Origin of the sequence: Bacillus sp. JJ1532 (assembly GCF_036965085.1) — a bacterium.
Taxonomy (GTDB): domain Bacteria; phylum Bacillota; class Bacilli; order Bacillales; family Cytobacillaceae; genus Cytobacillus.
The window spans coordinates 20,617-216,362 of record NZ_JBALOW010000002.1; the positions used below are offsets into that span (position 1 = coordinate 20,617).

The following is a 195,746-nucleotide window of genomic DNA, read 5'->3' on the forward strand; positions in this document are numbered from 1 at the left end:
TTCTTGTATCATACAAAACGAGCGTCATGAATACTTCATAGTCTACTTAAACTTAATTCAATAAAAAAAGCCCCAATATATTACTAATTGAGGCTTCACTTTCCAATTATTAATCTTCAAAATTGACTTTAATCATCTTACTATCTATATAAGGTGTTTTAACCACTTCAGTGATTAAGGAATTGATAAGATGGATAGCGAAGACGAAAAAGATGTGTAAAGTGATGATTTAATGAGGAACAGAGCTCGCCCTATACTGCTTATGGGGCAAGCTCTTCCTAATGCTGGCTTACAAATCCGAAGTTACCGACCACTTTCATTCTACGCAGAAATTTTCCGCTGCGGAAATTGCGCCACAATCTGGCCGCTTTTTACAAATTCAATCATTTTCTCCAGATCTGATAGGATAAACCGATCTTCCCACATCGGTTCAATTGTTTGTCGAATCCAACGATGGAGAGTTGATGTGCCTATTCCCATCGGCAAATCATGCATTTCGTCCGCAATAAGATCGATGGCTTGCGCTGCAAGGAGCAGTTCAATCGCCAGTACTTGTTGGGCATGTTCGATGATTTGGGTCAGCTTACGAACGGCTCCCATCGCCATACTATTATGATCTTCTTGATTGCCTTTTGCAGGGATTGAATTTACACTTGCTGGCGTTGCTAATAGCCTCATCTCGCCGATGATTGCCGTAGCGTTCGCATGAACAAGTGCAAATCCAGTATTTAACCCGGCATTTGCAACTAAATTTGCCGGTAAACCATAGCTCATAGCTGGATCGAGCAGACGAGCGGATCTTCGCTCAGATATAACAGCTAAATCTGTAATGACAATCCCCATAAAGTCCAGCGCATATGAAAGATGTGCCCCATGATAATTTCCACCGCTTATACTTTCAAAATTCACGCCATTATGGAAAATTAACGGATTATCCTTCGCGGCATTCATTTCTTTATCTAAAATAGATTGGATATATTGCAACACATCTTTAATTGCTCCATGGACTTGGGCCGTAGATCGTATGCTCACTGCATCCTGGACACGAGGCGAGAATTCACCTAATCGTTTTCTTCCCTCATCCGTCGTCCATTGGCTCCCTTCTAATAATTCCCGCAACACTCGTGCTGTTTCCTGCTCTGCTTGAAGATTGTTCGCTTCGTGGATCCGGGGATCAAGTGCATTCAATTCCCCTCTACTTGCCTCGATATTTAAGGCCGCAGCCATATCAGCAACTTTACAAAGCTGCTGAACTTGATAATAAGTATAGATTGCTGCAGCAAGCACCATCGTACTACCGTCAATTAAAGCCAATGCTTCTTTTGAAGCCATTTCAAAGCGGACGGGAGATATTTGTGCCTTAGCCAAAATATCAGCGATTTTCCCCTCTTCCCCCTGGAAACGAGCCCTTCCTTCCGGGGCCCCAATGATACATAAACCGATATGCGCCATTGCCTGTAAATCGCCGACCCCTAATGAGCCGATTTGAGGTACACACGGATAGATACCTTTATTTAACAACTGCAGAATTCGCTCAATAAATTCAGCTCTTACCCCTGAATTACCACGGGCAAGTACATTTACTCGCAATAACATTGCAAGGCGAACGACTGGATCTGGAAAATTTGGACCAAGCCCCACAGCATGTGAAAGTAAGATCTTTCGCTGAAATTCATTTTGATTACATTCATCAACGACAAAATTCTTTAATTTACCTAAACCAGTTGTCACACCATAAATCACTTTTTTCTCATCTACCAACCATTGATCTACGGCAGAACGGAACAGCTTTACTCGATCTTTTGCTTGAGCTGACAAGGAAACTTGCAGTTTCGGATTTTCAATATATTCAACAATCTTATTATATGATAATGATTGCCCGTCTATTATAAGCTCCCCAGTTTGACTAGACACATGTTTCACCCCCACTTGTGAAATAGTTATAATAAGCGCTCTAGCTAGAGTAGTAGAAAATTAGAAATAGACTATATACTACGATCAAATTCAAGTAGCGCTCTTGCCATTGCCTCGATTCCACGTGCAACATCAACATAATCTGTCCATTCCTCCGGGCAGTGACTTCTGCCATCACTGCTAGGAACAAAAATCATGCCCACTGGAGCAATGTTTGCCAGTTGATTCGCATCATGGCCCGCACCGCTTGGTAAATACATTGTACTTCCAGCAGCGGCACATGCTTTACTAATCTTGTCCTGAATTTCAGGAAGAACACGAATCGCTTCAGACTTTGATAAATTATCTAAACTAATTTCTAGAGACCGATATGCGGCGATATGATTGGAAAAACGAGAGAATTTATCGATGATTGTCTCGATAATTCCCGCGTCAAGCGAGCGAACTTCCAATTCAAATGTGACGCGTCCCGGAACAACATTCGCCCCATTCGGTTCATTCATTAATTTTCCCACTGTGCCCACCACAGGGTCCGCATATGTCGCTTTGCATAAATTCTCCAGTTCTAACACGAATTGTGATGCACCTGCTAATGCATCGAAACGCATATTCATCGGGGTTGTGCCCGCGTGGTTAGGTTTTCCTTCAACGATGACTCGATAGCGATGGATGCCAACAATCCCGGTCACAACTCCAAGCTGCTTATTCGATTGTTCTAAAACGGGCCCTTGTTCGATGTGGAGCTCCAAATACAAGCTGACATCCCCTTGTTTACGAGTGAGCTCAGCGATTCGATTGGGCGCTCCCCCCATCATCTGAATCCCATCTTTCAACTTTAGCCCTGATTGATCCGTCCGTTCCATCATCTCGGGTGATAAATGGCCGACCATTGCTCGGCTTCCAATGGTCGATATTCCGAACTCACTTGGTTCTTCCGCTGTAAAATCAACAATTTCAAGTGGATGGCGCAATCTTGTTCCCGTTTCCTGCAAGCGGCGAGCAATTTCCAGGCCAGCAACAACACCAATGATCCCATCAAAACGGCCTCCGCCAGTGACGGTATCCGTATGAGATCCGATCATGATTGGCTTACAATGGTCATCCGTACCAGCCATTGTTCCAATCAGATTAGCACCAGCATCTATTTTGACATCCAGCCCACACGCTTCCATTTGCTCTTTTAACCATGCACGGCTTTGCTTATACCATGGTGTAAACGGCCTTCGTGTCCAGCCAGGTTTCGTTTTATCAACCATTTCTGCCAAAGTTAATATGTCCCGTTGAATACGATCTCGATTAGGCTGCAGGTGAAATGAATGGCTCATGCTTCACAACCCCTTATGCACTGCTTTGACAAACTGACCATCGCCTGCTTTTCCTACTACTTCTCCGTGCTCGTTATATACCTTCTGTCCGCGAACAAATGTGTTCACTATTTTTCCGTATACTTTACGGTTGTGATACGGACTCCAGTTTGCGCTGGAATGTAAAGCTTTTTCATCCAAGGTATACGACTGCTGTGGATCCAAAATGACGATATCAGCGTCCATTCCAACTTCGATGCGACCTTTGCAATGGTCTAATCCGAAAGTTGCTGCTGGATTTTCTGAAAGTACACGTACGAGATCTAATATCGTTATCTTCCCCGACGCAACTCCTTCACTGTACATAATCGGCAATAGTGTTTCAACACCTGGCGCACCCGATGCATTTTGAAAAATATCACTGCTTGCTTTTCGGTCTAACGTCCACGGAGCATGGTCTGATGTGACCATATCGATTTTGCCAGATGCAATGAGATCCCATAGATCGCTTACATCTTGTTTCGTGCGCAGCGGTGGGTTGATTTTCCCTCTAGCACCAAGCTCCAACAGATCTTCTTCGTTAAAAGTTAAGTAATGTGTACATGTTTCTGCTGTGATTTTTGCACCTTGTGAGCGATAATAGTCAACGAAATCAAAGATCCGTTTAAAAGTACTATGATATAAGTGCAGCTTTACTCCGGTATAATAGGCCAATTCCATCGCTGTTAATCCTGCAACAGATTCCGCCACTTTCGGTCGGCTATAACCATGCGCACGTGGATCCGCCATACCTTGATCAGCAAATTTACGTAAATATCTTCTGACAATATCATCATTTTCCGCATGAACCCCGACGGGACGTCCCGTTTTCGCTATGACAGCAAAAGCATCCAATAATTGTCCTTCATCAATACGGGGAAACCGAAAAGAATCCGTATTAAACATCGATACTTTAAAGCCACAGGCACCTGCTTGAGCCAGTTTTGTAATTTCATCCAAACCATCTTCTTTTGGAATCGTTGCCAATAAGGCCGTATCAACAACCGCCTCTTCTTCTAGCCTAGCTGCTTTTTCCAAAAAGAGCTGCTCAGTGCAAACGATTCCTGTTGCATCATATGGCATTTCAATAATCGTTGTTACGCCACCGGCAGCAGCCGATTTGCCTGCATTCGTAAAACCTTCCGCAAGCGAGCTAAAGCAATGAACATGCGCATCAATCGCACCCGGGAGAATATAACTTCCCGATGCATCAATCGTTTCTTTGCCAAACAGTTTTGTATTATCTTTAGAAACGTGGCTTATTTTCCCATCTTTAATTGCTATAGTCGACTCATAATCGATACGGTCTGGTAAAACAACGTTACCCTTAATCAACAGATCGAATTCCGTATGTAACATGGTCAATTACCTTCCTCCCCCTTATATAAAGATGCAGTAGAAACGCAAGCTAGCTGCCTCGAGATTTCTTCTGCTGAGGACACGACAGTATTCACAAATAATTCACTGTTTTCTTTCGTCCATCGATCTGTTGGCCCAGCGACTGTCAGTGAAGCAATGACACGTTTGTCTTTATCATATATAGGAACTGCTAAACCAAATATATTTGTATCCACTTCCGCGAACGTCAGGCAATAGCCTTGCGATCTAATTTCTTCTATTTCTGACTGAATGTTTTGTCGTACATTTTCGTCTGAGATTGTTTGGACTAATTGTGAGATTGTTTGTTTCTTTTCAAATGCTAAAATCGCTTTGCCTGAAGCTCCGCGGTAGAGCGGTAATATTTTTCCTACTTCAACAGACAACCTAAGGATTTGACGTGTTTCTATACTTTGCACACAAATCACCTCAGTTGCTGACCTCACACAAAGCAAGGACGTTTCATTTACATTTTCAGTTAACATTTCCATGATCGGTCGAGCAATCGTAATTAATTCCCGGTCCATTTGTTGCTGTAAACTTCTTGCCAAATCAAGTATGCGCACACCTAATCTGATTTGTCCGACTGATTTTCTTTCGACCATTCCATAATTCTCTAATGTTTTGATTAGTCGATAAGCGGTGCTTTCCGGAATGGCGACTTTCTCCGCGATTTCACTCACGGTCAAGTTCGACTCCACTTCGGCTAAAGAAAAAATAATATCTAATGCTCTTTCGATCGTTTGATTTTTGTTTACATTCACCGCTTTATCCCTCACTTGGTGATAATCAATATGTTCTTCTACTTCGATACGAGTTCACCTCTTACTTTTAAGGCAGAGCGTTTCTCTAAACTTAATAATAACTGGTTAGCTGCGATCGCAAGCAGGGATACAAAAATGGTACCCCAGATCATTTTAGGAGTATGATTTTGATAAAGTCCTTCAAATAAAATAACTCCAAGTCCACCAGCGTTGATCCATGCGGCAATCGTGGCGATCCCAATGGTCGAAATGGTGGCGATTCGGATGCCGCCTAAAATCACAGGTAAAGCGAGTGGAAATTCAATTTTCCAAAACAATCGAAGTGAGGCTAGTCCCATTCCTTTGCCCGCTTCAATGATCGCTGGATCTATGGATTGAAATCCAACCATGACATTGCGGACGAGTATGAGTTGACAGTAGGCAATGAGGGCAATAATTGCAGGTTTTAGGCCCAATCCAACAATTGGAATTAGGAAGGCAAACATTGCCAAGCTAGGAATCGAATATAAGATGCCGAGAATCGACAAAACCGGCACAGACAACCACTTTTTTCGGGATAATAATATTCCTACGGGTAGAGCAATCAGCAAGGCGATGCTTAGTGAAATAACAGTAAGCATAAGATGTTGAAAAAATAACATCAATATACGATCATACTGATTGATTAAATAGTCAAACATAGTTTTTTCCCACCTTTACGTTATAGAGCGGCTTTTGAGCGATTACTTCCCGCAATATAACCTTTAAGCTCAGCCAATGTGATTCGCCCAATCGGTGTTTGATCCTCCGCTGTCACGATGACTGAATCGCTTTGTGCCTGTAAAATATGTGAGAGAACACTTTTCAAATTCTCAGCCTGATCCACTTTTACTTCTTGGGGGTCGATCGTATCAGTAAGTGGCACCATCACATGATCAGCTCTCATTAGACTGAGATGTTGCACGACATCCTCTGAATGAACAAGCTCACTAACAAAAGAATTTGCTGGATTCGTAATGATGTTTAAGGGTGTGTCATATTGTTGAATGACTCCTTCGTTCATAATCACAATTTTATCCCCTAATTTCAGCGCCTCGTCAATATCATGTGTAACAAACAAGATGGTCTTGTTTAGTTTGCGTTGAATGTGAATCATTTCATCCTGCAATGTACTTCGGGTAATTGCATCGATCGCCCCGAATGGTTCATCCATTAACATAATCGACGGATTGCCAGCCAAAGCCCGAGCCAAACCAACACGCTGCTGCTGTCCACCAGATAATTGCCGCGGATATCTGTTACGATATTCCTCAGGTGACAACTCGATCAATTCTAGTAAAAAATCGATTCGTTCATCGATTTTTTTCGCATCCCAGCCTAATTCCTTAGGAACTGTTGCAATATTTTCAGCAATTGTCATATGCGGAAATAAACCAATTTGTTGAATGACATAGCCAATATTGCGCCGCAGTTCGGTGACTGGTATATCCATAATGTCCTTACCATGCACAAAAATTTTCCCAGATGTCATATCATGAATCCGATTTACCATTTTCAACAATGTTGTCTTTCCACATCCGGATGCTCCTAGGATTGTGACAAAGCTACCTTCTTCAATTGTGAGGTTTGTTTCATACACGGACGGTTTTGCCGCATTAGGAAACTGTTTGATCACTTGTTCAAAAACAATGGCATTCTTCGTCAAACCTCTCACCCTCAATTCTACATCTATAAAGTAAAGTTTCATTCAGCGAGAACTTTCGCATTCCCGCTGAATATAAGATTATTTAATCAAACCTTCATTTTGTAAAAATTCTTTCGCTACATCCGCATACTCACGCTGATTAATGTCCACTTCCGCATTCAATTTCTGCATCGTGCTATCATCAAGTTTCGCTGAGATATCATCTAAGATTTTCCTGATTTTTTCATCCTTATCTAATGTATCTTGGCGAATGACTGGAGCAACGAAATATGGCGGCCATAAATGTTTATCATCTTCTAACAAAACTAGATCTGGATTCGTTAAATCACCATCTGTTCCAAACGCAACTGTCCCTTGCACTTCGTCCTCTAATACAGCACGATATTTGACACCATAGTCATAAAGCTTTAGACTTTTAAAATTAAAATCCCCGTATACCCGATTCATTCCAAGCAATCCGTCTTCGCGTTCTTCAAACTCGGGAACCGCAGCAAAATCGATGTGTTCTGCATTTGCTTGAAGGTCTGATAGAGTCTTAATTCCATATTCATCCGATGCTTTTTTCGATACAGCGATTGCTTGCGTGTTATTCGCGTTTGACGGAGTTAACCAAACAAGATCAAATTCCTTCTTATAAAAATCAGCAACCATATCATACACTTGTTGTGGATCAGAGAGTGGCTCTTCCTCCATAATATTAAGGAGTCCAGTACCTGTATATTCAGGATACACGTCAATATCACCCTTCTTTAGTGCCTCATGAGCAACAAGTGTTCCACCAAGATTCAATTTACGGTCTACTTTAAATCCTGCATCCTCCAATGCTAATGCATACATTTCACCTAAAATGAGCGATTCCGTAAAGTTTTTCGAACCTACCTTTATATTCGAAGAACCACTGCAAGCACTAAGTGCCAAAGAAAATACAAGTACAATTGCTAGAACAATCCATGATTTTTTTTTCATGATAAACCTCCTCTAAAATAGTTTTCTTCCCTATGAATCTCTTTGATACCTTGTTGTCATACGCTCAATCACTGAAAAAATGACCTCTGAAAATATCGTTAATAACGCAATCGGGATGGCACCGACGAGCAACACTTCAAATTTATACATGCTTAATCCATTAATAATAAATGTTCCTAACCCACCGCCTCCAATAAATGCCGCAAGCGATGCACTAGCAAGAACCTCTACACTCGATGTTTTCGCACCAGCAATCACGAGTGGCATCGCTAGCGGGAACTCAATTTTCCTTAACACCGCCTTTTCGCTCATTCCCATCCCAGTAGCAGATTCAAGAATCGCAGGATCAATTCCACGAAACCCCATAAATGTACTAATAAGGATCGGAGGACAGGCTAACACTGTCAATGCGATAAGCGCCGGTAAAAATCCAGTTCCAATCAGTGGCAGCATAATAACAAGGATAGCCAGACTCGGAATAACCCGAATGGAATTGACCGTATTCATAATCGCTGCTGCAACTTTTGGATTTTTTGCGCACCATATCCCAAGTGGAACACAGAGAAGTAAACCAAGAATGAGCGCCGAAAAACTTAAGGTTAAATGAACTTGCAGCTCCTCTAAAAATCGATTATGATTTTTTATTAAATATTCGTATGCTTTCAAAATCAGTTCCACCAGTATCCTCCTTTCCCCTTTGTACTAATGCTTTTATTCCTCTAATGCATAATCAGCAATCTGAATACCTAAAGCAGCCTCGACATCAGGATAAACGGATGCATCGCGTACACTTGAACTAAGTGGAATATGACTCTTATGAATTCGAAATACTGCAATCTCTACACCTGGATCTAATGCACCAGCACTAAGCGGTTTACCTGTTTCAGTTGAAATGGCCGTAATCACATCAGGATAAGTCGTCAAACGATTACCTTGTGAATCATCTACTGCCATAAATTCGTTCATTACATGCAATGTTAGTGGATTGTTTGGCACATCAACGACTATTTTACCGATATCAAAAGCACCTGAATATTCAACGGATGTGGAAATAACCTTTCCCCGCCCTAAAATCTCTCCGTTCGTCTTATCACAAATCGTTTGGATGACCGCTTCAGCACCATTTGGTTCAGCCTCAATGATTGCCTTGCCAAGATCGATCGCCATTGAAATACCGCCGACAGCAGCATTCTCTTTTATAAAGCTTGCAGGGAGTGGCAGTCTCGCAGAAGCGATAAATCCGCCTGACATATCAGAAGCAGTGCGTAATATATTTGAAGTTTTGGCCGGTGCTCCTTTTACGACAAGCTCGATATAAGATCCAGTTTCCTTCTTCCCGCCAACAACAACTTGAATGGTTTCAAAATGAGGATCGGCTGCTACACCCATCTGCCCCATCTTACCTGTTGGATGAGCGCGAATATCTCCTGTTGCATCAACTACGACCAAATCCAGCATTGCTGCTGGTAACCAGCCGTTGATTGAGCTAGACATTCCATTTTGCGGTGTCATCACACCAACAATTTTTCCTTCATAGTTTTCTATCAATAACTTGACTGCTTTAATATAATCGATACCTAGCATTTGCCAATCCGTTTTTCCAGCTGGTGCACCAATCGCCGTACAAGTAATAATAAGCGCGTCATCCGGAAGTTCATCGACAGACACCAATTTCGGTTGTCCCATCGTAACCGCCGCACCACCAATTTCTAGTCCATGATCGACCCATCCACCACCACCTGAAGCATACACAGAACCACCTGCAACCGCCGCTTTCACATCATCCATCGTTAATACACGCATCTGTTTCTCCCCCTCTTTTATCAATTGATTCTTAGTTTATAATACAATCCGTTGAATTCCTTTTTTATCAATTTCATCGAGCGCCTCTTCATAGCCGGCATCTGCATATCTTAGTACCCCTAAGCTAGTATCATTATCTAACGCATGCTTCAACCGAATATCCGCTTCAACCGTCCCGTCAGCAACAAGTGTAATTCCGGCACTCGTCATATATCCGGAATACCCGCCTCCACCTGAGTGGATTGCTGTTAAATCCGCCATCGATGAGCAACTTAACATTCCATTCAAAAGTGGCCAATCAGAAATAGCGTCACTCCCGTCTTTCATTCTTTCCGTCATAATATTTGGATGTGTCATCGCTCCTGCATCAAGGTGATCTCGGGAGAATGCGATCGGGCCACTTAATACCCCATCCCGAACCATCTTGTTAACTGCGAGTGCTAACTCTGTTCTTTCACCATGGCCGAACCAGCCGATTCGTGCGGGTAAACCTTGGAATGGAACGTATTGATTAGCGAGTGAAATCCAATTGGTAACAATTTTATTTTCTTTAAAATGTTCTAATATGTAGTTATCGATCGTATGAATATCATCCTCATCACCCGTCAAAGCGATCCAACGAAACGGCCCAATCGCCCGGCTGAACAAGGGGCGTAAATAGGCTTCTGTAAAAATATCGATATCAAAGGCATCACTAACACCATACTGATACGCTTGTGTACGAATGTTATTGCCGTTATCAAACACAATTGAACCACGGTCTTTAAGCGCAAGCATTGACTCAACTTCCCTGGCAATGGATGCACGCGCATCTTGCTCGAGCTTAGCCGGATTTGTTTCACGTATACGATTCACATCTTCCTTGTCATATCCTGATGGAATATAGCCATATAATAAATCGTGTGCTGATGTTTGGTCTGTTACGATATCCGGAGTGATGTTCCGTCTCACAAGCTCTTGATAAATATCCGCGGCATTTCCGACTAGACCGACACTCACACTATCATTTTTAGAAGTTGCTTCTTCAATCCAGCCTAATGCCTCATCCAAATCATGCGTTTTCTTTTGTAAATAACCGTTTTCAATTCGTTTATCGACGCGTGCCTCATCGATTTCTACGACAAGAATGGCCGCACCAACCATGACGCCCGCGAGTGGCTGTGCTCCCCCCATTCCTCCAAGTCCAGCCGTTAAAATAAATTTCCCTGCTAGACTTCCATTGAAATGCTTTTCCGCAATCGCGGCAAAAATTTCATATGTTCCTTGAATCACACCTTGAGAACCGATATATTGCCATGCAGCCGCTGTCAGCCCGCCCCACATAATCAGATCTTTTTCTTGTAAATCGTAAAAATTCTCACTCGTTGCCCATTTTCCAACGATATTACAGTTGGCCATAATGACAAGTGGTGCGAATGCATGAGTTTTCAAAATTCCGATCGGCTTACCGGACTGAATGACTAATGTCTCATCTTCTTCAATATTTTGGAGTGCTTTCACAATTCCGTGGTAAGCATCCCAATTACGGGCAGCCTTGCCGAGCGCTGCATATACAACCAATTCTTTCTGGTTTTCCCCATTTTCTAGCACATTCTCTAACATGCGAAGCAAAGCCTCTTGACGCCAGCCTTTACAACGAAGTTCTGTGCCTCGAAATGCCGTAATCTTCTCCATAACACTCACCCTTTCTCATATTATAAGAATTAATTATCATATAATGATAATTAATTATCTTTTTATTCGAATATTAAACAATATTTAGTTAATAGTCAATCGAAAATTTACCTCTCGCTGCTTTATTTTAATTATTCCTATGTATTTAGTTGGTTTATTTCCACTAAGATGGTAACATCTGACCGAAGAAGTGTCAATTAATAGTTTGTTAGTCCCAAAGATTGATATGTATTTTGAAGACATTTCTTCTAAGAAGAAAACGAAAAGGTTGCCGCCAACTTTAACTGGAGCAACCTTTTTAATGAGTATTAATTTTTAATCTATCTCTAAAGCAAAAGCATAAAATGCGTCTCCATGTGATAAATGCTCAACCTTTTCATCCATCCACCATACTCCAAACGAATAATAATAAACTCCTTTTTCGGCAGGTGCCGTAAAACTATAATCTATAACCTCAATTGCATGTTCCTCGTTCCCATGTATCTGGACCACATAGTATTCGTTTGGTTTAGGATCATACTCCATCACAAATGTAATTTTTTCACCAGGCTTTACTTTTATTGGCTTTTTACCTTCTAAAAGTTCAATTGGCCCAGCCGTATCAACACAAGTACTTACACCTTTCCCATTCCAGCAATAAGTGCCTAATGTCGTTTCATACATTTCATATTTTATTTTAATAACTGCATTTGGCGGCTTTTCTTCTAACATATTTACTTTGGAACAGCCCAGCAGAGTCATACCCAATAGTAGGAATAACAGCAGAAGTTTTCTATTCATTTCCATCCCCCCTTAATATTGGACGGAAATAGTTAAACTTTGTTACCCGCTAAATTCTTTTTGCACAAAATAAGCAGAGCTTCTGATTATTTTTCTATGCTAAACTATTGGAAGGTATGTCCATTTTTATTTTGGAGGAATTATGAAGAAGTTTAAACGAGTGGCCAAAAGGTTTTCTATATTTGTATTAGTTTTATCAGCTTTCATGTTTCTTAATAATAGTTCTCTATTTTCGAAAGCCAGGGAGGAGGCTCCATTGTTATTAGCACATAGAGGAATGGCCCAAACGTTCCCAATGGAAGGAATCACTGGTGAAACATGTACGGCCGAAAGGATTTATGAACCTGAACATCCATTTTTGGAGAATACGATTCCATCAATAGAAGCAGCCTTTAAAGCAGGTGCTGACATCGTTGAATTTGATGTTCAATTAACGAAGGATGGGAAATTTGCTATTTTCCATGATTGGACTCTTGAATGCCGAACGAATGGAAAAGGTGTTACGAAAGAGCACACAATGGAAGAATTAAAACAATTGGATATTGGCTATGGGTATACATTTGATAACGGGAAAACGTATCCCTTTCGTGGTAAAGGCGTTGGGCTAATGCCAACACTTGATGAAGTACTAAGCTTTTTTCCGAATCAGTCATTTCTCATACATATAAAAAGTAATGACCCTGAAGAAGGAGTGCAGCTTGCAAAATATCTTTCAGAACTGCCAAAGGAACGTTTAAGTCAACTAACAGTTTATGGGGGCGATCTGCCAATTGAGACATTAAAAGAAGGCCTTCCAAATCTCCGTGTCATGTCAAAGGCTACTCTGAAAAGCTGCATGCTGCCTTATATCGCCGTTGGTTGGACAGGATATGTCCCCTCATCCTGTCATCATACACAAATACATCTTCCAGAGAAATATGCTCCTTGGATATGGGGATGGTCAAATAAGTTTGTAAATAGGATGGATAGGGTGGATTCCAGAGTCATTATTGTTGCAGGAGATGGCGGATGGTCGGAAGGTTTTGATAAAGAAAAAGATTTAGAACGCCTTCCTAAAAATTATGACGGCGGGATTTGGACTAACAGTATTGAGATAATAGCTCCTATTATTCAATCTAGATAAACTAATCACCTTGTTTATATCCAATTAACTATAATAATTTTTTGAAGGAGTGTTATTCTATGTTTTTTAAGCTCACAAAAGATCAACAACAATTAATGATTGCAGACATTCAATATTTCTTTTCACAAGAGAGGGATGAGGAAATATCAGAATTTGCTGCTGAAAGTGTATTAGAATTCGTTAAGGAATCACTTGCTCCACATTTTTATAATGCTGCTGTTTCAGATGTTAAACACTTAGTCAGCCAGCAATTGTCTTCTCTGGAAGATGAAATATTAACACTAGAACGTCCAATTAGAAAATAATAAATTTGCTACGAGTATATTTAGTCTTTTCTATAGGTCATTAGCAATATATAAGGGCATTTTCTTTTTATAAGAAAATGCCCAAAGGATTACTATTAAATAGCCTTTTTCTATGACTTCCCAGAAGTACTTACGCGTTCTAAAACAGTTTGATAACCATCACTTCCATAATCTAAAAGCTTCTTAACCCTGGTTATCGTAGATGATGAGGCATTCGTTTCAATTTGGATATCCATATATGTATTGCCTTCTTTTAGTAATCTCGCAACTTCGAGCCTCTGTGCGAAAGACTTTATTTCATTCATCGTACACAAATCATCAAAAAATGCCGCACACTCTTCCTTTGTTTGTAGCGAAAGGATTGCTTTAAATAGTTGAATAATAGGTTCCTGAGGTAATTTTTTTATATACATGTAACTGCCTCCATTGAACATCGAAATTCACTATAATAATGCTAATATATATAGTAGAAACTAGGATATCATTCCTGTGCTTTTTCTAAAGAAGGGGGAATATCCTAAAGACTTTTCCCCACTTCAGGCAACGGTTCATAAAGTACCTAGGACACACAATTGTTGATAATCTGATTGTTTTCCGTAAAAATTCTTATTTAAAGCTTATCCATTTCGACAATGTTCTCTTCGCGAAAATTTCTCCCGTTTTGGACATAATGGAGGGCACCTTCTTTTGAACGCTCAATCTCCTCAGGTGATAGTGTTCGAATCATCTTGGCAGGAACTCCAGCCACTAAAACACCTGGTTCAATAATTTTACCTTCAGGAACAAGTGCACCAGCAGCCACTAGTGCCCCTTCTCCAATAACAGCACCATTTAAAATGGTTGCTCCCATCCCAATTAATGCCCCATCCTTTACTGTAGCTCCATGTAAAACTACATTATGTCCAATGGTGACGTATTCTCCGACATGGACTGGATAGCCCGGATCTACATGGACAACAGCACCATCCTGAATATTAGAGCCTTTTCCTATCGTAATTTTTTCATTATCACCTCTTAAAACAGCATTAAACCAGACAGATGTATCTTCCTTAAGTTCAATGTCTCCAACCAACTTGGCTCCTGGAGCAATATAGGTACTTGAATGTATAATTGGATATTTTCCTTTATTTCTATAAAGCATTTTCCTTCGCCCCTAACCTCTTACTTATAGTAAAAATCCCCAGATAATTTATGCAAAAGCCCTTCTGATGACTTATTTATTCATTTGTTTAGATAGAATCTCATCATTATGTTCACCCAATTTAGGGCCAATCCATTTAATCTCACCCGGAGTTTCAGATAATTTTGGTACCACCCCTGGAACCAGCACTTCCTCACCATCTGGCAGTGTCACTGTTTGCAGCATATCACGCGCTTGATATTGGACATCGTTGGCAATGTCTTCAATACTGTAAATCGGGCCGACCGGTACTCCGGCAGCATCGAGAAGCTCTTGTACTTCCTTCTGTGTATGGAGCTTAGTCCATTTTTCAATTTCCTCATCCAGATAATCGACTACTTTCGCTCGCCCTTGGTTGTTCGCAAGTTCAGGGTCGTTTGCCCAATCCTCCCGGCCGATTGCTTCAGCAAACCGCTTGAATATGCCGTCACTGTTTGCTGCTATGACAATATACTTTCCGTCTCTGCAAAGATAGGTGTTGGAAGGAGCAATTCCTTCCAGCGTTGCCCCGGTCCTTTCACGGATGATGCCCTTCAAGTCATATTCTGGCAGTACGCCTTCCAATAAAGAGAAGACCGACTCTGTTAATGCCACATCCACATATTGTCCTCTCCTCTGTGGATCATTATCTCGCGCCCTAATAGCTAAAAGCGTGCCAATAACAGCATATAAAGCAGCAACAGAATCACCGATGGCTAAGCCAACTCGTACTGGAGGGCGATCAGGAAAACCTGTCAAATACCTGAGGCCTCCCATAGATTCTGCCACACTCCCAAACCCAACTTTGTCTCTGTAAGGTCCCGTCTGTCCATAGCCTGAAATTCTTGTCATAATAATGCTTGGATTTATTTCCTTCAAATCCTCATAACCGATTCCCCAACCTTCCAATCTCCCAGGTCGGAAATTTTCAATCACCACATCCGCTTCTTTAGCCAATTCACGAACAATGTTTTGCCCATCTGGCTCGCGAAGGTTGAGAGTGATCGATTTTTTATTTCTTGCGTGAACATACCACCACAAAGAAGTACCTTTATGCATTACCCTCCAGTTCCTCAATGAATCTCCGCTCTTAGGGTCCTCCACCTTGATAACTTCAGCACCAAACTCCCCAAAAACTTTACCAGCAAATGGAGCTGCTACGAAATTGCCCAACTCCAAAACTTTAATGCCTTCTAAAGGTTTTTTCATATCATTTCCCGCCTTCATTCTAAGTAATTATCAGAATTTTCCCTCTTTGTATACAGTGGTTGAAATAAACCTTCCTTACTTATTCACCGGAGGACACTTTGCTACTTTCTTTCCTTAATAAAAATTGATTAAAGCCTCCATCAAGCTCTTTCAAAGCCTGCAGATCCAGGCCCGTATTTATATTCTGCTTTTCCAGAAAGTCCACTACCTTGCTACCCTCTATGTTTCCAGGAGCTCCTGGTGCATAAGGACATCCTCCAAGACCTGCCTGTGCTACATCAATGACTTGAATGCCTGCCTGTAAACCAGCTAACACATTCGCCAAGCCGTAACCGTACGTATCATGAAGGTGGAGACTTAGTGGCATATCCGGAAACCTGTCTGATAAACGTGCACAATATTCGTAAATTTGCCTAGGTGTAGCTTTTCCGATCGTATCTCCTACACCCAATTCGGATACACCACAATTTACTAACCGTTCAGCGATCTTTTCCACCTCAGAATAAGGTACAGTTCCGTCAAAAGGACAAACGAATGCAGTAGCTATGCCCCCGATAGACTTTCTGCCAGCTTTGTTATTTTGTTCTATCAATGCCTCTATCTCCGTTAATGTCTCATCTGTACTTCTATTTAAATTCGACTTATTATGGGCATTACTTGCCGAAAGAAAGAATACGGCATTATGGATTTTTGTATTTAAAAAGCGATCCAATCCACGTTGATTCGGAACTAATGCATCAAATTCAATTCCTTGCTGAAAGGGCAATTGTTGTGCAAGTTCATCCGCATCGCTAAGAGCAGGCACCCATTTGGGATGGACAAATGAAGTGACTTCTATTCTATTAAATCCGGCCAGTATCAGCTTTTTGAGATTTTTAATTTTTTCTTCCGTTTCCATAAACGCTTTTTCATTTTGCAATCCATCTCTTAACGTAACGTCTCGAATGATTACATTTTCAGGGAATTTCATTTTTTCTCCTCCGTTTCTTCAATCACAGTTCACTGTTTTATGATAAAATGGCCGTCCCTAACAAGGACGACACCTATTCAATTTCTAGATTAATATAAATGGCACGCGACTGTATGGCCATCATCCATTTGTTTGGATTCCGGAATTGCATTCTTGCATATGTCCATGGCACGAGGGCATCTTGTATGGAAAGTACATCCGGTTGGGGGATTTAATGGCGATGGAACCTCCCCCTCCAAAACAATCCTCTCTTTATTCTGCTCAGGCTTCGGCAATGGAACGGAAGATAATAATACTTGTGTATAAGGATGTAAGGGATTGGAAAATAATTCGTCCGTTTCTGCAATCTCAACGATATTGCCAAGATACATGACGGCAATTCTATCGGATATATGCCGAACGACACTCATATCATGAGTGATAAATAAATAAGTAATATTTAATTCCTCTTGCAGTTCTTCCAATAGATTGATAATTTGCGATTGAATCGACACGTCCAAAGCAGATACAGCTTCATCCAAAATGATCAAGCTTGGATTAACAATTAAAGAGCGTGCCAAGCCGATCCGCTGCCTTTGTCCACCGGAAAACTCATGAGGGAATCGATAATAATGTTCTATTTTCAACCCTACTTTTTCTAATACATCCATAACTCGCTTTTTACGTTCAGCGGCTGTACCAATTGAGTGAATGATCAAGGGCTCTTCCAAAATACTTCCGACCCGTTGCCGAGGATTTAATGATGTAAACGGGTCTTGGAATACCATTTGTATTTCCTTCCTGATTTTCCTGAATTCCTTTTCGGGCATCTTGAAAATATCCTGATTTTTATATATGACGGATCCTGATGTTGGCTCAATAAGGCGTAAAATTGTCCGGCCTGTGGTACTTTTTCCACATCCTGATTCTCCGACAAGACCAAGTGTTTCACCCCGATAAAGATGAAAAGAAACACTGTTTATCGCTTTTACCTTACTTTTATTGCCTATTCCAAGCCAGCTAAAGGGGCCTTTTACATCAAATTCCTTTTTTAAACCCTGGACCTCAAATAACTTCTCCCGTTCTTCCGTATACAACTTCATAGTTTCCCTCCTCTTTCAGAGCAATTTCTTTGTAATGCCAGCATTTAACTTTTTGATGATCAGAATCCATGAACAAGCCAGGATCCTCCACCATGCAAAGTTTATCGGCAAAAGGACAACGAGGAGCGAAGTTGCATCCCTTAGGCTTTTCATTTTGAGAAGGAACCGATCCTTCTATAACATGAAGCTTCTGTGATCTGTCTCCATCCATTTGAGGAATGGATTTAAGTAATCCACGCGTATATGGATGCTTAGGACTAGTAAAAAGCGTCTTGACGTCTGCCTCTTCTACAATTTGGCCGAGATACATAACAATGACCCTATGGCACAATTCTGCAACTACACCCAGATCATGGGTAATAAAAATGACGCCCATATTATTCCTCTTATTTAAATCACGGATCAAATTCAATATTTGGGCCTGGATTGTAACATCCAATGCGGTCGTTGGTTCATCAGCTATCAATATCTTCGGCTGGCATGCCAAAGCAATCGCGATCATCGCGCGTTGTTTCATCCCGCCCGATAATTGGTGCGGATACTCCGCAACCCTTTTTTCCGGTGAAGGGATACCGGTTACTCTTAAAAGTTCAATAGCCTCTTTGTAGGCATCTTTTTTCGTTATTTTTTTGTGCAGCCTCAAGGACTCTATAATCTGTTTCCCAATTGTGTGGACAGGATTGAGTGAACTGGATGGGTCTTGAAATATCATCGAAATATCATTGCCGCGAATTTTTCGCATTTCCTTTTTACTTAGGGCTATAATATTTTTCCCTTCAATATTGATTTCTCCTTCATAATCAACATTATGTTCATCCAACAGCCGAAGAATGGACTGGGCCGTCACACTTTTTCCGCAGCCGGATTCACCAACCAGACCAACTATTTCTCCCTTATTTACGTGAAAAGAAACATTATCCACCGGCTTAACTATTCCACGTTCTGTATAAAAATATGTTTCAAGCTTCTTTACTTCCAGCAAGCTTTGGCTATCCATGACCCCGCCCCCTTTAAGTCAATTTTTTTCTTAAACGCCCCTTCTTCAGCTTTTTCGCACTTTGAAAATGAGGATCAATTAGGTCCCGTAGTCCATCTCCTAACATGTTTAAGCTGACAACTGCTAGGATAATCATGGCGCCAGGGAATACTACCATCCACCATGCTTGGAAAATCTCAAATTTTCCATCGTATAAAATACTTCCCCAGCTTGGAGTTGGGACAGGGACCCCCACCCCAAGAAAACTTAATGAGGCTTCAACAATAACCGTTTCGGCAAAAATAAATGTGGCCTGAATCACTAAGGCTGAAATCGTGTTCGGAACAATATGGCGCCAGATAATTCTAGTTGGGCTTGCACCTTGCGATTTGATCGCTTCAATATAATTCTCCCTATAAACAACTAAGGCGACCGAACGAACTACGCGAGCTATAGAGGGGGTAAATACAATGCTAAGAGCAATAATGATATTTGTAATACTAGGACCTAATACAGCCATTAGAGCTATAGAAAGTAAGATACCAGGAATCGCCATTAAACCATCGCAAATCCTCATTAATATATGGTCTAATATGCGGTAATAGCTGGCATAAACACCAATAACTAAACCTACTAATGAGGTGATTAAGGTAACGGCAATTCCGATTCCCATAGAAATTTTTGCTCCATGAACGACTCGTGCCAATAAATCACGACCAAAATTATCAACTCCGAGCCAGTGACTAGCACTAGGAGCAGCCAGCCGTTCCTTAGCCAGCATTTCAGTTGGGCTGTACGTAACAATAAAGGGTCCGATAGCTGCAACAGCTAAGAGAAAAAAGAGAATGACACTTCCTGTAAGCATCAGTTTATTTGACAAAAAGCGCTTAAATAATAATCGGTGTTGTTCCTTTAGTAATTTACGACTTTGGACTAATACTTGTTGACTCTCCATCAACTATCCCCCTATTACTCTAATCTCACCTTCGGATCTATTACACCGTACAATAGGTCAATAATCAGATTGATAGAAACATATGCCAAGGTAACAAATAAAACTACCCCTTGAATAACGGTATAGTCTCGACGCTCTATGGAATTGATTATTAGTTGACCAATACCTGGGATATTGAAGATCGTTTCAATGATTACGGCTCCCGTTACTAGGACTCCAAAAGTTTGTCCGATAACCGTCAGAATTGGCATAAAGGCATTTTGCAGTGCGTGGTTAAATAACATACGAGTCTCCGAAACCCCTTTTGATCGAGCCATTTTAATATAGTTCTTATTCAGCACTTCCAGCATAGAAGAACGCGTCATACGTGCAATGAGAGCAGCTTGAATAGCCCCTAAGGCAACAGCCGGCATGATTAAGAAGCGAAGATGATTTTCCCATCCACTTGAGAGGGGGGCATACCCAGCTACAGGAAACCATCTTAATTCAACGCCAAAAAATAAAATAAAAATAAGTGCAAGTAAAAAGCCAGGAACCGCCATTCCCATTAAAGAGAGGCCCATTACTGTCTGATCCACCATCGTTCCCCTCCGAAGAGCCGCTATAATCCCTAGAGGTATTGCGATAGAAATCGCAATTAATTCTGCAAGGATAGCTAGAGATAATGTAGGCCAAATGTTATTAATAATCATAGCCCCGACAGAATCCCCAGTAGCATAGGAAAACCCTAAGTCACCTTGTATTAAATTACCTAACCAATTAACATACTGATTTATTAGAGGTTCATTTAATCCTAGTTGTTCCCTTAAATCTTTAATTTGCTCCTCAGTGGCTTCATTGCCCAATATGTATGAAGCTGGATCACCTGGTGTTAAATGAATGAGCATAAATATGACAACGGATACGACAAATATAACTGGGATAGTCGAAAGAATCCTTTTTAATAAATATGCAAACAAACTTCCCCCCCCTTTAGATAGTATTTATCAACCAAAGTTTGTATAAAAACTCCCATTAAAATGAATGTAATTGCCTAGTTACTGTCTTTCGATCGTAACTAGGCAACTATTTTAATAGTTTTTAATCTAAAACTTCCACATTATAGAGCATCATGGAATCAGCATATTTGAAATTTTCAATATTCTTTTGAGATGCGTTTATATTTGTCATGTCGCCTAACTTAATGATCGGCAGGTAATCCCAAAACCATGCTTGTAAGTCATCGTATAACGGGATCGCTTCCTCTATTGATTTTTTAGAATTAAATTCAGCAACTATTGCTTCTAATTCTTTACTGTCGGTAAATCCAAGATTATTCTGGGCAAAGAATGGACTTGTTAAAGGTTCAGCTCTTGGAACATTCGTTACAGGAAAAATATCATAAGCATTTTCATCCGTCCGAAGTTCTCTGTAGGTAGCACCATCAACAACCTCAAGCTTTGACTTGATTCCAATTTGCTCAAGCTGTTGTTGAAGTACAACAGTAGATTTATACATAGCATCTGTGTCACGTCTTGTTAAAATGACAATCTCTTCTCCGTTATAACTGCTTTTTGCCAGAAATTCTTTTGCCTTATCAAGATCATGGACATTGAAGAGATCCTTTCCATTGTCACTGTTCCATTTATTTTCTTGCCTTTTCAGCATGACATTATGGGTAAGGTCATAGTATTTTTCATCATAAAAAGCATTTTGCATGATTTCGTCATAATCGATACCCGCTGCCACAGCTTGACGGACATTTTTATCAGTAAAAACTCCCTTTTTCTTATTAAAATAAAGCTCCAGATTCCCACTAGGCTCAACATGAATATTAATATTTGGATCATTTTCTAGTTGTCCTACACTATTCGAAGGAATGTTAAGTGAGATATCATATTCGCCTGACATAACTCCAGCAATTCTAGTGGAAGGGTCTTTCACGAAATTTATATACACTTCGTCCACTAATGCTAGCCTAGCCCCAGCAGACCCATCTGATTTTTCACTGCGTGGTTTATACTCTTGATGTTTCACCAGATTAATATATTGGTCTTTTCGATGTTCATTCATCTTAAATGGACCCGTTCCAATATATTCTTGAACTCCGTTTGGCCCTGCATTATCAATGATTTCTTTTGGCATAATAGCAGGAAAATGCCCTGATCCAAATGCCAGTACAGTAAGCGCTATGGATGTTGGCTCTTCAAGCACTAACTTAACTGTATATTGATCAATTTCCTCAAACTTAGATTCACCAAATACCTGTTGGCCGTAAAGGGAAATTTCAATCCATCGATTCATCGAGGCGACCACATCCTCTGCTGCCATTTCCTTTCCATTATGAAACGGTATTCCTTCCCTCAGATGAAAAATGATTGATAGTCCATCATCACTCATTTCCCAGGAATCAGCCAGCATCGGCTGGATATTATCATTGGAGTCTACAGTTAATAAAGTTTCAAATATGTTTGCTGCAATATGGGCTGCCGCTGCTGAAGGAACTAGATGGGTGTCAAGGGTAGCAGGTTCCTCATAGAATGCCATTTTTAACGTTTTTGCTTTATCCTGATTTTCAGATTCCTTTTTTTCAGATTCCTTATTTGAACTACTCGCATCATCACTACAGCCTACTAACAGAAAGATTGTTAAAATACTAAAAAATATTTGGTATAATTTTAATCTAGCCACCCATCAATACCTTCTTTCCTATTTAAATAAATTTGAATTACTCAAAACATTTGAGTAAATATTTTATCTTAAGCCTAGAAACCTATTTTTTTATTAATTACCCTTACTACATATTGATAGTGTTTATTTTTATAGTCACCTCTCTAGAGAATTTTTAATTAACCGTCATACTGTGTTTACACAACTTTAAAATTTTAAGTCCCTGCATCACCACGTTTTCATCACCCGCGAAACCTAAATAATTGATTATTCTGAAAACGTATACGTAAAGTTAGTCAGTATTTTTTAGGAAAGATATGATGATAGTCTTTATTTACTTTATATCTTTTCAATTTTAGGATTTGCTTTGCCATATTCCAAAAGATAAAATTCATAATCTTTTTTTAAGTGGTCCTGCATCAGCCTTTTCGCTGCTTCTCCATCTCCATTCCTAATCGCCTGCCAGATATCCTCGTGTTCTACTGAACCTATTAACAAGCGGTCATAACTATTAAAGATGGCATTCTGATAAAACAAGACAAAAGACCTTAACTGGTTCATAAACTTTTTCAAGTATGGGTTTCCACTGAATTCTACAATGGTGTCATGGAATTCCCTGCTGTATTTTTTCAGGCTGAGTGTATCATTCAATTCAATTGCGCTTCTCATACTGTACATGATTTGATCCAAACGCTCCCTTCGCATCTCATTTAAGCGATGAGCTGCATAATAGGATGCAGTCGGTTCAAAACTTATCCTACATTCGTACAGATGCTTAAAATCCTCGTGCGTGGGACGGTATACCCTTACTCCTCCACGTGGATGAACTGTTACTAATCCTTCACTTTCCAGCTGGCGAATCGACTCACGAATAGGACTCCTGCTTATTTTCGTTTCCTCGACAATTTTCTGCTCAACTAAGCGGCTTCCTGGAGAAATTTCACCGTTAATAATTTTTTCGTATAAATATTGGTAAGCCTGTTCTTGCAAAGTCTGAGATGGATGTATACTCTTTATTTTCCCCCACCAACCTTTCATCATTATCAGTCTCTTTATACAACCCAGTAAAAAGCTTCTCTTAATTATCAGAAAAGTCTTACTTTGTATACTTACAAAAGCATAAGATAATATTCATTGGACACTTTTGACGTTTCCGATAATTAATTCAGTAATCTGTATTATCTTGGACTGACCGATACCAATTGTCCAGGTGGTATGAATCCGTTTACAATATTTTCATGTAAATATTTATAAACGTGATCTAAAAGAGTTTAAGACTAATTGATTTTTAATATAAACTTTATCCTGCCTTCACCCTAAGTTTTCAGATAATGTATGCAAAATAAACCAACACAATATCACATACATTACACATATTAATTTAATTTGCTATTTTTCCTATCACTCCTCCTAATTCTATCGTGGTAATAGTGTTAAAGCAAGAAAAAAGAAAGATATTTCTGATATTTCTAAATTTTATATTTAAATTTTTAGTACTGCAAACTTAAGCTTCAAAGCAACATTGCATTAATACGCTTTTACATTCCTGCATTAAAGTTAAGAAACTTTGTAAAATACTTGATTTATATTAACAACCCGCTCCTTCTTTCGTTTCAGTCACATATTGATCAATTTTTTCATAAAGTTTTTCTGGTATGTCAGTGACAATATTTTTTCCGTTTACAAGCGCGAATGGTTTTATTAAGCATTGTCCGCAATACAACAGGCATCTTTCTTCAATAACCTCCAAATCCCTACGCTCCCTTAATTTATCTTTTGTTTCTTCGAGCTCATCTTCGAAATTACAAGGACAAAATTTTACTTTAATACTCACATGTACCACTCCTTTTTTATTTCCCATATTTTATGGGATTTTTAAAAATCTGCAAGAACGCGCCTCAACGCACATTAACTTTAATGCATTAAAAAGTTAAAACTACAAAGAAAAAACGCATTAATTCCTAGGTTTGCTCACGTTTTTTTTATGTATTATGATGTTTGACATTACAGGCATTATATTTTGAACATTCTGTTTGTTAGTTACTAAAACACTTGAAGGAGCGATACAAATGGTTGAAAAAGTGATAGCAAAACCTACTGCAAAAAAAGAAGAAGTATTTCCAGTCAAAAATGTTCATTACTTAGAAATTTACACAGGAAATGCCAAGCAAGCTGCCTATTATTACGCAAAAGCATTTGGTTTCAAGCTTGTAGCTTACCGAGGATTGGAAACAGGCAGCCGTGATCGTGTTTCCTATGTTTTGGAGCAGGGGGCCATTCGCTTAATCCTAACAGGAACTTTATCGGATCAAACTGACATTGCAGCATTCATTAAAACCCACGGGGAAGGTGTGAAGGATATCGCCCTTCTAGTTAAGGACTTGGAAAAGACTTATGCAGGTGCGATTGAACGCGGTGGTATTGCAATACGGGAACCATGGGTGGAAGAAGATGCAAATGGAAAAGTGAAAAAGGCGATACTCGGTACTTACGGAGATACTATTCATACGCTTATTGAACCGATCGATTACAAGGGTGTGTTTATGCCAGGCTTTGAAGCCCGAGAGGATATTTTTGGAGCGAATCCTACAGGCCTAATTGGTTTCGACCACCTTGTTGGGAACGTTGAAGTAATGGAAGAATGGGTCAATTATTATGAAAAAGTTTTTGGCTTTTCCGTTCTTAAGCATTTTGATGATGAAGATATTTCCACTGAATACTCTGCGCTTATGTCAAAAGTGATGATGAATGGAACAGGACGGATTAAATTCCCAATTAATGAGCCCGCGGAGGGAAAACGCAAGTCTCAGATTCAGGAGTACCTAGATTACTATAATGGACCAGGGGTTCAGCATCTTGCTCTATTAACCAATGATATCATTAGCACTGTTGCAGCCCTTAGAGAAAACGGAGTTGAATTACTGTATACTCCTGACACCTATTATGAAGACCTCGCCAATCGTATTGGGGAAATTGATGAGGATATAAAACGGCTACAGGAACTAAATATTCTTGTTGACCGGGATGATGAAGGGTATTTACTCCAAATTTTCACAAAACCACTTGTTGACCGGCCAACGATGTTTATCGAAATCATTCAGCGAAAAGGTGCACTTGGCTTTGGTAATGGAAACTTTAAGGCCTTATTTGAATCAATTGAACGAGAGCAGGAACTTCGCGGGAATATATAATCGAATCGGGGTCATGCCAGTTTCATATCTAGCATGACCTCCTAGGAGGTGCTGGTAAATTGTTAGCAAAAGTAAAGGTGAATTGGAAAGAGGATGCGATCAGTCATTTCATGACAGAACTGATTGATTATGCAGGCTTGTTCCCTCCTGCACAACTTCCTCTTAGAGCAGCGATCTTAAACTATCATTCTTATTTACATAAAGAGGATAGCTGGATGCTTGGACCGTTTGTTATTCCAGCTTCTCAATTGGGGGAACTAGAATCTTTTAGAGATTTATTTAATGAACAGTACCCCCTTCGACTGTCTATTATTCTATCAAAGTCTGACGAGTTAAAAATAGATTTGAATGCTATTCAGCTATTTATGGAAACATACGAAACAGCTGGAATGATAGACGCGATTGAAGTCCCACCATCCTTACAAATGAATTTAGGGATCTTCGATAAGCTTGATAAATTCATTTCGGGATATCGAATTTATTGTGAAATAGCAGGAACTATTGAGCAGCTGCAATCCTCGTTAGATAGAATCAAATTTCTTAATCAAGACTATTCACGACCTATTGGAATTAAATTTCGTATGGGTGGAATTGCCGCAAATTTGTTTCCATCTCCGGAAGAGGCAGCGTTTGTTATCCATGAATGCAAAAAGCGAGAACTTTCACTAAAATTTACTGCTGGTCTCCACCATCCCATTCGCCAATACCGCAAAGAAGTTGGAACCTTTATGCATGGATTCGTAAACGTTTTTACTGCATCAATTATGGCCCATAGCCTTTCCATTCCGAAAGAAACGATCCAAGCGATATTACTTGAAGATAACCCGGAGAATTTTACTTTTACAACAAATGAACTCATCTGGCGCAATTTAGCTGTCAGCTCTCTAGAAATTAACGCTGCACGCGATGTTTTTGCTCTTTCTTACGGAAGCTGCAGCTTTGATGAACCACGGGAAGAACTTGGAGAGCTAGCATTATTTCAGAAGGAGGAATTCAGATGAAAAAATCTTTTATTGAAACAAAACCGGAATCACATTTCCCGATTCAAAATTTACCGTATGGCATATTCCAAGTATCCGGAAAACGTCCTCGTGTTGGAACAGCCATTGGGGATTATGTACTTGATTTATCCCTGCTTGAAGAAGCCGGCTTATTAGATGGTACAGGTGTGGAAGGAAAAAATATTTTTTCATCTCCTTCTCTAAATCCATTTATGGCACTTGGGCGTTCAGTCTGGTCTGCCGTTAGGTCAAAACTTCAGTACCTTTTAGATGAAAACACGCCTGTTTTACGTGATGATAACGTTCTTCGTGAACAAGCATTTCATCTAGTGGAAGATGTAACGATGCTGCTTCCGGCAGAGATTGGTGATTATACCGATTTCTATGCTTCAAAGGAACATGCAACCAATGTAGGAACCATGTTTAGAGGGAAGGAAAATGCATTAATTCCCAATTGGACACACTTGCCAATTGGTTATCATGGACGAGCCAGTTCGATTGTTCCAAGCGGCACCCCTGTTCGACGCCCTTTAGGTCAAAGAAAGCCAAAGGATTCGGAATATCCAGTTTTCGGTCCATGCACACAGCTTGATTATGAGCTTGAAATAGGATGGTTTATCGGCCCTGGGAATTCTCTTGGTGAACCTATTCCCATTCATCAGGCTGAGGAGCATGTTTTTGGGCTCGTTCTTGTAAATGATTGGAGCGCACGTGACATTCAAGCATGGGAGTATCAGCCGCTTGGCCCCTTCCTTGCGAAAAATTTCGCCACTTCCATCTCGCCTTGGGTTGTACCATTGGAAGCACTTGAACCTTTTCGCACGGCTGGACCCAAACAAGAGCCCGAGCCATTACCTTACCTGCAGCAGAAAACAGATGGAGCGTTTAATATTAATCTAGAAGTTTATTTAACACCTGAGAATACAGGTAAGGAAACTAGAATTACAAAAACCAACTTCAGCTATATGTATTGGTCTATTGCCCAACAAGTAGCCCATCATACTATAACGGGATGCAATGTACGCCCTGGTGACATGCAGGCATCCGGAACAATCAGCGGTCCTAATCGAGAGGAACGAGGCAGCATGTTGGAACTTTCGTGGCGAGGTGAACAACCGCTCCAGCTTAACGGCGGCGGTGAGCGCAGCTGGATTGAAGACGGTGATACCGTGACAATCAGCGGATTTTGCCAAGGAGATGGGTATCGAATTGGTTTTGGTGAAGTATCCGGTAAGATATTACCGGCACTTTCAGAAGCAAAACTATTAAGCAATCAATCATCTGTGAAAATCTGAAATATAAATGTAAAAGGAGTTTAGACTATGGCATATTACGTTAAATTGGGCCGAATCCCCCATAAACGGCATACTCAATTTCGTCAAGAAGACGGAAGTCTTTATTATGAGCAATTAATGGGTACGAAAGGTTTTTCCAGCATCCAGTCACTTATCTATCATATTAATCCGCCGACACAAGTTAAAAAAGCGGAAAAAATTTGTGATGTTCGTTATGAATTTGAAGAAAGAGGGGCTTTAAGGCATCGCCATTTTCATACTTGGAATACGGATGTTGGAGGCGATTTTCTCTCCGCACGGAAAATTTTTATGGCAAACGATGATTTAGCGATCGGCGTGGCACGTCCTAATCTCCAGATGGATTATTTCTATCGGAACGGCGAGGGCGATGAAATGCTATTTGTTCATGAAGGAACCGGTAAAATTGAAAGTATTTTTGGAGAGTTGAGTTTTGGGCCTGGCGATTACCTTGTCATTCCTATAGGCACTACCTATCGCGTTGTCTTGGAATCAGAAGAAGCACGCTTTTTAATTGTTGAATCCAATTCATCTATCGTTACTCCAAAGCGTTATCGTAATGAATTTGGACAGCTGCTTGAGCATTCTCCATTTTGCGAGCGAGATATTAGGACACCGGAAAAATTAGAGCCTAAAAATGAAAAAGGGGAATTTGAGATTCGGGTCCGGGCACAAGGAATGATTACTTCCTATAAGTATGATTTTCACCCGCTTGATGCAGTTGGATGGGATGGATATTTATATCCTTATGCGTTCAGTATTCATGATTTTGAACCAATAACAGGACGTGTTCACCAGCCGCCACCTGTCCATCAAACTTTTGAAGGATACAATTTTGTCGTTTGTTCATTTGTGCCACGTTTATACGACTACCATCCTGAGGCCATCCCTGCTCCTTATGTTCATAGCAATGTGGACAGCGATGAATTACTCTATTATGTGGATGGTGATTTTATGAGCCGCCGCGGGGTTGAGAAAGGTTCTATCACCCTTCATCCGTCCGGACTTCCACATGGACCACATCCTGGCAAAATTGAAGAAAGTGTCGGTAAAAAAGAGACTCGCGAACTGGCGGTCATGGTTGATACTTTCCGTCCACTTTATATTGTAAAGGATGCTCACCAGCTGGAAGTTGAGGATTATATGAGCAGCTGGCAGCCAAAATTGCCTTTAAACTAAAGGAATGAAAAAAGGGCATCTTCTTATTTACGAGATGCCCTGTTACTTAAGAGTTAAAATCTTTCTTTTTGGAGTTAGATTCGGTTTTTGTATAAGTCTTGGAACTTTTTTCCTCCATTTAATCTTACATTATTCTTTGATTTGAAGCTTTTCAAAAAAAACCTTCAAAGATACATAGAATTTAGTCCTTCTAAAATATCACCACAAAAATCCAATTTCCGAATTTGTTAACCTATTTCAATCATGATAACCTACTTATTAAGGGGTGGTCTAAACATGACTCGAATACAAAAATTAAACGTATTAAACGGACAAGAAATGTACAAATATTTTAAGAAAACACAATGCCTTCAACAAGAGATAATGGTTCCGTTTAACGAAGCGATGTGTTATGGAAACACATCCGCTAATCTTTTTTCAGATGAATTTGCCGCCATTCGTGCAAAGGCTCATCACGTTACTTCCGTCCAATATCATGAAATCACCCTTAAACCTTTGCAGCCTCTTTTGAGTAAAGACTTTACACACCTAGCATTATGGTTTGGTCCTGATATGTTCTGTCAGATCAATGTCCTTACTATTCTCGCATGGCTCAACGAAACACAATGTATACAAACAATTGACCTTCATCTAATGAGTGACAATTATGAGCACTTGGGAAAATTCACACTTGAAGTTAATGGATATTATGCTCTTTACAAACAGGTTTTGATCGATAAAACGATGCCTGCCGCTATTTACCCTGAACCATTAATGAAGGGGATTGAGCTTTACTTGAATTATCAACATGAAGATAGTGACCTTATGCTGTATATTAAAAGTCATTCAAATGTTCCTGAAAAAGAGCTTATGTATGATCTAATGAGGGAATTTTCCGATTATGGGCTAGGTGATATTCAATATATAGAGCTTATAAAAAAGAGTCGGAATTCTATTTAATTTGTTTATATATAACTTTTAAATTAACTGCCAAAAAACATAGATACTATTGTCATCGCCAAAGTACTTAATCATCATTAAAAAGGCATTGTACAATTATATAATGCCTTTTTGGTATAGGTTTATATAATGAGTTGAATTCGGGTAGTCACAAGTCTTAGAGAATCCAAATGCAGTATAAAACAAATCAGCTTGATCTGTATCAGTATGCAAGACTAAACCTTCATAATAATACTTAGCCTCTAAGATTATCTTGCTTAATAAAAGTGATCCTACCGCACTTCGTCGAAAATCACTTGCAACATAAAACCTTCTTAATCGACCGATTTTCGGATTGTTAGAATACGGGTCAATATTAAGCCCGCCGATGGCAATGAGTACGCCTTGTTCATTATATACACCATATAATGATTCACCATGCTTATTAAAACGATTTGTGCCATCTTGATAATCATCGACCAGCTTTTCTAGGAAACGAAACCCGGCAGCTTTACTTTCTTCAACTAAATGGGAAATTTCTAACGTCTCTAATTCCTCTATTTTTTGAATTTTAAATTCCACCTATGCTTCACCTCCATTGGAAAAATTAACCTTTATACTATTTTGTTTTTCTTTCCGGCAGAATTTCCATGTCAACCACTGCATTCGTTGAAGTATCATTTTTAAAATAAAATTTATTTTACAAATTCCTTAACATTGATCCTCCAAATCATATGATCATACCCTTCTCCCCAATAATTTTTTAATAGATATTGTGGCTCCCCGAACTTCTTTTTCCAAATTTTTTGTGCAGTTGTATATCCACTATCTAAACAAAATTCTTCTATGCCCTTATTGAGCAAAGTAAAAAACATCGCATCCAGCAGCCTATTGCCTATCCCTTTCCTTTGAAAGTCAGGGTGAACGAAGACTGTTCCTACCTCCACTAGGTCTTTTAATGCATGGTTCGTACAATGATTAATAAGCTCGCTTGCTTGTCCAAATTCGATTGAGCCAATAATCCGATCCCTATTTAAAGCAATCAGAAAATATCGTTTCTCCCCATCACTTTCAAAATCAAGATTTAAGTATTTTTTCTTAGCTTCTATTTCATCTTCTATATCTTCTAACATATCCCCTATACCTTCTTTAGAAAAAGTGTCTGTAATGACTAATCTAAAAAAGTGATTTAGCTCCCTAAGATTCTCAGCCGTTGGTCTTCTTATCTCAATATTTAACATTCTGATCCGTTCCCCTTTTCAGCTTCTGTATCGTTAATGTTTCTATATATGTACTTAACATCCCTTGCACTAATTCTTGGAATTGGACATTTTATCTTATGAATGGGAATATTTCTATATTAATAGGAAAAGCAAAAGCAAACCGCGAAATATAAAATAGTGCTTAATAAAAAGGAGGATTTTTTCTTGGAGCAAACAATTATTCAGCATATGGAAACAGTTCGTAATATAACTGAGCAAGCGATTATGAGAATACCGGAAGAAGTGGCAAATATTATTCCAAAAGGGTTTAACAACAATATTCGTTGGAACTTTGGACACATTGCATTTGTACAGGAAAAGCTCGTCTTTGGACTTTTAGGCGAAAAGATGAACATTCCGAGTATTTATGAACAGCTTTTTAATGCGGGAACGAGACCGGCAGATTGGAGAGGAACACCTCCATCTTTAATAGAGATTGCTGATGTCTTGAAGGAACAGAAACCAAGAATTAAAGATTTTATTCAGTATCGTTTGTACGAAACACTGCCAACTCCATTCACAAATCGGGCCGGCATTACATTTTACACAGCGGGAGAGGCATTTTTGTTTAGCTTTTACCATGAAGCTTTACACATCGAAACGATCAAACAATTATATCGAGCGATTTCTTCCAAATGAATCTAAACAGGGCAGCTTCTATTTTAAGAAGTGCCCTTATTAGTTAAAGATACTATCACAATGAATTTCCATGGATTAATCATTAATTTAAAATTATTTGTAAAAAAAATCAAAAAATCCCCTCAAAAAACACACCCCTAATGGAAATGTTACAATAAAGCATCCAATAAAGAAGCTGACACAATCATTTCCTCATTAATACATAGCTTAAAAGATACATAACACTTGTGATTCCAAACAAGAGAAATACGCCAGGTGTCAATAGCATGTATAAACTTAGGGGCAAAGACCAAATGAAAGCAATTAACATGTAGAGTTTTTTTGACTTATAAAAGGAATATATTGCTAAGCAAGCAGGAAGAACCAACATCAGGAAAGTGGTAAACATACTTTCATAACTAATCTGATTTGAATAAGGATTAAAGAAGTGAAAAACAAGCCAAAGAATTATTGAAGCCATCCCTGCAATTAACCCGATAAAAGAGGACTTTTTCTGCATTTCAAACTCCTCTCCTTTCTCACTTCCAATAAGTTTCTTGTATCTTTTTCGATCGCAGGCCTTACAATATAGCGAAAATAAAAATTCCACTGGATTAACTCTCATTTACTCTTATCCCTTTAATTGTTCATTAAAAATGGTTATTGAATGAATTTTTTCTTTTAAAAGGCGATTAACAATTTGTTTTATCACATTTGCATCCCGAAGATCTTGATCCTTAAAACTCAAAATTTCCGGAAGTGTCATCCATTTACTTTCTACAATCTCTTCCTCTTCAAGCTTCAATATTCCCCCAGTAACCTCACCAATAAAATGAAATAATATCACTTGATGGTTGGAGCTGCTTATAAAATTATAGATACCCGTTGTTCCAGTTAATTTCACATCAAGTCCTGTTTCTTCTCTTACTTCTCTACAAGCAGCATTGAGAATATCTTCTCTATTCTCAATACGTCCAGATGGAAAATTCCACTTATTTATGGCAAATGGTTTATTTTCTTTAATTACCAAAACCTTGTTATCTCTGAATATCGAGACACTTACAACTAAAACAATTTCATTTTGGGTCATTATATTTCTCCTACATACTCTAACTTCCTAGTTTATTTTTATTGCAAGGATAGGGTCCGAAATTTGCAATCCTCTTTCTTGCCATATTACCACAAAAATACAATTTCTTTTGTTCTGATCCATCTAATTGTGTAGAGCAAAAGAACGAATTTATATTATTTATTTGAATTTTACGACTATTAGACAAAAACTAATGTTTTTTCTTGAAATTATAGGATAGAATGATTATTGGGGTGAATTCACTATATTGGTGGACGAGCCTACAAAATATGATCTTAAACTAGGGAGTTGAGTAGACATGTCATTCAAATTCATACCGTATTTAATGATGGATGGAAACGCAAAAGAAGCAATCGGATTTTATGAGAAGGTATTTAATGCTGAAGTTATGGGGATTCTCACGTTTGGTCAAATGCCTCCTAACCCGGAGTTCCCGTTACCAGAAGAAGCAAAAGATCTAGTCTCACATGCAACGATAAGAGTTGGAGACTCGGACCTTATGTTTTCCGATATTTTCCCTGGCCAACCACATCAAATCGGAAGTCAAGTGACCATTTGCATAACTCTTAACAATACAGATCAAGCTCACCAAGTTTTTGAATCATTACAAGACGGTGGACAAGTAGGCATGCCTCTACAAAAAACAGATTTCAGCCCAGCTTACGGAGTCGTAACTGATAAGTACGGTGTTACGTTCCAAATTTACACGGAAAACCAATAGTAAATTAGCGATACCTAAAGTATCTCATCTCCTAAGACATACATAAATAAGGGCTTGGTCGTATAAACGATCAAGCCTTAATTCTTGCAATAGTACTATAACAATTCTCTAAACTCTTCTGTCATTTTTTCAACTAATTCAGGTCTGCCATGAAACTGTGCAGGAGTATTTTGAAACAGCTGTATCCGCCACATTCCTTCATTTTTTACAACTACAAGTGTATGATGTGTGTTTACTTTTGGATTAATATCTGATTGATCAGGCGGCACCATTCCAGCAATTGCTCGTAAAAGAGCAGTCTCAGAGCTCAAAAAACGAACATCTTTTACTTTGCTAAGAAACCGAGCAGTAGGATGGTGGATAAAGATTGGTTCAAGATGCGAAAATATCTCTTCCCTGCCAATCGACTGACTGCCATCAAATCCAATGCTTTCGCCATCTTCTGTGAATAAATCAGCCATTCCACGAGCATCGCGATTATTCCATGCATCTAGCAGTTGTTTATAAATAGCTTCGACCTCTTTTAAAATTAGATTATCCATCATGATTCACCTCCAGAAACTAAAATTTTATTATCATAATACATTTTGTTCATTTTTTTTCTGACAAACCATCTATCGTTCTTAATTTACATTTTAATTCACGCCCGTTCTAGCATTCTTTCCTTTTTAGGCGAATAACTGATTCCCACAAACACGAGCAATATTCCGATAAGCTGGTAAACATCAGGACGGTAGCTTAAAATTGTTACATCAAGTAAGATCGCGACAACCGGATCGACAAAGACTAAAATAGCAATGGTTTGAGCCTTTAATTCACGTAAACTATCGAAAAACAAGTAATAGACAAATCCAGTATGAATAAACCCTGTGACAAGGATGTAAAACCAGTTTTCATAGGTAAGATGGATAAAGCTTGACCAATCCACTAATGGCATCAATAATATGACACCGAGACTCGTCTGAATGACAGTTGTTAACAGCGGACTAAGCAATTGAATTCCTTTTCCCGTGATCGATGTAAAAGCGTAGAAGAGTGCTGCCGCAAACGCCCATAAAACACCGGTGGATAAAAATTCTGCAACATTTGTATGCTGATGAATTCCTCCAACTAATAATGTTCCTAGAAAGCAAATAAAGAAAAAGACCAATCCCGTTCCTGTTAATTTTTCTTTAAAGAGAAAAGAGCCTAAAAGGAGCACAATAACGGGTGCCAAATGATAAATAGATACAGCCACAGTAATAGGCATGACTTCTAAAGAACGAAAGAAAAAGACCCAATTGATAACCAGGAATAACCCACATAATACGGTAAGATAATATTCTCGACGAGGAATCGAAATTTTCCTATCTTGTTTTGTTTTTAGTGTACTAAATCCCCATATAGCACCTAAAAGAATACTTGCACTGAGGCAACGAATAAAAACTAGTTCAATCGATGGCAGACCTGTCTTTTCCGAAAATAAACCGATTGAACCGAATATCGCCATGGATGTGGCAAATTTTATTTTTGCATACATTTAATCTCTCCTATGTCTTTATGTAACATCTATTAATATTGTAATAAAAAAACAGCTTGAATGGTCAGCTGTTTTTTCCCATCAATATAGGACTGTAAAAATAAGATAAACCCACAACCTAATTGTACTTAACTATTTGCTCTATTTACAATATGTGTTTCTACATAATATTGAATAGCATGAATTAAACGATCTGTTTCTTCTTGTGTATTATAAGGAGCAAAGCCTGCACGAATCCATCCGCCAGTTTCATTGATTCCTAATTTATCGGCAAGAGTAGATGCGTAAAAATCTCCACTTGCAAGGAAGATGGCATGTTGTTCTGCTAGCCATTTACAAAATTCAACAGGATCGACTCCCTTGATCGTAAAGGCGACTGTTGGTGTTTTGGCAACGTAATCTGGTGCCTGATATAAAGTGACTTCGGGAATGCTTGCAAGTTCATGACGAAGTCTACGCGCCAATTGATTTTCGTATTCTTCAATTGATAAAAAGGCATTTAGAATTCTTTCCCTGCGATTCGAGCCTGTTCCTAAACTTGCAATAAAGTCAACCAATGCTTCAATGGATGCAATTGCTTCATGGTTTTGGGTACCTGTTTCTAATTTATCGGGAAAATAGGTCGGTGCTGGTTGCAGTTTGTATACTGAGAGACGCTCAAACACTTCTTCTTTAATCACAGCCATTCCAATGTGAGGTCCAAAAAATTTATAAGCAGAACATAATAAAATATCAGCCCCTAATTGATCACGGTCAATCGAAAAGTGTGGAACAGCGTGTACAGCATCCACAGCCACAAGGGCACCAACTTCATGAGCACGCTTGGCAATGTTTGTTAAATCTGTTATAGTTCCGATAACATTTGATGCTAGTGAAACAGCTACAAGCTTTGTATTCTCATCTATAAGCTCATGTAATCGAGATAAATCAAGTGTTAATGTCTCCGTATCTACTGGAATAAAGCGGATTTCTGTGTTTGAATCTTTTGCTGCTGTTGCCCATGAGTCAACATTAGAACGGTGATCAATTTCAGTAACTACGATATTATCTTGGCTAGTCCATGTTTTAGACAAAGCCCGTGAAATGGAGAACATTAAGGAAGTAGAGTTTTGACCAAATGCCACTTCATTTGGTTTCGCACCAACAAGATCTGCAATTGCTTTTCTAGCATTTTCAAAGTGCTGCTCTGTTTCTTTGCTTGTAGGGAATTCTCCATGTAGATTAGCCCCACCTTTTGACATATAAAAAACCATAGCATCTATAACACTCTCAACCACTTGCGAGCCTCCAGGTCCATCGAAATAGGCTACCTGTTTGCCATTATAAATTCGGTTTAATGCTGGGAATTGCTGACGGACTTCTTCAATTGGAAACATACAATCTTCTCCTTTTTATTATAATTTTCAGATTACATGCTAATTCAACAAAAGGCGACCGAAAACCTCTTAGTACAGCCGCAAAAAGTTTCCACCTACTATTTTTTCTATCTCTTTATCACTATATCCTCTATTAATCAAGCCACCTATCAAGTTTGAAAAGTTCTGATGACCATCAATAACATCAAATGGTTTTCGTGGCATACTAGCTAAATCCTTTGCACTCACATACTTAAAAAAGTCATCACATAGGTCTAACCCAATGCCAACATGATTGATTCCAACTAAATTGACGATATGATCAATATGATTTATATATTGCTCTAAATGACTGTTCTCATCTTCTTTTGCCACAAAGATGCTTACTGCATTTATACCGATGACCCCACCTTTTTTAGCAATCGATTCAATTTGCTGATCCGTTAAATTACGCATCGTTTTCGACAGTACACGAGAGTTAGAGTGGGATGCAATAATAGTTTTTTTTGAATGTTCAATTACATCTAAAAACCCTTCATCATTTAAATGGGAAACATCAATCATCATACCAAGTCTATCTGCCTCTTCAATCACTTGGAGCCCAAAGCCCGTAATTCCACCCTTTCGACCTTCACGAATGGGGCTAAAGTGACTGCCCTCACCAACGGCATTTCTTCTACTCCACACTAAACCTAGGTTCCTAACACCTAATTCATAGAAAACCCTTAACAGGCTTAAGTCTGTTCCAATTGGTTCTGCCCCTTCAAGTGATAAAAGAAAACCGATTTTTCCAGTCTTTTGTGCAAGCAACATATCCTTGCTATTTCGGCAGATCATCAATTTATCAGGGGATCCCATCACTTCTTCATGCAAAGCACTCACCTGATTAAGCGCTTTTCGAAGTCCCATTTCGGGAAGAAACCCGTTATCTATAAAGATTGAGGCAAAGATGATATTTACACCACCGTGAACAAAACGGTGAAAATAATCTGTTTCGATAACCTTTTTTCTCCCACTTTCCCTTTGAATAGAAACATCCATTAACAGATCAAAGTGAGCATCAATGATTAACGTGTTATTTTTGATTTTCTCTATATTCTTCTCCTCAATTATTTCCTCTGCCTCCTAAAAGTAAGAGCCCTAGTTTAACTAGAGCTCTTTTATTCCACACATTCTATACCAATTCATTCATCTCAAATTGAGCCAACTCCCCAGCTGCTTTCACGCGGATACGAGTTGCATTCCCAGGCATATAGGCTAGTGGTACATCTTCTATATCGACAATGACAAGGGATTCAGGTTTAGCCCCCGTCTTAATCGCTTCAGACATCGCAATTTCTTTAGCTTCGGACATGGCCTTTTCCCTTCCTATTTCAGCTAGTGCGTAAACCTTTTCAACCTGACTGCTAACTTAAGAAATCGCAGACCCAATGGCATTTGCAACACCTGAATGTAATGGGCGAATAACTTCTATCCCCTTCGCATAGTTAAACGAGGCTTCCCGAAGCCTTTACCCTAATTCTTGAGGCATTTCCAAGATAAGCCAGCGGGACATCCTCCATATCAACAATTTCAATTGTATGAGGATCTGCCCCGGCTAATATAGCTTCCTCCACCGCAGTTTTTTGGGCAAGCTCCAGTGCCTGTTCGCGGCTTATCTCTTCAAAGTGAAAGACCCTCTCCACTTGCCCGCTGACTTGTGCGATGGCCGCGCCAATCCCGTTGGCAACCTCAAAATGATTCGGTCGAATGACTTGAGAAACTCCTTTTAATTTATCCGGTACCAAAATGCTCCCTCCACCAACGAGAATGACTGGAACTTCATCCGCACTTGTCTTCATCTTATCTATCGCTTCTTCTATAATCTCCGTTATTTGTGTATATATCCTTTCCATTAGCTCTTTATCTAAGTGGTCTACTTTTTCCGGATCACCTACTTTGGCTATTCCAAGTGCAACCACTACATCTGTAGTAGTTAGAGTATCACCACCAAACACAAGCCCTTTTTCCGGTAATTGATAACCTACACTATCAGGGCCAATAGTAAAACTTCCATCATTTCCGAGACGTACAATCGTTCCTCCACCTAAAGCAATTGAACCAATATCAGGCATTCGGAAATTGGTGTGTACTCCCCCGATTTCAACAGCCAAAGAAGATTCCCGAGGGAACGAATTGATCAGCACGCCGATATCGGTACTAGTTCCCCCTACATCGACAACAAGGGCATTTGATAATCCAGATAAAAAGGATGCACCACGAATTCCATTCGTCGGTCCACACGCAATGGTTAGAATAGGAAACTTGATTGCATAGTCAACGGTCATTTGCGTTCCATCATTTTGACCAAAATAGACCTTGGCGTCTACACCTTCTTCCTTTAGAGCACTTATAAATCCATTCGCTGTAGTCTTAGCAACATCAACCAATGCAGCATTGAGTATAGTTGCATTTTCCCGTTCAAGGAGGCCGATGCTCCCGATTTCATGGGAAAGTGTGATTGGAATGTCTTCACCCAACACTTCACGTAAAATTTCAGCCGCACGCAGCTCGTGATTAGTTGAAACGGGCGAAAACGGGGAAGTGACAGCAACAGAGTCTACTTTTCCTTTTATTTCGTTAGCAATTCGGTTCAACTCTGATTCATCCAGTGATACGATCTCCGTGCCATCGAAATTATGCCCTCCGCGAACAATGTAAACGTGATTGCCAAGAATTTCTCTCAAATCAGTCGGTACGCCAATCAACGGTCTTACTGACACGGTTGCCGGTGCTCCAATTCGAATCGCAGAGACTTTATTTAAACGTTTACGTTCCACAATGGCATTGGTGCAATGGGTTGTCCCTAGCATGGCAAATTTGATTTCATTACGGGGCACGCCTGATTTCTCAATAACATTCCTCATGGCTCGATAAATACCTGTACCTACGTCTGGTGTTGTTAATGATTTCGTTTTAGCCAGTATGCTATATTCTTTATCCATTAAAACAGCGTCTGTATTCGTTCCCCCTACATCAATTCCAATACGATAACTCATTTTACGTTAACCCCCATCATCAGTTCTTCCACTGGCGTATATTCATCATCAAAACCAAGATGACCTGGTCCCGAAATTTCAATTCCTTTTGCTGTCCGCCATTTCGGATGACACGGAATTCCTACGATAACGACCCGCATCCCATAACGAATGCCTTCCGTGGTAATCGTTAAGCCTGTTTCGGCATCAATAACAGAGATAAGGTCAGGAGTGACGCACAAAAGGCGATTATCAACCTTTGCCATTAGGTGCTCGTTTTGAATGCTTAGTTTCAATACTTGACCTTTATTTTTAGTAATGCCTTCTATTTTGGCTGTTCCCACTGCCCAACCACCTTCTGTTCGGCGATTGACATCGATTACTTTTCCGCGAAATAGCTCAAAGCCATTCGTGACTTTTAGAATTTCTCCAACAGGATCGGTGTTCCCTTCTCTCGCTAAACGGGCGGCCCTCCCGATCTCCTCTGCATATGTTAAAACGTTAAGAATTCCGCTATCCTTAAGGTTTTTACCCGTCATCGAGTGAAGTGCGCAGCCAACAGCACCACCTTTTGGAATTGTTACACTGCGGGCAATCCGTTCTGCCCACATATTGTCAATTGTATCGATTAAGGTGGTGTTTCCTCTTTCATCTACTAGAACCATAGGGGTAGCAGAAAGGCCATCGAGAAAGAAACTTGTCATTTCTAGTTTAGGAAAAGCCCGCCCCATTCCATCAGCATCCACTACAGGTATCCCCAACTGAGCAGCCGTGACCAACGGCAGCATGGAGTTTGCTCCTCCAGCTTCAATCGGAAACGTAGCAAATGCTTTTTTACCTAGATGTTTTTCCATCATTTGAAACGCATTTTTCGCTTCTTGTCCCCCAAGTGGCTTTTCAATTAGGATAGTTGGTGCTCCAAAACCGCACGATGAAATAACAAGGGCATCATCCGGTACTTCATCCGGAGACAATAGTGTTATCGGTCCATATTCTTCAATTGCCTGTATGGCCATCAACTTCCCAATATAGGGGTCCCCACCTCCTCCAGAACCTAACAATGTTGATCCTAAAGCTATATCTTCAATTTCTTGTTTTCCCAAAAGTCTCATGATTTTTCCTCCTCTGTTTGTCTTTTTTTGTCATTTCTCAATCGAACGAGTCGGTGTCACATAGCGAGCCGAACTGAAAATCTTCATTCCGACATAGTAAGTAAGTCCGCTGATGATGATGGCGTTTAAAGAAGGAAGCCCAATCGTCAAGTAAGCCCCCGCAAGAGATCCGGCTACCCATGCAACTAAGCTCATCGGGTTAATCGCTTCTGTTTTGTCCGGTATGGTTCCCAAGCGTCGGCTTTCATCCAGTACATTCCTGCTGCGCTTCAGGATAAAGTAATCGACCACCATAACCCCTGCGATTGGCGGAATGATAATTCCAAAAATGGTAAACAAAAACATAATTTTGCTCAAAAGCCCCATAAGGGAGAGGATAGTTCCGAGTACACCAAGTATCAATGCTATCAATCCACGATTGATTCGCTTCTTAAAAACAGAATTGATCAAATTCCCCATCCCTAAAGAAGACGCATACAGATTGATATCATTGATTTTTACTGTTGCAAACAAAACGATTGCACCACCTAACCATCCTGAAAGCTGAAGGGTAATCGTCATGATATCGCTGCTAAATATTGCATGAGCCATAAGAACAGCAACCATGTTCAGAATTACTTCGCCAATAAACATTCCAATAAACGTCATCCAAAATACATCTTTGCCATTTTTGGCAAATCGGCTCATATCTGGTGTCAATATGGCACCAATCATAAAGGAGCCTGCTACCATTGTTGTCCCCGCTGCAAAAGAAATATGAGGACCTGGTGCCGGTGATTGTATTAAATCAACAATGGAATGGGAGGAAAGAACTTTATAGATGCCATAACCCATTGTCAACAAGAACAAAGGAACGGCGATCTTCGCTGTCCAACTGAGCCATTTGAAACCAAAAATAACTATAGCCGTTACGCCTAATCCAGTAAAAATCGCAGTGAGAGGATACCCTAACAACCCGTCTAACGCATCGTTCAACCCCTGGGCAAAAATTTCATTTTGAAACCCAAAGGATATCGTAGCACCCAGAGTAAGGACTAATGCGACAAGAGCCGACCCATAAAGACCAAATCCAGTCCAGCGTGTTAATAGGCTAGTAGAAAGGCCCTCTTTCATACCGATATAGCCCAGCGCAAAACATGCGATTTCTAGAATTACTGTCCCCGCAATTCCAGCCCAAAATGCTTGCCAAAAAGTCATTCCATAACCAAGGGCTGCTCCAAGTAAAAATTGAGCTATTGACGAGAAAATTCCGATCCGAACAACCAGCAAATCCAACATGGGTAATCTTGCTGATAACGGTACCCTTGAAAGCGAATAATCATCCATATTGACGCTTTTCATATATTTCCCCCCTAGTTTCTTCAATTCGCTAATACTGCTTTACGCTTTCTGATATTTCTTGTATATATCTGCGGATAATTTGAAGAAAAGAATACACTAAACATTTCTATTATTCAGTTAATTTTTTTTAGAAGTAAAAGAAATAATAGAGTTCAATAGTTAAGATTATTAGATTATTAGTATTAGTTTTTTATTCTTTGTTTTGAAGGTGGGGTCATGTAAGTCAAACGGCTTTGTTTTACTCCCATACCAATTAAAGCTTCGAGCATTTTTGTTGCTGCAAATGCAGGGTCTATTACTGGAACATCATAACCATTTTGTTTTAATCGCTCCTGCAGTTCTGAAGCAACACCCAGAAAGCCTGTACAGCCTAATACTAAAGCGTGGGCATTATCTTGTTCAATTGCTTTTATCATTTCTTCATACAATGCACTTTTTAGCGCTCCCTTGTTTTGAGTTTCTAAAACGGGAATATTTACGAATCTAATTGAGGCCACATTCTCTTTTACACCTAAAGTTTTGCTTATATTTTCAATCATAGGCACAACATTTGGCAACACTGTTACGATTGAAAAAGATCTTGCCAATGAGCTTGCAATTAGCATGGATGATTCACATGGTCCAACAACTGGTATATCTAATATTTCCCTTGCCGCCTTCACACCTGGATCTCCGAAACAATCACTAATTACACCATGATATCCCTCTTCTTCTGCCTCTTTTGCCTTTTCTAATAAATTAGGTATACATAAAGCTTCATCATATTCGCTTTCTACTGATTCAGGTCCGTAATCTAAATTACAAACTCCTACTTCAGTATTCTCGGAAACATAATGCTTAAACTCCCTTCTAACTTCTTCATTAAAAATGTCCGTAATAATTGGCACAATTACTTTAATTTTCATTGAAAATACAACTCCTTTGAGGCTTATTAGATTACTGAACAAACAATTTCTTTGTTACGATTCTTTTAATATCACCCCCTTAGGTTTTACCAAAGCCTTTTAACCGAATTCTCAAGACTTCGCCTTTTAAATAATCAAATGGGATTTCTTCTAACGATACAAGTTTAATAGTATCCTTTCTTGCCCCTTTGCTAATCAATTGTTGTAAAAGTTGCTCTTTTGCTTGATCAATGACTTCCTGTTTTGTTTTATTATTTAGCCAAAATACTTGATCAATTTCTACACTAAGAGGAGCAAAACACGCCCCTACTGCATTACAAATATGGTAACCGATAGGCTGTAAAACTCTTTGGTACTTGCCGAATAATCTATTTTGAATTAATGGACTTCCACCACCAACCAAAACAACTGGAAGATCTTCGTTACTTGGCTGAAACCTGGCTATCCATTCTTTAATTTCTTTGGTTACCTTATTAACTACCTTCTGACAATCTTCCTTGGATAACATCCTTAATCCGTTTAGATGCATTTTTTCATCCTGAAATGAATCAGGAAAAAGTCTAAGAAAAGAATCCGTTAAAGTCCATACGCTCCCACCCCAAGCTATCCCTTGATGCTCAATATTATTAGCAATCGTCTCTTTAATTTCTACAAAGTCATCTTCCATAGAGATAAGGCTCCCACCACCATAAGGCAATGAATGCACTTTTGGTGCTCGAACATTTACATTAATATTTATAATGGATGAAGACCCTACAGTAACTTCTTGCTGTCCATTCAATATTCTTCCTATATCAATCGTACTTCCGCCGACATCAACTACAATACATTGGTTTAAACCGCTTAAGATACTAGCCCCTCTTATACTGTTAGTTACACCGGAATCTATTGTTAAGATTGGGTAGTCTGCTGCCTCTTTTATCTCAATCAATGAACCGTCATTTTGGGTCAACCAACATGGGCAATTTAATGACATTTTCTTAAACGAATTAGATAGGTCAATCATAGCCTCTCGTATTACATTTGATAAAATGGCATTTAATAAAGCCGCATTTTCCCTTTCGATAAATCCTGTGCTACCGATTTTATGAGACATAGTTATTGGGATATCCGGATAATGCTCTCTAATACTATTCCGAACATCATGTTCTTCTGTGTCATATAAAGGGGAGTAAGCTCCAACTAAACAAATGGATTGAATATCGTTCTTTTTTATATCCATCAACAAATCTTTAATTTGTTCTGAATATGACAGTGAATTTTGACCCAACTGGCCTGTGTAATCATAATCACTCTTTATGTAATAGACTTTTTCAATATATTTTTTTAAGTTTGATGGCCATTGCACTCCTGGTTCAATTAAAGAAGGCTTTTTTATTATCCTTACCAAAGCAGTTTTTGCAAGATTATTTGGATAATGCAACGCATTTAAAACATGTGTTGTCCCAAGAAAAACGCCGCTAATTTGTTCAGGCGAGATATTTGCTTCGTGTATTGCTTTTTTAGCGGCGGAAACAATACCAGTAATAATATCTTTTGTCGTTAAACATTTCGACCAGGTAAGAAGATTCCTAGCATCTTTTATTACTACTGCATCAGTATTTGTTCCTCCAACATCAATTCCGAGTTTCAAGACCTATCCCCTCCTTCAAAAGGTTTATAGGTACAGCTTAATCCAAAACTTTCAGGGCCAACTACATTTAACATATCTTTTGTACGAAGCACATTAGGAGAGGGTACTCCGAATATGAAAACTGAAAGACCCTGCTGAATCTCCGGAACGCTATAAGGAAACAAGTTTTCATCGTTTAATACAAGAATTAGATCGGGAGTTGTACATATATACTGATCCTCTTTAATTGAAATAAATTCATTTTTAAATTCAATTTCAATCCTTCTATTTGAAAAGGAAGATCGACCCTCTATAATAAACTTTCCAACCATTGTTTCATTTTCGAACCACCGCTGGACTTCTGAGACCACCCCGCAAATGATCATCTGAGGTTTACCGTAAATTGAATTTTCAAACACATTAGTAATATCTTGAATTTTATTGCTTAAATGACTCTCTTCATAAAGAACAGTTCCTAATCTGAAAATTAGATTTAAAGTTCCTGGAATCATTGCAATTTTCATTTCCCTACCTTTTGATCCATATCCTATAAAATGGGCATGACCACCATTTTTTTGGATAAATTCCTTTGCCAATTCTGAATTAAAGGAATTACTTTCCGAATCATAAATTACCCTATTGGAATCATGTGCATGTAATACCATTGGTGATAGTGGAATATTTGATAAATGAAAGGTAGTCATAATTAACTCTGGAAAGGCCCTTCCCATACCATCTCCATCGATTACGGGCAAATCAGTTTGAATGGCTATGACTAAAGGAACTAAAGCATTCACCCCCCCTATTTCACCTGAAATAAGGGCACCAACATTTTTTTGGGTGATAGTTTCGTAGATCTTTAAAGCTTGAATCCCTTCTTGACCACTCGGTATCGCTTCATTAAAAAGAATTGGTGACCCCATAGTCCCTGCTACTACAACCCATTCGTTTTCAAGATCTGAGATCGTTTTAACCGAAATGAAATCATCTTCCCGCATAATAGACTTTAAGAGTGCTTCGATTGTTTTCGTATCTCCACCACCACCGCAAGCTAATACCTTTGCTCCTAATGAAAGAATGGGAATGTCACTTTTTCTAAGTTGCCAAACCATTTAATCTTCTCCTTACTTTTATAGATTGCAAGAACCGTGCCAAAAAAAAACGAACCCTTTTTTATCATCAAAAAGCATTTTTAAAAGTTTTTTATTAAAAAAACTTAAAATTAACTGATTATCAAAGTTTTATATTTAACGAAAATTCCATGATAATTCAATGCTTTCTCATTATTCCATCTCTTTTCTCAAGTTTCCGACTATTTATCATATTTTAAATTATTGTTAAAAGACTTTTACGTAATTTTATACTTATTAATCCTTCGATATAATGTTGGCAAACTTATATCCATGTGATTAGCCACTTTTGCTTTTCCTGCTGTATCCCTGCCAAATTGATCTAATAAATGAATAATTAATTCCTTTTCTTCTGAATGCTTCTTTTTTATAGGTGATGTCCCAATGGATAACGGACCTTGGTTTTTATCATTTGAATGGGCATAAAGTTCACCAATATACTTCGGTAAACTATTAGTAGTAATTAATTCACCAATCTCCAGCTGAACAAAATGATGTACGACATTTTGAAGTTCTCTTATATTTCCTGTCCAATGATAGTCTAGCAATATCTCATATACCTCTTTCGACAATCTCTTAGGGGATCGGGATAATTGTTTTGAAAATGATTTTAAATAGTACTCAATTAAAATAGGAATATCCTCTTTCCTTTCCCTTAGAGGAGGAATCGTAATCGGAATCACATTAAGCCGATAGTATAAGTCTTCTCTAAATTGACCATTAGAAACAAGCTCTTCAAGGTTTCGATGAGTAGCAGTGATAATTCGTACATTTACAGGGGTGCTTTTTGTATCTCCAATCCTTTCTATTTTCCTTTCCTGCACGACCCTTAATAATTTCGCTTGAAGCGGAAGGGACAGGTCTCCAATTTCATCAAGAAAAATCGTTCCTTGATTGGCGAGTTCGAATCGCCCAGGCTTATCTGTATTTGAACCAGTAAAAGCCCCTTTCACATGTCCAAATAACTCACTTTCTAATAATGTTTCTGGTATAGCTGCACAATTTAAGGCAATAAATGGGCCGTCTTTTCGATTGCTTCCTCTATGAATAGATTGTGCAAATACTTCCTTTCCAGTACCACTCTCTCCCCTTAGTAGAACAGTTGTATCACTTGGAGCTACACGCTTAGCAATGTCAACCACACTTAGAATTGGTGTACTGGTACCTTTTACATCATGAAATGAGTAAAGAACTCTTTGTTCATTTAACTTCTCTTTTTGTTTCAATACAGGGAATAATTTTAAAAGATAGGGCGTGATCCGTCCGGATGTCATAAGAGGTTTTATTTTCACTAGGTAATTTTCCTGTTTTTCATTCGAATAATTCGCTTTTAATGTTATTTTTAGATCTTGTTGAGACCTTGTCTTAGAAATCTTAGCCCAGTCCGAATCATTTATTATTTCATTAATATTTAATCCGATTAATTCGGTTTTTTCTTTTTTAAATTTTGAACATAATGAGTTGCTAATGTTATGGATGACACCATCCTGTCCAACCAATATAATCGTTTCATTTAAAAATGAGAAAACTCCATTCATTTCCTCTTTAAATGAAATGTTCTCCTCTTTTATCTCCGCATTTTCAAGTTTGAGGCTAATCCACTCACTGCATACATCCAACTGACCTTTCATCCTATTAATATTGTCAATCAACCAATCTTCCTGTCCTTTAATCGGCGTAATTAAAATAAAACCTATCACTCTCTGAGCAAATAGAACGGGGGTAAAATTTGCTGCAGTTATATGACAGTTATCTTTGAAAGAACAGGAAACGCACATACTATTTTCATCTTTACTTTTCACTAATACATTAATCCCTGTCTTTTTTATTTTAGGAACAATCTGACATTGAGCAGGTATCGCAATGGATTCACTATTAGGTAATACTAGTTCGCAATTAACCGGAAACAGATTAAAAAAGTTTTTAATAGCCATCTTCAACTCTTGAATATTTGTCTCAGCTACCATTCTTCCCTCTCCTCATAAAATTTGAATAGTTCTAATATTATCATAAAAGTATTTATATCTTTTCATTTAGCAAATAAAATATTCAAATTTCATTTGATCAACGCCCAATCCCCTTACTTTTTCACTTTTTTTCCTATCAATCTTCTATTAACTTGAATAGAGATCAATGGCAATTTCGTAGCATTACTTATAGAGAACTGCGCTAGCAAGTTCTCTCCTTTGTCAGCTCGAACTTGGTGATCTGCTTCTTTGAATAGGCTCCGTTTGGCCTACTTTACGGATAAAAAATACTCACTGTGCCGAAGCAAGGTGAGTATTTTCTGTGTTTTATTTGTATTTTTATTACTATATATTCACATTTTTATCAGCTAGTTTGGGGTAAATCCTATTACGGCAATAAAATAACAAGGGTTGTACCTAGGACAAGTTTTTAAATTTTGGTAAATAAATCACCTGTAAACTCCCTTCTTCTAGCCACAAAAGCACATTATTTATTGTTATCCCTTAAACAACTTTAGTTTGACTTATTGACAGACGAATTCATAATAGAAGTGCCTTTATTCCACGGTGTACCTAAATAAGGTAGCGCCCACCTATCTAACCCGTACCAACCAGCGACTTTCCATGCCATTACTAACCAAGTAGCCAAAATAAATAAAAGTGGATTTGTGCTAAGTGTCCCTGCAAACAGGAAACTGACATTCATCAACGAACCGAAAAAAGCGGCAATACCAGTTAATAAGCCAAAAATTAATCCTAATCCTACTAGCACTTCTCCGTAGGCTACGAGATAACCGAATGTAGAAGCGTTTGGGAGGACAATATTTTCTAAAAACATTGCATACCAGCCTGTAACGTCTTTTCCTTCCTCAGCCTTCGCTAATGCTCCTTTAACAAAACCCTGAACTGCACCACCTGCATTTCCACCTGTCCAATTATCGTCAGTAATTTTATGCCACCCTGCATTTATCCACGCATAACCGACATACAAACGGATGACAAGCCAAATAAGAGCAGACTGTGTATTATTGAATAAAAACATTGATACTGGGTTTTCTGGAATAGAGATTGGGCGTTTAGCCATCTTCATTACCTCCTGAAAATAGAATTTTATTTCTTGGGATAATCTTGGATTTAAAGTTAACTCTTTTCTTAACTTTGACAATAACAATCCTTGGAAAAACTCTTTTCAAGTTGAAACAAAAGGGATGACGTTGTGTAGGAAGCCTAGGAGTATGATAATGAATATAATTGGGTTGATAATTACTAGAAAATTTTATTGAGTATTTTCTATGAGGATAAATTACATAAAATTTCTTTTCTGTACAAAAAATAAGTGTTTTTACTCGCAACAACTCCATTATATGATCATTACCCTAAAATTCAACAGTTTTTACATATTATTCACATTAACGAAATAAATTTTAAAGCTTCAGCATAATTTTCCTCTATAGGATTGAAAGGAGTTACTGACTTTCACAAAAAACACTTGGGTTGTTATAAATGATCCATTATAGCCATTTTATATGTTCTTTCCCATATTTATGGAACTAATATTTCAGAAAAGGATCAGTTTCAACTCGGGAGCTAAAGCTGATTTATAAGAAGAACCCGAAAAAAGAGCGTCTGCTTAGGTAATAGCAGATGCTCTTTCAACTACCCTTTTTTAATTAATACTCTTACTTGGTTTCGAGTGGCAATGACGGATCTTTTGCCCATTCTGTCAAAGAGCCATCGTAGATAGCTACATTTTTTTGCCCAAGCTTATTTAATATTAAAGCATTCCAAGTAGCTGCAATCGCACTGCCGCAATACGTAATTACTTTTTTGTTTGGATCTAGTGCTCCAATTTCTTCAAATCTTTTCCGAAGATTTTCCTCTTCATCGAGCTCTTTTGTTTCAGAATTAGAATGTAAACCAAAGAATACGTTGACACTACCTGGAATATGACCGCGCCTTCCGTACGTATTTACTTCTCCGTTATAATGTGCTTCTGTTAAACTATCAATGATAATCACATCCTCATCATTAATAGCTTTCAGAACCTCTTCCTTTGTAACAAATAATTCTGGTCTTCTTACCCCATTGAAGTTTCCTTTTGGATAGGAACCAGGTTCGATTGTAACAGGGCGTTTTTCCTCCAGCCATTTTGGAAAACCTCCATCAAGAACCGCAACATCCTCAAAACCTTCGTAACGTAATTGCCACGCAAGACGGGAAGCCCAATGGGATGCAATAACAGGTGCATTTACAATCGCTCTCTGATCATAAATCACTACAAAAGTCCCTTCTTCTACACCAAGTTCACTAATCTTTTGTACAAATCTTTCACGAGAAGGAGCAGTAAAGGTAAATTCCGAATTAGGATCAGAAAATTCATTATATAAATCAGCAAAAACAGCTCCAGGAATATGCCCCTTTTCATAAGCTTCTTTACCCGACCACACATCATAATATCCATCTTTCTCAGGATGTTTTAAAAATGTTGTTGCATCCAGCAGCCTTAAATTTGGATCATTCAATCTTTCTGCCAGCCATTCTGTCGTTACTAATAATGGTACCTTACTCATTAAAAAACTCCTCCTCGAAAGTACTTTTTATTATTTATTTATGAAAAAAAATAAAACTCATAAAACATATATATTTACTTGGTTTTAGATTTATTCAAATTTTATCATTCCTTATTTCATTTATCAAATAATAAACCTGTTGTACTATTTGCTTTTCAAAAATACCCTTTAGAATTCAATTAACAACTGAAATAATTGAACAAAAGGAAAGAGCCTGTTTTGAAAAAAAAAATTGATCAAAACACGCTCTTGATATATCTATAAACTACCCCATAATTTTTTACGTTCATTAAAAAAATAAAACAGCACGATCTAAAGCTTAGTTTTGCTGAAATCTTACGCTCCCATACCACCGTCAACTCTATACTGAACGCCTGTAATAAATGAACTTTCATCAGAAGCAAGGAATAGTACTAAATTAGCAATATCAATTGGTTCACCGTAACGTCCTAATGGAATAGCCTTTGCTAAATCTTCTTGTTCTACCTTCAATCCATCTTCTAAAGAACGCATCATTCTTGTGTTAACAGGAGATGGATGAATGGAATTTACACGTACATTAGCACTTGCTACTTCTATTGCAGATGCTTTAGTTAATCCCACTACTGCATGTTTTGAAGCAATATAAGGCGATACTCCCGGACTACCTTCCAATCCTGCAACAGATGAAGTGTTGATAACACTACCATATCCTTGTTTAGTCATAACTGGCAGAACATATTTCAATCCTAAAAATACTCCACGTACATTGACGCTCATTACTTTATCGAAATCCTCAATTTTTTGATCCACAAGAGGTGCTACTTTTCCTTCGATTCCGGCATTGTTAAAGAATACATCGATTTTTCCAAAGTGCTCAAGTGCTTTTTTAACATAGTTTTCTACATCAGTTTCTTTTGAAACGTCCGCTTGAACTGTAAGAACTTCACCAAGTGAGGCTAGTTCATCTTTTGCTTTAAGAAGGGATTCTTCAAATAAATCTACTAAAACTACTTTAGCACCTTCTTTTAGGAATCTTTCGGCTGCTACTTTGCCTATGCCACCTGCTCCACCAGTAATGACAGCAACTTTTTCTGATAGTCTTTCCATCATGCATTCCCCCTGAGTTCGTATTATTGGCTAATTGCTTTGAATTAAATTATTTTTAATTCAAAGCAATTGTAACTCTAATTTTTAGATAAATCAAAGAAAGTGACTTTTGTTTTAATATTTTTCCCAACTCTACCATTACTACTGCCTTCACTATTCAGGACTTGAACCCTAGAGTCTTCACTTATGCCAGGCACACATTCAAAAAAACACTACATAAATCAATATATTAATGAAAAAAAGAATCCATTTTGATAAAAAGACTGATCAAAATGGATTCATATCTAATTTATTTTGCTAGCTAGTAAAAGCAGTTCTCTTTAAATCGATTGATTGAAAATGGAGAAATATTTTGTTCTGTCTTCCCAGAAATAATTAATTCACTTAAAATATGACCAACAACACTGCTAAATTTAAAGCCATGCCCTGAGAAACCTGAAGCAATTGCCACGTTTGGATATGTAGGATGCAAATCGATAATAAAATTTTCATCAGGAGTAAGTGTATACATACATGTTTTACCATACTTCAACTGTTGTTTAGAAGGCATATAGTCATTCAAAAATTGTTTTAAATCTGCTTCATCTTCCTCTATTTCACCAAATCCTAGTATGGATTCATCTGGATTTATTTCTTCTCCTCCATCATGGCGACCTACTTTTAATCCAGAACCATTGATGCTTGGAAAGCCATAATAAAGGCCTTGAGATGTCTCAAATGCAAAAGCGGGAAAATCTCGATGATTATATAAATATTCATTAGCATCGAACCATGCAAATGTTTTTCTTACCGGTTTAAGAGGAAGGTTCAAATCTAACATGGTAAGGAGACTGCTTGACCATGCCCCTGCTGAAACGACTAATGCCTCAGAGTAAAAAGTCTGTTCCTCGGTCTTTACCGTTACTTTTTTGTCATGAACTTCTATTTCTTTCACTTTACTGTTTGTTAAGACGGTAGCTCCATGCAGCTCAGCAAGATCCCTGTATGCATCAATACATTCCTCGCATTTTAGCACTCCTGATGTTGGTTCAAAGCACCCAACGAAATCGTTAGGTAAAGTGATACCAGGCCAACGCTTATTCACTTCACTTGAATCTAGAACATCAAGTGGTAACGTATATCTCTTTGAACTAGAGATGATGTTTTGGATGAAATCCGATTTTTCATTACCAGCGTTTAGAACTCCTGTCTGGAGAAACAATTGTTTTCCAGTAACATTCTCTAAGTCATGCCATAATTCTTGAGCTTTGAGAGCTAACGGAACATAATCTTCCCCTTCTCCATAAGCATGCCTAATAATTCTAGTGTCTCCATGGTGACTTCCCTTGTTATGTGGAGGGTTAAAAGAATCTATTAATAGAGTTCTTTTTCCACCCTTTGATAAAAAATAACCTGCTGCCATCCCCATTGAACCTGCTCCAATTACAATTACGTCATAATGCATGTTATTAAACCTCCATGAAATAAATACCCCTACAGATACAGTTTTGATTGATTTATTTATCTATTATATTTAATATTCTAAAACTTTACATTATCCTTCTCCATTAGTTTATATAAAACTGTTCAAAAGCATTTCTACTATAGCTTCGATTTGCGGCGTTGTTTTACTCAGTTTACAAAAGTTGGGGAGAGATTAACTAAAAAGGACTAGCAGATGATTTATTTGCTAGTCCTTTCACTTATTTTTACCTCTATATACTGAGTAGCTTTCAAAAATATTATTTCTTAGATGGAAATTTTCCAATATTATAGTTAAGACATATAATTTTATTGTTGAAAGTAACCTTCATGAACATTTTCAATTCCAGCAGCTAGTATTACTGCTAATTTAATCCGAGCTTTTTTGCTATCATAATCACCAGCTAATAAGACTCCTTCATTCTGTAAAGTCCAAGCACTTCCGGGGAAGTCATAGACCATCTTTACTTCGCCTTCCTCGGCACTGGTTGTAAGGAGTACGTAGATTCCTTTTGCAATTGCTCTCTTTACGCTTTCTAGGATAAACGGTGGTGCATGCCCTCTGCCTGGGGCTTCAATAATAATCCCTTTAGCTCCATAGTCTGCAGCACAGTCAATAAATTTCCCATCAGATCCTAAGAAACATTTAACAATCTCTATATTTGGCAAACTTTCTCTTATTCTATATACTTCTCTTTTCACAGGCTTTTGATAAATATATATTTTCTCCTGATCCACAATTCCTAAATAACCAAAACCATAGGAAGTAAAACCGTTTAAATTGGATGCATGCACTTTCTGTACATATCGTCCAGAATAAATACGTTCATTAAACAAAACAATGGTACCTAATCCCCGGCATTCAAAATGGGCAGCGAGCAAAATAGATTGTCGCAAGTTAACAAATGCATCAGTTCCTATTGCAGCAGGTCCTCTTTGTGATCCAGTTATGACTACTGGTCTATCATCGGCAATTACCAAATCTAAAAAATACGCAGTTTCTTCCAATGTATCAGTTCCATGAGTTATTACCACACCACCAACATCTTCACATTCAAATACCTTCTCAATTTTGTCCTTTAATATTTCTAGATGTCCAAACGTCATATGATTGCTAGGTATTTGAAAAACTGATATAACTTCAACATTTATATTAGGTGGAAGGTTACACATTTGTGATAACTCTTCACCAGTTAGAACACCCGCGGTTAATAGGCCAGTATCAGGATTTATTTTACTTGCTATTGTCCCACCAATACTAAGAATTACAACTTTTTTATTTTTCATCTTGTTCATTTTTCTTAAAGTTTAAAAAATATCTCATTGATTAATAGATTTTATTTAAACTTTAAAGTCTCCTTTCAAATGGTTTCCTCAAAGACTCCAATGCATATATCACACAAAGGTGGAGTACCTGAACAATATGAATAAGGATTGTACGAGGTTTCTAAGAATAAATTTCAGACTAGAAAAGGGAAAAGAATCACGATACACCTATACGTGATTCTTTTTTCTATTACAAAAGCCATGTCTACTATTTTCAAATAGAGTTCAAAATCTCCGCTTTAATATCTGTAATACTATATCCATTTGTTGGTACCATATCCTGTGGACAAGCAGAGATTCCAATAATCAAGTCTGATAAGGCTTTAAATACTACATAGTCTCCAGGTTTTGATTCTGGTTCAACTATAGCAGCAAAGGTGCCATCGTGATTTATTGGAGAGTTTTGGAATAAATTAAGCGGGTCTGGTATATATCCATAAACAATCTCGTATTCTTTGAGAGCCTCCGCAAAATTATCCCGGCAATTTTTATGATTTTCAACGTTAAAATCTAATTTATAGCGTTGTGGATCACAACAAGGATAAAGAGTATCATGCACGCCAATAGTATCTTCTACCATTTCTAAAAGGGCATGACGATAATTACTAAACAACTTATCACCCTTCGTAACGAAGAGTCTTCCATTCATTGTACGAGTATGTGCAGTAGATAAGTACTCATCCCTTTTATCTAAACTTATGGCAATGAAGTCAGCGACTTGCTTCCCTTCTACGTCTATAACTTTCAAAAATTCACCTTTTTTTATTATAAAAGAACGACCTGTACCACCTGGTATTAAAAATTCTCTTTTTTCCAATTCATTTCCCTCACCTTCATGCATCTATAGTTTCACTCACCGCTACTTTGCTATTTTGATTCTCCCATTTTTTAGTGATGAATCCCATAAGATCGAGAATGATCCGTGCTGCTGTTTGGCCTGTCATTCCAGTAGGATCATAGGAAGGGGCAACTTCTACGAGATCAAATGCTACTACATCCCCATGATTTGAAATTGCCTCTAACAATTCGTTTACCTCATCGTAATACAAACCACCCGGTGATGGAGTGCCTGTTCCCGGACAAAGTGATGGATCCAAGCCATCTATATCCATTGTTAGGAAGTAGCGACCACCTTTAGGAATTTTACTTAAAACACCTTCAATCCCTATTTTCCTTATTTCTTTTGGACTTAAAATGACACTTCCGTAAGCCCTAGCATCATCAAAATCTCCTTTTTTACTGCTTCCAATTCCACGAATGCCAAGCTGAGCCATTTCATTTATATGATCCATTTCAGCCATGCGTCTCATTGGACTCCCGTGCCCATACCGTTGTCCTGATCGCTCGTCAGCCCAGTCTAGGTGAGCATCTATTTGAATAGCGCATAAAGGTCCTAGTGAATCTAAGGCCTGTGCCACTGGAATTGTTATGGAATGATCTCCACCTAAAACGACTGGAAATGCCCCTTTCGATACGATTTTCCTTATTGCTAGTTCAATATTTTCAAAGCTTTGTTTAAGATCGCCGTGAACAATATCGACATCTCCACAGTCAACAATTTTTAATGGTGGTGCTAAAAACATCGTGTCTCGTTCCGGATCGTAGGAACCTTCCAATCCAAAGCTATAAAGGGTAGACCCTTCCCTAATACTGCGCGGTCCAAAGCGTGTCCCAGAACGCCATTGCGTTCCCATATCATACGGAACTCCAATAATAGCAATATCCGCATCCAGTTCATCAAGATTTGTACAAATCGGATACTTTCCAAAGGAGCAAATACCCGTAAATGGTAAATTCAACTTCTGTTTTACATATTGTTTATTTTGTTCGTACATATTATCTCCTCCTATTAATCACTAAAGTTATTATTAATTTCCTAGTACACTAGTCAAAAACTGACGCAATCTCTCACTTTTTGGACGTGAGAAAATTTCGGCTGGTGGCCCTTCCTCCACTACAACTCCTTGATCCATGAAGATAATCCTATCAGCTACATCACGAGCAAATCCCATTTCATGGGTTACCACAATCATCGTCATCCCTTCGGAGGCTAGATCCTTCATAACTTTTAAAACTTCTCCTACTAACTCGGGATCAAGTGCAGATGTCGGTTCATCAAATAACATGATTTTAGGCTCCATTGCAAGCGCTCTTGCTATCGCAACCCTCTGCTGTTGTCCTCCTGATAAACTAGAAGGGTATGCATCACGCTTTTCGGTTAATCCAACCTTCTTCAATAGTTTTTCGGCAAATTCCACTGCTTGTTTTTTATCCTTTTTGTGAACGAGCAAAGGAGCCTCAATTAAATTATTTATGACGGTTTTATGTGGCCAAAGATTAAATTGTTGAAAGACCATCCCTACTTTAGATCGAATTTGTCGCAAGTTCATTTCATTTTTCCTAGAGGTGAAATTTTGTGGAAAAACATCTTCACCATCTATACATATATTCCCGCCTGTTGGACTCTCTAATAGGTTTAGACAGCGTAACAGTGTACTTTTCCCAGAACCACTAGGTCCAATAATACAAACAACTTCACCGTGTTTAATATTTAAGTCAATACAGGATAATATTTCTTGATGACCAAAGGATTTCTTTAAGCCTTTTACTATAATTGCCTCTGTCTTCGTTAAGATTTCAGACATTTTTCTCCCTTCTTTCATCAGGACAAAGTTTTAATATTCATATCCTGTTTTTTAATAATTAAAATTCCATTAGAGGGGGTTTTTTTAACTCGCATATATTCAGTCGAATATCTCTCCCATCTCTTAAATAGTCCGGATAAGGTGGTGACCAAAGCCCAATATAATAGTGCGACCATCGTATAAACCTCAACGTAATTATATGTTTCGCTAATTGCACGCTGTCCGACAAACGTTAACTCTTGAACAGTAATAACTGAAAGAATTGCCGATTCTTTTACTAGTGTTATGATTTGGGTAGTTAGAGGAGCAATTATGAGTCCTAACATTTGCGGAATCACAATTCTTGCCAAAACAGCCTTCTCTCCTATTCCTAATGCACGAGCTGCCTCCGTTTGTCCTTTAGGAATTGACTGTATCCCAGATCGAAAAATCTCTGCAAAGTAGGCCCCACCGTAAAGACTGAGCCCTAGTATTCCTGCTACCGTTGCACTTAGGTCAATACCAAATACCGGTCCAACATAATATAAAAGAAAAAGCTGAATTAAAAAGGGGGTTCCTCGAAAAAATTCAATATAGACATTAGCTAAACCCGCCACCCATTTAGAAAACCTCATTTTAATCCAGCAAACAACGGCTCCTAACACTAATCCAAGCAGAAGTCCTATGAAGCAAATATATATAGTGGTTAGAAAGCCTTCTAACATGACTACGCCATAACGGGTTACCATCGTTACATCGAAAAACATTACTCAACCTCCCTAGCGATAGATGGCCGTTCTTCTCTCTATAAATCTTGCTCCTTGCGAAATGGCTAGATTCATTAGGAAATATAATAATGCTACAGCAATATAAATTTCTGCCGGACTGTAGCTTGTGCTAACGATCTGCTGTCCAACACGGGTTAGGTCAACTACAGCAATTACAGAAACAAGTGATGAGTTTTTCAATAAAGTAATTAGCTCATTTGTAATAGAAGGGAGGATCTTCACAAACATTTGCGGGATAATAATTCGCAACATTGCTTGCCGTTTTGAGATACCTAAGGCGATGGCTGCTTCGCTTTGTCCCTTTGGAATGGATTCAATACCTGCCCTAATGATTTCAGCTTGGAAGGCAGCTGTATTGAGGGCCATTGCTAATACACCACTTGCAAATGCTGGGATCTCTATACCAAAGCTTGAAAAACTGTAATACACAATAAAAATCTGAATTAAGAAAGGAATCCCTCTCATTAAATTAATAAATATACGTGTAGGAACTTCTAAAAACTTGTTATTACTAAGCAAGAAAATGGCTAGCAATAGTCCACATAATGTGCCAAAGATTATAGCTAATATTGACATCTGGAGAGTAATCATGGCACCCTTTAACAAAATAGGTAAACTATTAATTATTAATTCAAATTTAATATCCATAAGCTCCTCTCCCTACCCTTTATTCTGGCAGGTAGCCGGAATCTGGAATTTCCATCGTAAATCCAAACCATTTCATTTGCATTTCTTCTAATTGTCCATTATCACGCAACTCCAAAATTTTACTATTTAGATATTCAAGTAGTTCCTTGTCGCCTTTTCTAACAGCCCAAGATAACCACATCGGTTCACCAAATGTATCAACCATTTCATAAGTATCTGGATTCTTTTTCAATATCGTTGATAAATTCGCCTTTGTATTAATTACAGCATCAATTCTTCCTGTGGCTAGTTCCTGATAGGCTTCAGGGTACCCTACATATTCTTTAATTTCTTTTACACCCTCCCCTTTGCTTTTCAACTCCTCATTGTACGCCTGTAACCCTTTTAACTGCCCGGATCCTAATTGTGTTCCAACTACTCTTCCTGCTATATCCTCAGGCTTTTGTATGGAAGAATCCCCTTTTCTTTTTAGAACGGCTAAAGTACCATCTGCAATCGGAACGGTCAGGTCATACTTTTCAGCACGTTCAGGCGTAATAGAAACTGAAGTTGCCACAAAATTGAATTTTTTTGCATCAAGCCCTGGGAGAATTCCTTGCCAAGGAAGATCTAGTTGCTCGAGTTCAACATTTAAATCTTTTACAATAACAGCAAGAATATCAGATCCATAGCCTACTATTTTTCCATTCTCTATAAATTCAAATGGTTCAAATGCAGCTTCGGTTCCTACAGTAACCTTCCCATTCTTTTTAATGGCTTCAAGAGTAGAGTTGCCTTTTCCGGCATTGGAACTCGTATTAGAAGAGCTGCATGCACTGATAAACAAAACTAAAATAATCGTTATACATATCATAAAGGCGCTCATTTTACGTGTACTTTTCAATATCTTTCCCTCCCTTAAATTCGGTATGATAAACAATCTGTAAGATGATTTAGAATTTTGATTTGTTCTATGTCTTCAAGATAAGGAATCTCATTTCTTTGTTGGGTTATATAATCTAAATTAACTTCTCCAATAATAATTCCTTCCTCTTCTCCTGCGGTAATAACAACAGAACCATTAGGAGAAATAATTTTTGAATGTGCAGCAAACACAACATTTTTATCCCTTCCCGCACGATTAGCGGCAATAATAAAAATTCCATTTTCCAAAGCTCGTGCACGAGAAGCAATCTCCCAAGCATATAATCTTGGTAACCCAAACGCAGATGGATAAAGTACTAGATCTGCTCCTTTAAGGGCTTGAATTCGGGCTCCTTCAGGAAAACCTATTTCATAACAAATTTGTAGCCCTATTGATCCTAACTTTGTTTGAAATACTGAGTAATCATCCCCTTTTAGAAATCGGTCCTTTTCTCCGTTCCAAAGGTGTATCTTCCTATGATGACCAATTAATCCTTCTGGACCAACAAGAAATGCAGTATCAAATAGCCTTCCATGCTCATTCCCTTTTTCGATAATTGCTCCTGCAATATAAATATCGTTCTCTTGTGATACATTAAGTAAATTACTAATAGTCTCGCCATTTAAAGTTTCAGCTAGTTTTAAATCTAAGTCCTCAACACAGTAACCTGTAGAGAATAGCTCAGGAAGTACAATGAGCTTTGCCCCTTGATCAATTGCTTGTTTAATATAGAGCATGACTTTCTCCATATTTGCAGCTTTATCACCTAATACGCATGACATTTGAACAACTCCAACTTTATAATTAGTTAACAATGATTAAAATCAGCTCCCTGTTTATGACGTTTGTTAATAATACTTGCAAGTACTGTGCCAATTAAGAAAAAGCAAGAGATTGAGGGATCTCTTGCTTTTTCCTAATAAACGTTTATGCAAAATCGCATGTTGATTTTGTTATATTTAAAATATTCCGCAAATTTAGAGCGATTTGTGATATGTTTTTTTGCATACACATTATGCATTTTTGCATTGGACTTTTTTAACAATCCTACTAATAGTTGATTGATTAACTTCTAATACTTTTGCGATTTCACTAATGGTGGAGTATTTTTGAGTAGCTAGTTCCATAATCTTTTTTTCTAATAAGGTCTTTGCTGTTTTAAGTGGCAATAGTTCTCTTACCTCAATAGCATTCTCTGCGCTAACCTTTTCTTTTGGATTCAAAGATAAAGGTAAATCCTCTATTTTTATCAACTGGCCGTCTGATAAAACGATAAGTCTTTCAATTGTATTTTTTAATTCTCGAATGTTTCCATTCCACGGATTAGAAAGTAACCTATGAATAACTTGATTTGAAAATTGTTTATTTAGATGATATCGGGCATTATACACTCCTTGAAAGTAATGTATTAAGGGGACAATATCTTCTTTTCGTTCCCTTAATGGAGGGAGATGCATTGGAATAATATTCAATCGATAATATAGGTCTTCCCGAAAAGTTCCTTTTTCAATTTCCTTAATCAAATCCCTATTTGTTGCTGCAATGATTCTAATGTCAACTTTTATTGCTACCGTACTTCCAACTCGAGTAATTTCTCTTTCTTGAAGAACTCGAAGAAGCTTTACTTGAAAATTCAAAGGAAGCTCTCCTATTTCGTCTAAGAATAAGGTGCCCTGATGAGATGCCTCAATTAGACCTATTTTTCCATCTTTAGAAGCTCCAGTGAATGCTCCTCTTTCATATCCAAACAGTTCAGATTCAATTAATGATTCAGATATGCTGCCACAATTAATTTTTACAAACGGTTTGTCCGACCTGCTGCTATTAAGATGTATAAATTCCGCTAAGCCTTCCTTTCCAACACCTGATTCCCCAGTAATGAGCACAGTAGAGTCTACTTCAGCTACTCTTTTTGCTTGCTCCATTAATCTTTCCATTTGGGGACTTTGGTATATTATTTTTCCCGTAGTATTTGGCGTGACATCATCTAATTGCTTCTTATACCACTTAATTAGGGATCGGGTTTCAGCCAGCTCTTTTTGCAGTCTCTCTATCTCCGTAATATCTCTTGAACCGCTAACAACACGCAAAATACGACCATCCTTGTCTTTTATCGGTACCCCTGTTGCCAGAAGAATTCTTCCATTATTTGTTTTTTGTATAACCGAGACCTTCTCTTTACTTTCAAGAACAAGTCTAGTCACTGAAGGGTTAAATATTCTCTCTTTTTCAAGCTCATAAACAGATTTTCCTATAATGTTTTCAGCCTTGATTCCTAAAATCTTCTCAAGTGCTGAACTAACCTTCAGTGTAATACCATTGCTATCCGCTACAAAAATTTCATCAAATGTGGTTTCAAAAATTGATTTTAGATCTAAGTTTTTTTCTTCAATTTCAATTTGTTGAAGTCTATTTTTTTCCCGCTCCTGGACATAAATAGTAGAAAGTAAAGCTGTTGTCTCCATCCATCCAGAGACTTTACCATTAATCCTAAGAACAGTGACCTCAAAAAATTCACTTTTTTCAATCCATTGGGGCAGTAATTCAACATCTACAATCGAGCATTTCATTAGCTCTAAGGAGGTCATTTGTTTTTGTTCTTTGTTCAATCGAGCAAACTCCACAGTATCCATTGTAGGGATACCAAAAAAGCAGATTTCCGGTAATTTAGAAGATGGTTCTAATTTCTCTTTGAAATTATTAAAAGAATCTAAATCAGGGACCCAAAGGAACTTATCATTTATTTTTTGAAAATCAAACAAATTGTGCCCTCCTCTAGAACTATCTTTAAACTTCCAGTATTATTTTTAAAATTTATTATAACAGATAAGTTGGATTTTTTTTTATATTCATTTTTCTGTTGTCTTCTATTCTCTCAAATTCCCGATTAATCAAGTTAATGTAATCTTAAAAGATCATAATCCGGAGGAGGAATTTGAAGATCTTCTAATTATATTATGGAAGAAAAACATCAAAAGAATAGGATCAAATCCAGAGGAAAAGTATTGAAGAGATAGAGCAAAAATTTTACATACTCTGGCCTTCGTGTATACGAGAAGTTGCCGAAAAGGATTGAAGAAGTTCTTCAATCCTTTGGTACTTAATTTCCATAAAATTAGTTGTTTCATAACAGATTTAGAACCCACTAATAAATGATGCGTTTTCAGATGACAAAATACCATTATATCTGCAATTTCTTCTGCAGTTGCTAAGGTGAACCATCTCCGCACTTCTTAATATTTATAAGATTGGCCGCCATCGATTGGAATAACGGTTGCGTTGATGAAGTTGGCTTGATCAGATAGCAGGAATGCCACCAAGTAACCAACTTCCTCCGGTTGACCGAATCGCTTCATCGGGTTTGGCTCAACAAATTGTTTCCCTACCTCTTCCCAGTTGTCAGGATCCATTTGTTTTAATGAACCTTCGACCATCGGTGTCATGATAGCTCCTGGTGCAATGGCTTTGATGCTGATTCCGTATTGACCGTATTCAATCCCAGAGTTTCTTGTTAATCCGACAACGCCGTGTTTACTAGCTGCATAACCAGACTGGTTTCCTACCCCACGAATACCACCAACAGATGCAGTATTAACGATAGAGCCAAACCCTTGTTCTCTCATGACTTTCAATACATGTTTCAAGCCATAAAACACACCATTTAAGTTGACATTCACTACTTTTTGGAACTCATCGATGCCAAAATCCTCTGTGAGGTTTTGTTTTCCTTCGATCCCTGCGTTGTTGAAGAAACCATCGATTTTCCCAAATTTCTCAACGGTTTCATTTACATAGTTTTCAACTGCTTTTTCATCTGCCACATTCGCAGTGATTAGCAACACCTCTGCGTTTGGCGCAACTTCTAACACTTTACCTTTTGTTTCTTCTAATGAAGCGGCGTTTAAATCAACGAGTGAAAGTTTTCCTCCTTATTTTGCTACTTGTAAAGCTGATGCTTGTCCTAAACCAGATCCTGCACCTGTAATTAATACCTCTTTCCCATCATAACGATTGCTCATTGAAAGTTTTAACACTATTTTGATAATTTTGGGGGCTTCACATTAAGAATTAGGAGCATTTTCTTTCAAGTTAGCTTGATCATAACCCATAGCAAGAGCTGTCCGTAGTTCTTATTCTGCCTCTTCATTACCAATTGTGATGACTGTTACATTTCCTCCATGATTTTCTTTTAATATAATCGCTTCTTCAACGGCATATCCATCATACGGGTTTATGATAAATTCTGCCCCACCTTTATCAACCAATCCATTATTTACATTTATTTTCTCTTCTGTATCAAACGTTCATTTAAAAGGACATAAATATTTATTCATAACTCTCCTCGTTTATGATTTAAACTCAAAATCTATACATTGTTCTACACACCGAGACTATTTTTCTCAAATCCATATGAAAGTTCTTCTCGAAAGTCTGGGTGTGCAATACGAAGCAATTCTTTAGATCGTTCTTTAAGTGATTTACCGAATAATGAAGCTACGCCATATTCGGTCACAACATAATCAATTTCTGATTTTATAGAAGTGACATATGGAACCGAGACCTTTATACGAGAATATTTTCCTTTTTTTGCTGTTGAAGGGAGTGCGATAATTGCTTTCCCCCCTGCTGAAAGACGAGATCCTTTAATAAAGTCCATTTGTCCCCCCACCCCAGCAACAGGGTAGGGCCCTACCTGCTCAGCGTTTATCTGACCATATAAATCGACTTCCAATGCAGAATTGATAGAATGGAATTTTTCAAGTTGGGCTAGAACGGATGGATTATGTGTATAATCCGTTGGGTATAATTCTATAGATGGATTTTGATGGGCGAATTGATACAACTTTTCCGTTCCTGTTAGTGTCGTACAAACTGTTTTATACTTATTAATTGCTTTTTTTTCATTTGTTACTACACCTAGTTTCATTAATTCCATAATCGGATCTGTAATTGAACCTGAATGAACACCTAATCCCTTTTTTATGCGAAGGGATCGCAAAATACTATCGGAAACACTACCGATACCGACTTGAATAGTCGAATAGTTCGGTATGAGCTCAGCTACAAATTCTCCAATAGCTTTTTCAACATCTGTTGATTTACTGCTCGGTATTGAAAGTAACGGACGTGATGATGGAACAAAGCGATCAATATTTAACACATGAACAAATGTGTTTCCAAAAGTTATTGGCAGCTGACTATTAACTTCTGCAATGACATATTTAGCGTTCTTGATTAATGCCTGTACGACATCTACTGACAATCCTAGATTGCAATATCCATTTTCGTTAGGTGGGGATATTTGAATTAGTGCAACATCGATTGGATTCTCTTCAATCCATCTTGGAATTTCAGAAAGATTAACCGGTATATAGTCGCTTCTGCCTTGAGAAAAACTACTTTTTAATAATGGCGAAGCTAAAAATGTACGAACATTAAATGATGCAGATGAATCCTCATCTGCATAGTGACACTTACTGCCAACTACTATGTTATAAAGAGTTACATCCTGTAAACGACTCTTTTGATGTACTATTTCTTCAACAAGTGTTTGTGGTTCATTACAAAAAGGGGCCAAAAATACCTTTTGAAATGACTGTATAGATAAAATCGATTCACCTGCACTACTTAGTCGGTTTTGATAATGACTTTTCCAGTCATTGTTATACATCCATAGCCCCCTCCTTCGCAAAAAAGTCTTTCGTTATAAAAATTTCTGGATCAATTTAAACGGCTCGAAAGGCTTTTAGCAAAATGGCCGATTTTTTCAATTTTCTCATATTCAATCCCTGTGTCGCACCCCATACGAGACAGCATGTCGACTAATTCCTCAGTTGCTACATTTCCCGTTGCACCAGGTGAATATGGACAGCCTCCAAGCCCCCCAACTGAGCTATCAAATTTCGTTATGCCTGCTTGCATGGCAGCAATTGTATTCGCTAAGGCCATCTTTCTCGTATCATGGAAATGCCCCACAAATGTAGCATCAGGATAAATATCTTTTAATTTTGAAAAGCGATTATAAACAAGATTCGGATCAGCTTGGCCATTTGTATCACCGACATCAATTTCATCGGCACCTAATTGAATAAAGCGATCGCAAACATTTTGGACTTCTTCAAATGAAACTCGGCCTTGAAATGGGCAATGGAACGCCATTGAAATATAGGCTCGAATAAACATTCCATGTTCTTTCGCCTTCGCAAACAATGGCTCACATTCAGCTAACGATTCTGCAGTAGTTTTATTAATATTTTTTTTATTAAAAGCAGAGCTGGCACCAATAAAAACAGCTACTTGAGGAACACATGCTGCAATTGCTCTTTCCAAAGCTTTTAGATTCGGGGTTAAAGCAATATATGTAATCCCAATTTCATTACAAAAGTGAGCAATTTCTTCAGAATCAGACATTTGCGGAACCCACTTAGGATGGACAAAGGCTGTTGTTTCCATACGAGAAAATCCTAATTTAGCTAGCCGTGTAATAAGTTCTTTCTTTTTTTCTGTAGAAATCGCGATTAGCTCATTTTGTAACCCATCACGCGGTCCGACTTCTATCACTTCAACTTCCTTTGGAATAATCAATAGACCAGCCTCCTGAATTAGTAAGATCTTGGTAACCCAAGTACATGTTCAGAGACAAAAGATAGAATTAAATTGGTTGAAATAGGAGCTACCTGATATAAACGAGTTTCTTTGAATTTACGCTCAACATCATACTCTTCAGCAAACCCGTAACCGCCGTGAGTTTGAAGGGCAGTATTCGCAGCTTCCCATGACGCATCAGCAGCCAGTAACTTTGACATATTTGCCTCTGCCCCACACTTTTCACCTGAATCAAACATTGCTGCTGCTTTGAAACGCATAAGATCTGCTGCTTCAACATTCACATGAGCACGAGCAATCGGAAATTGAATTCCTTGGTTTTGCCCGATTGGACGGTTAAAAACAACCCTCTCTTTTGCATAATTTGTTGCACGTTCAATGAACCATCGCCCATCTCCAATACATTCGGCAGCTATCAAAATACGCTCAGCATTCATACCGTCTAATATATATTTAAAGCCTTTTCCTTCTTCACCAATAAGATTTTCAACTGGAACCTCTAGTTCTTCAATAAATAACTCCGTTGTCGCATGGTTCATCATCGTACGAATAGGTTTGATCGTTAAACCATTTCCAACCGCTTGATTTAAATCAACTAGTAATACTGAAAGCCCTTCCGTTTTCTTTTCTACTTTTTCTAATGGTGTTGTACGAACTAGTAAAAGCATTAAATCTGAATACTCTGCACGTGAAATAAATACCTTTTGGCCATTAACGATATATTTATCTCCTCTGCGCTCTGCAAAAGTTTTCAGTTTCGTTGTATCTGTCCCAGTATTTGGTTCGGTGACGCCAAATGCCTGTAGCCTTAAAGACCCATCTGCAATTTTCGGCAAATAATTCGATTTTTGTTCTGGGCTGCCATGACGAAGAAGAGTACCCATTGTATACATTTGAGCGTGACAAGCTCCTGCATTTCCACCAGAGCGGTTAATTTCTTCCAAAATAATAGAAGCTTCTGTAATTCCTAGTCCTGATCCACCATATTCTTCTGGGATAAGGGCAGCTAGAAAGCCATTTCTCGTAATTTCATTGACAAATTCTTCAGGATAGGCCATTTCTTGATCCAGTTTTCTCCAATACTCATCTGGGTATTTTCGGCAAACAGCTCTTACACTTTGCCTTAATTCTTCGTGAAATGTATCTCTTTCGTTTAAAGTAGCATGACTCATATTTATTCCTCCAGTCGATTCGTTAATTTTATTATCCTATTTTTCAACACTATCAAAACTATTTTCCCACAAACTGAGGAGCTCGCTTTTCTGCAAATGCACGGACACCTTCGAACCGATCTTCCGTGTCTACACAACGATTATAGTAATCAATTTCTTTTATTCTAGCTTCCTTATCAGTCATACTGAATAGCTCTTCTACCGATGCTTTACAGCTTTGAACCGCTATAGGGGCATTCCTAGCAATTGTTTCTGCTAACTCTAATGCTTGATTATATAAATCATCAGATTCAGTAAGTCGATTCAGAAAACCTGCTTTATCTGCTTCTTCTCCTGTAATGAATCTTCCCGTACAAAGCCACTCTTTAGCCCGATGGATCCCAATTCGTTTTGAAAGGAGCCGAGTCCCCCCACACCCTGGCATTATTCCACGAGTGACTTCTGGCAGCCCAAATGTTGCTGACCTGGCTGCGATAATCATGTCACAATTTAATGCCATTTCAAATCCACCTGCCAGTGCATAACCATCAATAACAGCTATTACTGGCTGTTTCATATCTGCTATACTATTAAACATTTTCTCAAACAGTTCATGCTGATTCTTCCACTCTGATTCTGTCATGTTATTTCTCTCTTTCAAGTCGGCACCTGAACAATAGGATTTCTGATTACTTGAAGTAAGTAATACAACGCGAACATCACTTTTGTCTATATTTTTACAAATTTCAAGTATTTCTTCAGCCATTTTTGAATTAAAAGCATTTCTTGCTTCTGGGCGATCTAAAGTAATTTCTGCAATATTTTTTTTCGTCCCGACTCGTTTCCAATTAACGTATGCCACAATGCACACTCCTTATTTTTTCTAGCAAACTTAAAACATACTCATCCTTATTCTTTAACTACATGAATGCTCTTCCCTATCACACCTTTTTCTCTAAGCTGTTCGATTGATTCACTTGAATAATTTAATTTTGAAAGGACTTCTTCAGTATGTTCTCCGAGCATCGGCGCATGAGAGTGTATTTTTCCAGGTGTTTGTGAGAATTTAATCGGGAAGCCAAGTTGCTTAATGGTACCGGCTACTGGATGATTCATCTCCATAATCATTTCTCTTTCAAGAAGCTGCTGATCCGAGAAAACTTCATCTAAATCATATACAGGTCCCACGCATGTATCTTCTTTTTGTAAAAGTTCCAACCAATCTCTTTGATTCCTACTTTTGAATAATTCAGTCATTTCAGCACGTAAGTATACTTGAACTTCTTCGGGTTCATCCTTAAGCGGAATCCATTCAGGTTTGCATATGAGTTCACATAGACGCTTCCAAAATTTATCTTCTAAAGCTCCTACAGATAGATATTTGCCATCTTTCGTTTCATACACATCGTAGCAAGCAAACTTTCCAGAAAGTCTTGTTTTCCCTCTTTCTGGAACTGTGCCCGAAGCGAAAAATTCGGATGCTGAAGCATACAACCATGAAACAGCACCATCCATCATGGATACATCAATATGTTGACCTTTCCCTGTACGTTCTTTATGAAATAGTGCCATACAAATTCCGGATAAGGCCATTAATGCCCCTCCTCCGATATCTGCGATTTGGACGCCGGGAACAACAGGTTTTCCATCTTTTTGTCCGATCAAACCTAAGACTCCGCTATAGCCTATATAGTTCATATCATGACCAGGAAGATGTCGATAAGGTCCAGTCTGGCCATAGCCTGTTAAGGAACAATAAATAATACCTTCATTTATCTTTGCAATTTCATCATAGGAAATCCCTAAACGCTCCATGACCCCTGGACGGAAACTTTCTAAAATGACATCAGCATCCTCTGCCATTTTTTTGAAAATCTCTCTCCCTTCTTCTGTCTTCAAATTCAGTTCGACACTTTTCTTATTTCTATTAATTGTCAGATGCCTTGCTCCAATCCCTTCAATGGCTGGATTTCCCCAACGTATATAGTCACCAAATCCTGGTTCTTCAACCTTGACCACTTCTGCACCATAATCAGCTAACATTAATGAACAGTAAGGTCCGGGCAACAATCTTGATAAGTCAAGTACTTTAATGCCACTAAGTGCTTCCAACAATTTCTCCCCCTATCGTGAAAAATAACCTTCTATATTAAGAGACACTTTATTTCAAAAAAGATATTTGCATTTTAACAATCTGTGATTCTCAAAATAAGAAAAGGAACACTACATATACTTTTGCATCAAACTTTGAATTTGATTGTCAGTTAATGAAAGATCTTGCTTTATTAAACTCTCTTTTCCTGAGTTTCCTGGTAAAGATTCTACATATTCCTTCCGTTCCTTTTGGTAAATAACACCCGTAACAAAACCACCAGTTTGCTCTACTTTTTCGAATGCTTTGATTCGGTTAGATGAATCATAATTTTCTTCTTTATCAACATTCTGCAAATTTTGTTTAAACCAATCATAAGTAAAAACTTTATTAAACGTCACGCAAGGACTGAAAATATTAATGAAGGCAAATCCCTTATGCCGTATCCCTTGTTCAATTAATGAAGTAATATGTTTGATATCTCCTGAAAATCCTTGAGCGATAAAACTGGCATTTGAAGCTAGAGCTACTTGAATCGGAGATACTGGGATTTCTGGATTTCCATCTGGGCTTGATTTAGTTATAAACCCACTAGGGCTTGTTGGAGACATCTGACCTTTGGTTAACCCATATATTTGGTTATCCATAACAACATACGTAATGTCAATATTCCGTCTGGCAGCATGGACAAAATGGTTACCTCCAATCCCAAAACCATCTCCATCTCCCCCTGCACAAACCACTGTCAGGTCTCTGTTGGCTAATTTTACACCTTGAGCCACGGCTATGGCACGTCCATGCATCGAGTGCATGCCATACACATTAAGATAGCCTGAAATCCTTCCGGAACAACCAATTCCAGATTGAAGAACGAAATTTTCAGGTTCGATTTTTAAATTTACAGCAGCTTTTTGGATAGCAGCTAAAACCGAAAAATCACCACATCCTGGGCACCAGTTTGGTTTTATATCCACACGATAATCTTTTAATGTGACCATTTTTATATATCAACTCCTACTGAAGTTAAATTCGGGACTTCCAAATTCTTATAAAACGAAATAATATCTGAACTGGAAAAAGGAACACCATTATATTTTAAGCAACTGTATAGTTTTGAATTGACATCAGCATGCTGTTTGATAATGTTTGCCAACTGTCCAGTTGAGTTTTGCTCAATTACAATAATGACCGATGATTGATCTAAATATCGGGATAATTCAGTAATCGGTAATGGATGTACCATACGAATATGGGCATGCCCCACTTTAACCCTCAATTTTTCAATCTGCTTTCTAGCATCACGAATAGCGCCATATGTGGAACCAAAACCAACTAATAATATGTCTGTTTTTTCTTCTCCTTCATATTTAATGGCATCGTCTTGCGGTACATTTTGTAATCTTTTCATCCTTTTATTTACTTGAGCTATCCTATTATCAGGATTTTCACTCGGATGTCCGGTTGGGCCATGTTCAATACCTGTTACGTGATGCATTCCCTTCTTTTGACCAGGAATACTTCTAGGGGTAATACCATCCTCAGTTGGAGCAAATCGCTTGTATATTGGTTCCTCACTTCCAAAAAGTTCTTCATTGCTAATCAACTTTCCACGATTTATTTCAATTTGACTGAAATCGGGGATATCAAAGGATTGCTTTGAAGTTGCAATCATTAAATCAGAAGCGATAAAAACTGGACATTGAAACCTTTCGGCTAGATTAAAAGCTTTGGGCATAACCAAAAGCGCCTCTTCCACTGAACTAGGTGCCAAGACAATTCGCGGTGACTCGCCATGCGATCCACCGATCATTGCATTTAAATCACTTTGCTCAATCTTAGTAGCCATACCGCTACTTGGGCCACCGCGCTGGCAGTCAACAATTACAATCGGAATCTCAGTCGCTCCAGCCAAACCGATCGCTTCTTGCATCAAAGAAAGACCTGGTCCTGCGGTAGCCGTCATCGCACGGGTTCCGGCATAACCTGCGCCGATGATCATAGCAGCAGATGCTAGTTCATCTTCAGCCTGCACTACTACTCCGCCGTATTTTGGGATTAACCTCATTAAATTTTCTAGTACCTCGGATGCAGGAGTAATGGGGTAACCTGCCATAAAACGGCACCCGCCCAAAATCGCCCCAAGCGCAATTGCATCATTACCTGAGAGGAAGATACGCTGCCCCGGTATTGCCTGTTCAAGCGAAAATCTTACATCCATCAATTCCAGCAAATATTGATAGCCTTTTCTAACAGCATGAACATTTTTTTCTACAACTGAATCCCCTTTTTTCTTGAACTGTTCAGAGATAGCCTGTTCAAAAACTTCAAGGGGTTGATTCAACAGGGCACAAGCAGCACCAACTGCAACAATGTTTTTCATCAACGTACTGCCAATCTCCGTTGCCAATTCACTAAAAGGAAATTCAAAAGCATGGATCCCTTGACGGAGTTCGATTTCATTCAAATTAACGGTTTTAGGATCTACAAGTATAATTCCGTTTTCTACTAGTGAATCTTGATGAAGTTGAATTGTTTCTTTGTCAAAAGCAAAAATTATATGAGATTGTTCAGAGGTGTTATAGACATATTCTTTGCTGATGCGTAAATTGAAGTCAGTGTGTCCACCCTTAATACGAGATGAAAAGGTTCTCGAACCGAACGTATAATAACCGACACGTCCCATCGCTTTTGCTAAAATTTCACCGACACTTTCAATTCCTTCTCCTTGTTGACCTCCAATAATGCACGATAGCTCAGTTTGTTGTTTCACTTTCCACCCTCCAAGTATTTGTACTTTTTTTATTACAACGAAATAGTCACCCACGAACCTAGAATAAGAAATGAGTTCATTTTGTCCTTATTAGATCTTAGATTTTCTTCTTAATTAAATAATATAAATTTTCATATTATTTGTAAAATGGAACTATTAGCATCTTAATATCGAAAAATTAGATATTAATTTTAGTAAGCATTTAAGCTAAGTTTTAATGATTCTTTAAATATAATTAACTAATTCTTGATGAATAAATTGTAATATTTAATATTTTTCGTTATAATATCCAAAAAATAGATATAGGAGGTGGTGATATAGTGGATTCAATTGGAATTGAATCGTTTTTAGCCGTTGTACGCCATGGAAGCCTAACAGATGCTGCCAATTCTCTTTTTATATCGCAATCCACCCTCAGTCATCGACTTCTTCAACTCGAAAAGTCAATTGGCATAAGCTTAATTGATCGTGGAAGAGGAATAAGGTCATTATCCTTAACAGCCGATGGAGAGGAATTTTTAAAGATTGCTAGAAAATGGGAAGATCTCATTCAAGAAACGAAACTTTTAGGTGAAAGCACAAAAAAACAAAAACTAACGATCGGTGCTGTAGATAGTATTCATACTTATATCATGCCACCCGTTTACTACGCGTTACATCAGCATTCGGATAGTATAGAATTAAGGCTTAGAACTCATCAGGGAGTAGAACTTTATTCCCTTTTAGAACAAGGTAAGATTGACATTGCCTTTGCTCTTTTTGAAAAACCAATGCCTGACATGATTATAAAAAAGTTTTTTTCCGAACCTATGGTAGTTGTTAGAAAAAAACAGTCATCCCTCGCCCTTAATAACACCATTGACTTTCAATCATTAAATATGTCCGATCAACTATACATAGATTGGAGTCCATCGTTTAGAGCTTGGTTTGACCGGACTAGAGAAGAAAAGGAATTTTCAGGTATTCGTGTTGATTCAGCTGGCCATCTACTCACTTTATTAGAGATTCCTGGAAAATGGGCAATTGTTCCTTTATCTATAGCTAATCACTTTGTAACGGTGGGGAATTTTTCAATATATTATTTAGAAGACCCACCACCTGAACGAGTCTGTTATCATATAAGACCACGATACCCTAGAGCAAGAGCATCAGAGAGCCTCCAGATACTAGACTCATATTTAAGCTTGATAAATGATCCGCTTTCAGCTTTATTAAAGTAAAACGCAAATAAAACAGCACATCAACTTGTGCTGTTTTTAAACGATTATTGGTATAGTGAAGGGTTATTTAAAAAGTAAAACATTGTTTAGACTGCAAAATAAGCCTCATAAAACCTTTTTTGCTAACCAAAGCCGTCATTGAGTAAATTAAGCTTTTTCCGAATGACCGAGCTGAAGTGAAATACTCCTAGCCGTTTCTTTTGTTTTTTTGCTGATCTCTTCAATTCTATTCTGCATTCTTGTATTAGGACCGCTTACAGTTAATGCGGCTACCACATTTTGAGTATAGTTTAATATTGGGTAGGAAATGCCAATTGTTTCATGATCTTGCTCACTAAAACTAATGGAATATCCATTTGTTTTAATTTTGTCAATTTCTTTATAGAGAGTTTCTTTATTATCTATTGTATATGGAGTCAGCTTATTAAATTTCATTTTTTCTATTAGAGCTTGCTGCTGAGTTTCTGGCATGTAGGCAAGTAATAATTTTGGACCTGAGCCAATATATAAATCAGAACGTTTCCCCACTCTCGTATAGAGCCTGACTGCATGGCTGCTTTCAATTTTTTCAATGAATACAGCTTTATCTCCATCTAATATAACAAGATGTACAGCTTCGTTTATATCTGCACAAATCTTTCTCATCAGTGGTAAAGCAATTGTGCGTAACTCCAATTGCTCCGAAACTAAATTCCCTAATTCAAGTAATTTTAGTCCTAAACGGTAACGAACATCTTGATGAGTATTCTTCGTTTTTGTCAAAAAACCCGTGACTTCTAAAGAAGTTAGAAGTCTAAATACTGTAGGCTTAGATAATTTAGATTTTTTTGTTATTTCATTAAGAGTTAATTCGTTATTTTCTTCCAAAAAAAAATCTAGTAATCCAAGTGCTTTGACTACACTTTCATTCATGAATACACCCCCAATGTTTTCCATTTTAATTAATTTAAACATAGAAAGTTGATTATTTCAATAATTGAAATAAGATTTCATTTTTTTTCGAATTAGGTATTTGAATATTCAGTTATATTGTGTAATAATTATAATTGAAATATTCGAAATAATGTTTCAATTATTGAAACAAGGAGGACAGCACTATGAAACGTATAGATTTAAATTGTGATATGGGGGAAAGTTTTGGTGTCTATAAGCTTGGAATGGATGAGGAAGTAATCAAATTAATTACGTCTGCAAACATCGCTTGTGGATTTCATGCGGGTGATCCAAATGTAATGGATCACACAATCAAAATGGCCAAGGATAATAATGTCGGAATTGGAGTGCATATGGGCTTTCCGGATTTGCTTGGTTTCGGAAGAAGAAATATGGATGTATCATACCAAGATTTAGTTAACTACAATATTTATCAGATTGGGGCATTAGAAGCATTTTGCCGTAAACACGATGTAAAAATTCAACACATTAAACCACATGGAAATATGAATAATATGGCTGATACTGATCGAGTAATCGCAGAAGCAATAGTTGATTCTGTCCGAATGGCCCTTCCAGAAACCCCTATTTTTGTAAAGCCTGGTAGTGAGTTGCAAAAAGTATCAGAAGAGAGAAATGTTCCATTCATTTTGGAAATATTTGCGGATCGTGCGTATAACAAAGACGGTACGCTTGTATCTCGAAAAATCCCTGGAGCTGTAATTAATGATCCAAAGACAGCAGCGGAAAATGTTGTACGAATGGTTGTTGATGGAAAGGTAAAAACAATAGATGGCGAACTTATTGACATGTCAGGTGAAAGTATTTGCGTACATGGGGACACACAAGGCTCACTTGAGATTATTCGGTACTTGAGGAGTGAATTGGAGAACGCAGGTGTGCAAATCATTCCAATAAGTCAAAAGCTTGAAGAGGCGAGATAAATTTTGGGTATAGACACTCTTAACAAATCCCTATCCTATGTACCGATGGGAGAAAAAACTATCATTATTAAATTTGAAGATATATTGTCAACAGAAGTAAATAAACGCGTTCGCTCTTTGTCCCAAATAATAACTGAAAAAAATATAGAGGGAATTGAAAGATTAATTCCAGCTTTTAATAGTTTAGCTGTTTGCTATAATCCTAGAATAATTAAATTTAACAATTTGGTTGAGGAGTTAAAAGGATTAGATGATTGTATTGATATTGAAAGAGATATTTCCAGCAAAAAGATATTTATTCCGGTAGTCTTTGGCGGAAAGCATGGGCCAGATTTAGAGGAAGTGGCGAAGAGAACCAATTTAGGTCTAAAAGATGTAATAGGAATGTTAGAATCAAAGCCATATCTTGTTTACATGGTTGGTTTTATAGCTGGATTCCCCTACTGCGGGGATTTAGATGAGCGTCTTATATTACCGCGTCGCTCTAATCCTAGAATAAAAATCCCAAAAGGAAGTATTGCCATTGCAAATGAACAACTAGGGCTTTACACCATATCTTCTCCCGGAGGCTGGCATATTGTTGGTTGGTCTCCAATGGAAACATTTAACCCTTATCATGAGCCCCCGAGTATCATTAACGCGGGAGACTATGTTCAACTTGTACAAATTAGTCCAGAAAAAGCAGAATCATGGGACGAACAAAGACAAAGAGAGTGGGATCAGAAATGGAATTCGCAAAGATAGAAAAGGCGGGATTGCTGACGACTGTTCAAGATCTCGGCCGTCATTCTTTTCAGACATTTGGTGTTTCGCCATGTGGGGGGATGGATACTCTAGCTTTGCGTCTTGCAAATATTTTAGTAGGGAATAACGAAGGAGATGCAGTTCTAGAAGTCACTATTATAGGACCCAATATAACATTTATTCGAGAAGGAGTCATTGCAATTACGGGTGGAGGCTTTTCGGTTTACCTTAATGGAAAGCCAGTTCCTATGTGGAAGTCTTTAGCTGTAAACGAAGGAGATGAACTGAGTTTTGGCAACAGCAAATACGGTTGCAGGGCGTATATTGCATTTGCTGGCGGCATAGATGTTCCCAAGGTTATGGGCAGCCGATCTACCTTTATACGAGGAAACTATGGCGGTTTTGAAGGAAGAGGATTAAAGAATGGGGATATTGTTCGGATTAAACAATCTCGCTTTGATAATAGGCGCATATCTGGAAGGAAATTAAAGTCGAACGATATTCCGGATTATCAAACACCACGACCGATGCGAATCGTTCTCGGTCCTCATGATATTAAGTTTACAAAAGAGGCAATTCTGACCCTTGTTTCTAATCCCTATAAGATTACTAATAACTCGGATCGAATGGGATACAGGTTAGAAGGAAAGCCATTACAGCATGTTAATAAAGCTGATATTATCTCGGAGTTTATTACACCAGGTGTCATACAAGTACCGGCAAATGGCCAACCGATTGTACATATGGCAGATGCCGGCACTTCCGGAGGATATACAGTTGTAGGTGTCATCATTAGTGTCGACCTCCCATACATGGCACAAAAAAAGCCTGGTGATCAGATTGACTTTGAAATAATTGGGATTGAAGAGGCCCATCAATTGTTTTGTAAACAAGAACAATTAATCTTCGAATTACAACTGGCTAACATGGCAATTCCAACTAGGTAGCGTCATATTCACATAATGAACTTTTGAAAACATTTATCAAAGCGATAAAAAGAAGGGTGAATCGTATGTATACAAAATCCCAGCGTGTGGCAAATATTCCACCATATTTATTTGGTGAGATTAATAGAAAAAAACAGGAATTAATAGAGCAAGGAGTCGATGTGATTGATCTTGGCATCGGCTGTCCTGATCTACCTACTCCAGAGCACATTGTTAATCGCCTGCTAGAAGAAATGAAGGACCCAAATAACTTTAAATATCCAGGATATAGTGGTTGTCAGGAATTCCGGGAAGCTGTAGCACGATTTTACAAAAAACAGTTCAATGTAGATTTGGATCCTGAAACTGAAATTCTTACACTGATTGGATCTAAAGAAGGTATTGCTCATTTTATTACTGCATCCATTGATCCCGGTGAAATTGTCCTACTTCCAGACCCCGGATATCCTACTTATCGGACAGCAACTTACCTAGCAAATGGTATACCTTACAGTATGCCATTACGCAGGGAAAATAAATACTTGCCTGACTTCTCAATCATTCCTGAACACATAAAAGAAAAAGCAAAAATTATGTTTTTAAACTATCCAAGCAATCCGACAGCCGCTGTAGCAGATCACGCATTTTTCCAAGGAGCCATCAATTTTGCACGTCAAAATCAAATTACAATTGCCCATGATGCTGCCTATCAAATGGTTACATTTGATAGATATGAGTCACCAAGTATTTTACAGGCAGATGGGGCAAAGGAAGTCGCTGTCGAATTTGGCTCTCTTTCCAAAACGTATTCCATGACAGGATGGAGAATCGGATATGCAGTTGGGAATAAGGAAGCCCTAAAATCTTTATTAACTGTAAAAAGCAATGTAGATACAAGCCAATTTATCCCCATTCAAAAAGCTGCAGCTACAGCCTTAACTAATGATCAGCTTTGCGTTGAGGAATACAATGAAATTTATAAACAGCGAAGAGACGGGATGTTGAAAGCGCTTCAAGAAATGGGCATTAAAGCGGATTGCCCAAAAGGAAGCTTTTTTATTTGGGCCGCTGTACCAAAAGGATTTTCATCAAGTGAATTTGTTAATAACGTTCTAGAAAAGACAGGTGTAATTGTAACACCCGGTACAGCATTCGGGGAATACGGAGAAGGATATTTTAGAATTTCATTATCAGTGCCAACTGAACGTCTGCGAGAAGCAATCGATCGAATTAAGTCAAAGCTCGCACTTTCAGTTTAATAGGCTCTAAATATTGTAACGTATAAAATAATAAAGTTAGGGGATTAAAATAATGAAACAAAGGTTGAATGGTGCAGACGCGATTGTAGAGTGTATGAAGTTAGAAGGTGTCGAACATATTTTCTGCGTTCCAGGAGAAAGCTATTTACCATTAATGGATAGCATCTACGAAACGGATGGTATTGAATTAATTTCTACACGTCATGAAGGCGGTGCTGCTTTTATGGCTGAAGGTTATGGGAAAGCAACCCGAAAACCTGGTGTTGTCATGGCAACACGGGGAGTTGGCGGAAGCAATCTAGCTATCGGAGTCCATACCGCCTACCAAGATTCAACGCCTATGGTTGTTTTTTTAGGGCAAGTTCATAGTAAATTTCGTGGCCGGGAAGGCTTTCAAGAAGTAGATCTTGATCAATTCTTTGGTCATATTGCTAAATGGACTGTAGAAATTAAAGATGCAGAACGAGTGCCTGAACTCGTTCAACGAGCATTTCGGGTTGCCAAAAGTGGTCGACCAGGTCCTGTCGTCATTTCTCTTCCTGAAGATGTTCTCGTTGAAGAAGCAGATATGTTTTTTGGACCGGTTTCCCATGCTCCGGCTCCACAACCAAGTGCTCAAGAAATATCTTTTGTACAAGAACTACTTAAAAAATCGAAACGACCTGTCATCCTTGCTGGCGGCGGTGTTATTGCTGCAAATGGTGAACAGGCTTTGCAAGAGCTAGTCGAGAAGTTCAACATTCCAGTTATGTCCTCATTCCGTCGACATGATGTATTTCCAAATAATCATCCTCTTTATGCGGGACATTGCGGTCTTGGAACATTTTCACCTATTCTAGATACGCTTCGCATGGCAGACCTTGTCCTTGCGATTGGTACACGTCTTTCAGAAGTAACAACCCAGGATTACAGCATTATCAAACCGGAACAAACGCTAATTCATATTGATATAAGCGAGGATATACTAGGTAAAGTTTTTAGTCCGCATGCTGGAATAGTTTCAGATGCTAAAGAAGCTCTAGAAGCATTACTCAATATGAAAATTGAACAAAACTGGAGAACTTGGGGCAATGAACGGCATGCAGTCTATAGACACGCTGGTGATAACTTTGCTTCCGAAAAAGAACAGTCCATCGACAATCGAGAAATTATACGGATGCTTGAGACCGCACTTCCAAAGGCATCGATTATAACTAACGATGCGGGTAATTTCGCAGGTTGGCTGCATAATTTTTATTCCTTTACAGATTCCAAAACATATATAGGTCCAACGAATGGTGCAATGGGATATGGATTGCCTGCCGCTATCGGTGCTAAGCTAGCCAAGCCAGAAAAAACAGTTATCTCTTTATCAGGCGATGGCGGCTTTATGATGACAGTTCAGGAAATAGAAACTGCAGTCCGATACAATATCCCCGTGATTGCTCTTGTATTTAACAATTGTATGTATGGGACCATTCGCATGCATCAAGAAAAAAATTACCCTGAGCGCGTCATTGGCACGGATTTAAGTCATACCAATTTCTCTGAACTTGGCAGTGCTTTAGGAGCGATAAGTTATCGAGTAACAACGAATGAGGAATTTAAAGATGTGTTTGAACAAGCATTAAATGAGGGGAAAGTGACAGTCATTGAAATCATGACAAACCCCGAGGAAATCTCTGTACAAGAAACAATAACCTCTCTTCGCAAAAAAGCATTAAATCATGCTTAATTAGATAAACTTGGCATTCGCTAAGTCCTTTCGGCGAATGCCTTAGTTTTTCAAATGGGCAACTAAAATTGGTTCAATTCGTAAAAAGAATATTCGTTTAGTCAAAAAATAGATGAAATATTTTACAGGAGGTTATTTATGTCAACCATTCGTGTTGGGATTGATATTGGCGGAACATTTACAGATATAGTGTTTATTGATGAAGAAGGAAATAGGATGTTTGGTAAAACCTTAACAACCTATCCAGATCCATCAGAAGGTTTTCTAAAAGGCTTGAATGAAAACCTTATCAAATATGGCTATTCCTATAGCGACATAAAGACAATTATCCATGGCACTACCCTAGTCGTTAATGCCCTAATTCAACGAAAAGGCGTGAAAACTGCTTTTATTACAACAAAGGGCTTTCGTGATCAATTAGAGATTGGCAATGAAAATCGGTATGACTTATATGATCTTTTTATAGATAAACCAGCCCCACTAGTGCCAAGAAGATTAAGATTTACAGTGACTGAAAGAATTCTTGCTAATGGAGAACTCCTGCAGCCGCTAGATGAAGAAGAAGTACGCGAAGTCTTTAAAGAAATGCTGGACCAAAAGGTTGAAGCTGCGGCTGTATGCTTGATTCATGGCTATAAAAATCCTGTTCATGAAAAAAGGATTTTAGAAATCGCTCAAGAAGTGGCGCCATCCATTCGCGTTTCACTGTCTTCCGAGGTCTCACCTGAAATCAGAGAACTTCAGCGGGCCTCCACAACCATTGCCAACGTATATGTCCAGCCGCTTGTGGAGAGCTATTTAACCAAATTAGAAAAAGATCTGAAAAGTCGCGGATTTACCGGTCATTTCCATATGATGCTTTCGGGCGGTGGAACCTGTACGATTGAAACAGCCTGCCGTTTCCCTATCCGTATCTTAGAGTCCGGGCCTGTCGGAGGAACCATTGCCGGAGCCCATTACAGCAAGATATCCAATATTTCCAATCTGTTAGTGTTTGATATGGGCGGAACCACTGCAAAAGCTAGTTTAGTTGATAACGGTGAGCCGATTATCACCAACGAATTTGAGGTTGGTCGCGAAAGCCGTTTTAAGAAAGGCAGCGGCATCCCTGTAAAAGTCCCAGTGGTAGAAATGATTGAAATCGGTGCAGGCGGCGGCAGTATCGCTTACATCAATCGAATGAATCTCATAAAAGTAGGACCAATCAGTGCCAGTTCCGTTCCCGGACCAGCTTGTTACGGTAAAGGAGGTAACTTGCCGACCGTTACGGATGCTGATCTAGTATTAGGTTACTTAAATCCTGACTTTTTCCTTGGCGGCGAAATGCCATTAGATGTCGATGCTGCCTATAAATCTATTGAAGAGCATGTCGCAAAGCCGCTTGGATTAAGTGTGACAGAGGCTGCATGGGGCATCCATCATATTGTTAATGAAAATATGGCAAGTGCTGCCCGAATTCATGCTGTTGAAAAAGGCAAAGACATCAGAAATTACCCATTATTTGCTACGGGCGGCGCTGGGCCTGTTCACGCTTGTAATGTGGCAAATATCCTCGATGTATCTACCGTCATCTCCCCTGTTGGGGCTGGTGTTTGCTCGGCATTTGGCTTCCTAGCATCACCGATTGCTTTTGACTTTGTCCGGAGCTACCACGGGCGCTTAGATCAGTTGAATCTCCAGGAAGTGACAGATCTATTAGTCGGAATGGAGAAAGAGGGAGAATCGCTTCTTACCCAATCCGGTATTAAGCATGAGGATCTCCATGTCATCCGCAAATGTGAAATGAGATACGTCGGCCAATCCTATGAAATTAGTGTTCCCATTCCAAACGGGGAATTAAATGAAGATTCAATTGAAATGATTCGGAGTAATTTCAAGCATCAATATGAAAAGCTATACTCTGAGGCAAGCGATGCTGTACCAATTGAAACCGTTAATTGGCGAGTCGTTGTTCAGGGGCCGACTCCGGAGATTTCTTTAAATTCTGCTTCAGAGAAAAGTTCGATGAATCCGAAACCTAAAAATAAACGAAACGTTTATTTTAACCAATATTCCGATTATGTTCTGACCCCAGTCTATGATCGTGATCAATTGAGTCCAGGATCTGTAATTTCTGGTCCTGCCATAATCGAAGAGCGAGAATCGACTATGGTCGTGACCCCAAACTTCTCTTTGACTATCGATCCATTCTCGAACCTAATCTTAAATTCCAAGGGAGGCAGAATAAATGACAAAAACAGCGACAAAAGACAGTATGTTTGATTCCGTCCAAGTGGAGGTATTATGGAATCGGCTGATTACGAACTTGGAAGAACAGGCGAAAACATTGATCCGGACATCGTTTTCCAACCTGCTTTCCGATGCCGAGGATTTATCCTGCGGATTATTTGACAGCAAAGGCAATATGATTGCTCAGGCAAATACCGGAACACCGGGACATATTAATACAATGGCACTAGGAATCCGTCATTTTATAGAGCATTTCCCCCCAGAATCCTTACAGCCTGGCGATGTATTAATTAGCAATAACCCATATGAAATTTCTGGACATCTTCTAGACGTTACAGTCGTAACCCCAGTATTTCTCAGCGATCATCTCATTGGCTATTTTGCATCTGTATGCCATGTCCCTGATATCGGCGGACTGGGCTACAGCCCTGAAGGTGAAAGCATCTATGAGGAAGGTCTATATATTCCTTATATGAAATATTATAGTGCCGGACAGCTGAATGAAAGCCTGCAATCCATTATTGCTGCTAATGTCAGGTCTCCCTACGAGGTTCTTGGAGATCTGAGAGCTCAAGTGATTGCGCAAGAAGTGGCCATTAAAAACCTTATGGAAACGCTAAATGAATTTGGTCTAAGCGAAATTGACACTCTAGGCAACGAAATTATCCAGCGATCTGAAGAAGCGATGAGGAAAGTAATATCCGAAATACCAGATGGAACCTACGAAAACGAAATCTATACGGATGGTGTAGGCGACCCCATTAAACTAAAATGCTCCGTAACGATTAAAGGGGATGAAATTTCTGTAGACTTCGATGGAACATCGCCAGCAAGCTTAAAAGGAGTCAATGTTTCTCTTTATTATACATTGGCCTATGTGACCTACGGATTAAAGATAGCGATCGCTCCAGATATACCAAATAATGAAGGAAGCTTCCGTCCTTTAACTGTGACGGCTCCTAAAGGCTGTGTATTGAACGCAGAACATCCAATGCCTACGGCTGCCCGGCATATTATCGGCCATTTCGCCCCCGTTTGTGCGCTAGGTGCACTGCATGAAGCCATGCCGGACAAAGTCATTGCCGAAGGTGCTACGTCACTCTGGAACATTCAGGTATACGGAGAAGACCTACAAGGAAAGCCATTTTCCTATGTCACATTTAATACAGGCGGGATGGGCGCTACTCCTATAAAAGATGGCTTGTCTGCAACCGGTTTTCCTTCAGGCGTCAAAGGCACGCCTGTTGAAATCGCCGAAATTAATTCGCCGTTAATTTTTTACCAAAAAGAGCTCCGTCAAGACTCAGGTGGCAGCGGAAAATATCGGGGCGGGCTCGGGCAAATCATTCGAGTAGGCGTTCGTACCGACAAGCCATGGCGGTTGCCGTTTATGTTTGATGGCCTTAATTTCCCGCCAAGCGGTTTATTGGGTGGATTGCCGGGAGAAAAAGCAGAGGTTTTACTTAATGATGAAACACCTTTAACATCCAAAGGGCTCTATACCATGGCCCCAGGGGATACCATCACCTTAAAACTACCGGGCGGAGGCGGCTACGGCAGCCCTAAGGAACGTGATCCAGAACTAGTTCTTTCAGATGTGATCAATGGTTACATTTCTCAAGAAAAAGCTAAAGAAGATTATGGCGTTGTTATCGAATCAACACCCAACGGAATGCAAATAGAATGGAATCAAACAAAGAATAAATAGGAAATTTGATTTCACGTAATGAAACAGGGGACAGTTAGTTATTTTTTATGATTAACTCCCCCTGTTTTTAATATCAATAGGTTACTATCATTATTGGTTCCTTTTAAATATCGATAATATGGATTTTATATTTCTAATTATTTCGTTTTACAAATAAAAACATTATTAATAAAATGAAGAGAGTGTTATTTTTTAAATATTCGGATAAATATTTTTAAGTCTTTTTGTCTAACGATAAAATTAAATTTTGGAGTGTAATATATGAAAATTGACGAACTACGGGACATTATCCAATTAGTTAACCATTCTTCTTTTAATGAAGTTCAGTTTGAGATGAAAGAAGAAAAAATAGCAAAGATACTGATTAAAAAAGGTAGCTACTTACCAACGGCTGTGATGGATGCTGAACCTTCGGTTGAAATACTGCCTACCCTTTCATCAGCAGCACCTGTTTCTGTCCAGCAGCAAGAAGATTCTATTATATCCGAGAGTAAAATGTCGGATATTAAAGCAACAGAAGAACCTCATTTACATAAGATTGTGTCACCGATGGTTGGAACATTTTATGGTGCGCCTGATCCAAACTCCCCAAAATTTGTTCAGATCGGGGATAAAGTTGAATCCAATATGGTTGTCTGCATAGTAGAAGCTATGAAATTGTACAACGAGATCGAAGCAGAAGTAGAAGGCCAAATCGTCGAAATTCTTGCAGAGAATGGACAGCTCGTAGATTTCGGACAAACTTTATTTCTGGTTAAACCGGAATAAGGGGGAACGATCATGTTCAAAAAAGTCTTGATAGCTAATAGAGGAGAAATTGCTGTCCGTGTAATTAGAGCTTGTAAAGAAATGAATATTGCTACTGTTGCCGTGTATTCGGAAGCTGATAGCGAGGCTCTCCATGTCAGAATGGCAGACGAAGCTTACTGTATTGGACCAACGGCTTCAAAAGACAGCTATTTGAATATGGCTAATATAATTAGCGCTGCGACCCTTACTAATACAGACGCCATTCACCCGGGTTACGGCTTTTTATCAGAAAACGCCAACTTTGCGGAATTATGTACAAGGTGCGGTATTACATTCATTGGGCCAGATTCTGATGCTATTAAGAAGATGGGCGATAAAGCGGTAGCCCGGGAAACAATGAAACAAGCAGGTGTCCCGACTGTTCCGGGAACAGAGGGTATCATCGAACACGTAGATGATGCTGTTTCGATTGCTAAAGATATAGGATATCCCGTTATTGTGAAGGCAACCGCTGGGGGCGGCGGCAAAGGGATGCGAGTAGTCTATGATGAGGAAAAATTAATAAATGCCATCCGGCAGGCACAAAAGGAAGCAGAAACTGCTTTCGGCAACTCCGGTGTATACCTTGAAAAATACCTGGAAGAGCCTCGCCATGTGGAAATCCAGATTATTGCCGACAAACATGGTGAAGTGGCTTATCTTGGGGAAAGAGATTGCTCAATTCAACGTCGGCATCAAAAACTGGTTGAAGAAGCGCCCTCCCCTGCTCTTGACCAAGAACTGCGCAACAAGATGGGAGCGGCAGCGGTAGCGGCGGCGCGTGCAGTTCATTATTGCGGCGCCGGGACGGTAGAGTTCCTATTGGATAAACACGGTCAATTCTATTTCATGGAGATGAATACCCGTATTCAGGTAGAACATCCAGTAACGGAGTGCGTAACCGGAATTGATTTAATCAAAGAGCAGATTGCTGTGGCAGCTGGACATCCCCTCTCATTTAGTCAAGATGAGGTAAAAATTAACGGCTGGGCGATGGAATGCCGGATTAACGCTGAGAATCCAGCCAAAAACTTTATGCCCTCCCCCGGTACTATTGATATATACTTCCCTCCTGGCGGCTTTGGCGTCAGGGTGGACAGTGCGGTTTATCCCGGTTATCAAATTTCGCCATTCTATGATTCTATGGTTGCGAAAGTGATAGTCTGGGGAAACGATCGTAATGAAGCAATCCAGCGAATGAAAAGCGCCCTAGGGGAATTCGCTATTGAAGGCGTTCATACAACGATTCCTTTCCATCTTCAATTACTGGAAAATGAAGCTTTCATTAAGGGTGATTTCAACACCAATTTTTTGGAAAATTTTAAAATATAATTCTCTATAAAAAAGTAACTGGTATGCTTTGGAGGTATATATGAAAAAAATCGATTTAAATTGTGATATGGGGGAAAGCTTTGGAGCCTACAAACTAGGGATGGATGAAGAAGTAATCAAACTAATCTCCTCAGCAAATATCGCCTGTGGATTTCATGCGGGTGATCCAAATGTGATGGATAATACCGTTGCGATGGCCAAGGAATATGGCGTAGGTATTGGCGTCCATATGGGATTCCCTGACTTACTGGGATTTGGTCGGCGAGAAATGGATATAAGTAGCAAAGACTTAATCAATTATTGCATCTATCAAATAGGTGCCTTACAGGCATTTTGCCGAAAACATGACGTGCAAATCCAGCATGTCAAACCGCATGGCAGCCTAGGCAATATGTGTGTTGTGAACAGCAGAATTGCTAATGCCGTGATCGATGCTGTAAAAATGATTCTCCCGGATACAAAAGTGTTTGTTATCCCGGATGGAGAAATTCATAAAGCCGCTGTAGAGAAAGGCCTTTCTGTCGTGCTTGAAGTTTTTGCTGACCGCGCCTATACAAAAGAAAGAAATCTAGTATCACGTAAACTGCCTGGCGCTGTCATCAAAGATCCTAATGAAGCAGTGGAACATGTATTGCGAATGGTCGTTGACGGCAAGATAAAAACTATTGATGGAGAATTGGTCGATATAGAAGCAGAAAGTATTTGTGTACACGGTGACACGCCGGGTGCGTTGGAAGTGATTCGCCGAGTAAGGGATAGGCTGGAACAGGCTGGAGTTGAAATTGCCCCTATTGGCCGCTTTGATTATTAGATGACTGCAATATATTATCTTGTTTAGGTTGTTTGATTATTAAGAAATCTATTCGCAGCAAGCTATATGATTATAAAACAAGGAATAAACAAGTTGAATACAAGTTTCACCCATTCAAAACTCCAAAAAAGCGCCTCTAAATTCAAAATACGAATTTTGGGGCGCTTTTAAGATAGACTACATTATTTTCCGAGACTATTGTTCACCCTGCATTTCTATATTTAACGATACAGGAATAGCTCTTGGCGAAGTATTTAATAAGTATAGTACAGCATCTGCAACATCAGATGGCTGAAGCATTTTTTCCTTCTGGCCAGCACTCATTGGCGGCCTTTCTGTCATTTGATCACGAAAGTTTGTATCAACTTGAGAAGGTGATAATAATGTAACTTTCACATTATGAGGCTTTGCTTCCGCATACAAACATCTTGTAAAAGCATCAACTGCTGCTTTTGATGATATATAGGCCGCAAAATTCCCCATACTACGGGAAGTCATCACTGAGGAAATGTTAATGATATGTCCTTTTTTGTTCTCATACATATGCGGAAGCAAGTATTTACACATCCAAAAGGTAGATCTATAGTTTACATTTATCACCTGGTCCCATACCTCAACAGACGTTTCATGTATTTTTGACCAATGTCCCAAACCGGCATTATTGATTAATACATCGATATTTCCTACTTGATTTAAAATGGTAGCAATCGCTTTTTGAATAGATCCTTCATCTAGTAAGTCAAACACTAGTTTTTGCGCCTTTCCACCATTTCTTTTTATCTCTTGACTTACTTCTTCCAATTTTTCTATATCTCTTCCAGCTAATATTACAGTTGCTCCATTGCTTGAGCATGCTAAAGCGATTGCCTTACCGATCCCACGGCTAGCTCCAGTTATTAATATAGTTTTATCTTTCATTTTTTCTCCCTACAAACAAATAAAGTTATTTACACACAGGCATAATTAACTGTATTCATTAAGTTTAATAGTTTCTCCTGCTCTTTCCAAAGCCTTTGCGCCTCTGAAATGTCAATTTCCTCAAAACAAACATAATCCCCGGGCCTTCTCTGTGCCAGATAAGGGAGATCCACTCCTATCACAACTCCAATTTTGGTATAGCCTCCCGTTACCTGACAGTCAGACATTAATATAATCGGCTGGCCGTTTCCTGGTACCTGAATTGAACCGGCTGTAATAAAATCGGAAAAAATATCTGGCCCATTCAAATGAGTTAAGGCCTTACCCTCGAGCCGATAGCCCATACGGTCCGAATTGGTAGAGATTTGATAAGGCGTCGAAAGCATTAGATCAATCGCCTCTTCAGTAAAAGCATCGTTTTGCGGTCCTAAGATGACTCTAACCATCCTGTTCTCTTTATAATTTGGAATATAGGATGGCGGAAGCTTTCTCGCTAGAAAGCTAGTTTTTGCTTTCATTTCCCCTATGCAAATGACATCGCCTTTTTGCAGCTTTCTTCCCTCTAAGCCGCCGTATCCGCCGCGAAGGAAGGTAGATTTACTTCCCATTATTGGAGGAACATCAATTCCGCCCGCCATCGCCAAATATGAACGGCAACCGTATTTAATAGACCCAAAATCGAGAATATCTCCTTTATAAACCTTGATAGATTTCCATAAGGGGACTGTTTCGCCATTTAGCATTGGCGATAAATCTGCTCCTGTAATAGCGATTAATCCATCTTTAATAAACTTTATTTTTGGACCTAACATAGTGATTTCCAGCCCAGCCTCCCACTCATTGTTGCCAACTAGTATATTTGCTAGCCGCAAGGAAAGGGCATCCATTGCACCACAGGCTGATACCCCATAGAATTGGTAATTCTTTCTGCCAAGATCCTGAATGGTTGAAAGCATTCCTGGTTTCATAATTTCTAAAAATTCCATTTTCCCCGCCACTCTCTCTGTTTATGTGGATCCCATCTTTTAACTTCTTCAGATGTAATAGGAACAAATTTGATATAATCCCCCGCACGAAAGATCGTTGGGGGATCTATGGATGGATTAAATGTTTCGAATGGGGTCCTGCCAATGACGTGCCAGCCTGTCGGAGATTCATTCGTAATAATGATGGTCTGCTCATTGGCGATGGCAATCGTTCCCTTAGCCACTTTAAAATTCGGACTTGTACGTCTAGGCAATGAAAGTCTTGGATCAATCTCTCCACAATAGGGATAGCTTGCTATAAATCCCAGCATATAAATTAAATAGTGTCGGGAAGAATGAAGATGGATGACTTCTTCCTGACTAAATCCCGTTCTTTCAGCAACTTCTTTTAAATCCTCGCCGTATTCCCCTCCATAAATCACCGGTATATGAATAATCCGGCCTCCGTTATGCTCTTCCTTCTGATCATGCGTTTTAAAATTTCTTATCTCGGCAAGCAATTCATCATAAGTAATGACAATTGGGTCATAATGAACAGCTAGGCTGCGCATGGTAGGAATAGTCCCCTTTACTCCTCGAATCTTTGCTTCCTTAATAAGGAAGGCATAAGAATGAACTTGGCTGTTTGTACTGACTGATATTTCATTTTTAAAATTAATGATTAGTGCCTGTTCTCCCAATGGCCGAAATTCTAAATCAGAAATTAAATTCAACCCTTACATCTCCCTTTTAAGAAGCCATACCCCTGAGTTATCTTAAGGGAAATTAATCAAAATCTTAGAATTCAGAGGTTTGAAACTTTATATATTAAACGAATATTGTGTTTGCTCACTATAGATTAGGCACCCAAGTGACAATACTAGGGAAAATAGTAATCAACACTGTAAGTAATAAAATAATGCAGAATGACGGAAAGCTATACTTTGCTATTTTTGCAACACTGTCTCCCGTTAGTCCATTTAGGACAAATAAGTTAAAGCCTACTGGTGGAGTAATTTGTGCAACTTCAATCATTAGGATTAAAAATATTCCAAACCAAAGCGGATCAAATCCTGCCACTGTAATTAGCGGTAAGGCTAATGGGAGGGTCAGTAAAATAATCGAAAATCCATCTAATATACAACCAAGCAATACATACATAATCACCAGGAGAATAATCAGTTCATATTTTGAAAGTCCAAGTGTACCGATAAATGCAGTTAACTTACCAGGGAGGCCCAGATATCCAACGACTACAGACATATAAGCAGCAGCAATAACAATTAACATAATCATGGCATTTGTTTTTATGGAGCCTAAAACAGCTTGGATAAAAGCTTTTTTCGATAAGCTTTTTGATAAAACAGCTATAAGGATTGATCCAAAAACACCCACTGCCGCAGCCTCCGTTGGGGTTGCCCATCCCGCGTAAATACTTCCTAAAACCATCGACATTAAAAACATGACTGGAAGTAAAAGCGGAAGCGCCTTTATTCGGTCTGACCATGTATAATTCTCCGCTTTCGGAGCTAAATTAGGGTTAATTAAGCATCTAATTAGAATATAAGTACTGAATCCTATTGCAAGAAGAATGCCCGGAAGGATACCGGCAATGAACAGTGCCCCAATACTAACATTGGCAGAAATCCCATATACGATCATTAACATACTTGGGGGAATTAAAAATCCTAACGTTCCAGCACCTGCAAGACTGCCAATGCTAAGAGAACGGTTATAATTACGCTTAAGTAATTCCGGCATAGTTACCTTACCTACTGTTGCAGTTGTTGCAGCAGATGAACCACTTACCGCCGCAAACAAGCTGCTTGCAACAATATTAACGTGAATTAATCTGCCTGGTAAAAAGGCTAGCCAAGGAGTTAAGCCTTTAAACAGGTTTTGACTTATATTACTTCGAAAGAGAATCTCTCCCATAAATATAAATAGTGGCAGAGCAACCATCGTTGGACTATTTGCTTGGTTCCAAAGAATATTCGTTAATACATTTAACGGAGGAGTATCTGTAAAGAAAATAAAGCTGAAGACTGCTACGAGCAGTAAAGAGAGCCCCACCCAAATTGTACTTCCTAAGAAAAGGACCAAAAGGCCTAATATGGTTAATGAGATAACAGTGATATCCATTTTAAATTCCCTCCTTTAAAAGATGTTTAATGCCCTGCTGCTTGAAGCTCTTGGTCTTCTTCCTCATTAATCTCAAGCTCGCCGCTGCGGTACCTTAATACCGTTTTTGATATTTCAGCAATAAACTGAAGTGTGAGAAGGAGAGATCCTAGAGGCAGGATAAACTGTGGAATGGCCAAATAAGTTTTGGTCAACTGCATCGATTGTGTTCCTGAAACTAAAGAGTCCCAAAAGAATTGAAATGTGGCAATCGTAATAATAAGAAATGCTGCTAATCCTACGACATAGGAATATATATCAAGGATCATCCGAGCCTTTACCCCTTTAAAGACCTTGTAAAGAAACACCATCCGAATATGGCCCTTTTCCTTAAGCGTAAAGGCAAGCCCCAAAAATGTAATCGCTACCATAAAATAGGCAGTATATTCGGTCGTAATATAAATCGTACTATTAAAAACAGAACGGGCAACAATTTCCCCCATAATCAAGACAACACTTAAAACCAACATCGTTCCTGCTATATAAGCAAATACCTTATTGGTATTATCAACTATGCGAATCATTTTCTCCATATTATTCCTCCTCTGTATCTCTGCAGTAGAAATAGAACTGATTGGATAAAAAGGGCAGTCGCAAAAAATACTTTAGCGACTGCCTTTCTTTTTTATCGCCCTGCTTTTTCATAGAACTTGTCAATAATTTCCTGTGCCTCAGGAGGCGCTTTGCTTAACCAATCCTGTCTAATATCTTCTGTAAGCTCCTCTAATTGAAGGACCAAGTCCTCACTAACCTTGGAAGTAGTAATTCCATTTTCGTTTACAATATTCTCCATCTCTTTACCTAGTTCAGCCACACTATTCCAAAGTTCCTCTTCAATTTCTTTTCCTGCTTGAAGGATTAAATCTTGAGTCTCTTTATCTAGTGAATTAAATTTATCTAAATTAATTGTTAGTGCATTGGTTCCCGCCATTACACTGATTGGTAAATAATAATGTAGTACTTCCCAGAACTTACTATCAACCGCTGAAGTAGTAGAAGTCAAGACAGAATCAATGACACCAGTTGATAAGGCTGAGTATACTTCATTAAAAGGAAGCGGTGATGGTGTACTTCCTACCGCACTTGAAACACGTGTAGTTAAATCATCAAAAGTTCGGGTTTTTAATCCTTTAAAATCATCTATTGAGGTGATTTCTTCCTTTGTCCAGAACCCTGTCAGCGGCCAAGGAGAAGTATAGAGGATTTTTTGATTCCATTTTTCTTCGACCACTTTGTCAAAATAAGGACGAGCAACTTCATTTAGAATTTTATACTCTTTAAAATCTCTATAAAGAAATGGCAAAGACCCTATTCCTAAAAGAGGCGCATCTCCGGATACACTGCTCAATAGTACATCAGCCATTGGCACAGTGCCGTCCCGCACAACCTTTAGATGGTCAGAACTTGAATAACCTAATGTTCCGTCAGCACGAAGCTCGATGTTTACTTTTCCACCAGTTGCTTCTTTTACTTTTTGATTAAATTTTACAATCCCTTGTCCAATATGGTTGCTTTCTGGATACACAGAACTTATGAGCCATGTGACAGAATCAGCGGATTTTCCATCACCTGCAGATTTTTCAGTATTACCTCCGCCACAAGCTGCTAGAATCATAGACAACATAAGTAACAACGATACAACAACACTTAATTTACGCATCTTATCCCCCTTAATTTAGACATCTTTATATTAACTCTTCATCAAATTGATGTTAGAAAATATCAAAGATTCAGATTATTAAACTAACTAAATAATAGTATTATTTAATCGGTTTGTAAAGTGTAAGATTTAGTATTAAAAAATCGATAAGTTAGATATTTCGAAAAAATCAAACCCCACTATAGGCGTTTCTAATGGGGTTTTGAAGAATTCGGGCTATTGTAATCTGGAGAATTGCTAAATATTATTTTTAAAAATATCTATTAAAACCATTATAATTATTAAGACCAAGATAACATTCAATCCATAGCGCAAGAATCTATTAGGAATATGTTTACCTAGGGTTGGTCCAATAAAACCTCCTATTATTCCGCCAATAGCAACAACCAAGGCAATTTTCCAGTTCATCATATTAATAACGGATTTCCCTACAATTCCAAAAAGAGCAATCAAAGCACCGCAAAATGTTGTTGTTCCAATCGTTTTCCGTACCGAAAAGCGCAATACATATATCATATAAGGCATAAATATAACCATTCCGCCTATTCCAATAATGCCAGTAATGATGCCTAATAAAAATATAATAATAGAACCTAGCACAAAAAATTTACGTGTAGGAGGCTCTTCTTCCTTTTCTTCAATTGGAATAAAATTAAAAATCAAAGACAAAACAACAATGATTCCAAATATGATAAGAATAAATAAGCGATTAATATTCTCTGCTATGAAACTGCCTGAAATAAACGATCCAATGGATCCACTTGCAGCAAGTATTATTGCATATCGGTAAGGTATTAACCTAGCATTATGGTACCGGATTGTTGCCGCTGCTGTTGAAAAAAAAGTAAGTCCAAGTGTAGCTGATGTAATAGTTTGAATAGTAAAGTGGTTTCCTGTTATTAAGGGGTAAACATATAAAAGCAAAGGTGTCAATATCATAGAACTGCCTGCCCCTAATATACTGGCTATGAAACCACACAGCACTCCAAAGATTATTAAAAAAATCATTTAAAATTAACTCCCTTATTTTTATAAGGTAAACTCTTACCTACTAAGACTAAAACATTTAACAGAACTAGAGGATCTATCACCCTATAAGATTGATTATTCATACAATAAGTTAGAATAAACCAAATAAATGCTTCTTTAATTCTTGATGAAAAACACACCCAAGAGAACTTGAGTGTGTTTCTTTTATAGTACAGTTAATCGTTCCTCTTCCCAATCCGTGATAAACATACAACCTGGTGCATGAGTGATCATGATTTCCGGTTTTACTTGCATTGCAACGGCTTGAGGGGTCACCCCACATGCCCAGAATACTGGTACTTCCCCATCCCGAATAGGTAAGGCATCTCCAAAATCAGGTTTATTAATATCCCTAATACCTATAGACTCAGGAGAGCCTATATGAAGCGGTGCTCCATGGGTAGCTGGAAACCTAGAAGTAACTTGAACAGCCCGAACAACATCTTTTTCCGGTATAGGCCGCATACTTACCACGGTAGGACCTGCAAATCTTCCTGCAGGAACACATTCAATATTGGTTTTATACATAGCAACATTCGAACCTAGTTCCATATGACGAAGCGGGATCCCATTACTTAAAAGAGCCCTTTCAAACGTAAAACTACAACCAATGAGGAAAGCTACCATATCATCCTCCCAAAATTTCAAGATATCTGTTACTTCATCAACAAGTTCTCCTTCCCGGTAGATTCGATATCTCCCAAGATCTGTACGTATGTCGGCATTTGGTGCGACAAGTTTAGGATGAGGAGATCCTTCTGTGACATCCAATATTGGACAAGGTTTCTGATTCCTCTGGCAAAATAAAAGAAATTCGAAAGCTGCTTCTTTTCTTAAGACAACCAAGTTTGCTTGTGTAAATCCACTTGCTATTCCGTAAGTAGGACGATTCAATTTATTCTCCCTAATTAAACTCCGAGCCTCTGATGGAGTCAAATTGGACAATTCAGTCAAACTTTCTAATTTCATGATCCTTCTCCCCTTTTTACTAAAAATTAAAATCTAAAGATTACTTGTTTTCTTATCAATTAATAAAGAATTCTTGCCTTTATCTCCTTTTAAGGTAGCGAGTAGAATGGAAGCTATTACTAAGGATCCTGCCAATACAAAGAAACTAGCGTTTACACTTCCAGTTGCCGTTTGGACCGCACCAATAATATATGGGCCGAAAAATCCCCCCAAGCCACCTATTGAATTAATCGTTGCGATCCCAACTGCGGCATTTGCCTCACTAAAAAATAGTGTGGGCAAGGTAAAAAATGGACCATAGTAGCTGTAAAAACCTGCTACAGTTACCGATAAGAGAATAATAGAAAGTGTAGGATTTGCTGTTTGACTGAGAAGTAAGAGGGCTACCCCCGCTATAAAAGGACCAACTGCTGCGTGATATTTTCGTTCAGAAGTAAGATCCGAATGTCTTGCATTCAAAATCATAGCTATACATCCAATCAGATAAGGGATCATCGAAAGGAATCCTACCGTTGTGTTTGAAAACACAGCAGATAAATTTTTGATAATTTGTGGCATCCAAAAAACAAGACCATACATACCGATATTGGTACACAAAGCGATTACGGCTAATCTAAGAACTTTCCCATCAAATATCAATTTTAATGAAGCTAATAAACCATGTTTTACCCCACCTGCTGCTTGATTATCACGCTCTATTTCCTCCGTTAACCAGGATTTCTCTTCCTTCGTTAACCACTTTGCATCCTTTGGACGATCAGGCAGAAGATAGAGAGTAAATATACCTAATATAACAGCTGGGAAACCTTCAAGAACAAAAAGCCACCTCCAGCTCTCTATACCCCCCCAGTGTATATAGTCTAGAATAAGCCCAGAAACAGGTGCACCCACAATGTTTGCAATACCCAGTCCTGTCATAAACAAGGCTATGGCACGAGCACGGTCCTTCTTTCGAAACCAAAAGGTTAAATACAGTATGACACCTGGGAAAAATCCAGCCTCTGCAACACCAAGAAGAAATCGTATTGTATAGAGATGGTTTACATTTTGAACAAACCCTGTTAGAACTGAAATGATCCCCCAAGTAATGATAATACGTGCTAGCCAAATACGAGCTCCTATTCGATGAAGAAACATATTACTAGGCACTTCAAAAATGAAGTATCCGATAAAAAAGATTCCTGCGATTAGCCCAAATTGTTGTGGGGAAATTCCCAAGTCCTTGTTCATCGATAAAGAAGCATAGCCAATATTAACACGATCAAGGAATGATACAATGTAAAGAATGATCAAAATTGGGATGAGTCTGTTTCTAACTTTTCTGGTGGTCCGTAATTCTAGATTTTCCATCAATTCACCTCAATCAATTTTTTGTGACAAACAATCATTTGCCCAAACAAATTCTGGAACCGATTATCCTCTTTTTACCACTCCCCCTTCTTTTTACCATTTCAGTCTTCTCTAACTGGTATCACATAATTTATCAAAATCTACATCGCAATATGCAATGAAGATTCATTAAACCAATTTTGAATATTGTTCTTTTATTCATGATGACATGATTCTCCACTACTTCATCTGAAAGTATATGATCTTCAACTAGATTTCTTAGAACCTCTTTCTCAGAAGCTAAGTTTCTTTTCTACTAACAATCATCAAATATTTTTGAAAATAATAAAAATTCTGATATTTTATAATTAAATATTAGTATTACTTGACCTGTATGTAAAGTTCAAGTTTTAAGTTTAATAAATCGACAAGTTAGATATTTACCTTGTCAAAATAATCATTATCCCATTCTAGGCGTTTCCATAGGTTTTAGTAGACTTCTTGCTATACGTTCTGATAAATTGCAAAAAATAACCCGCGATAAATATTTTGGAAATAGCAAGAGCATAGAAAGATATGTTGCTTTCTATGCTCTTAGGTTAGTTATCTATGAAACATGATTGACCACAAATTCCTTGAATCTCTTTAACCCTTCTTCTATCGTTTCCATATCTGTTGCATAGGATAGGCGTATATGGTCTTCCATTTCAAAACTGCTTCCAGGTACAACTAAGATATTTGCATGTTCTAATAGCAATTTGCATAAGATGTCATCGTTTAAGATCGTTTCTCCCATGGCCTTCTTGCCTATTAATCCTTGGATATTAGGGAATGTATAAAAAGCACCTTTCGGCAATGAACATTTCACTCCAGGTATTTCCTGTAACATTTCTACCATCCGTATCCTTCGCCTATTGTACTCTTCTTTCATTTTTCTAACGGGTTCTTGGCTCCCCTCCAAAGCATCAATAGAAGCTATTTGAACAAAAGAGGTAGAATTACTCGTCATGTGACTCTGTATATCATCCATCGCTTTTGCAATTTCTAGGGGGGCCGCAGCATAACCCATACGCCAACCCGTCATTGCATAGGCTTTGGAAAACCCATTGACAACAATCGTTCGATCGAAGATTTCCTGACCAAGGCTGGCTATACTTATGTGTTCTTCCCCATCGTAGACTAGCTTTTCATAGATCTCGTCAGAAATAACCATAATATCGCGATTTACGCAAATCTCAGCGAGTTTTTCTAACTCCTTTCGGGTATAAACAGCACCGGTTGGATTCACTGGGGAGTTTAATAAAACTAATTTGGTTTTTGCTGTAATCACTGAATCTAGTTCTTGTGAAGTAATCTTAAAATCATTTTCCATTTTAGCCTTGACCAAAACAGGCACACCACCTGCCAGCTTCACCTGCTCCCAATAACTTAGCCAAGCCGGTACCGGAATAATCACTTCATCGCCAGGATTCAAAAGTGCAAAGAAGATGTTCGCCAAAGAATGTTTGGCACCCGAAGATACGATAATCTGATTAGGCTTATAATCAAGTCCATTCTCTTCCATGAGCTTAATACTGATAGCTTTGCGCAGCTCCATAATTCCTGCCGCCGGAGTATATTTGGTAATCCCTTGCTTCATCGCTTCATAAGCTGATTCACAAATGTGCTGCGGAGTGTTGAAATCAGGTTCACCTGATCCAAAAATACAAATATCTATTCCCTGCTTACGCATATCCCTTGCTTTCATCGTTAACTCTAATGTTTTAGATCCCTCCACCTGTTGAGCACGGTGTGATAACTTTGAATTCATTTAAATTCACCTACTTGATTATTTTATCTTGCTATGGAAAAGAAAAAACTACATATACTTTTACATTAAACTTTGAATTTAAATATCAGTTAATGAAGTATAACTGCTTTGATATTTACCCATCATCAAACAAAAGCCGATATCATCTTATGCCCCCGCAAAACCCTATTTAAGATATTTTTTATGTCCCTAACCCTTTAATAGTTTAGTAAACTCAGATATATCATCCAATTGATCTAATTGAAAAATTGTATCCCAAATCTCTTCAGCTTTTTCATCAGAGACAGCATCTGCAGTTAATGATATAAACTTTTCTTTTAACTCACGATCTGAAAGCGGATGCTCTGGTTCACCCTTAGGGAGGTCGCATCTAGAAATATATACCTCATTGTCCTTAGTAGTTATTTCTATAATACTAGGCCATTTTTCATCGTACAGTGCGTCTAATTCATCATCCGCTACAACCTCAACTTTAGATGCTAGTTCTAATATTTTTGGGTCATTTATATTTTCCATCGAATATTCATTTCTCCACGCTCGACCGAATATTAATGCAACAGCAATCGTATATGGTGCACTATATTTAGCTGCAGGAATGGATGTTGGTTTTTTTTCAGTGCCGCGTGCACCCACCACAAATGTGCGGTGCACAATCTTTTCAATATTATTAGGTTCCAAATTATGCTTTTCTCTTAGTTCAAGGACTGCATCTATTGCAGTATGGTGCTGTCTGCAGCAAGCATATGGTTTAATTCCAGTATTTAATATTTCATACCCATCCTCAATACCGATATAAATTCGGTTGTTGTCAAATGAATCTGAAACAGTATGATAAAAACCAAAATCTCCTTCAAGTGCCGTTTCTGGGCCTTCGAACCCAACATCAGTTAGGGCGGTAGAATAAATACCTGCATAGTTTGCCCAGCCCATAATTGTATCTTTGGAAGGTGCCCCCAAACGGAAAGATTCAAATGGAGCCAATGGACCTAAGTACGAAGCCGTTCCTATGGCTCCAGCTGTTTTTTCGATATTAAAATTAAATAATTTTGCAGTTGCTGCTGCTGCTCCAAATACTCCCAACGTACCTGGCGCAAGATATGTCCGATCAACATATATGGAAGGACTTACAGCGAGACCGATTCGAATCTCAACATCGTATCCCAAAACCGTTGATAATAGCAGGCTTTTTCCACTAAATCCATGTTCTTCGCATAAAGCTAAAGCAGCTGGAATAACTGTAACTCCTGGGTGTGTATGGGATGTACGATGGACATCATCTAATTCCATATGAAACGTCATTGTACCGTTTGCTAATGCAGCACATTCAGGTGAAGTGATGAGATTTGAACCCCAAATTACAGCTTTTCCAGCCCCACCCTTTTTAGCTGAAAAGACTCCAATTCTCTTTCCAACTTCACTAGTTGATCCAGATAAACCTATGGCAATGACATCTGCGATTCTCCGTTTTGCTTCATGGATAACTTCAGGCGGTAAATCCTCATATCGGGTATTTACCACTTTTTCAGCTAAAGAATTGGAAGCCGTTTTTTTGGCAGTAGCTTGTGATGCAGATTTCACTTCATAACCTCCTTGGCCACACGCTGTAGCTCATCGTATTTATATTTTTCCCGAGCTTCCGTTAAAGAAGCACCTTTCTTTAACTCATCGATAATTCCTTGTTCGGCCCTTTCAATTTCTTTGGCAGCTGAAAGAACCTCTTCAGCACGATTATGTGGGATTACCAATACGCCTGTCTCATCTCCCATAATGAGGTCTCCAGACCGGACTTGGACTTTTGCAAGGGAAACGGTTTGATTTGTAGATTGAACCATTACACGGTCTTTACCAGTCACCATAAAGAAACCCTTACTAAACATCGGATAGCCCAGCTCACGGATTCCATCTACATCACGACAAACCCCATTAATAGCGGTACCTGCAATACCTTTGTTTGTTGCAACATAGGTTAAGATATCTCCCCAAACTGTACAATCAGTACGCCCCTCATTATCTAAAACAATCACATCCCCTGGCTCTGCATCATCAATATAGTTGCCTACTGTTCCTGTATCTTCACCAATTGGAATATATTTAACTGTAAAAGCTGGCCCAACCATTTTTTTCCCAAAAACAATCGGTACTACCCCCTCACAGCCACCCCTAATGTTAAGTTTATCAAGGGCATCTGATACAGTTGGAGTTGATAATTTCATAAACTCTTGAACTAGTTCCTTTGTAGACATTGACATTTCTTTGTCCTCCTCTAATCTTTACAATTAATTAATAGAAGATTTATTGGTTGATTCAGTTTTTTCATTTTCTGTGATCTTTTTATAGCCTTTTTTTACAATAATTGTTCCTGTATCAGCATCTAACTCAATATAATCACCCGTTGTGATTTCAACAGTAGGGTCTTTATCACATTTAGCCACAACAGGAATGTTGCCCATAATGGCCCCAATCGTTGTAACAGACTCTGGCTCTACTTGAATAAAAGCAAGCGGAGCCGTACCTCGCTCTGCCATATCATATATTTTATAGGATCCTCCTGTTGAACCTTTTCCCGTTTTAAATACTAAAATTTTCCCCGCAACGTTTACACCCTCTAACTGATGTCCGGGCTCTGTCACAATCCCCGTTAAATTGTCAACTCCGCCGTTAAAACTAATTGCTTCATTTGTAACAAGGGCTTCACCTTGAGCTTTACCTCGGAAAATCTTTCTTCCTTTTAGAATCAATTTATTTTCTGTCAATTACATTACCCCCAAGTCCCTTTAATAGCAGCCTTCATGACTTTTTCTAAGTTCCCAAAATGTGCAGGTAAATCAAACATACCTGGTGCATAAAATGCCATTTTTGCTGAGTTAGTTGTGAGAGATCTGTAGCCTTTTACAGGTGCAAACTGTTTTGTTCGTGCTAAAAATGGACATGTTTCTCTTATTACCTTTCCACCCGCTGCCTCAATTGTTTGAATATATCCTACTCTTTCAGCCATAGCATACATTGCCGCAGAGGTAGTAACCCAAAGAGTTACATTCGGATGAACGATTTTTCCTTCCAATGCTTTCGCCACTCCTCTAATTTCCTCTACACTTGCATTTGGACAGCCAATATGGACCCAATCTACAATGTCACTAGGCGCCTTATCTAATTCAGCTTCCGACTTACTCTTTTCTGCTTCGCCGAAGACGAGCACTTTTTCTGGCTCTTTTCCACCAAAAGCCGTTTCCAAGGTTGGGGCTTCAGGTGTTACCCCGACAGAATGAAACATACTAACTGAACCTGAGGATGCTAAAGCAGCACTTAGTGCTTTTTGTTCATCTAATGTAGGTGTATTAGGCATATTTAAAAATACTGGTGTATCTTGACCTACCTGCTTTCCTACAAAATAGCCCAAAGTTCCATAATCCGTCATATCATTAAGTGTAGTTTCTACTTTTACCAATACTTTTCCATAACGATTCTCCGTTAAATGAAAACCATATAATGGAGTTCTCCCGGTAAGCGAAGATGCAAGAGCACTTGGGCCACCTTCTCTGTTTGTACGAGCCCCATAAACAGAGTTAGCAAAAACAACTGCCGATGACTCTCCCCAGGCTAAATGTTCTCCAAATCTTGGAGTATTTCCTACAAGATATGGTGTACATGTGTTACATGTATTAGCTCCCATATTTTTATATGAATCTGAAAGTCTAGCTTGTAATGCCGCATCAGCTGGATCAATCCCTATTTCTTCCCATTTATCTGGATCAATTGCAGTTGGGTTAGTTGTTACCGTTGTTACAAATTCTCCTCCCTGCTTTTGGATATCTTCAACGAATTTTGTACCAGCATCGCCTGCAACTACGATAGAAGACCCCGCCATGTGTACACTATTAATCGAAATTAATCTTTCTGCTTCAAATCCTTCACCTAGAGCAACAAGTATTTCCATTGCCTTCTGTACAGAGGGACCTTTGTTGCCATTTAACATATCTTTTTCTTCTTCAGTTAAAAACATGATTATTTTCCTCCCTGCACTCTATTAAGATTTTTTCTCGAGCATCCTGTCGTACCCCGACTGACGGTCAACTTCAGAGAAGGGGATTCCCGATTTTAGTAATCGCACAATTTCTGCTTCACGATCAAATAATTCTTTGCTTACATGAAGTACTTCTTCCGCATTTTCAATCGGAATAACAACAACGCCGTTTATGTCAGCCATAATAATATCAACTGGGCGAACTTGTACACCACCAACTTGAACTGTACAATTAAATCCTCCCTGCACATTTCTGCCGCGTGCAGTAAATGGCACATTACCTCTCGCATAAACCGGGAACTTAATTTCACTAATGATATCAATATCACGGGCTGCGCCATCAATAATTACCCCTGAAACCCCTTGCTGTTGTGCAGCGAATGCTAATATCTCACCCCAGCAATTCTGATCTGTACGCCCTGAATTATCTATTACAATGATGTCTCCTGGCTCAGCTATATCCAGAGCGTCTGCCCCTAAATGTCCTTTCGGAACTTCTGGACCATGAGGAATTATTTTCATAGTAATGGCAGGTCCTACAATTTTTTCACAATCAAATAAAGGGCGAATTCCATGAACACCGCTTGATAATCCAAGCTTATCTAATGCATCAGATACATTGCAGGTAGAAAGCTCCTTAAACCCTTCGATTAATTCTTTAGATGGTCTTTTAACTGTCTGACTCATAATGCATTTTCCTCCTTTGGATTACTTTCTTCGATAATGCAACCTTTTTCTTGAAGAATTTTGTCATACCCCATAAAGTAGAAAAACGATTCTACATTTCGAATACGCCTCATATATTCAGCTTCTTTTGCTTCTCGTTCTTTTGCCTTTATTAAAACTTCTATTGTCTCTTGAAGTGGTATAACAACAATTCCATCGTCATCGCCAAGAATAATATCCCCTGGATTAACCGGGGTATCTCCAATAGAAATGGGATGGTTGATATATCCTAACGAATCCTTTGCGGTCCCCTTAATGCTTACCGATTTACAAAATACAGGAAACCCAAGCTCTCTAATTGCTTGTGAATCCCTTACGGATCCGTTTGTAACAAACCCTCCAAATTTACGGGCCTTTGCTTGAACAGTCGTTACTTCCCCCCAAGGTCCTGCTTCCGTTAACTGTCCCATATCAGCAATAATTACATCTCCAGCCTTAGCCATATCAAGAGCTTTTAATAGCATAAGATTATCTCCAGCGTGACCTTTTAAGGTAAGCGCAGGTCCGCAAAGACGCATACCACTAAATAATGGCTTGATTGATGAAAAACAGCCCCTCTTTTCCCCATCACTTCATGTATCGTTGCTGTTGATTGGCTAGCAATTTCATTTATTAGTTCTGGATTGAGTCTTTGAATATTTGTAAGGATATGTGCCAAATGATTTCTCTCCTTCTTTTTCCAATTTCATATTTACCTAATGCTTGAACCAAAAGTTTCCTCCTTGATTTACTTAAACAGAAAACGTTTCTTTATGTAAATCTGTTGAATCTCTTAAGCTTCTTTTCCTAAAATACAAACGAATAACAACCTTTTATAATGACTTCAAACTTTACTATAAGAAATCAGATGATTCACTAAAAATATAGCACCTTGTATACAATGAATCAATATAATTTTTGGAATATTTTAAAAATTAATTTAAAAATGGCTATGAATCAATGTTTTATTCCTTGATTTTCGTTATGTTCAACGTTATTATAAATTTATATTTCACAAATTGTATACAAAGTGTGAAAAAAGGGGGATTTCACTTGTCAGTCTATGAGGAAATAAAAGCGAGAATAATTAAAGGAGTTTATAAACAAGGAGAACGGCTAACTGAAGAATTCCTTGCCAGTGATCTTAGCATTAGCCGAACTCCAATACGTGAAGCAATTAAACAATTACAGCTAGAAGGGCTAATAACACCCTTAAAAAGAGGGATGATTGTAAGCGAATATTCTAAAGAAGATGTTAGGAAAATATATGATCTTAGAATTCTATTAGAAGGACATATAGCATACAATGCAGCTATTTATAGAACGGATGATGATATCCAACAATTACAACTGGCAAATAAAAAATATAGTAGTTTAGTAGAAGTTTTCAAACAAGAAGAGGATATTATGGAGAAAATAATTGATACTAACAATTTATTTCATAATGCTCTTTCTAAAGCTGCAAATAATGAATACACCAGTCTCCTATTGTCAAAAGTGATTATTGAACCCCTTGTATATCAGTCGTTATATTGGTACAACAAAGACCGATTAAAGTATTCTGTCAACGCCCATGAAGCAATCACTAATGCAATAATTGAAAGAGATGCTAATCGTGCAAAGGCTGCAATGTTAGAACATATGTATCAAGGGCGGGATACGGTCCTGAAACTATACACCGCTAAATTGGAATCTGATCAAAAAATCGCAAAAACTGATATTTAAATTACAAAATTTTTTCGTACTTTAATTGGATTAATTTAATAACAAATGTTGTGATTGAAATAAAAAGACTCTAGTATTGGATCAATAACATCTAAATATTTCAAATATATAATAATCATATCTCATGATCATAAATTAATAAAATCAATTTATAGTAATATAAAATTAAAATATTCAATATTTTATATTGAAAATAGTTTGAGCCAACATAAATAAAGATCAACTACGTATGAATCTGCTTTCAACAAGAATAAATTGAGTATGTGGGGAATTTTAATCCCCGGCCTCACACACCACCGTACGTGAGTCTTTCTAACAATTTCAAAATTATTCTTTGGTTTATTATGCCTAAAAATTAGCCGCCGATCGTATTAACGCTACTTTAAAAAATCAAAAACAAACGACATAAACTTTAATAATTTTTATTAAGCAAATTCTGTAGGTCTGTGTTGTTTAAAAAGAAGCAATTATGAAATTGATTCGATAAGGTAATTATTTTACATAAATTCTCTTAGCTCTTCAGTCATTTTTTCAACTAATTCAAGTCTACCATGAAACTGGGCAGGAGTGTTTTAAAACACAAGATCAAGATTTCTAAATAAAAATCTTTATGAATCTTGAATAAAGCTTAAATAGAACGTTAAAAAACCCTTGTTAAGGGTTTTTTTGAATTTTATTCACTTAAGTTTAGATGTATTTCTGGACAAATGAAATCTGATTCTGGAAGAAAGGATGGTTGAAGAAGGAAAGTTCTGGCAGAATTTATAACTTTCGATTAAATGTAATAAAAATCGAAATGTTTCAGTTTTCGGATTTATATTAAATTTCTGTAAATTATGAACCGAAAAATAGCTAGAAAGAAGCTCAAGAGATCCCAGAGGCTTCAGCTAAATATTCGATCAGATGCAGAGCACGCATAGAATCAGTGAGTCCCTCACGTTCAATACCAATTTTCATCTGAATCAGGCAACCTGGATTGGTTGTGATAATGACGGATGCGTTTGTCGCTTTCGTATGCTTCATTTTTTCATCAAGAATCTGCATGGAAGCCTCATAATTCACGATATTATAAATACCTGCAGAGCCGCAGCACATGTTCGCCTGATCCATTTCAATAAATTGTATTCCAGGTATATTTTCCAATAATTTCAAAGGTTCTTGAGTTACCTTCTGAACATTGGTCATATGACAGGAACGCTGATATGTCACCCTTTCGCCATGGCGGGGTCGCATATCCGTCAAACCACCGCAAGCGATAAGTACCTGACTTATATCTCTTGATTTAGCAGAGAAAGCAGCTGCTCTTTCGGCCCATTCTTTGTCATTTGAAAGCAAATGTCCATATTCATAAAGCATGGCGCCGCAACCTCCCGCATTATTAACAACAAAATCGGCATTTATTTGTTCAAATGCGAGAATGTTTTGCCTTGCAAGGTGACGTGCTTCGTCCATTTCTCCAGCATGAGCTTGAAGCGCTCCGCAGCAGGTTTGTTTTGGAACCACCACAACATCGCAGCCTGCTTCTGAAAGCAACTTGATAGATAATTGGTTAATACGGTGAAACATAGAGTCCATAATACAGCCAGTAAAAAAGGCGACAGTATATTTTGCTTTCAGCTTTGCTTTCACTTCGGTCGATGCTCGACTACGCTCTATAGGGGAAATAGGAGCCGGGATAACCGATTCGAAAGTGCCCAAGTAATATGGAAGCATTTCCATAATACCAGACATTCGGGCTGCTTTTTGCAATCCACTTTTTTCGAACAGCCAGATAGAATGACCAGTGACATTCATCATCTTCTTGCTTGGGACCACTTTTTTCAGCATGGTATTTCGCAACAGTCGTACGGGGACGGAAAATGTTTTCCGTTTAACAATTGCAGCACGTGCAGCTTCTAGGATCGAGCCATATTCCACACCTGTTGGACAAGCAGTCTCACACGCCCGGCAGCCTAAACATAAATTGAGTGGTTCTTCGAGAATGGATAAATCTGTAATCTTCCCTTCACCGACCATCTTTACTAGATTAATCCGGCCGCGAGGTGAGTGAGTCTCCTTACCGAAAGTGGTGTACGTTGGGCACACAGGTAAACAATAGCCGCACTGAACACAATTATTCGTTTTGTCGTATTGGAGTTCTTCTCTTAATTCTTTAAGTGATACCATCACGTCAGCTCAACTCCAATTTCTGTCCTGGATCAGGGAAAATTTTACCGGGATTCATAATATTGTTCGGATCCCATACTTTTTTAATACGTTTCATCATATCAAGGCCGATTGCACCGAGTTCCATTTCCATAAACGGTGCTTTCATTGTTCCAATCCCATGCTCACCTGACAATGTCCCGCCAAGCTCAACAGCTGCTGTGAAAATTTCTGCAACAGCTTGTTCAACGCGATGCATTTCTTCCCGATCCGTTTTATCACAAATAATATTTGGATGAAGGTTACCATCACCGGCATGGCCAAACACAACAAGATGAATGTTGTATCTTTCGCGAATATTCTGCAACCTTTCACACATTTCAGGTATTTTGCTTCGAGGGACGGTCGCATCCTCAGAGATTTTTGTCGGCTTAATCCGCACGATGGCTGGTGATACAAGCTTACGTGCTTTCCAAAGTTCCACTTCCTCCGCTTTATCCTTTGGAATTCGAACTTCTCGTGCCCCTACAGTACGGCATAACACTGCTGTTTGTTCCATTTCCTCCTTCAGAGAAAGTGGATGGCCATCCAGTTCAATTAATATGAGTGCGGCTGCGTCAGTGGGTAAACCAAGGGGTTCAAACTGCTCAACCGCCACAATAGAAGCCTGGTCCATCAGCTCCATTTTGGATGGTAAAATACCGGAAGAGAGAATCTTGGAAATAGCACTACCAGCATCGATAAGGCTTTTAAAAATCGCCATGATGGTACTTGTGGCCTGTGGTTTCGGAATGAGTCTCAATACAGCTTTTGTAATAATTCCGAGTGTCCCTTCTGATCCGACAACCAATTTGGTTAAATCGTAACCGGTTACATTCTTTACTGTTCTCCCGCCGGTTTTAATGATTTCTCCTTCTGGGGTAATCATTTCAAGCCCAATGACGTAATCTTTCGTCACACCGTACTTCAGACCTCTTGGGCCACCAGAGTTTTCAGCTAAATTGCCGCCAATCGTAGAGACGTGAGAACTGCTCGGATCCGGCGGATACATAAGTCCCTTTTGTTCAGCCGCTTTATGAATCTCTGATGTCAATATACCTGGAGAAACAATCGCAACGAGATCCTCTTCATGAATCTCAAGCAAATCATTCATAACAGATAAATCGAAGACCATTCCTCCTTTAACAGGAAGCGGACCTCCACTTAAGCTTGTTGCCTGACCACGCGGATAAATAGGAATTTTTGCACGATTAGCAAACTTCACTAATGCCGCTAATTCTTCTACACTTTTTGTCTGAATGACGATATCGGGTAAATAGGTTCCAAAAGAACCGTCAAATGAATAGCTATAACGATCACTTTCATCTATAAGTACTCTTCCTGTTTTTACGATTGCATTGATTTCCTGAATATGACTTGAGGTTACCACTTTCAATTAATCCTCATCCCTTCTATTTCGTTATACGGTGTAATCTTGTAAAAACAAGCTTAATTTTTTTTCTGCATTTCTTAAATGAATCTGGCATTGGATTTTAGCCAGCTCAGGCTCTTCTGCTTCAATAGCCAGGAGTATTTCCCGATGTTCATGGAAGACTGTTCTCCGCTTTTGTTTTAATTCTACATTTGGACGGAGAGTAATTTTTAATGCTCTTTCATAAAGAGAAGATAAGCTTTCCTGTGTTTGAATCATAATAGGATTTTGTGTAGCCAAAATAATGGAACGGTGAAACTCTATATCTTCTTCCATTGCCGTTGTACCATTCTCAATCGATTTATTTTCCATCACGTCCAATATTTTTTTCATTTTTTCGAGTTGTTCTGGCGTACGACGGAGGGCAGCTAAAAAAGCTGCTTCAGGCTCCAGGATTTTTCTCATTTCAAAGAGATATTTAATATTTTCAGTATCGTCACTTTCAAAATGAATACGTTGAAGTAATGTTGAATTTGTAGATTCTTCTACATAACTTCCCCCGCCTTGACGTGAATTGATGACACCTGCAGCACGCAACATGCTTAGTGCTTCACGGATCGGAACTCTGCTTACTTCAAATTGAGCAGCTAATTGCATTTCTGTTGGCAGCTTTGAACCCGGAGGAAATTTCTCAGTTTCAATCATGGTTAATAATTCACGAGCAATTACATGCGAAATCTTTTCTTTTTGAGACATGGTTACTATTCTCCATTCACTCCTAATTTGTATTATAATTTTAATTTTCATAAAATATAGAATTTACAAATGATTCATTTATATTTATAATAATAAACAAATTCATCAAACTCTACAATTGATGTAATACAAATTTGTATTACAACTTGAAATTTATTTGCCACAGAGAGTGTAAGCGTTGCGTTGTTTTTCTTAAGTGGAGCCTTGTTAGTAGCTAGCGTCTTACTGTTTTCAAAGCGAAAAAGCCAATTAAAAGTTTCTCCAAAAAACTTCTCGTGATTCATTTGTGAAGACAAATCATTAACCTTTTCGTTTAGTTCACGTTTTTAATAAGTTAATAGATGTAAAGTATAATTTTTACTAGACTCGAAATCCTATACTAAAGAAGGAAGTATTAAAAATGTCTTAAATGCCATACACATATTTTTTGCGTACTCGAGTAGAATGCGGCAACGGAATTTCAATTAGAAGGGAGAAATGATTAAAGAATTAGGTGTTAATAGAGTTCTTATCGTCACAGATAAAGGAATACGATCAGCTAACCTTTTAGAAGGTATTGAGAAGTCGCTCCAGACTGTTAATTTAAATTATGAAATTTATGATGAGATTAAACCAAATCCATCAGCTGACACGATTCATAGAGGAAACGAATATCTTACGTAACATAAAAGTATTGCTTTATTAGGTGTCGGGGGTGGAAGTAATATTTATACAGGTAAGGGGATAGCGGCGATAGCTACTAATCCCGGTCATATCTTTGATTATGGAGGGGTGGGTAAAATTACCATATCCTCCCTTCCTTATCATAGCCATCCCCACTCCAGTGGTGACAGGGAGTGAGGTAACAGCCTTGACTGTTGTTACGAATAAAGAAACATTATTTAAATTAGTAGTGATTAGTCCACATTTATTCCCAACTTTAGCTATACTAGATCCAGCTTTTACACTACATCTCCCACAGGGAATTACAGTAGCAACGGGGATGAATGCATTAACACACGCGAATGAATCATATACATTTAAGACGGTTAGTCCTGTTAGTCAAGGATTTGCTATACAAGAAGTTAAAATGATTAGTGAAAATTTAACTAAAACTTATTTTGTAGGAAGGATATAGAAAGCAGGGAAAAAATGCTTGTTGGCTCGATGATAGCTGGAGTAGCATTTTCCCAATCTCTTTTTGGGTATGTCCATGCGATATCACATATGTTTGGAGGAGTCTTTAATATTCCTCATGGAATCGCAAATGCCGCATTACTGCCATTGTAATGAAATATTGTTTGCCTGCATGTATAGAACAATATAATGATATCTCGGTTGCGTTAGGAGCGGATGTTAGCGGATTATCTAATCGATTGGCTACTGAAAAAGCAATTCAAATCGTTATCCAAATGTATCAATCGATGAATATCCCTCTAAATATAAAAAGAATTAGGCGTTTCACTGGATTTCTACCAAAATTAGTAGAAGTTTCAATGAGAAATGGAATTGTACTCATAAACCCTAGACTTAAAAGGGCTGAAGATATTCAATTGATTATTTAGAAAACTTATTATGGTGCGTTAGATGAGTTGTAATAGTACAAAGAAAAGATAAAGCTTGCAAGTATAATTGCAAGTAGACGTCCGGAATGCAAATGGTAAAGCAGTGGTTAAAAATGATTTATCTAAGGGGGAGTTTCTATGTTAAAAGTCGATTCTTTAGTTGATTTAACGGAATTAAAAATGTATGTCAATGGTGAATGGACAGCTGCACTAGATGAAAAGACATTTTTAGTAACAAATCCATCAACAGGGCAAATTGTTGCTCAAGTTCCAAAAGGGGGGCGCCAAGAGACCAAGAAGGCGATTGAAGCTGCTGATCACGCCTTTAAATCATGGTCCAGATTAACAGCTAACGAACGTGCTAAATACCTCCTGAAGCTATATGATCTTATGCATGAATATCATGATCAATTAGCGGAAATCATCAGTTTGGAAATGGGAAAACCTTTTACGGAGGCAAAAGGAGAAGTTACTTTTGCAGCTAGTTATTTGCAATGGTTTGCTGAAGAAGGACGACGGGTTTATGGAGAAACGATTCCTGCTTCTGCAATTAACAAAAGATTAATGGTCATTCGCCAGCCTATTGGTGTTGTTGCCGCAATAACACCTTGGAATTTCCCATTGGCCATGATGACTAGAAAAGTGGGTCCTGCGATGGCAGCAGGATGTACATCCGTTGTAAAACCAGCTGGACAATCTCCTATTAGTGCGATTGCGTTTGGAAAATTAATCGAAATGGCGGGAGTGCCAAATGGAGTAGTGAACATCGTAACAGGTTCTTCTGGCCCCATTTCTGATGAAATTTTTGAAAATCGAACGGTAAGGAAGATTTCATTTACAGGATCTACTGAGGTTGGAAAATTACTGGTGACCAAATCGGCTGCGCAATTGAAGCGGTTGTCATTGGAGCTTGGTGGACACGCACCATTTATTGTCTTTGAAGATGCTGATTTAGAAGCTGCCGCTAAAGGTGCGGTTGCAAGTAAATTCAGAAATACAGGGCAAACATGCGTCTGTGCAAATCGAATCTATGTCCAACGCTCCGTTTTGGATAAGTTCGTAGAACTTTTTGTAAAAAAAGTGAAGGCTCTTAAAGTTGGAAATAGTATTGATCCAAGTGTACAAGTTGGACCTCTGGTTAGTTCCGAAGGTTTAGCGAAAGTGGAAGAGCATATAAAAGATGCTGTATCTAAAGGAGCTCACATTCTTTGTGGTGGACAACGTCTTAAAGGTGAGTTGTCTGAAGGCCTGTTCTATGCACCTACCGTTTTGTGTGAAGTAAACTCAAACATGCTAATTACAAGTGAGGAAACATTTGGGCCGGTTGCTCCAATTATTTCATTTGAGACAGAAGAAGAAGTCGTTCGATATGCCAATAGCACAGAATATGGTTTAGCAGCGTATTTCTATACAGAAAATATTAGTCGATCCGTCAGAGTTTCTGAAGCTTTAGAATTCGGGATCATCGGTATGAACGATGCGGTTCCTGCTGTTGCTCAAGCTCCATTTGGAGGAATAAAAGAGAGCGGAATGGGACGTGAAGGCGGACATCAAGGACTGGACGAATACTTAGAGGAAAAATATATTTCCATGGGTATTAATATAAGATAATGAAAAGAGCAACTATTCAATGTTACAAAACATTGTGAAATATGAATTCTTAGCTTGTTTTTTGTGTTTTGCTGATGCTACCCTTTAGGGGTAGCACTGACAAACGCATATTATGGAATATCTCTTTATCCATTTGTAGATAGTTACTTCAGATACGCCATATTTGCTGCTTAAATCTTTAACTGCATCGCCAGAACTATAAGAATCAACCACCATTTTTTTGAAGTCTTCATTAAATTTTTTGTTCGAATTTTGATTACCCATAAAGGACACAAGGCCATTTCAACTATCAACCGGCGCCTCAATTCTCTACGAAGTTTTTTTCCTGGGCGGCCAAAAATAATAAGCTGCAACAGAATCCAATGAGTGATATTCAAGATTTAAAGACAGCTGATGAAGATAATGAAAAAATCATGTAGCTGACAGAAAAAGAGTTTGAAAGTCTTCTCTATATAATAAGGAAGAAACCCGTCAAAAGCAGAGGAGTATATCCAGAAGAAAAGTACCGAAGAGACCGTACGATCATATTTCTTCTTACTTATGCAGGCCTTCGCCTTCGAATTGATGGCTATCTGATTTAAAACTAACGGACATTGATTTAGATATGAAGCGCATTCGAATCGTTGGAAAAGGGATAAAGGTTCGAACGGTTCCTATATCCAATACACTGCTTGCAGAAAATCATGATTGCTTAAGTTACCGAGCAGAGTTGGCTAAGCAAAAGTCATATGTTGCAGATTCTCCCTATGTTTTTTACAACAACGATCGTCAAAGTTCACGGTCCGAGGATCCAGACGATGATTAAAAGTTATAGTCTGCCAAATAAAAAATTAACTCCTCATATGTTCCGGCATACTTTTTGTAAGTGGATGTTATAGGCGACTAATAATGATATTGAAAAGGTAAGGAGAATCGCAGGTCATAGCAACATTGTGAAAACAAGCAGATATTTGAAGGATTCGTTAGTGATATAGCGGATCCGGTGGATGCTTTGCCAAGATTATAAATCAATAATAAAAGGATCAGGATGGTTCCAGATCCTTTTTCGTTCTTACGGGAGTATTTAGTATTACATGACTTTCATAATCTAAGCCCTAATTGCTAAAATTTTTAAATTAAATGGATTTAATCATTCCGCCATCAACTAAAATTGAACTCCCAGTTACATAGGTACTTGCATCGGAAACTAAAAATGTTACTACATTAGCAAATTCCTCTGGAGTTCCATACCGTTTTAAAGGAATATTATTTTGGGCTCTTTCTTTAACTTGCTCTTTCGTAACGCCTAATCTCTCGGCATTCGCTTGATCAAGATGTGCCACACGCTCTGTTGCAATTCTACCAGGGCTAACTGTATTAACTAATATGTTGTATGGAGCCAGTTCTTCTGCCAATGTTTTAGCTAGTCCTACAATTCCTGTTCGAAATGTATTCGAAAGAATAAGTCCAGGTATAGGCTGTTTAACAGAAGAAGAAGCAATATTCACAATTCGTCCTCCTGCTTCTTTTAAATCGGGAAGAACTTCACGAATGATTCTAATATAACTCAACAAATTGAGTTCAAATGCATCTTGCCAGTCTTTATCAGATAATGATTCAATTGATCCTACGGGAGGTCCACCAGCATTATTAATTAAAATATCAATTTTACCGAACACTTCATTAGTTTTGCGAACTAAGGTTTTAATGTCTTCTACTTTTGTAATATCAGCTGGGCAATAGGAAACTTTCCCTTCATTTAATGCCTCTAATTCATTTTTTACATTAGCTAACTTTTCAGTATCTCGGCTAGTTAGCATAACATTTGCTCCTTCTTTTACTAGTTGCGTGGCTATCGCTTTCCCTAGACCTTGACTAGAAGCTATGACTAGAGCAACCTTATTATGTAGATTCAGGTCCAAATCTAAACACCTTCCTTTTTTGTATGATCTTAAGCTATTAAACTAGTTTAGCTTCTTTTAAGTTTAGCTGTTCTGGTATTCTATTCACTACTTCTTTTCCAATTTCAATAGAAGCTGTTGCAGCTGGTGATGGGGCATTACATACATGAATGGTTCGTTTTCCCACAATAATATGAAAATCATCGACCATGCTCCCATCGCTTCTTAATGCTTGGGCACGAACACCAGCAGGTGCAGGTATTAAGTCATCTTCTTGGATTTCAGGAATTAATTCCTGCAGGCTTTTTGTAAATTGTTTTTTGCTAAATGATCGGACGTATTCATCAAATCCTTCTTTTGCAAATTTACTAGCCATTTTCCATAAACCAGGAAAGCATAAAGATTCCATTAAATCTTTTGCATTAAAATCTGTCTTTTTATATCCCTCACGTTTAAAGCTAAGCACGGCATTTGGCCCAGCATCGACTTCGCCACTAATCATTCGCGTAAAATGCACACCTAAAAATGGAAACTTTGGATTTGGTACTGGATAGATTAAATGTTTAACAAGATAGCGTTTTTCAGGCTTCAATTTAAAATACTCGCCCCTAAAAGGCAAAATTTTCATATCTGTTTTATATCCTGCGGCTGCAGCTACACGGTCACTATGAAGTCCGGCACAGTTAATCACCATACCAGCTCTATATGTACCCCGATTTGTCTCGATGACCACTTGGTCTGATTCTTCGTGCATTTTCTCTACTTTTGTATTTAGGTGGATCTCTCCACCATGCTTCTGAATAATTTTTGCAAATTTTTCACTTACTTGTCTGTAATTAACGATACCAGCCTGCGGAACACGTATTGCCGCTAGACCGTTAACATGTGGCTCGATTTCCTTTAATTCATCGACACTAATTTTTTGAATAGCTAATTCATTTTGCAGTCCACGTTTATATAAGTTCTCAAGAAGTGGTAACTCCTCCTGTTTTGTGGCAACAATTACTTTTCCACAAATATCATGGTCTATTTCGTGCGTTTGGCAGAATTCAGTCATCGATTTACTTCCCTGACGCGCAAAACGTGCTTTGAAACTATTAGGCTTGTAATATATTCCTGAATGAATCACTCCACTATTGTGCCCTGTTTGATGGTCTGCGACAACTGACTCCTTTTCAATAATGGCTACTTTCGCATTAGGAAACCGTTTATAAAGTGCCATTCCCGTTGATAAACCGACAATCCCTCCACCCACAACGGCAAAATCATACACTATTTACCACCTCCAGTCTTCCAGATTCATCACATATGTCTATATTCAAGAGATTCTTTGAGCAGCTTGTTGCAATAGCAAGATAAGATGGCTGATATCATACTCATCATAACGAATGTAAGGAAATGTAATAGACAACGCACCTAGTAATACTTGTTGTTTAGCAATAATTGGAACGCTAATGGAAGTAGCACCTTTGACACGTTCCCCTTTTGTTATCGCATAGCCTTGATTTTGTATTTCATGAAGTTGTTGAATCAATTCTTCTTTTGATTCAACAGTGATATCTGTAATCTTTGTTAATTTAATTTTTTCTATATAACTCTTAATAAACTCATCGCTCTGAAAAGCAAGCAGAATTTTAGCAGAAGCACCAGCATATAACGGGGAAGTATGACCGACAAATGTTAAGGCAGCCAATTCATGACGACTAGGTAAATTATAGATACAACGACGCTCGTCACGTTCAATAATGTTTATTGAAATATTTTCTTTCGTTTCTTGATTCAGTTCTTCCATGATTGGAATCGCTTTTGAAAGAAGTGCATCGTTTTTTTCAACAAGCTGACCTAAAAACATAAGCTCTAAACCTAGACTATATATTTTTGTTTTTTCGTCTTTTACTAAAAAACCTTCGTATACTAACGTGCTAACAATACGTTGTAAGCTAGAAATCGAAATGCCCGTTCTTTTCGAAATCTCTGTTAACGATAATTTAGGAAAATCCACAGAAAATGCTCGCAGCACTTGTATCACCCTGTGGATCGATGACATCGAATAATTACTTTTAAATCTTTCATTCTCCATTGAGAGCACCTCTTTCAGATCAACTCTCTTCATATTACATTGTTTTTAGACAAAACTGAAAGTTCTTCTGCCTCTATTCCAAGAAGTTCTTCAAAAACTTCCTTATTGTGCTGGCCTAACCCCGGCGGGCCAAATTTCGTTTGGATATTTAACCCACTGTGCCGAAGCGGACTAGCCAGCAGCTTTACCTCACCCGCAGCATGAGGAACTGTTTCGATTCCCCCCCTAGCGATTACTTGATCTTGCTCTAATGCCTGTTGAATATTATTAACACGTCCTACAGGAACCATAGCTTCCGCAAGAATTTCAACCCATTCACTTGACGTCCTGTTCGCTAGTACTTCCTTAATCAGATGAACTAATTCATCTTCATTTAGTTTTCGATCATTATTTGTTAAAAAGCGTTCATCACTACCCCACTCTGGATGGTCCAATGCGTGAGATAGCTTTCGGAACAAGTGATCGTTCCCCGCACAAATCATAATTGGGAAGTCAGCGGTTTGAAATACTTGATATGGCGCAACATTATTATGCTGATTGCCTTTCCGCACAGAAATCATTCCTGTATTTAAATAAGCACTAGCCACATTGGCCATACTCGAAACTTGGACATCCAGCAAAGACATATCGATATATTGGCCTTCTCCAGTCAGATCTCTTTGCCGTATTGCTGCGACTATACCCAATGCAACATAAACCGAAGTAATGATATCGGCAATCGGAATCCCTACTTTGGTGGCTTCGCCATTTGGGTCACCTGTTACATCCATCAACCCGCTCATAGCTTGTATGACTGGATCAAATCCAGGAAGTAAACCCAAGGGCCCATCTTGCCCAAATCCTGTTACCGAGCAAACAATGATACCTGGATTCCGTTCCTTTAAAACTTCATAATTTAGCCCAAGTTTATTCAAAGTTCCAGACTTAAAGTTTTCAATGACGACGTCTGATTTTTCTACTAAATCCAGGAAAAGTTTCTTCCCTTCTTCCGATTTTAAATTGAGGGTGATCGACCTTTTATTACGATTAGCACTTAAATAGTAAGTACTCTCTCCATTTTTAAAAGGTCCCCACTCCCTCATACTGTCCGAACCACCTGGTGGCTCTACGCGTATGACGTCTGCACCCATGTCTCCGAGTGTCATGGCTCCAGCTGGGGCAGCATAAACTCTAGACAAATCCAGCACACGTATATCATGCAGGGGCTGTACCAATCCAACTCACCTCTTTCACTTTATGGCAGCTCTATTTTTTCCGAAATTCGGTTTTCTTTTTTCTGTGACAGCTCGCACACCTTCTTGATGATCTTCCTCTTCCATAACGAGCGCCATTTTCGATGAAATATAGTCAAGTGAAGACCGTAACGACATTTCGCTATTTTGATAGACAGCGCGCTTGATGAGCTGCGTTGCCAGTTGAGGACCACTTGCTAAGTTGTGAGCGTAGTCTTCAACTGCTTGATCAAGCTCCTCATCTGGCACAACAAATGTAACGAGTCCGAGTTCTTTTGCCGCTTCTGCTGTCAGCACTTCTCCCGTCCACAACATATGCAATGCCATATCTCGACCAACGAGTCGCGGCAAGAAGTACGCTCCACCGTCTCCAGGTACAATTCCTACTTTGATATAACTTTCAGACAATCGAGCTGATTCTGAAACAAAACGAATATCACACATAAGAGCCATATCAAGTCCTGCTCCAAATGCCACTCCATGTACTTTAGCAATCACTGGTTTGTCGATTTCTTCTAATAAAAGAGGGATCCGCTGCACTTTTTTCCACAAAGAGTTCTTTCGATTTATTCCTTTTGAAACAATATCTTGATCCGACTTGTAGAATCCGTTACCAGCAATCATCTCCTTAATATCTCCACCAGAGCAGAAACCTCTTCCTGCTCCTTGGACTATTAAAACAGAAATCTCATCTGAATCCCTCACTTTCTCAAGCGAGTCAATCCATAAATCTAGCATTTCGCCACTAAACGCATTGAGTGCTTCAGGACGATTTAATGTGATCGTTGCGATATTATTATTTACTTCAAACAGTAGATCCGGCATGTGCTTCCTCTCCTTTTACATGAGTAATCGATTCCCAAATCGTTTCTTCTCGAGCCTGATACAAACTGGCTAACTTATCAGCCCAATATGTCTCATTTCCTGCTTCTTCACGCCACGACCACAAACGACGAGTAAAATGATGAAGTTCATGTTCATATGTCATCCCAATTCCAGCATGAAGCTGGTGTGCAGCTTTTGCGACCACATTCGCGTTAGCGGATAACTCAATTTTAGCCATTGCTATTTGCTCTTTCCCTAAGTCTGATGGATAAGATGCACTCGCCACAGAAAGTGTTGAATAGGCTGCAGCCACCTCGCCAGCCATTGCAGTCAAGTGATGCTGGATAGCTTGGAACTTGTGCAGAGGGCGACCAAACTGCTGACGCTCTTTTGCATAAAAGGTAGATAAAGAGAGCACACTTTCCATCGCACCTGTCATCATCGCTACACGGCTAAGCGCTAAGAATTGTCTGTAATCTTCTAAAGCCTCTTTAAAACTTAGATCTAATTTCTTTGTTTCTCCTAGATTTAAAAAGGTTAAGCTATCACGAGGCTCTGCAGCGAGATTATCATTCTTTTCAATCTCACATGCTAATGTATTGACTAATGAATAAGCAGCTTGTTCCCCGTCCTGCCGGATCACAACCACTTCGTCAACATATCTTCCGTATGGAACATGTATCAACTTATACGGAGATTGAATCGACGAGCTTTCTTCTGCGAAATGAACGACTCTTAATTTATCCTCTACCTCACCTTCATGGGCGGCAAGAAATTGATTGGCGTATATAACCTCAGCTAAAGGAATTGGAGCAGCGTACTTTCCGATGACCCGCAGGATAGCAAAAACGTCCTCATAATCTCCGCCGACTCCACCTTTCTCTTCTTCAATTCCAAGTAAAGTTAGCCCGGATTCTTGAATCGTTTTCCAAAGTGAACTCGCCCACTCACCTTCTTCAAAACGTTCACGTTGTTCTTTAGTCGATAAGTCTTTTAAAATTTTCCCGGCAGTGTCTTCAATAAATGATTTCATCTCACTCATGCAGATATCACTCCTTTTCCTACTATTCCTCTAAGGATTTCAGTTGTCCCCCCACGAATGGTAAACCCTGGGCCGTGTAAAATGGATTCCGCTAACAGCCTGGCATACCCATCTTCCGCATGCTTGCTTGGCATCGCTGGTAAAAGAAGCCGCATGACTTCAGCTACATGTTGCTCAAAGCTGTTGCCAAGATCTTTCACTAGAGCAGCCGCTAAGTTCACATCTTTTTTCTCTTCAAGCAGAGCTGCAATCCCTATCGACATATTACGCAGTGACCACATTCGGCTTACTAGTTTCGCAGCCTCCATCAAACCTCTATGATCCTCTTTTTCTTTCAATAAACGAATCGCCTCTTCAAGCAGTGGAAATGTGCTTAAAATTCGTTCCGGGCCACTTCGTTCGAATGCCAGTTCAGTTAATCCTTGTGCCCAGCCATTTCCAACTTCCCCAACTACTCTGTTATCTGGAACAAAAACGTTTTCAAGAAAGATTTCGTTAAAATGATGTTCACCCGTTAAGAATTGAATTGGCCGAATGGTTACGCCATCAGATTTAAGATCAATAATTAGCTGACTCATACCCCCATGACGGTTTTTTGGATCCTGAGGAGAAGTTCGGCAAAGGGTGATCATGTAGTGCGAATGATGAGCACCAGAGGTCCATGTCTTCATTCCATTAACGATCCAGCCGCCATCCACTTTTTCAGCGGTTGTTTTTAGTGATGCTAAATCAGATCCTGAGTTCGGTTCAGAAAGTCCAATCGAAAAGAAACATTCACCTTTCACGATTTTCGGAATGAAAAATTCCTTCTGTTCTTCTGTCCCAAACTTTAAAAGTAACGGTCCAGATTGACGATCTGCAAACCAGTGTGATGCAACTGGAGCTCCAAAAGCCAAAAGCTCTTCTGTAATAATGTAACGGTCAATCGAGGAGCGTGCTTGCCCTCCGTATTTTTTCGGAAATGTAATCCCGATCCAGCCTTGTGCCCCAATCTTTTTCGAAAATTCCTCACTATATGCGCTTAGCCAAGAATCAGCATGTGTGTCAAATGTTCCTTTTTGTTTCTCAGCTTGTAAGAAAGAACGGACTTCTTTCCGAAACTCTTTTTGTTCTTCCGTAAATTCAAATGCTGGAAGTTGTAATTGTCTCATTACCCCTCACTCCTTTTACCGATATAGCGTAATCATTACGCAAATGATGTATATAGATTTATATTAATCTACCTTCACTTTATTTGTCAATTTAGAATTAACAGAAAATTATAACTGTATTTTCGTTGATTAGGAATTAGTTTATCTCACAGGCTTCGGCTAGCAGTTCAACAATATGAACAACTTTGATTTTTTCTGTCTTCCCTATGCGCCGGGCACCTAATTTCATCTGTAAATGGCAGCCCGGATTACTTGTGACGATGATATCTGGCTCCACTTTTTCAATATGATTCATCTTTTGATCCAACACTTCCATCGCTTCATTGTAGTGAACAACATTGTAAATTCCAGCAGATCCGCAGCACATGTCCTGTTTTTCAAACGTGCGATAATCAATCCCCGGAATTTTCATTAATAATTGATGAGGTTCATTAACGACTTTTTGAACATGCCGTAAATGACACGAAGGTTGGTATGCGACAACTTTTCGAATCTCTTTAGTAAATGGCAATGAACTCTCGGCTAATAAAACGCTAATATCTTTACACCGCGCGGCAAATTTTTCTGCACGAGCATGCCATTCTGAGTGTTCGTCAAACAATTCAGGATACTCCACTAACATCGCACCACAGCCGCCGATACTATTGACAATAAAATCAAAATCATATTTTTCAAATACTTCAATATTCTTTTGAGCCAGTAAAATAGTCTCTCTTTTTTTCCCACTATGATGCAAAAGGGCTCCACAGCATGTTTGTTCTTCGAGCAAGGTGACTTCACAGCCTGCTAGTTGCAGTAATTTCATACTGTCATCATTGATTTTTGAGAACATCATATCCATAATACAGCCAACAAAAAATCCAATCGCATAAGTCTTCTTCCCAATTGGAGGTAATACTTTGTATTCTCTTTCTTTCTTTTTCGGCATCTTGATCTCGGGTGCGATGGATTCCATTGCCTGAATGCTTTCTGGGAATACCCTCATGATGCCTGCTTTTCTCGCTAATGATACCATTCCTGTTTTTTGTGCAATTTCCAACCCTCTTCCAGCAGCTTTTTGCCACTTTTTATTCGGTAATCCTTTTTCAAGGAGGAACGATTCCATCCTAGAAGCAGGCATTTCTTTCGCGATTAATTCCTTAGCAGATTGTAAAATGGTCCCGTATTGAACATTGGTCGGACAAGCTGTTTCACAAGCTCTACAGCCTAAACATAATTCAATGGAGGAAGCTGCAGACTCGATCGAAATTTTTCCCTCTGCTAATAACTTCACTAAATTAATTCGCCCCCTTGGTGACTGAGTTTCCACACCTGTCGTCTCGTAGGTTGGACATTTGGGCAAGCAATAGCCGCATTGGACACATGCAAACGTTTCTTCATACGCTAATTGATGGCTTCTACTCATTAGTTAACACAAACCTTTGTCCAGGCTCAGGAAACATTTTTCCCGGATTTAAGAGGTTATGAGGATCCCAGGCTTCTTTAATCCGTTTCATCATGGATAAACCGGCTACACCAAGCTCCATCTCCATAAAAGGGGCCTTCATCGTACCAATCCCATGTTCACCTGATAACGTCCCACCCATTTCCACTGCGGCTTTAAAAATCTCCTCGACTGCTTTTTCAACACGCTTCATTTCTTCGATATCACGTTTATCCGCAATTATATTGGGATGTAAATTCCCGTCACCAGCATGGCCAAATACAACCAAATCAATGTTATACGTATCTCTTATTTTCTTTAAGCGTTGAAACATGTCTGGAATCCTGCTGCGCGGAACAGTGGCATCTTCTGAAATTTTCGTTGGCTTTTTTCGGACTATCGCTGGAGAAACTAGTTTTCTCGCCTTCCAAAGTTCGGCTTCTTCTTCCTTTGTTTCTGCTATTTTCACTTCAATAGCCCCGATTTCCAAACAAATTTCCTTCACCCTTTTGGCTTCTGCCTCTATTGCAGCAGGGTGTCCATCCAATTCTATTAATAACAGTGCTTCTATATCGGTGGGTAACCCTGATGGATCAAATTGCTCTACAGCGACAACAGATGCTTGATCCATAATTTCTAATTTAGATGGTAAAATGCCACCTGTCAGGATGCCGGAAATGGCTCTTCCAGCAATGACTAGGTCATCAAAAAGGACCAATAAAGTTCCTGTAGACTGTGGTTTAGGGATTAGCTGTAAAATCGCTTTTGTTATAATCCCTAAAGTCCCTTCAGACCCAACAATTAATTTTGTTAAGTCATATCCCGTTACATTTTTTACGGTTCTTCCCCCCGTTTGAATTACTTCACCGTCAGCAGTAACCACTTCAAGGCCGAGCACATAATCTTTCGTAACCCCATATTTCAGTCCACGCGGCCCTCCAGCGTTTTCCGCTAAATTTCCCCCAATCGTTGACACATGAGAGCTGCTCGGATCAGGAGGATACATAAGACCATATTGATTGGCCATTTTATTTATATCCGCCGTGATGACACCTGGGGAAACAATAGCGACTAAATCATCTGGTTCGATAATTAAAGTATCCGTCCATTTTGAAAAATCAAGAACCATTCCTCCATGAACAGGTAATGGTCCCCCGCTTAAGCTAGTTCCCCTTCCCCTTGGATAAATCGGGGTTTTATATTTATTGGCCACTTTGACAAGGCCGACCACTTCATCCGTAGAAGTTGGCTGTACAACAATATCCGGAGGAAAAACGCCGAAAGAAGCATCATATGAATAACTGGCAAGATCCGCTTCATTTGTAAGTACTCGACGTTTATTATTGACGACTTGACGTATTTCTTTTTCTATTTCTGCATGTATCAAAACACAAGCCTCCTTTGAAATTACTAAATTATATTCGGGTGTAGAATTCAAAATATTTCATTTATTTAATTTAAAAATAATAGAATAATAGTTATAATGAACAAAATGAGAATTGAAAGAGGATGACAAATTTGAAAGTAGCCTTGATCCATGCAACGACTTCTGCTTTAAAGCCTATTGAAAAAGCTTTTCAGAAAACAGCCCCTGAAATTGAACTGCTGCATTTTATGGATACTCATTTGCTTTCTATGATGGAAAAATCCGGCGGCTTAACCCCCGAAATTATTCGCAGATTTTCGGCATTGGTCAACCTTGCTGCTGAAGCTGATGCAAATTGCATTCAATTGACTTGTTCAGCCTTTAATAACATCACAGCGATTTTGCAGCCAATGCATGATGTTAAACTTTTTCGATCAGATGAAGCCATGTTGGATGAAGCACTTGCCTATGAACGAATTGGCCTCATTTCCACTGTTAAAGAAACACCTGTTGCCTTAATGAGTTATTTAAGAGAAAAAAAGCCGGATTGTATCATTGAATCTCTAGTAGATCCCGGAATTATCCACCTTCTTTTTCAAGGGAGGGTCGATGAACACGACGAAAAAGTACGAAACATGATACAGCAAATGGACGAAAAAGTAGATGTCATTGTTCTTTCTCAATACAGCATGGACCATATTGCCCATCAGATTCAGACGTCTGTTCCTATTCTTACTGCTCCACAAGCAACTGTGAATAGATGTATAACCTATTTAAAAAGCCTTTCCTCTTAAACTAAAAACAGCCGGCCGTTTTACTTAAATAAGCAAATCGGCCGGCTATTGTTTTTTTCACATCATCATTCCTAATGCTGAGTGCCGCCGAATACCTTTCCAACCCCATGAATTTTTTCAAGTACGACTATTAATATGACAGAAATGAAAATAACCACACTTGAAACGGAAGCTACTATTGGATTATAAGCATCCTGCATCGTTGAGAAAATCTCAATTGGAAGTGTTCTCATATTGGGGGAAATCATAAACAATGAAACTGTGACATTATCAAAAGATGTCAAGAATGCAAATAATCCCCCAGATATCATGGCCGGTCTGATAAGCGGCAGTGTTACCTTCCAAAAAACGATGAATGGGTTTGCTCCCAGAATTGCTGCTGCCTTCTCCAAATTGTAATCAAATCCGCTTAACCCTGTTAGTACTAAGCGAATAACATACGGAATACAAATGATCGTGTGTGCAATCAAAAATCCTGTTGATGTACCTGCAAGCATCATCGGTGTGAAATAAATAAGCAGGGCAATCCCCAATACTAGCTGTGGAACACTTAACGGCGCTGTCAAAATGGATGTAATATAATGTTTTCCTGGAATATCATATTTCGCAATCGCGAGTGCACCTAGTGTCCCGAATAAAACAGCAAAAAATGCGGCTAAGAAGGCAAATTGCAAACTATTAAAGAAGGCTTCGACGAACTCTTGGCGTTCTAAAATCTTTGTATACCATTGCAGAGAAAAACCTTTTGGAGGAAAACTTGGATAATTTGCACTTGTAAAAGATGCCGGAACGACAGCAATTAATGGAATTAATATATAAATGATCCCTAATACTGCAAGGACGAGTCGGAGCTTTCCAAGTGCTTTCATCATCTAAACACCTCCCTAAACTTACTTTTTTCAAATGCCCGTGTAAAGAAGAAAACGGATAAAAGAGTAATTCCTAAGAGTACGTAAGACAACGCAGAGCCAAACGTCCATTTCAGCAGTGTGTTAATTTGGTCGTATATTACAACTGGCATCATCGGAACATTCGCTCCTCCCATTAAAGAAGGGGTGACATAGGCACTCATAGATAAACTAAAGACGAGCACACATCCTGATACGATCCCAGGCAAACTAAGTGGAAGGGTTATCTTTAAAAAACTGCTCATCGGGCTTGCACCAAGAATGGCTCCCGCTTTCTCCAATGAAGGGTCAATATTATACAAGCTCGTCGCAATGGCTAAAACCATGAAAGGTAAATAGGCGTTTGAAAGCCCAATTACGACACCAAGTTCAGAAAATAATAGATTAAGCGGCTTTTTGATTAGTCCAATATTCATTAAAAATTGATTGATTGTACCATTTGGCAATAATAATAAGTACCATCCAAAATTACGTACAACGATGCTGACCAAAAGAGGCGAAGCAATTAATAACGTTATATATCCCCTAACTTTTGGAGAGCTTTTGGCCATCGTTAAAGCAATTGGATATCCGAGGATAAGAGAAACAAGCACAGAATATAAACTGATTTTTACCGTCAACCACATTGAAGATAAATAATAGCTATCGGTAAATAAATTGATATAGTTTTGTAAGCTATAAACCGCATCCGCACCATTCAAATTATCAGTAGAAATAAAACTTAAATACAAAATATACAGCATAGGAACAATAAAAAATCCAAAGACGAATAAAAGGATTGGGATTAAAAGAAGAAGCCCAGCGATCCAACTTCTTCTTTTTCTCACTTTCGTCTTTCTTTGCGGTTCTCCCTTTACCTTTACTTGTTCATTTACTTCTTGATCAGCATAATTTCTGAGGGGTTCCATCCAACATACACCTCACTTCCATATTGCCAAGATGAGTCATATGAATTGGTTAATAATTGAATCGTTTTCCCTTGTAACGAAACATCAACTTCCCATGAAGTTCCAAGGTAATTAAGCTGAATAATTTTAGCAGGCTGAAGTTCCAATGTTGCAGATGATGTTTCTCTAGTAGTGGAAATGTAAACATTCTCAGGGCGAATATAAAGCTTCACCTCATCCCCAGCTATCAATGAACGATTCTCCCCTATAATATTAGCCGAATCGACATGAATAATTTCCTTACCTACCTTCACCGAAATTTTCCTGCCATCGGTATCCATAACCTCTCCTTCAAAACAATTCGATTTACCTATGAATTGAAAGACAAATTCAGTTTCGGGATGATTGTAGATAACAGTCGGTGTACTAATTTGTTCAATTTTCCCTTCATTCATAACAACTACCCGGTCAGACATTGATAGAGCTTCCTCTTGATCATGTGTTACAAAAATCGTTGTTACACCAATTTCCTTTTGTAAACGTTTAATTTCTGCGCGCAGTTCATGTCGTAATTTTGCATCTAGATTGGATAGGGGCTCATCAAGCAGCAGTAATTCCGGCTCAACTACAAGCGCCCTTGCGATAGCGACACGTTGCCTTTGACCACCCGATAATTCCCTTGGGTAACGGTGCTCAAGCCCTGACATCTTAACTAGTTCAAGAACTCGATCAATTTTCTTTTTTTGTTCTGCTTTAGCCACTTTTCGCAACTTCAGACCAAAGCTAAGGTTCTCTAGCACAGTCATATGTGGAAACAAGGAATAGGTTTGAAATACCATACCTAGGTCGCGCTTATAGGGAGGGACTTTCGTTACTTTTTTTCCTTTAATATAAACCTCTCCCTGATCTGCTTCAAGAAAGCCTGCAATTAAATTCAATGTCGTTGATTTCCCGCAGCCTGAGGGTCCAAGGAGTGTTAACAACTCACCCTGTTTTACTTCTAAGTCAATATCATTCAATACGACATTGGAACCAAATTGCTTTCTTGCTCCCTTTATCTCTACATCGAATGTAATTGCATTCATGGGTATTCCCTCCATTCTTATTTCAGTAATTTACCGATTTCTGGAACTACTTCTTTCGTCCAACGATCAGACCATTCAGCACGAATTTCCGCAAATGCAGCAAAATCAGGTTTGTATGTTTTGTCTGTATCCTTTAGCCCAATTGATTCTTGGAATTTCTCTGGAAGCTCTAGTCCTTCAACAACTGGATAAAATCCCTGTTCTGAAATCAATTCTTGTGATTCTTTACTAACTAAGTAGTTAATGAATTCCAGTGCCTCTTTCTCGTTAGGGGCATTTTTCACAAGGGCTCCACTAAAGGATTGAATAGGTACTCCTTCTTTCGGTACAACCATTTTAATTGGAACACCTGATAACGCTAAGTCACCAATAACATAGCTTCCCATTACAGTTACATCTGCAGAACCTTGCTGAATCGCTGGCATTACTTGTGTTGAATTTTTATAAAAAGTCGGTGAGTAACCGGCAAGTTCTTTTGCTTTTTCAATCCCTGGCTCCACATTATCTGTACCGCCTCCATTTGTCATTGCCAGTGCATATAATGTGTTAAAGCCCCAGTCATTTGTAATATCCACAAACGCTGTTCTTCCTTCATATTGACCTGATGGTAAGTCGTTCCATGATTCTATCGGTTTCAAACCTTTCTCTTCAAACGCTTCTGTATTATAAGCAGGGGAAATGACCAATCCAAATACTGGAGCGCCTCCACCCTCAACTGCAATAAATTTCGGATCCACATTATTCATATTTGGAACATTCGATCCATCAACCTTTTCTGTAAGCCCCTTGTCATTCGCGCGATATACATCTGTTGGTACAAAGATGGCTATATCAATTTGCGGTGCATTTTTTTGTAATTCTACCTTAGATAAAATCTCTCCAGAAAGTCCTGGAACATAGTTAACAGTGATACCTGTTTCCTCTTTGAACTTAGGAGCAATAACGTCACGAATTGTTTTTTCAATAACCCCGCCATTTCCAGCAATGGTAATGGATTTTTCTCCACTCTTACTCTCATTCTTACTTTCATTCGTACTGGCTGTCTCTCCAGCCTTTTGTGGAGTAGGAGCGCCACACGCTGATAAAACAATTAGAAAAGCGATTGAAATTAGTGCAATAATCTTTTTCATTTTCACTTGCCTCCTATTTGTAAATTTAGTATTTTAACGGATGATTTCTTCGAAAAATTGTTTTGCTCCAGGATGGAAATCTATTGGAATCCCTACAGTAGCTTCAGCTAATTTGATTTCCATTGCTTCTGGGTGAACGTTTTGCAATTCTGGTAAATGGTCATATAACGTTTTTACCATTTGATAAGCTTCTTGTTTAGGCAAATCTGGGTATGTAAGAAGTACATTTTTTACTGCTAATGTAGGTGTACTCTCCACGCCTTCGTAAGTTTGACTGCTTATTTCATCGAATGTATAAAATTCAAACTCTTCATGAAGTCTGTCAGCAATTTGTTTTGAAATTGGAACAAGTGAAATTTCCATCTCTAAAGCAAGGTCTGCAATCACAGGATTCGGTAAACCAGAAGAAAAGAAAGCAACATCAATCGTTCCATTTCTTAAAGCATCCGCCGATTGTGTGAATGAAAGAGCAGATAAATCCATTTCATTGCTTGCTAGATTGGCAGCCTTCAGGACCCTTTCAGACATTAGCTTTGTTCCACTCCCGACTGTTCCTACACTTACTCTTTTCCCTCGTAAATCATCTAAGGTTTTAATATCACTATTGGTCGTGACAATTTGGATGAAATTAGAGTAAATTCCAGTAAGGGCGAGAATTTCGTTTTTATTAATTTCTGGTAATGCAAGCACATCCACTGTACTGAATCCTAACTCAGCTTGTTTCTGACTTACTAGTTTTGTATTCTGAATCGAAGCGTTCGTCACTTGTGTTCCAGATGCTTTTCCATCATACTTTCGAAATAAGTCTGCCATAGCCTGCCCCATAGGAAAATACACACCTGACATATCACCAGTAGCAATAACTAATGTAGTTTGATTTCCTGTAACTTTCTCTGATAGCAGAGGAACTGGTTGAACCTCAGTTGAAAATAATTCCTGTTTGATCTTTATACACCCAATCAAAAGAAATATTAAAAGGAACAAGATTTTAATAAGCGTCCCTGTTTTCAATGACTTTCCTCCTTTCATACAAATAACACTTGCAATTACCGTGCCAATATTCAGATTATTGTATTTGTATGCGTTTTCATAATATTAATCATTTTCTTGTAAATAAAACCGGCAAATTCTGCCGCTGTTTTCAGCAAAATTTGCCGGTTTACCAAATTTATCGTAGATTAACGGGCTGTAAGACCCCCACTTCAAGAAGTTGAGTAAAACAAAAAATTTCTAAGTGGGGGATCAACAGCCCGTAAAGGCCCGATTGGTTCAACTAACAATCAGTGGGGGATGAAGGAAAACCCCCACTGATTGAAGTTTCACTTTATTTATTAAGCTATTTTTCAATATCATATAGTTTAATTTTGTCCCGGAGACTTCTTTCAGAAATTTGTAATGTCTGGGCCGTCCTTTGACGGTGTTTTCCGGAATGTTTTAGCGTTTCGGAAATCACCTTTTTTTCAATTTCCTTCATTGTTAGACCGATAGGAATGACGATATTTTTTTCGCAATCATTAGAAATACCTCCATCCCCTTTCTTTTGCTCAAGAATGGAATGGGGCAAATCCCCCTCATTAATGACTGAATTCAAAGAGAGCGCTACTGAGTATTCAATGATATTACCAAGCTCCCGCACATTTCCCGGATAGTGATAGTCTAGTAAAAGCCTGCGGGCAGCTGCAGAAAAAGATCTATTTTCTCTGTTCATTTCCTTACAATACTTTTGCAAAAAATAATCAATTAGCAGCGGCAAATCCTCTTTTCTTTCTCTTAGCGGCGGTGTATTAATAGGAATAACGTTCAATCTGAAATACAAATCCTCTCGGAAATTCCCTTCTTTGACCATTTGTTCAAGATTTTTATTAGCAGCACATAAAATACGAACATCTAATGGGATCTTCTTATTAGAACCTAGAGGTGTCACTTCACGCTCCTGAATGACACGCAATAATTTAGCTTGAAGCGGTAGGGGCATCTCACTAATTTCATCAAGAAAAAGAGTTCCTCCATTTGCTGCGACCCATTTCCCTTCCTTTGGCTGTGTTGCCCCTGTAAAAGCTCCCTTTTCATAACCGAACAATTCAGATTCAAGCAAGTTTTCCGGAATGGCTGCACAATTCAAAATTTCTAATGGGCCATCCTTACGCTTCCCTGAATAATGAATCCTTTTTGCTACAAGTTCTTTCCCCGTTCCGCTTTCTCCCGTAATCAAGACGCAAGAGTCGATATCTTTAATGCGATCGATCATCGAAAATACATATTTCATAGCCGTACTATTTCCTAAGAAGTCTTTAAGTTCCTTCCTTTCTTCTAGCTCTTCATGAAGTGTTTCTAGCTTAGTAGACATTTGATTAAACTCAGTGGCCCTTAATAATAGCGATAATAGATTTTCGATATTAATTGGTTTTTCAATATAATAATAGGCACCCATTTTGATTGCTTCAATGGATGTTTCAATTGATGCATAAGCGGTCATCATGATGACCGTCACTCTTGGGGCTCTTTGTTTAATTTTTTGCAGAACGTCCATCCCATTGTAACGCCCAATTCGCAGATCTAGCAGTATAATATCCACTGATTCTTTTTCCGCCATGAGTATGCCTCTCTCCGGATCCGTTGTGGTCATAACGGAATAATCATCTTCAAGAGCAAAGCTAAGTGAAGTACAAATGGCTTGTTCATCGTCAATTACCAGTACTCTTGGCTTCATTCTGAATCTCCTCCTTTTGATATAAAGGCAATACAACTGTGAATACCGTTCCTCTATTAGGAATACTGTTAACTTGAATATCTCCATTATTCTCTTTTATTAAATTGTAGGATAAGGTCAACCCCAATCCGACTCCTTTTCCCTTTGTAGTAAAAAATGGTTCATAAATACGGTTTAGGTCCTCTTGCTCCATTCCTTTACCTGTATCCCTAATGATGATTCTCCCCTTCTCGACATCCTCTTTCTCCATTATGATTTTTATTTTCTTCACTTCTGTTTCTTCTACTGCTTGAATGGCATTTAATAATAGATTAAGAAGGACTTGGCGAATTTGCTGAGGATCAATGTTAAAAACAAGGTCGGGTTCCATGCATTGTTCAAATTCAATCTGATTTTCATTCATGGTTACTTGTAATATAGCTAGTAAGGATGTCAACTCGAGGGCGGTGCAGGGTTGAATATTAGGTAAACTAGGACGAGCATAATCAATTAAGTCTGTCACAATTCTATCTAGTCTGTTCACTTCCTCTGGTAAATGCTCCATAAGTACCTTTTGAAATTTCGGTTGATTGTATTTCCTTGGGATCAGATCTATGAAGGTTTTAATGGACGTTAATGGGTTCCGAATTTCATGAGCTACACCAGCTACTAACTGGCCAAGGGCGTGGAGCTTCTCCTGTGTAATTAGCTTTTGTTCGAGTTTCTTTTTTTCTGTTTCATCGCTCATTGAGAGCAAAAAGCCTGCCTGGTTTTCAAGTGAGTTAAACATCTTATTTAGAGAATAATAGATTACCTTGCGTTCCCCATTATCATTTATTTCAATAAAGCGATTAAATTCAAGGCTTTCTTGCTGTAAAGCTTGTCCAAAACGATAATGCTCAAAAAGCTTCAAAAAAATGGGAGAATGCTGAAGGTTGAACTTTGTATGGGCGGGAAGCTCGAGAATTTCCAATGCCCGCTTATTACAGCTCGTTATCTTAAAATCAATATCGAAAGCAACGATGCCCGTGTCTATATTATTTAAAATTTGTTCTTTAAATGCATAGCTATCAGCAGTTCGTTGCCGTTGTTTTTGTAAGTCTTCATTTAATAGCTGGAGATCTTTTGTTTGAATATTCACTGCTTCTTTTAACCGTTGATTCCAAATATAGATGACACTGAGGATGAATGCACCAATCAATAGAAATATAGATAATAAGAAGATAAAATGTTCTAAACGAGCAATTTTAGCTCCGGTTTCCGGTCTAACCCATTCATCAATTAATTTACCTACTTCTCCCTTAGCCATTAATTTTGTAAGCGTTTGATTAATGATTATTAGCAGATCCTCATTCCCTTCCTTCACAGCTATAGCATAATCTGCTGGATTAATGACTTCATCAAGAATAAGGTAATTTTCCTCTTGATCAAGCTCTTTTAAAAAGAAGGAAGCCGTAAATTTATTCCCAATAAAAACTTCAGCTCGGTCATTTAGAAGCATCAAAAGACCCGAGTAGTGATTTGTCACCAAAGTAAGATTCGTATTCCTTAAATTTAATATCGTGCTAAGAACAGGGGTATTATCTTGCAGAGCAATATGCAAGTCCCTAATATCCTCGATACTTTTAACTTTATCCCAACTTTTCATAGGGATAATTAAAGAATCTGACATCGTAAAGAAGGGTTGAGTAAAATCAAATACTTTATCCTTTTCGGTGCTATATGTTAGCCCTGCAATCGCGTCTACTTCACCATTAATTAATGCCTGTTCCGCTTCATGAATCTCCATCGGTATGTATTCAAAAGTAAGCCCATTTTCATCTGCGATTTTTTCTACTAATTCAATATTTATTCCAGTCAATGACCCTTGTTGATCTATATAAGAAAAAGGAGGAAGAGCCCATTCCCCGGCGATTTTATATGTTTTCTCTTCAGCAAATACTAAACGCTGTGATAATGACATAAATAAAAGGAGACTAAATATAAAATAAAAGAACCTGACTTGTTTTTGGATAACGCCACCTCCTACTAGGGAATGTTTGAAAAATTTGAATATTAATATAATAATATGGAAATCTGTGTATGATAGCAAGCTTCTCTTACTTATATAGAATTTTTTCCAACCAAATAGGAACACTTCTATTCTGAAAGATAGTAGAAAAAACACAAAACACGCCATTTACGAATGATGTGTTTTGGGTTTATATATTTTCCATTTCCTTGAGGCTCCCATTTATGCGAAAACGAGCAGATATTTAAAAGACCCGTATAGTGATCTTGCGAGTGCGGTGGATGACTTGCCAATGTTTTGGTATAATAACCCACAAGTATAAATAAGTAATCAATATCCTATGGAAGAGAAGTTGATTCGTTCTTTTCTTAGTTTCGGCATCATTTGTAGTTGATAATTTTTTTTACTACACAACAATAATGTATTACTTTTCCTTAGTTTAATAATTTTGTTGATTAGTTCATTTTAAAATGGTTTAATTATAGTAAGGAATATTGGTTGGGTCACCCAGTCTATATAACCCAGCAAATAAAATGGAACAATACGTTAAGTTCAATTGAAAACGCTTTCAGCTTGTCCAATAGGATAAAATGAAATTTTTCCTTCAAGGTAATTACTTCTATATATAATGTTTTAATAACATGTTTGAGCCATTGAAATATTTTTATATAAATACAAAATAGCTATGATAGGGGGTTGAAAAGTAGATGCAACTTAATAGAAAAGGAGTTTCTGAACAAGTCGCTGATAGTATTAAAAAAAGGATTCAAGCAGGGGTTTATAAGGTTGGAGATAAAATTCCTGGCGAAAGAGATATGGGGATTGAGCTTTCTGTAAGCAGAAATACAGTAAGGGAAGCTTATAAAATACTTGAGGCCTATGGCTATCTCACTGTTAAACATGGAATAGGGGTATTTGTGGCATCACCTGAACATCAAATTCAAAAGATGACTGAAGCCTTTTTTGTCTCATCTGATCAAATCAAAGACTTTTTTGCTGTTCGAAAAATTCTTGAAGAATGGACTGTAAAATGGGCTATTGAAAATTCTTGTGACGATCAATTTAATGAATTAGAACAAATTGTTAATGAAGCAAATGAAATATTAAATGGCGAAATTGATTATAACCGCCTTGCCGAATTAGATCATAAATTTCATATGACATTAGCTAATAATTCAAAAAATGAAGTGCTCATGAGAATCATGAATTTTTTAATTGATTTACTATCAGAGTCTCGCAACAAATCTATTCAAATCCCTGGCCGTGTCAAACAATCTGTTCAGGAACATTCAAAAATATTACAAGCAATAAAACAAAAAAATACTACGGTCGCACAACAATTAATGAAAGACCATTTAGAAAGTGTACAGCATTCAATCAACACCGCCTCCCCTAAATAAAATAAAAGGCTGTTCTGATTTAATCACTAATCACACAGCCTTCCTTAGACTATTGAGTATTTTCTAGGGCTATAGGTGTTGGAAACCCTACGTTAAACTTAGTGCCTAATTCGATTAATTCCTCTTCTACGTTTGTTGATAATTGAATTCCTTCTGAAAGCCGTTGCTCCTTCTCTCTCTTTCTTCTTTCCCCTGGATATCTAATTTCCGTTGTTCCAGGTACTTTCGGAACTGCCTTCATCTCCCCTAAAAGAGTTTCGAGTGACTTAAAAAAGAGGGTTATATCCATAAACTTCGCAATATCCAACAAAATAAAAAAGTGCCCCACATTTGCCTGTCCTATTTCTTTATCATCATACAGATTTTTCACATGTGGCCCGAAGGCAGCACCTGAAAGGACTCCAGTCAAAATTTCCACAGCTAAAGCTAAAGCTGCTCCCTTCGCTCCACCTAAAGGCAGAACAGATCCCTTTAAAGCAGCTACAGGATCATTTGTTGGAAGACCGTGTTCGTCAATCGCCCACCCATCAGGGATACGATCCCCCTGTTTGGCAGCTAAAATAATCTTTCCTCTTGCTACAATACTAGTCGATAAATCAATGATTACAGGTTGGTCATTTCCAGTCGGAAATCCAAATGCAATCGGATTAGTTCCGAAAAAAGCATGTTTCCCCCCCCAAGGCGCAATTCCAGGAGGTGAATTTGTAAATCCAATGCAAGCAAGGTCTTGTTCACATGCCAGCTGGCAAAAGTAGGAGGCAGTTCCAAAATGATTGCTATTTTTAACGGCTATTGCTGTAATGCCCGTTTCTTTCGTCACTTCAATCCCTTTTTGAATGGCTTGATAACTGACAACATGCCCTAGTCCATTATCCCCGTCAACTAATAAAACAGAGGGGGTTTTCATATTTATTTGGATGTTTGGATTCAGATTGATCCTCCCATCGCTGATGCGTTTAGAATAGATAGGCAGTCTACTAATTCCATGACTATCAACACCTTCTAAATTTGCTGATAGCAACGCCTCTGCAACTACTGCAGCATTCTCTTTATTCATCCCCATACTTACTAATACATCGTCACAAAATCCTTTAAGATCAGCATTACTGTAAGTATTCATACGTTAGCCCCTTTAAATTTAGTCAATGGTTTTGTACTAAAAGTTTCTGGTCAAAAAAGCACTCTCCCTACGCATAATGTGTAGGGAGAGGGGAGAGATTAGGCACTGCGATATAATTTTGTCATAACAAACTCTCTATGCCCTAGTGCCTCTGCACTTGTAAGTCGGCCATTGACAGTACGAGCAATCATTTCCATTAACTGATCCTCAGCTTCTTCTAATGAAATCTGACGAGCTAGTAATCCCTGGACGTCAACATCAATATGCTCACTCATAGTGCCAGCCGTAATAGGGTTTGCCGTGATTTTAACGACAGGTTCAATCGGATTGCCGATGATATTTCCTTGTCCTGTAGGGAACAAGTGTAATACAGCACCAGCCGCTGCCATCAAGGTGATACACTCCGCTGCTGCAGAAGATGTATCCATAAAATATAGCCCCTCACCATTTGAAGGTTTTTCAGCAGGTTCTAATACACCAATGACTTGCTTCGTTCCTGTTTTTGCAATATTACCAAGAGCTTTTTCTTCAATTGTTGAAAGACCTCCGGCAATATTTCCTTGTGTAGGTTGTGATCCTAATAAATCAACGCCTTTTGATTCAATCTCTCCTACATAATCGTTATAGATTGCCATGAATTTTTCTTCCAGCTCTGGAGTAGCCATTCGATTCTTAATCAAATGTTCTCCTCCTGTTAGCTCTGATGTTTCACCAAAGAACACTGTCGCTCCTGCATCAACTAAGCGGTCAACAGCTTGAGATACAGTTGGGCAGGAACCTAAACCAGTTGTTGTATCAGATTCCCCGCATTTTATACTAACTGTTAAATCTTTTAATTCGATTGGCTCTCTTTGTAGTTCTGTCGCCCATTGAACATACTCTTTAGCTTTCCAAGATGCCGCCCGAATAGTTTCTAAATCCCCATTTCCTTCAATAGAGAAGTAGGATACTGGTTTACCAGTTTCAGCGATACCATCCGCAATCTTCTTTGACCAATTTTCCTCGATACCAATTACTACTACAGCAGCTACGTTCGGGTTGGAGCCAGTTCCAATCATTGTTCTAAAATGTAAATCTAAATCTGGTCCATATTGAAGTCTCCCATAAGCATGAGGAAGAGCCAATGTTCCTTGAACTTGTTTCGCAACTGCTTCACAAGCCGCATTTGAAATGTCGTCAACAGGCAATATAATTACATGATTTCGAATTCCAACCTTACCATTTTCTCTACGATATCCAAAAAGTTGTTGTCCCATTTTTACCACCTCGCCGTTTTAATATTTTGTGTGTGAACATAATCGCCAATTGTCCATTCTTCTGTCGTTATACCGATTTGAACGCCATATTTTAAGACAGGCTCACCTTTTTCTAGATTGACTAAAGAAATTTTGTGGCCTAAAGGAATATCCCCTTTAGCTGTTACTAACACATCTGAATTATCATCCATATAAATGCCGACTACCTGCTCTCCCTCTTTAATCGGGCTAGTAGCAACACCTACATGATCACCTCTATGATGGATTAGGAACTTATGAGTGCTTACAGGCTTTGTTTCCTGCTTTTCCGTAAGAGTACTTGATTGACCATTGTTTCCCATTTAAAAGCCTCCTTATATTGGCGTGGTGACCCAACCAATTTATTTATGATTTTATTAAAACACCAAATTCTTTAATAGTCAATAGAAAATATTTAATTTTCTAAAAATTATAAATTGAGTATCATATACACCTATAGAGGGAATCCCTTTTAAAACCTTTTCTACTTCTTTAGCCACTAATAAAGAATTTCTTATCTGTGATCCATTCGTCGGGCCAGCAATCCGGTATAGTGACCCAACCTCGTTATTCTAATTTTAACATCACACTCAAAAAATGACTAATTATTATGGATACTTTAAAATTTTACATTTCCTTATTTATTTGAAATAATATTAGTCAAAATATTTTAAAAACATTGAATAATAACCTAAATAGTGATTTAATAAATTTATATTGGTTGGGTCACTATGCCATGATTCCGGAGGCTGGGGAGAATTTCAATGGTTCTATCCATATCACTGATCAAAAGGAGGATAGAAGAAGTAAGTTCTTAATTTGCCACACAAATTGGGGGTACTGATTATGAAGGATGTTGAAGTAACAGTTATGCGGTTTGATCCACAAACTGATGATGAGCCTAAGTATGAATCATTTCAAATTGAAGCCAAAAAAAATATGACGGTATTGGATAGCTTGTTTTTAATCGTCGAGGATCAGGATCCTAGTTTATCTTTCCGGTGTGCATGCCGACTGGGAATGTGCGGTTCCTGCGGGATGGTCATTAATGGGCGAGGCCGTTTAGCATGCCGAACTAAAATTGAACATTTAGGGGATAAAATATTAGTTCAACCTATGAGAAACATGGACGTAATAAAAGATTTAGCCGTCAATATGGATACATTCTTTCAAAATTGGGAGAAGGTAAAACCTTATTTTGTTCCAAAAGAAGATACGGATGAGTTCGCTATTATTCCTCCATCATCAGGAAGACGAGAAATCATAGATGAAAATCAAGATTGTATTACTTGCGGATTGTGTTTTCAATCCTGTAATACAGTTTCACTTAGAGGTGTCGATGAGTTTATCGGTCCAGCCGCCTTAAATCGAGCTTACAATTTGATTGCAGATGAAAGAGATGGAGCTAGAGAGGAAAGGCTAGACATGGTGGTAGAAACAGATGGGGCATTTGGCTGCCGTTCATTTAGTGCTTGTGTAGAAGTTTGTCCAAAAGGAATTAAACCAATGGCTACAATCCAAAAAATCAAAACGAAACAATTGAAAAGGGCTATTGGTTTGAAGTGGTAATTAAACATAACGAATGGAGATGGTTGGGGAATGGCTTCAACTAGTTTACAAACAAGTAAAAATGTTCAAGAAGTAAGGGTGAAACAACGTCCTTTTGTTGGCTATATTGCCTGGTTAGTTCAAAGAGTTACTGCATTGATCCTATTATTCTGTTTACCATTAAAAATTTATAGTGGTTATGCAATGGTCGGAAAACTTCCAGGTATCGGAATTTTCTCTGCCTTACACTTAAACGCCTTTTTAGATGCTCTTTTAATATTTGCTTTAATTTTCCATGCCTTATACGGTTTTAGGGTGATCCTAATCGATTTCGGTATTGTAAAAGATAATCGAAGTGTGTTTACTATTTTTACCGTTATTGGTGCGGTTTTCTGTGCCTTCATGTTTTACGTCATTGTGTCCTAGTAACATATTATTATATAAATTTTCACTAAAACAAAGTAGGTGAACTCGTTGGAACACGTAGAGACAGATATTCTAATCTTGGGAAGTGGCGGTGCTGGTTTATTTGCAGCTCATCATGCAGCTGATCAGGATCCCAATACAAAAATTATCGTTTCAGCAAAAGGTTTAATAGGGAAAAGCGGGTGTACCCGTATGGTACAAGGCGGTTATAATGTTGTACTTCATCCCGATGATTCATTTGAAAAGCATTTTAAGGATACGATCAAAGGCGGGGGCGGAATCAATGATCAGGAGCTGGCATGGACGCTAGTAAATGATGCGCCTAAAAGAATAAGAGAGTTAGAAACAAAAATGGGCGTCTTTTTTGATAGAAATGAAGATGGAACGATTCACCAAAAACCCTTTGCTGGTCAAACATTCGACCGGACTGTTCACAAGGGAGACCTAACAGGAATTGAAATTATTTCTCGGATGCGTGATCAGCTTTATGCTAAACCAAACGTCACCGCGTGGGATGAAGTAAGGGCTATTGATATATTATTTGATGAAGAAAAAAACAGAGTAGCTGGGTGTTTAATGCTCAATATGAGAACCGGCGAATTTATTGTCGTTCACTGTAAAGCTGTTATTGTTGGGACGGGCGGTGCCGCCACCATGTACAAGATTGCAACACCTAGCCTTGAGAAATCGGGAGATGGAATGGCTATGTGTTACCGAGCTGGAACAGAGTTTTTGGATATGGAAATGATGCAATTCCATCCAACAGGACTGCTTGCCGAGAATTCACGGTTAAATGGTGGAGTTCTGGAAGAAGGCCTTCGCGGAGCTGGGGGCTACTTAATCAATTCTCTTGGAGAAAGATTTATGAAAAATTACGATCCGGAACGTATGGAGCGCTCTACAAGAGATCGGGTTTCAAGAGCAGCCTATATGGAAATTATGGAAGGTCGCGGAACTCCGTTGGGTGGAGTATATGTGGATGTATCCCATCTTGGGAAAGAAAATGTACGGCGAATGTTCCCTGGCATGGTAGAACGATGCCGGGATGTTGGTAGGGATTTAAGCACGGAGCCAGTAGAGATCTCCCCAGCAGCCCACTTTCATATGGGAGGGGTAAGGATAACGAACAACTGTGAATCGAATATTGCCGGATTATTTGTGGCTGGAGAGGATGCAGGTGGAGTACACGGAGCAAACCGCCTAGGCGGAAATGGCGTTTGTGACTCAACTGTATTTGGTGCCAGAGCAGGCGATGCGGCCGTTTCCTATATTCATACCATCGGCACTCATGGAAAAATATCGGATGCCCAAGTTCAATCCTTTATTGACGATATTGTAAAGCCTTTTAGTAATGTGGAAGGAGAAAATCCTTTTTATATTCGTAATGATTTGAAAAACTTAATGTGGGAAAAAGTTGGTTTGGTCCGAAATGGGACAGATCTAGAGATTGCTTTAAGCGAACTTAGAGTATTAGAAAATCGAATTGAGCGTGTATCCGTTAAAGGTTCACGACACTATAATCTAACATGGCAAGAATTCTTAAATGTTCGAAATCTGGTAACGATAGCCAAGATGGTTACGGCTAGTGCCCTAATGCGTACTGAAAGCAGAGGCTCTCACTACAGAGAGGATTATCAGGAAAGCAATGATGAACAATGGCTAAGCAATATATTTGTGACCAAGGGTGAAGACGGAGAACCCCGCTATCATGTAGAAAAAACTAAACAAACCCGTATCGATGTGGCAAGAATTGAAGGATATAAGATCGAAGTGGCTTCCAAATAACAAGAAAAGGAGTGTTTTCTATGACAGTTACCGATTATACTGCCGATTATAAGCATGTGTGGGAAGTGGACAAAGATTTTTATAAAAGAGTCGAGGAATCCTGCAAAACTCTTTATATTGAATCCCTTAAGGATTTACCGCCTGATGTTAGAACTGCCTTAGAAAGAGCTTACGAAAATGAAGAATTAGAAAGTGGTAAAGAGATTCTAGCAACACTCATCAAAACTGTTTCCACAGCAGATGATCAAAAATTATTAATCTGCCAAGACACAGGAATTCCTGTATACTTTGTAAAAGTAGGAAATCAAGTGCGGTTTGATGGTCTAAGACTAGAGCAGGCAATTAGAAAAGGAACGGAACGGGCAACGCTGGAGCATCCATTAAGAAGCAGTATTGTAAACACATTAACAAGAAAAAACCATGGCACTTCTACCGGAAACCAAGTCCCTATTATTCACTATGAATTTGTGGAAGGCGATCAAATTGAAATTTTAATTGTTCCTAAGGGATCGGGTTCTGAAAACATGAGTTATTTAAAAATGTTAACGCCCGCCGCCGGTATTGAAGGGATTAAAAAATACGTCTTAGAGTGTGTGTTTGAATCTGGCGCCAATCCATGTCCTCCTACAATCGTGGGAATTGGAATCGGTGGAACTGCAGACAAATGTGCTGCACTTGCAAAAAAAGCTGCGGCACGTGAAGTTGGTTCTCCTAATCCGGATCCGAATGTACGGAAACTAGAGGAGGAACTGTTTACGCTAATAAATAAATTGGGATTGGGTGCACAAGGCTTAGGAGGAAGTACGACAGCATTAGCAGTCCACATTGAAGCAGCAGATACGCATATGACATGTAACCCTGTAGCTGTCAATATGATGTGTTGGCCTGCACGAAGAATGAGAGCTACCTTCACTCTAGGGGAAGATCCTAGAATTTCATTTTAATAAGTCTTCCCAAAAAGTTATCTTAATAATTTTACCTAATGGTTCATTTGATTTTTTAAAAAGTCACCAATTTAGGCTCAATTTCATCCCCAAATTAGGGAGATGAAATTGAGTAAAAGAAAACCTTATTCCTTTCATCCACAGATATTACTGATAGTCACTATTTAAGTTGGAGGTTTTCAAATGAGTAGCGAGCTTCAATTAGAAAAATCCGCAGTCCCGAATTCGAAAATACCATTTATAAAGTCAAAAAGTCTTCCAGGTATTGGTTTAACATTTGTTATTGGGATAATCGCCCATTCTTTAGGAAAGGATTTTCCCCTGATCGGCGGGGCTGTCATTGCCATTGTTATCGGAGTCCTCATGAGACAGTTTCTTGTGGTTCCCGAGGAATTTTATCCTGGAATCGGCTATACTCTTAAAAAGTTATTAAAACTGGCCATTATTCTTCTTGGCTTTAGTTTTAGTTTTTCTGAAATCTTCCAACTTGGAATGAATACGCTAATTATCGTATTAGTTGCAGTCATCCTTGGTATCGGCCTAACCTATTTCATCGGAAGGTTATTTAAACTCAAAGGAAATATTCCTTTGCTCATTAGTTTAGGGACTGGAATATGCGGGGCCACAGCAATTGCCACTACAGGGCCAATCCTTAAAGCAAAAGATGAGGACATTGTCTATGCAGTTAACACAATTTTTGCCTTTAATGTATTAGCTGTCTTAATCTATCCAATTATTGGCCATTTGCTTTCCATGCCAGATAGTATGTTCGGGGCATGGGCAGGTACAGCAATTCATGACACCTCTTCTGTTGTCGCAGCTGGTTATAGCTACAGTACAGAAGCTGGAGATGCATCCGTGGTTATTAAATTGATTAGAACATTAATGCTAGTGCCAGTTGCTGTCCTATTATCAATTTTTATTTCTATTAAAAACAAAACGGCGAATTCCGATCAAAATAAAGTAAAAATGAGTAAAGTCTTTCCTTTCTTTATATTATTTTTTGCTGGAGCTGCTGCAATAAATACGTTTTTCCCTTTGCCAACCAGCTTTGTCGAGCCCACTACTTTCATCGCTAAATTCGTCATTTTAATGGTCATGGCCAGTGTAGGTTTAGGAACTGATTTAAAAAAGATTAAATCTGTAGGGATACGCCCCTTAATGGTTGGTTTAATTTCATCCATTATCATGGGAGCTATCAGCTTACTCCTAATTATTATCCTTTTTTAATAATTTTATAGAATAATCGTTTAGTTGCCTTTAGGATTGCACGGTTTAATAAATCCAATTGGAGGGGTACTATGGCACATTATAGATTAAAAGCTCCGTTGACAGATGAAGATATTAAGAAATTATATGCAGGGGATACAGTCACTTTAGATGGGATCATTTTCGGAATCCGTGATGCAAATCTAATTCGCCTTTTTGATAAGAAGGTGGAACTGCCAGCTGACCTTGTTCCACAATTACAAGGATCAATCGGTCTCCATACGGCCCCGGGAGTCAGAAAATTAGATGACGGTACCTATGAAAAGGTGAGCATTGGCACGACTACAAGCTATCGTATGGATCGTTTTACTAGGGGATTAATGCAAGATTATGGCATGAAAGTCATTATTGGAAAAGGAGGACTCCTCGAGGATGGGAGTCAGGCATGTGTTGATTTTAATGGCTGTTATTTCTCTATCCTTGGGGGATCGGCAGCATTGGAGACGACACAAGTAGAAGCCATTGAAGATGTATGGTGGGAAGATCTGATGCCTGAAGCCATATGGAAGTTCAGGGTAAAGGATTTTGGGCCTTTAATTGTCTCTATTGATTCTCATGGGAACAATAAATACAAGGATATTAAGGAAATTGCAAGAGCAAATCTAGATAATATATTAAATCAAATTTAGACATGGAGAAATGAACGGATCAAGGCAAAAATCCTATTTTGAATAGGATTCTTGCCTTTTACTTCTAGGTTTTTACAGTTTGATAAATAATAAGGGGGGCATTTTATGGAGGAAGGTTGGATATTCCTATTCCTGATTGTCCTAATATCTTCTTTGCTGCAAACAAGTACGGGCTACGGCTTTTCAGTTGTGAGTACACCGTTTTTGTTCTTGATCTATCCCGTGCATACGGCGATTCAAATTAGTATTATTCTTTCCCTTTGTCTTTCCATATTTATGATCTTTAAAATAGGAAAAGAAATCGATAAAGCCCTGTTAATACGTTTAATAAAAGGAAGTAGTGTAGGTGCTCTCTTAGGAATTCCGATTTATCTTTATTTGGATGTCACCCTGCTAAAGATCATCGTGGGTGTACTGATTCTGATTTTCACGGTTCTTCTTATTTTAAAATTAACCATCAAGCAAACAAAGAAAATGGACATCTTGACTGGTGGAATATCTGGCCTCCTAACGACAAGCATGGGAATACCCGGTCCACCTCTGTTGCTTTATTTTTCTGGGAGTGCAATGGATAAAGATAGCTTTCGGAATATTCCATTAGTCTACAATCTCTTTGTCTATCTCATTAGCTTAATATTGCAAATCATATTTAGCGGTACGAGTTCAGTCGCTTGGACTTCTTCCCTTATTTCCATTCCTGCGCTTTTTTTAGGTATATTGCTGGGGCAGTTCTTTTTTAAGAAGGTCAGTCAGGGCACATTTCGATTGATTTCCTATCTGATTCTACTATTTACAGGCGGCTATTTGATTATCATGAACTTCTTTAACGTTACTTAAGGGAAATTATCCATACTTTAATAAAAAGCAAAAAACGTGCAGCTCTTTGAACTGTACGTTTTTATTTTCTTCTTTTTTGCTCAAGAATAAATATCAAAGAAAAGCTTTATACTTACAAGCAGAATTAAGTACGCCGCAATTCTCTTTAATGTTATTGAATTTAGTTTTTTTGTTATACGTCCGCCAATTTGGGCACCAGCGATTCCCCCTATAATCAGCATAAACGCATAACCTATAGGAATGGAGCTGATACTCAGTTTAGTAATCAAACTCCCCGCTGCTAAAAGAAAGCAAATAAGTAGACTGGAACCTATTGCATTTTTTATAGGAATCTTGAAAACAAAAATCATAAGTGGAACAAAAATAAATCCCGCCGCAATTCCTACTAATCCCCCTGAAATCCCTATCATAAAACAGGCCAGTACAGTTAGAATGGTTGAAAAAATGGTAAAGTTAAACGGCTCCGATTCCTCATTTGATTTATAGGGGATTTGCATTACAATGGCAGCCGTTACAGCCAGAAAAGCAAAGATGGTACGTAAAAGAAAGTCAGAGGAATAGGAAGCTAATAGAACCCCTATCATACCGCCAATAAACGCTGGAATTCCCATGATTAAGACTATTTTCCGTTCGACAAGTTTGTTCCGTATATAATAAAATCCACCAGAAAGCGTTGAAAAAAAAGTTTGCATAATAGAAAAGCCAGCTATCGTGTGCATCGGGAACGTTTTACCTGTCAACAAAGGAAAAACAAACATTAGCATAAAGACTACAATAATTCCTCCCCCAATTGATAACAAGCCCGTAATCATTCCAGATAAAAAACCAATTAACAACATAGTTACATACATGTTTGAACTCCCTTAATTTAATTCTTGGTTAATCCTTAAACTCATCTAGGTTTGAGCTACATAAAATACGATATTATTCATCCTGGCAATAACAATAAGATCAGATCCTAATAATCATTAAAAATCACAGGTTTCAAACTAAAATTATAATTTGGTTATTTTTAATCAATACAAATTGCCGAACAGGCGGAAAAATCTCTTTAGAAATAGATTGATTTGATAATTGCGTTCATCAAACGTTAATAACCCAATGACCCAACCAATAATTTCATTTAATCACAATTTTAATGAAAATTCAATATTTTCTTAACACTATATATGCTATTTTTTATATACAAACAACATTTCACCTCTATGATTATAATCAAAGTGTATTGATACTTTATGCTCAAAAAACGGATAATATATTGATTTTTTTGAAAATTTAAATATAATTAATAAAAGAAGGGTGGCTGGGTGTCTAGGCCACTGAGATTTGTAAAGGTTTACATTAAAATCGAGGAGGTTTTATTCTAACTTCAAAAATAAAAGAATTGAATGTGTACAGGATTGAAGAAAGTTCAGGAGTACTTTTTTTATGTATTTAGGTAAGGGCCATTGAATTTACAAAACCATTAAAAACGGGGTAATCAGACATAGTTTATAACCTTCTTTATCCTCGTAAAGGAGAGGTTTCTATGACAAGAAAAAAAAATGATCAAAATTTTTTTAAAAGGGTTCCATATCCGTTTTGGGTTTTCAGTACTCTAGCAATTGGATTTTCACTTGGTTTATTTGTACCTGACAATCCCGTGGTACATGGTCTTGCTCTAAGCGGGCAGTATTTTCCTAAAGGCATCGTAACATTTGCTACAGCTATTATCTTTTTTTTACTATCCGGAGCAGCAGTAAAGTTAATTATGGTTCATAAAGATAAGGCTGGCCAATTGTTTGGTAGAATCTTTGCGTCATACCTGGTTTTAGGATTAGTAGCTGTAGGATATGCTGCACTATTTATTTTTTTAGTTGCAGGTCTGGATTTTACCACAGAAGGTGCGGAAGTAGCAGGATTCTCTACATTTATAATGAGTATATTAGGTACATTTAAAACAATTATCACCCAGCAACCATTATTGCAGATTTTAATTGCCTCCGTACTAGTTGGATGGATAGTCGCGACTAACAAAAAATTTGAGCCAATTGCAAGAAATATTATGGTTATTAGCGATTATATTTTAAAAGCATTTAAGTGGCTACTTTGGTATTATCCAATTATGATTGGATGTTTAGCAATTAACATTCCGTTAAAGTTTGGGACTGAAGGAGTTGCCTATTATGGTAAAACCGTCCTTTGGGTATTTATGTTAGCTACAACATGGACACTCCTGATCATTGTATTGACAAAGATTATCTCCAAAAGAACATGGAAACAAATATGGAAATATTACTTTACAGTTTATTCAACAGGTTTTGGGACCGGGGGGTCTTATGATACACTGGCGGTTAACATTATTTCAGCTGAAAGAGATTTAGAATTAAAACCAGAATTCGCTGAGACATCCGTTGTGTTTGGCACAGTATTAAATAAAAGTACTTCTACAATGGCTGTATTAATTGTGACTGTAACGACCTGTGCTATGATGGATATCCCACTTTCCTTATCTGAAATTTTATTATTAGTGTTACCTATGTGGATTTTGGGCTTAGAATCACCGGGCGTTCCCGGGGGGGCGGGATTTTTCATGTCTCCTGTTATAGCTACCATTCTACAAGTGCCAGATCCAACGTTATTTATCACAACCTTTATTACCATGTACTCTGGCTTTATCCCTATGATTTGTACTGCAGTCAATACGACAGATGATGGTCTAATTGGAGCAATGGTACAAGATCGATTTGCACCTATGAATACAGTACCTACTCTATCTATAAATCAATCTAGAAAGTCATCCTAATTTCAAAGGGGGAATAATAAAATGAAGGTTTTAGGTTATATTCTTTTTGCAATCGGAATTTGGATGATGGTCTCCCCTCAAGCAACACTTGGACTAAAAGAGCTTAAATGGATGGCAGATTATGCATTTCCAGGGGAGGCTCTTATAGGAAGCGTAGTAGTTGCAGGTTCTTTAATGTTCTTTAGTAACCCTAAATCTAAACATGTTAAACATAATAAAAGATTTAATAGCTAACAATAGAAATAGCCCAATTTCTTCGTATTAAAAGGGAGAAATTGGACTTTTTTCGTTATTACAGAAAAGGGCACTATTTTGGAATAATTATATAAATTACACTCTATTAAACTGCGTCACGTGTTTAATAGAGTTTGTGAGAGCTTCTCTTTTTGGAATCTTGTCCTCTAGGATCATGGATGGAATATAATAACCTTACATTTGATCATGGTATTCACTAGGATTAATTCTGGCTTCAATTAAAGTAAATCGTTCACTCTGCTGTGAGATTTTAACAGCCTCACGTAATTCATTAACATTCTCTACAACCACACCTATACCGCCATAGGCTTTTGCCAATTGATCATAGGCAGGAGCGATAAATTCGACTCCCGTACTTTCATAACCCATTCGCTGCTGCTTTAAACGAATTAAACTCAACATATTATCCCGGAAAACAACGAGTGTAACTGGAAGTTGATATTGATTTAAAAGGGCCAATTCTCCCGTAATCATATCTAATCCAGCATCCCCCATAAAGGCAACTACTTGTCGGTCAGGATGCGTAAGCTGAGCCCCGATGGCTGCTGGCAGGGCATATGCCATTGTCCCTAACCCATTGGATTGCAAAAGTTCCTTTGGATGATAACATTCCCATACGTGGTTTAGCATAATTCGATGGCTGCCTGTATCCACAATGGCAATAGCATCCTCTGGCATTAGTTTCCTTGTTTCAGACACCACATCATAAGGGCTAAGTCCGACTGCCTCTTTCGGTTTCACTCTATCTTTAATGGCGTCCTTGTAAGCAAACAGTTCTTCATCCGACCATTTACTTTGTACTGTTTGCTGTGCTTCATTCAATTTAATAAAGAACCTGCCAATTTCGCCAACATACTCCATATCCACTGGGATCAATTGATATTGGTTAGGAATCGTATCGACATTGATTGTTTTGGTCTCCCAAGATAGATTCCAATCGCTCCGTAATTCAATAGGATCAAATCCTACCGTCAAAATCAGGTCAGCATGTTCCCGCAATAATTGAAAATGCTGATTATCCACCGAAGGGCTTAGCCCTGTCCCCCCGAAACTAATCGCATCATATTCGGGAATGACCCCCTTTGCCTTATACGTTGTGATTACCGGAATACGCCATTTTTCACAAAACTCCCTGATGCTTGATGCCTCTTCCTTTCGAATGTTTACCCCGGCAAGAAGAACGGGTCTTTTCGCCTCAACAAGACAGTTCATAAACGCATCCACCGCTTCCCTGGAGGGATCTACTGGAAATGCCACCTTCCGCTTTATAGATACATATTTCTGTTCCATCCCGGCAATGTTTGTAGGCACATTGATATGTACAGGTCCTGGCACTCCTGATGTGGAAATTTCAATAGCCTTCCAAATGGCCTGACTTGCTGAACCATTTACCAATGTTGTTGACCATTTGATAATCGGTTTGAGTATGTCTTGCTGCTCAAGGACCTGATGTGTGTATACACCCGTTAAATTAGTGCTTACCTCCCCTGTGATGACAATCATGGCGGAACGGTCCAAAAAGGCATTGGCTACCGGTGTGACCGTATTTGTTAGACCCGGTCCAAGAGTGGAAATCAGCACGCCTGGTTTGCCCGTTAATTGATAATAGGCATCCGCCATGAACCCGGCCCCCATCTCATGCTTTGATAAAATAAATTCAATTCCTACCTTCCGAAAAGCTTCCAGGATTTCAAGTACTTCCCCTCCAGGAATGCCGAATGCATAATCAATACCCACTTCTTTTAATGATTTAGCCAAAATCATGGCTGTTTTCTCCATAGCCATTGTCTCATCCCTTCATCTCGTTTATAATTTAATTCTTCTTCAAGGGTTTTAAAACCTTTACAACCATGCATAAATTACTCTGCGTATCGGAGGAAACTGGATCCCATTCTGTCTTCTTTTATTCGCTTTTTAACTTTAAAAACATGTTTTTCCGAAAATCTATAAGGGTTGGTGGATCGTACATCACTCTATTCAATACGAACAGTCGGTATCCATTCATTTTTCGTGTGTTAATGTGATAGCCGTTTTATTTTTTTGTTTAAGCAATTTTAAATAAGGAATATGGTTTAGGGATGTACCCGTACTTCCCTCTGTACCGCAAAATAAAGATAGCAGTCTTCTTAGCCACCAATAAGCCCCAATTAAGAAAAGGCTAAGGAGATTGGCGGAGCATAGTTTTTTTTTGCCCCTTTACTTCCATACCCGCTCAAACGTGACTTCGTTATTTTCATATTTCAAGAGAAATACATCAGGATTACTAAGATTTTTCCAATCCTCGAAGCCGAAATCGTTCTTATAATACTTTAAAAGCAAAGACATTAAATTCCCATGTGTCACAACGATCGTATTTTCTTTTTCACCGTTAAAAATTTCTTCTGCCACTTCAAGGATTCGTTCCGTTGCAGCTTGGCTAGACTCGCCGCCTTCAAATTCCAGTTCCATATTATCAAAGGTTGTTCTTAGTTTTTCTAGCCAATCAGGAAGATTCTTGGTGCTTAGTATACGCTCTGTCAATTTTCTATCAAGCTCAATCTCTATATTTAATCGCTTGGCAAGTGGTTCTATAGTTTCAATCGCACGCTTATATGGGCTTGAAATAATTCGATCGATTTTCATTTCGGAAAAAAACTCAGATAAATCTAACGCTTGTTTCAAACCATTAACTGTTAGTTTTGATTCAGGCGGCTGCCCTTCTGCTTCACAATGACGGATCAAATAAATTTTCTTCAATTAAACCACTCCAATTTCATATAGTTATTAAGCTTTCCGAAAAGCATCTATTACAAATTATTCGTTACCTTAAGTTGAACTCCTTTTTAAAATAGTCAAAAAAGGGTGTTGAATTTTCTAAATATATCCATTACAATACAATTTAACTCCACTAACCCGATAAAATTTATCGGATTAAACTAGTAAGTCACTAATTGATTAAAGGAGAGTATGAGAATGAGCACCAGAAAGAAAAACTTCAGCCTATTAGCGATTATTTTCGGATTATTGTTAATGTTAACCGCTTGTGGATCAGCAAGTACTGGGACAACAACAGGAGAAACCAAAGATCAAAACAGTGAGAAAACAGGCAAAGTCATTCGACTTGGATATCAAAAGGGCAATACCTTAAATATTTTAAAGGAAAGCGGATTTTTAGAGAAAAAACTTAAAGATGAGGGATATGAAATTGAGTGGAAAGAATTTAACGGTGGCGGCCCCTTATTAGAAGCTCTTTTTACAGGAAATATCGATTTCGGTCATGCATCAGACGGTTCTACCATTTTTGCACAGGCAGGAAATAAACCATTTGTTTATGTAGGAGCAGACCTGCCTAACCCAGAAGGAGTCGGCGTTCTCGTCCATAAAGATTCAGAAATAAAGTCAATCGCCGATTTAAAAGGGAAAAAGATTGGGGTAAATAAAGGCGGTAATCATCATTACTTAACCATTTTAGCATTAAAAGAAGCCGGGATTAGCCTTGATGATGTCGAATGGGTTTATTTATCTGATGCAGCTCAAGGGCGTACTGCGTTTGAAACAAAAAAATTAGATGCATTCGCAACTTATGATCCCTTCTTAGCCGGAACAGAAATTCAGCTAGATACAATCAACCTAACTGAAGAAATAGATTATGGGTATCCGAACAGAACCTTTTATGTTGCAAACATTAAATTTAATGAAGAACATCCTGAATTAGTTAATAAAATTATTGAAGCCGTTGATGAATCGGATGAGTGGGCCAATAAGAATAAGCCAGAGGTTGTTAAACTTGTATCTAAAATGTTAGGAATTGAGGAAGAAATCATTGATAGAGCTACCGCTCGCAGAGATTATGATGCCGAAAAGATTAATCAAGAAATCATTGATGCACAGCAAAAGCAAGCAGATGTTTATTATGAAATTGGGTTAATACCAGAAAAAATTGATGTAGCCCAAAATGTAGGTAAGTAGAGATCTGCTCGTGCTAATTTTGCGGAAAGGAAAATAACATGAAAGCAAAGTTATCAAAGAGTCTATTGCCATGGTTTATCCCGATTTTGGTTTTGATTGGATGGCATTTTTTCTCAAAGACTGGGATCGTCTCCACCCAGCTCGTGCCTTCCCCACTTACAGTTCTAACTAGCGCCTATAACTTAATTATTTCTGGAGAACTCTTCTACCATATGCAGGTCAGTTTAACACGGGCCCTTATTGGCTTATTGATCGGAGGAGGAATCGGTTTTGTATTAGGAATATCAAATGGATTATCTAATCTCACCTTTCAGTTAACCGATACTTCCTTACAAATGATCCGAAATATTCCTAATCTTGCTTTGGTCCCTCTTGTCATTCTTTGGTTTGGGATTGACGAAGGTGCAAAAATATTTCTCGTATCCATCGGGGTCATGTTTCCAGTCTATATCAATACTCTTCATGGAATCAGAAATCTGGATGCAGGATTGATTGAAATGGGAAGAATGTATGGTTTAAAAGGATGGGATTTATTTAAAAACGTATTGTTCCCGGGGGCCCTTCCATCTATTTTTGTAGGCTTGCGATACTCTCTCGGTGTCATGTGGCTAACATTAATCATTGCTGAAACGATTGCTACTACAAGAGGTGTTGGATATTTGGCCATGACAGCCCAACAGTTTATGCAATCAGATATTATCATCATTACGATTATTTTATATGCATTATTTGGAAAATTGGCAGATATGCTCGCTCGTTGGGGAGAAAGGAAGGCCCTCAGCTGGCATAAAAGCTATGTTCGTTAATGATTGGAGGGATTAAATAATGGCTATGCATGAGCCCGTAATTAGGGAGACTTTAAATAAGAATAATCATGCCGTTCATATAAGCTTGAAAAATATCGAAAAAAGTTTTGGAGAAAAAACAGTTTTAAATAATGTATCACTAGAAATTGAGGCGGGACAATTTGTTGCCATTGTCGGTAAAAGCGGCGGTGGCAAAAGTACGCTTCTGCGGCTGATTGCAGGGTTAGAGGAGCCTACATCAGGTCAAATTTATTTTAACGATACGCCTGTTAAAGAATCGAAGTCTAGTGCCACCATGATGTATCAGGATTCTCGCCTTCTGCCATGGAAAAGTGTGATAAATAATGTCGGTCTTGGATTAAAAGGAATTTGGAAAGAAAAAGCAGAACAAACTTTAGATGCTGTCAGGTTATTATCTTTCAAAGACGAATGGCCATCCACACTTTCCGGCGGTCAAAAGCAGCGGGTTGCACTTGCAAGAGCATTGGTGCATAAGCCCTCTCTATTATTACTAGATGAACCTTTAAGTGCCTTGGATGCGTTAACAAGAATGGAAATGCAAAATTTGATTGAAGACCTTTGGCTGAATCAAGGCTATACTTCCTTACTCGTAACACATGATGTTCGAGAAGCTGTAAAAATCGCTGATCGAATCCTCCTCATTGAGGATGGAGAAATCACGTTAGATATAAAAAATACTGCCCCGCGTCCAAGAGACTTTTCCGCTCCATCCTTAGCGAAATTGGAGAAGAAAATTATTGATCAGATCTTAAAAACGGAAATATAACGTCCCCTTGCCCCTTTGCCGTCAGGCTGCTAAAGTTGGTTGCCTAACCACCCATTAGTATGAAATTTGAGACGGCGAGGGAGTTTTTTTGCTCTAGTATTTTTTAAAACTTTAATAAAAATCCTTAATAAATATCCAAAAGGACGCAATCTTCCTCCCCTTATACCACATTCGTAGTTTTCAATAGTAGTTATTTTTAATCACTTTTCTATCTCCTCCACAACTCTTCCATGCAGTTCCCATTTAATAAGAAGCAGGATTACTAGATCGGTTAGAGAATTATTTATTTATAGTTTTAAAAAGATCGGAGGATAAAAATGTTAGAGGTTAGAAGAATTACGCCAGAGATGACTTATAGTACTAGACATACTGTTCTGCGTCCACATCAAACGATTGAGGACTGTAAATATGATACAGACCATGAACCTGGTGCGCTTCATGTTGGAGCATTTTCTCATGGCAGACTAATCAGTATTGCGTCCTTTTGTGTCGAAAGGAATCCTGATTTTTCTATGGAAATGCAATATCGCTTACGAGGAATGGCGACTTTAGATGAGTTTAGAAAGCTAGGAGCAGGGAGATTAATTGTTGCCCATGCCGAAAATTTAATAATTGCTCAGGGGTTTGACCTTTTATGGTGCAATGCCAGAACCTCTGTACAGTCGTATTATAATAGATTAGGCTTTAACATACATGGGGAAGTTTTTGATTATCCTCCTATTGGTCCGCATATTGTGATGTATAAAAAACTTGCATAAAAAACAGCGGTCAATCATCAAAGAGATTGGCCGCTGCTTCAATTCTAAATATATTGCTATTCTGCCTTCTACTCAACGTTTTGTTCTATCTGCTGTAATGTGCTAATACTATTAATTCCTTTTATATCTGGTGTCCATGTTGGAAAAACTAATTTGAATACAACCAATGAAAAAAAGAATATACCTACAACTATCAATTTTTTCTTTCTATTCAATTTAGGCTCCTTATATCTTTATTTACTTTTCTCTTAGATTTTTCTAAGTGTTATTTTAAGGCCAATCCCTTCAGCGACCTATCACGCCGGTTTTGCAAAATTCCCAAATGATTCATTTTTAATTTATGAATTCATAAATTATTTACTTTTGGAAAAACTGAATGTGGGAGTACTACAATTGACATTTGTGTTTTAACAAAAGGAGGAGCAGCAATGTCTAGTACAAATGATCTTTCTATACAAACGAAAATGGAAAATATTTTTCATAACACCTGTGGAACATGGCAAAATTGTACGGAGTCAACCATCCAATTATTCTTAGAACAATGCCTAGAGCAGAGTATAGATCCGCAATATTGTATGAGTTGGGTGGAGCAGCATAAATCAGAGATATCTGACTGGCAAGATGTTTCTAAAGTCTCTCTTGACTGGGTTAATGAGCATACTTCAACTGGATCCCCTGTTTCGTTTTCTGAATAGCAACTGGACCCGTTAGTGGAGAGAATTCCTAACTCTCCACTTCAGCCTATTAATAAAAAAGCGTTCCTACCTTTTGTAGAAACGCCCTGTATTAATACTTTATTTTGGTATACCAATTGCTTGAAATGGATAAAATCGAAACTTCACTTCTCCGATGATTGATTCGTATGGAATAAAGCCAATGTGCCTGCTATCCTTACTGTTCAAACGGTTATCGCCCATTACAAATAAAGAACCTTTAGGCACTTCTTGCAATTCAAAGTCGCCAGTCAGCTTATTAAATGGATTATCAGCTTTATTTTCCTTTAAATACGATTCTTCAAATGCTTTGCCATTAATGTAAAGGACGTCATCTTTCATCTCTATCCGGTCACCTGGAAGTCCTATTACTCTCTTAATATATTTTTTGCCTTCCACATCAGGGGCATTGAATACGATCACATCAAACCTTTGAATGCCAGACGTTTTACTTATTACAACCTTTTCTTGATCTAGAAAAGTAGGGGACATGGATTCTCCAAAAACAGTTGTAGGCGAGAATAAGAATTCCCTACATATAAAAGCAATTATGAGTGCAAATGCGAGTGATTTTATCCAAGAAAAGATTTCTTTTTTTGTATTTTCTTTCATCGTTTCGCTCCTTACATTAAACCTAGTTTTGTTCTTTAATTCGATTACCAAGTGTTCAATTTTTAGGTTCCCTTTATATTAATTCGTTATTATAGTATAAATTCCTTCCGGCAAATTCTTGATTAATATACCTAATAAAGGTTGTTATTTTCTCTGAAACTCCTTAAACCAGAGAAGTGCTTTCTGTTCCATTTCCTTCACGAAATCTTTTTTGGCTTGACTATATTCCCTTGAGTTATCGAACTGCTCGGCCAGCTCTTCTTTAAAGCGGCTATAATTTGCTGCTTCATCCGGATGGGACCGAAGATAATCCCGAAAAATTAAGTGCCTATCAATTTGAGCGTTATCATATTGATAAAAATGAATATGATGGGTTCTATTTTCACCGCCTTTTCGAAATAACCTTCTACCGGCAATGCCCCATTCCCCCGCTACATCATAACCAAGAGAGTCCATTTTGTGGTTGAATAAATCAACCTTCTCTATGTCTTTAGCAATACACATCATATCTATGACAGGTTTTGCCTTCATGCCTTGAACTGACGTACTCCCAAAATGTTCTATTCTAATGATCTCATCGCCAAAGATTGTTTTCAGCATTTCAGCCTCAGTTTGAAAAATTAGAGCCCACTCTTCACTAAAATTAGTCAGTCGAACTTTCATATGGATCCTCCCATGGCTCTTTTAAAGTGTCTCAGTTAATGAATGCTCTTCTATTATCTTAATATTTCTTTTGCTTTTTTGGCATGTTTGGATAAAGAAAAAATCAATTTCCCCGCATCCACAAACGATTTACCTATATTTTAACATTCAAATGGGCAAATTTGTAATTTTAAAGATGCATTCCCAAGCTTCTTATAAGAAAAAGTTTCCCAGCATGATCCCATGATAGCTCCCTAGTTATTTTACGAAAGGTATTCGATTATGAAGTACTAGCCATTCAAATCTGATGGGAGCGTGCAGGCTCACTTAACCACGAATTCAAGTATTCAATAAACTTTTTTGTAGCTGGAGCAAGGGTTTTAAATGATGTAGCAGCAATACCAATTGTCCGATAATTTTCTCCTTTTAATTGAAGAATTCGCACGTTAACTGGAACCCGGTGCAAAACCATTTCAGGAAGTATACTGATTCCCATTCCATTTCCAACCATTGAAATAATGGCTTGGTCATCTGTAAGTTCAAATTTAATATTAGGCGTAACATTATTTTCTTTTAACATTCGGGTTAAATCGTTATCGCTTCCTTTTTTCGATTTGATTAGGGGATCATCCTTGATCATGTCAAAACAAATCTCATTTTGTTCAGCGAGAGGATGTTCGTCTGAGACGATGCAGAGCATTCTATCTTTTTTTAAGGGAATCATTTCAAACTGTTGCACAGTGGGCAAGGACACAAACCCAAAATCAACAATACCTGTTGATATCCAATGCTCTATATCATCATAATCTCCTTCCAGCAGCTTAATTTCGATAGAAGGATGCCGCTCATTAAACACTTTCATGATTTCAGGCAACCAGTGAATGGACACACTTGAAAAAGTGCCAATCCGAACTGTACCGATTTCCATTCCATTGATATTAGCTATTTCTTGAATCATTTCTTCGTTCCATTTTAAAATTTCACGGATGTATGTTAAAATGCGCTCTCCATTGCTCGTCAAATGGATTCCTGAGCGTCCGCGATTGAGAATGGAAAATCCCCACTCCGTTTCAAGACTGGAAATGGCATGACTAACAGCAGATTGCGTTAGACCGAGTGCCTCCCCCGCTTTCGTGAGGCTGCCCAATTCTACAACGCTACTAAAAATCTCAAACTTTGCAAGAGACAATTTGATCACTCCCTTTTCATGAAATTAATTCATGTATAACTTTAAAAACATTCATTTTTCTAATTTAAATTCTACATATATAATGTAAAATAATCAATTTATGACAGGATAGGTGATGATGAAAAATGAATGGGAGTACAGCTGTCGCTAAAGTAAAAAGGATGGGGATGAATACTCAATTAAAGGCAGATTTCACAATGCTTGTGGTCACATTATTTTGGGGATCATCTTATTTATTCATGAAGATGGGTCTTGAATCCATTCAAGGATTTAACTTGATCGCCTTACGCTTCGGTATAGCTTTTGTTTTAGCGGTGCTCGTATTCTACAAACGCTTTAGACACATTGATTTTCAGACGATTAAATATAGTTTTATATTAGGGACCATCTTGTTCTCGGCCATTTCTGTTGTCACGATTGGGGTAAAATCCACGTCCGTCTCAAATGCAGGATTTTTATTTAGTCTTGCAGTTGTATTTGTTCCATTATTATTAGCCATCTTTTTTAGACAAAAAACTGAAAAACGGGTAGTAATCGGCGTTGTATTCGCAATTGTAGGTATCGCCCTTTTAACATTAAATGATGGATTTAGCATTAGCTCAGGGGATTTTCTTATCATTTTAGGGGCTTTGTTTTATGCAATTTACATCATTGTGACGGATAAATTGACGAAGAATGTAGATTCTATTTCTCTCGGAATATTACAACTTGGTTTTACCGGGGCTTGGGGTTTGCTGCTATCTTTATTTTTCGAAAATCCACATCTTCCTAACACGACAGATTCATGGGTATCTATTTTGGCATTAAGTATATTTTGCAGTGCGATTGGTTTTATCGGCCAAACTGCAGCCCAACAATATACGACTCCCACACATACAGGTCTCATATTTTCATTGGAACCCGTATTCGCAGCTTTATTTGCTTTTATTTTCGCCGGTGAAGTTCTTTCCGAAAAAGGATACATAGGTGCCTTACTTGTCTTAATCGGAATCTTAACAACGAAGATAGATTTTAAAAAGGTCATGATCAAAAAAGAATACAGCAGAACAATTGAAAGGTCTGAATCGTAGTTTAATATCCAGTGATTAGAAAGGTTTTCTTTATCCCTTTCAAATTTCATTAAAGAACCGTTCGTGAAACAAAAAAGTTCCCATTTAATTAGGTTTGATATGTTATGATGATTGATATATGTTAACTATTAATACCTTTTGGTTAACACTTCAATTTGTTGAACTTGTATATGGGGGAGAGTTATGTATAAACTGCGAGGTCATCATCTTTTTTGCCTTCTGGGCTATCGGGGTATGGGTTATTCCGAGGAATATGTGGAAAATATGACGCATTTGCATCAAACGTTGAGAAATAACCCTAAGACGTTAATTCAACTAATAAAGGGACCTGATCAGCTGTGTGAAAAATACCCAAACTCAGGGAAATACCACTGCCAAGACGACCATATTTATGAAAGAGATGCCGCTATTTTAGAAAAAATGGGGCTAAAAATCGGGCAAATTTTGAATTGGGAGGAGATTGAGTCGTGCATTCGAAAGTGTGTCGTCCCCTCCGATATTCAAATTGTATGTGAAACTTGTTCCTGGCGTTCATATGGAGTTTGTGAAGAAGGTATTCAAGAGATCCATGAAGGGAAGGGCTTAAGGTCGGTTAAATAAGTCCCCCTTTTTTTCTTCTATTTGTTGGTATGGTCTATTTTACTATTTCTTATTAATCCGTAAATGATAAGACCAATTAAAAATAAACATAGAATCATAAATGTAACGGTATAACCTATATCATTTTCTTTATAATTTTCAAAAGCAAACATTCCCATTGCAATAGCATTAATAAAAAGACTAAATAGTATCAGTGGATGAATTTTTATTCTATCCATTATTCCCCACCCCCTACATTAGGATTTTACTATATTCAATATGGACTAAAGAGGAAAAACGCAATTCATGCTAGAGAATTGCGCTTTCAATGACTTTCGGACAACTGTGTTGTATAGACTCAGTTGTTATTTAGAATATCGTTAATAATGTTTAACTCTTCCTTAGAAAAACTAATTTCGCTTGCTTGAACGTTTTCACGGATGCGTTCTTTTCGTTTACCTCCTGGAATGACTGAGTCAACACCCTTCTGAGCGAGTAACCAAGCTAGCGCTAAGTTAGGAAGAGGCGTTTCTTTTTGCGTAGCCATTTCTTTTAATTTGTCCACTGTTTTAAGTATTTGTTGGAATTGGTCACCTTGGAATAATGGAACTGAATTGCGCCAATCTTGTGTATCCAACTTAGAGTCTTTTGTGAAACTACCACCAAGCAAACCAAATGCTAACGGACCATATGGAATAAAGGAAATATTATTTTCAATACAATATGGTAATAATTCTGCTTCAGCTGACCGATCTAACATATTGTAAGGTGATTGTAAAACAGAGATATCGTCATGAATGTTTGCCTCTTTTAATTGCTCAAGTGAAACATTCGAAATCCCAATGGCACGAATTTTTCCTTCTTCTTTTAAGCGAGCTAATTCTCCAATAGATTCAGCAAACGGTGTTACTTGATCTGGGAAGTGTAAATAATATAAGTCTACATAGTCTAATTGCATTCTTTGTAAACTCTTTTCAACTGCTTGTCGCAAATATTCAGGACGATTATCCGTTTTTACTGAGCCATCGCTGGACCAATGTTGCGCTCCCTTCGTTGCAATCAATAAGTCATCTCGTTTAAATTCTTTTAATACCTCACCAACTAATTCTTCAGAACGACCAAGACCATAAATATCAGCTGTATCAATAAAATTTACCCCGATGTTTAATGCTTCCCTTACAAAATCTTTTCCATTTTCCTCACTTAAATTTTGGAATAAATTATGCCCACCAACTGCATTTGTACCGAGTCCAATGACTGATGCTTCAAGATTAGATTTTTTTAATGTTGTATATTTCATTGTTTTTGCCTCCTATCATTGATTAGCTATATCATAGTTTCTTAAAATGAGACTCACAAATTCCTTTTAACAAGTTTCAAATAATGAAACTCACTCTGTATAGTTTGAGTCCAAAAAATAAAACATCTATACTATCTGAGACTGAGGTGATGAAATGGCACAGAATGAAGTATCGACATTAAAAAAGGGGCTTCTCGTTTTAGAATTAGTAAAACAGCGTAAAGGCATTACGTTAAGAGAAGTGATGGAAGAACAGAAATTAAGTAAATCGACAGCTTTTCGGATTTTAACTACCCTAGAAGATATGGGATATGTTTATAAACTTCAAGCTCAATATTTTATTCATCATAAAATGTTTTGCGAAAGCTTTGAAAAACGTTCAGAAATGGATTGGGCTTCATTACGTTCAATTTGCCAACTAGCGCAAAATTTACAGATGAGTACCTATATAGGAAAAGTGGACGGGACCGATCTTGTTATGACGCAAGTATTACACGCTCCCTTTCAGGAATCAGCAGACGAAGAAATTGGAAATCGCTCAAAACTACATCAATCCGCTTTAGGGAAAGTGATCTTAGCTAATTTAGATGAAGATTTGCTAGCTTCCATATTTGATAAATTGTCACTTGAACGTGCAACAAAAAATACGTTTCAAGACTCACAACTATTTAATTATCATTTAAAGGCTATTCGTGAAGATGGTTATGCATTTGATGATGAGGAACGTATTGTTGGTATCCGTTGCGTCGCTGTTCCTGTTTTTCGCAATCAAGAGGTTATAGCTGCCTTAGCAATTGCAGCACCTGCTGATCAAATTTCTCGCAGCAATATTAAACAGATTGCTACGAAATTACATGCAGGCAGTAACGCCATTTCAAAAGAAATAGAAACCCTCGTCAACATATAACATCTGGAGGTCAACAAAATGAAAGTAGTAGCAATTGTAGGAAGTATTCGTAAAGATTCATATAATTTACAACTGGCAAAACATGTTCAAAAACGTTATGCAGATCAATTTGAGGTGGAGATTTTAGACTTAGCTCCCCTACCCATGTACAACCAAGATATTGAATTAGATGCACCTCAAGAAGTACTTGATTTTAAATCGAAAGTCAAGGAAGCTGATGCGGTTCTTTGGGTAACGCCTGAATACAATTCATCTATTCCGGGTGTGTTAGGAAATGCGATTGATTGGTTAAGTCGCGTAGATAAGGTGATGAATGGTAAGCCATCCATTATAATGGGTTCTTCAATGGGGATTTTAGGTTCTGTAAAAGCACAAATGCACCTGCGAGACATTCTATTTGCGAGTGGTTTAAATTCTCCAGTGCTCGGTGGAAACGAAGTATATGTTGGTGCTGTTCATGAGAAATTCGATGCTGAAGGGAACTTAATAGATGAAGCAACAATCTCCTTCTTAGACGGCGTTATCACAAACTTCCAAGAATGGATGAAACTATACGTGTAAAAATAAAACACCTCTATTTTTCACTTACTGAGGTGTATTTAAAGGAGTATTTCTATGAAAGACAAGTATCAAAACTTATTTCAAGATTTCACATTTAAAAGCGGAGTTCATGTAAAAAATCGCCTCATGATGGCTCCAATGACAACATTTTCCGCAGATGAAAATGACTATGTTTCACAGGAAGAACTTAATTATTACAAGGAACGTGCGAATGGTGTCGGAACGATTATTACGGCCTGTGCATATGTTTCAAGAAATGGTAAAGGTTTCGATGGTCAAATGGGGATTGATCATGATGGGACAATTGACGATCTTTCCAAATTAGCAGATGTTATTCACTCTGGTGGTGCTAAAGGAGTTGTTCAACTTTATCATGGTGGCCGTTTAGCAGTCCCAAGACTTATTCCAACTGGAGAAACCGTAAGTGCAAGTGCTGTCGCTCCCCTTGGAGACCGTGGATTTTATAGCATCGGGCAGACACCGAGAGCATTAACTACGGATGAAGTATATGAAATTATTAAAGACTTTGGTGACGCAACACGCCGTACAATTAAAGCCGGATTTGATGGAGTCGAATTGCACGGTGCAACAGGTTATTTACTCCAGCAGTTTGTTTCACCACATTCGAATCAACGAACAGATGAGTTCCAAAATCGTTATGTATTTGCCATAAAACTAATCGATGAAGTGAAGCGTGTTATCATAGAACATGCAACAAAACCATTCTTAATTGGTTATCGTTTTTCAGCTGAAGAACCTGAAACACCTGGAATCACGATGAAAGAAACATTCGAGTTACTTGATGAATTAATGAAAGCAGATATTGATTATATTCATATTGCTACAACGAACGCTTGGGCTAAGCCGCGCAGAGGAATTAATAGTGAAAAATCACGTACAGAATTAATTGCAGAATATATAGACGGTCGTGTACCAGTCATTGGTGTTGGAAATATTCACACCCCAGATGAAGCAGCACATGTATTTGAGAAAGGGAAAACAGACTTTATCGCACTCGGACGAGCACTAGTGGTTGATCCTCATTGGGTTGAAAAAGTACAACATCATGAAGAAGAAACCATTAGGCACCAACTAACAACTACCGATCAACATCAAGCTGTTATTCCTACTCCTCTATGGAAATTAATTTTGGAGGTCGAGGGTTGGTTTCCTGTTGTACGATTGGAGCAATTGGAAAAAAAGTAGCTTTATGAGCTACTTTTTTTGTATACATCTACATCTTTAGTTTAAGGGAAATTAAGTGAGCCTTCCTTTTCACCCAGTTCAATCTCATATTTTCATCATAAAAAATGCTATTTTATTATTCTTTAGTATCTTCGTCATTTTTGTATTCTAGAATATCCCCAGGCTGACAATCTAAAGCCTTACAAATCGCCTCTAAAGTTGAAAATCGAATCGCTTTAGCCTTTCCATTTTTCAAGATAGAAAGGTTAGCCATTGTGATTCCAACGCGCTCCGAAAGTTCTGTTACGCTCATTTTCCTTTTAGCCAGCATCACATCAATATTGATTATAATCGCCATTGTTTTCACCTCAAACCGTTAAATCATTTTCTGATTTTATATCGATTGCATTTTTTAACAGCTTTTGAAGAACAGCGGCAAAAACGGCAATCACCATGGAAGCAAAAGGAACAACCAATCCGACAAAGATGACACCTGGGGCATCGTCTACTTCCGCAAAGAGATAGAAAAGCGGCAAGACTAGCACATGCAAGATACTAATTGCGATGGCACAGCCATTGATTTTCTTTAAAGCTATTACAGAAATTTGCGAGAAAGCTTCATTTTTATCAATATAGCGTAAAAGTTTGAAAGCCTGATACAAAGCAATGTAAAAAGGGATCGCGGATGCATAAAAAACGATGGAAACGAGATATTTTATATAAGCAAACTCTGGAAGCAATTTTGCAGTAACATTCCCTATCTCCGGAACCAAAAAGATGCACAATGCAAGAACGGGAATTCCCATCAGAACAACAACGAACTTTAAAAAAAGTGTTTCTCTATTTATATTAAGCACCTCATTTATTTATTGTTAATGTGATTTTAATACATATTTTATCGTTTTACAATAAATAAATATTGTTTTTAATTATAATATTATTGTTTCTTTTGATTTCAGACAAAATAAAAAGCATTCCCTATTAAAAGGAAATACTCTATTACTTTGCTGTTTTCGTCCTTTCATAAGGATGTCGTTGTATTTCAGAACTCTTCCAGTGAAACTAAAGTAAATTGAAGAAATTTAGCGATCCGAGGCAATGTCCTGTGAACAAATTCGCTATTGACGTGGTGCAAATAATATCATTGAAACACCTATTAAACAGATCCCAGCACCTAGCCAATCATATAAATCGGGTGTTTTTTTATCAATGCCCCATCCCCACAGAACAGATAGAACAATAAATACACCACCGTAAGCAGCATAAACTCTACCGAATGACGGAAAGGATTGGAAAGTAGCGATTACACCGTATAAAGCTAATGCTATTCCACCCCCAATTCCCCAGTAAAAAGGTTTTCCTTCTCTTAACCATAACCAAATCAAATAGCCCCCACCAATTTCAGCTATTCCTGCAATTATAAACAAAATGATTGCACTAAAAATTTAAACCACTTCCTAAACCTTTATGTATATGTAGATTATAGTTTTGTTTGAGATCTAATTCCAGATAATGGCCCTAAAAAGGAAATAATGCTGACCTTGCTACAGGATAATTAGTTTTATATATCGATCTAGGTATAATTGCAAACCCACTACCCATTTCATTGTTATTACTCCTTTTACCTCAAAAAAACTAATCGGAAGTTTTTCCGATTAGTTCCTTATAGCTTTACTCTTTTGTACCACTCTCTAAAGCTTCTACCTTATTTTAGAGAGCCTTTGTAAACAATCTAAATTATGATATATTTTCTTAGTGCATCATTCTGATTTATTATTGTTTTCTTTATTTCTATACCGATTTTTATTATATTTAACAAAATACGAACGGGTTCTAATCTTTTTATTTCGATATTTGAGGAATTTATGTTTTTTAACCTTATATACTAAAGAATTGCATAATAATATTAAACTAGTATTTGTTTGGATAAGTCTTTAACTAAATGTGATGTGATCTTTAAGAATTCATCTATATCACTTGCATCATGACAGTGTAATGGTGAAACTCGGATTGCACCATCTAAACCTAAAGATTCGATAATGCGCTTAGAATATAGACTTGTATTTACTCTCTCGTATACCGTGACACCACGTTTATAGTATTGCGCAACCGCTTCAGTATAACCTAAACCTTCTAAGCTAATTGCCGAAATTAGATCTCGATTTATCAATTCCTGTGAATCCAGCAAAACATTTACTCCCTTAATATGACGCAATCCTGGAACCTCTTTAGTTCCTTCCAACATACGATGCAACAAAGCTCTTTCATGAAGATGAATATGTGTCATACCAACAACATATAAATTACGTCTATCTTTGGTATCCGAAAAATGTTCACCTATCCAGCAAACATAGTCCACGACTGCGCTGATTGCTGCAAAATTTGGATGAGGGAATGTGCCGAGTTCCCATTCATTTTCAGGCTTTGCAGCTAATTTATGATGTGGAAGTTTTGCAACACGATCCGAGATATATCCATATCCACAACCTCGTACACCAAATGCTTTATATGGAGCAAAATTTATCCCATCAAGCTGATATTTTTCTACATCCAAAACAGCATGAGGCATATGCTGCACTGCATCTGAAATAATATATAAATCAGGTTTAATTTTTCTAGCTTCTCTTACTACTTCTTCTATATTTATGATATTACCGGATATGTTTGATGCACTGATAATACTCAACAAACAAGTGTTATCATCAATATGTCTTATAATCTCGTCTGTATCTATACCACCTGTTTTTGGATTCGCCATAGCAACACGAAACTCTTTTCCTGTCTTTTCAGCATAATACTTGGCTGAGTCAAATGCTGATGGATGTTCTATAGAAGTAGTAACCACATTAGTTCCAGGTACATTTTCAACAATTGCCTGTGAAATTTGGAACATTACCTGTGATGCAGTTAGCTCCGTCACCAATTTACCTGTTTTTGCACCGAAAATTACCTGCATTATATCACGTATACCGTCCTCTTTAACCTTTTGAAGCATCATTGCTGTGTCATGAATCCTTTCAGGACAATCAGGTATTTTTTCGTAGCGAGATCTAGCCTCGACTGCAGATTTTAGACGAAATGATCCGCCGGAATTTTCGAAAAAGAGTCTTTTTCTACCTAAATTATCATGATCAACATAGTGAAATTTATCCTTTATTTCTTTTTGTAGATCTGAATTGAAAAATACCCCTGTACTTTCGCTGTTCATTTTTTACCTCCATGATTTATTCTACGTTTCTATCTATTTCCATAAAATTCTTGACAGCTGCAAGGAAAATATCTACTTCTTCTTCAGTGCTATAATAGTGAACAGATACCCTTACGCCACCAACACCAGTAGAACAACGAAGTGACACATATATATTATGATCTTGTAAATAACGTATAAGTCTACGCTCTTTTTCTATATTATTGTTCTTTAATCGATTAAAATTAAAGGATACAATAGATGACATATTATCTTCTACTCCTGGACTTTCTAAAAACACTCCTAACTCTCTTAAACCATTATATAATTGCTTATTTAGTTTTATATTTTTCCTTTCGACATTTTCTATACCGAAGTCATTTAAAACATGTATTGATTCAGAAAGTCCCATAGCACCAATATAATTACCATAGCCGCCAATTTCAAAAACAGACGCATCCTCTGCTAATACGTACTCATCAAAGGGGTGCCTTCTTGGATCTTCTAAATAAGTTAAGTAATCTGCGTATTTGCTTGGAACTTGGATATCAAAGTAGGAATAGTAACTCGGTTTCAGAGTTTTTAGATGTTCACGCTTTATATATAAGAAACCCATGCCAAACGGATTACCTAACCATTTTTTACCGCCACTACAGTAAAAGTCCATACCAATATCTCGTACATTTACTTGAAGCGAACCCACTTCTTGGATACCATCAACTATATAATAGCAGCCATACTCTTTTGCTAATTTGCCTATTTCTTTAACATCCGCACGAAATCCGTTTATTTCTTGAACTGATGCCAACAGGATAACCTTTGTATTATTATCTATATATCTTCTAAAATTATCTGCAGTAACCTGGCCTCCACTTGTTTTAACCTGGCGAAGCTCAAATCCAACTTCATCTTGTCGTCTTTTCCAACAAACAGTAGATGCTTGGTATTCTAGATCACAAATTAAGACATTATCTTCTTTTTTCAGTGGCAATCTATCAACTAAAATTCCTAGAGCATGTGATGTGCATTGAACTAGCGCTATCTCTTCTCTATCACATCCTAAGAAGTCTGCAACATCTTGACGAGCAGTAACAAGTGAACTTCTCTGAACACGAGTTACATCACTAGTAGAAAGATTTGTGTCTCGAAGCATGTCTGTAAATTTTTTTGATACTTCCAATACCCTTGGATTAACAAGTGTTGTTGCAGCGTTATCTAAATAAATCTTTTTCATTCTTCATTAAACTTCCTTTCGATTCTACATATATCGATTGGAACGCATATGTTTATCAAACAGACATGAGTGAAGAATTGTTATCGATGTAATCCGTTAATAATTGTTCAAATAGTTTCAACCCAGTATCATGGCTTGGTAAAATGTTGTATTTATGCTTAATCATATAGCATATACGATCTGGTGGGGACATATCTAAGAAATCACACATTTCTATATTTGAATTTTTCGAAAACAAAGTGTTGAATGTACTTACAGGAACAACCGCCCAGTTGTTCTCTATATTCATGAAATGGTTAAGAACTGACATAGAATCTGTTTCTAACTGAGGCGAAAATGAATCACCCCACCATTTATTATGCCAATGCTCAAATTCCTTTCCCCAGTTCATAAAAATTTCTTTACTAGGATCCAATTGAGAGGGATGCCCAATACTTTTCTTTTCTTTATTACCAATGTTTATAGCAATACACATACGCTGTTTAAAAATAGGTTCTACTACCACATTCTTAACATTACGTTCAAAAGAAACAAATGCGACATCAATCTCTCTATTTTCTATAAACTTATAAAGTTCCATTGATTGATGGGTTCGAACCTGTAAAGCAACTGGTGTATCATTTTCGGAAATTTGCAAATATATAGGATATAAAACTGTATTATGAAAGCTATCAACTGAACCAATTATTAAAGACGCTACATGATTATGTTTTAATTTCTTTGTTTCATTAAACAATAGCATCCAACGTTCTGCTATCTCAATAAATTCCTCACCCTGCTTAGTAAGTTCAATAAAACGATTACCCCTAAACCGAATAATTAATTGCGTGCCCAATTCATCTTCCATAAGCTTTAGACGGTTACTTAAAGCGGATTGAGTTAAATGTAGGTTTTCAGAAGCTTTAGTAATATTGAGTGTTTTGACAATTTCCAAGAAAGCTTCTATATATTCCTTTTTCATTTTATACCTCCTGATTAATCTACTTATGTGTTCGCAAATCAATCATATAACACGTCTTCAAGCAAATGTTAATATTATACATAAATACTAAAAAAGTATTTAACTTGTTTTTTTTATTGTTGTACTATTCATTGGAGGATTTTTGAGAATTTCTATATGATTACCCGTAACTTTTTCATAGCGTCTATCCCAACCAGTAATAATACTAATAAGGAATACTACAAACAATAAGATGGCGTGGAATGAGTACATTGGTATTGACATAACTGAGAATGTTTCTGATAATACACCAGATGAAACGGCCAAGCCAAACATAACCATCATAGATGCATTATATGGAAGTACACCTGCAGTCGCACATGAAAAACCGTCTAAGATATTGGCACCGCGTCTCCTATCCAGATTAAATTTCTTAAATAGTTTATTAGCAACAGGTCCTATCATAACGATTGCGACTGTATTAATAGCTGTTGCTACAGTTCCCATGACAGTTAGGAATGCTACCATTAATTCGGCCTGCCTTGGGGTTTTGCACTGACTACCTGCAGTTTTAACAAATTCTTCAAAGTTTCCACTAGCTTTTGTCAATTCAAGTAAAGCAAACAAGAATATCTGAAAAACAATGATACTGAGCATACCTGAGATCCCTGCAACTATTGGACCTTCAATATTAATAATGAATTCTAAAGACATAAATCCCATAGTAATGTTTAAAATAATTGCAACGAGGTTGCAGGTCAGTAGTACAGTAACCAAGTCTTTTCCTTTGATCATAAGGAATACCATGATAGCTGGTATTACTAGCATGATTAATGTCTTTGGGCCACCTGCATCTTCCACTAGAGTTTCAGGTAACTGATTTGTAGTCATCTTGCCGAATATCACATATAGGATACTCGCAATAAAACCTGCAATAAGAGAGTATTTTAGCCTGTTTTTAACTACTTTTGGGACTTCAGATTCCATTGTTAATGATGATGCTATAGTTGTATCAGAAATCGGAGCTAAGTTATCACCGAAGAATGCCCCGCTAATGATTGCGCCCAATACTAAGGCAGGATCACAGCCTAATCCTAGTGAAAGCGGTAACAAAATAGGAGTTGCCGTAGCTACTGTACCTCCTGCAGTACCAGTAGCAGTTGAAATAGCCGCACATGCCAAGAAGGTAATTAGTGGCAAATAAGCCGCATCCAATCCAAGTGTAGTACTCAACCAAAGCAAACCATCGATTAGACCACTTTGTCGAAGTAGATGTGATAAAATACCTGCAAATAAAAATATTATCACCAAAACAGAAAACATCGGATCAGTCAGCCCTTTAAGGGAAACATCACTAAACTGTTTCTTGTCTTTTGAAAATAGGAAACTTAAAGACAATGCAAAAAAACCGGCCGCCCAAAACACCTTTAAAGAAATATGATCCGTAATGACAAATGCAAGCATAAAAACAACGAGTGAACCAAGTGGTATCCAACCACCAATTTTCCCTCCATAAAATTGGAGATTCTTAGCATGGTTAACGCCTTCCATCAAATAATTCCTCCCTTCAAATTTATCCCAGAAATATTATCTTGGATTGTATCAAATTATAACACCTCAATCTATTAATAAATAATTCGTCATTTTTATTAATATAATAAACAAAATTTCTTTTATGTCGTTTATTGTCTAAATTAGGTATCACTCTATATTTGAAATTAATGTCTGGGACACATTTATTACCTTCCTTGGCGATAAACCGTAACCTCAATTTTTTGCTTAACATCGAAAAATGATATTTCTTTACTGCTGTATCTACAAGCAGCCATTCATATTGATTTCCTTTCTAATCAAACGCCTAATCCCGTACTCCCCACCAAATCCGCAAACCGCCCATACTCCTTCACAAACGCCAGCTCCACCGTACCAATCGGACCATTCCGCTGCTTGGCCACAATAATTTCGATAATGTTCTTCTTCTCGGACTGTTTATGATAATAGTCATCGCGGTAGAGAAAGGCGATAACATCGGCATCTTGTTCGATTTGGCCGCTTTCACGCAGGTCAGAAAGCATCGGGCGTTTATCTTGCCTGCTTTCCACACCCCGGCTTAGCTGGGATAGGGCAATAACGACTACATTCAGTTCTCTAGCCATCTGCTTTAACTTCCTGCTGATTTCACTAATTTCTGCCTGCCGATTGGATTGATGCTTCGAATCTCCGACAATTAATTGTAAATAATCAATGACAACAAGGATTCTATTCTGTTCACCGTACTCCCTTCTTACCTTTCGCAGCTTTGACCAAATATAGTTGACATCCATACCCGCTTGATCAAAAATATGCAGATTCGCTTTCGATATCACCCCCATCGCATCCGAGAACCTCTCCCAATCCTCCTCATTGAAAAGCCTTCTTGGATTCCGCATTTTCATCGAACTGATATGACCTATGTTGCTTACCGCCCTTTTTAACAGCTGCTTCTTCGACATTTCTAGTGAAAAAACAAGGACAATATCGCTCTCCGAGGCATGCATGGCAATATTTAAAGCAAAAGCCGTTTTCCCGACACTCGGGCGGGCTCCAACGACAATCAAGTCTGATTCCTGAAACCCTCCTGTCAGTCGATCAAGCTTCTTAAATCCGGCTGGAATTCCAGTAATGTCACCAAGATCTTTTTCACTTTCAGTATACAAATCGATTAAAGAGGGCATGATTTCGCCGAGATCGTCATCACCGAGATGATCTTCTATCAGCATTAAGTCATGGATCCCATTGCGTAGCGTTGTCGCTATATCTTCAGATGATGCATCATTCCCAATTCTGCCCGCAATTTCGACTGCCTTCCGCTTTTGAGCATATTCTTTCACTATGTTTTCGTAATTACGGAAATTTTTCGTCGAGGGTACACGATAAGAAAGATTGTATATGTAACTGACTCCACCGACACTTTTAATATTCTCTACACCAATCTCATCCATCACGGAAATCCGATCAATCGGCTTTCCCTTTTCATCAAGACGCAGAATGGCTGCAAACAACCGCTGTAATTCTTTAAAGTAAAACTGATCAGGTCTTAATGTACACTCCTTAACTAATCCTTCCTCCAAAAAGAACGAACCGATTACCGCCTCTTCCGCATCTTGATTAAAGAGCCCGAATTCCTGCATTAGTCCTCACCCTGTCTAATTCCTAATATTTCTCGCATTTTCTTAAGCTCTCTTTCCACCACTTCCCTACTTGCTGGTTTATAATCCATGTGTAAAATGTACGTTGTATCATCACAGCCTGGGATTACCCGTGAAACAACTGCTGGTTTTCTAATCAAGTCCGAAATCTTCGGAGGATAAGGAGATTCAACCACAAAGTCAAGAAAGTTTCCCTCCAACTGATCCGCTGAATATCCTTTCAACACTTGATGCCACGAATCTACCTTTTCCTGGTTCAATTCAAACTGCTCATAATAGACCGAAATCAACGACATTAAATTAAATACTTCTCGCTTAGTCATCTAAATCAAAGTCCTCCTCCCGCCACTGTTTCTTCGGCGATTTCTGATTTAAATACGATTCAAACTTCGTTCCAAACAGCGTCTCTGGCCTAAGATATTTATTCCAAATCGGATCATTAAGCCACTCTATAGCCTTCAGATCAATCACCTTTTTAAAATCATCCAGCCTAAAGCCTTCCTTCCACCTAGCACGGATTAACTCCATCGTTCTTCTCGTTCCAGCCCTGTAAGATGCATTCGTTTTGTCGTTCAAGTATTCAATCACTTCGGAAAAAGGGATAGTATCTTTCTCTGTTGTAGTCTCTGTAGTAATCTCTGGTATTGCTTGTACCATCATGACCTCTTGTTCAGCGCAATCTGAAGTGCTGTTTGGCTCATTCTGATCAGACGGCTGCTCAATAAGAGCTTCAGCATTCCCATCCAATTCTGAAAGCTTTTCATAATCGATGCTATACCACTTCGTCTGATCCATTTTCGAACGATTAAAATTCGCAGAAATTAAATAACCCTGCTTCTCTAACGACTTAATAGTTCGCTTAATCGTACTCTCCGACCAAAACGGCAGCTGCACGTTCCATTCCTTATACGTGTTATAAATCCACTTCCGTCCCTCCATTACATGAGAACTCGAAACTAGCCAATAATGAATCTGCTGCAAAACCACCGCCTCATTCAACCCCATCTTCAAAGCCAAAGACGGAATAATCATAATCGGATTTTCATTGATTAATAGTTTGCTCATTCGTTTGCCTCCAATCCTTCTATTTTTTAAAAGCAGCTCTCAATCACCTGACCAATCTGAGATCTTCCATTTGCTCACGGCTTTCAATCTTTATATATAGAGAGTTTGGAGAAAAGGACAGGGTGAAATAAAAAAAACGCCGAATAACAAATAGAGGCTTGTTATCCAACGTTTAAGTGAATCGTGTTCATTGCATTTTGTAAATACTAAAAATTTTTTTATAGATCAGTGTATTACTTCCGTACCCGCTATCCAATCATAAACATTTTTCCTTTTTTTATTAGTAAGTGGAATTATTAAATATACTAATATTACAAGATTGACTGCATTGAGAATCACATAAATAGTAATCTCTGAGAAGTCAGTTGGAAGCATTAATCGCCATATACAGAAATGTGCAGCCTCCCAAGGGAGAAACTTGATAGCTGTTCGAAAAGCTGAGCGACCGAATCCAATTCGCTAAGCGACACCGTCAACAACACGGATGCCCATTTTCCTCTTCCCCCATGTTCCCTGCCATTTAGAACATTCACTTAATATAAAATAAAGCGAAACTGGCAGCGTCATCATAATAAAACCTGTCAGTTCAGCTGTTACTGGGGAACTTGAAAATAAGGGATTAATAGCTGAACGAAATACAAAAGAATTGGTTCCTACAACAAAAATGCCGTAAATAACGATAAGGAGATAATCCAACAGAAAAGCGTATATGCGGATTTTAAATGATGCATAAGACATAGTGATAGGCTCCTCCATTTCCGTTTCGTGAATTCCTAAAAAGCAACTCCATACTTTATATTCCGAGAAATCTCAAAATATTTATTACCACACAGAAACTTAAAAAGCAGGTGGAGTCACGGAAAAAAGGATGACAGCATTTTATTAAAATTATTTTCCCATCTATGTTTCATATAGGCTGTTATTTTGACACTTTCACCAGTAATGTAATCAACGGGAAAAAGACCGACTTTGAGTCGGTCTTTCAGTATTTCAAGATAATGTTACATTAAACTAATTCAACATAAATTTCTCTAGTTTCTTTTCCCGTTTGTTTCCAATATAACCGCCTTCTTGTACATCACCAACATACATATATCCAAGTTTTTCATAATACTCGTTAAGCTTGCTGTTTGAAGCCTGACAGTCTAACCTTACCGCTTCGACACCGTTATCAATTGCCATCTGTTCACATAAGTTGATCATTTTTATCCCAACACCTGGAACCTCTGTATCGCTAACAAGGTTGTGAATATAGTAATTTTTTGACCCATTGTTAGTCCATCGCTTATCTTCTTCGAGCAATACGACCGCACCAACAACCTTACCCATCAGTTTATCTTTCATAACGTAAAGTTGATCAGCTTTCACTTTGTATTCAAAATAGTCTCTTGGATACGATTCGAGATAATTTGTTCTATTCCACTGATTTAAATTGTTTTTATCCATCCATATAATCCGCTTTTCTATAAGTTGATATATTTCATCAACATCTTTTGTTACTGCTCTCCTAAAAGCATAGTTATCCATACTTGACTGAGTACCATCCTTTGCCATATTGTCCTATCAACAATCACCTTAAATTTATTTTAACATAAAAGGTACTAATCCTTGATTTTTCAAAATGAATCAAATTTACATTTTGTTTCAGGCAAATCCAGCATAATGACGCAATAGTTCAGCAACTTGATTATTCCCTTGTTCTATCGCTATGTCCAATGCCGTTTTTCCACCATCAACCTTTGCATGAACCGAAGCACCATGTTTAATAAGAAGACTAATCAGATCCGAGTTATTATCATGAAATGCAGCAGTATGTAAAGCTGTATGCCCATTGCTATCAAAAATATTTGTTTTCGCATTATTCTTTAATAGGAGTTCAATGACTTCTAAATTTCGTTCTCCTGCGATTGCAGCATGAAGAGCTGTATTTGAAGGAATAAACTCTATCTTAGAATGAGAAACGGCATTAATATCTACATTGTAATTTAATAGGATCTGTACGGCCTCTTTATTTCCAAAATGCGATGCAATTCCTAGTGGTGTTAATCCTTGCTCATTTTCTATATTTGATAAAGATGAGTTAGATATAAGAGCCTTTTCTAATGCAGCAATATCGTTGGATTCAATAGCTTGAAATACATCATTCACCTTTAAATTCACAATAATTCCTCCATTGTCTTTTAATATAAAATTAAATAAAAAGAATTTACTTTACTTCAATTTGTATTAATTTTTTATCCATTTTCAAACGGTCTCTTAATTCTTCTGTCATATTAAGAGAGAACTTTTGACCAGCTTTTACATCTGATAGCTGATAACCTCGTGCTGTATTAACAGTGCCATCCATTCCGATTGGTATCCAATTAGAAGAATCGATATTTAACAAATGGTCAATATAATCCCCACTAACTTTTCCTTTATCTAACCATTCTGCAGGTAAAAAATCGTGCCCCAATATCTTTTCAGATAATAAAATTTCAACTTCCCCCGCTGAAATAGTTACTTGTCCGTTTTTAGGAATAGATTCCCCATTAACCTGTAATTCATATATAAACTGATTTTGGGCGAATTCCAACATTTCTTCATCCGATAAATTCTCGATCACTTGCTTGATGGTCGTCACTAAATACTGATTACGTTCATTGAGAAAATCATTTTGTATTTGCAACGATTCTATTTCATTTGTATCCATGTCAACTTCATCTACCAAACTTTGAGCTTGCCCTTGTTTTTCGTTTTGCTCATCACTACACCCAACTAGCGAAAATAGACTTAGTGTAATTCCAGTAAATAATAATTTTTTTAGCATGTTTTAGCCCCTTTCCTATACACATCTCCTAATAGCGCACAACTCTCCTGCTTCGTTAGTTGAATAATTTCAACAAAAAGAGCGGTAATCCTTCTTGTATCAACAAACCAATTCGTTTAAGAAGTCATCATTTGTTTTTTAGAGTAAATCTATAATGTAAAAATCCTTCTATTCCAAACTAATACCAAAATTGAAACATTACTTCCGTTTCCTTTTTAAAATCTTAAGTGATTTTTCCTACTTACTCACAATGAAAGTAATTGTATACAAATTCAAACTACAAATGTTGGTTACTTGCTTATACATAAGATGAGTCACTAGGAAGACCGGATATTGCCTCAATGGAAATGTATGGTTATTTTTTCTATTTTATGTAACAAAATATTGACTTGATGTATAGTTTATATTACATTATGTTTAACAAACTTAACATGATGTAAAAATAACCATACTAGGAGGTAACTATGACGTACCAAGAAAAGAAAAGTATCTTATCGTTGATTAGTACAATTCTTATTTTTGGATTTTATTGTTTCTACATGTACCCGCAATATCCCGGCGGGGAGATGGAGTCGGCTGAGTCCTTTCGTTATTGGGGTTCCTTTGTCCTCGTCTTGACTTTGGTTTCAATCGTTGCACACATCATTATCAGCATTATATTTAACATCGTTTTTAGAATTACAACCAGAGAAAAGGAACCAAGCTTTGCGGATGAACTGGATAAATTAATTGACTTGAAAGCGTTTCGGAATGCCTTTTTCGTGTTTATCATTGGCTTTCTTATTGCAATGGGATCACTGATCATTTATCAGCCTTTACATGTAATGTTCATTATCCTGATCACTTCGGGATTCATTTCCGATTTGACCGGATCTGCTACGAGACTTTATCACTATCGGAAAGGAGTCTAATATGGGCAAAAAAAATCTTGTCGGCAATCACATCCGAAAATTACGATTCAATCATGATGAAATGACACAGCTGCAATTGGCAGACAAGGTAGGCGTTACAAGACAGACAATCGTGGCTCTCGAAAAGGGAAACTACTCCCCATCTCTAGAATTGGCTTTTCGTATTGCTCATGCCTTTAACTTACCGTTGGAAGAGGTTTTCTTTTATGAGGATGACTCAAAGCTTTAGAATTTGTTTTTGCTTTACCGTTTGTCAATTTATTAAAGGAAGGGGATAAATTAATGAATTCAAACAAAAAAGCAGCCAAAATTGTGGGGGTACTGTTTATTCTTGCAGCCGTTTCGGCGGTTGCAGGTCTTATATTATACGACCCTATCCTGAACGGTCCCGATTACTTGATAAATGGTACGGAACATGCCAATCAAGTCGTACTGGGAGCAGTTATGGAACTCATTCTTGTCGTTTCAGCCGTTGGTACTGCAATAACCATGTTTCCGATTTTAAGAAAATATAATGAAACGATCGCACTAGGGCATGTTTGTTTCAGATTTCTAGAAGCGATTATTATTACTATTGGTGTAATCAGCGTACTGTCCCTTTTGACATTAAGCCGGGAGTTTGTTGCATTAGGGTCTCCGGATACCGCATCTTTCCAAACATCAGGCATAGTATTACATGCAATCCATGACTGGACATTTTTGCTTGGCCCCAATTTCATGCTAGGAATTAATACAATGATGTACAGTTATATATTTTATAAAACCAAGCTCGTACCAAGATTTATAGCCTTTTTAGGTATGACAGGGGCAACTCTAATTTTTATTTGTGCCTTGTTCGTAATGTTCGGCGTATTTCCTCAACTTTCTGTTTGGGGTGGTATTCTGGCTATACCGGTAGCAGCGAATGAAATGATTTTAGCAGTTTGGCTTATCGTAAAAGGATTCAATCAGTCTGCACTTGCCTCATTGTTTGCAAAAAAGTAAAACGATTTGCAGGAAAGCTTGCATAGTGATTTATCAAAAATTGATCGGAATAAAATTAACTGAATTTTTGGAAATAAAGAGAAATACATTTGAGAATATTACATGTTAGAGAAGGATATTTTGGGACTTCAAATTGTCATCGTTTTGGGATCTCTCTATATGTTGAGAATTGCATTCACGATGATGAAATAATAACTAAACTAAAAAGAATCAAGGAGGTTAAATAGATGAAAGCGGCTATTTACAGTTCCTATGGTCCCCCTGAAGTACTGGAGATACAGGATGTAGAACAACCATTTATTAAGGATGACGATAGGGTGTTGATCAGAGTGCATAACGCGTCAGTCAATGTATTTGATACTCTTTACCGAAAGGGCTATTTGCCTACAAGGTTAGATAATGGTATGACAAAACCAAAAAATCACATACTGGGCATTGACGTGGCGGGGACGGTAGAAGCAATAGGTAAAAACGTGCAACGATTTAAGGTTGGCGATCATGTTTTCGGCAGTTGTTTCGGCTCCCATGCAGAATATGTCTCACCTCGTGAGAATTCCCTTAGTCTTATGCCGAAGAACTTAACTTTTGAGGAGGCAGCGGCTATACCATGTGCGGCTCAGACTGCACTGCAAGCATTGCGAGATGCAGCACAGATAAAGCATGGCCAAAGGGTTTTAATCTATGGTGCATCAGGCGGTGTCGGTCACTTTGCTGTTCAGCTTGCTAAATATTTCAAGGCCGAGGTAACGGCTGTTTGCAGCACCTCAAATCTTCAGTGGGTTAAAGAACTTGGAGCAGATTACGTTCTCGATTACACCAAGGAAGATTTCGTAAATAACGGAAAAAAGTACGATATCATTCTAGATGCGGTCGGTAAGCGAACCTTTTTCAGCTGTATGAGTTCTTTAACGCAGACGGGAGTTTATATTACAGAACACGCAATTTATCCAAAGTATCACCCCATTCAATTAATGATAGGTTCATTGATTGGTCGCAAGAAAGCAAAGGTTCATCTTACCAAACCGAATGATAGGGATATGGATTTCTTACGCAGTCTAGTGGAAGAAAAGAAATTAAGACCTGTTGTTGAAAAATGCTTTCCTTTGGATCAAATAGTAGAGGCTCACCGGCATGTCGAAATTGGGCGTACAAAGGGGAAGGTTGTTTTGGAAATCAAGACGGGCTGATTGGAATTCCAAATGTAACGAAAAATATGATTACTGCTCACTAAGGGAATTGGAATATCACGATGTCATACCTCAACTTAACAAATTGTACTAATAAAAATAACCCAATTACTTAGTAGTCGATTGGGTTATTTTACTGTTTATAGGAAATATCTCTATACCATATTTTCTATTTACCTATATGAATCATGAATAGGATGAAACAAATCTTCCATTGCATTTCTGACAACTGAAAAGTGTTCCACATTGTAATGACCATGAAGTGTTTCATTATGATGCTTGATAATTTGTTCTGCACTTAAAGCACGGCTGTCTGTTGTTGAATGTCCATCACCTACTAATGTGACATCCAAACCACTAATAGTGGCTGTTCTGACTGCACTGTCTATACAGTGTTGGGTTTTACACCCCATCATGACAACATGCTCAATCTTTTGAGATTTTAGGTGATTCAGTAGTCCTGTTCCATGAAAAGAATTCGTTGAAGTTTTATCAAAAATCTTTGAATCCGTAGGCACATTAATTTCTTCGTGAACCTGAAATCCTTTACCTTTCCCTTCAGCAACATCTAAATCCCTTACAAAGACAACTGGAACACTGGATTCTTTTGCTTTTTCAATTACTAAATTGATATTCCTAATAAGTTGATCTTTATTAAAAACTGCACTTTCTTCTTGATTTCCCTCAATTAACTCTTGTTGGGCATCAATAATTAACAATGTTTGATTCAAATGATTTTCCCCTTTCAATTGTGGGGAAACGCTAATTTAAATTTATTTAGACGTGTTCCCCTTAGAATTATTCACGCCAATATATTTTTTGTTTGCCATAATATCTACCCCCTAAATTAAATATTGCCTATTTTTTGTCTGAATCTTCAGACGGTTAAATCATAACACAATATCTTTCAAAATAATACTTTAATAATTGTGCTGTGTATTTAATAAGTTCATTTCAGTAAACTGCCCTTTCCTTTAGTCAAAAAAGACAGCCATAGTGACGATCTCATTGTTGTGTTAACGTACCCTTTAGCCTTCCATGAATCAGAAATCCACCACAGAGAATGAAAGATAATTATGTTCTTTAATAGTAGTTTAATAAGGACAGAGCCCAAGAAAATCTTTTGCATACACTTACTTATTTATCTTACTATTGTTAAGTCTTCCCTATTCTCACTAATAGGAATGTTTATGACATCACATTTCTTTACAGATGCACGTTTCAAAGACTTCATGGATGTTATTAGTAATTCTACTTTCGTTTCTTCCCCCTGCAGTTCTGCTTCTACACTTCCATCTTCTAAATTTTTTACCCACCCTGTTAAGTTCAATCTTTGAGCCATAGTAAATAATTCCAAACGGAATCCTACTTTTTGAACTCTCCCAGAAAAGATAACTTTTTTTCTTACTATATTGCTTGAATCAAATTCGGGAATATTAATACTATTGGCATGCCAAATAACGTAAGCATCTCTTAATCTTTTAAATGCATTCATTCTTTTTATCCCCTTTTTTAAAGTATTATGATAAATTTCTTTCTTCAACTAACCACCCAATTCGTATTATATGGTCACCAAATGGCCGCTAGTTCTTCCTTCATTAACCTGCACCGGTTACTTTAAGTAAAAAATGCGCTCCTCGTTATTGAAAAGCATTGCACCCGATAGTAAAACAAGAAAAGTTGCTAACCAAAACCTTAAAATAATTTATTGGCAAACTCCCAAAGGATTATCGTCAGGATCATAGAAAGTAAAAAATTTAGTCGTTCCTTCTCCACTAATTAGATTTACTTTTACATTCTTCTCAAGTAAAAATTTATAAGTTTCTTCTATATCGTGAGGAATAAAATTATAATATTTCCCTACACCGAAATTATTATCTGGAAACTTCATTGGTTTATGATTTAGAGTTTTAACAAGACATACTACTGTTTGAGATTGTTCTCCAATCTTCATTACAGCAGCTTCTTTTTCAATGTAAATTAATTTAAACCCAAGAATCTCTTCATACCATTTTGCCGACAATTCAGGGTCTTTAACGGGAATAAATACTCCTTCCATACCTATTAAAATTGGTTTTGTCATATTATTTATCTCCTTATGGGTTCTTATTATTTTCACAATTCGGTAAATAATATGAAAAACCTTCATTGAATTTCTTAATTACAGGAATGCTGCTCGTTATTTTAAGTACAAACCTTCGTAAGTTACTGTCAAGCTGTTGCGGCACTAACATATAAAAAGTTGACTCTAGGAGCCCGTAAATGCGCACATGAGTCAACTTTTCATATCAAAGCTATAAATCTTGTCTATTTAACAAACTTATACATTAAAACATCGTCTACATATTCATCATCGCGAAACTTAAACTCTCTTACTTTGCGCCCTTCCTCGACAAACCCTAGCTTTTTATATAGCTCTATGGCTCTTGAATTCGTGGAGAACGTCCCTAATGAAACTTTTTCGATCACTGGATGCTGCGCTACCCATGAGAGGATCTCATTGATCAAAAGCTTACCGATCCCCTTATTTCGATAGTCTTTCTGAAGCATGATGGCGATGGATCCTGTGTGATGCATCCTTTGTCTCTCTTGTGACTGAAACACGATCCAACCTACTACTCTTCCATTCATTTCTGCAACAAACATCGTTTCTCTTTCATGCTCAATGATCTTTGTGATCCATTCTTTATGCTCTTCCACCGTCTTATTGAACTCTTCTGAAACCGCTATAAAATAGTCCTTTTCATTAATGACCTCACGGTGAATATCAAGGATGGCTTCAGCATCTTCTATTCGAACCGTCCGAATCATAGCTTTGTCGTCTTGTTTTGATGACATGCTTTTCCCCCTCTATCTTTATAATAAAAAAAGAGCCTCTTTACTTTAAATACTTTTTCTTCAAATTCCAACTATATTTTAACATAAAAATCCAGTTATCTTTGTGTCTGTTCATTCACTGTATGACCCTTAACACAAAGAAAGAGCGCAATTGTTACTACAGATAAAAATTCACTCATTCTTGCACGATAATCGGTTCTGGAACTAATCTACTTAGTCAATACAACAAGAAAAAGCTGCCAATTGGCAGCTCTGTTTCCCTAAACCCGCAAGCTATCTGCAGATTGTGTCCCAAGAATAAACTATTATTTGAACGATCAGACAAAAACCTTACCTAGTTTCTACGTGATTATGGCAAAATCGCGAAAGAACGTACTGGAAATCCAGATGCCTTTTCGGGCTTTGGACTAATATTGAAGATGACCGCCCCTTTTGCTGGTACTTTATCCAAGTTTGTTAATAATTCCACTTGAAACGTATCTTGCTCCAGCACATAGTATTCGCCAATGAGTGATCCATTTTTGCGGACATCGATCGCTGCATCTGTATCAAACGTTTCATGTCCAACAGCCTTAATCTGTCTTTCTTCAAATAAAAACTTTAAGGCTTCAATTCCCCAACCAGGGCTGTGGCTATTTCCCTCTTCATCTTTATTTTCGAATGCCTCCTTGTTCGGCCAGCGATGACTCCAGTCTGTACGCAAGGCGACAAATGTACCTGCTTCTATTCTTCCATGCTCTGCTTCAAAGTTTAGGATGTCCTCTACAGATAAGATAAAGTCATGATTTTCTTCTGTTTCCTTCGACTTATCAATTACAACAAGAGGCAGAACTAGTTCCTTTAACTCTAACTCATCCAAGAAACGCTTGTTGCGAACGAAATGAATGGGTGCATCAATATGTGTTCCATATTGTCCGGGAAAATTAAAACGTTGTGCAAAAAAGCCATCATCATGAGTGAAAAGTGTTTTAAACTCCGCATCTTCAAAAGCTGCAAAATGAGGAGAATCCGGGCCAAACGTATGTGTGAGATCCACCCATTCCTTACTTTGCAAAACTTCAATCGCCTTCACTAATGCTTATCTATCAAAATTTCACCAATAGCCAATAATTTAGAAAGAAAAATATTCACACAATAAGAAAAGAAGTCAACTCGCCGACTTCTTTATCATTCCTTATTTTTACCTTATGAAGGTGTTACAATGGCTGCCGGGGAAGTACCTATTTCAGGCTCATCATCTTCATCGCTGAATTTTGCCTGCAATTCAAGGTTTGCTGTTGTTTCCTCAGTACTTCCTTTTGTTGTGCCATGGACCTTACCATCTTCGAGCTGTTCAATGATTTTCATTTCTGCCTCAGCAACCTCATTAGCTGATTTTCGCTCGTTCACCATAATCATCTCCATGTTTAATTATTAATCTGTATAATCCCCAATAAAAACTTTTTAATCTCTTTATTTAAATAAGCATTTCTTACCAAACTTATTACTTTAAATATTTACAGTGTTAAAGCATCGGACCTTCATCATCTCATAAATATTTCAACATAAATATTCAGTTTTCTTTAAAGTGTGTTATTCAACTAAATGGCCTTAAATGGCAAAAGCACTTTCCTTATTACAGAAAAGCGCCCTTTTCATGAATACTTGAGTTCAAGATAATATTAATAACGTTCTTAGAATTGCCCACGTTTATTGAGTAGTTAATTGGGGGGAGTAACAAAGTTTTATGAATGACCTTGGATAAAAAGGCTAACTCACAAGAGATATTCTCAAATCTTTGAAAATAGACACTTTGAATTAGCCTCAAGTCATTAGATTTACTCGCAATTAATTAAAAAGTATGAGCTAAGTCCTTTGCACGAGCAATTCCATTTTCTTTGATTTCTTGTGCTTTATCCGGCATAGCATTATGTCCTTCTATAAATAAACCATCAAAAGAAGGGACACCAAAGAAATTCATGATTACACTTAAGAAGCGATGACCCATTTCTACACCAGCAGCTGGACCTTCTGAATAAACACCTCCACGGGCTTGAATATGAAGTGCTTTTTTATCTGTTAATAGACCAACTGGACCTTGTTCGGTATATTTAAAAGTTTTCCCTGCAACTGCAATAGAGTCAATATACGCTTTCATTACTGGTGGGAATGAAAAATTCCATAAAGGCGTCACAAATACATATTTATCTCCTGACATAAACTGTTCACTCAGTTCATTAAGACGCCCCACTTTTTCTTTTTCTTCTGCTGAAAGCTCTTCGAATCCTTTACCAGATTGAAGTTTTCCCCATCCACTGAAAACATCCGTATCAATATGAGGGATATTCTCTTTATATAAATCAATGTGAATGACTTCATCATTCGGATTTACTTCTTTGTATGTATCAATAAATGCTTTTCCTGCAGCCATACTGAAAGATTGTGTTTCATCATTTGGATGAGCTGTAATGTATAATACTTTGGCCATCTTATTCACCTTCTGTTTTATTATTTACAGTTTTTTTAACTTAAAATTTTTTCAGCCTACACTATGTAAAGCTTTCTAAGCTATAAAATCTAAGAATTTGTCAGTTATACAAATCCCTATAAAAAATTATTCGTTATTTATTCACATCAAAAAAATAAGGGTTACCACCCATGTTCAGTCGCATTTCATCTGTAATTTGAAACGATTCATTTGAATTAAGCTCATTATTTGCGCCATAGTCAAGCTGAAAACTTCCGTCATAATGATTAGGTTTTTGTTCCATCTTTTTCACCTCCAATCATTTTATTATCTTCTCTCTCCATATAATTGATACATCAACTGTTTACTTTTATTGATACTAATAAGCCCTTCCTAAATATAAAAAGCCAAATTTCTCAGCGATGTATTTGAGAAATTTGGCTTTAGTTACTTCATAAAAGCGCCCTTTTGTTGAAGATCATTGCATACTAAAAGATAGTTTTTAAAAATATTATTAGATGACAGTCATTCTAAGAAATGTTCCACCTTGATTTCTCGCTCCTATAATTCCAAATCCCCTTTTAACAAACTCTCTAAAATACTTTTCTACTATAAATACGGATGGATAGCATCCAAGAAAAAATATAAAGAAGTACAACTGATAGTATTACACCTAAATACAATAGAGAATTATCAAAAGACAGAACCCATTGAATGACCTCTCTTAATCGATCATTGATATCAGGTATAAAACTATTGACAATAATTAAATAAAGGGCAAACACAACAATAGAGGCAATCATCAAATATTGACTTTTAAATAGGTAAGAAAATGGAAAAGCAAATGAAATAAACACCGTAACAATACCTGTTATAAGCAATAATTGTTCCCATTGAATGATTTCTCTATGAATGACGAAATGACCAATAAAAATAGTAACTAAAGTCAAGAAAGTGAAAACGCATGCACCTATATACTTGGAACTAACAATTTCTTTTCGAGTATAAGGTAAAGAATTCAATAAGAGATGGCTGGAGGATTTTTCATCCATTGAAAAACTTTGCATGATGATGGCGATACAAAATATAATACCCACCCAGATAGTAGAAGTACTTAAAAATAAATATATAAATAATATAGGTAAAAGAATTAATAATGTATTTTTCTGTAAAATAATATCTTTACGAATGAGATTGAACATAGTTATCTTTTCCTTTCTTTGTATATAGCATAATATCTTCTAGTGTTGGTTTCTCCAAAATGACCGTATCACCAAAGATACTTTCTGTACGTTGTTTATTTATCGTTAATGCTTCAAATCCATGATTGGATTTACGGACACCTATAAATTCTTGTTCTGTATCACGATCTAATAGATTTATATTTCCTTTCACAAGTGCATAGTCTTCTTCGATTTTATAATACTCTTTTGTAAAAATATGTTGTCCATCATGGATAAAAGTAATATAATCCGCGATTCGTTCTAAGTCTGTCGTAATATGAGTAGAAAAGAAAATCGTTCTTTCACCATCCTGCATGAGATCGTGAAGGATATCTAACAGTTCTCTACGAAATATTGGATCTAATCCCGACGTTGGTTCATCCATAATAATTAACTCAGCATCGTGGGATAACGCAATGGTTAAGGAAGCCTTCATCATCATACCTTTAGAAAAAGTTTTCAATGTTTTCTTTAATGGTAGTTCAAACCGATCTACATAATGATTGAATATAGAATCGTCCCATTTTTTATAAATTGGTCTTATTATATTTTTCATTTCTAATAAGGTAAGATTCTCATAAAAAACATTATGATCGAACACAAAGCCAATTCGTTGTTTTATTTCTTTTTCATGCATTTTATAATTCAAACCAAAAAGTGAAACCTCTCCACTACCCGGTTGTAATAAATTCATAATCAACTTAATCGTTGTGGATTTTCCTACTCCATTACCACCAATAAACCCTGTAACAAAGCCTTTCTTCACTGAGATTGATAAGTCTTTCAGTTCAAATCCTTTGAAAGCCTTATTTACATGTTGTAGCTCAATTACGTTTTCCATCATACTTCCTCCTTATATAACATTGTAAGTAATTCTTTTAATTCAGCTAACTCTACTCCTATTTCTTTACTATTTTGAATTGCAGCCATTAACTGTTCTTCAATGACTTTCATTTTTCGTTCAAGAATCATTTCATTATTTTGTTCAGATACAAATGATCCTTTTCCAACGATTGAGAATATAAAACCATTTTTCTCAAGCTCTTCATACGCCCGTTTTGTTGTGATTACACTTATATCTAGGTCTTTAGCTAACTGACGCATAGATGGTAAAGCCGCCCCTGCTTTCAGTTCATTCGTCAAAATTTGTTTCTTAACTTGCACATAAATCTGCTCATAAATTGGTTCTTTTGAAATATTGGATATTATTATTTGCATACAAATACCTCTTTTTAAAATAATGTATATACATTTTATATACATTATATACAAAGTGTGTATAATTTACAATATTTTCTTCCCATACAATTTTCGCCTATTTGATTTTCTCGCAATCACTTTCCACCCATTATTCCTAATAGCTTCACAAGCAAAACAATCTCTTCCCCTTCAAACCCTCATCCTTATTGGTAACCATAAAAAAACCCCTACTCCATTCAGAAGTAGAGGTTTGTAAATATATTTTATTTTGATTATTATTCTTAAAAATTCTTTTCATTTACAACACTGATAAATGTGATATAAATATTTGAAATTTTTTTCTAACTCCGTCTAGAAATTTTTTACACGACACACTTACTCCATTTAATGGCCCTTTTCATGAAGAAAGACGCTTTCCTTATTTCAGAAAAGCGCCCATTAGCTGAAGAAGGAGTTACATTTTAATTCTCGTTTAATTGCTTTAACCACTCTAAAAACTAATCTTGAGGTAACTTTACTTTTGAAAGTCTAAGTTATGGGAGAGTTTCAGGACTAGCAATGGTTATGGTGGAAATCTTCTAATGAAACACACTGTAAATGAATCTTAATTTTATAAGAATCGACTTATTGGATATCGTTAATGGAAACATCTAACGGCTGCAACATTACAATTATTCAAAGAATAATCTTTTCTTTAGTAGCCTATTTAAGAGTATCATTACATATTTGAAATGGCTTCGCGTGTTGTCCATGTAGCGCTACTGAAAGCTCGGTAGTTCGTAACAGCAGCACGAAAATCGTTTTCACTAATCGTGGCAGTTGCATCGTAAACAACAGCTGTCTTGAAGCCATTTTCGATCAAATCTCTCATATGCGATTCAACACATACGTTTGATAATACCCCAGCCAAAATTACTTGTTCTTTTCTACGTTGCCTTAGTTGATAGACTAGATCATTCGTCTGAGGACTGGCCACCTTGTGCGGTGTTGCAATGACGGTTGTTTTGTCCCAGATATACGGAGCTAAAGTTGAAACATAATCGGCTTCCGGAGTTGGAGGACTAAATTGATTTAATTTCTGATAAACACGCAAACTAATCAACATCTCTTGTTCGTTCCCTGTAAACCGCCAATCATAGTCATGTGGATATAAAAAGTGCGGGGAAACAAAGAGCTGATAACCTTTACTACGAGCAGTGCTTAATAGTAGTTCCAAGTTGGCTAAAGTATTATTTTGTTTAATGTTAGCCTTTGTCAAATGATATCCTCTTCCGCCTGGAGACAAAAAGTCATTTTGAGGGTCAGTAATAACAATTGCAGTATTAGCTGGGTTTGGTTTAAACATAGAATTATTCCCACCTTTTTTATGTTTTCACTTATCGATTATACGAACTACATTGATTATTAATTCCTTAGGAAAATGAAATTTTGAATTTAATGTGTGACAATAAAGTACGGATAAACAAATACAACTATTGCTGTTCCAATAGCTATTGTAAACGTCAAATGCTGACAACAGTATGTCAGTGGAGATGAATATTTTTTCAAAAGTGCTTTGAACATTTATTCCTTTCATTAACTTTGATTTACTTACGAATAATTCCTTCTCTTATTCAAGAAAATGGCCCTTTTCATGAAGAAAGGCGCTTTCCATATTTCAGAAAAGCGCCCAATTGTTTAAGTGTAGTTCTTCACAAAAGTCTAGGAAGTAACCAATACACAACAAAGAAGAGACTCACTATCCCCCAAACTGTGGTTCCCACTATCCTCCAAACTATGGATTGGGTAGCTGAACTTTGATGAACCTCATTTTCCATATTTCTTGTTATAAAAGCAAGAACAACAAATTCGATTATGATGACCCCAACAGCTATCCAAGATAATAAATCCACTTTTTATCCCCCTTTGTTGTGAATTACCTTCTAAACCTGCTACGTAGTTCAAATACATTCCTTCGCAATTTTTATACGTTTCATAGTGCAAAAAGTTTCGAACACTTAATCAACAATATGGCCCTTTAACTGAAGATGATTTAACAGTATTAAGAACCTTTTGTAATATCCTTGATCAATGACGTACCAATTACATTATAGAATCCTTCTTTCTCTATTTTTCCTTTAAGTTAGTATGGAAAGTTATCTTTTATTATTGTTTTGGTATTGTTCTCCCAGTCTTCTCTTATCATCGCATATCCAACAGTATCAAATAATTGTCCGCTTTGTCTCCAGGATCTACGGTTATAAGATTCTTTCACAAATCCGCTATTAAAGAACGTTTTTCTCATCGCAAAATTATCATATCTGGTATGACCTTCGATTCTAATAATATGAGTGTAATTATTGAATACATAAGTACTTAACCAATTAAGAATATGCTTTGCTATTCCTTTGCCTCTAAACTTTTCTTTCAATCGCAAATCGAATAAACATATGGGATCTTCTAAATCAAAAATTCTTATTAAACCAATCTTTGTATGATTATCCATGATCCAGAATGTTTGGTTCCCGTTTTCATTATAATTCCCATTGGCTAAATTTTCTCTTATAGACTCCTCAGTAGGATTCTCCTGTCCATGAAAACTCCATGTTTCTGATGTTAAAAATTCTACTAATTCATCAGCCATTTTATTTTCAAACTCTAAATATGTGTACATCATTCTCCCCCTTGAATGGCTATTAATTAAATCCACATATATGAAATTCTTTCACCTATATTATAACGTTTCCTTACTAAATCAACCTTCATCAATTAGTTTAAGTAAAATCTTGACAATTTTAATGATAAATTCAAACTCGAATATTCTAATTGACTAAAAGTTCTTCAACAATCTTGCCCGATAACAAAAAGGCATGCCTTTTTATATGCATGCCTCAATTTCCGTTAAATTTTCAAAAATATTTACTATAAAAATCGTGCCTCAACTTTCCACTTAGCTGGGCATATATTTTTGTGGTCTCACTCTTCTCATGACCAAGCAAGCTCTGGATCACTTCAAGTGGCGCACCTTTATTAATCATATGTGTAGCATAGCTGTGTCGTAATTGATGAGGATGAATACTCTTTTTTATCCCAGCACGATTTGATATGTGTTTGATAATATATCTCATAAATTGTATGGTTTTCGTGCCCATTGTAGCAAAAGCTTCGCCAGATAACACTCCAGATTTTCAATATAGACTGAAGCGGTGAGCAATATTGCCGAAAATCTCTGTGATCTCGTACGTTTCTTCTTCCTTAAAGTCAATCAAATGCCCTTCTCCCAATAGTTTCTCACGAGGCTCGATAAACTGCTGAAGATCGTAAATGACAGGAGACGAATCCGTATTTTTAATGATCACAGCTTCTGGAACAAATAATTCGTACAATACACGTATATTAGGTTTAATTCCATTTTGATTGGTAAACGCATCAAAAGGTAGCAGTTAATTGATCTAGAATCATTTTTGTATCGAATGATTCATGATGGTTATTTATATGGTTTTTCATTTTTTTCTATCGTGGCAAATAGTTTAAGTTCTTCAGGATCATTAGGCATTCTAACCAATCGTTCAAACTGCAACCCCACTTTTTCGAGAAGCTTGGCTGAAGCGTGATTGTCTTTAGTAGTAATCGCTACAATACGATTTAGCCCTAACGTATCTTTTCCATATGTCATTACCGCGGAGGCTGCTTCATAGGCGTATCCTTTTGACCAATACTTTGGAAGAAAGGCAAATCCAATATCCACATCCTCTAAGGAATCTCTTTTTATCAGACCGCAGATTCCAATCGGTACATGATCCTCTTTTCGTTCCACCAAAAAAAGACAGAAACCGTATTCCTCATACATACGAATTGGTCCATTCAATATATAGGCAGCTGAGTCTTCTGTTGTTCTCAAACCTCGATCACCAATGAACCTCAACCAAGAGGGGTCGTTCATAAGCTCAAGGATAAATGCCGCATCGTCGGTTGTTTGTAAGCGAAGGGTAAGTCGATCTGTTTCTAAAATTTTCAAGGGAAATACACCAGCCTTTCAGTATTTTTAGTCGAAGGGGTACAGCAAGAATTCCCTCTTACTTGCTTCCAGTCCCTTTTAGGCAAAACAGATTGTGAAGGAATGTACTTAAAGTAACTTTAAAGGTTTATCTAAGGAGGATATAGCAGACTGCTTAAATAGCAATCTGCTTTTTTGAAGAAAGGGATTCATAAACTATAAATCTTCAACAGCCAATTGCTTTTCCAACAGTATTTGCCTCTTATTTTCTTTAAAGGTTCGTATATTTCCGGGTTGAAAAGGACCAGCCTTCATGGCTTCCAATTCCCCGCTCTCTGCCATCATCAAGTCATTCTTGTAGGCAGCCATCGCCAGTTCATACCTCACTTTTTTGCTTGCTTCCGCGAAATCCGCTTCCTTCACTAGACCTGATATTGAATACCGGTGCCCCCTGAAATCCACATTCAGTTCAGTGATTTGGTTGAATTTGAAACTCTCCACGGGAACGCCGTTCTCATCCTTCAGCAGGTATTCACTGTATTTCTCGTTGCATGTTTGTTCCACTTCCTCCATCACCTTGAAGGCATCGTCCGGATTTTGCCTATAATTGAGGACGAGGCTTTCGTTCACCCTTCGCATTTTCCGGTTCCCGTTCTGAAGTTCCGTGATGCTACTATAAGAGATCGAATAAAGGTATCCGTCATACTGGCGGATCTTCAGGTGGCGTATGCTGATTTCCTCGATTTTCCCCTGACGATTTCCATTGATAATGACATAATCCCCGTGTTGGATCTGGCGCTCAAACAAGTAGGTCAGCCCCATAATATAATCCCGGATGATATGCTGGAAGATCAATGCGAAGGCACCCGCTAAAACAACCGAACCAGTGAAAATCTTTGTCAGGTCGAAGAAATGGCTAAGCACATAAACAAGGAAGAACACCAGTCCCAATACCTTTGTCATCTGGTTAGCGAATTGCTTAAATGTCTCTTCCCGCTTTCCATCCAAGATTTTCGTTTTATCAAAGAAAAGATTGATAGATTTGCGGATTAAATAAACCGTGAGTATAATCAGCAGTGCCACTGTTAAAATTTTTATGGGCAACTGCAGCAACTTCCCCGAGAAAAACATCCTACCAACTCCTACTTTCTTTAAACTATATAAAAGGAATGCGGATAAGGAGAAAAACCTTACCTTCCTAACAAACCTTAATGATAGCACGGTTCCATTAAAAAAAAATCCTCTCCGTGCTTCTTGGGGAACGACTATATTGCCAATAATGTATTTTCCGCTGCTAAATGGATATTAAAAGATATAGCGATAAAGGTCAATAAGGGAATTGAAACTTAATATTACTTAAAGCGTAATAAAGATAAAATAAATAGTTAAGCGATTGATTAAAGGGGAAAACCGATTGTCACATAAAATTTTTTCATAGCAATAGCAGGGGTAGTTCTGATCTTTTCAAGTATTTGTATGGGAAGTTCATTAGGGGATTCTTGGCTAATTAGCCAAGAAGACGGGATCGCTGATACTAGCCAATACAACATGATTGTTCAGACTTTTAATAATAACTTTGTTATTATTGGCAGCATACTATTTGGTGTATTTTAACTAGCGGGTAGCCTTAGTTAAACAAGCTTAAGGCAGCGATCATAATCATTATCTTGTTCTTCCACAATCGTGCGCTTTAGTTAAAGAGTGATTGCTGTGGCTATCCTTTTTGTTTTTTGTGCAGGTGGCAACAGTTATAGCTTACCAATGAGTAGATAAAATTCATAAACACGGTAAAAGACTTTTTTATAATGCAGTCAGTTTGTTTTATTACAATTATTACAATTATTACAATTAGTATGTAACTTTTATTTAATAGGGAATATTTGGATTGTTGTGGTAGTCGGCTTTTAGTAAACGACATTTTTTTTAAACAACATACTTGTGTCTAACGATAACTCAGTCGGGACTTAAACAACTCGGTCGTGACCTAGAAACCAGTATTTTTAAACAAGGTTTTTGATTTAAAAATGTAAGTTATTTTCTAATTAAAGCAAGGAATGTCCCTTTCAAATGGGACATTCCTTGTTAATTTTTATCTAATTACTAACTTATGTTGATTTGAAATACAGTTTGTTCGAGAACATCTTACAAACCTGTCTTTTATGGTAAATTTGAAAATTCACTATAAAAGATTGATCAAAATGGATTCTTTCTCAACTGACCTAGATGGAGTAGTATATAAAATTTTGATCATGTTATACCAATGTTATTCTACAATCGCGCCCGAGTTGAAGATTGTTATTTTAACTAAAGCCCCCGTTTGTTTTAGTACAATGATTCACAAACTTTTATTGAATATTTGTTAAGTAATTAGCAGTGAAATCAACAAATTCTATTAAAAAAATATAATTATTGACACCGATTACTGACAGAATATACTTAATATTTAATCTATAATAAACATGTCCACAATAGTGGAAATACATAGGAGGTGTGTAGATTGAAGAAAAGAAAGAAAGTTATGCATGGACTCGTCTTGGCAACGGCAATCAGTGCATTGAGTTTTACGACCCTGTACCCCGGATTTGGCGCTCCCCTTGTAACAGGTGCCCAACAGCTTGAAGGTGAACCAATACTTTCGAATGAGCCACTTTCCATCGTCCAGCTTGAGGTTCCAAATAAAATGGCTCTTGATAAGCTGGTTGAATTGGGTATAGACCTGACTCACAGGGTCCATCAGCATGGGGAAGAGTTGGAGGTTGATGTAGTTGTTACTCCTTCAGAAATCGAACAATTAAAAATGTATGGAATTAAAGTAAAGGAAACACTTATCACAGAAGATCAGTGGAACCAAAGAACTGCGGAAAGAAATGCAGCAGCACAGCAGCAATTCAATATCGCTTCTGCTGAAGATTCTATTAAAGTATTACGAGCCGACCATTATACAAATCAGTCTGCCACCTTCCTTTATGTAGAAGCAAAAGCAAGCGCCGGGGTGAGTGCAAGCACAGCTCTTACCGGCAAGTGGATTGAAAATGGGGTGGAAAAAACAGCCACCTTGAATCGATTTACTGACTATGGGGAATATATGTATCATTGGTTTGAGGTTCCTGTGACAGTTGTTCCTGAAAGCGTTACCATAACTAGTAATCTTGGCGGTTCAGCTACAAGTTCTGTAACAGAGTGGCTTGGTGAAGATAAAAAAGGCAGTCCGAAAAAACATTATGTAAAAGGATTTGTTGACCATTATATGGACCCACATGATCTGTATGAAAGAGCAGAGCAGCTTGCAAAAGAATTTCCGGATTTAGTTGAAATTATTGAAATGCCATATCAAACAAATGGCTACCGCCGTCTTTCCCAAGCAACTATTGGGTCTACCACGACTAAAGCTGTAGTTGTTTCCTCAAAAGCATGGGGACATGAAGGCGGAAACGATATTTTAGTAGAATTTAAAAACCCTAGTGAAGCAAACCATCCTTTAACAGTAAAAGTTGATGACAATAATATTATTGTAGAATTGGCAACAGATGATACTGGAAAAGTAACAAGTACTGCAAGCCAGGTTGTTACAGCCCTAAATACTGAGGCAAATTCGCTTATTACGGCCACTACTTACCGCGGCAATGCAGGTACTGGTACAGTTGATCCAAATTCAGCAAAGTTAACTGACAACTTAAATGCTCCAGATTACATTTCCCGTGAACCGCAATCAGTAAAAGCCATCCGTATCGGTAAGCACCGTGACGGTTCCAAGCCGGGTGTACTAGGCTATGCGCAGGAGCATGCCCGTGAATGGGTTACTCCGCTCGTTACAATTGAAACAGCCGAGCGATTATTAAGGAATTATGCCCATGACGGGGAAACAAAACAACTAGTGAACAACCTGGACATTTTCCTGATACCTTCAGTAAACCCTGATGGAGCGAACTATAGTTTCTATGATTTTAATATGCAAAGGAAAAATATGACGAACCACTGTGGACCTACTCAGTCAGATCCAGCAAATCGTAACAGTTGGGGAGTTGACCTAAACCGAAACCACTCAGTAGGGTCTGTATTTGATGGTTTTGTTGGTGCTTCCAATACAAATTGCTTGAGCGGAACATATTCAGGCCCGTATGAAAACTCAGAGCCTGAAGCAAGAAATCTTATCTGGCTGGCAGACCAAAATCCAAATATTAAATTCGCAATGAATATTCACAGCTACGGCGGTTACTTCATGTGGTCCCCTGGCTCCTATGATCCAAATCGGGTTACATTGCCTCGACCAACTGCAGGTCAGGAGGCATTCTACTGGGCAGCATCCAACGAAATCTTGAATGATATTCAGGACCACCGCGGAACAGTAATCTTGCCAAGCCGTACAGGTCCAATTCCAGATGTGTTATACTCCGCGGCTGGGAACTCTGCTGATTATTTGTGGTATGAAAAGGGTATTTATGCATGGAACTTTGAAGTTGGAGCAGATCTGTGGGATTCTGTAGCAAACAGGTGGCGAGCCGTAGGATTCCAGCCTTCGTATCAAGAAGGACACGAGGAAGCAATGGAATTTGCGAATGGACTGATTAGTCTAATCAAGGTTGCCTACAACCAATCAAAGGATAAGCAGCCTCCATCAACAAAAGCAGTTCCTGGAAACGGCAAATTCTCTGGCCCTGTAGAAGTATCGTTTGAAACCAGCGAAGCAGCTACCATCTACTATACTCTTGATGGAAGCCGTCCAACATTTGAATCAGCTCATATACGCCTTTCCGGAACACGTGAATCTGCTGAATCATTGAAAATTGATAAAACGACTGTTATCAATTGGTTTGCTGTAGACGCGGCGGGCAATATTGAAAAAAACTACAACCCGTTTAGTAATGCTTCTAACTACAGTTCTGTGAAAATAACTATTAAGTAAACTAAAAGATGCCGTGCTACTTTCAGAAACTGAAAAAGCCCGGCATCTTCTAAATACACGGCTAATAGGTTCTCTCTTACTTTAATGAATAGTGGATATTATGCTACCAAATCTCCTTCTTTAGCTGTTTATGTGATTTTTCAAAATTAGAGAGAATATCATCCAATATTGACGGATATATTTACTAGCATTTTTTATTCGAGAAGGGAGAACTCACATTTAAATCGAATGTTATAGGTAAAAATTTTGATAAATTAATTTCTTTGCTTTCAGCCATTTAAATCTCATAAATAATGTATTCTGTTCCGTTGGCACAATAAGAAAGCTTTCAGTATTGACAGCACAAATTTTCCCTATCGCACAAGTTACTTCAATGATTAGATTGAGCACGCTCTTACTAAGAGAACAAATCCAATTATAATTAGGACAGAAAATAAATTAACTAAACAACCACTGCTTGGTACTCCAGTATGGGCTTGAGCCCACGAATTGTTTAAAGCACCTCGAGGATTTTTTCGTTGTTCTGTTGCTTTCAATCTTTCTCTTTCTTTTTCAGACATAATACCTCCCCCCGTTTTAATAATTGCTTAAATTTAATTACGAATTAGTAAGGTTAAAGTTTCTCCTTATCTTATTGCACTAACCTGCCCTATTGTTTAAGTAAAAACTTTCACAAACATCACACTAGCATTACCATAAGTATTCAATTTTTCTTGAGACTCTTCCTCTATAAAATGGCCCTTTCATGCAAAAAAGCGCAGATCCATACTCTGGAAATACGCCCTTTAGTGAAAAAAATATTAATATTAATTTTTGAGTTCTGTGGTTAGATACTCAATCATCTTTAAATAAAAAATACTCTTAGTTCTTTCCTTCTCATATAAGAGTTATTTATACTGTTAAGATATATTATTATTTCACAGCTTCTTTTAATTCCTTACCTGGCTTAAAAGCAGGAATCTTAGAAGCAGCAATATCTATTTCTTCACCGGTTTGTGGATTACGACCTTTTCTAGCTGAACGTTCACGTACTTCAAACGTTCCAAATCCAATTAATTGGATTTTTTCTCCTTCAGCAAGTGTGTTTGAAATCGTATCAAATAACGCATCAACTGCCTTTGAAGTATCCTTTTGTGTCAATTCAGCTTGTGTTGAAACAACTTTTACTAATTCTGTTTTATTCATTCTTATACACCTCTATATTCTTAAATTACTATGTAGCAACTAAAATATAGCACATATTCTTGTAAAGTAACATTAATCAAATAATTATTAACCTTAAACCGCATAACCACGTCCTGACTTGTGAACAAGGTAAATTCCTTGTTCACATACCTGAGCCAAGTTTAAATAAGTTCGTTCCTGAAGAATTGCGCCCGATTGGCTGAAGATCTAATATATTATTAAAAACTGAAGAGCTTACCAATGCTTACTTAACTATATTATTAGCACAATTAGAAAAGGCTCCAATAAGAATAGTCTTGAACCTTTAACAATATGTATACATCATCCATAATCCAATATCCTCAAAACCGATTCTTTTATAGATTACTCCAGCTGTTGGATTATCATAGAACAAACATAGTTCTTTTCCTTCATGTAAAAGATCACTGCAAAGCTTGAGCATGCAGTTGGTTGCATATCCTTTTTTCTTATAGTTTTCTAGCGTAGCTACACCAACAACCATTGCTGATAAGGAATTTTCTGCTGTCGTTGATGCTGTTGATACCATTTTTCCTTCTTCCATAATAAAAAATGAACGTGAAGTTCCATTTTCTATTCCTCGACGTTTTCTCTCTACTGTAATTGTTGAATCACTAAATTCTGGAATTGAGTTTAGTAATTCAACAAGTGCTTCAGCATCGTGTGGAAATGCTTGTTGTACATTCGAAAAATCAATATTATTTTTATTAATATTTAATCTAGTACACTTAGCATAATATAATTGTCTTTTTCTTTTTAGGTGCTTATCCAAGTATGGCTCAATTTTTTCAGTGATATCTTTTAGTCCAGACATCATCTTAAAAGCAGAGTCATTAGACATAATCTCAGCAAATCCTTCGGCATTAAATGATTCTACTGCAAAAGGAATATAGTTTTCCTCGTATTTTAATAAAACAGCAATTAATTCTCCACTTTCGTTAAACTCTCCCCAAAGCTTTTGGAATTCTTGTTCATATCCATAAGCCTCAATGTCACCAATAATAAATAAGTTTTCAGCAGCCTTGGTTTTTAACAAATTAAAACAAACCTCGTGATCACTTTTATCTAGTTTTCTTATCATCATTCTCTCTCCTCATTGTAAAAATTCCCCCGTAAAATAATCTCATTATTTTACAATTAAAAAACCTTATCGAGAAGGAGTTTTTTACGGAAAATTCCTATAATTCTCGCGGAATTGCGCCCTTTAGCCGCCCATGCA

192 protein-coding genes and 4 pseudogenes are annotated in these 195,746 nt (G+C 37.9%); 53 read left to right on the forward strand and 143 right to left on the reverse strand.

The annotated features are described in order from the left end of the window. Positions 1 to 321: 321 nt before the first annotated feature. The 11 genes from V7122_RS00470 to V7122_RS00520 form a co-directional block, all read right to left on the reverse strand. A complete protein-coding gene (locus V7122_RS00470) occupies positions 322 to 1,914 on the reverse strand; it encodes an HAL/PAL/TAL family ammonia-lyase (protein ID WP_335525336.1) in 1,593 nt (530 codons plus the stop codon). Between the two features lie 71 nt (positions 1,915 to 1,985). Next, positions 1,986 to 3,239 (reverse strand): Zn-dependent hydrolase, encoded by a 1,254-nt coding sequence (locus tag V7122_RS00475; RefSeq protein WP_335525338.1) that lies wholly within the window; start codon positions 3,237 to 3,239, stop codon positions 1,986 to 1,988. Between the two features lie 3 nt (positions 3,240 to 3,242). Continuing rightward, a complete protein-coding gene (locus tag V7122_RS00480; RefSeq protein WP_335525577.1) occupies positions 3,243 to 4,616 on the reverse strand; it encodes a dihydroorotase in 1,374 nt (457 codons plus the stop codon). A 2-nt stretch (positions 4,617 to 4,618) separates the two neighbouring features. Beyond that, positions 4,619 to 5,398: an IclR family transcriptional regulator gene (locus tag V7122_RS00485; RefSeq protein ID WP_335525340.1), complete on the reverse strand. Its 780-nt coding sequence runs from the start codon at positions 5,396 to 5,398 to the stop codon at positions 4,619 to 4,621. Between the two features lie 38 nt (positions 5,399 to 5,436). After that, positions 5,437 to 6,078 carry an ABC transporter permease gene (locus V7122_RS00490; RefSeq protein ID WP_335344616.1) on the reverse strand — a complete coding sequence of 214 codons (642 nt, stop codon included), beginning with the start codon at positions 6,076 to 6,078 and terminating at the stop codon, positions 5,437 to 5,439. 20 nt (positions 6,079 to 6,098) lie between these two features. Continuing rightward, entirely contained in the window at positions 6,099 to 7,082 is a 984-nt protein-coding gene (locus V7122_RS00495; protein ID WP_335344617.1) for an ABC transporter ATP-binding protein, read from the reverse strand. 78 nt (positions 7,083 to 7,160) lie between these two features. Then, the gene (locus V7122_RS00500; protein WP_335525341.1) at positions 7,161 to 8,048 is read right to left on the reverse strand and encodes an ABC transporter substrate-binding protein; all 888 of its coding nucleotides are present in this window, start codon (positions 8,046 to 8,048) and stop codon (positions 7,161 to 7,163) included. 30 nt (positions 8,049 to 8,078) lie between these two features. Then, complete coding sequence (locus tag V7122_RS00505) at positions 8,079 to 8,726, reverse strand: ABC transporter permease (protein ID WP_335525343.1); 648 nt, start codon at positions 8,724 to 8,726, stop codon at positions 8,079 to 8,081. A 33-nt stretch (positions 8,727 to 8,759) separates the two neighbouring features. Then, positions 8,760 to 9,851, reverse strand: coding sequence for a DUF917 domain-containing protein (locus V7122_RS00510; RefSeq protein WP_335525345.1), 1,092 nt, complete (start codon positions 9,849 to 9,851; stop codon positions 8,760 to 8,762). 36 nt (positions 9,852 to 9,887) lie between these two features. Beyond that, positions 9,888 to 11,525: a urocanate hydratase gene (locus V7122_RS00515; RefSeq protein WP_335525347.1), complete on the reverse strand. Its 1,638-nt coding sequence runs from the start codon at positions 11,523 to 11,525 to the stop codon at positions 9,888 to 9,890. Positions 11,526 to 11,840: 315 nt separating this feature from the next. Continuing rightward, a complete protein-coding gene (locus V7122_RS00520) occupies positions 11,841 to 12,305 on the reverse strand; it encodes a hypothetical protein (protein WP_335525348.1) in 465 nt (154 codons plus the stop codon). A gap of 142 nt (positions 12,306 to 12,447) precedes the next feature. Here V7122_RS00520 and V7122_RS00525 point away from each other — a divergent pair, with 142 nt between their 5' ends. Together V7122_RS00525 and V7122_RS00530 are read left to right on the forward strand one after the other, a co-directional pair. After that, positions 12,448 to 13,428 (forward strand): glycerophosphodiester phosphodiesterase family protein, encoded by a 981-nt coding sequence (locus tag V7122_RS00525; protein WP_335525350.1) that lies wholly within the window; start codon positions 12,448 to 12,450, stop codon positions 13,426 to 13,428. Between the two features lie 59 nt (positions 13,429 to 13,487). Further along, positions 13,488 to 13,733, forward strand: coding sequence for a DUF2164 domain-containing protein (locus V7122_RS00530; RefSeq protein ID WP_335344624.1), 246 nt, complete (start codon positions 13,488 to 13,490; stop codon positions 13,731 to 13,733). A gap of 110 nt (positions 13,734 to 13,843) precedes the next feature. On the opposite strand, the gene V7122_RS00535 is transcribed toward V7122_RS00530, so the two are convergent. The 11 genes from V7122_RS00535 to V7122_RS00585 form a co-directional block, all read right to left on the reverse strand. Then, positions 13,844 to 14,146 carry a YerC/YecD family TrpR-related protein gene (locus V7122_RS00535; protein WP_335525352.1) on the reverse strand — a complete coding sequence of 101 codons (303 nt, stop codon included), beginning with the start codon at positions 14,144 to 14,146 and terminating at the stop codon, positions 13,844 to 13,846. A gap of 197 nt (positions 14,147 to 14,343) precedes the next feature. After that, positions 14,344 to 14,874 carry a gamma carbonic anhydrase family protein gene (locus V7122_RS00540; protein ID WP_335525354.1) on the reverse strand — a complete coding sequence of 177 codons (531 nt, stop codon included), beginning with the start codon at positions 14,872 to 14,874 and terminating at the stop codon, positions 14,344 to 14,346. Between the two features lie 72 nt (positions 14,875 to 14,946). After that, positions 14,947 to 16,101, reverse strand: coding sequence for a CaiB/BaiF CoA transferase family protein (locus V7122_RS00545; protein WP_335525355.1), 1,155 nt, complete (start codon positions 16,099 to 16,101; stop codon positions 14,947 to 14,949). Between the two features lie 79 nt (positions 16,102 to 16,180). Next, positions 16,181 to 17,071 carry a hydroxymethylglutaryl-CoA lyase gene (locus V7122_RS00550; RefSeq protein WP_335525357.1) on the reverse strand — a complete coding sequence of 297 codons (891 nt, stop codon included), beginning with the start codon at positions 17,069 to 17,071 and terminating at the stop codon, positions 16,181 to 16,183. 89 nt (positions 17,072 to 17,160) lie between these two features. Continuing rightward, positions 17,161 to 18,153: an ABC transporter ATP-binding protein gene (locus tag V7122_RS00555; RefSeq protein ID WP_335525360.1), complete on the reverse strand. Its 993-nt coding sequence runs from the start codon at positions 18,151 to 18,153 to the stop codon at positions 17,161 to 17,163. Beyond that, positions 18,116 to 19,150, reverse strand: a complete 1,035-nt coding sequence (locus V7122_RS00560) for an ABC transporter ATP-binding protein (protein WP_335525361.1) — start codon at positions 19,148 to 19,150, stop codon at positions 18,116 to 18,118. The genes V7122_RS00555 and V7122_RS00560 overlap by 38 nt, the downstream gene beginning before the upstream one ends. A 13-nt stretch (positions 19,151 to 19,163) precedes the next feature. Then, complete coding sequence (locus V7122_RS00565; RefSeq protein WP_335525363.1) at positions 19,164 to 20,084, reverse strand: ABC transporter permease; 921 nt, start codon at positions 20,082 to 20,084, stop codon at positions 19,164 to 19,166. Between the two features lie 14 nt (positions 20,085 to 20,098). After that, positions 20,099 to 21,043, reverse strand: a complete 945-nt coding sequence (locus V7122_RS00570) for an ABC transporter permease (protein WP_335525365.1) — start codon at positions 21,041 to 21,043, stop codon at positions 20,099 to 20,101. Positions 21,044 to 21,164: 121 nt separating this feature from the next. Next, on the reverse strand, positions 21,165 to 22,754 hold the full coding sequence (locus V7122_RS00575) for an ABC transporter substrate-binding protein (RefSeq protein ID WP_335525367.1): 1,590 nt from the start codon (positions 22,752 to 22,754) through the stop codon (positions 21,165 to 21,167). 318 nt (positions 22,755 to 23,072) lie between these two features. Continuing rightward, on the reverse strand, positions 23,073 to 23,774 hold the full coding sequence (locus tag V7122_RS00580) for a GntR family transcriptional regulator (protein ID WP_335525369.1): 702 nt from the start codon (positions 23,772 to 23,774) through the stop codon (positions 23,073 to 23,075). Positions 23,775 to 24,321: 547 nt separating this feature from the next. Then, on the reverse strand, positions 24,322 to 24,567 hold the full coding sequence (locus tag V7122_RS00585) for a DUF1450 domain-containing protein (RefSeq protein ID WP_335525371.1): 246 nt from the start codon (positions 24,565 to 24,567) through the stop codon (positions 24,322 to 24,324). 235 nt (positions 24,568 to 24,802) lie between these two features. Here V7122_RS00585 and hppD point away from each other — a divergent pair, with 235 nt between their 5' ends. The 5 genes from hppD to V7122_RS00610 all read left to right on the forward strand — a co-directional run bounded on the left by hppD (position 24,803) and on the right by V7122_RS00610 (position 30,356). After that, complete coding sequence (gene hppD / locus V7122_RS00590; RefSeq protein WP_335525372.1) at positions 24,803 to 25,924, forward strand: 4-hydroxyphenylpyruvate dioxygenase; 1,122 nt, start codon at positions 24,803 to 24,805, stop codon at positions 25,922 to 25,924. A 59-nt stretch (positions 25,925 to 25,983) separates the two neighbouring features. Continuing rightward, on the forward strand, positions 25,984 to 26,925 hold the full coding sequence (locus V7122_RS00595; RefSeq protein ID WP_335525374.1) for a hypothetical protein: 942 nt from the start codon (positions 25,984 to 25,986) through the stop codon (positions 26,923 to 26,925). Next, positions 26,922 to 28,220 (forward strand): fumarylacetoacetase, encoded by a 1,299-nt coding sequence (gene fahA, locus V7122_RS00600; RefSeq protein WP_335525376.1) that lies wholly within the window; start codon positions 26,922 to 26,924, stop codon positions 28,218 to 28,220. The genes V7122_RS00595 and fahA overlap by 4 nt, the downstream gene beginning before the upstream one ends. Positions 28,221 to 28,247: 27 nt before the next feature. Continuing rightward, positions 28,248 to 29,417 carry a homogentisate 1,2-dioxygenase gene (locus tag V7122_RS00605; protein ID WP_335525378.1) on the forward strand — a complete coding sequence of 390 codons (1,170 nt, stop codon included), beginning with the start codon at positions 28,248 to 28,250 and terminating at the stop codon, positions 29,415 to 29,417. Positions 29,418 to 29,693: 276 nt separating this feature from the next. Continuing rightward, entirely contained in the window at positions 29,694 to 30,356 is a 663-nt protein-coding gene (locus V7122_RS00610) for an AraC family transcriptional regulator (protein ID WP_335525380.1), read from the forward strand. Between the two features lie 96 nt (positions 30,357 to 30,452). On the opposite strand, the gene V7122_RS00615 is transcribed toward V7122_RS00610, so the two are convergent. Both V7122_RS00615 and V7122_RS00620 read right to left on the reverse strand, forming a co-directional pair. Beyond that, positions 30,453 to 30,917, reverse strand: coding sequence for a GNAT family N-acetyltransferase (locus V7122_RS00615; protein ID WP_335525382.1), 465 nt, complete (start codon positions 30,915 to 30,917; stop codon positions 30,453 to 30,455). A 113-nt stretch (positions 30,918 to 31,030) separates the two neighbouring features. Continuing rightward, complete coding sequence (locus V7122_RS00620) at positions 31,031 to 31,576, reverse strand: GNAT family N-acetyltransferase (RefSeq protein WP_335525384.1); 546 nt, start codon at positions 31,574 to 31,576, stop codon at positions 31,031 to 31,033. Between the two features lie 186 nt (positions 31,577 to 31,762). Here V7122_RS00620 and V7122_RS00625 point away from each other — a divergent pair, with 186 nt between their 5' ends. Beyond that, positions 31,763 to 32,236: a DinB family protein gene (locus tag V7122_RS00625; RefSeq protein WP_335525386.1), complete on the forward strand. Its 474-nt coding sequence runs from the start codon at positions 31,763 to 31,765 to the stop codon at positions 32,234 to 32,236. A 184-nt stretch (positions 32,237 to 32,420) separates the two neighbouring features. Here the strand turns inward: V7122_RS00625 and V7122_RS00630 are convergent, their stop codons facing one another. Together V7122_RS00630 and V7122_RS00635 are read right to left on the reverse strand one after the other, a co-directional pair. Beyond that, positions 32,421 to 32,840 (reverse strand): hypothetical protein, encoded by a 420-nt coding sequence (locus tag V7122_RS00630; protein ID WP_335525387.1) that lies wholly within the window; start codon positions 32,838 to 32,840, stop codon positions 32,421 to 32,423. 6 nt (positions 32,841 to 32,846) lie between these two features. Then, positions 32,847 to 33,305, reverse strand: coding sequence for an NUDIX hydrolase (locus V7122_RS00635; protein ID WP_335525389.1), 459 nt, complete (start codon positions 33,303 to 33,305; stop codon positions 32,847 to 32,849). 298 nt (positions 33,306 to 33,603) lie between these two features. Here V7122_RS00635 and V7122_RS00640 point away from each other — a divergent pair, with 298 nt between their 5' ends. Continuing rightward, positions 33,604 to 34,026 (forward strand): VOC family protein, encoded by a 423-nt coding sequence (locus V7122_RS00640; protein WP_335525391.1) that lies wholly within the window; start codon positions 33,604 to 33,606, stop codon positions 34,024 to 34,026. A gap of 95 nt (positions 34,027 to 34,121) precedes the next feature. Here V7122_RS00640 and V7122_RS00645 read toward each other — a convergent pair whose 3' ends face one another. From V7122_RS00645 to V7122_RS00810, 34 genes and pseudogenes are all read right to left on the reverse strand, one after another. After that, positions 34,122 to 34,568: an SgcJ/EcaC family oxidoreductase gene (locus tag V7122_RS00645; RefSeq protein WP_335525393.1), complete on the reverse strand. Its 447-nt coding sequence runs from the start codon at positions 34,566 to 34,568 to the stop codon at positions 34,122 to 34,124. Between the two features lie 98 nt (positions 34,569 to 34,666). Further along, positions 34,667 to 35,545, reverse strand: coding sequence for a DMT family transporter (locus tag V7122_RS00650; protein WP_335525394.1), 879 nt, complete (start codon positions 35,543 to 35,545; stop codon positions 34,667 to 34,669). A gap of 128 nt (positions 35,546 to 35,673) precedes the next feature. After that, positions 35,674 to 36,921 carry a cysteine desulfurase-like protein gene (locus V7122_RS00655; RefSeq protein ID WP_335525396.1) on the reverse strand — a complete coding sequence of 416 codons (1,248 nt, stop codon included), beginning with the start codon at positions 36,919 to 36,921 and terminating at the stop codon, positions 35,674 to 35,676. A 69-nt stretch (positions 36,922 to 36,990) separates the two neighbouring features. Continuing rightward, complete coding sequence (locus tag V7122_RS00660) at positions 36,991 to 38,013, reverse strand: dipeptidase (protein WP_335525578.1); 1,023 nt, start codon at positions 38,011 to 38,013, stop codon at positions 36,991 to 36,993. Between the two features lie 61 nt (positions 38,014 to 38,074). After that, a complete protein-coding gene (locus V7122_RS25675; RefSeq protein ID WP_438824755.1) occupies positions 38,075 to 38,254 on the reverse strand; it encodes a hypothetical protein in 180 nt (59 codons plus the stop codon). A 133-nt stretch (positions 38,255 to 38,387) separates the two neighbouring features. Next, positions 38,388 to 39,938, reverse strand: coding sequence for a hydantoinase/oxoprolinase family protein (locus tag V7122_RS00670; RefSeq protein WP_335525398.1), 1,551 nt, complete (start codon positions 39,936 to 39,938; stop codon positions 38,388 to 38,390). Next, the gene (locus V7122_RS00675) at positions 39,935 to 41,029 is read right to left on the reverse strand and encodes a DUF917 domain-containing protein (RefSeq protein ID WP_335525400.1); all 1,095 of its coding nucleotides are present in this window, start codon (positions 41,027 to 41,029) and stop codon (positions 39,935 to 39,937) included. Before V7122_RS00675 ends, V7122_RS00670 begins: the two co-directional genes overlap by 4 nt. A gap of 30 nt (positions 41,030 to 41,059) precedes the next feature. After that, the gene (locus V7122_RS00680) at positions 41,060 to 42,370 is read right to left on the reverse strand and encodes a purine-cytosine permease family protein (RefSeq protein ID WP_335525401.1); all 1,311 of its coding nucleotides are present in this window, start codon (positions 42,368 to 42,370) and stop codon (positions 41,060 to 41,062) included. A 182-nt stretch (positions 42,371 to 42,552) separates the two neighbouring features. Further along, positions 42,553 to 43,275, reverse strand: a complete 723-nt coding sequence (locus tag V7122_RS00685; RefSeq protein ID WP_335525402.1) for an aspartate/glutamate racemase family protein — start codon at positions 43,273 to 43,275, stop codon at positions 42,553 to 42,555. A 79-nt stretch (positions 43,276 to 43,354) separates the two neighbouring features. Continuing rightward, positions 43,355 to 44,908, reverse strand: a complete 1,554-nt coding sequence (locus tag V7122_RS00690) for a hydantoinase/oxoprolinase N-terminal domain-containing protein (RefSeq protein ID WP_335525403.1) — start codon at positions 44,906 to 44,908, stop codon at positions 43,355 to 43,357. Further along, on the reverse strand, positions 44,905 to 45,999 hold the full coding sequence (locus V7122_RS00695) for a DUF917 domain-containing protein (RefSeq protein ID WP_335525404.1): 1,095 nt from the start codon (positions 45,997 to 45,999) through the stop codon (positions 44,905 to 44,907). The genes V7122_RS00690 and V7122_RS00695 overlap by 4 nt, the downstream gene beginning before the upstream one ends. A 236-nt stretch (positions 46,000 to 46,235) precedes the next feature. Beyond that, on the reverse strand, positions 46,236 to 47,984 hold the full coding sequence (locus V7122_RS00700) for a sigma-54 interaction domain-containing protein (protein WP_335525405.1): 1,749 nt from the start codon (positions 47,982 to 47,984) through the stop codon (positions 46,236 to 46,238). Positions 47,985 to 48,498: 514 nt separating this feature from the next. Then, positions 48,499 to 49,068 carry a DoxX family protein gene (locus tag V7122_RS00705; protein ID WP_438824756.1) on the reverse strand — a complete coding sequence of 190 codons (570 nt, stop codon included), beginning with the start codon at positions 49,066 to 49,068 and terminating at the stop codon, positions 48,499 to 48,501. Positions 49,069 to 49,663: 595 nt separating this feature from the next. Next, positions 49,664 to 50,554: a sulfurtransferase gene (locus tag V7122_RS00710; protein ID WP_335525409.1), complete on the reverse strand. Its 891-nt coding sequence runs from the start codon at positions 50,552 to 50,554 to the stop codon at positions 49,664 to 49,666. Positions 50,555 to 50,890: 336 nt separating this feature from the next. Continuing rightward, positions 50,891 to 51,643, reverse strand: coding sequence for an SDR family NAD(P)-dependent oxidoreductase (locus tag V7122_RS00715; RefSeq protein ID WP_335525412.1), 753 nt, complete (start codon positions 51,641 to 51,643; stop codon positions 50,891 to 50,893). Positions 51,644 to 51,944: 301 nt separating this feature from the next. Beyond that, a complete protein-coding gene (gene solA / locus V7122_RS00720; protein ID WP_335525414.1) occupies positions 51,945 to 53,087 on the reverse strand; it encodes an N-methyl-L-tryptophan oxidase in 1,143 nt (380 codons plus the stop codon). 326 nt (positions 53,088 to 53,413) lie between these two features. After that, complete coding sequence (locus V7122_RS00725) at positions 53,414 to 54,391, reverse strand: asparaginase (RefSeq protein ID WP_335525415.1); 978 nt, start codon at positions 54,389 to 54,391, stop codon at positions 53,414 to 53,416. Between the two features lie 253 nt (positions 54,392 to 54,644). Further along, complete coding sequence (locus V7122_RS00730) at positions 54,645 to 55,247, reverse strand: urea carboxylase-associated family protein (RefSeq protein ID WP_335525417.1); 603 nt, start codon at positions 55,245 to 55,247, stop codon at positions 54,645 to 54,647. Positions 55,248 to 55,263: 16 nt separating this feature from the next. Next, positions 55,264 to 56,265 carry an agmatinase gene (gene speB, locus V7122_RS00735; protein WP_335525418.1) on the reverse strand — a complete coding sequence of 334 codons (1,002 nt, stop codon included), beginning with the start codon at positions 56,263 to 56,265 and terminating at the stop codon, positions 55,264 to 55,266. Positions 56,266 to 56,298: 33 nt separating this feature from the next. Continuing rightward, positions 56,299 to 57,075, reverse strand: coding sequence for an amino acid ABC transporter ATP-binding protein (locus V7122_RS00740; protein WP_335525419.1), 777 nt, complete (start codon positions 57,073 to 57,075; stop codon positions 56,299 to 56,301). A 17-nt stretch (positions 57,076 to 57,092) separates the two neighbouring features. Then, the gene (locus V7122_RS00745) at positions 57,093 to 57,821 is read right to left on the reverse strand and encodes an amino acid ABC transporter permease (RefSeq protein WP_335525420.1); all 729 of its coding nucleotides are present in this window, start codon (positions 57,819 to 57,821) and stop codon (positions 57,093 to 57,095) included. Positions 57,822 to 57,833: 12 nt separating this feature from the next. After that, the gene (locus tag V7122_RS00750) at positions 57,834 to 58,490 is read right to left on the reverse strand and encodes an amino acid ABC transporter permease (RefSeq protein WP_335525422.1); all 657 of its coding nucleotides are present in this window, start codon (positions 58,488 to 58,490) and stop codon (positions 57,834 to 57,836) included. A gap of 19 nt (positions 58,491 to 58,509) precedes the next feature. Further along, positions 58,510 to 59,373: a transporter substrate-binding domain-containing protein gene (locus V7122_RS00755; RefSeq protein WP_335525424.1), complete on the reverse strand. Its 864-nt coding sequence runs from the start codon at positions 59,371 to 59,373 to the stop codon at positions 58,510 to 58,512. 14 nt (positions 59,374 to 59,387) lie between these two features. Beyond that, positions 59,388 to 60,209 (reverse strand): carbon-nitrogen hydrolase family protein, encoded by an 822-nt coding sequence (locus tag V7122_RS00760; protein WP_335525426.1) that lies wholly within the window; start codon positions 60,207 to 60,209, stop codon positions 59,388 to 59,390. A gap of 198 nt (positions 60,210 to 60,407) precedes the next feature. Further along, the gene (locus V7122_RS00765; protein WP_335525428.1) at positions 60,408 to 62,156 is read right to left on the reverse strand and encodes a sigma-54 interaction domain-containing protein; all 1,749 of its coding nucleotides are present in this window, start codon (positions 62,154 to 62,156) and stop codon (positions 60,408 to 60,410) included. 471 nt (positions 62,157 to 62,627) lie between these two features. Continuing rightward, positions 62,628 to 63,413, reverse strand: a pseudogene (locus V7122_RS00770) (SDR family oxidoreductase). Positions 63,414 to 63,527: 114 nt separating this feature from the next. Continuing rightward, positions 63,528 to 63,724 (reverse strand): annotated as a pseudogene (locus V7122_RS00775) (electron transfer flavoprotein subunit beta); the annotation flags it as partial. A gap of 48 nt (positions 63,725 to 63,772) precedes the next feature. Then, a complete protein-coding gene (locus tag V7122_RS00780; protein WP_335525429.1) occupies positions 63,773 to 65,065 on the reverse strand; it encodes an acetyl-CoA hydrolase/transferase family protein in 1,293 nt (430 codons plus the stop codon). 50 nt (positions 65,066 to 65,115) lie between these two features. Beyond that, positions 65,116 to 65,979: a hydroxymethylglutaryl-CoA lyase gene (locus V7122_RS00785; protein WP_335525431.1), complete on the reverse strand. Its 864-nt coding sequence runs from the start codon at positions 65,977 to 65,979 to the stop codon at positions 65,116 to 65,118. Positions 65,980 to 65,996: 17 nt separating this feature from the next. Next, on the reverse strand, positions 65,997 to 67,172 hold the full coding sequence (locus V7122_RS00790; RefSeq protein ID WP_335525433.1) for an acyl-CoA dehydrogenase family protein: 1,176 nt from the start codon (positions 67,170 to 67,172) through the stop codon (positions 65,997 to 65,999). A 58-nt stretch (positions 67,173 to 67,230) separates the two neighbouring features. Continuing rightward, complete coding sequence (locus V7122_RS00795; protein ID WP_335525434.1) at positions 67,231 to 68,013, reverse strand: enoyl-CoA hydratase/isomerase family protein; 783 nt, start codon at positions 68,011 to 68,013, stop codon at positions 67,231 to 67,233. 47 nt (positions 68,014 to 68,060) lie between these two features. Beyond that, positions 68,061 to 69,263: a CaiB/BaiF CoA transferase family protein gene (locus V7122_RS00800; RefSeq protein WP_335525436.1), complete on the reverse strand. Its 1,203-nt coding sequence runs from the start codon at positions 69,261 to 69,263 to the stop codon at positions 68,061 to 68,063. Positions 69,264 to 69,374: 111 nt separating this feature from the next. After that, positions 69,375 to 70,241, reverse strand: coding sequence for a 2-oxoacid:ferredoxin oxidoreductase subunit beta (locus V7122_RS00805; RefSeq protein ID WP_335525438.1), 867 nt, complete (start codon positions 70,239 to 70,241; stop codon positions 69,375 to 69,377). A 2-nt stretch (positions 70,242 to 70,243) separates the two neighbouring features. Continuing rightward, positions 70,244 to 72,013, reverse strand: coding sequence for a 2-oxoacid:acceptor oxidoreductase subunit alpha (locus tag V7122_RS00810; protein ID WP_335525439.1), 1,770 nt, complete (start codon positions 72,011 to 72,013; stop codon positions 70,244 to 70,246). A gap of 320 nt (positions 72,014 to 72,333) precedes the next feature. On the opposite strand from V7122_RS00810, the gene V7122_RS00815 reads away from it, so the two are divergent. Beyond that, on the forward strand, positions 72,334 to 73,233 hold the full coding sequence (locus V7122_RS00815) for a LysR family transcriptional regulator (RefSeq protein WP_335525441.1): 900 nt from the start codon (positions 72,334 to 72,336) through the stop codon (positions 73,231 to 73,233). Between the two features lie 147 nt (positions 73,234 to 73,380). Here the strand turns inward: V7122_RS00815 and V7122_RS00820 are convergent, their stop codons facing one another. Then, a complete protein-coding gene (locus V7122_RS00820; RefSeq protein WP_335525443.1) occupies positions 73,381 to 74,145 on the reverse strand; it encodes an IclR family transcriptional regulator in 765 nt (254 codons plus the stop codon). Between the two features lie 185 nt (positions 74,146 to 74,330). On the opposite strand from V7122_RS00820, the gene V7122_RS00825 reads away from it, so the two are divergent. The 10 genes from V7122_RS00825 (at position 74,331) to V7122_RS00870 (ending at position 86,622) form a co-directional block, all read left to right on the forward strand. After that, positions 74,331 to 75,110 (forward strand): LamB/YcsF family protein, encoded by a 780-nt coding sequence (locus V7122_RS00825; protein WP_335525445.1) that lies wholly within the window; start codon positions 74,331 to 74,333, stop codon positions 75,108 to 75,110. 3 nt (positions 75,111 to 75,113) lie between these two features. Then, positions 75,114 to 75,854, forward strand: a complete 741-nt coding sequence (gene pxpB / locus V7122_RS00830) for a 5-oxoprolinase subunit PxpB (protein ID WP_335525447.1) — start codon at positions 75,114 to 75,116, stop codon at positions 75,852 to 75,854. Continuing rightward, a complete protein-coding gene (locus tag V7122_RS00835) occupies positions 75,836 to 76,801 on the forward strand; it encodes a biotin-dependent carboxyltransferase family protein (RefSeq protein ID WP_335525448.1) in 966 nt (321 codons plus the stop codon). Before pxpB (V7122_RS00830) ends, V7122_RS00835 begins: the two co-directional genes overlap by 19 nt. Positions 76,802 to 76,866: 65 nt before the next feature. Next, complete coding sequence (locus tag V7122_RS00840; RefSeq protein ID WP_335525450.1) at positions 76,867 to 78,039, forward strand: LL-diaminopimelate aminotransferase; 1,173 nt, start codon at positions 76,867 to 76,869, stop codon at positions 78,037 to 78,039. A 52-nt stretch (positions 78,040 to 78,091) separates the two neighbouring features. Next, positions 78,092 to 79,753: a thiamine pyrophosphate-dependent enzyme gene (locus V7122_RS00845; protein ID WP_335525452.1), complete on the forward strand. Its 1,662-nt coding sequence runs from the start codon at positions 78,092 to 78,094 to the stop codon at positions 79,751 to 79,753. Between the two features lie 138 nt (positions 79,754 to 79,891). Then, the gene (locus V7122_RS00850) at positions 79,892 to 82,015 is read left to right on the forward strand and encodes a hydantoinase/oxoprolinase family protein (RefSeq protein WP_335525453.1); all 2,124 of its coding nucleotides are present in this window, start codon (positions 79,892 to 79,894) and stop codon (positions 82,013 to 82,015) included. Continuing rightward, positions 81,981 to 83,690 carry a hydantoinase B/oxoprolinase family protein gene (locus V7122_RS00855; protein WP_335525455.1) on the forward strand — a complete coding sequence of 570 codons (1,710 nt, stop codon included), beginning with the start codon at positions 81,981 to 81,983 and terminating at the stop codon, positions 83,688 to 83,690. Before V7122_RS00850 ends, V7122_RS00855 begins: the two co-directional genes overlap by 35 nt. 261 nt (positions 83,691 to 83,951) lie before the next feature. Beyond that, positions 83,952 to 84,458, forward strand: coding sequence for an acetyl-CoA carboxylase biotin carboxyl carrier protein (accB, locus tag V7122_RS00860; protein WP_335525457.1), 507 nt, complete (start codon positions 83,952 to 83,954; stop codon positions 84,456 to 84,458). 12 nt (positions 84,459 to 84,470) lie between these two features. After that, positions 84,471 to 85,811, forward strand: a complete 1,341-nt coding sequence (gene accC, locus V7122_RS00865; protein ID WP_335525458.1) for an acetyl-CoA carboxylase biotin carboxylase subunit — start codon at positions 84,471 to 84,473, stop codon at positions 85,809 to 85,811. A gap of 40 nt (positions 85,812 to 85,851) precedes the next feature. Then, on the forward strand, positions 85,852 to 86,622 hold the full coding sequence (locus tag V7122_RS00870) for a LamB/YcsF family protein (protein ID WP_335525460.1): 771 nt from the start codon (positions 85,852 to 85,854) through the stop codon (positions 86,620 to 86,622). Positions 86,623 to 86,817: 195 nt separating this feature from the next. Here the strand turns inward: V7122_RS00870 and V7122_RS00875 are convergent, their stop codons facing one another. The 17 genes from V7122_RS00875 to V7122_RS00955 form a co-directional block, all read right to left on the reverse strand. Beyond that, the gene (locus tag V7122_RS00875) at positions 86,818 to 87,540 is read right to left on the reverse strand and encodes an SDR family oxidoreductase (protein WP_335525461.1); all 723 of its coding nucleotides are present in this window, start codon (positions 87,538 to 87,540) and stop codon (positions 86,818 to 86,820) included. 29 nt (positions 87,541 to 87,569) lie between these two features. Further along, the gene (locus V7122_RS00880; protein WP_335525462.1) at positions 87,570 to 88,526 is read right to left on the reverse strand and encodes a biotin-dependent carboxyltransferase family protein; all 957 of its coding nucleotides are present in this window, start codon (positions 88,524 to 88,526) and stop codon (positions 87,570 to 87,572) included. Continuing rightward, entirely contained in the window at positions 88,514 to 89,239 is a 726-nt protein-coding gene (pxpB, locus tag V7122_RS00885) for a 5-oxoprolinase subunit PxpB (RefSeq protein WP_335525463.1), read from the reverse strand. The genes V7122_RS00880 and pxpB (V7122_RS00885) overlap by 13 nt, the downstream gene beginning before the upstream one ends. A gap of 118 nt (positions 89,240 to 89,357) precedes the next feature. Next, positions 89,358 to 90,647, reverse strand: a complete 1,290-nt coding sequence (locus V7122_RS00890) for a TRAP transporter large permease (RefSeq protein ID WP_335525464.1) — start codon at positions 90,645 to 90,647, stop codon at positions 89,358 to 89,360. A 26-nt stretch (positions 90,648 to 90,673) separates the two neighbouring features. Continuing rightward, a complete protein-coding gene (locus V7122_RS00895; RefSeq protein ID WP_335525466.1) occupies positions 90,674 to 91,219 on the reverse strand; it encodes a TRAP transporter small permease subunit in 546 nt (181 codons plus the stop codon). Positions 91,220 to 91,311: 92 nt separating this feature from the next. Continuing rightward, a complete protein-coding gene (locus tag V7122_RS00900) occupies positions 91,312 to 92,346 on the reverse strand; it encodes a TRAP transporter substrate-binding protein (protein ID WP_335525468.1) in 1,035 nt (344 codons plus the stop codon). Positions 92,347 to 92,583: 237 nt separating this feature from the next. After that, complete coding sequence (locus tag V7122_RS00905) at positions 92,584 to 93,354, reverse strand: sulfite exporter TauE/SafE family protein (RefSeq protein WP_335525470.1); 771 nt, start codon at positions 93,352 to 93,354, stop codon at positions 92,584 to 92,586. 186 nt (positions 93,355 to 93,540) lie between these two features. Next, the gene (locus V7122_RS00910) at positions 93,541 to 94,344 is read right to left on the reverse strand and encodes a putative hydro-lyase (protein ID WP_335525471.1); all 804 of its coding nucleotides are present in this window, start codon (positions 94,342 to 94,344) and stop codon (positions 93,541 to 93,543) included. A gap of 33 nt (positions 94,345 to 94,377) precedes the next feature. Continuing rightward, positions 94,378 to 95,694, reverse strand: a complete 1,317-nt coding sequence (locus V7122_RS00915) for an MFS transporter (protein WP_335525473.1) — start codon at positions 95,692 to 95,694, stop codon at positions 94,378 to 94,380. 586 nt (positions 95,695 to 96,280) lie between these two features. Next, positions 96,281 to 97,483, reverse strand: coding sequence for a pyridoxal phosphate-dependent aminotransferase (locus V7122_RS00920; RefSeq protein WP_335525474.1), 1,203 nt, complete (start codon positions 97,481 to 97,483; stop codon positions 96,281 to 96,283). 189 nt (positions 97,484 to 97,672) lie between these two features. Further along, the gene (locus V7122_RS00925; RefSeq protein WP_335525475.1) at positions 97,673 to 99,061 is read right to left on the reverse strand and encodes an MmgE/PrpD family protein; all 1,389 of its coding nucleotides are present in this window, start codon (positions 99,059 to 99,061) and stop codon (positions 97,673 to 97,675) included. Continuing rightward, positions 99,058 to 99,732 (reverse strand): RraA family protein, encoded by a 675-nt coding sequence (locus V7122_RS00930; RefSeq protein ID WP_335525477.1) that lies wholly within the window; start codon positions 99,730 to 99,732, stop codon positions 99,058 to 99,060. Before V7122_RS00930 ends, V7122_RS00925 begins: the two co-directional genes overlap by 4 nt. A gap of 27 nt (positions 99,733 to 99,759) precedes the next feature. After that, positions 99,760 to 100,236: an aconitase X swivel domain-containing protein gene (locus V7122_RS00935; protein WP_335525479.1), complete on the reverse strand. Its 477-nt coding sequence runs from the start codon at positions 100,234 to 100,236 to the stop codon at positions 99,760 to 99,762. Between the two features lie 5 nt (positions 100,237 to 100,241). After that, positions 100,242 to 101,483 (reverse strand): aconitase X catalytic domain-containing protein, encoded by a 1,242-nt coding sequence (locus tag V7122_RS00940; protein WP_335525481.1) that lies wholly within the window; start codon positions 101,481 to 101,483, stop codon positions 100,242 to 100,244. Positions 101,484 to 101,507: 24 nt separating this feature from the next. Further along, on the reverse strand, positions 101,508 to 102,191 hold the full coding sequence (locus V7122_RS00945) for an RraA family protein (protein ID WP_335525482.1): 684 nt from the start codon (positions 102,189 to 102,191) through the stop codon (positions 101,508 to 101,510). Beyond that, entirely contained in the window at positions 102,188 to 102,748 is a 561-nt protein-coding gene (locus tag V7122_RS00950) for an RraA family protein (protein WP_335525483.1), read from the reverse strand. Before V7122_RS00950 ends, V7122_RS00945 begins: the two co-directional genes overlap by 4 nt. After that, positions 102,718 to 102,888: a hypothetical protein gene (locus V7122_RS00955; RefSeq protein ID WP_335525484.1), complete on the reverse strand. Its 171-nt coding sequence runs from the start codon at positions 102,886 to 102,888 to the stop codon at positions 102,718 to 102,720. The genes V7122_RS00950 and V7122_RS00955 overlap by 31 nt, the downstream gene beginning before the upstream one ends. A gap of 374 nt (positions 102,889 to 103,262) precedes the next feature. On the opposite strand from V7122_RS00955, the gene V7122_RS00960 reads away from it, so the two are divergent. Then, entirely contained in the window at positions 103,263 to 103,934 is a 672-nt protein-coding gene (locus tag V7122_RS00960) for a GntR family transcriptional regulator (RefSeq protein ID WP_335525486.1), read from the forward strand. A gap of 864 nt (positions 103,935 to 104,798) precedes the next feature. On the opposite strand, the gene V7122_RS00970 is transcribed toward V7122_RS00960, so the two are convergent. The 3 genes from V7122_RS00970 to V7122_RS00980 are packed head-to-tail and all read right to left on the reverse strand — an operon-like array spanning position 104,799 to position 108,246. Continuing rightward, positions 104,799 to 106,100, reverse strand: a complete 1,302-nt coding sequence (locus V7122_RS00970) for a (Fe-S)-binding protein (protein ID WP_335525488.1) — start codon at positions 106,098 to 106,100, stop codon at positions 104,799 to 104,801. 4 nt (positions 106,101 to 106,104) lie between these two features. Next, entirely contained in the window at positions 106,105 to 107,508 is a 1,404-nt protein-coding gene (locus tag V7122_RS00975) for an FAD-binding oxidoreductase (RefSeq protein WP_335525579.1), read from the reverse strand. Between the two features lie 30 nt (positions 107,509 to 107,538). After that, entirely contained in the window at positions 107,539 to 108,246 is a 708-nt protein-coding gene (locus tag V7122_RS00980) for a FadR/GntR family transcriptional regulator (RefSeq protein ID WP_335525490.1), read from the reverse strand. 477 nt (positions 108,247 to 108,723) lie between these two features. Between V7122_RS00980 and V7122_RS00985 the strand changes: the two genes are divergently transcribed. From V7122_RS00985 to V7122_RS01005, 5 genes are all read left to right on the forward strand, one after another. Further along, positions 108,724 to 108,909 (forward strand): iron-containing alcohol dehydrogenase, encoded by a 186-nt coding sequence (locus V7122_RS00985; protein ID WP_335525492.1) that lies wholly within the window; start codon positions 108,724 to 108,726, stop codon positions 108,907 to 108,909. A gap of 100 nt (positions 108,910 to 109,009) precedes the next feature. Further along, entirely contained in the window at positions 109,010 to 109,363 is a 354-nt protein-coding gene (locus V7122_RS00990) for an iron-containing alcohol dehydrogenase (protein ID WP_335525494.1), read from the forward strand. A 14-nt stretch (positions 109,364 to 109,377) separates the two neighbouring features. After that, positions 109,378 to 109,515, forward strand: coding sequence for an iron-containing alcohol dehydrogenase (locus tag V7122_RS00995; protein WP_335525496.1), 138 nt, complete (start codon positions 109,378 to 109,380; stop codon positions 109,513 to 109,515). An 11-nt stretch (positions 109,516 to 109,526) separates the two neighbouring features. Further along, entirely contained in the window at positions 109,527 to 109,790 is a 264-nt protein-coding gene (locus V7122_RS01000; protein WP_335525497.1) for a hypothetical protein, read from the forward strand. A gap of 138 nt (positions 109,791 to 109,928) precedes the next feature. Beyond that, a complete protein-coding gene (locus tag V7122_RS01005; RefSeq protein ID WP_335525499.1) occupies positions 109,929 to 111,401 on the forward strand; it encodes an NAD-dependent succinate-semialdehyde dehydrogenase in 1,473 nt (490 codons plus the stop codon). Positions 111,402 to 111,509: 108 nt separating this feature from the next. Here V7122_RS01005 and V7122_RS01010 read toward each other — a convergent pair. Further along, positions 111,510 to 111,665 (reverse strand): annotated as a pseudogene (locus V7122_RS01010) (transposase); the annotation flags it as partial. Positions 111,666 to 111,677: 12 nt separating this feature from the next. On the opposite strand from V7122_RS01010, the pseudogene V7122_RS01015 reads away from it, so the two are divergent. After that, positions 111,678 to 112,407: pseudogene (locus V7122_RS01015) on the forward strand (tyrosine-type recombinase/integrase); the annotation flags it as partial. Positions 112,408 to 112,516: 109 nt separating this feature from the next. Here the strand turns inward: V7122_RS01015 and V7122_RS01020 are convergent. The 9 genes from V7122_RS01020 to V7122_RS01060 form a co-directional block, all read right to left on the reverse strand. Beyond that, positions 112,517 to 113,302, reverse strand: coding sequence for an SDR family oxidoreductase (locus V7122_RS01020; protein WP_335525501.1), 786 nt, complete (start codon positions 113,300 to 113,302; stop codon positions 112,517 to 112,519). Positions 113,303 to 113,339: 37 nt separating this feature from the next. Then, complete coding sequence (lhgO, locus tag V7122_RS01025) at positions 113,340 to 114,554, reverse strand: L-2-hydroxyglutarate oxidase (protein WP_335525503.1); 1,215 nt, start codon at positions 114,552 to 114,554, stop codon at positions 113,340 to 113,342. A 45-nt stretch (positions 114,555 to 114,599) separates the two neighbouring features. After that, complete coding sequence (locus V7122_RS01030; RefSeq protein WP_335525504.1) at positions 114,600 to 115,361, reverse strand: IclR family transcriptional regulator; 762 nt, start codon at positions 115,359 to 115,361, stop codon at positions 114,600 to 114,602. A 29-nt stretch (positions 115,362 to 115,390) separates the two neighbouring features. Next, the gene (locus tag V7122_RS01035; RefSeq protein ID WP_335525505.1) at positions 115,391 to 116,575 is read right to left on the reverse strand and encodes a CaiB/BaiF CoA transferase family protein; all 1,185 of its coding nucleotides are present in this window, start codon (positions 116,573 to 116,575) and stop codon (positions 115,391 to 115,393) included. Between the two features lie 15 nt (positions 116,576 to 116,590). Beyond that, positions 116,591 to 117,418: an enoyl-CoA hydratase/isomerase family protein gene (locus tag V7122_RS01040; RefSeq protein ID WP_335525507.1), complete on the reverse strand. Its 828-nt coding sequence runs from the start codon at positions 117,416 to 117,418 to the stop codon at positions 116,591 to 116,593. Continuing rightward, entirely contained in the window at positions 117,399 to 118,460 is a 1,062-nt protein-coding gene (locus V7122_RS01045) for an acyl-CoA dehydrogenase family protein (RefSeq protein ID WP_335525509.1), read from the reverse strand. Before V7122_RS01045 ends, V7122_RS01040 begins: the two co-directional genes overlap by 20 nt. Then, complete coding sequence (locus V7122_RS01050) at positions 118,457 to 119,611, reverse strand: acyl-CoA dehydrogenase family protein (protein WP_335525511.1); 1,155 nt, start codon at positions 119,609 to 119,611, stop codon at positions 118,457 to 118,459. Before V7122_RS01050 ends, V7122_RS01045 begins: the two co-directional genes overlap by 4 nt. A 136-nt stretch (positions 119,612 to 119,747) precedes the next feature. After that, a complete protein-coding gene (locus V7122_RS01055; protein ID WP_335525513.1) occupies positions 119,748 to 121,016 on the reverse strand; it encodes a (Fe-S)-binding protein in 1,269 nt (422 codons plus the stop codon). Then, the gene (locus V7122_RS01060; RefSeq protein WP_335525515.1) at positions 121,009 to 122,421 is read right to left on the reverse strand and encodes an FAD-binding oxidoreductase; all 1,413 of its coding nucleotides are present in this window, start codon (positions 122,419 to 122,421) and stop codon (positions 121,009 to 121,011) included. Before V7122_RS01060 ends, V7122_RS01055 begins: the two co-directional genes overlap by 8 nt. Before the next feature lie 131 nt (positions 122,422 to 122,552). On the opposite strand from V7122_RS01060, the gene V7122_RS01065 reads away from it, so the two are divergent. Further along, positions 122,553 to 123,194 carry a hypothetical protein gene (locus V7122_RS01065; RefSeq protein WP_335525517.1) on the forward strand — a complete coding sequence of 214 codons (642 nt, stop codon included), beginning with the start codon at positions 122,553 to 122,555 and terminating at the stop codon, positions 123,192 to 123,194. 71 nt (positions 123,195 to 123,265) lie between these two features. On the opposite strand, the gene V7122_RS01070 is transcribed toward V7122_RS01065, so the two are convergent. From V7122_RS01070 to V7122_RS01100, 7 genes are all read right to left on the reverse strand, one after another. Further along, entirely contained in the window at positions 123,266 to 124,063 is a 798-nt protein-coding gene (locus V7122_RS01070; RefSeq protein WP_335483464.1) for an ABC transporter permease, read from the reverse strand. After that, positions 124,063 to 125,010 (reverse strand): ABC transporter permease, encoded by a 948-nt coding sequence (locus V7122_RS01075; RefSeq protein ID WP_335525519.1) that lies wholly within the window; start codon positions 125,008 to 125,010, stop codon positions 124,063 to 124,065. Before V7122_RS01075 ends, V7122_RS01070 begins: the two co-directional genes overlap by 1 nt. Beyond that, positions 124,974 to 126,074 carry an ABC transporter ATP-binding protein gene (locus tag V7122_RS01080; protein ID WP_335525520.1) on the reverse strand — a complete coding sequence of 367 codons (1,101 nt, stop codon included), beginning with the start codon at positions 126,072 to 126,074 and terminating at the stop codon, positions 124,974 to 124,976. Before V7122_RS01080 ends, V7122_RS01075 begins: the two co-directional genes overlap by 37 nt. Positions 126,075 to 126,091: 17 nt before the next feature. Next, on the reverse strand, positions 126,092 to 127,204 hold the full coding sequence (locus tag V7122_RS01085) for an ABC transporter substrate-binding protein (RefSeq protein WP_335525522.1): 1,113 nt from the start codon (positions 127,202 to 127,204) through the stop codon (positions 126,092 to 126,094). Between the two features lie 33 nt (positions 127,205 to 127,237). Next, positions 127,238 to 128,215 (reverse strand): TAXI family TRAP transporter solute-binding subunit, encoded by a 978-nt coding sequence (locus V7122_RS01090; RefSeq protein ID WP_335525524.1) that lies wholly within the window; start codon positions 128,213 to 128,215, stop codon positions 127,238 to 127,240. Between the two features lie 325 nt (positions 128,216 to 128,540). Continuing rightward, entirely contained in the window at positions 128,541 to 129,914 is a 1,374-nt protein-coding gene (locus V7122_RS01095; protein ID WP_335525526.1) for a sigma-54-dependent transcriptional regulator, read from the reverse strand. Continuing rightward, on the reverse strand, positions 129,889 to 131,856 hold the full coding sequence (locus V7122_RS01100; protein ID WP_335525528.1) for a transporter substrate-binding domain-containing protein: 1,968 nt from the start codon (positions 131,854 to 131,856) through the stop codon (positions 129,889 to 129,891). The genes V7122_RS01095 and V7122_RS01100 overlap by 26 nt, the downstream gene beginning before the upstream one ends. A gap of 755 nt (positions 131,857 to 132,611) precedes the next feature. Here V7122_RS01100 and V7122_RS01105 point away from each other — a divergent pair. After that, positions 132,612 to 133,304 (forward strand): FadR/GntR family transcriptional regulator, encoded by a 693-nt coding sequence (locus V7122_RS01105; protein WP_335525530.1) that lies wholly within the window; start codon positions 132,612 to 132,614, stop codon positions 133,302 to 133,304. 49 nt (positions 133,305 to 133,353) lie between these two features. Here V7122_RS01105 and V7122_RS01110 read toward each other — a convergent pair whose 3' ends face one another. The 3 genes from V7122_RS01110 to V7122_RS01120 form a co-directional block, all read right to left on the reverse strand. Then, on the reverse strand, positions 133,354 to 134,424 hold the full coding sequence (locus tag V7122_RS01110) for an Ldh family oxidoreductase (RefSeq protein ID WP_335525532.1): 1,071 nt from the start codon (positions 134,422 to 134,424) through the stop codon (positions 133,354 to 133,356). 98 nt (positions 134,425 to 134,522) lie between these two features. Next, the gene (locus tag V7122_RS01115; RefSeq protein ID WP_335525535.1) at positions 134,523 to 135,680 is read right to left on the reverse strand and encodes a UxaA family hydrolase; all 1,158 of its coding nucleotides are present in this window, start codon (positions 135,678 to 135,680) and stop codon (positions 134,523 to 134,525) included. A 2-nt stretch (positions 135,681 to 135,682) separates the two neighbouring features. Beyond that, the gene (locus tag V7122_RS01120; protein ID WP_335525536.1) at positions 135,683 to 136,021 is read right to left on the reverse strand and encodes a UxaA family hydrolase; all 339 of its coding nucleotides are present in this window, start codon (positions 136,019 to 136,021) and stop codon (positions 135,683 to 135,685) included. A 523-nt stretch (positions 136,022 to 136,544) separates the two neighbouring features. Between V7122_RS01120 and V7122_RS01125 the strand changes: the two genes are divergently transcribed. The 7 genes from V7122_RS01125 to V7122_RS01155 all read left to right on the forward strand — a co-directional run bounded on the left by V7122_RS01125 (position 136,545) and on the right by V7122_RS01155 (position 143,136). Beyond that, positions 136,545 to 137,267, forward strand: a complete 723-nt coding sequence (locus V7122_RS01125; RefSeq protein ID WP_335525538.1) for a succinate dehydrogenase/fumarate reductase iron-sulfur subunit — start codon at positions 136,545 to 136,547, stop codon at positions 137,265 to 137,267. Positions 137,268 to 137,297: 30 nt separating this feature from the next. Next, entirely contained in the window at positions 137,298 to 137,672 is a 375-nt protein-coding gene (locus V7122_RS01130) for a hypothetical protein (protein WP_335525539.1), read from the forward strand. 39 nt (positions 137,673 to 137,711) lie between these two features. Further along, a complete protein-coding gene (locus tag V7122_RS01135; protein WP_335525540.1) occupies positions 137,712 to 139,457 on the forward strand; it encodes an FAD-binding protein in 1,746 nt (581 codons plus the stop codon). A gap of 20 nt (positions 139,458 to 139,477) precedes the next feature. Then, positions 139,478 to 140,401 carry a fumarate hydratase gene (locus V7122_RS01140; RefSeq protein ID WP_335354247.1) on the forward strand — a complete coding sequence of 308 codons (924 nt, stop codon included), beginning with the start codon at positions 139,478 to 139,480 and terminating at the stop codon, positions 140,399 to 140,401. 183 nt (positions 140,402 to 140,584) lie between these two features. Next, positions 140,585 to 141,631, forward strand: coding sequence for a YeiH family protein (locus V7122_RS01145; protein WP_335354246.1), 1,047 nt, complete (start codon positions 140,585 to 140,587; stop codon positions 141,629 to 141,631). 71 nt (positions 141,632 to 141,702) lie between these two features. Next, positions 141,703 to 142,299 (forward strand): fumarate hydratase C-terminal domain-containing protein, encoded by a 597-nt coding sequence (locus tag V7122_RS01150; RefSeq protein WP_335354245.1) that lies wholly within the window; start codon positions 141,703 to 141,705, stop codon positions 142,297 to 142,299. Positions 142,300 to 142,404: 105 nt separating this feature from the next. Further along, positions 142,405 to 143,136, forward strand: a complete 732-nt coding sequence (locus V7122_RS01155) for a sulfite exporter TauE/SafE family protein (RefSeq protein WP_335525541.1) — start codon at positions 142,405 to 142,407, stop codon at positions 143,134 to 143,136. An 80-nt stretch (positions 143,137 to 143,216) separates the two neighbouring features. On the opposite strand, the gene V7122_RS01160 is transcribed toward V7122_RS01155, so the two are convergent. Further along, positions 143,217 to 143,987: a sulfite exporter TauE/SafE family protein gene (locus V7122_RS01160; protein ID WP_335354243.1), complete on the reverse strand. Its 771-nt coding sequence runs from the start codon at positions 143,985 to 143,987 to the stop codon at positions 143,217 to 143,219. Positions 143,988 to 144,664: 677 nt separating this feature from the next. Between V7122_RS01160 and V7122_RS01165 the strand changes: the two genes are divergently transcribed. Continuing rightward, positions 144,665 to 145,921: a dicarboxylate/amino acid:cation symporter gene (locus tag V7122_RS01165; protein WP_335525542.1), complete on the forward strand. Its 1,257-nt coding sequence runs from the start codon at positions 144,665 to 144,667 to the stop codon at positions 145,919 to 145,921. A 21-nt stretch (positions 145,922 to 145,942) separates the two neighbouring features. Further along, positions 145,943 to 146,155: a hypothetical protein gene (locus V7122_RS01170; RefSeq protein ID WP_335353407.1), complete on the forward strand. Its 213-nt coding sequence runs from the start codon at positions 145,943 to 145,945 to the stop codon at positions 146,153 to 146,155. Between the two features lie 195 nt (positions 146,156 to 146,350). Here V7122_RS01170 and V7122_RS01175 read toward each other — a convergent pair whose 3' ends face one another. Continuing rightward, the gene (locus V7122_RS01175) at positions 146,351 to 147,961 is read right to left on the reverse strand and encodes a thiamine pyrophosphate-binding protein (protein ID WP_335525543.1); all 1,611 of its coding nucleotides are present in this window, start codon (positions 147,959 to 147,961) and stop codon (positions 146,351 to 146,353) included. Between the two features lie 411 nt (positions 147,962 to 148,372). Beyond that, positions 148,373 to 148,912 carry a histidine phosphatase family protein gene (locus tag V7122_RS01180; protein ID WP_335525544.1) on the reverse strand — a complete coding sequence of 180 codons (540 nt, stop codon included), beginning with the start codon at positions 148,910 to 148,912 and terminating at the stop codon, positions 148,373 to 148,375. Between the two features lie 216 nt (positions 148,913 to 149,128). On the opposite strand from V7122_RS01180, the gene V7122_RS01185 reads away from it, so the two are divergent. The 5 genes from V7122_RS01185 (at position 149,129) to V7122_RS01205 (ending at position 153,170) form a co-directional block, all read left to right on the forward strand. Further along, a complete protein-coding gene (locus tag V7122_RS01185) occupies positions 149,129 to 150,124 on the forward strand; it encodes an aliphatic sulfonate ABC transporter substrate-binding protein (protein ID WP_335525545.1) in 996 nt (331 codons plus the stop codon). Between the two features lie 38 nt (positions 150,125 to 150,162). Next, on the forward strand, positions 150,163 to 150,930 hold the full coding sequence (locus V7122_RS01190) for an ABC transporter permease subunit (RefSeq protein ID WP_335525546.1): 768 nt from the start codon (positions 150,163 to 150,165) through the stop codon (positions 150,928 to 150,930). A gap of 19 nt (positions 150,931 to 150,949) precedes the next feature. After that, a complete protein-coding gene (locus tag V7122_RS01195) occupies positions 150,950 to 151,717 on the forward strand; it encodes an ATP-binding cassette domain-containing protein (RefSeq protein WP_335525547.1) in 768 nt (255 codons plus the stop codon). Between the two features lie 317 nt (positions 151,718 to 152,034). After that, the gene (locus V7122_RS01200) at positions 152,035 to 152,475 is read left to right on the forward strand and encodes a GNAT family N-acetyltransferase (RefSeq protein ID WP_335525548.1); all 441 of its coding nucleotides are present in this window, start codon (positions 152,035 to 152,037) and stop codon (positions 152,473 to 152,475) included. A gap of 428 nt (positions 152,476 to 152,903) precedes the next feature. Continuing rightward, on the forward strand, positions 152,904 to 153,170 hold the full coding sequence (locus tag V7122_RS01205) for a hypothetical protein (protein WP_335525549.1): 267 nt from the start codon (positions 152,904 to 152,906) through the stop codon (positions 153,168 to 153,170). A 99-nt stretch (positions 153,171 to 153,269) separates the two neighbouring features. On the opposite strand, the gene lepB is transcribed toward V7122_RS01205, so the two are convergent. From lepB to V7122_RS01220, 3 genes are all read right to left on the reverse strand, one after another. Beyond that, on the reverse strand, positions 153,270 to 153,800 hold the full coding sequence (lepB, locus tag V7122_RS01210; RefSeq protein WP_335525550.1) for a signal peptidase I: 531 nt from the start codon (positions 153,798 to 153,800) through the stop codon (positions 153,270 to 153,272). A gap of 144 nt (positions 153,801 to 153,944) precedes the next feature. Continuing rightward, positions 153,945 to 154,463: a GrpB family protein gene (locus V7122_RS01215; protein ID WP_335525551.1), complete on the reverse strand. Its 519-nt coding sequence runs from the start codon at positions 154,461 to 154,463 to the stop codon at positions 153,945 to 153,947. Between the two features lie 277 nt (positions 154,464 to 154,740). After that, positions 154,741 to 155,631, reverse strand: a complete 891-nt coding sequence (locus tag V7122_RS01220; RefSeq protein ID WP_335525552.1) for a LysR family transcriptional regulator — start codon at positions 155,629 to 155,631, stop codon at positions 154,741 to 154,743. A gap of 167 nt (positions 155,632 to 155,798) precedes the next feature. On the opposite strand from V7122_RS01220, the gene V7122_RS01225 reads away from it, so the two are divergent. Together V7122_RS01225 and V7122_RS01230 are read left to right on the forward strand one after the other, a co-directional pair. Beyond that, complete coding sequence (locus tag V7122_RS01225) at positions 155,799 to 156,701, forward strand: DMT family transporter (protein WP_335525580.1); 903 nt, start codon at positions 155,799 to 155,801, stop codon at positions 156,699 to 156,701. Positions 156,702 to 156,884: 183 nt separating this feature from the next. After that, entirely contained in the window at positions 156,885 to 157,301 is a 417-nt protein-coding gene (locus tag V7122_RS01230) for a DUF1284 domain-containing protein (RefSeq protein ID WP_335525553.1), read from the forward strand. Between the two features lie 17 nt (positions 157,302 to 157,318). Here V7122_RS01230 and V7122_RS01235 read toward each other — a convergent pair whose 3' ends face one another. Further along, entirely contained in the window at positions 157,319 to 157,519 is a 201-nt protein-coding gene (locus V7122_RS01235) for a hypothetical protein (RefSeq protein WP_335525554.1), read from the reverse strand. A 119-nt stretch (positions 157,520 to 157,638) separates the two neighbouring features. Next, positions 157,639 to 158,580, reverse strand: a complete 942-nt coding sequence (locus V7122_RS01240) for an aldo/keto reductase (RefSeq protein WP_335525555.1) — start codon at positions 158,578 to 158,580, stop codon at positions 157,639 to 157,641. Positions 158,581 to 158,734: 154 nt separating this feature from the next. Between V7122_RS01240 and V7122_RS01245 the strand changes: the two genes are divergently transcribed. Genes V7122_RS01245 through V7122_RS01255 form a run of 3 tightly spaced genes read left to right on the forward strand, consistent with a single transcriptional unit; the run spans position 158,735 to position 161,254 of the window. Next, positions 158,735 to 159,487 (forward strand): IclR family transcriptional regulator, encoded by a 753-nt coding sequence (locus tag V7122_RS01245; RefSeq protein WP_335525556.1) that lies wholly within the window; start codon positions 158,735 to 158,737, stop codon positions 159,485 to 159,487. An 18-nt stretch (positions 159,488 to 159,505) separates the two neighbouring features. Further along, positions 159,506 to 160,048, forward strand: a complete 543-nt coding sequence (locus V7122_RS01250; RefSeq protein WP_335525557.1) for an NADPH-dependent FMN reductase — start codon at positions 159,506 to 159,508, stop codon at positions 160,046 to 160,048. Positions 160,049 to 160,102: 54 nt separating this feature from the next. Beyond that, the gene (locus V7122_RS01255) at positions 160,103 to 161,254 is read left to right on the forward strand and encodes an NADH-dependent flavin oxidoreductase (protein ID WP_335525558.1); all 1,152 of its coding nucleotides are present in this window, start codon (positions 160,103 to 160,105) and stop codon (positions 161,252 to 161,254) included. 115 nt (positions 161,255 to 161,369) lie between these two features. Here V7122_RS01255 and V7122_RS01260 read toward each other — a convergent pair whose 3' ends face one another. The 14 genes from V7122_RS01260 to V7122_RS01330 form a co-directional block, all read right to left on the reverse strand. Continuing rightward, positions 161,370 to 161,591 (reverse strand): helix-turn-helix domain-containing protein, encoded by a 222-nt coding sequence (locus V7122_RS01260; RefSeq protein ID WP_335345456.1) that lies wholly within the window; start codon positions 161,589 to 161,591, stop codon positions 161,370 to 161,372. Between the two features lie 10 nt (positions 161,592 to 161,601). Further along, positions 161,602 to 162,039: a DUF2975 domain-containing protein gene (locus V7122_RS01265; protein WP_335525559.1), complete on the reverse strand. Its 438-nt coding sequence runs from the start codon at positions 162,037 to 162,039 to the stop codon at positions 161,602 to 161,604. Between the two features lie 312 nt (positions 162,040 to 162,351). Next, positions 162,352 to 162,678 (reverse strand): YnfA family protein, encoded by a 327-nt coding sequence (locus V7122_RS01270; RefSeq protein ID WP_335525581.1) that lies wholly within the window; start codon positions 162,676 to 162,678, stop codon positions 162,352 to 162,354. Between the two features lie 461 nt (positions 162,679 to 163,139). Further along, entirely contained in the window at positions 163,140 to 164,441 is a 1,302-nt protein-coding gene (locus V7122_RS01275) for an aminotransferase class V-fold PLP-dependent enzyme (protein ID WP_335525560.1), read from the reverse strand. A 16-nt stretch (positions 164,442 to 164,457) separates the two neighbouring features. Beyond that, a complete protein-coding gene (locus tag V7122_RS01280) occupies positions 164,458 to 165,654 on the reverse strand; it encodes an aminotransferase class V-fold PLP-dependent enzyme (protein WP_335525561.1) in 1,197 nt (398 codons plus the stop codon). Between the two features lie 55 nt (positions 165,655 to 165,709). Continuing rightward, a complete protein-coding gene (locus V7122_RS01285) occupies positions 165,710 to 166,615 on the reverse strand; it encodes a LysR family transcriptional regulator (RefSeq protein ID WP_335525562.1) in 906 nt (301 codons plus the stop codon). Between the two features lie 99 nt (positions 166,616 to 166,714). Continuing rightward, positions 166,715 to 168,145 (reverse strand): Na+/H+ antiporter NhaC family protein, encoded by a 1,431-nt coding sequence (locus V7122_RS01290; protein ID WP_335525563.1) that lies wholly within the window; start codon positions 168,143 to 168,145, stop codon positions 166,715 to 166,717. A gap of 299 nt (positions 168,146 to 168,444) precedes the next feature. Further along, entirely contained in the window at positions 168,445 to 169,764 is a 1,320-nt protein-coding gene (dnaB, locus tag V7122_RS01295; protein WP_335525564.1) for a replicative DNA helicase, read from the reverse strand. After that, positions 169,764 to 170,105 carry a replicative helicase loader/inhibitor gene (locus tag V7122_RS01300; protein ID WP_335525565.1) on the reverse strand — a complete coding sequence of 114 codons (342 nt, stop codon included), beginning with the start codon at positions 170,103 to 170,105 and terminating at the stop codon, positions 169,764 to 169,766. The genes dnaB and V7122_RS01300 overlap by 1 nt, the downstream gene beginning before the upstream one ends. Continuing rightward, the gene (locus tag V7122_RS01305; RefSeq protein ID WP_335525566.1) at positions 170,098 to 170,847 is read right to left on the reverse strand and encodes a conserved phage C-terminal domain-containing protein; all 750 of its coding nucleotides are present in this window, start codon (positions 170,845 to 170,847) and stop codon (positions 170,098 to 170,100) included. The genes V7122_RS01300 and V7122_RS01305 overlap by 8 nt, the downstream gene beginning before the upstream one ends. A gap of 459 nt (positions 170,848 to 171,306) precedes the next feature. Further along, positions 171,307 to 171,585, reverse strand: a complete 279-nt coding sequence (locus tag V7122_RS01310) for an RDD family protein (RefSeq protein ID WP_335525567.1) — start codon at positions 171,583 to 171,585, stop codon at positions 171,307 to 171,309. 273 nt (positions 171,586 to 171,858) lie between these two features. Beyond that, positions 171,859 to 172,374 (reverse strand): GNAT family N-acetyltransferase, encoded by a 516-nt coding sequence (locus tag V7122_RS01320; RefSeq protein ID WP_335525568.1) that lies wholly within the window; start codon positions 172,372 to 172,374, stop codon positions 171,859 to 171,861. Between the two features lie 117 nt (positions 172,375 to 172,491). Then, positions 172,492 to 173,007 (reverse strand): ankyrin repeat domain-containing protein, encoded by a 516-nt coding sequence (locus V7122_RS01325; protein ID WP_335525569.1) that lies wholly within the window; start codon positions 173,005 to 173,007, stop codon positions 172,492 to 172,494. 46 nt (positions 173,008 to 173,053) lie between these two features. Then, on the reverse strand, positions 173,054 to 173,656 hold the full coding sequence (locus tag V7122_RS01330) for a hypothetical protein (protein WP_335525570.1): 603 nt from the start codon (positions 173,654 to 173,656) through the stop codon (positions 173,054 to 173,056). 464 nt (positions 173,657 to 174,120) lie between these two features. Here V7122_RS01330 and V7122_RS01335 point away from each other — a divergent pair, with 464 nt between their 5' ends. From V7122_RS01335 to V7122_RS01350, 4 genes are all read left to right on the forward strand, one after another. Continuing rightward, positions 174,121 to 174,567: a hypothetical protein gene (locus V7122_RS01335; RefSeq protein WP_335355161.1), complete on the forward strand. Its 447-nt coding sequence runs from the start codon at positions 174,121 to 174,123 to the stop codon at positions 174,565 to 174,567. 1 nt (position 174,568) lies between these two features. Further along, complete coding sequence (locus tag V7122_RS01340; protein ID WP_335355160.1) at positions 174,569 to 174,796, forward strand: helix-turn-helix transcriptional regulator; 228 nt, start codon at positions 174,569 to 174,571, stop codon at positions 174,794 to 174,796. Between the two features lie 53 nt (positions 174,797 to 174,849). Continuing rightward, positions 174,850 to 175,551, forward strand: a complete 702-nt coding sequence (locus V7122_RS01345) for a DUF4386 domain-containing protein (protein ID WP_335355159.1) — start codon at positions 174,850 to 174,852, stop codon at positions 175,549 to 175,551. A gap of 317 nt (positions 175,552 to 175,868) precedes the next feature. Further along, complete coding sequence (locus tag V7122_RS01350; protein WP_335355158.1) at positions 175,869 to 176,738, forward strand: NAD(P)-dependent alcohol dehydrogenase; 870 nt, start codon at positions 175,869 to 175,871, stop codon at positions 176,736 to 176,738. Positions 176,739 to 176,911: 173 nt separating this feature from the next. On the opposite strand, the gene V7122_RS01355 is transcribed toward V7122_RS01350, so the two are convergent. The 17 genes from V7122_RS01355 to V7122_RS01435 form a co-directional block, all read right to left on the reverse strand. Further along, positions 176,912 to 177,469, reverse strand: coding sequence for a cysteine hydrolase family protein (locus V7122_RS01355; protein WP_335355157.1), 558 nt, complete (start codon positions 177,467 to 177,469; stop codon positions 176,912 to 176,914). A 410-nt stretch (positions 177,470 to 177,879) separates the two neighbouring features. Continuing rightward, entirely contained in the window at positions 177,880 to 178,281 is a 402-nt protein-coding gene (locus V7122_RS01360) for an acylphosphatase (protein ID WP_335345627.1), read from the reverse strand. Positions 178,282 to 178,443: 162 nt separating this feature from the next. Then, entirely contained in the window at positions 178,444 to 178,821 is a 378-nt protein-coding gene (locus V7122_RS01365) for a VOC family protein (RefSeq protein ID WP_335345626.1), read from the reverse strand. 224 nt (positions 178,822 to 179,045) lie between these two features. Further along, complete coding sequence (locus V7122_RS01370) at positions 179,046 to 179,576, reverse strand: GNAT family N-acetyltransferase (RefSeq protein ID WP_335345625.1); 531 nt, start codon at positions 179,574 to 179,576, stop codon at positions 179,046 to 179,048. Between the two features lie 349 nt (positions 179,577 to 179,925). Continuing rightward, positions 179,926 to 180,648, reverse strand: a complete 723-nt coding sequence (locus V7122_RS01375) for a cyclase family protein (RefSeq protein WP_335345624.1) — start codon at positions 180,646 to 180,648, stop codon at positions 179,926 to 179,928. Between the two features lie 113 nt (positions 180,649 to 180,761). Continuing rightward, on the reverse strand, positions 180,762 to 180,965 hold the full coding sequence (locus V7122_RS01380) for a hypothetical protein (RefSeq protein WP_335525571.1): 204 nt from the start codon (positions 180,963 to 180,965) through the stop codon (positions 180,762 to 180,764). A gap of 442 nt (positions 180,966 to 181,407) precedes the next feature. Continuing rightward, complete coding sequence (locus tag V7122_RS01385) at positions 181,408 to 182,043, reverse strand: FMN-dependent NADH-azoreductase (RefSeq protein ID WP_335355635.1); 636 nt, start codon at positions 182,041 to 182,043, stop codon at positions 181,408 to 181,410. 133 nt (positions 182,044 to 182,176) lie between these two features. Beyond that, positions 182,177 to 182,326, reverse strand: a complete 150-nt coding sequence (locus V7122_RS01390; RefSeq protein WP_335355634.1) for a hypothetical protein — start codon at positions 182,324 to 182,326, stop codon at positions 182,177 to 182,179. A gap of 289 nt (positions 182,327 to 182,615) precedes the next feature. Then, positions 182,616 to 183,224, reverse strand: coding sequence for an ABC-2 transporter permease (locus V7122_RS01395; protein WP_335525572.1), 609 nt, complete (start codon positions 183,222 to 183,224; stop codon positions 182,616 to 182,618). Continuing rightward, positions 183,205 to 184,086, reverse strand: a complete 882-nt coding sequence (locus tag V7122_RS01400; protein WP_335348421.1) for an ABC transporter ATP-binding protein — start codon at positions 184,084 to 184,086, stop codon at positions 183,205 to 183,207. The genes V7122_RS01395 and V7122_RS01400 overlap by 20 nt, the downstream gene beginning before the upstream one ends. Further along, positions 184,086 to 184,463 carry a GntR family transcriptional regulator gene (locus V7122_RS01405; RefSeq protein ID WP_335355029.1) on the reverse strand — a complete coding sequence of 126 codons (378 nt, stop codon included), beginning with the start codon at positions 184,461 to 184,463 and terminating at the stop codon, positions 184,086 to 184,088. The genes V7122_RS01400 and V7122_RS01405 overlap by 1 nt, the downstream gene beginning before the upstream one ends. 700 nt (positions 184,464 to 185,163) lie before the next feature. Next, the gene (locus V7122_RS01410) at positions 185,164 to 185,790 is read right to left on the reverse strand and encodes an isochorismatase family cysteine hydrolase (protein WP_335355028.1); all 627 of its coding nucleotides are present in this window, start codon (positions 185,788 to 185,790) and stop codon (positions 185,164 to 185,166) included. 777 nt (positions 185,791 to 186,567) lie between these two features. After that, positions 186,568 to 187,098, reverse strand: coding sequence for a GNAT family N-acetyltransferase (locus V7122_RS01415; RefSeq protein ID WP_335525573.1), 531 nt, complete (start codon positions 187,096 to 187,098; stop codon positions 186,568 to 186,570). A gap of 235 nt (positions 187,099 to 187,333) precedes the next feature. Further along, positions 187,334 to 187,576, reverse strand: coding sequence for a tyrosine-type recombinase/integrase (locus tag V7122_RS01420; RefSeq protein ID WP_335525582.1), 243 nt, complete (start codon positions 187,574 to 187,576; stop codon positions 187,334 to 187,336). Between the two features lie 36 nt (positions 187,577 to 187,612). Further along, positions 187,613 to 187,810 carry a hypothetical protein gene (locus V7122_RS01425; protein WP_335348302.1) on the reverse strand — a complete coding sequence of 66 codons (198 nt, stop codon included), beginning with the start codon at positions 187,808 to 187,810 and terminating at the stop codon, positions 187,613 to 187,615. A 101-nt stretch (positions 187,811 to 187,911) separates the two neighbouring features. Next, positions 187,912 to 188,442 carry a GNAT family N-acetyltransferase gene (locus V7122_RS01430; RefSeq protein ID WP_335355026.1) on the reverse strand — a complete coding sequence of 177 codons (531 nt, stop codon included), beginning with the start codon at positions 188,440 to 188,442 and terminating at the stop codon, positions 187,912 to 187,914. 195 nt (positions 188,443 to 188,637) lie between these two features. Next, on the reverse strand, positions 188,638 to 189,552 hold the full coding sequence (locus V7122_RS01435) for a mechanosensitive ion channel family protein (protein WP_335345636.1): 915 nt from the start codon (positions 189,550 to 189,552) through the stop codon (positions 188,638 to 188,640). 1,366 nt (positions 189,553 to 190,918) lie between these two features. Here V7122_RS01435 and V7122_RS01440 point away from each other — a divergent pair. Next, on the forward strand, positions 190,919 to 193,324 hold the full coding sequence (locus V7122_RS01440) for a M14 family metallopeptidase (protein ID WP_335525574.1): 2,406 nt from the start codon (positions 190,919 to 190,921) through the stop codon (positions 193,322 to 193,324). A 377-nt stretch (positions 193,325 to 193,701) separates the two neighbouring features. Here V7122_RS01440 and V7122_RS01445 read toward each other — a convergent pair whose 3' ends face one another. The 3 genes from V7122_RS01445 to V7122_RS01455 all read right to left on the reverse strand — a co-directional run bounded on the left by V7122_RS01445 (position 193,702) and on the right by V7122_RS01455 (position 195,608). Then, positions 193,702 to 193,884, reverse strand: coding sequence for a hypothetical protein (locus V7122_RS01445; RefSeq protein WP_335345638.1), 183 nt, complete (start codon positions 193,882 to 193,884; stop codon positions 193,702 to 193,704). Between the two features lie 352 nt (positions 193,885 to 194,236). Next, positions 194,237 to 194,509: an HU family DNA-binding protein gene (locus tag V7122_RS01450; RefSeq protein ID WP_335345639.1), complete on the reverse strand. Its 273-nt coding sequence runs from the start codon at positions 194,507 to 194,509 to the stop codon at positions 194,237 to 194,239. 304 nt (positions 194,510 to 194,813) lie between these two features. Next, positions 194,814 to 195,608: a GNAT family N-acetyltransferase gene (locus tag V7122_RS01455; protein WP_335525575.1), complete on the reverse strand. Its 795-nt coding sequence runs from the start codon at positions 195,606 to 195,608 to the stop codon at positions 194,814 to 194,816. Positions 195,609 to 195,746 lie beyond the last annotated feature (138 nt).

Bases quoted from the DNA above. Each gene is read 5' to 3' on its own strand.
- V7122_RS00475 (WP_335525338.1), bottom strand. From the start codon at position 3,239: ATGAGCCATTCATTTCACCTGCAGCCTAATCGAGATCGTATTCAACGG.
- V7122_RS00480 (WP_335525577.1), bottom strand. From the start codon at position 4,616: ATGTTACATACGGAATTCGATCTGTTGATTAAGGGTAACGTTGTTTTA.
- V7122_RS00490 (WP_335344616.1), bottom strand. From the start codon at position 6,078: ATGTTTGACTATTTAATCAATCAGTATGATCGTATATTGATGTTATTT.
- V7122_RS00500 (WP_335525341.1), bottom strand. From the start codon at position 8,048: ATGAAAAAAAAATCATGGATTGTTCTAGCAATTGTACTTGTATTTTCT.
- V7122_RS00510 (WP_335525345.1), bottom strand. From the start codon at position 9,851: ATGCGTGTATTAACGATGGATGATGTGAAAGCGGCGGTTGCAGGTGGT.
- V7122_RS00515 (WP_335525347.1), bottom strand. From the start codon at position 11,525: ATGGAGAAGATTACGGCATTTCGAGGCACAGAACTTCGTTGTAAAGGC.
- V7122_RS00520 (WP_335525348.1), bottom strand. From the start codon at position 12,305: ATGAATAGAAAACTTCTGCTGTTATTCCTACTATTGGGTATGACTCTG.
- V7122_RS00525 (WP_335525350.1), top strand. From the start codon at position 12,448: ATGAAGAAGTTTAAACGAGTGGCCAAAAGGTTTTCTATATTTGTATTA.
- V7122_RS00530 (WP_335344624.1), top strand. From the start codon at position 13,488: ATGTTTTTTAAGCTCACAAAAGATCAACAACAATTAATGATTGCAGAC.
- V7122_RS00535 (WP_335525352.1), bottom strand. From the start codon at position 14,146: ATGTATATAAAAAAATTACCTCAGGAACCTATTATTCAACTATTTAAA.
- V7122_RS00540 (WP_335525354.1), bottom strand. From the start codon at position 14,874: ATGCTTTATAGAAATAAAGGAAAATATCCAATTATACATTCAAGTACC.
- V7122_RS00545 (WP_335525355.1), bottom strand. From the start codon at position 16,101: ATGAAAAAACCTTTAGAAGGCATTAAAGTTTTGGAGTTGGGCAATTTC.
- V7122_RS00550 (WP_335525357.1), bottom strand. From the start codon at position 17,071: ATGAAATTCCCTGAAAATGTAATCATTCGAGACGTTACGTTAAGAGAT.
- V7122_RS00555 (WP_335525360.1), bottom strand. From the start codon at position 18,153: ATGAAGTTGTATACGGAAGAACGGGAGAAGTTATTTGAGGTCCAGGGT.
- V7122_RS00560 (WP_335525361.1), bottom strand. From the start codon at position 19,150: ATGGATAGCCAAAGCTTGCTGGAAGTAAAGAAGCTTGAAACATATTTT.
- V7122_RS00565 (WP_335525363.1), bottom strand. From the start codon at position 20,084: ATGGAGAGTCAACAAGTATTAGTCCAAAGTCGTAAATTACTAAAGGAA.
- V7122_RS00580 (WP_335525369.1), bottom strand. From the start codon at position 23,774: ATGATGAAAGGTTGGTGGGGGAAAATAAAGAGTATACATCCATCTCAG.
- hppD (WP_335525372.1), top strand. From the start codon at position 24,803: ATGGTTGAAAAAGTGATAGCAAAACCTACTGCAAAAAAAGAAGAAGTA.
- fahA (WP_335525376.1), top strand. From the start codon at position 26,922: ATGAAAAAATCTTTTATTGAAACAAAACCGGAATCACATTTCCCGATT.
- V7122_RS00605 (WP_335525378.1), top strand. From the start codon at position 28,248: ATGGCATATTACGTTAAATTGGGCCGAATCCCCCATAAACGGCATACT.
- V7122_RS00610 (WP_335525380.1), top strand. From the start codon at position 29,694: ATGACTCGAATACAAAAATTAAACGTATTAAACGGACAAGAAATGTAC.
- V7122_RS00620 (WP_335525384.1), bottom strand. From the start codon at position 31,576: ATGTTAAATATTGAGATAAGAAGACCAACGGCTGAGAATCTTAGGGAG.
- V7122_RS00630 (WP_335525387.1), bottom strand. From the start codon at position 32,840: ATGAGAGTTAATCCAGTGGAATTTTTATTTTCGCTATATTGTAAGGCC.
- V7122_RS00635 (WP_335525389.1), bottom strand. From the start codon at position 33,305: ATGACCCAAAATGAAATTGTTTTAGTTGTAAGTGTCTCGATATTCAGA.
- V7122_RS00640 (WP_335525391.1), top strand. From the start codon at position 33,604: ATGTCATTCAAATTCATACCGTATTTAATGATGGATGGAAACGCAAAA.
- V7122_RS00645 (WP_335525393.1), bottom strand. From the start codon at position 34,568: ATGGATAATCTAATTTTAAAAGAGGTCGAAGCTATTTATAAACAACTG.
- V7122_RS00650 (WP_335525394.1), bottom strand. From the start codon at position 35,545: ATGTATGCAAAAATAAAATTTGCCACATCCATGGCGATATTCGGTTCA.
- V7122_RS00655 (WP_335525396.1), bottom strand. From the start codon at position 36,921: ATGTTTCCAATTGAAGAAGTCCGTCAGCAATTCCCAGCATTAAACCGA.
- V7122_RS25675 (WP_438824755.1), bottom strand. From the start codon at position 38,254: ATGTCCGAAGCTAAAGAAATTGCGATGTCTGAAGCGATTAAGACGGGG.
- V7122_RS00670 (WP_335525398.1), bottom strand. From the start codon at position 39,938: ATGAGTTATCGTATTGGAATTGATGTAGGGGGAACGAATACAGACGCT.
- V7122_RS00675 (WP_335525400.1), bottom strand. From the start codon at position 41,029: ATGAGACTTTTGGGAAAACAAGAAATTGAAGATATAGCTTTAGGATCA.
- V7122_RS00680 (WP_335525401.1), bottom strand. From the start codon at position 42,370: ATGAAAAGCGTCAATATGGATGATTATTCGCTTTCAAGGGTACCGTTA.
- V7122_RS00685 (WP_335525402.1), bottom strand. From the start codon at position 43,275: ATGAAAATTAAAGTAATTGTGCCAATTATTACGGACATTTTTAATGAA.
- V7122_RS00695 (WP_335525404.1), bottom strand. From the start codon at position 45,999: ATGGTTTGGCAACTTAGAAAAAGTGACATTCCCATTCTTTCATTAGGA.
- V7122_RS00700 (WP_335525405.1), bottom strand. From the start codon at position 47,984: ATGGTAGCTGAGACAAATATTCAAGAGTTGAAGATGGCTATTAAAAAC.
- V7122_RS00705 (WP_438824756.1), bottom strand. From the start codon at position 49,068: ATGGCTAAACGCCCAATCTCTATTCCAGAAAACCCAGTATCAATGTTT.
- V7122_RS00710 (WP_335525409.1), bottom strand. From the start codon at position 50,554: ATGAGTAAGGTACCATTATTAGTAACGACAGAATGGCTGGCAGAAAGA.
- V7122_RS00715 (WP_335525412.1), bottom strand. From the start codon at position 51,643: ATGGAAAGACTATCAGAAAAAGTTGCTGTCATTACTGGTGGAGCAGGT.
- solA (WP_335525414.1), bottom strand. From the start codon at position 53,087: ATGCATTATGACGTAATTGTAATTGGAGCAGGTTCAATGGGGATGGCA.
- V7122_RS00725 (WP_335525415.1), bottom strand. From the start codon at position 54,391: ATGAAAAATAAAAAAGTTGTAATTCTTAGTATTGGTGGGACAATAGCA.
- speB (WP_335525418.1), bottom strand. From the start codon at position 56,265: ATGTACGAACAAAATAAACAATATGTAAAACAGAAGTTGAATTTACCA.
- V7122_RS00740 (WP_335525419.1), bottom strand. From the start codon at position 57,075: ATGTCTGAAATCTTAACGAAGACAGAGGCAATTATAGTAAAAGGCTTA.
- V7122_RS00745 (WP_335525420.1), bottom strand. From the start codon at position 57,821: ATGTTTTTCGATGTAACGATGGTAACCCGTTATGGCGTAGTCATGTTA.
- V7122_RS00750 (WP_335525422.1), bottom strand. From the start codon at position 58,490: ATGGATATTAAATTTGAATTAATAATTAATAGTTTACCTATTTTGTTA.
- V7122_RS00780 (WP_335525429.1), bottom strand. From the start codon at position 65,065: ATGTATAACAATGACTGGAAAAGTCATTATCAAAACCGACTAAGTAGT.
- V7122_RS00790 (WP_335525433.1), bottom strand. From the start codon at position 67,172: ATGAGTCATGCTACTTTAAACGAAAGAGATACATTTCACGAAGAATTA.
- V7122_RS00805 (WP_335525438.1), bottom strand. From the start codon at position 70,241: ATGGTCACATTAAAAGATTATCGTGTGGATATAAAACCAAACTGGTGC.
- V7122_RS00820 (WP_335525443.1), bottom strand. From the start codon at position 74,145: ATGAATGAAAGTGTAGTCAAAGCACTTGGATTACTAGATTTTTTTTTG.
- V7122_RS00825 (WP_335525445.1), top strand. From the start codon at position 74,331: ATGAAACGTATAGATTTAAATTGTGATATGGGGGAAAGTTTTGGTGTC.
- V7122_RS00835 (WP_335525448.1), top strand. From the start codon at position 75,836: ATGGAATTCGCAAAGATAGAAAAGGCGGGATTGCTGACGACTGTTCAA.
- V7122_RS00840 (WP_335525450.1), top strand. From the start codon at position 76,867: ATGTATACAAAATCCCAGCGTGTGGCAAATATTCCACCATATTTATTT.
- V7122_RS00845 (WP_335525452.1), top strand. From the start codon at position 78,092: ATGAAACAAAGGTTGAATGGTGCAGACGCGATTGTAGAGTGTATGAAG.
- V7122_RS00850 (WP_335525453.1), top strand. From the start codon at position 79,892: ATGTCAACCATTCGTGTTGGGATTGATATTGGCGGAACATTTACAGAT.
- V7122_RS00855 (WP_335525455.1), top strand. From the start codon at position 81,981: ATGACAAAAACAGCGACAAAAGACAGTATGTTTGATTCCGTCCAAGTG.
- accB (WP_335525457.1), top strand. From the start codon at position 83,952: ATGAAAATTGACGAACTACGGGACATTATCCAATTAGTTAACCATTCT.
- accC (WP_335525458.1), top strand. From the start codon at position 84,471: ATGTTCAAAAAAGTCTTGATAGCTAATAGAGGAGAAATTGCTGTCCGT.
- V7122_RS00870 (WP_335525460.1), top strand. From the start codon at position 85,852: ATGAAAAAAATCGATTTAAATTGTGATATGGGGGAAAGCTTTGGAGCC.
- V7122_RS00875 (WP_335525461.1), bottom strand. From the start codon at position 87,540: ATGAAAGATAAAACTATATTAATAACTGGAGCTAGCCGTGGGATCGGT.
- V7122_RS00880 (WP_335525462.1), bottom strand. From the start codon at position 88,526: ATGGAATTTTTAGAAATTATGAAACCAGGAATGCTTTCAACCATTCAG.
- V7122_RS00890 (WP_335525464.1), bottom strand. From the start codon at position 90,647: ATGGATATCACTGTTATCTCATTAACCATATTAGGCCTTTTGGTCCTT.
- V7122_RS00895 (WP_335525466.1), bottom strand. From the start codon at position 91,219: ATGGAGAAAATGATTCGCATAGTTGATAATACCAATAAGGTATTTGCT.
- V7122_RS00900 (WP_335525468.1), bottom strand. From the start codon at position 92,346: ATGCGTAAATTAAGTGTTGTTGTATCGTTGTTACTTATGTTGTCTATG.
- V7122_RS00905 (WP_335525470.1), bottom strand. From the start codon at position 93,354: ATGATTTTTTTAATAATCTTTGGAGTGCTGTGTGGTTTCATAGCCAGT.
- V7122_RS00910 (WP_335525471.1), bottom strand. From the start codon at position 94,344: ATGAAATTAGAAAGTTTGACTGAATTGTCCAATTTGACTCCATCAGAG.
- V7122_RS00915 (WP_335525473.1), bottom strand. From the start codon at position 95,694: ATGGAAAATCTAGAATTACGGACCACCAGAAAAGTTAGAAACAGACTC.
- V7122_RS00920 (WP_335525474.1), bottom strand. From the start codon at position 97,483: ATGAATTCAAAGTTATCACACCGTGCTCAACAGGTGGAGGGATCTAAA.
- V7122_RS00930 (WP_335525477.1), bottom strand. From the start codon at position 99,732: ATGTCAATGTCTACAAAGGAACTAGTTCAAGAGTTTATGAAATTATCA.
- V7122_RS00940 (WP_335525481.1), bottom strand. From the start codon at position 101,483: ATGTTTTTAACTGAAGAAGAAAAAGATATGTTAAATGGCAACAAAGGT.
- V7122_RS00945 (WP_335525482.1), bottom strand. From the start codon at position 102,191: ATGAGTCAGACAGTTAAAAGACCATCTAAAGAATTAATCGAAGGGTTT.
- V7122_RS00950 (WP_335525483.1), bottom strand. From the start codon at position 102,748: ATGCGTCTTTGCGGACCTGCGCTTACCTTAAAAGGTCACGCTGGAGAT.
- V7122_RS00970 (WP_335525488.1), bottom strand. From the start codon at position 106,100: ATGGTATCACTTAAAGAATTAAGAGAAGAACTCCAATACGACAAAACG.
- V7122_RS00980 (WP_335525490.1), bottom strand. From the start codon at position 108,246: ATGTCTCAAAAAGAAAAGATTTCGCATGTAATTGCTCGTGAATTATTA.
- V7122_RS00985 (WP_335525492.1), top strand. From the start codon at position 108,724: ATGATTAAAGAATTAGGTGTTAATAGAGTTCTTATCGTCACAGATAAA.
- V7122_RS00990 (WP_335525494.1), top strand. From the start codon at position 109,010: ATGGAGGGGTGGGTAAAATTACCATATCCTCCCTTCCTTATCATAGCC.
- V7122_RS00995 (WP_335525496.1), top strand. From the start codon at position 109,378: ATGCTTGTTGGCTCGATGATAGCTGGAGTAGCATTTTCCCAATCTCTT.
- V7122_RS01005 (WP_335525499.1), top strand. From the start codon at position 109,929: ATGTTAAAAGTCGATTCTTTAGTTGATTTAACGGAATTAAAAATGTAT.
- V7122_RS01030 (WP_335525504.1), bottom strand. From the start codon at position 115,361: ATGGAGAATGAAAGATTTAAAAGTAATTATTCGATGTCATCGATCCAC.
- V7122_RS01040 (WP_335525507.1), bottom strand. From the start codon at position 117,418: ATGCCGGATCTACTGTTTGAAGTAAATAATAATATCGCAACGATCACA.
- V7122_RS01045 (WP_335525509.1), bottom strand. From the start codon at position 118,460: ATGAGTGAGATGAAATCATTTATTGAAGACACTGCCGGGAAAATTTTA.
- V7122_RS01050 (WP_335525511.1), bottom strand. From the start codon at position 119,611: ATGAGACAATTACAACTTCCAGCATTTGAATTTACGGAAGAACAAAAA.
- V7122_RS01055 (WP_335525513.1), bottom strand. From the start codon at position 121,016: ATGAGTAGAAGCCATCAATTAGCGTATGAAGAAACGTTTGCATGTGTC.
- V7122_RS01070 (WP_335483464.1), bottom strand. From the start codon at position 124,063: ATGAAAGCACTTGGAAAGCTCCGACTCGTCCTTGCAGTATTAGGGATC.
- V7122_RS01075 (WP_335525519.1), bottom strand. From the start codon at position 125,010: ATGGAACCCCTCAGAAATTATGCTGATCAAGAAGTAAATGAACAAGTA.
- V7122_RS01080 (WP_335525520.1), bottom strand. From the start codon at position 126,074: ATGAATGCAATTACATTCGATGTAGAGATAAAGGGAGCAAGAAAGCAA.
- V7122_RS01085 (WP_335525522.1), bottom strand. From the start codon at position 127,204: ATGAAAAAGATTATTGCACTAATTTCAATCGCTTTTCTAATTGTTTTA.
- V7122_RS01095 (WP_335525526.1), bottom strand. From the start codon at position 129,914: ATGAAGCCAAGAGTACTGGTAATTGACGATGAACAAGCCATTTGTACT.
- V7122_RS01100 (WP_335525528.1), bottom strand. From the start codon at position 131,856: ATGTCATTATCACAGCGTTTAGTATTTGCTGAAGAGAAAACATATAAA.
- V7122_RS01105 (WP_335525530.1), top strand. From the start codon at position 132,612: ATGCAACTTAATAGAAAAGGAGTTTCTGAACAAGTCGCTGATAGTATT.
- V7122_RS01110 (WP_335525532.1), bottom strand. From the start codon at position 134,424: ATGAATACTTACAGTAATGCTGATCTTAAAGGATTTTGTGACGATGTA.
- V7122_RS01115 (WP_335525535.1), bottom strand. From the start codon at position 135,680: ATGGGACAACAACTTTTTGGATATCGTAGAGAAAATGGTAAGGTTGGA.
- V7122_RS01120 (WP_335525536.1), bottom strand. From the start codon at position 136,021: ATGGGAAACAATGGTCAATCAAGTACTCTTACGGAAAAGCAGGAAACA.
- V7122_RS01125 (WP_335525538.1), top strand. From the start codon at position 136,545: ATGAAGGATGTTGAAGTAACAGTTATGCGGTTTGATCCACAAACTGAT.
- V7122_RS01130 (WP_335525539.1), top strand. From the start codon at position 137,298: ATGGCTTCAACTAGTTTACAAACAAGTAAAAATGTTCAAGAAGTAAGG.
- V7122_RS01140 (WP_335354247.1), top strand. From the start codon at position 139,478: ATGACAGTTACCGATTATACTGCCGATTATAAGCATGTGTGGGAAGTG.
- V7122_RS01145 (WP_335354246.1), top strand. From the start codon at position 140,585: ATGAGTAGCGAGCTTCAATTAGAAAAATCCGCAGTCCCGAATTCGAAA.
- V7122_RS01150 (WP_335354245.1), top strand. From the start codon at position 141,703: ATGGCACATTATAGATTAAAAGCTCCGTTGACAGATGAAGATATTAAG.
- V7122_RS01155 (WP_335525541.1), top strand. From the start codon at position 142,405: ATGGAGGAAGGTTGGATATTCCTATTCCTGATTGTCCTAATATCTTCT.
- V7122_RS01160 (WP_335354243.1), bottom strand. From the start codon at position 143,987: ATGTATGTAACTATGTTGTTAATTGGTTTTTTATCTGGAATGATTACG.
- V7122_RS01165 (WP_335525542.1), top strand. From the start codon at position 144,665: ATGACAAGAAAAAAAAATGATCAAAATTTTTTTAAAAGGGTTCCATAT.
- V7122_RS01170 (WP_335353407.1), top strand. From the start codon at position 145,943: ATGAAGGTTTTAGGTTATATTCTTTTTGCAATCGGAATTTGGATGATG.
- V7122_RS01175 (WP_335525543.1), bottom strand. From the start codon at position 147,961: ATGGCTATGGAGAAAACAGCCATGATTTTGGCTAAATCATTAAAAGAA.
- V7122_RS01185 (WP_335525545.1), top strand. From the start codon at position 149,129: ATGAGCACCAGAAAGAAAAACTTCAGCCTATTAGCGATTATTTTCGGA.
- V7122_RS01190 (WP_335525546.1), top strand. From the start codon at position 150,163: ATGAAAGCAAAGTTATCAAAGAGTCTATTGCCATGGTTTATCCCGATT.
- V7122_RS01195 (WP_335525547.1), top strand. From the start codon at position 150,950: ATGGCTATGCATGAGCCCGTAATTAGGGAGACTTTAAATAAGAATAAT.
- V7122_RS01200 (WP_335525548.1), top strand. From the start codon at position 152,035: ATGTTAGAGGTTAGAAGAATTACGCCAGAGATGACTTATAGTACTAGA.
- V7122_RS01205 (WP_335525549.1), top strand. From the start codon at position 152,904: ATGTCTAGTACAAATGATCTTTCTATACAAACGAAAATGGAAAATATT.
- lepB (WP_335525550.1), bottom strand. From the start codon at position 153,800: ATGAAAGAAAATACAAAAAAAGAAATCTTTTCTTGGATAAAATCACTC.
- V7122_RS01215 (WP_335525551.1), bottom strand. From the start codon at position 154,463: ATGAAAGTTCGACTGACTAATTTTAGTGAAGAGTGGGCTCTAATTTTT.
- V7122_RS01225 (WP_335525580.1), top strand. From the start codon at position 155,799: ATGAATACTCAATTAAAGGCAGATTTCACAATGCTTGTGGTCACATTA.
- V7122_RS01230 (WP_335525553.1), top strand. From the start codon at position 156,885: ATGTATAAACTGCGAGGTCATCATCTTTTTTGCCTTCTGGGCTATCGG.
- V7122_RS01235 (WP_335525554.1), bottom strand. From the start codon at position 157,519: ATGGATAGAATAAAAATTCATCCACTGATACTATTTAGTCTTTTTATT.
- V7122_RS01240 (WP_335525555.1), bottom strand. From the start codon at position 158,580: ATGAAATATACAACATTAAAAAAATCTAATCTTGAAGCATCAGTCATT.
- V7122_RS01245 (WP_335525556.1), top strand. From the start codon at position 158,735: ATGGCACAGAATGAAGTATCGACATTAAAAAAGGGGCTTCTCGTTTTA.
- V7122_RS01250 (WP_335525557.1), top strand. From the start codon at position 159,506: ATGAAAGTAGTAGCAATTGTAGGAAGTATTCGTAAAGATTCATATAAT.
- V7122_RS01255 (WP_335525558.1), top strand. From the start codon at position 160,103: ATGAAAGACAAGTATCAAAACTTATTTCAAGATTTCACATTTAAAAGC.
- V7122_RS01260 (WP_335345456.1), bottom strand. From the start codon at position 161,591: ATGGCGATTATAATCAATATTGATGTGATGCTGGCTAAAAGGAAAATG.
- V7122_RS01265 (WP_335525559.1), bottom strand. From the start codon at position 162,039: ATGGGAATTCCCGTTCTTGCATTGTGCATCTTTTTGGTTCCGGAGATA.
- V7122_RS01275 (WP_335525560.1), bottom strand. From the start codon at position 164,441: ATGAACAGCGAAAGTACAGGGGTATTTTTCAATTCAGATCTACAAAAA.
- V7122_RS01280 (WP_335525561.1), bottom strand. From the start codon at position 165,654: ATGAAAAAGATTTATTTAGATAACGCTGCAACAACACTTGTTAATCCA.
- V7122_RS01285 (WP_335525562.1), bottom strand. From the start codon at position 166,615: ATGAAAAAGGAATATATAGAAGCTTTCTTGGAAATTGTCAAAACACTC.
- V7122_RS01290 (WP_335525563.1), bottom strand. From the start codon at position 168,145: ATGGAAGGCGTTAACCATGCTAAGAATCTCCAATTTTATGGAGGGAAA.
- dnaB (WP_335525564.1), bottom strand. From the start codon at position 169,764: ATGCAGGAATTCGGGCTCTTTAATCAAGATGCGGAAGAGGCGGTAATC.
- V7122_RS01300 (WP_335525565.1), bottom strand. From the start codon at position 170,105: ATGACTAAGCGAGAAGTATTTAATTTAATGTCGTTGATTTCGGTCTAT.
- V7122_RS01305 (WP_335525566.1), bottom strand. From the start codon at position 170,847: ATGAGCAAACTATTAATCAATGAAAATCCGATTATGATTATTCCGTCT.
- V7122_RS01310 (WP_335525567.1), bottom strand. From the start codon at position 171,585: ATGTCTTATGCATCATTTAAAATCCGCATATACGCTTTTCTGTTGGAT.
- V7122_RS01320 (WP_335525568.1), bottom strand. From the start codon at position 172,374: ATGGATAACTATGCTTTTAGGAGAGCAGTAACAAAAGATGTTGATGAA.
- V7122_RS01330 (WP_335525570.1), bottom strand. From the start codon at position 173,656: ATGCTAAAAAAATTATTATTTACTGGAATTACACTAAGTCTATTTTCG.
- V7122_RS01335 (WP_335355161.1), top strand. From the start codon at position 174,121: ATGACGTACCAAGAAAAGAAAAGTATCTTATCGTTGATTAGTACAATT.
- V7122_RS01340 (WP_335355160.1), top strand. From the start codon at position 174,569: ATGGGCAAAAAAAATCTTGTCGGCAATCACATCCGAAAATTACGATTC.
- V7122_RS01345 (WP_335355159.1), top strand. From the start codon at position 174,850: ATGAATTCAAACAAAAAAGCAGCCAAAATTGTGGGGGTACTGTTTATT.
- V7122_RS01365 (WP_335345626.1), bottom strand. From the start codon at position 178,821: ATGACAAAACCAATTTTAATAGGTATGGAAGGAGTATTTATTCCCGTT.
- V7122_RS01370 (WP_335345625.1), bottom strand. From the start codon at position 179,576: ATGTCATCAAAACAAGACGACAAAGCTATGATTCGGACGGTTCGAATA.
- V7122_RS01385 (WP_335355635.1), bottom strand. From the start codon at position 182,043: ATGGCCAAAGTATTATACATTACAGCTCATCCAAATGATGAAACACAA.
- V7122_RS01390 (WP_335355634.1), bottom strand. From the start codon at position 182,326: ATGGAACAAAAACCTAATCATTATGACGGAAGTTTTCAGCTTGACTAT.
- V7122_RS01395 (WP_335525572.1), bottom strand. From the start codon at position 183,224: ATGTTCAATCTCATTCGTAAAGATATTATTTTACAGAAAAATACATTA.
- V7122_RS01400 (WP_335348421.1), bottom strand. From the start codon at position 184,086: ATGGAAAACGTAATTGAGCTACAACATGTAAATAAGGCTTTCAAAGGA.
- V7122_RS01405 (WP_335355029.1), bottom strand. From the start codon at position 184,463: ATGCAAATAATAATATCCAATATTTCAAAAGAACCAATTTATGAGCAG.
- V7122_RS01410 (WP_335355028.1), bottom strand. From the start codon at position 185,790: ATGTTTAAACCAAACCCAGCTAATACTGCAATTGTTATTACTGACCCT.
- V7122_RS01415 (WP_335525573.1), bottom strand. From the start codon at position 187,098: ATGTACACATATTTAGAGTTTGAAAATAAAATGGCTGATGAATTAGTA.
- V7122_RS01420 (WP_335525582.1), bottom strand. From the start codon at position 187,576: ATGGGCACGAAAACCATACAATTTATGAGATATATTATCAAACACATA.
- V7122_RS01435 (WP_335345636.1), bottom strand. From the start codon at position 189,552: ATGTTTTTCTCGGGGAAGTTGCTGCAGTTGCCCATAAAAATTTTAACA.
- V7122_RS01445 (WP_335345638.1), bottom strand. From the start codon at position 193,884: ATGTCTGAAAAAGAAAGAGAAAGATTGAAAGCAACAGAACAACGAAAA.
- V7122_RS01450 (WP_335345639.1), bottom strand. From the start codon at position 194,509: ATGAATAAAACAGAATTAGTAAAAGTTGTTTCAACACAAGCTGAATTG.
- V7122_RS01455 (WP_335525575.1), bottom strand. From the start codon at position 195,608: ATGATAAGAAAACTAGATAAAAGTGATCACGAGGTTTGTTTTAATTTG.